Here is a 230,686-nt window from a genome sequence, read left to right as displayed (position 1 = left end):
TTGTAAAAACTTTGACAGTGCGGCTCAATTTACCAACCATCCAGAAGGTTTGTTGAACCAGATTAAAACATGTAACAGTGTATATCGTTTTCAATTCCCCATCCGCCGTGGAAATGGCTTTGAAGTAATTGATGCATGGCGTGTGGAGCACTCGCACCACATGAGCCCAACAAAAGGTGGTATCCGTTATAGCGAAATGGTTAATGAAGATGAGGTTATGGCCTTAGCTGCATTAATGACTTACAAATGTGCTATTGTAAACGTTCCCTTTGGCGGTGCAAAAGGTGGGATCAAAATTAACACGAAACAATATAGTGTTGCTGAATTGGAAACCATTACCCGTCGTTATACTACAGAATTAATTAAGAAAAACTTCATCGGTCCTGGTATCGACGTTCCTGCACCGGATTATGGATCAGGTGAACGTGAAATGAGCTGGATTGCTGATACATATATGACCATGAACCCTGGTCAGTTGGATGCTTTAGGATGTGTAACTGGTAAGCCAATTGCTTTACACGGTATCCGTGGGCGTAAAGAGGCTACAGGCCGTGGCGTTGCTTATGCAGTACGCGAATGTGTTGAAGTTGCTGAAGATATGGCTAAAATTGGCTTTAAGGCTGGTTTAGGAGATAAAAGAGTAATCGTTCAGGGTTTAGGTAATGTAGGTTATCACTCGGCTAAATTCCTTGCTGAATTTGGAGCTACAATTGTTGGCCTTTGCGAATATGAAGGTGCAATTTACAACGCTAACGGATTAAATGTGGATGAGGTTTTTGCTCACCGTAAAAACACAGGTTCAATTTTAGGTTTCCCGGGTGCTACAGACTTCAAAAATTCGATGGAAGGTTTAGAGCAGGATTGCGATATTATCGTTCCTGCGGCATTAGAAAACCAGTTTACTGAAGCAAATATCCGTAACATTAAAGCGAAAATTATTGCTGAAGGTGCAAACGGACCAACTACTCCTGAAGCAGAAGCAATTTTCACCGAAATGGGTGGTATTATCATTCCTGATATGTATTGCAATGCAGGTGGTGTAACCGTTTCTTACTTTGAATGGTTGAAAAACCTTTCTCATGTTGCATTCGGTCGTATGGAAAATCGTTATGCGGCAAATTCAAATGCAAATTTGATTGCCACTTTAGAAAACTTAACCGGTAAAACCATTTTACCTGAACACCGCTTAATGATTGTTAAAGGTGCATCAGAAATGGAATTGGTAAATTCTGGTTTAGAAGATACAATGATTCATTCGTACCACGAGATCAGAGAAACTTTAATGAACAAACCGGCAACTCAAACGTTGAGAACGGCTGCATTTGTAAATTCAATTGATAAAATTGCAGTTTCTTACATGAACTTAGGTGTTTGGCCATAATATTTTTAAAGCCATATATTTTAAAATCTATATGGTTTCATAATTCAAAAGCCCTGTCAGTTTTTATGCTGCAGGGCTTTTTCATTTAAGGTAACCTTTTTAATCAGATGAAGTAATACTCAATTCTTCTAAATCAAGCCGCCATTCTTCTTTGCGGATCACATCATCATCATAATTTTTATTGCTTTTAAGGTGATGCAGTTCATCACGCTGAACCTTAATTAAATCAAGCATAATTTCATGATATGCTTTCAAATCCCGTTGATCAATTTCTCCCTTTTTAAATGCCTGAAGGGTATCCTTCTGTTCTGTTAATGAATGCTGAAGTTCGGCTTTAAGGTTGACCATCAATTCATTATGTGTACATTGATATTGATAGTCAGCCTGTAATTTTTCTAAAGACAAATCGATTAATTTTAATTTAATTTGAGTCGTTTGTTCCTGCTCCGGTAGCTTATGTTTGTTTTCCGGAATCTTTAGTAATTTAATGATAAGTGGCAAGGAAAGTCCCTGAATAACCAGCGTAACCAATATAACAACAAAGGTTATAAACAGAATCAGGTTTCGCAAAGGAAAAGGAATCTGGTCTGAAATCATTACAGGAATCGATAGCGCAGCGGCTAATGAAACTACACCCCGCATACCTGCCCAAATAATTACAACTGAAGAATGCCAGGTCATACCCTGATAACGTATCCTCGTTTTTTTATTAACCAGACTGGTAATTCTGCTGGTTGAAAAAAGCCAGAAGAAACGAACAAAAAGGGCCAGCATACTTATTCCAATGCCATAACCTATAGCAGTTGATAAGGGGTATTCGGGACCTAGGCCATGAACAATATCGGGTAAAGCCAAACCAATCAGGATGAAAACAACTCCATTTAGCATAAAAGTAAGAGCAGACCAAACAGAAACGGCTCTTACTCTTGAACTTGAGGTTAAAATTACATGTGACTGGCTGGAAAGCAACAAACCGCCCGATACCACAGCCATTACGCCCGAAGCCTTAAAATGTTCGGCTACGATGTACATAAAATAGGGGGTAAGCAGGGTTAAAACCGTATCTATATTTTCTGTGGTAGGCATCCAGCGATGAATTACATAAAATATACCTCCAATACCCAGGCCGATTAAAATGCCTAGCCCGGCCACCGATACAAAATTTACAGCTGCATCCTGAAAAACAAATGTTCCGCTTACTACAGCCACCAAAGCAAATTTAAATACAATTAAACTGGAAGCATCATTTACTAAACTTTCACCCTCTAAAAGTGAGGTAACTGTTTTAGGGATTTTTATTCCTTTCAAAATAGAAGCAGCTGCGATGGCGTCGGGCGGCGAAATTATTCCGCCCAATAAAAAGCCCAGCGCAAGTGTAAAACCGGGAATAAAAGCAACTGATGCATAAGCTACGGCAACGGAAGTAATTAAAACCAAACCTACGGCCATTAAAAAGATTGCACCTTTATATTCCCAAAAATCTTTCCAGGAAGTAAACCATGCTGCTTCATATAAAAGTGGAGGCAGAAATAAAAGAAAAACAATTTCCGGATCTACTTTAATTCGCGGAATACCCGGAATAAAACCAATGAGTAAACCGGCCAGAACCAGGAATATAGGGTAAGAAATCTTTAGCTTTTGCCCGATCATAACCAAAAAGGTTACACCTAGCAATAAAGTAAGGATTAAAATAAGATTGTCATGCAGCATTTAACAGATGTTTTGATAGATTAACTGACCAAATATAATTTATAGGTATCGAAAGTAAAAATCCGGATACAAAGATGCGATTTGCAGCCCATGCTAAGCTTATTGTATTAAAAGCTCTTCAATAATTGATACAATGCATTAATATCCTTATTGTTAAATTCCAGTTTGCCATCAATCCTCACTTTATTATGCCCAATTGATTTTCCTTTGGCTTCGAGTTTATTAAGTGATTTTGCAAAATTGGTTATAAACGGAAGGCTGATTTGCTTATTTACTTTGTTGAAGTTAATGTTTAAGTAAAAAAAATCAGTTGTTTTCTCTTGTTTAAGATCTAATTTGGTACGCTTGCTGGTACTAAAAAATAGATTTTGTGGCCCGTTGCTAACAAATAATTTATAGAGCGGAAATATAGACTTGTTTACCACGTTACTGTCTGCTATAATAAAATTTTGCTGTTGTAAATAGTTTTTAAGGCCATTTGCATTTGCGGCAACATTAATTGAAAGGTTAGGAACATCATGTTTTTGCAAGGTTACTTTCTCCACCTTTTCAAAATCATCGTTATAATCGTAAGTAATAACAGAATCAATTTGTGACGTAGAGTTTGTCCATTCCACATCCAGATAACCGTTATAATATTTTGCAATGCTGTCGCGCTCCAGGTTAAGGTCTTTTAATTTTAAGGATTTATTCTCGCCCTTTCCCAATTTGGCATTTAGCCAAAGATTCATTGTATTTTCCGGATTAAAAACCCGGTGTTCCACAGTTTTTGCAGGTATTTGCAGATTACTGGTAAACTCATTGCTAAAATCAATATTTCCACTATTGAAATTTAATTTAGCGATGTTTTTCTGATCTGTAAAAAGGATATGATCACTATATTTATTTAAGTCTTTAAAATTGCTTTCGCTTATTTTTACAAAATTCTTTTGATCCAGTATATTTATTAATGTTTGTTCTGAATCCTCAATACCAGAAGAGCAGGCAATTGCAACCGCCGTTTTATGGTAAAGAATCGTTAGCCTTTTGTCTGCTGACATTGCAAAATAAGTTTCGTTTTTAAAATTTTTAGCAGGTTTTAAATTCAGCGTTTTTGTAATGAAATTTTTAAAGGCTACGGAGTCTTTTATTGATAAACGGGTAAAAAAAAGATGATCTGATTTACCTTCAACCGTATAAAAACAGATAGCAGCCGGGATATCGAGGCCAGTATCAAACTTTGTTGCAGTCGTTTTAGTATTTTTCTTTTCCCCGGATTTTAAATAATAACCCAAATTGGAGATCATATTTAAGCCAATGCTTTTATAAATCTGATCCGTATTAATTTTTACAAGTGCCGTTGCATTTGCAGGTATAAGCATGCGGTTAGCCTTATATTGCCTGTACTTAAAAGTGCCAACAAAAAAAATAAGCAGCAATACTAATATTGCTGCTGTTATTTTAAAAAACTTCTTCATAAGCAATGCTGCTTAACTATTTTGAATTGGTTAATCAATCAACTGTGAATTGAAAACTGAACTATTTTGTTGCATTTTCTATCAATGAGAACAGGTATTTTAAAGCATTTTCATGTCCGTTTGGAATTTCTGCACTAACCTCTCCTGAAACAATATTGCCTTTAATAGGATTAGATTTCATATAAACATCACCCATTTTGCTTAAAGTATTATTAAACTTTTCTGCAGTTTCAGCACCTCCAAATTCTTCGTCAGGTACCTTGCCAATTAAATTTTTAGGATTAAACAACATGCTGAAGTTATTTTTGCTCAATAAATCTTTATGTTTTTTGCTAATGCTGGTATTAAACTGGTTGTTGTAAATATTTTGCATTTCAGTTAACGAGTTGCCAAAAAATACAATACCATCTTTAATCATAAAGTAAACATCAATCGGGCTTTTGGTTTCTTTTAATTTATAAATGCCCTGCTCTGGTATAACATAACTTTTGTTAACACCATATTTAATCAACTTTTGAAACAATTTGGTGTCTTCAGAAGAGAACATGAAAAGAAAATCGGGCAAGGTTTCTTTCTTCATTTTTTTAACTTCTGTACGGTTATAATCATCATCGTAATCATAACTGGTATAGGCTACATCTTTTGTATTTAATCCGTTTATTACAAAAAGAGCATCGCCTTTAACCACTTTACTTACGGCTTCTTCATCCAGTAAAAGAGAAAATAAATCTGTTCCAAGCTCTATTTCTTCATCCATTTTGGCGCCCAGCAAAGTACCATAAGTTTGTTTCATCAGCTTAGGAAACTCTTCCAGATAAGCCTTGGTATCAATAGCATAACTTACAAAACCAATTGCTTTTTCACTATTTACATATTTCAGAAAGTTTTTATTCAGCTTCCTGTTCATGATTTTTTTATAAGCATCAGCCTGTTCCTGTGCCATTTCCAATTCTGCTGAAATGCGAAAACTTTGCTTATCCATAAATAATTTTGAAGTCAGGCTGCCATAACCTTTCATAATCCCCGCTTTTCCATAAGCAGAATAAGCACCTAATTCAGGGGTTAACATATTATAAACATCCTGTAAACTTGATACCCAAATACTGGCAATGGATTGATCATCAAGGCTGTTTGTGTAAGATTTGTTGCTGGCAATAGATTCATAATTTCCGTTAAAGATCGTGTTCGCCTGCGCAGTCATCCAGCTATAGGCCAGTCTTTTCTTTTTATCTTCCTGTTCTTTACGTTCACCTTGGTATTCATCATAACGATCCCCGCCATAAGCTGGGGGTGGAGGAGTTTCCATATCAACTGTATCGGTTAAAACTACCGTAGCAGTAGCAATTTCTTCAACTTCTTCAATTTTTGGTGCCTTTTTCTTAACCGGTTTTTTCTTCGACCCTTTTTTAGCAGCTGTCTTTTTTGATGTTTTTTTCTTTTGAATGGTCTTTTTCGCAGGTTTTTTTACCTCTTCATAAACTTCAGGAGCGGCGGCAGTGGCAGCGGCATCCATTACATAAGTCGAATCTACAGCAACTGCTGCGCTATCAATCATAGTATCATCACTATTTTGATAACGGATATCTTTTATGCCATACTTTGCAGATTTTACAGAGTCTGCAAAAAATGAACTTCTGATGCTTCCGCTAACAAAATACATCATGTTTTTATTCCACATCAGCAAACTTGAACTGTCTGGTAAGGTCAATGTGTTAACATCCCCGCTGGTTTTTACCTTTTCATTTTTATTCCTGATCAGGTTTTCAAATTTCGCAGGATCCTTTAACGGAATTAAAAAGCAGTTGTATGAAATACTATCCGTAAACTGATTGAAATAGTACATGCTTTTTTCCAGGTTTATCCCGAAATCTTCAATACTGTTAAGGTCTTTATCCAGTGATTTAGACGTTTCTGTTAATAGTTTCTTGCCTAAAAAGGATTCGTTAAAATCTTTAATAAACATCAGTTTAAAAACATTATCACCTTTTATTGTTGCCACAGTAAATGCATTACCAGGTATTTTTTTAACTAAATCCTGTGCTGGCGCTACTTTTATAAGTAAGAGGAATGAGATTGCAATTAGAATTTTTTTCATTAGTGTTATTTTAGATGTTGAGGAAAATCAGCCTGGGTTATTTATGAAGACTTCTGTTTATTTAGATAATTGTATTTGATTGGAAACGTTAATTTTGCCATTAATTAAATCAAGAATACTGCTTTTAAGCATCACCGCTTTTTTTGATTTTGATACATTGGCTGCAGGGTTGCTTACAGTTGAAACAGGTTTCTCAAAACGATAAATACTGGTATAACTTGCGGTATTAAAAATAGCCTTATCCTGCGACTTTAGTTTATTAAACTCCGTTTTTGCTGTTCCTACAGCCTGATATTTCCTGCTGAAGACACCAGTAGTTTTATTATAACTATAGGATGAACTGTTTGTAGCCTTAATTTTTTGTTGAGCCAGGATATTTTTAGTGATGTTATTAATGTTTGAAACATCTTTAAATGTGAAACTGATGGTAGCGATGTAATTATTAAAATCGGTACTGCTTTTTACATTAGAAATGCCTTCTGATTTTTTTAAATAAGCAACCGCTTCACTTAATTCTTGTTGTATTTTTTGTTTGCTGGGTACTTTATGGCCCTGTACGCTATCTAAAAGCATAACAGAGGCAACTTTGGTTTTGCTTTGACTCAAATTTATGGTTAAAACAACATCACCTGTACCGTCATTTCTCATGGTAATTTCTTCAATAACCTGGAAACAAGAACTCAGTACCGGAATTAGAAATATAAATAGTAAGAAAGTGTAGAACTGTTTAAGGCTCATATAAAGTAGATTATGTTTGACCGGTAGGATATTTATCTAAGAGCCAAACTTAACGATTTAACGTGAAATTTTTGAGGCTAATTCATTTTTGCTGGTATTTTGTATTATAAAAATTATTGTTTGTGTTTTTATATTTACGTATTTTATCTATAATCATGACTGATAAAGGAGCTTTGCTTAAGAACAATTATAAATAGTTGCTATAGTTTCTTTTATTTGGGTCAAAACTATCAGTTAATTGTCAATATAAAGACAAGATAAGTGTAAAATGGGCTGTGCTATGCCTAATTTTCTATCTTTGTTGCCAGCTTTTACAATTAATATAATCATGAAGAAAAGTGCAATCATTGGGTTAATTACCATAGCAATTTCCGTAGGAATTTTATTCAGCTTAAATGCGAATACAGATACCTACTCTAATTTTACGCAAGCTTCTCAATCTAATAAGGAAGAACACGTAATGGGCTACTGGGAAAAATCTCAGGGAATGTACTACGATGCTGTTAAAGATGCCAATCACTTCTCTTTTCACATGAAAGATGAAAAAGGCGAAGTACGTAAGGTTGTTTACAGCGGAACGAAACCACAGGATTTTGAACGTTCAGAAAAATTAGTTCTGATCGGTAAGATGGATAAAGATACTTTCTACGCTTCGAAAATTTTAATGAAGTGCCCTTCTAAATATAACGATAACCTTGTTGAAGTAAATAAAGACGGTAAGGTTGAATCAGTAGGAAAAGACGGCGAGGTTCAAAAATATAATTAATTTAATGGATATTCAATTTGTAGGCGAAAACCTGTTGCCGGGTAAAATCGGACAGTTTTTTATTGTATTGGCATTTAGTGCATCATTGCTATCAACCATAGCATATTTTTATGCCAGTAGAGATAAAAATTTAGAAGATAAATCATGGCGAAACCTGGGCCGTATAGGCTTTTTGGTAAACTGGTTTAGTATTATTGGTATTGGCGCCATTTTATTTTATTTAATATTAGGCCATTATAACGAATACAACTACGTTTATTTCCACTCTTCAAAACAATTACCGGTTTACTACATTATTTCTGCTTTTTGGGAAGGACAAGAGGGTAGTTTCTGGCTTTGGGCGTTTTGGCAATCTCTTTTAGGAGGTATACTAATCTGGAAAGCTAAAACTTGGGAACGTCCGGTGATGACTGTTGTTGCCTTTTCTCAGGTTTTCTTAACATCCATGATGCTGGGTGTTGAAATTTTCGGCGAACGCATTGGTAGTTCTCCATTTATCCTGTTAAGAGATGCAGTGGATCTAAAAGCAATGGCACCAGTTGTTTTTGCCAACCCTGAAAATTTTAAAGATTACCTTAAGTTTATCACCGATGGGCGAGGGTTGAACCCACTTTTACAAAACTACTGGATGGTTATTCACCCGCCAACCCTATTTTTAGGTTTTGCAAGTATGGTGGTACCTTTTGCTTATAGTATTGCCGGTTTATGGCAAAAAAGATATAAAGAATGGATTAAACCAGCTATGCCGTGGACGCTTTTTGCGGTTATGGTTTTGGGTACGGGTATCATCATGGGCTCTTTCTGGGCATATGAAGCTTTAAACTTTGGTGGTTTCTGGGCTTGGGATCCGGTAGAAAATGCATCCCTAATCCCGTGGTTAACTTTAATTGGTGCTGTACACGTTATGATTGCCTATAAAAACACCGGTCATGCCTACTTCACGGCAATAGCGCTGGTTTTTTTAAGTTTCTTATTGGTATTATATGCATCTTTTTTAACCCGAAGCGGAATTTTAGGCGATACATCCGTGCACTCATTTACCGATATGGGTATGTTTGGGCATTTAATTCTATACAATGTGGTATTTGCAGCACTGGCTATTTATTTAATTGTTATCCGCTGGAAAGATTTGCCAATTACCACTAAAGATGAAGAAACCTATTCGCGTGAGTTTTGGATGTTTATTGGTGCTTTAGTAGTAACTGTTGCCTGTATCCAGGTTATTTTCTCTACGTCGGTTCCCGTATTTAACAAAGCCTTTGGTACTAAGTTTTCTCCGCCAATTGATGCCGTAAAATATTATAATCAATGGCAGGCACCATTTGCAGTGTTGATTACCTTAATTTCAGGTTTTTCTCAATATTTAAAATACAAAAGAACAGATCCAAGAAAATTCTACAGCAGTTTGGTTTCAGCAATCATTTTCGCTATAGTGTTAACAGCAGGTTTGGTATATGTGGCCGATATTTATACCAACACCATGTATATCTTAATCACTTTTAGCTGTTTGTTCGCCATTTTATCAAACGCAACAATCCTTTATCAAGCATTTGGAGGTAAAGCTAAATTGGCAGGTTCTGCTATTGCCCACATTGGTTTTGCCCTTTTAATACTAGGTGCATTAATTTCTGCGGCCACCAATAAACCAATCTCGATTAACGCAAATAACTTTATTCCGGTAAAGGATTTTGAAAAAACGGAGAAACCAGGCGAAAACATTATGTTGTACAAAAACGAACCTAAAAAAATGGGTAAGTATACGGTAACTTATGTTAGCGATACCACGGTTGCTCCTAATACAACATATGAACTTAACTTTAAGGTTTACGATGAAGAGACCGGAAAAGTTAAGGAAGATTTTAATCTGCACCCACACGTACAGGATAATGAGAAAATGGGCTTAATCGCTTCTCCGGATACCAAGCATTATTTAACTTATGATGTTTATACCCACATTACAAGCGCTGCTATTAAAAAAGAAGATCATGGAGATCATGAAGGCCATTCTGATGATGAAAATTATAAAGAACCAAGAATTGTAAAAGTTTCTGCCGGTGATACCGTTCATACCTCTAGTGGTATTATTACGGTTAAAGCTTTAAACAATAAACCGACTGCTAAAGATTTGGTTTTAGCACAAGGCGATTTTGCTGTTGGCTTACCTTTAGAAATTAATTCGGCCGGTAAAATTTACAACACAGAGCCAATTTTCTTAATTAAAGGAAACAATACATTTGATTTTGCCCGTAAGGTAGAAGAGTTAGATTTAAAAGTTCGTTTCTCTAAAGTAATACCGGAAGAGAAAAAAGTAGAACTTCAAATATTTGAGAAGCCACAACAAGCCAAAGATTGGGTTGTTTTCAAAGCGATAGAATTCCCATTCATTAATTTATACTGGGCCGGAACAATTGTGATGGTGGTTGGTTTCTTACTTTCTATTTTCAGAAGAAGAAAAGAAGCTAAAACCGCATAAAATGAAAGTTGTTTTATTAGGATCAGGAAATGTAGCCACTCACTTAGCCCTTGCTTTAAAAGCCAAAGGCGAAGATATTGTGCAGGTTTACAGTCCTAACTTAATAAATGCAGGTAACCTTGCCGAAAAGGTTGAGTCGGCTGCAATTAACGATTTATCCAAAATTGATCAGCACGCAGATTTATACCTCATTTCTGTTAAAGATGATGCGATTGAGCAGGTGGCGGCCAGTTTAAAACAGGTTAAAGGTTTGGTGGTTCATACATCAGGTACCACTGATGTTAAGTTGTTATCGGCACACGTTGCTCATTCAGGCGTATTTTATCCACTGCAAACTTTTTCGAAAAATAAGGATGTAGATTTTAAAAATATTCCACTTTGTATTGAAGCAAGCGATGAAAAGCAACTGGGTATTTTAAAACAACTGGCCAATAAATTAAGTGAAAAAGTTTACGAAATAGATGGTGATAAACGTAAGGTTTTACATCTTGCTGCTGTTTTTGCCTGCAACTTTACCAATCATTTATACACCCTTGCTAATCAGGTTTTATCAGGTCATAACTTAGAATTCGATATCATCAGGCCATTAATAGCAGAAACTGCTGATAAAATTAAAGCTGATTTGCCTGAAAATGTACAAACAGGTCCGGCAATCAGGCACGATGAAAGTACAATAAAGGCACATTTGGACAGATTAAAGGACATGCCCGAATTGCACAATATTTACGAAACACTTAGCAATAGCATTAAATTAACATACAAATAGTATAATTGCCGCTTTTGCTTATTACTTTTGCAACACATTATGAGTATTTATAAACTAAAAATAAATTTTGAAGAAGCAGATCACGAGCCAATAGAATTGCCTATTGCTGCGGGCGAATCTGTTTTGGATGTTTGCCTGGATAATGGCATAGAGTTACAGCACAATTGTGGAGGTGTTTGCGGTTGCAGTACCTGCCATGTTTATGTAACCAAAGGAATGGACAATATTCAGGAAATATCAGATAAGGAGGAAGACTTTATTGACAGAGCTGTTCGTCCGAAAATTACCTCACGTTTAGGTTGCCAGTGCGTAGTTTTAGATGGAGATATCGAAGTAACCATTCCGGACCAGTCTGGATTTATGGGACACTAATCTAAGTCTAAAGCTCGTAGTCTTGAGTCGATCGACTTGATTTAATAATTAACCAATTCAACAGTACAACAACTAAAAACATGAATAACGATAAATTTACTTTACCCATTCACTGGAATGATTATGAGGACATTGCCATGTCTTTATACGAGAAATTTGGTGATGATTTTTCTGAAACTAAAATTTACCGCATCCGCTTTACCGAATTGTTGGAATGGGTTTTGGAATTGCCAAATTTTAAAGGTACCCGTGAAGAAAGTTCAGAAGGCCATTTGGAGCAAATTCAATCGGCATGGGTTTATGAATGGAGAGATAATCAGTAATTTTAATATGGAGTCCGGAGTCTTAACCGCCTGACGGTATTAAACTCCGGACGCTCAATCCTGAATTCAATATGTTCCTGGAAAAGCTCAAAGAAATAACCACTTTTATTTTTGACGTTGATGGTGTACTGACGGATGGTTCGGTGCAGGTAACGGATAATGGGCAAGCTTTAAGGACTTTTAACATTAAGGATGGTTATGCGCTGCAGCTTGCTGTTAAAAAGGGTTATCATGTTTGCATCATTTCAGGCGGAAAGGGGCTTGCTATGGAAAAACGCTTCGAAAATTTAGGCATAACCGATGTTTATTTAGGTGCAGGGGATAAGGTTGAAATATTTAAGCAATATCTTCTGAATAAAAGAATCCATGCCTCGCAGGTATTGTACATGGGCGATGACATTCCCGATTTGAAAGTAATGAAGTTGGTTGGCCTGGCCACCTGTCCTGCAGATGCTGTAGAAGAAATTAAAGCCATTTCTACTTTTATTTCTCCTTATACCGGTGGTAAAACCGCTGTAAGAGATGTTATTGAAAAGGTAATGAAAGTGCAAAATAAATGGCACGATGAAAACCCTAATGCAGCCGATTCCGGCACATAATAAAATCTATTTTTATTGATAAGATTATAAAATTAAGACATTAAAACTTGCATTAAATAAGTTTATATCCGAAATTTACATCATTAAATTAATCAATCGATTGATTAATTTAATGATCCTTAATCATGTAATTTCAATGATATGAATACCTATCTGATACCTGTAGATTTTTCTAAAACTGCAGACCATGCCGCTAAATATGCCGCAAGGTTAAGCTGGACAATGCCCAATAGCAAACTTATTCTGCTTAATTCCTATTACGTTTCTGAATATGAAAGTATTTTACCTACGCCCGATTTGATGGTAACTACAGATGATCGCATTGCAGACGAAATAGAAAGTAGGTTAGCGGCACTGCACAAATTAAAAAGCAAATTGCTGGAAATTAATCCGCAGGCAGATATTGAAATTTCGCTTTCCAGAGAAACCATTCTGAGATCCGTGGTCAACCGGATTAATAAGGAAGAAATCGATTTAATTATTCTGGGCAGCAACGGAAAAAGAGCAAAAAATGAAAGTGATATTGGTTCAAATGCGATAAAAATTTCTAAAGCAAGTCCTGTTCCGGTTTTGGTTGTTCCACCAAAAGCAGACTATCAATCCATTAGAAAAGCCATCCTGGCCTGCGATTTTAAAAAGGTAAAAGAAATTGTGCCTATAAATGCATTGAAAAAGATATTAAGCAAGCATGAGATAGACTTATTGGTGCTGGGTATAAATGCAGGGGAGGAAGTTGATCAGGAAGAAGAAGGCACTTTAAGAGATATGCTTAAGGATTACAATCCTAAATACTATTATTCAGCTCATAACGATACAATTAAAGGAATTGTAAAGTTTGCAAAGGCAGAAGAGGCACAGATTATTATCGCTTTGCCCAAAAAATACAGCTTTTTTGAAGGTTTGCTGCATCAAAGTGTTTCACATAAATTAACCATCAAATCACATATTCCCGTACTGTTATTAAAGGATTAAGAAAGCCAGGATTTGCAACAGCGATGTTACCTGAATGAATTAAACTTTCAGCTGTTTTTGTTCTCAAAGAATCATAATTCAACAAAAACAACGACATGAAAAAATTAATGATGATTTGCGCTTTGTTATTTTCAGTGATAACTTATGCAAATGCGCAACAAGGCGGTGGCCGCATGGGCGGTACATCCGAAGAACGGGCTAAAATGATGGTTGACAGGTTAACTGAAAAGTTGAAACTTAACGACGATCAAAAAACAAAGCTTACAGCTATTTATACCGAACAGGGAACAGCAATGGCTAAAATCAGAGAAGAAGCGAATGGCGATCGTGACGCAATGCGTGAAAAATCAATGAAGCTGAGAAAAGAAACAGATGAAAAAGTTACCGCTTTATTAACTGACGATCAAAAAACTGCTTACAAAGCATGGCAGGAAGAACAAAGAGCAGCAATGCAGAATCGCCAGGGTGGCGGCGGTGGGAAATAACCAATCTCCCGGATAAAAAATAAAATAATGAAAGCGGCTATTGGCCGCTTTTGTTATTTTAGCAAAAAAATATACTATGCCATTTGACTTCCCTTCCATCATTTTAGCTTCAAAATCGCCCCGCAGGCAAGAACTTTTAAAATTAATGGGCTTAAATTTTTCCATTGAATTAAAAGATGTAGACGAAAGTTATCCTGAAGGTTTAAGTCCTGCAGAAATTGCAGTTTATATTTCGGAACAGAAAGCTAAAGCTTTTCATGCTGATGATAAAGTTGTGGTGACTGCAGATACCATTGTGGCTTTAAATGGAGAAATTTTAGGCAAACCTGAAAATCGCGAACATGCACAAGAAATGCTGCGCAAGCTTTCGGGGAGCAGACACGAAGTTTATACCGGGGTTACTTTAGCATTAGGCGATAAAATAACTTCATTCTATGATCGGACAGAAGTTTATTGTAAAACAGTAAGTAGTGAAGAAATAGATTTTTACATCGATAATTTTAAACCCTATGATAAGGCAGGTAGTTATGGCGTGCAGGATTGGTGGGGCATTGTTGTAGTTGAAAAAATTAATGGCTCTTATACCAATGTAATGGGTTTGCCAACGGAAAAACTCTATAATGAACTTGCAAAGTTTGTAAAAGGATAAATTATTTTTCATGCAGTTTGTGGAATTAGTTTAGAAAATACATCATGTATTTAAATTAATGAACATGAAAACCACAATCACGAATATATCAATTGCTGAACCTTGTTCTCAAAATTGGGAACTGATGGAAAAAAGAGATGGACATCATTTTTGTGAAACCTGCAGCAAATGTGTAATCGATTTTTCTACCTACACCAATGCGGAAATTATTAAGACTTTAGCCAGTGCGAATTCAGAAGTTTGTGGAAGAATGAGTCAAAATCAGTTAAATCAGCTTTCATATCATTTGGTAGTTGCACCAACTCAAAGAAACTGGATGAAATATTTAGGCGCTTTAACCATTGGAGCCAGTATCTTTTTACAGCAGTCTCAGGTTTTTGCATCCACAAAAACAGAAACAACCCTGTCTGTGCTTAAAAAAAATACCAATGATGCTAAACCCGAACCTGTTAAAGTCATTTATGGTTATGTGATTAAGGAAAACAAACAACCTGCACTTGCCGGAATTAGAGTTGCCATTGCCAATACCAGGATGTTTGCCTTTACAGATGCAAAAGGTCGTTATGAAATTAAACTGGATAAAGGTTTTGATTACAAAAACAATAACTTAATTGTAGAAAATACCAAAGATAGGTCTGCCTTGAAGATTGATTATTCAATTTCTAAACAAAGAGATATGATTTTAATGGCATATGAGCCTATGATTATGGGCAAGATGATTATGAAAACAAATTAATTTTAATATACTTACATAAACTCCTGTTGATACTTCAACGGGCTTTTACCCATAATATCTTTAAAACATTTATGAAAGCTGGCAAAATTATAAAAGCCGCTTTCATAACATATTTCTTTAACGCTCATTTGATTCTCAATCAGTAATTTGCAAGCCTGTCCAATTCTTATTTCGTTGGTAAACTGCGTATAAGTTTTACGGCTTCTCGATTTAAAGAACTTACAAAACGAATTTGGACTGATTTTGGCAATTCCTGCAATTTCTTTTAAATCTATTTTCTTTTTGTAATTGGTTAGTGTGTAATTGTATATGGCCTGAATCCGGTCTTTTTCAGCATCCTGAAAATTAGATTGAAAACCTAAAGAAACCAGGTAATTTATTTCTTTACAGTGGCTAATTTCCATTAAGGCTTCTAAAAGCGAAAGGATTTTTTTGGTGCCGCTGGTTTCTACAATTTGTACAATTAAATCAGCAATAATTGCTTTTGATTTTCCGGTAATCTGCATGCCCTGTTTAGAATGCTCGATCACTTTTTTAATCTCTGCGTTTTCAGGGAGATTTAAAAAGCCACTTCCCCAAAAACTTTCTTCAAAATGAACAACATAAATATCTGCAGTTGTTTGATCTTTGTTTTCGAAATATTCACTATCAAAGCGCCAGTAATGAGGTAGGTTACTGCCAACTAAAACAACGTCGCCATCACTAAAATTTTTGATGCTGTCTCCAATAAATTGCGTTCCGCGGCCTCTTTTGAAATAAATCAATTCCAGGGCAGAATGGTAGTGCCATCTGTTATTAACATCGGGCATCATATCTCTTCTGGCACTGAAGGATTGTGCAGAAGTAGGCGACACTTTTAATAGATGAGGTTTCATTTTTGGAATACTTGGTTAAAATTTAACTCAATTTGCAATAAAGTTCGATAAAAGCAATATATATTCCAATATAGCTTAATAATAAGGCAATCAGGCAAACTTTTAAATATGCTTTAAAGGTTTTATTTGTATAATTAATAGCGTCTAGCCATTTACAGTTTTTATGAGAGTTGGATTATTTATACCCTGTTATATCGATCAGTTTTATCCTCAGGTAGGCATTGCAACGTTGCAATTACTGGAAAAATTTGGCGTAGAGGTAAGTTATCCTGAAAAGCAAACATGCTGTGGTCAACCACTGGCAAACTCTGGTTATGAACACCTTACCCAGCCCATAAATAACTGTTTTGTAGAAAATTTTACTGGATTTGATTATGTAGTTTCACCATCGGGAAGCTGTGTTTTACACATTAAGGAACACCTGTATGGAACAGACAAGGTTGATGAAACCAGGCAGATTAAAGAAAATGTTTACGAACTGGTTGAGTTTTTAACCGATGTTTTAAAAATCGAAGATTTAACTGCAAGTTTTCCATACAAAGTTGGCTTACATCAAAGTTGTCACGGACAGCGTGGATTAAGGTTAGCCAGCATGTCAGAATTAAATGAAGCTCCATTCTCAAAACCAGAGACTTTATTGAAAATGGTGAAAGGTTTAAACCTGATCGAATTGAAACGGAAAGATGAATGCTGTGGTTTTGGAGGCACATTTTGTGTTACAGAAGAAGCCGTTTCTTTCAAAATGGGGAAAGACAGAGTTAAAGATCATACCGATCACGATGCCGAATACATTACCGCCGCAGATATGTCTTGCTTAATGCACATGGAAGGAATTTTAAAACGGGCCAACAGTAAGGTTAAAGTGATTCATATTGCCGAAATACTTAACGCCGGATAAATGAAAGATCACGCAGCACTGGCAGATATTTTTAATAGAGATGAGGAAAGAGTATCCTGGCATGATGATACACTATGGTTCGTTCGTGAAAAAAGGGATAAAGTAAGTAAAGACATAGAAGATTGGGAACAACTGCGTAACGCGGCATCTCAAATAAAAGATAATGTACTTTCAGCATTAGATCGTTATTTAATACAGTTTGAAAAAAATGCACTGAAAAATGGTGTTATTGTACACTGGGCAGCTGATGCCTTAGAACACAACCGGATTGTACTTTCCTTATTAAAGAAAGCGGAAGTAAAAAGTATGGTTAAAAGTAAATCCATGCTTACCGAAGAGTGCCATTTAAATGAATTTTTAATAGAAAATGGTATTGAAGTTATTGATACTGATTTAGGCGAAAGGATTGTACAACTTGCAAATGAAGCCCCAAGTCATATTGTTTTACCCTGTATCCATAAGAAAAAGGAAGAAATAGGCGAAATTTTCCATGAATTTTTGGGTACTCCAAAAGGCCTTTCTGATCCTCAGCAGCTAACTGAAGCAGCAAGACAAGATTTACGTGAGAAGTTTCTGACCCGTAAAGCGGCATTAACAGGTGTAAATTTCGCCATTGCGGAAACAGGAGAGTTCGTTGTATGTACGAACGAAGGTAATGCGGATATGGGCGCACACTTAGCTGATATTCACATTGCCAGCATGGGTTTCGAAAAAATCATTCCAGAAAGAAAACATTTGGGCGTATTTTTACGATTACTGGCCCGAAGTGCAACAGGACAGCCCATTACCACCTATTCCAGTCATTTTAAAAGACCACTTAAAAATAAAGAAATTCATATCGTCATCGTCGATAATGGCCGCACCATACAATTGGGGCGTGAAGATTTTAGAAATTCTTTAAAATGTATTCGTTGTGGTGCTTGTATGAATACTTGTCCGGTTTATAGAAGAAGCGGGGGGCATAGTTATCATACCGCCATCGCAGGCCCTATTGGTTCTATTCTGGCGCCAAATCTGGATATGGAAAAATATAAAGATTTGCCTTTTGCATCTACCTTGTGTGGCTCCTGCACAAACGTGTGCCCGGTAAAAATAGATATTCACCAGCAATTGTATAAGTGGCGGCAGGTAATTGTTCAAAGCGGTTATACCGATACCAGCAAAACAATAGCGATGAAAGGAATGGCATTTACACTTTCATCCTCACGAATATTTGACTTTGCTGGAAAATCAATGAGATTAACTTTAAAATATATCCCCTTTGCCATCAATAATCAATTAAATCCCTGGTATAAAAACAGAGAAATGCCTGAAGTACCAAAAGAATCCTTTAAGAAATGGTATCATCAAAACAGAAAAAATGGCAATTGATAGTAGGGAAATCATTTTAAAAGGAATTTTGGAGCATAAACCAAAATCCATTACAACTTTACCTGATTTGAATTTTAGTAAGGGTAGCGGGGAAGGACTGCATAAATTTATAGCTTCAGCATCATTTAACGGAAGCAAGGTTTATCGGATCTCCGGTTTAACAGAACTAAGAAAGTATGTACGTGAGAATTTTTCTTCTTCCGATAAAATTTTAACAACCATTGCAGCATTAAATGATATTGCTAAGCAGGCTGAATTTTCAGAACAGGATGACCCCCATGATCTTGAAGATGTGGATTTAACCATTTTGAAAGCTCAATTGGGCGTTGCCGAAAATGGGGCTTTATGGTTAACAGAAGAACTATTAGGGCATAGGGTATTACCTTTTATCACCCAACACCTGATCCTTATATTAAATGAAAACGAAATAGTATCTTCAATGAACGATGCTTATCAGAAAATTGGAGATCAGGATTATAACTACGGCGTTTTTATTTCAGGACCATCTAAAACTGCCGATATTGAACAATCTTTAGTGATTGGTGCACATGGAGCAAGAAGCCTGGGGATATTTATGATGCAAGAGAACTAACCAAAACATAACCAACAAAATAATGAGCCACACGACAACTGAACAATTTGACCTTTCCCCAACGCAAAAGCAACCTGGAAAATATTTGTTTCCACTAATCCTGGTTACGAGTCTATTTTTCTTTTGGGGTTTTGTACATAATTTAGATCCCATTTTAATTCCGCATTTGCGCAAAGCCTTTAAATTGAATGATTTAGAATCTTCCTTTGTAGATTTCTCCATATTTATTGCCTATTTTGCTATGGCACTGCCTGCGGGTTATGTAATGAAGCGCTGGGGTTATAAAAGCGGTATTTTATTGGGGTTGGTTTTGTTTGCAATAGGATCGTTTTTATTTATTCCGGCGGCCGATACTAAAGTTTATATCTACTTTTTGGGTGCATTATTTATTATTGCCTGTGGATTGGCCTTTTTAGAAACCGCTGCAAATCCGTATGTAACCGTTTTAGGCCCTTCGGAGTCTGCTACCTTGCGATTAAATTTTTCACAATCTTTTAATGGATTTGCTGCTTTTGTAGCGCCCATAATAGGCTCTAAATTTATTTTTACAGGCTCTACAGAAACTGAGGCACAGATTAAAGCCATGACACCCGCAGCTTATGACGCCTATGTTACCGCTGAAGCAGCAAGTGTAAAAGGTCCCTATACTTTTTTAGGTTTTGCCATTGTACTGGTGATTGTTTTATTTGCGTTTACCAAACTACCAGATATAAAATCTAGTGAAACGGAAGAAAAATCGGGCATTTTTGATGCTTTAAAATTTAAACAATTAAGATGGGGCGTAATTGCTCAGTTTTTTTATGTAGGCGCTCAGGTATGCGTACTTAGTTTTTTTGTCAGGTTTATCGGTGTTTCAGCAGGGATAAGCTTAGAATCTGCAGCATGGTATTCGGGCGCTGCCGGTTTAGCATTTATGCTGGGCAGGTTTGCAGGCACATTTTTTATGCGTTTTATAGCACCTAATAAATTATTGATGTTATATGCTCTAATTTGTATGCTGCTTACAATTTTGGCCATATTTGCACACGGCTTAATCACGGTATATGCGTTAATCGGTATCGCATTTTTCATGTCAATTATGTTTCCAACCATATTTTCACTGGGAATTTCAGGCCTCGGAAAAGATACAAAAATTGCCTCTTCGCTAATTGTAATGTCTATTGTTGGAGGCGCTTTTTTACCGTTGGCCTTAGGTTACATATCTGATCTTACCGGCAGTATACAATATGGCTATATAGTGCCTTTAGTTTGTTTTTTAGTCGTTTTCTATTTTGGTAAATCAGGATATAAGCCATTGCAAAATTAATTTTTATATGAACACAGTAATTAAAATAAATAACCATGATAATGTTCTGGTTGCCTTAACTAATTTAAATAAAGGCGATGTCATTCGTTATGATGGTATTGATTATACCCTGCAAAATGATGTTCCTGCCAAACACAAATTTTTTACTCAGGAAATGCATGCCGGTTCGGAAGTTTTTATGTATGGTGTTTTGGTTGGTAAAACCCAGTTCGATCTGGCTACCGGAAGCATTATGAATACCGAGAATACTAAACATGCTGCTGAGCCTTACGCTTTTCGGAATGTAAATTATAAATGGCAGGCACCAGATGTTACTAAGTTTGAGAACCGGACGTTTAAGGGCTACCATAGAAATAACGGACAGGTTGGAACGGCCAATTACTGGTTATTTATCCCAACTGTATTTTGCGAAAATAGAAACCTGGATATTATAAAGGATGCACTTTATAACGCTCTGGGTTATGCTGTTGATGATAAGTATAAACATTATGCCAATCAGCTGGCCGAAGCCTTAAAGAATGGCGAAAATATTAAAAATGTATCTTTTGATCCGTTAAATGACGCCAAAGCTTCAAGGGTATTTAAAAATGTAGACGGAATTAAGTTTCTTAATCATAATGGAGGCTGCGGTGGCACCAGGCAGGATGCCGATGTTTTAAGCCATTTACTGGCAGCTTATGCAGATCATCCTAATGTTGCCGGAATTACACTTTTAAGTTTGGGTTGCCAGCATTTACAGGTTGCCGATTTTAAAAGAGATTTGCTAGCCAGAAATCCTTCATTCGATAAACCTTTACTTGTTTTTGAACAGCAACAGACACAAAGCGAAGAAGAACTGGTAAGGCAGGCCATACAACAAACTTTTGAAGGTTTAATTGCCATTAATAAGATTGAAAGAACAGATGCGCTGCTTAGTAAATTGTGTGTAGGTGTTAAATGTGGAGGCAGTGATGGCTTTAGCGGTATTTCTGCTAACCCTGCAGTAGGGCATTGTGCCGATTTACTGGTTGGACTTGGTGCTAAGGTTTTACTGGCCGAATTTCCGGAGTTATGTGGGGTAGAGCAGGAAATGATCGACCGTTCAGTGGATCAGCCTACAGCGGAAAAATTTATTCGTTTAATGACTGAATATGATGATTTAGCACATAAAGTTGGATCAGGCTTTTATATGAATCCTTCGCCGGGTAATATTAAAGACGGTTTGATTACTGATGCCATTAAATCTGCAGGTGCGGCTAAAAAAGCAGGCAGTTCACCAGTAGTTGATGTACTGGATTATACTGAACCGGCTACAAAACCCGGATTAAGTTTGGTTTGCACCCCGGGCAATGATGTAGAGGCTACAACGGGTAAGGCTGCATCAGGAGCGACATTAATTTTGTTTACTACAGGTTTGGGTACGCCAACAGGCAATCCGGTTTGCCCTACAATTAAGGTTGCAACCAATTCTGCGCTGGCAAAAAGAATGGCTGATATTATTGATATTGATACTGGACCTGTAATTCGGGGAGAAAAAAATATTGAAGAAATGGGAGAGGATATTCTCGAATACTGTATAAAAGTGGCCAGTGGAGAAGAAATTCCTAAAGCAGTTCAGTTAAATCAGGATGATTTTATTCCCTGGAAAAGAGGAGTAAGTTTATAATTTTAATTTTTTTAAGATGTTTCAATTACAAAATAAAAAAGCGGTAATTACCGGAGGCGGAAGCGGAATAGGTCAGGCAATAGCCGTTGTTTTGGCTAAGCAAGGTGCTGAAGTACATATTATTGAGCTTACAGCCGAGCATGCTGCCCAAACTTTAAAACAAATAGAAGAAGCAGGCCAAAAAGCTTATGCACATGGCTGTAATGTAGCTGACCATCAAGAGGTAGCTTCTGTTTTTGAAGCCATAGGAGCCATTAATATTTTAGTAAATAATGCCGGAATTGCCCATATTGGCAAAGCCGATACTACCGCTGAAAGTGATTTTGACCGGGTTATGCAGGTAAATGTAAAAGGTGTTTATAATTGTTTATTCTCAGCAATACCGCAATTACGTAAATCGGGTGGTGGCGTTATTGTAAACATGGCCTCCATCGCAGCTTTGGTTGGTATCCCGGATCGTTTTGCATACAGTACTGCTAAAGGTGCTGTTAAAGCCATGACCATGAGTGTGGCAAAAGATTACATCAGTGAGCACATCAGGTGTAATTCCATTTCGCCGGCAAGGGTGCATACACCCTTTGTAGATGGTTTTTTAAAGAACAACTATCCCGATAACATCCCGGAAATGTTTGATAAATTATCAAAAACACAACCCATCGGGCGTATGGCAAAGCCGGAAGAAGTTGCAGCACTGGCTTTATACCTGTGCAGTGATGAAGCCGCTTTTATTACAGGTTGCGATTATCCAATTGATGGTGGTTTTACAACATTAAATAACTAACAATGCAGCTAAAATCCCTGTTTATAGTTTTCCTCACATTTGTTTTTATTGGTGCAAACGCCCAGCAATCCCTAAAACTTTGGTACAAAAAGCCAGCCGGCATTTGGAATGATGCTTTGCCAGTTGGAAACGGCAGATTAGGTGCTATGGTTTTTGGTAAAACCGGTAGCGAAATTATCCAGTTAAACGAAGAAAGTTTATGGGCGGGCAACCAGACCAATGATAACAATCCCCAGGCTTTGGCACACATAAAAGAAATTCAGCAACTACTTTTAAACGGGAAAAATAATGAAGCACATGAACTTGCGACTAAATATTTGTTGGCAACACCTCCTAATTTCAGGTCTTATCAAACCTTAGGTAATCTGCATTTAGATTTTGCAAATACCACTGATGTTAAAGATTATCAGCGCAGTCTTGATTTAGAAACGGCCATTGCAGGGGTAAACTATAATTCCAACGGTTTAAATTATAAAAGAGAAATTTTTGCCTCGGCACCCGATAATGCTATTGTGGTGCACATTACTGCAGATAAACCAAAGAGTTTAAACTTTAAAGTTTCCTTAGCCAGAGAACAGGATGCTGCGGTAAATGCAGTTTCTGATAATACACTATTGCTTAGCGGCCAGATTATGGATTTGCCTTCAGATGATGAAGGTAAAGGCGGTATGGACATGAAATTTAATGCCATTGTTAAAGTGATTTCCAACTCCGGAAAAACTGAAGCAGCCAACAATGGCATTATGATTACCGATGCATCAGAGGTTACTATTTTGATTACAGCGGCAACAGATTATAATTTGAATAAACTGAATTTCGACAGGGCTATAGACAGTAAGAAAACTTGTGAAGATATTATTGCCAAAGCATCTGCTTATAAGTATGAAACATTAGTACAAAGACATTTAAATGATTATAAGCCAATATTTAACCGCGTTAAATTAGATTTGGGCGGAGATGATCTTTCAAACTTATCAACCGATGTAAGAATGGATAATGTGCGTAAAGGCACTGTTGATAAGCAATTAACTTCGTTATATTTTCAGTACGGCCGATATTTGTTAATGGGCAGTTCGAGGTTTCCCGGTGTTTTACCTGCAAATTTGCAAGGGGTTTGGAACGATTTGTATCAGGCGCCATGGAAATCAGATTACCATACCAACATCAATATTCAAATGAATTATTGGCCTGCGGATGTTGCTAATCTTTCAGAAACAATGATTCCTTTTGCAAATTTTGTAGATCAGAATCGTGTACCCGGACGTGTAGCCGCGAGCGAAACTTATGGCGCCAAAGGCTGGACTATTCATCATGCTACCGATATTTTTGGTAAAACAGGAATCCAGTCCGGCATACATTGGGGCACTTCTCCATTGGCTTCGGTATGGCTTTGCCTTAACCTTTGGGATCATTATCGTTTTACTGCCGATATGGATTACCTTAGAGATAAAGCCTATCCCGTGATGAAAGAAGCTGCAGAATTTGTGCAAAGTTTTTTAATTAAGGATAAGAACGGATATTTGGTTACTGCACCATCCATGTCGCCCGAAAATACTTTTATCCTGCCTAATGGTCAGCAAGATCAGATTACTTATGCACCAACCATTGATATTGAGCTGATTCAGAGTTTATACGATGCCTGTTTAAAAGCAGGGAAACTTTTAAATGACGACCCTGAATTTTTGAGAGGTTTAAGTCAAACCCTTACTAAATTGCCCCCGATACAGATTAGTAAACGCACAGGAACAATTCAGGAATGGATTGAAGATTATGAAGAGGCAGAACCCGGGCACAGGCATATTTCTCACTTGCTGGGTTTATATCCTGCTGAAGTAATTAATCCTTCCAAACCGGAATTATTTGAAGCGGCAAAGAAAACACTGGAAAGAAGACTGGCCAATGGTGGTGGGCACACGGGCTGGAGCCGGGCATGGATTATTAATTTTTATGCCCGTTTACTCGACGGCGAAAAGGCCTGGCAAAATGTACAGGCATTGTTGCAAAAATCAACTTTAAATAATCTGCTGGATAATCACCCACCATTTCAAATAGATGGTAACTTTGGAGGAACAGCGGGTATTGCCGAGATGCTGGTGCAAAGTCAAAACGATTATATAGAACTTTTACCTGCAATTCCTGCAGCCTGGAGTAATGGCGAAGTAAGTGGTTTACTTGCCCGAGGTGGTTTCGAAATTAAAATGAAATGGGAAGCAGGTAAGCTGATAAATGCAGAAATTCTGTCAAAAAAAGGTAATGACTGTAAAATTAAATATGGCAATACAACCATCAGTTTAAAAACAAAAGCAAATCAAACTTATCAATTAAATAAAAAGCTTAAACTTTAAATACAATGAAACTAATAAGATTTGGCGCAGCCGGAGAAGAGAAACCAGGTGTAATTATCAATGAAGAATATTATGATGTTTCTGGTTTGGTAAAAGAATACGATGAAGCTTTTTTTGCCGGTAACGCACTTGAAGAACTTAAAGAAAAAATAAAACAGGCAAATTTGCCTAAAGTAAGTAAAGAGGTAAGATTGGGCCCTGCACTGGCCAGACCTTCAAAAATTGTTTGTATAGGCTTAAATTATAAGGACCATGCGGCAGAAACCAATGCTGCAATTCCGGTAGAACCGATTTTGTTTTTTAAAGCAACCTCAGCTATTGTTGGTCCAAATGATGATTTAACCATTCCTAAAAACAGTAAAAAAACAGATTGGGAAGTTGAACTGGCCATTGTGATTGGTAAAAAAGCAAGTTATGTGGAACAGAGCGATGCTTTAAATCACATTGCAGGCTACGTTTTGCACAATGATTATAGCGAAAGAGCATTTCAAATTGAACGTAACGGACAATGGGTTAAAGGAAAAAGTTGTGATACTTTCGCACCAATCGGACCTTTCATTGCTACGCAGGATGAAATTGAAGACATTCATAATGTGCGATTGTGGTTAAAAGTAAATGATAAACTGATGCAGGATGGAAATACTTCAAACCTGATCTTCAATGTGCCTTTTCTGGTTCATTACGTAAGTCAGTTTATGACGCTTTTACCAGGCGATGTGATTACAACAGGAACACCAGCAGGAGTAGGGCTTGGACAAAAACCAGAACCATGGTATTTAAAAGAAGGCGATGTTGTGGAGTTGGGTATTGATGGATTAGGATCGAGTAAACAACATGTAAAAGCTTACAAATAGCATATGAAAAGGTATTGTTTGGCTTTAGACTTAGTAAATGACGAAAAACTCATCGCTGAATATGAACAATATCATACAGCGGTTTGGCCGGAAATTTTAGAAAGTATCAAAAAATCAGGAATTGAGCTTCTGGAAATTTACCGGACTGGAAATCGTCTTTTTATGATCATGGAAGTGAATGAGTCTTTTTCTTTTGAAGCAAAGGGAACTGCTGATGCAGCCAGTCCGGTAGTTCAAAAGTGGGAAACTTTAATGTGGAATTATCAGCAGGCATTACCTGGTGCAAAACCAGGCGAGAAATGGATGTTGATGGATAAAATATTTTCTTTATAAACTTAGCGACAAGCCTTAATATTAATCTAGCCAAATGATTATTGATGCACACGTACACTTTTGGAATTTCCATCCTGTAAAAGACAGTTGGATTACACCTGATATGGAAGTGATTCGCAAAGACTTTCTCCCTGCAGATCTGGAATCTTGTTTTTTAGATCATCAGGTAGAAGGTTGTATAGCCGTGCAGGCGGATCAAAGTGAAGTTGAAACGATTTTTTTATTAACGGAAGCCGAAAGTCATTCGATTATAAAGGGTGTTGTCGGCTGGATCGATTTTCTTAATCCTGATCTGGAAGAAAGGTTAAAACATTTTAGTCAGTTTGAGAAGCTCAAGGGCTTCAGACATATTGCGCAAGCAGAGAAAAAAGGCTTTTTATTGCAAGATCAATTTATAAAAGGGTTGAAATTACTCCATAAGTATAATTTTACTTATGATATTTTGCTAAAAGCGGATCAGATGGTGGATGCGATAAAACTGGTTGAAAAACTACCGGAACAAGCATTTGTTTTAGATCATTGCTGCAAGCCTGATATTAAAAATAAAAATACAACCCTTTGGAACGAACAGTTGAAAATTCTGGCTCAAAACCCACAGGTTTACTGTAAAGTTTCTGGTTTACTAACAGAAGCCGATTGGAATCATTGGAACGAGCAGGAGATTTTTAATTGTTTGGATGTTGTTTTTGAGCATTTTAGTATTGACCGGTTATTATTTGCAAGTGACTGGCCTGTAATGCTGCTTGCCGGAAATTACACCAAATGGCTGCAACTTTTAAAGGTGTATACCAAACAATTTACAGAAACGGAGAGAAATAAGTTCTTTTCGGGGAATACAAAAGCATTTTATAAAATTTAAAAAAATGGATCTTCATTTAAGCGATCGGATTATTGTAGTTAGCGGCGGTGCCAAAGGAATAGGCGAGGCTATTGTTAAAGCATTGGCAAAAGAAAAAGCATTTCCGGTTATTGTGGGGCGTAGCGAAGCAGATAATCAAAAGTTGTTGTCAGAGTTGAAATCGCTTGGTTTAAACGCTGATTGCGTTACTGCCGAGTTAACTCAGCCCGAAGCCTGTAAAATGGTTATTGATCAAGTGATTGAAAGATACGGCCGTATTGATGGTTTGGTTAATAATGCCGGAGTAAATGATGGTGTTGGGCTTGAGAATGGAAGCTATAAAGGTTTCATGGAGTCTCTGCATAAAAACCTGGTGCATTATTATCTGCTGGCTCAACAGGCTTTGCCTGCGCTTAAAAAGAGCAAAGGTGCAATTGTAAACATTGGTAGTAAAACGGCTGAAACAGGGCAGGGTGGAACATCTGGTTATGCGGCGGCAAATGGTGGCCGAAATGCTTTAACCAGAGAATGGGCTGTAGAATTATTGCCTTTTGGAATCCGCGTTAACGCAGTGATTGTAGCTGAGGCCATGACCCCTCTTTACAAAACCTGGATCAGTACTTTTGACAATCCAGAAGAAAAGCTGAAAGCGATTACCAATAAAATCCCCCTTGAAAAAAGAATGACCAAAGTAGAGGAAATTGCAGATATGGTTACTTTTCTGCTTTCAAATCGTTCAAGTCATACTACAGGGCAATTAATTCATGTAGATGGCGGTTATGTTCACCTGGATAGGGCAATTGAATAACTAATTCATTAAACTGGCTAAAACGCCCATTTTTAAATCATAGGTTGAAAGGGTTAGATTATTGATTTTTAATCTGCCCAAAACGTAATTGGTTATTAAAGCAGAAACCACAATCATATCTACTCTTAAAGGAATCATGCCCGGCATGATTGCCCTTTCTGCATGGGTAGCATTGATTAGTTTAATAGCGATTGCAATATATTCATCAAAATCAAATTTATAGGTTTTGGCTGCTTTGATGTCGGTATGCTGATTATTCTTTTTGATAATAAGTTCGGCAAAAGTTTCGAAAGCACCTGCTGAACCGATTAAAAACTTAGGTTGATATTTTTCACAAACTTCAAACAAATCTTCTAACTGATTTTGTATGTGAACTAAAATGGAATTTCTGTCCTCATCAGAAATTGGATCAGATTTAAAAAATTGTTGCATTAAACGGGCAGCCCCAATATCATAGCTTTTTTTCCAGATTAATGTATTTGAATCGCATAAAATGAATTCTACACTTCCACCACCAATATCCATAATTAAGGATAAATCTTCTATGGCACCACTTAATTTAACACCCTGATAAATTAACCCTGCTTCCTCATCTCCCGAAATGATCTCAATGTCAATTCCGGTTTCCGATTTTACGGCATCTACAAAGTCTTTTCCATTGCTGGCACTTCTAATGGCCGATGTTCCGGTTGTTTTAAATTTGGTAACGCCATATTCTTTTAAGGTTTCGCTATAGGCTTTCAGCTGATCTACGCCACGTTTAAAAGCCGCATCGATAATCAGGTTATCATTTAATCTGCCTTCGCCCAACCTAACCGGAGCATTGGTTTTGTAAATTATTTTAACTTCATCATTTTCTTTTTCAGCAATTATTAAATGAAAAGTATTTGTTCCCAGGTCGATAGCCGCAGTGCGCATAGATTTAAATTTTGATAAATATCGTACTAAATGTTTTAATCACAAAAACAAAGCAAAACAGATTAACCTTTATACCAAAACCATTTTACCATTTCTTTAAAACTAGCCTTTTTACCATACATTAATATGCCTACACGATAAATTCTTGAAGCGAACCAAACTGTTCCTACAAAACCGACAATTAAAATACCCATTGATAAAATCAATTCCCAGGTTGGCACACCATAAGGCAAACGAACCACCATTGCAATAGGTGAGGTAAAAGGAATCATCGAAAGCCAAAAAGCCAGTGGGCCATAAGGATCGTTATTTACAACACTTAATGATAGGGCATAGCTGAGTAAGAGGGGCATCATTACGGGCATCATAAATTGCTGCGTTTCCGTTTCACTATCAACTGCTGAGCCAATTGCGGCATATAGAGCACTGTAAAACAAATAACCTCCTAAAAAGTAAAAGATAAACACCGTTATAATTTTACCAAAATCAAGTCCTTCTAAACTTTTTTGTACATCGCCCATCGGACCACTGTTCATGGCCGTTATTTGTGCCTGAGATGCAGGACTAACCGCAGAAACCTGAGACGAAGAGGCTGCTATGCTCTTTACATCTTCCTTATCAATAAATAAACTTACGGCCAGTGTAGAAATGGAAATGGTTAAAATAATCCAGAGTAAAAATTGTGTTAAACCAACCATAGCAATGCCAATAATTTTACCCATCATTAACTGAAAAGGTTTAACGGAAGATATAATGACTTCAATAATGCGACTGGTTTTTTCTTCAATAACGCCACGCATTACCTGTACGCCATACAGCATAATAAACATGAACATGAGCACACCTGCAATAAAACCGATAACGGTACTGGCCCCTGCGCTCGAGTTTTCTTCTTTTCCGGTATCATTAATTTTCTTAACATCTATGCTTACCGTACTTTTTAAATGGTCCAGATCTTCCTGTGAAATCCCCGATTTTTTTAGTTTATAATCCCGGATCAGATCTTCAATGGCATCAGAAATTTTTCCATCCAACGATAAGCCCGCTTGTTTGGTTCCAATCAGCTGAATGCCTTTTGGTGTATCGATATTAAAATCTGGTAAATATAAAATGTAATCAAAGCCCGATTCGCTCAGGTTTTTTTTCAAATGCTCAAAAGAGTCATCCTTATAAATAAAAGTTAAGTTTTTGTTTGATACCAGTTTCTCTGTCAGTGTTTTATTTTCGTTTATTACAGCAATTTTATCCGACTTATCTGCAATACCTTTAATACTGAAATAAATAATAAGCCCGTAAAATCCGGCTATAATCAGCGGTGTTAAGAAAGTCATAATAATGAAAGACTTCTTTTTTACCCTCGATAAATATTCTCTTTGTATAATTAGTAAAATCTTGTTCATGGCTTATTTTTTAACACTTTCGATAAAAATATCATTCATACTTGGAATCACTTCGGCCAGGTGATTAATTTTAACCTTTGGCAACATGGTTCCTAAAACATCATTTACAGTGTAAGCATCTTTAAGTTTAAACTTTACGCTTTTTCCTTCTTTTAATATTTCTGTATTCAAAATATCAAACATCCAGTTGCTTTCAAAATCAGCTGCTCCGCTATACTCAATTACATAAGTATTGTTTCTGTATGATGCTTTAATGTCTTCAACAGCGCCATCCAATACCTTTTTAGATTTGTCTATCAGGGCAATATTGTCACAAAGCTCCTCCACACTTTCCATGCGATGTGTAGAAAAAATAAAAGTTGTACCCTGTTTATTCAGTTCTAAAATTTCATTTTTAATCAGGTCGGCATTAACGGGATCAAAGCCGGAAAAAGGTTCATCAAGGATAATTAATTCAGGATTGTGCAAAACCGTAGCTACAAATTGTACTTTTTGCTGCATACCTTTACTTAAATCTTCTACTTTTTTATTCCACCAGCTGCCCATATCCAATTTTTCAAACCAGTATTTTATTCTTTTAGTAGCCTCAGAAGTACTTAAACCCTTTAACTTTGATAAATAAAGAACCTGTTCACCAATTTCCATTTTTTTGTAGAGTCCGCGTTCTTCAGGTAGATAGCCAATTTGACTGATGTGATTGGAATTTAACTTTTCTCCGTTGAAAATGACTTCACCACTGTCGGGTGCTGTAATTTGAGTGATGATTCTGATCAGGGATGTTTTTCCGGCACCATTTGGCCCCAGCAATCCAAAAATCTTCCCTTTTTCAACCTCCAGACTTACATCATCAAGCGCACGATGATTGGAATATTGCTTTACAATATTTTTAACAATGAGCATAGTTACAGTTTTAGTATTGGTTAGAGGGCAAAAGAAGCTAAACGTTACAGCGGATGGTTCTATTTTCTAATCAGACCATTGCCTGCAGTTGCTTAGAATTGTTTAGTGCACCCGTTCCCCAGGTATTATTAAAGTAAACAAAAACCTGTTTCGTAGATTTTGGAATCTGATTTACAAAATCAAGAAGAACCTTTATATCGTATTCAGATTTATATAGAACTGGTTTTCCATGGAAACGATAATAAACAGCGTCTGTATTCTGAATTACTTCATCAGGTAAATCTCCTGGGAAACTGGCTCCGCTAAAGATGATATTTTCTTTTTTCAGGGCATCAAAAATAGCCACTTGCCACCAGCTTTTATGTCTGAATTCGATGACGTTTCTAAAATCAGGGTTAAGGTTTTTTAAAATTAATGCCAAACGTTCTTCAGAGAAACTAAATTTAGGCGGAAACTGGAACAATACACAGCCTAATTTTTCACGGAGACCTTCATTTAACGCGAGATAAAAATCAGTTAAAAGTACTTTGCAATCATCCAATTGTTTATAGTGGGTAATAAGTCGGGGCGCTTTAATGGTAAATAAAAAATGATCAGGGCTTTCGTTGTACCACTTTTCAAATGATTTTTGAGCAGGCATTTTATAAAAAGTAGAATTGACTTCGATAGTGTTAAAATTTTTACAATAATATTTAAACCAATCCTTTTGTGCTAAACCTTTTGGATAAAAAACCTCCTTCCATTCCTTATAATAAAAACCTGAACAACCAATATACCATTCCATGTAATTATAACAGAAGTCTTAATTTAAAGTTTTAAGGTGTTGGTTTGTAATAAAAGTTAATAAAAAGCAGTATATTTTTGTTTCAATTGGTGCGAATATTGCTCTGAAAAAAGCATCAGATTAATAAAACCAAAAAACATGAAATTAACTATCAAATTAATTGCACTTGCGTTTGTTGTATCATTTGCAGCCTGTAAAGGTAGCGGAGATAAAAAAGACGGCGCAAAAACCGAGTATGCAGAATCTAATAAAGATGATGCTAATGACATTGTAGAGTATAACAACGTATTGGTTAGTTATACGGACAAAAATAATGACTATTTGAAAAGCCTGGACGGAACGCTTCAAAAAATTAGTAAAGGGCTTGAAAATCCAACAGACAGGTTTGCCTGGATTGGAATTACCAGTCCGATGTCGATGATCAGTATCAATCACTCTAAAGTTAAGCCTGAAACACCTCCGGCTGCTTTAAGCAGTGACGACCAGAAATTCTTTAAAGATAATGTAGCGGGTTTGAGTAGTACAATGACTAAAATAAAGGATACTTACAAAGCACTGAATGATTATATAAAAGCAGAAGATTGGAAAGATGATAAAAGTGCAAAAGGTAAATTATTAGTTGATTCGATTTACTCCATGAGTAAAAAGTATTATGCTTATGATGATAAGATTTTGGCTAAGCTGGAAGTTATAGGTGATGATGCGGAGCGAATCATTTTAAAATCGCACCCGCTTAAAGAGTACATCTTTGCATTAAAAGACGATAAAAAAGCGGTTGATGATTTTAATAAATTACTGGCGGAGAATGCAGGTAAGTATAAAGCTGCAGAAGCAAAAATTAAAACCGCCTATGCTGCGCTGGAAGCTCAAAATGCTAAACATAAGATTATGAGTCCTCCTGACGCTAAGAAGTTTCCGGGACAGGACGGTTCGTTTACCCGCTTTAACGAAAGTTTTAGTGACTATTTAATTGAAGCCAGAAAAATAATGAGGGATGCTTCTGCCAGCGGTAAGATTAGTGATGATGATGGGGAGAGTTTGGTGAGAAAACAAGATTATATGCGTACGGCTTACAACAATTTTGTTGATTAATTTCCTCAGCTTGAAAGCATAAAAAAAACCGATACCATTAAAGTATCGGTTTTTTATGTTATAAACAAAACTCAATAAGGTTATTCGAAATACTCTTTCATTCTTTCGAAGAAACTCTTATCGTTTTTACCCGGTTGTGGCTTAAAGTTAGGCGATTCACGTAATTTTTCTAAAGTATCACGTTCTTCGCTGCTTAAAGCTTTAGGTGTCCATATATTAATGTGAATAATCTCATCACCTCTGTGGTAAGAATTCACTTCTGGTAAACCTTTGCCTTTTAAGCGTAATAATTTTCCGCTTTGAGTACCCGGTTCTATTTTAATTTTTGCTTTACCATCAATAGTTGGTACTTCAATGCTTAAACCTAAAGCCGCATCAATAAAGTTTAAATGTAAATCATAAACCACATTATTACCTTCACGTTTTAGTACTTCATGAGGTGTTTCTTCAATCAATATGATTAAATCTCCCGGAATGCTGCCATTTGGTGCCGCATTGCCTTTACCGCTCATGCTTAACTGCATGCCTTCGCTAACACCTGCAGGAATATTAATGGTAATGGTTTCTTCTCCGCGTACTACACCATCACCATGACAAACTGTACATTTAGATGTAATTTGCTGACCACTACCGTTACAGGTAGGGCAGGTAGATGCAGTTTGCATTTGCCCTAAAATGGTATTGGTTACCCTGCGCACCTGACCACTGCCACCGCAGGTACCACAAGTACTTACTGATGACTTGTCTTTTGCACCAGAACCATCACAGGTTTTACAAACAATAAGTTTGTTAACCTTAATTTTTTTCTCTGCGCCATGAGCAATTTCTTCAAGGGTTAATTTTACTTTTATGCGCAGATTTGAACCTTTAGCCACACGACGTCCGCCACGTTGTTGACCACCGCCGCCGCCACCGAAAAAGCTTTCGAAAGGGTTGTGTCCACCAAAAATATCACCAAAATTGCTGAATATGTCATCCATATTCATATTGCCGCCACCATAACCACCAGAAGCACTGCTGCCTACACCGGCATGCCCGAACTGGTCATAACGTTGTTTTTTCTCTGCGTTACTTAAAACTTCGTAAGCTTCGGCAGCTTCTTTAAATTTATCTTCAGCAGCTTTATCCCCAGGATTTTTATCCGGGTGATATTTGATTGCCATCTTGCGATAAGCCTTCTTAATCTCATCTGCAGCTGCGCCTTTGGTTACGCCTAATACGTCGTAATAATCTCTTTTGCTCATTTTCTATTTAAAATGATTGAATTTTAAGTAATTAAATAAATGCATTGCATCTTTTTTAATCCCCATACATTCAATAATTAATTTTTATGCACCTACTACAACTTTAGCAAAGCGAATAACGTTATCATTTAAAGTATAACCTTTTTCTACCTCATCAATTACTTTTCCTTTAAGATCAGCGGTAGGAGCAGGTATGTTGGTAATTGCCTCATGGAAATCAGTATCAAACTCTTTGCTGATGCTTTCTACATCTTTCAGGCCTTTTTGTGCTAAAATGTTTTTTAGTTTATTGTGTACCAAAAGCACGCCTTCTTTAACCGGCTCAATATCAGCAGCAGTTTCCATTGCTTTAAGTGCACGGTCAAAATCATCTAGTACGGTTAATAAAGATACAATCACATCTTTACCGGCAGTTTGCAATAATTCAACACGTTCTTTTTGTGTACGGCGTTTATAGTTATCAAACTCAGCATATAATCGTAAATATTTATCATTAAGCTGCTGAACTTCTGCTTGTAATTTTTCTTCGGCAGATAATTCAGGTGCTTTTTCAGTTTCATTGGCCGCATCAGTATTTTCTGCATTTTCTATCGCAGTATTTTCTGACGTGTTTTCAGGATTCATTATATTTTCTTCTTTATCGTTATTTTTCTTCTTATTAAACATAATATTAGGCTGAATTTTTTTGTGTTAATCTCAACAATTTTGCCATAAACGGAAATCAGCCAAGCTGTCAGTTTTATTTGAAATTAACTGAACAGATTGGCTGATTCGCTGACTAATGTCAGAGTTTTAAGCTATTTGTGCATCTTCGTGTACAATCCCATTATCACATTTGATGATGCGTGAAGGGTATGTTCTGATGATGTGATAATCGTGGGTAGCCATTAAAACCGCAGTTCCGTTTTGGCTAATTTGCTTTAAAAGCGTAACAATTTCTGATGAAGTTTCCGGGTCCAGATTTCCTGTTGGCTCATCTGCCAAAATAATTTCAGGGTCATTTAACAAAGCTCTTGCAATTACAATACGCTGTTGCTCTCCACCCGAAATTTCGTGGGGCATTTTTTTAATTTTAGAGCGCAAACCCACTTTGTCAAGCACATCTTTTATACGTTCGTTAATCAGCTTTGCATCTTTCCACCCGGTAGCCTTTAAAACAAACTCCAGGTTTTTCTCAATCGTACGATCGGTTAATAACTGGAAATCCTGAAATACTACACCTAGTTTACGACGTAAAAAAGGAACTTGTCTTTCCGTCAGGTTTTTAAGGTCGAAACCGGCAATATCTCCGTTTCCGTTGCCAATGTGCAAATCGCCATACAAAATTTTAAGTAAACTACTTTTTCCTGATCCGGTTTGGCCAATTAAGAACACAAACTCGCCTTTTTCTACATGTAAATTTACGTTTGAGAGTACCAGATGTTTCTGTTGAAATACATCAACATTGCTTAAATGAATTACTGCGTTTTCTGCCATTTTATATTTCTAATTTAGCAATCTGCCCAAAAGGCAAATCCTTTACCATTTGCATAATATAGTCTAGTTTATCTCCAAGACCTAATTTATCTAACGATTTATCGGGCCTGTCTACCCTAAAATAAGCCAGCAAGGTGAATTTATCATCTCTCAACTGAACATAATCAGGAATTTTGGCGATGCCTTTAACTTTAATGATATACATTGTGTCCAAAAATAGCATTTCCAATCGATAAGCGAAAGCAAGAGTGCTTTTTTATCTGACCGGACACTGCGTATAATATTAGTTTAGCTCGTTTAAAAACTCTATTGTATTTACATCATCTGCATAATCCCAAAGTTTTGGATGCTGACTTTCTCCAAAATTAAACGTATTCATATTTAGGTTAGCCTTTGTAATCACACATTGAATGCTCTGTTCTTTATCTTTTAAAATCGTTTCCACATCCTTAAAATTTTGATATTCTTCGTAAAATAAAACAGCCAGTGGAGAGGTTAAACTTTCATCCTCTTTTAAAAGCAGAAAACCATTATCAAAATGTTTTGCAGCATTTACCAGATAGATGGATTTATTGTAGTCGTAATTATTATTGTACTTAAAATGGTTAATAATCGGTTGATAGCTTTCAATGCCTTCGTAAAACTTAGCGATATCATAATTGGCCGGAAAATATATTTTAGAAACATTTCTGCACCCCAAACCAAAATAGTCAAAAATATCAGCACCCAGATTCTGTATGTCCTCTTCACTTTCCTCACCAGTTAAAACAGCTACGCTATTTCTGTTTTTTCTAATAATATTTGGAACTTTGCTAAAATAGTAATCAAAATATCTTGATGAATTGTTGCTTCCCGTTGCAATAACGGCATCAAAATCTTTTAATCTTTCTACATATTGTATTTTATCTTCAAATGCAGGTTCTATTTTGATCAGTGCGGATAATACGGCTTTTAAAAGCTTATCATCAGCAGAAGACAATTTAATTAACGCAATATTTCCGGTAGCCAATACACATAAAACATCATGAAAACCAACCATTGGGATATTACCTGCCAGTATTAATCCCACTTTTTTAGGTGAAGAACTAAACTCTATTGTTTTAAACCAGGCATCTACATCCGCATCGTTTAACATTTCTGAGAAAGATAAAACCGACTTTTTTATATTATCTGCAGTGAACCAGGCATTACTATTTTCAGCCGCATATATTGCATTTTCCAGTACATCAGTAGGGTTGGAAAGTAAGGTGCCTAACTTTTTAAAGGCGTTTATTACTTTTTCATGTGTTAATGCTGACATATTTAGAATTATTATTAAGTGATTATGTATTATATTTGCATCGCAAAGGTAAACTAAGCAAAAGAATTAGACGATAACATGGCGATTAAAATAACAGATGAGTGTATAAATTGTGGGGCTTGCGAACCGGAATGTCCTAATAACGCAATTTACGATGCCGGTACTGCATGGCGTTTTTCTGATGGAACGAATTTAGCAGGTATCATTGATTTTGGCAATCAGCAAATGGAAGCTGATGCAGCACAGGAAGCAGTTTCTGATGAAGTATATTATATTGTATCAGATAAATGTACAGAGTGTAAAGGTTTTCATGATGAACCACAGTGTGCTGCGGTTTGTCCGGTTGATTGTTGCGTGGATGACGAAGATATTCGTGAAACAGAAGAAGAATTATTAGCTAAGAAAGCCTGGTTACATCAGGAAGGTTAATACTACATTGTAGAAATACAGTTAAGATATAAATTAAAGTCCCGACAAAAATCGGGACTTTTTTATTTTAAGTAATTTTTTTCTTCAGCATAAAATCGCTTAACTCTCTTGTTGTATTTAAGCTTAAACATCACATTTATTAGGCACAATTAAAACCGGGCAGGCTGATTTTCTGGCTACATGTTCTGCCACGCTGCCCATTAAAAAATGATACAACCCCGTACGCCCATAAGTGCCAATTACAATTAAATCAGAACCCCATTCATCAGATTGTTGAATAATACCGTGTGCAGCGGTATCTACAACGGATAAATATTCTGTTTTTATCCCTTTTCCATACTTCGTTTCCATTTCTTTTAATAACAAATGACTGTTTTCTTCACTGTTATCGTACGTTTCCAGGAAAACAGGAGCGAGGGTTAAATCAGGGTTCACATTTGCCGGAATGGGTTCTACAATATTGACCAATGCCACATTTGCTCCAAACTTTTCAGCCATTTCATATCCGGCTTTGGCTGCCTTTTCTGAGCAGGTGCTGTTATCAACAGCAATTAATATTTTCTTAAAGTTCATGATGCGTACATTTAAAGGTGATTATCATAAAAATAACAATTTTACGGCTAAAATGTTAGGCTATGGATTGAATTTATTAGTTTTACGAAACATTAACGGGCAATATTTAATGGAAAATCAATACGGCATATGCAGGGTAGCTGTAGCACCTTTAAGAGCTGATGCATCAGATAAAGCAGAAATCGCGTCACAATTATTATTTGGCGAACATGTAGAAGTTATTCAGAAAGAAGACCGTTGGTGGCTGGTTCAAAATGGCTACGATGGTTATGAAGGCTGGCTGGATTTCAGGCAGTTGGCGCCAATTTCTCAAAATATTTTTGCTGAAATGCAGGATAATAAATTTTTGGCACCTTTAAGCTTTAATAATGTGCTTACTGCCGAAGATGGAAGTTTGTATCATTTGAGTCCGGGAAGTAACCTTCCTTTTTATAAAGACGGGTATTGTTTTGCCGGTGCTGAAAAATTTAAAGTAAACTTTGAACCATACATTAACCAGCAGATAGATTTTAATGCCAACATTGCTGCTGTTGCTAAATTTTTTCAGAATACGCCTTATTTATGGGGCGGCCGGAATTTGTTTGGTTTGGATTGTTCTGGTTTTGTTCAGGTTGTTTTTAAATTGCTTGGCATAAAACTAAGAAGAGACGCTTCGCAACAGGCCGAACAAGGCGAATTGGTTGGCTTTTTAGCGGAATGTAAACCTGGTGATGTTGCCTTTTTTGACAATGCTGAAGGCAGAATCACGCATGTAGGCATCATGCTGAGCAATAATGAGATCATCCACTCTTCGGCTAAGGTTCGTATAGATCCGATAGATGATCAGGGGATTTTTAATAAGGAATTGGGTAAATACACGCATCAACTTAGAATTATTAAGCGTTTTGTGGAATAAGAGGTAGAAATGCATCTTTTATAAAAAGATACTAAGATTTATGAAACTTTCCAAATTTCTATTGGCCACCCTATTGTCATCAGCAGTTGTTGGAGTACAAGCTCAAACAAAACCGGTAAAACAAAAAACTAAAATAGTAGCTAAAAAAGCTATTCCGAAGAAACCTGTTGCTAAAGTTAAAACGATGCCAATACCTATTAATAAAGATCCAGATCATTATTATTGCCCACCTTGTGGCAAAGGTTAAAAATGAATAAGCCATATTTGGGCATTTCTATAATGCCAGAACATGATTTTTTACAAGCCGTTTTACCTCTACTTCAAGATGGAGATATAGAAACCATTGAATGGTCTTTCGATACTATTAAATTTGAAAAGTACAAACCTAAATGGTTGAATAGATTATTGCAGGAATATGCAGATAACAATCGGCTTATTGGGCATGGTGTTTATTATTCTCTATTTCAGGCAAAATGGAGTAAAGAACAGGCTAACTGGCTTAAAAAATTAAAAAAAGAGGTAGAAAAGTATAATTACAGACATATATCTGAACATTTTGGATTTATGAGCGATCATGTCGACCACCATAAAGGATGTCCATTTCCTGTGCCTTTAAATAAAACAACTTTAGCTATAGGTATAGATAGATTACAACGCCTACAGGATGCTGCACAGTTACCTGTTGGCGTTGAAAATTTAGCATTCTCATTCTCCAAATACGATGTAAAACGACAAGGGGAATTTATTACAAAACTGATAGAACCTATAAATGGATTCGTTATTCTGGATTTGCACAATATTTATTGCCAGTCCGAAAATTTCGGGATAGAAATGATGGATCTGATAGATTGTTATCCTTTAGATTCGGTTAAGGAAATTCATATCTCAGGTGGAAGTTGGCAGGAAAGTGTTTATCAGGGTGTAATCAAAAGAATAAGACGGGATACGCATGATGGTAATGTGCCAAAAAAAATATTTGATGTGTTACCAGCAGTACTTCAGAAATGTAAATCCGTAGAATTTGTAATCTTTGAAAAGATGGGAAATTCTTTTCAAAAGCCAGGCGATTTTGTTGACTACAGAAATGATTTCAACAAACTTAAAAACATAATAGAGAATACTACGCTTAAGTTTGAAGCTAAAGAATGGGGAAATAAAATAATCCCCCCAAAAAACCCTATTGAAGATGGATTACTTTTTACAGAGCAAAATTTACTTAGCCGAACACTTTTAGAATCAAGTAATTACAAAGAACTATTATCAAAAATAAGTCTGAAGAATTGGGAAATTGATAAATGGGATCCAAGAATGATTGATACTGCCATAGCATTAAGTAAAAAGTGGAGTTAGCCAAAACTAGCCATATAATGATGTCAATTAAAACCATGAGATAGAAATTTAACTTTCAATCTCCCAAATCATAATTTTTCGGTCATCTCCGGTAGAAATTAAATACTTTCCGTCGTTAGACCAAATAATTTTGTTAATAGAATGGGTATGTCCGATACCCGCTTTTTCGAGACTTAGAATTTTATAAAGCTTAAAATTTTCAGCATCCCAAAGTTTTATACTCTTATCCTGACTGCTGGTTGCAAAATAGGGTAGAGTGGGATGAAAAGCAATATCATAAATGGTAAACATATGAGCAGGGATGGTTTGAATCAGTTCGTATTCAGGTAGTTTCCAGATCATTAATTGCGCATCCCGGCTTCCCGAAATTAAATATTTTCCTTCAGGATGGTAAGCCAAAGAAGTTACAGGTAAGGAATGCCTTTCCAGTTTTTGCTTTACGCTATAATCTGCCAGGTTATAAATCCTGATCTGATGATCTTTGCATCCAAAAGCAATCTCTGTTTCATCTAGTGAAAGCGCAATGGTTCTAACAGTATCATAAGCTGCCTGAAAACGATAAATTTCTTTAAAATCATCTAAAGACCAGATGGCAACGGTTCCATCCTCACCGGTTGTAATTAATTCGTTTTTGGATTGAACGGTTTTAATGTCAAAAATAGGTTTTAGGTGCGCATTGATTCTGGCAACTATTCCTTCTTTTTCTAAGTCGTAAACACTAAATGCACCACTACGCTCGCCTATAAAAAGTCGGTTATTGTAGTAATGTAAACAATAAACAGAACTTTGTACAGGCATTTTAACCTTTATAAAAGCCATCTTTTCAAGAGACCATTCTACAACACCTTTATCATTACCGGCACTAAAGAAAATAGCTCCATTAGCTGAACCAGATAAAGCATAAACCGGGTTTTGATGTCCTGAAAAGGTATGGATGTGTTTAAGCATTACTGCAGATCTTTAGTTAGATGATTATAGAGCAATATAAAAATCAATTATTTGATTCCTAAATAAATATAATGTGATTATAATAATTCCGGTTAAGAAATAAGATTTTGCCTTCCTTAAGTTTTGTTTTCTGAAATTCAGACAGATACATATTAAAATTGAAAAAATAATCAGAAACAATGCAGACCATTCTGCAATAAAAACATTTATAGGTAGGCTAGATATCCTGTCTGATTCTGAACTTTCCCCTAACACCACCCAAAAAATAATTGGAATGATTAAAATATAGAATAATGTGCAAACGAAGAAAAAAATTAGAAAAACAATAAAAAAATGCCAGATTAAAATCTTAGATCTCCATATATCCATAAATTTATCTAACATTTTTCCTTATTTATGTCTCTTTTCTAAGTTTTTGGCAATATCCTGAATGGATAATCCTTTTTCCTTTAATAAAAACAGTAAATGAAAAACAAGATCTGATGCTTCCCCTATAAATTCTTCCTCTGTTTCAGCTAAAGCAGCAATTACGGTTTCAACGCCCTCTTCTCCAACTTTTTGCGCAATTTTATTCAATCCTTTATTGCGCATTTTATTAATGTACGATCCCTCAACAGGGTTTTCATACCGATCTGTAATGATATTTTCCAGCTCAAAAATAAAATTCTGATTAAAATCGGTTTTAAAGCAACTCCGGCTACCCGTATGGCAGGTTGGACCAACGGCATCTGCTTTAATTAAGATGGTATCGTTATCACAATCCACAAACATGTCTTTTACATATAAAAAGTTGTTGCTGGTTTCTCCTTTTGTCCACAATCGGTTTTTAGAACGCGAAAAGAAGGTTACTTTACCTTCTTTTTGCGTTTTTTCTAAAGCTTCAGCATTCATATAACCCAGCATTAAAACCTCCAAAGTTTTATAATCCTGTATAATCACCGGGAGTAAGCCAGCTGTTTTATCCCAATCAAGGGCTGATGTATCGATGTTCATTTAATTTTGTTGTTATTTGAAGAATGATGGTGTTGTATGATTAACTGCTCTATTGTTTCTAAATCAGATCTGTTAATTTTTCCTACCGCTTCTACCTTTGGTCCATAATTCAAATCATATCTCAGGTTAAATCTTTCCCCTTTAAATCTGCAAAAAATAAGATCCGCTTCCGGAATAAAAGCTTCTCTTTCTATTGCAATTTCGTGGGTAGTATCCATTTTACCTAATGCCTCTAAAATTTCTTGATATGTTAAATCGTGCAGATTCATCATTATTTGAAATTAGATCCTCACTGGAATATGATTTCTTTTTAATTCTTGCTTTAAATCAGGAATCAGGATTTCGCCGTAATGGAATACCGAAGCGGCAAGTGCGGCATCAACATTAGCCTTTTGAAAAACTTCTGTAAAATGTTCCATATTTCCGGCACCGCCTGAGGCAATAATCGGGATATTGATCATGTGGTTAATTTTTCCCAATAATCCGCAGTCAAATCCCGCTTTTGTACCATCATGGTCCATTGAGGTTAATAAAATTTCTCCTGCACCTAAATCTTCGGCCTGTTTAATCCAATTTTCTGTTTCCAGTTCAGTAATTAAACGACCTCCATTTAAGTGTACCATATTTTTGCCGTTTATATACTTCGTATCTACCGCTAAAACCACAAACTGAACACCGAATGCCTTAGCCAGTTCTTCAATCAATTTTGGATTTCTAACCGCTGCAGAGTTAATGCTGATTTTATCGGCGCCTGCATTTAATAAAGCTTCTGCATCGGCAATTTCAGAAATTCCACCGCCAATGGTAAAAGGAATATTTAATTGTCTGGCCACAGATTTAACCATTTCAATCATGGTTTTCCGGCGTTCGTGTGTAGCCGTAATGTCTAAAAAAACCAGTTCATCTGCACCTTGTTGTGCATATTGAGCCGCCAGTTCAACCGGGTCGCCCGCATCACGAAGATCAACAAAGTTTACGCCTTTAACCGTACGGCCATCTTTAACATCCAGGCAAGGGATTATTCTTTTGCTTAACATTTGTTTGGTTTTTCGTCATTGATTCGTATTTCGTAATGACGATTTTGTTAAAATTTGGCTTAAATAGAACTCAAAGCCTTTAAATTCCACTCTTTAATCTCCTCAATAGTGATGTGGTTTTCGTAAATTGCTTTACCTACCACTACACTTCTTACATCAAGTTTATCCAACTCACGGATATCTTCCATTGAACTTACCCCACCCGAGGCGATTAGTTTTATAAACGGTGAATGTTCAAGCAGTTTTTTATACAAATCAATTGCAGCGCCACCCAGTTTACCATCTTTATTAATGTCGGTACATAAAAAACGGAAGAAACCCAGTTGAAGACATTTATCAACATAATCCATCAGCTTAATTGGCGAACTTTCCATCCAGCCAGAGTACTTAATTACTTCATCCAGTACATCAATCGCAATTACAATCCGGTTTGCATAATTATCTTTTTTAGCAAAGGTTTCACTTAATGCAGGTAAAAATTCAGGGTTGGTAATGGCCTGTGTACCTACAATTACCCGGTGAATACCGGCATCCAGTAGATTTGTTACCTGCTCAATGGTGCGGATACCGCCACCGTACTGAACCTTCATTTCCGTTTTTTTAATGATTTCGAAAAGTGATTTCTGGTTGCTGAAATCACCTTTTGCACCATTTAAATCAATAATATGGATAAAATCTGTTCCGTTAGAACGGTATCTTTCAATCATTTCTGCAATAGAAACGTCGTATTCTGTTTTTTGGTTGTAATCACCTTCACGCAGACGGACAACTTTCCCATCCAAAATATCAATAGCAGGTATTATGTACATTTTATAAGCTTAAGTTTGAAAAATTCTTTAATATTAATTCACCGGCCTTTCCCGACTTTTCAGGGTGAAATTGTACGCCGTAAAAATTGTTTTTTTGTATAGCTGCAGAAAACTTTAAACCATAATCGGCAGATGCAATGTCAAAAGTAGGGTTATATTCAATAAAGTAAGAATGTACAAAGTAAAATTGTTCATTATTTTCAATCCCTTTAAATAACGAATTATTGGTGTGTTGTATTGCGTTCCATCCCATGTGTGGGATTTTGATACTCAATGTTTTATCGAATTTTTTCGTCATCACCGGAATAATGTTCAGAAGTGTTGAATCGCCTTCTTCTGAGTGTTCTGTGAGGAGTTGCATTCCCACACAAATTCCTAATACGGGCTTGCTTAACTTTTTAATGGCTTCTATTAACCCGGTATCTTTAAGTTTTTCCATTGCTGCACCTGCATGGCCAACGCCGGGAATGATCATGTGGCTGTATTTTTCCAGCTCATCCTCGTTGTTAACCATTCCGTAGGCAATATTTAAACGCGCTAAAGCTGCGGTTAAAGAGAATATATTGCCGGCACCGTAATTTATTATTCCAATCATATTTAATAATTCAGATTTGTGTGTTTAAGGATTTGAAAATGAAAGTTTGTTTTTCATGGGTTCTACAGCCCTGCTATTCGTTTCTCCCGTTGAAAAACCGGGATCCACTGCTATCAGGTTTATTTAACAACGTTTGTGCGTCAAAACCACTTCAACCTTTCTATTCTCTATCTTTAAAGCATTCCTTTAGTACTTGGCAAAACCATTTTCTCTGCATCACGCTTTATTGACATTTTAATGGCTTTGGCAAAGGCTTTAAAAATGGCTTCGATTTTATGGTGCTCATTATCGCCTTCAGCTTTGATGTTTAAATTACATTTTGCGGCATCACTAAACGATTTAAAAAAGTGATAAAATAACTCTGTAGGCATATCACCAACCATTTCACGCTTAAATTCTGCGTCCCAAACAATCCAGTTTCTTCCACCAAAATCAATGGCAACCTGTGCCAGGCAATCGTCCATAGGCAAGCAAAAACCATACCTTTCGATGCCCAATTTATTGCCTAAACCCTTTGCAAAGGCCTCGCCAAGTGCAATTCCCGTATCTTCAATGGTGTGGTGCTCATCAATGTGTAAGTCGCCTTTAGCAATAACCTCCAAATCAACACTTCCATGTCTGGCAATCTGATCCAGCATGTGATCAAAAAAGTTTAGCCCGGTTTCAATTTTAGCTTTTCCTGTCCCGTCTAAATCCAGGTTAATGGTAATGTCGGTTTCATTAGTTTTACGTACATGGCTTATTTTCCGGCTTCCGGCTTTAAGCAGGTTGTAAATATCTTCCCATTTTTTAGTCTCCAAAATGATTACATCAAGCAACGTTTCGTGTTTATCCAATGCTTCAGTAGAGCCTAAAGCATCATTTTGACGAAGAAAAATTGCTTTCGCACCTAAATTTTTGGCCAAAACCACATCGTTTAACCGATCTCCGATTACAAATGAATTTTTTAAATCATATTCTTCACCAAAATATTTGGTTAAAAGGGCTGTTCCCGGTTTACGGGTAGGGGCATTATCTTTTGCAAAAGTGCGGTCGATAATTACCTCGTCAAAATGTACACCTTCACCTTCAAAAGTGCTGATAATGAAGTTGTGAATTGGCCAAAAATTCTCTTCAGGGTTTGAAGGTGTACCCAATCCATCCTGATTGGTTACCATAACAAGTTCGTAATCCAGCTCTGCTGCAATTTTTGAAAGGTAATATAAAGCTCTTGGATAGAACTGCAATTTAGCAAAACTATCTACCTGCTCATCTTCCGGTTCAATATCTAACGTTCCGTCACGATCGATAAACAATACTTTTTTCATTATAAATTTCTTAAAACAGTTAATAGTTTGTCGTTTTCCTCTTTGGTTCCAACGGTAATTCTTAAGCAACCCTCACAAAGGCTAACTTTCGAGCGGTCGCGAACAATAATTCCTTGTTCTACTAAAGTATCATAAATTTTAAGGGCATCTTTTACTTCTGCCAAAATAAAATTAGCATCAGAAGGATATACTTTATTTACAATTTCCAGTGTGATCAGGTCTTTGGATAAACGTTCGCGTTCGGCTACCGATTCTTTAATCCAGTTGTTTACTTGTGCGATGTTTTTTAAGGCTTCAAAAGCTAAATCCTGTGTAGCCTGATTGATGTTGTAAGGTGGCTTAATTTTGTTCAGAACATCGATCACTTTTGTGGATGAAAAAGCCATCCCTAAACGTAAAGCAGCAAGGCCCCAGGCCTTAGAAAAAGTTTGCAAAACAACCAGGTTTCCGTATTCGGTTAACTCCTGAATAAAGGTCTTTTGTTTTGCGTAATTTATATATGCTTCGTCGATTACAACGATGCCTTTAAAGTTGGCTAAAATGGTTTCAATATCTGTTCGGTTTATTGAATTTCCGGTTGGATTATTTGGCGAACAAATGAAAATTATTTTCGTGTTTTTGTCAATCGTTTCTGCAATTTTTTCAAGGTCTAACTGGAAGTTCGGAAGCAGGTTTACCTTGCGGATTTCTACATCATTAATATTGGCCGAAACTTCATACATTCCATAAGTTGGAGGCAATATAATTACGTTATCTTTTCCCGGATTGCAGAAAGCACGGTACAATAAATCTATGGCCTCATCACTGCCGTTTCCAAGGAACGTATTTTCAATCGGAACGCCTTTTATTTTACTGATGGCATCTTTCAAGTCTAATTGCAGCGGATCCGGATAGCGGTTGTAATTTGCAGGAAGCGGAGAGCCATAACTGTTCTCGTTTGCATCTAAAAATACAGAAGCCTGCCCTTTAAATTCGTCCCTCGCTGTAGAGTAGGGGCGTAGGTTTTTTATGTTTTCTCTTACTAAATCGTTAATATCCATCTTATGATTTTAATCTAATCGTAATTGCATTTTTGTGTGCCTGCAAACCTTCAGCGGTTGCAAGGGTTTCAACAGTTGGTCCAATGTTATTTAAACCTGCTGTTGAAAGGTGCTGGAAAGTGATTTTCTTAATAAACGCATCCAGTGATACGCCTGAGTACGCTTTTGCAAAACCACTTGTAGGTAAAGTGTGATTGGTTCCTGATGCATAATCGCCTGCACTTTCGGGTGTTAAATTACCCAAAAATACAGATCCAGCGTTGATAATCAGCGGAATAAGGTTTTGGTAATGATCTGTCGCCATAATCAAATGTTCAGGTGCATACTCATTAGAAAAAGCCATTGCAGTATTTAAATCATTCACTAAAACAGCATAGGAATTTGCGATTGCTTTAGCTGCAATATCCTTTCTTGGTAATATACTAATCTGATTTTCAATTTCTTTGATAGTTTCTGTTATGATTTTATTTGAGGTAGAAACTAAAATTGCCTGACTATCAGATCCATGTTCCGCTTGAGCAAGCAGGTCTGCAGCAACGAATGACGGAATGGCAGTCTCATCTGCGATGACTAAAACCTCAGATGGGCCGGCAGGCATATCAATTGCAGTGGTATTTTGTACCATGGTTTTTGCTGTGGTAACATAACGGTTTCCCGGGCCAAAAATCTTATAAACCTTAGGTACGGTTTCTGTTCCAAATGCCATTGCGGCTACCGCTTGTGCACCACCAATCAGGTATATTTTTTCAATTCCAAGAAGCACTGCGCAGTAGGCCAGAAAACAATTTGTTTTGCCGTCGCTTTGCGGAGGAGAACATACCACTATTTCATTGCAGCCAGCAATAATTGCAGGGGTTGCAAGCATTAAAAAGGTACTTGGTAAAACTGCGGTTCCTCCAGGGATATAAAGGCCCACTTTTTCTATCGCACGTGCCTCCCGCCAGCACACAACACCGGGCATAGTTTCTATTTTCTCTTCCGTTTTAGATTGTGCCTCGTGAAAGGTTTTGATATTTTGATAAGCAGTATCAATTGCATTTTTTGCATCAGGCGGAATGGTCGATGCAATTTCTTTGAGCTCTGCTGCATCTAAAAATAATTTACCCAAATCAACTTTGTCAAAGGTTTTGGCGAAATTTAAAAGTGCTTGGTCACCTTCTTTTTTGACTAAATTTAAGATTGAAAAAACACGTTCTTCAATCAATTTATCGTCTTCAATTTGCCTCGAACACAGTTCTTCAATTTTTGATTTAGATAAATCTGTATAGTTGTAGATTTTCAATGTTTTATGATTTTAAATTAACCAATAGTTAATATATTTTTTAATGATTTATGTGATTATTTTCTCAATTGGCATCACTAAAATTCCCTCAGCGCCTGCTGCTTTTAAGCTGTTGATTTTATCCCAAAAATCTTCTTCAGCAATTACAGAATGTACAGCAACCCAGTTCGGTTCAAACAGCGGAACAATGGTTGGACTTTTAACACCTGGCAATAAATCAACTACTTTTTGGAGGTTATCTTTTGAAACATTTAGTACCACGTACTTGTTAGATTTTGCACTTAAAACGGAGCGGATTCTTTGCAGCAGTTCGGCAACTTCCGGATTATCTGTAATGGATTTATTCCCGATCAAAACAGCTTCCGATTGCATCACGTCAGCGAAGGGTTTTAGTCCGTTACTTTTTAAAGTTCCGCCGGTAGAAACGATGTCAAAAATGGCATCACTTAAACCCAAACCCGGGCCAATTTCTACGGAGCCTGAAATGGTTCTGATGTCTGAATTTATGCCTTTAGATTTTAAGAAATTTTCAAGAATTACCGGGTAAGAAGTAGCGATTGCTTTGCCATTTAATTCTTCCAGTTTTTGGATGTTGCTGGTGGCTTGAACGGCAATTTTTAAAGTACATTTTCCGAAGCCTAATTTTTGTAAATAACTCACGTCAGCTTTTGCTTCTGTGATTACATTTTCGCCAACAATTCCAAGGTCAGCAATTCCATCCTGAACGTATTCGGGAATATCATCATCCCGAAGAAAAAGTATTTCTAATGGAAAGTTAGTAACGGTTGATATTAAAGAACTTTTATAATTCTCGAAGGATAAACCACAGTTTTTTAAAATTTCTACGGATTTTTCATTTAACCTACCCGATTTCTGGATAGCGATTTTAAGTGTTTTCAAAGTATTGAATATAGAGTGAACAGGAAATTATTTTACGGAAAAAAAGTTTTGAAGTACAAAACAAACATATCATATCGCCTATCGGCGATGGTGTAAATGTAAGTGATGGTTCAAAATTAAGTTCATAAAATTATTTGTGCCTGTATCAATACTTTAGCTGATAAGCGATGGCAAATATAAAGATAGAATTGATAAAACAAAAAATTATGGCACTTAATTTGCCCTTTATTGGTTTTTTAACATATTTCTACAGTTTTTATATAAAATAGTACATCTTGAAAAACTTTCGCTTTCTAATAATTCCATTCATTTTAACAATTGCTGCCTGTAACTGGTTTAAAACGCCACCGGAAATCGGTAAAGTATTATCAGAACATTTTAATAACAAAATATACAAAGATTTCGATACTGTAGCCTACGATAGCGTCTTTGTTAAAACAATGGATAGCTTGTCGGATGGTTTTGCAAATCCTAAAACGATCAAAGCATTTTATGCAGCTAATAATTCTGCACCACAAATGGTCACCAGATTTTACGCTAACGGTGGTTTAGATTCTTTAGAAAACTATTTACAAAACAGTAAAGTACACGGTTTTAATCCAAAAATATTCAGAACAGAAGAAATTAAAAGTTTACTGGAGGAATTAACGGCCAATAAATTCAAAAAAGTAGACGAAAGTTACCCGGTTATCGCAAAACTTGAGCTGTTAACGGCAAATGCTTATTCAAATTATTTTAATTATTTGAATTATGGAATTGTAAATCCCAGGAATATATTTTCGAGGTACTACATAAAGGTAAAAAGACCGGATAGTTTATCTATTTCCAGACTTTTAAATTCAGAAAATATTTTAGACAGTTTGAAAGCTGTTCAGCCAAAATCTGTTCAGTATAAAGCTTTGCAAAAAGCCTATTTAAATGCAACAGCTGAAGAGGAGAAAAGAATTCTTTTACTAAATATGGAACGTTTTCGCTGGAAGCTTCCGGAAATGGGAGAGAATTATGTTCAGGTTAACATTCCTGATTTTAAACTAACCTGGTTAGATAAGCTTGACACCGTAATTTCGATGAAAGTTTGTGTGGGAGGGAAGCGGGAAGCTGGTTATGATGAAAAGATGAAAGCTTTTGCAAAATCAGGTAACCTGGATGATAAGCCAAAAAACCATGAAACCCCATTGCTTTTTAGCAAAATAAATTCTATCCAGGCCAATCCGGTTTGGAACATTCCGGTGAGTATTGCGCAAAGTGAAATTTATTGGATGGCCAGAAAAGATCCATATTACTTATCAAACAGCAATATTAAAGTTTACTATAAAGACAAATTAATTAACGAGCCTGACACCATTAACTGGAGTAAATATTCGAGAGATAAGCTGCCATTTAAATTTAAACAGGGCTCAGGTGAAGGAAATGCTTTGGGTAAATTCAAATTTATTTTTGATAACAGTTCCAGTATCTACCTTCACGATACCAACAATAAAAATGGTTTTAATTTAACTAACCGGGCCATTAGTCATGGTTGTGTGCGTATAGAAAAACCTTTGGAGTTTGCAGAGTTACTGGTTAAAGATCCTTATACTTACGATAAATTAAGAGCCGAGGTTGATTTGCTTCCTGTTGATAGTACGCACATGAAATGGTACAAAAAACGTATGGCTCAAAAAGCAGATACTTTAAATACATTTCAGCTGAAACCTGCATGGTTTGGCCCTAAAAAAGCCGTTCCTTTAATTATAACTTACATTACCGCCTGGGCTCAGGATGATAAAATTGAATATCGTTCTGATGTTTATGGCATGGATGAAAAATTATGGGTAGCCATGAAAAAATTTAGATAAAAAAATTAATTAATAACGTCCCTGTTAAATTTTCTTGCTTAAGCATTCCCCAGGCCATTGGAAACAATATTTGGGTAAATTTCTGTATACCAGAGTTTAGGCAGGTAATAATCCCGTATTAACTATTTATTTAGCTTTTTAAGCAATACGTGAAAACACTTAGACTATTAATTTTACCCTGTATTTTAATTTATCTCTTTGCATTTAAAAAAGAGGAAAATCTTGGACAACAGCTTGCCAAATGCCTGCAAAATGAGCTATATAGTCAGCTGGACTCTTCTGCGCTCGACTCTGTTTTTGTTAAAACTTTAGATAGTCTCTCGTTTAAGCTGGTAAACTCAAAATCACTAAAAAAATATTATAAAGATGCGGGTTACTCGCCCAATTTTATCCTTAAATTTTATGAGAATAAAGAACTGGATTCTTTAACAAATTACCTGAACAATAGTGTTATACACGGTTTTAACCCTAAAATATTTTCTGTAGGCGAAATTAAATCTCTAATTGAAAAACTAAAGCTCAATAACTTTAAAAAAGTAGGAGATACATACCCAACAATTGCAAAACTTGATATTTTATGTGCCGATGCCTATATCAATTACATAAATTATTTAAAATTCGGCACCGTAAATCCAAGAAAAGTAATACAGGACTATTACATAAGTATTAAACAACCAGATAGTCTGTTTATTCCAGGCTTGCTAAATTCAGAAAATATTACAGATACATTGAGAGGCGTACAGAATACCTCAAAACAATATACCGCTTTACAAACGGAATATTTAAAATGTAAAAATGATTCCCTCCGAAAAATGTTAGCTGTTAATATGGAACGTTTACGGTGGCGTTTACCGGAAATGAATAGTACTTCTTATGTTCAGGTTAATATTCCGGATTTCAAACTTGTTTACTTCAATAATCAGGATACGCTAACCAGCATGAAAGTTTGTGTAGGAGAGCAGAAAGATCGGGATTACGAGGAAAAAATGAAAATTTACAATAAAACCGGTGACTTTGAAGATAGACCCAGTAATCATGAAACACCTATACTGGTAAGTAACATCAATTCTTTATACACCAATCCGGTTTGGAATATTCCGGAAAGTATTGCGAAAACAGAAGTTTATGATGCAGTCCGGAAAAATCGTTATTATCTGAAGAAAAGCAATATCAAGGTGTATTATAAAGATGAATTAATGGATCCGATGGAAATCAGATGGTGGAAATATGACCGGGATAAACTGCCTTTTACTTTTGTGCAGGAATCAGGTCTGAAAAACTCGCTGGGCAAACTAAAGTTTGCTTTTCCTAACAGATTTAGCGTCTATTTACACGATACCAATTATAAAAACGGGTTCAAACTTAAAAACAGAGCAATAAGCCACGGATGTATTAGAGTTGAAAAACCATTGAAACTGGCTGAACTTCTAGTTTCTGATCAGGAAAAATACAATAAAATGAGAATTGAGGTGGGTTATAAACCTTTAGATAGTGCCTACATGAGTTTATATGAAAACAAAGTTAAGGCCATTGCTAAATCATCTGATGATTATAAGTTAAAAACAATGCGGTTTGTACCCAAGCAAGAAACCCCTATATTAATTACCTATTTTACAGCCTGGTATCAAAATAATAAAATTGAGTACCGGTCTGATGTTTATGGATTGGATGAAAAATTATGGGTAGCCATGAAGAAATTTAGATAGAAGCTGTAACTTTGCAAAATGCAGGAAAAACTCACTTTTAACCATCAGGCCGATATTGTAAACAGCGCAATTAGATTTATCAATTCGTGGTTTAAGCAATCTAAAACAATTACTGATGAACTAAGTGATTTCTTTATTCTTCCGGGAAACAAAATAATTGGTAAAGAAGTAATTATTGCCAGACTGAAAGGTATTTTTGGTAAATCTGACGAGTATGCTGGTGGCAGATATGATATTATCGATTCAAATTTTGAGTTGCTAAATGATGGAAAGGGAATCGCCTTTGTAGAAGGTGTTGCCGGGTTTAGGGCGGTGCTTAAAACTCAATCTAAAATTGTTAGCGGGCCATTTAAACTCTATTTTGCCCTTCAAAATGAGCAATGGAAAATTGTAAACATTGTTTTTCCGGGCTTTGCGTATTGATTATAAGGTTTTTCTTGATTTGTTTGGCCTGAAATTCGCCACTTTCCATATTTTTTCTATCTTTGGTTTTTAATGAATTTCCTTTATCCGGGCTTTCTTTTTGCACTACTAGCGGTTGCCATTCCGGTTATTATCCATTTATTTAATTTCAGGAAATTTAAAAAGGTTTATTTTTCCAATGTTCAGCTTTTAAAAGAAGTAGAACAACAAAATTCATCGAGAGAGAAACTTAGAAATCTGCTTATTCTTTTATGCAGGATATTAGCCATTATCTTTCTAGTTTTAGCTTTTGCCCAGCCTTATATTCCTTCAAACGATAAAAAAACAAGCACATTAAGTAATGCTGTGAGCATTTACATTGATAATTCTTATAGCATGGAGGCCATTAATAAAGATGGTAACCTGCTTGATGAAGCAAAAAGAAGAGCAAAGGAGCTGGTTAAGGGATTTGGTTTAAATGACCGTTTTCAGCTTTTAACCAATGATTTTGAAGGCAAACACCAACGTTTATTAAATGCAGAAGAGTTTTTAAAGGCCCTTGATGATGTTAAAATATCGGCTTCCAACAGAAATCTGCAGCAGATTATTAACCGCCAGCAAAATATTTTAACAGGAACCGTAAATAAATATGCCTTTCTGATTTCCGATTTTCAGAAGAATATTTCCGCAAAAAAAGACCTTCAAACCAAACCGGAGGTACAATTTGCTTTTATGAAATTAAATGCGGCTACCTTACCAAATGTTGCTGTAGATAGTATCTGGACACTTTCTCCGAATCACCAACCGGGAGCAGGTGAAAAATTGGTCGTTCAGCTTAAAAATTACTCGGATGAGGATGCAAAAAATATTCCATTAAAACTAACCTTAAACAATCAGCAAAAAGGTTTAAGCTCAGTAACTATTCCGGCTGGTAAAGTAAAAAGAGACACGTTAAATTTTTCCGGATTAAAATCGGGCTGGCAAAAAGGCGTGGTCAGCATTAAAGATTTTCCGGTAACTTTTGATGATACTCTATCTTTTAGCTTCAAAGTAGACGAAAACCTTCAGCTATTATCCATTAATGGTGCAAATGATGGAAACTATATTAAAGCGCTTTTCGCCGCCGATCCTTATTTTAAATTAACTGAAAATCCAGAAAGCAATGTTAATTACAATAACTTTTCAGGATACGGATTAATTGTTTTAAACGGACTTAAAAATCCTTCAAGTGGTTTGGCGCAACAAATAAAAACTTATCTTAATGCTGGTGGTACAGTGGTTTTATTTCCAGATTTGGATGCGGATATTAAAAATTACAACTCGTTTTTAGGTGCATTGTCATTACCGCAAATTCAAACTTTAAATACCACCCAGGCAAGGGTAGATAAAATAGATTTACAGCATCCTATTTTTAAAACTGTATTTGAGCAGGTGCCCAAAAATTTAGATTTGCCTGAAGTTAAGCGGTACTTCGCATTTGTAGAAAATAACAGTCAAAGCAAAGAAAATATTCTCCAGTTGCCTGGAAATAAACTGTTTTTCTCCAAGTTTAACATTGGAAACGGGCAGGTTTATTTAAGCGCTGCAGGGTTAAATGCTCAAGATGGTAACCTGGCTCATCATCCTGTTTTTGTTCCCTTAATGTATCGTTTAGCTACAAGTGGTGGTTTAGATCAGCCTTTGTATTATACCATTGGACAGGATGATGCCTTACAAAGTAAAAAGATTGTATTGGCAAAAAATCAATCGCTGAAACTGATTAGCGATCATTTTGAAGCCATTCCCGAATTGCGCCAGGCAGATGGTAAAACTTTAATTTATTTAGCCGATCAGGTTAAAACAGCTGGTTTTTATAATTTAAATCAAGGCGATTCTACACTTGCGGTTTATAGCTTTAACAATAGCCGGTCAGAATCTGATCTGCACTATTTAAGTAAAACAGATCTGGAGAATTTAGCAGGAAAAAACAATTTAAAAATATTTGATACCGATAAGGATGCAGTTAAATTAATTTCCGGTGAAAATAAAATCGGACAATCTTTATGGAAACTTTGTCTAATTTTGTCCCTGATTTTTATTGCAGCAGAAATTTTGCTCATCCGATTTTTGAACAACCCTAAAAAAACAATATGAATCTCTTAGTTAAGAATGCCAGCATTATTGATTCTCAAAGTAAATTTGATAAAAAACAAAGCGATATAAGAATTAAGAATGGCAAAATTACAAGCATAGGTAATTTAACTGCCGAAAAGAATGAAACCGTTTTTGATGCTGAGGGCGCTTTCTTAACACCAGGTTTTTTTGATTTAAATTGCGTTGCCGGCGATCCGGGTTTAGAAACTAAAGAAGATATACATACCCTTACGGCCGCTGCAAAAGCTGGTGGTTTCACAGGGTTGGCACTTTTGCCACAGGCCAGCCCGGTTGTACAATCCAAATCTCAGGTAGAGTACATCCTCAACAAGGCAAAAAATAATTTAGTTGATGTTTTGCCGGTAGGCGCAATCAGTCAAAACCGTGAAGCTAAAGAACTGGCCGAATTATTCGATATGCAACAGGCCGGTGCCGTAGCTTTCTCTGACGGAGATAAAGCTTTGCAGGATGACGGTTTTATGAGCAGGGCACTGCAATACGCAAAAGGTTTTGATGCTTTGTTAATGGTTTACCCTGAAAATAAGTCCATTGCAGGTAAAGCGCAGGTAAACGAGAGCAAAACAAGTGTACTTTTGGGCATGAAAGGTTTACCCGCACTGGCAGAAGAAATGCACATTGCCCGTGATATCTTTTTAGCCAGTTATAACGATACAAAAATCCACATCAGCAATATTTCTACAGCAGGCTCAGTGGCATTAATTCGCAAAGCGAAGAAAGACGGTGTGAAAATAACCTGCGATGTAACGGCCCATCACCTTGTATTTACAGAAGAACTTTTAAACGACTTTGACAGCAATTACAAAGTAAAACCACCACTGAGAGGCAAAACGGATGTGAAAGCGCTCATTACTGGTTTAAAAGACGGGACTATAGATGCAATTACTTCGCAGCACAGACCGGAGGAAATTGAATTTAAGAATGTAGAGTTCGAAATTGCTCATTATGGCATCATTGCTTTACAAACAGTTTTACCATTACTGATTAAAGCGGGTTTAGATGCCACTTTAATTGCAGAAAAATTGGCCATTAACCCACGTAAATTGCTAAATTTAAATGTTCCGGTAATTGAAGAAGGCGCAGAGGCTAACTTTACGGTTTTTGCAGCCAATCAAAAATGGATGTATTCAACAGCAAATAATTATTCAAAATCTGCTAACTCCCCATTATTAGGCACAGAGTTAACAGGTAAGGTTACATTGGTTTATAACAACAATCAATATCAAATCAATAACTAATACAATGCTGAAAGGATTTCGGCGTACCAATAGTTAGATCACGCTGAGCAAATCAGCAATATTATTTAAAAAATAAAAATCCTGACATGGACAATAGAGTAAAAAAAGCATTAGGCGCATCAATCAATAAATATGCTGAAGTATCAGCCATTGCAGCAGGTACATTCGAAACGGAATTAATTGCAGCCTTCGAACTCGATGTAAACTTTATGGATAAAGTTGCAGCTTTTGACGAAGTATTTGATTCAAATCCAAAATTTGAAGAATTAAGAGAAGTTTATTTTGATTTACTCATGGTAAATTTCTTTTCAAATGATGTTCAGAAACTGGAAGATGATTACCTGGAAAGCGATGAATGGGCAAACATTGAAGAAGAAACCATTGATAGAGGAAGCGAGTTGTTAAATCTTCTTTTATACATTAAAGAATGCCATGATGAAGATTTAGATCCTGAACTGGGCGATTTCTTAAAAGAATTTTTATTGGTTGAAGACGATGAATTTCAGGATGAATTTGAAATTTATGAAGAGTTAATCAGCAACCAGCAACTGGCAGAAAGTAGTGTAGAAGAAATTTGTAAAACAGCGCCAACTTTAAATATCAGTGAAGAAATGCAGGAATTATTTGTTCCTTTTATGACTTTTTTCCTTGACGTAGAAGGTAGTGCCGAAACCACCAAAGAATTAATTCAGTTTAGTGGTAACAAATCGTTCGATGTTGCTACTTATATATTAATTACAACTATTAATAACTAAATTAAAACCAATCATGGAACAACAAATTATTCAGGAAGAAAAGAAACCCAAAATTTATGAAGAAATTGTTAAGTATGGCTTAATACTTGGCGTTGTTTTCTTTGTTTTAGGGCTAGTATCCTTATACTTAATGCAAAGTGCTGATTCTTTTATTGTGATGACGATGGTTTATCCGGTCATCTTTCAGCTTCTGATTCCGTTGATTGTTGTTATTTTTATCTGCAAATACCTGCGTAAGCAAATTGGAGGATACTGGACATTTAAACAGGCCCTTAAATCTATTTTCCTGGTTTTCTTTATCGGATGGCTTTTTTCTTATGGACTAAATTTAGTGTATACCAAACTTATTGATAACACAATAACAGAAAAAATGCAGGATCATATGAAAGAGAACTTTGTTACTTTCATGAAAAAACAAAATGTTGATGACGAGAAGATTGATAAAGAAGTAGCTAAGCTGGATGAGCAATTTGCAAAACAAACGCAACTGTCTGCGCCAACCGTTTTTAAAAATGTTACCATAGCCATTTCTATTATTTTTGTTATTGCTTTAATATTTGCAGCAATTTTTAAACGCGAAAGACCATTAACCTTCGATTCATTTCCTGCATAGGGGAGTACAGTCGTTTATACATAAAATTTATAACGTGCAGGTTTTATCATTTAATTTGATGAAATTTGCACGTTTTAATTTAATACCGGAATTTTGAACGATTGAGATTCACCTCAATGGTCAATACTCATATTTTAATACGATTAATGGATATATCAGTTGTAGTACCCTTATATAACGAAGATGAATCTTTGCCCGAATTAACGGCCTGGATTGCCAAAGTAATAAATGAAAATAACTTTAGTTACGAAGTTATTTTAATTGACGATGGCAGTACAGATAGCTCCTGGGAAGTTATTGAAAATTTAAGGCTACAAAACAATGCCATAAAAGGAATCAAATTTAGAAGGAATTATGGTAAATCTGCGGCTTTAAATGTGGGTTTTGAAGCTGCTTTGGGCGAGGTAGTGATTACAATGGATGCCGATTTACAGGATAGTCCGGATGAAATCCCTGAATTATACCGCCGGATTAAAGAAGAAAAATTAGACCTTATTTCCGGCTGGAAAAAGAAACGCTACGATCCGATCACTAAAACCATTCCAACAAAATTATTTAATGCTGCAACCCGTAAAATGAGTGGCATCCAGTTAAATGATTTTAATTGTGGATTAAAAGCTTACCGTAGCGACGTGATTAAAACAATCGAAGTTTATGGCGAAATGCACCGTTATATTCCGGTAATAGCCAAATGGGCAGGTTTTAGTAAAATAGCAGAGCAAGTTGTTGAACACAGAGCCCGCAAATACGGAACTACAAAATTTGGTTTCAGCAGATTTATAAACGGCTTTTTAGATTTACTTTCTATTTTCTTTGTAGGTAAATTTGGTAAACGCCCGATGCACTTTTTTGGCTCATTAGGCGTATTGAGCTTTCTTTTAGGAACCTTTATGGCCATCTGGATGATCGGTGTAAAATTATACCATATTGCGGCACATATTCCTTACCGAAGAGAAATTACAGAACAGCCATTATTTTATATTGCCCTGGTCGCCATTATTGTAGGTTCGCAAATGTTTTTAACAGGCTTTGTTGCCGAATTGGTTACCCGAAACGCACCGGAAAGAAATCAATATTTAATCGAAAAAGAACTAAAATAAGCTAAAAGATTAGCTGAAGCAAAAGCGTTGTTCTTTGGTCTTTCAGCTTTCAGTTTCAACATATGTTTTTCTCCATCATAATTCCACTTTATAATCGTCCGCAGGAAATTGACGAATTACTGAATACCTTAACCAAGCAAACTTATTTACAGTTTGAGGTTTTGGTTATTGAGGATGGATCAAAAGATGATGCTAAAGAAATCGTTCAGCGTTATGCAAATAAACTGGATATAAAATACTTTTTTAAGGAAAATGCCGGACAGGGATTTGCCCGTAATTTTGGTTTCGAAAGGGCACAGGGAGATTATTTTGTAATTTTCGATTCCGATTGTTTGATTCCTGCAGATTATCTGGAAACTGTAAAAAACTATTTATACGAACATCATCTGGATGCCTACGGCGGCCCTGACGCAGCGCATGATAGTTTTACACCCGTTCAAAAAACAATAAGTTATGCCATGACTTCTCCATTTACAACCGGAGGCATTCGTGGCAATGCCAAACACATTGGTCAGTTTCATCCACGCAGCTTTAATATGGGGGTTTCCAGGCAGGTGTGGGAAAAAGTTGGAGGTTTTATCCTGACCAGACTAGGAGAAGACATTGAGTATAGTATTCGTATTCACGAAAACGGTTTTAAAATTGGCCTGATTCCTGAGGCCAAAGTATACCATAAAAGAAGAACCAGCTTTAGTCAGTTTTACAAACAATTGCACTTTTTTGGCCGGGCACGAATCAATATTTATAAACATTTCCCTTCAGAGTTAAAATTAGTGCATTTTTTTCCTGCAATATTTACATTAGGTTTTGCATTTACCATACTATGCAACCTATTTTACTGGCCGTTAGCTGTTATTTGCAATTTTTTTGTCCTTATTTACTTTTTGTTGATATTTTTTCATTCATGGTCTGTAAATAAATCTTTAAAAGTTGCATTTTTGAGCATTATTTCTTCATTTATTCAATTAACCGCTTATGGTTTAGGATTTATGCAGGATTTAATTAAAAGAGTCGTACTAAAACAACAATGATTAGCTATTTAAAAGAAAGTACATTTGCCGTTAACGAAGTTATTCGTAAGGCCTGGGGCATTACCAAAAAACATTATTTTTCTATAGCTACGCTATGTTTTTTAATGTTTATTACTGCCAGTGCTTCCAGTTTAATGGCCTTTTTTATTAAGGATGTAAGCAAAATATTGAGTGTTTTAATGGTGTTCATTTTTATTATGCTCTATTTCACCATTAACCTTTCGTTATTTAAATACATTTTCCATTTGATGGATGATGAACAAAGCGATGTTAAAATTGTAGATACTTTACCTACCAGACAACAAATCATCAGGTTTTTAGTGGCAACCTTATATTTTATCGGCTGTATATTTGGAGTTTATCTGGTTGTTATTCTAATTGCTTTTCCTTTTATTTATACCGGTATCGATATAGAAATTGTTAAAAATGTGGCCATTTCTGTTGGTATCATTGCCATTTTTATTACCTGGTTAAGAATTTCATTCTTTCCATTTTTTATTATAGATAAAAACGCAAAACCATTTGAATCGATAAAACTAAGTCTGGCCACCACAAAAGGAAATTTCACTAAAATATTATTGCTTTTAGTTGTTTTAGGAGGTGGATATCTTATTTATCTGCTGCTAAATTATTTGCAATGGCCGCTTGTGGCTTTTATTGTAAACATATTAAGTTCATTTATCATTGTTCCCTTGTCATCTGTAGCTTTAACGGTTGTATACCGTAAGTTAATGGATGAGTATAAAGGCGATGAACATCCGGATATTTTACATAATATTGTTTAGTAGAAATATTCTATTAAGCAATCATCCAAAATTCAATCATTAATATATGGGATTAAAAGCAGCATTAAGTAAACCATTTGCGGCATTTGCAGTAAGGCAAATTAATAAATGGAAGAATAATGCCGTTGAAGCTCAAAATAAAATTCTTCAAAAATTAATCCACAGCGCTGCCAATACTGCATTTGGAAAGGATCACCATTTTGGGGAAATAAAAACTTACGAAGACTTTAAAAAGAAGGTACCCGTTCGTGATTATGAAGGCCTGAAACCTTATGTAGATCGTGTTGTAGCCGGCGAAGAAAATGTTTTGTGGAAAGGCAAACCCCTTTACTTTGCTAAAACTTCGGGCACAACATCCGGCATTAAATACATTCCACTTTCTAAAGAGTCGATGCCTGAGCATATTAAAGCGGCCAGAAATGCCATTTTAACTTACATTAATGAAACCGGTAAGACTGATTTTGTTAACGGCAAAATGATTTTTTTACAAGGCAGTCCCATTTTGGCCAAAAAACACGGTATTGATGTCGGACGTCTTTCCGGCATTGTTGCACACCATGTTCCGGCTTACCTGCAAAGAAACAGATTACCCTCTTACCAAACCAACTGTATTGAAGACTGGGAAGAAAAGGTTGATGCCATTGTGGACGAAACCATGCACGAAAACATGACCCTCATTTCTGGTATTCCACCGTGGGTTCAAATGTATTTCGATAAACTTTCTGAAAAAACAGGCGGTAAAAAGATTGCCGATATTTTCAAAAACTTTAGCCTCTTTATTTATGGTGGCGTAAACTTCGAGCCTTACCGGGCTAAAATAGAACAGTGCATTGGCAAAAAGATCGATTCCATTGAAACCTATCCGGCTTCGGAAGGATTTATAGCTTATCAGGATAATCAGAAAGATAAAGGCCTGCTTTTACTGGCCGATGCAGGTATTTTTTATGAATTTATACCAGCGGATGAATATCACAAAGAAAATCCGGTTCGTTTATCACTTGGAGAAGTTGAATTAGATAAAAACTATGCCTTAATTATGAATACCAATGCGGGGCTTTGGGGTTACAGCATAGGCGATACCATTAAGTTTGTTTCTAAAAATCCTTATAAAATTGTAGTTTCCGGACGGATTAAACACTTTATTTCTGCTTTTGGCGAGCATGTAATTGGCGAAGAAGTAGAACATGCACTTTTAAGCGTTGCAAATGAAGAAAATGTAGAGATTACAGAATTTACTGTAGCGCCTCAAATTAACCCCAAAGAGGGCGCTCTACCTTACCACGAATGGTTTGTAGAGTTTTCATCGATGCCAAAAGATTTAATTACATTTAGTAAAAAGGTTGATGAAGCCTTGCAAAAGAAAAATATTTACTATTTTGACCTCATTGAAGGCCGCATTTTGCAACCCTTAATTATTCGTACTTTACAGAAAGATGCTTTCGTAAATTATATGAGAAGTGAAGGGAAATTAGGCGGGCAAAATAAGGTTCCAAGGTTAAGCAATGATAGAAAACTGGCTGATGCCCTGGAAAAATTTATTATATAAAATGATTATCCTGAGGAACGAAATATAGCTGTTGGATAAGCATAAAAAAGAATAGTCATTTGTGATGCTTCGTGCTTCAGCATGACAAAAACGATAATATTAATTTGAAAAATATAACCATATTAGGTTCTACAGGCAGTGTAGGTACGCAGGCGTTAGAAGTGATCAGAGATAATCCTGCTATCTTTAAAGTTTCTGTATTATCCGCTTTAACCAATGCAACATTATTAATTCAGCAGGCCTTAGAATTTAAACCCAAAACTGTTGTAATTTGTGATGAAAGCAAATATAACGAGGTCAAGCGGGCCCTTTCTTCGCATAACATACAAGTACTGGCAGGAGAAGATGCACTTACTGAGGTGGCCGCTCAAGCTGCTGCCGATGTTGTTTTAACTGCTTTAATGGGTTCTGTTGGTTTAAAGCCAACAATTGCTGCAATTAAAGCCGGTAAAAATATTGCGCTCGCCAATAAAGAAACCCTGGTGGTTGCCGGAGAGCTGGTTACCGCACTGGCAGCGAAACATCAGGTAAAAATCCTTCCGGTGGACTCAGAACACTCTGCTATTTTTCAATGTTTAGTAGGCGAGGAGCAGAATGAAATTGAGAAAATTTACCTGACTGCATCCGGTGGACCATTTTTAGGCAAAAACAAGGATTTCCTGTCTGCCGTAAAAAAGGAGCAGGCCTTAAAGCATCCTAATTGGGTTATGGGGGCAAAAATTACGATCGATTCGGCCTCTTTAATGAATAAAGGGTTAGAGGTTATCGAAGCAAAATGGCTTTTTAATCTCGATGTGGAACAAATCGATGTAATTGTACATCCCCAGTCTATTGTACACTCCATTGTTCAGTTTAAGGATGGCTCAATGAAAGCACAAATGGGGGTACCTGATATGAAATTGCCTATTCAATACGCTTTAACTTATCCAAACAGGCTAAAAAACAATTTTAAACGTTTTAATTTTCTGGACTATCCAAACTTTAGCTTTGAAAAGGCCGATCAGCAAACTTTTAGAAATTTGAATCTGGCTTTTACCTCTTTAAAAAAAGGTGGTAATATGCCTTGTATTTTAAATGCAGCAAACGAAGTGGTGGTTGGTGCATTTTTAAAGGATAAAATTGGTTTCCTGCAAATGAGCGATGTGATTGAACGGTGTATGGAAGAAATTGAGTTTATAGAGAAACCGCAATTAAGCGATTATTTAGAAACTGATAAACATAGCCGTATCTTAGCGGCCGAATTAGTAACAAAAAGTATAGTTTAACATCTAACATAAAAATTTTATTAGAAAATATGAATGGATTGATTATGGCGGGGCAGCTTTTGCTCGGATTGTCTTTATTAGTAATCTTACACGAATTAGGACATTTCCTGGCGGCAAGGGCGTTTGGTATTAAAGTAGAAAAATTTTATTTATTTTTTGATGCATGGGGTTTTAAACTTTTCAGTTTCAAAAAAGGTGATGTAGAATACGGAGTGGGGTGGTTGCCTTTGGGTGGCTATGTTAAAATTGCCGGAATGATTGATGAAAGTATGGATACTGAGCAAATGGCTCAACCTGCTCAACCGTGGGAATTTCGTTCCAAACCAGCCTGGCAACGTTTAATCGTTATGTTAGGCGGTATTATAGTAAATATTATTGTAGGTATCGTTATTTTCTGGATGCTTACCTTTAAATACGGCGAAACATTTACACCAAACAGTGCGGTGGTAAATGGAATTCAGGTTGGTAAAGCTGCTTCCGAGATCGGTCTTAAAAATGGTGATAAAATTTTAGCCATTAACGGTACCAAAGTGATCAAATTTGAAGAACTTAAAGGCTCTAAAGTTTTAATGGGTGGTACTACGTTAACCGTTATCCGTGGTGATAAAACCCTTGAAATTAAAGTGCCTGATAACTTTTTAGACCAGTTAAAAGATGGTAAAGCACTTTTTGTTGAACCTCGTGTAAAAAACATTGTTGATACAGTTTTAAAAGGCAGTGCTGCAGAAAAGGCTGGTTTAAAAATCGGAGATAAAGTAACTAACGTTGATGGCGTTCCGGTAACTTTTCAGGATGAGGTAAAACCTGTTTTAGCTAAGAAAAAAGGTAAAACAGCGAGTTTATCCATTATCAGGGCAGGTAAGCCAATGGAATTAACTGTTAATGTAGATACCACAGGCACTATTGGCTATTTGGGTAATTTTAAGGAAATTAAACGGACCACAACGAATTATGGATTTTTTGCCGCACTTCCGGTAGGTGCTAATATGGCCTGGAATACATTTGCAGATAATGCAAAAGGCATTGGCAAAATGATTACGGGTAAGGTAAGTGCCAGAAACATCAGCAGTCCTATTGGCATTGCAAAAGTTTATGGAAGTACTTTCGATTGGATTAAATTCTGGACTTTAACCGGATTAATTTCTATGGCCTTAGCTTTTATGAATTTATTGCCTATCCCGGGCCTGGATGGTGGTCATGTAGTGTTTCTTTTAATCGAAATGATCCAACGTAAGCCAGTAAGCGAAAAAGTGCTTGAAAGGGCACAAATGGTAGGCTTTGTAATTTTGATTGGCTTAATGATATTTGCCTTTGGAAACGATATTTTAAAATCCTTCGGTAAATAACAAAATTTATATATTAGCCGCAGATGCGACCTATTGATTTTTAATAGTTCGATCTGCGGCTTTTTAATTGATACTATGTATGACTGAAAAAAAACAAATTCCCGATTATTTTGAGTTTTACGAATTACCCGTTCAGTTTAATCCCGATTTAAATGCTATAAAGGCCAAATTTTATACTTTCAGTAAAAAATATCATCCTGATTTTTATGCCAACGAAAGCGAAGAGAAACAGGAGGAAGTTTTAGAACTTTCTACTTTAAACAATAAAGCATACCAGGTTTTAAGTGACCCGGCAAAGCGGCTGAAATATGTACTCGAATTAAAAGGCATTGTTGAAACGGACGAAGGTTATCAGTTGCCACAATCTTTCTTAATGGAAATGATGGAGGTAAACGAAGCCTTAATGGATCTGGAATTTGAACCCGATGCAGTCAAACTTTTAAGCCTAAGCAATGAGGTAGATGCAATAGAGCAAAAGTTAGCCGATCAATTAGCCGCCCTGACAAAAGTTTACGATGAAAATAATGCAGATGCGGATCAGCAGTTAAGTACCATTAAAGATATTTTTTATCGCCAAAAATATATTAATAGGATCAGAGAACGTCTGCCTAAAAAGTAAATCGGATTCATATTCGTATTAATCGTTAATGCGTTGTAACACCGTATTGTAAAATCATTTTTTAGTTTTTGTTTGGCAAATCCTTTGTTTTACTTTCGGTCAAAACAATCAGATAATGAATAGTTCAATTTCCATTTTTCGTAAAGTAGCCGTTGCAGAAGGGATCTCTTACCTCCTGCTGTTATTTATTGCCATGCCCCTAAAATACTTTGCCAATATGCCTTTGGCTGTTAAATATACAGGCTGGGCACACGGCTTATTATTTGTACTTTATGCAGCTACGCTGGTACTGGCCTGGCAAGAGCAAAAGTGGAAGTTTGGTAAAGCTGTTTTAATTTTCTTAGCTTCTTTATTGCCATTTGCACCATTTGTAGTTGATAAAAAACTGAAAGACGAACGTCGTGAAAATGCAAACAACAGTATTTAAACCCGTTGCGAAATTATTTAAATCTAATTTAAAATAATTTTGTGATTTTGGCTTTCGTTATATACATTTGCATCCCGCTGAATAAGCAAATGCCCAGCTGGCGGAATTGGTAGACGCGCTGGTCTCAAACACCTGTGGGAAACCGTGCCGGTTCGACTCCGGCGCTGGGTACAAATTAGTTGGTGCTTGTCAACAGGATTATCAAGTAAAAAGGAAAGCCACTTAGAGATGAGTGGCTTTTTTGGATTTAAAATATTTTATTTGGATTTTTAAAAGGATCAATGCCAAAAGTCACGCTGCACTTAAGACTTGCTCTAGTGGCATAGCATTAACATTTTTGTGGACAAAATGCATCTTTGCTCCCACCAGTGTGCGGCAGAATTAACCGTTCAAAACACGTATGAAATAAATTGGGAGAGTGCTTTCCAATCAATTTGGCTAGTTCACCTCGATAATCAATTCGGATAATGTAATAATTTCAATAAAAAATCACATTCATCATTGGTTAAGCGAAAAAAGTATATAAATTTAAAAACAATAGTCTTTAATTTAAATTCCTAACAGCATGCCTACATATACAAATGAACTTGACGTAGAAAAAGTTATAATTGATGAATTAGACTCTCTAAAGACTATATCAAATATTTTAGATCAGTATACAGGAGAACAAGTAACATTTAATGAGACTACAGAGATTACGAATGATTTAGAATTGGATGGAGTTATTTATGTAAAGTTTGGAGATGATTATTTTAAAAGGAATTTTACCGGAAGCGTTAACATTAAGTGGTTTGGTGCAAGGGGCAATGGTATTCATGACGATTATGAAGCAATACAAGGGGCTATTAATTATGCACAAAAGCAAGGAATATCTTTATCAATACCAGAGGGTATTTTCAAAACTTCTACAACTTTAGAAATAATACGAAGGATTCATATATATGGGGAGGGAATGTGGCAATCTCAGATCATATATTCAGGCAGTGACTCTGCTGTAAGAATTACACCACCTACAGATAGGACAAGTAACACAGGTACCTATTTTCACGACTTTACGATAAAGCCTCAAATTGAAGGAGGTGGCAAATACGGTATTGAAGTTTATTTGGGTATCAATGCTTATTTTTCAAATTGGGAATTTCATAGAATTTTTATCGGAGATTTTGGTAATTTTGGCATCAGATTAGATAATTCCTTAAGAAATGTGGATGGTTTTTTCGCATTTACTATTCGTAGATGTTGGATACAAAATGGCTTAAATGGTGATAGTGTAGGTGATTCTATAACTATAAGCGAAAATACAATCACGGGTAACAGGATACTTTCACCTGGTATATTATTTAGTGGCATAGGCGGCGCTAGACAGATTGTTATACGTGAAAATAACATCACTACTCAACATGGAGCTATTGCATTGTTAGCTATGGAACAAACACAAATTTGCTTTAATCAACTGGAACACGGTGCGGGCTCAGATTATTTAGGAATTTACCAGTCCCAACTATATTTAGCAGATTGCATATATTGTGTAATTCAGGGTAACACAATTAGCCCTGCTCGTTCCATAGGTTCTATAACTTCGGATTATGCAATATATTTATCTGGGACAAGTATCGGAAATGTAATTACTCAAAATGACATGTCAGTTGGAGCGGCAGGTAAATATATTGGCTTTGGAATTTCGTCAAAGCATAATATCTTGAAAACTGATAACGCATATTATGGTATTCTTAATTCAGAGGTTGAGACATTGGGAGTTGATAATTTAGGTATTGACAACTACGGTGTAGAGGTTTTCTTAACTTTATTAGCTAACTGGATTCCTTATGATTCTACTAGTGAAGTTTCAGCAAAAAAAATTGAGTCTGGTTTGGTTATTTTAAGAGGAGCAATTAAAGATGGAATACAGACATTAGGTACTACAATTTTTATATTACCTCAATTATTTCGGCCAGTTAGGGAAAAAAGATTTCAAGTCACCAATTTTAATGTCGGAACATTCTCCTCTGCAACTCTGTTAATTAGGCCAACTGGAGAAGTCAATATTTTGGCTATCAGTGGAAGTACCTTATTGCAGATAGACGGGGTTTCTTATACCACTAATTAATCAAATTTAAAAACTCTAGCGGACTGGATGATTTTCGAACTCTTTCTACTAGATACATCTTATATAATATTTCAACTAGCCATTCTCCTAAAACCGTTTTAAACTATGCTTAAGGCAGCTTTTAGCACACTACAATCTGAAGTTGTTCTGGATCGATTCTGGGATTTTGTGGACCAAAAGCACTTTGATGGTTAATGGACTGCGAAAAAGCCTCCAAAAAACATGATTCAGAAAGGTTTTACACTAAAGTCTCAAAACAATAAATAACTGAATATTCTGATCGCACTAAAAATCATGTTTTTTACGGGTGCCTATTTTACTGAGGAGATAATAAAGTACTAATGCTAAGGCGGTCCAGTATAAGGCAAAGGCTAAAACCAAAAGAGGCGGAGGCGGATCCGGCAATTCGAATAGATATGACAAGGGCGCAATTAAAACAATTTTAATGGGCAATAAAATTGTGGATACAGTGCTCTTCCAGGTCATTGGCGATTCAGTTGCCAGATAAGATTGCCCGTTTCCGGGAAAGAGCCGGACTTCGGGACCCAAAAGTGAATTGGAGATAAACTGAAAGACAAAGGCCGAAACAACGAAAAGAATAACGAATTTTGTTCTTGAAATCTTCATTCTATTGAATTTTGTAACGTATAAAGTGCTTTGTGATTAAGTTAAGTAAGTTGCCTGGCATTGCAAAGTATTTTAAGAAAATATATTATTGAATCCCAACCCGGGATTCAATAACGTAATCAATATAATTTCTTGTGGCCTTGCCAACCTGTGGTTTGTAAAAATTGTTTCCAGGTGAGGCTATCAGGGTTTATTCGGCGGCTCCAAAGCAAATCCCGGTCTTTGCTGAAATAGCCATATTCAACCGCATACTCTGCCATGCCTAAAATTTCATTAACTAAAATCTCATTTGAGCCAAATTCAGGGAAATGATGAAGGAAGTCCTTTCGGGTATAAGCTGAACTATATACGGCTTTCTTACCTGTAACCTGAACAAAAGTATCGACCATTTCCTCCGGGGAGAGTATATCGCCGATTATGGGTAAGGACTTGCCCGCATATTGATCTGGATTTGAGAAAATTTCTAAAATAGCTGGTCCTGTGGCTGTAAGCGGATCAACAAATGGAGCACGAAAATCCTTTGGTAAATAAATCGGAAATACAAGCCTATCTCTTTTTACTACAGGCGTATAAAACTCCATTAAATTGGTATAAAAAAAAGCCATGTAGATAAAGGAACTGGTAACTGGAAGTGTACGGATATATTGCTCAATTTTAGCCTTGTCGGTAAAGTGGGGCGCAAACTTTTTTCCGTTCGTAATCTTCTCTACATTTTCTAAACTACTGAAAATAATTTGTCGTACTCCTGCTTCAACAGCGGCATCTGCCAACTGTTTACCCAGCTCCAGTTCATGAGTTAGGGGCGGGGCAATGTTTGGCGTCATCATGAAAACACCATCCGAACCGCGGAATGCTTTTACGAAATCTTTTTTATATCCAATATCAAGAGGTATACTCACCAGTTCAACACCTTGTTCTGCCAAACGCATGGCCTCCAGCGAATCAATACGACGGGTGATGCCACGTACGCGATAACGTCCGCTTTGCAGTAATGAATGTGCTGCACTGCGTCCTTGTTTGCCTAAAATGCCCACAATGGTAATGAGCGGTTTATTTTTCTCATAACCTTTTAAATTTGAACCCATACTTTTGTTTTCTAAGTGAAATTTTAACTATAAAAATTATAGTTACAAAACTATTTATAGTTTAATAACTTTACAATAACTATCCATTAGGATAGTTAAAACGCCATGAATACAGAATGCCAAAGTGATTTTATAAAAGTCAATAATAAATTATACCCATGCACGGTAAGTGTAGCTATGGATTTGGTAGGGGGAAAGTGGAAAGCAGTTATTTTGTATCACCTGAAAGATGCAGATAAACGTTATAATGAACTTAGAAAGGAAATGCCAAGTGTTACCGAAAGAACATTAAGCTTGCAATTAAAACAACTGGAAGAAGATGGACTGGTTTCAAGACAAGTGTATGGCGAAAAGCCGCCAATTAAAGTTGTTTACGGTTTAACGGATTTTGGTAAATCCTGTATCCCTTTACTTGATGCAATTGTTGGATGGGGTAATCAGATTGCCATACAAAAAGGCGAGTTTATCAAAAACTCCCTTTAGAAATGGTTTTATATTTTGCTCAAAATCATACGCATTCATATTATTAAACAGATGATTTATGAATGGTTCTTTTTAGTCTGAACGTATAACCTCTCTAACTAAGCTAGAGAGGTTTTTATTTTGAGAAATAATTATTTATCCGCAGAATTTTAAATTAACATTGTTTTTTTCTGCAGCTTCAATCGGTGTGTAATCCGATAAAATAAGTGCTTTGCCTTTCTTAACGCATACATCATGCTCAAAATGTACTGAAGGTTTACCATCTGCTGTTCTAACCGTCCATCCATCTTTTTCAATATACACATCTTTTTTCCCAAGATTAATCATTGGTTCAATTGCCATTACCAAATTTTCTTTGAGCAACAAACCAGATCCACGTTTTCCATAATTAGGCACTTGTGGGTCTTCGTGCATACTTTTGCCAAGTCCGTGTCCCACAAAATCTCTAACAACACCATAGCCCTGTTTTTCGTTGTGATGCTGGATGGCAAAACCAATATCTCCTAACCGTTTACCAACAACAGCCTCATTTATTCCAATAAAAAGCGATTCTTTTGTCGTTTTAACCAGGTCTAAAATTTCTTTATCCGCATCACCAATTACAAAGGTGTAAGCATGATCACCGTGATATTCATTTTTAATAACACCAACATCAACAGAAATAATATCGCCGTCTTTTAGCGTTTCGCTCCCGGGAAAACCATGCACAACTACATCATTTACAGAGGTAATAATATGATGGGGGAAGCCATTATAATTGTAGAAGGATGGTACAGCACCATGGTCTAAAATAAATTCATTCGCCAGTTTATCAATTTCAATAGTCGCTAAACCCGGGCGTAATATTTTAGCGATTTCAGCAAGGGTTTCGCTCACCAAAAGGGCACTGATTCGCATCAGTTCCACTTGTTCATCAGTTTTGTAAAAAATCATTGACGCAAAATTACTAATAAGTTTTTTAAAAACTTTTTGTCGTCGAAAGCTCAGTCATCATCTACAATTTAAAAAGGGGTATTGATGATGTCAGAAACAACAATAGCTAGTTTCCTTCCCGTATTAATTGACTGAAAAGAAATGTTTTGCTTCAGTCAACTAAATTTCAATGTAAATGATCAGGCTGTATTTATAAGCTTAGGCATATCTTTGAATTAATCTTGTTGGGTATGCAGGGCCACAAAACCATCAACGGTCAATTTTGGCATTTCGTCTGCGAAAAGGAAATGTCTGTCAGTATATCCCTTTAAGCGCAGGTCAGATTGATCCTGGATTGAAGTATACAAACCCTGGGTTTTGGTATGAATATCTGCATGAGCATTTCCTTTTAAAACCACCTGAAGAAACCGGGTTGTTAGCATGCCATCGGTTCTTACAACAGCATTTTCTTCCGCGTCAATTCTGAAGAGATCGTTTACATAAATAATAAGTTTGCTAGTTTCCTTACCCGTTCCGGTAATGTTGAGCGTTTCTCCCAGTTGCACAACTTTAGCGTATCCTACATTATCATCTGTATAAGAAATGCCGATAGCCTGTCTTTGGATAAGTATTACTTCGACATTGCCTTTTACTGAGATTTTCCGGAAGGGTAAAATTTTATAAAGTTTTAAAGGTTTGTTTTCTGTTGCATAAACACTTGCAGGAGCGATAGCGGTTAAGAATAAGATTGCGGCAAACGCCTTTACAATCAGGATTTTGATTCGGGTTTTCATGTTGCGTTTCATTCAGTTATTGAATATTAATAATTGTTAAAATATATTGTGGTACCGTTTCCCAATGGAGATCAATTATCGGGTTGTACCATTTGGTCTCATTTTAACCAAGCTGATGCCAAAGTGAAATTTCGGTGGTAAGGTGCTTGTAATCATGGTTTTAATATTTTTTAAGGCGTTAAGGTGTTCATTATCGTACATATCCATGTGCGGGAGCGAACAGTTAAATAATATTGCAAATGCACAACTTTTGCCTGGCGCCAGGCTAGGAACTAAGCGTCCAGTTAATATTAAGATCCACTCAGATGCGAAATTTTGGAGTGGCTAATTCAGCAAATTGATATTGCAGATGCAAATGATAAGCACAAGAGGTTAGTAAACATTTCGCTACGGGAAAGGCAGGACAGATTTGGTAAGGCTAATTGCCTATAATGATTGCCATTATGAGATTTCGGCAAATGCTGAAAAGCAATTCGAATAATTAAGTCAACAACCGTTAACCAAGATATTTATTAGGAACATTTAAGGGAGCGTAAACGATATGATAACAAGATTTCATTAATTGAGAGACTACGTTTGCAATTACCGTTTGGCTGCGGTGCATTTGAGGCAACAATCCCATCATGGTGTAACTAATTGGATTAACCGCCGGAATAAATGTTTCCCAATCATAACCCGCTCCCCAGATAAGACCAGGAACTGTGATCTTCAGGTCTGCAGACTGTTCGAGTAAATAATTACGCATGGCTGACGATTGATCACTATTTTGATTTACGGTATGAAAAATTGGAGTTTGTCCGCCAAAGCCCATTGCATTAATACCAGCAGCGGCGTTCACATCAGCGCCATAATTAACTAGTACCTTTGCACAGGAAACATGATTAAATTCTGCACAAATGTGTAATAACGTAACCTCATTTAAAGGTGTATAGGCACAGCGCAGGCTGTATTTTTTAGTAAGCCCATGCAGATTATCTTTCAATTGATTTTCCAATGTCTTTGCGTCGTCCAGTAATACCGATAAAAGTATTGAATCTTCGAATTTCAGCCCATGATTTACAAAAGTTTTAACACAATCTTTAAACCTGGGGCTTCGGGTATACTCACTAATCAGTTCATAAATTAGTGGCTTCCCATTAAATTGAATGTTAGGATCAATACCGTTTTCAAAACATTGATTTATCCCTTCAATTGAATGCAGTTCAATCTGCTCAACCAGTTCCTGTAGAGTAGCCATAATATAAATTTATGTTAAGGTAAGTATATTTTAAGATCCGGCATTTAAAACTAAGGCGTAAATGTTAAGGATTAGAATATTCCAGAATATCACCCGGCTGGCAATCCAAAGCCTTACAAATGGCCTCTAGCGTACTGAAACGAATTGCTTTTGCCTTTCCTGTCTTGAGTATTGACAGGTTGGCCAGGGTCAAATCCACTTTTTCTGCAAGTTCATTTAATGACATTTTTCGTTTGGCCATCATCACATCAAGATTTGCTATAATAGGCATAATTATACGGTTAATTCGTTTTCTGTTTGAATTTCAATTCCCTTTTTAAAAACCTGTGCAATCACTAAAAGTATAACACCCATAAACAGCCATACATCTGCTCCACCTAAATGTAAATGTTGGGTATCGGGCATTTTTACACCTTTTGTAATTAGCCATTCGGTATAACCAACACCCCATGCCGTAAATAAGCCAATTCCAAAAGTCAGGCATGATAGTTTAATAATGAAATGTCTGACTTCTGTGTTGAATGGCTGCGCAATGTTCACCTTTTTATCGTTTAAGATTTTTATAATCAGGTAAAAAATGCAGGCCCTCATTACTGCTGCAATACTTATAAGCAAGGTTTCAACAAAAAAATGCCCGGGGTCATATTTATAAAGACCTGACAAATCATTTCGTTCCCAAAAATGTGCCGCATTATCCGGGTTGATTACTAAAGTATAAAAAGCACTGAATATATAACCACCAGCTTCTATACATAAGCCAATAAATATTACCCATGAAATGATGAGCAATATTTTCGAAATTTGTTTTGTACTAATTTCCATTTGATTTTTAGTTTAAGTTTATAATTCAAATATAAATAAATATTTATTGAAAAACAATAAATATTTATTTATTAATGCTGTAACTTGCGGCTTTTATGTTTACATAATGGATTTAATTGAAAAATAAATGTGAATTAATTTTTTTAGACTACACAATGCATCCCTTTTCATTTATATTTTCTTTAAAAGATTGACCTGAAGGGAATAGTTTCTTCAGGTAATAACATTACATTTTTAAAATCTATAAAAAGATATGAAAAACGAAAAAAACTCCGGAATGGAGAAATGGCTGGCCTTTTTTTGGCGGGTGGTAAACTTTCCACCAAAACGTTAAAAAAGAACAACACAAGTCTTAGCCTGATCTAAGGCTTGTGTTGTTTTAATGATTCCCGGTTGGTTAAATTAAAAACCTAGAAGAAGGTTAACGCCTGGAACTTACAGAGTTTATTTTTGCTTTTTTAGCGGCAAACGTTTTTGATAGCTCAATTGGCGCCAAATCCACTCTACCGGTCCATAATTATAACGGGTCAGCCACCAGCGGCTAAAGTAAACCTGGATGGTATAAATGCCGATAGCCAGTATAAGGTAAAACCAAATCGGTTTGCTGGTCCAAATGCCCAGCCCAAAACCCGAAAACAGGAGCATACCTATTAAATTTTGCATCATATAATTGGTCAGGGTCATTTTTCCCATCACAGCCAGAGCAGCAAAAAAGCGTTTGCTTTTATCGGCAATGTACAACCAGCATATTACACTAACTATAAATATCATCGAACTTAGAATCAGCCAGTATTGTACATTATAATATTTTTTGCTCGTCCATTTTAAATTTTTATCAATCAATAAAAAAGCGGTAAGCAACAAAGTAATACCCAGCGAAAACCAAAAGGCCTTTTTTACCTGTTTTGTTTTTAATTTAAGATTGTTAAAGAAATTAATCCGGTACAAAGTAAATCCCCATAAGAAGCAACAAAACATTACAACATGTACCGTATAAAGATAAGGTTTGCTTATAATCTGGCCAACATAGGTGCCTTTAAGCCCAAAGGTTAACACATCTGTTAAATTGCTGCTTTTATACAGATAAAATAATGGACTTAGTGGGTTTGTTTTCGCTGTATTTAACGAGTTGATATAGGCGTGAAGCACCGGAATGGAGAACAATAAAATTAAGCTTGCAATAAAGCTGGTTTTAGGCGAACTTCGATAAAACAACAACAGCAGTAATCCTAAAATGGCATAATCCTTAAGTATATCACCAAAAAAGAGTGCACTGTTAATTAATGCCAGTACCAGCAGCCAAAACATGCGGCCTGCAAAAAACGCATACGGATTGTGCCCTTTGTTGCTTACATTATTCATTAAAACAGCAAAGCCGTAGCCAAATAATAAGCTGAGCATCGTCCATGATTTCGCTGCAAAAACGGTCTTCATGAAATACATTAATGTGCTTGTTAAAGTATCTGGCTTAAAAACTTCAAAATCTTTGTCGATTACAAAAAAGTCAAAATAGTTCATTAAAACTACACCAAGAAGTGCCCAGCCTCTAAGTATATCTACTATTAAGGTTCGTTGATTGGGTGGTATAGGTTGAGTGGATACATCATTCATTTACATAGGGATTAGGTAGATTGATTTAATGATTGTGTTTTAAAATTACATAATAGTATCCTTTGTTGTGCAGTGGTGCTTGATTTTTTAGCAGGTTATCTGGATTAGGATTTAGAGATTCGTAAATAAAATAAATGCAATATTGTTGCGTTTGATAAAAATAATATTTACTTTTGATCAGTTTAGGTTATAGTTAGTTGATTAATGGGGGAGTTGTGGTTAACTCCTCCATTCTTTTTATAAGCAACTTCTGCAGGATTTAATTTGCAGCTATAATTTTTCGATAAAGCCTATAGAAATTCCTGTGAAACAATCATCCTGGCAACCATTTTCTACATAACCACAGGAAGAGATCATTCCATTATTTTTGGCTTCAAAATACGTTTCAGCATCTTTTCTTTTCAGTAACCATTCATTTTTTGCCATCAAATATACTTCATCTAGGGTTTTAGTTGCTGCCCCTTCCTGATGAGTATTCAGGCTGGCTTTGTCTTCAATCCATTCTTTTAAAACAATTACCGCATGTGTTTTTTGATCAATATTTTTGGCAACATAACTTCGTTTAACAACCTCACCATTTTGTACGGTAATTATCGTTTGCGAGCTATAACCCGTCCAGGATGCTGTATTAGCCTGATAGCGGTAAGCGTTGCTGGTTGATGCTTTAAAGTTTAACCAGGCCTGGTAGCTTTTGGTATAATCACTTTGATAAACCATATTATCTTTCTTACAAGCAGCTAAAAAAGTTCCTGTTATCAGCAAAATCAAAATGTAATGGTATTTTTTCATATCCGGTTGTTTATTGCATAAACGAGTAAACAAAGGTATACGCTACACCTGATTAAATAAGTAAACAATTGCCAATAGTAATGGTTGTTTGGATAAGGTATTGATAATGAGGGTTTATTTTGAATAGAAATGATGAAAAAACGAATTTGTATACTGGAGGATAATGATATATCCTAACACAGAGGAGGTATAGATGACCCTGAATTATAAAAAAGACTAAAAGCAACAAAGCTATCCATCCAGATAGCTTTGTTAACAACAAAACAAATATATGATAACCAAATTATCCTAATTTGACGTCATGGGCGGACTCGAACCGCCGTAAAAGGTTTTGCAGACCTGTACCTAAACCACTCGGCCACATGACTATATTTTTAATCCCATTTACTGTAAACAGAAACCGAATTAAGGTTAGGCAAATATAAAAAATATTATATATAATCTATAGAAATAGTAGTATTTATTTTGACCGGGATTATTTTTTATTAAAAATGTGTCTATATGTTTGTGAAGCTATTCTTTCAGGGCTTGGGTTAATGTACTTTACTTATTCAATAATGATGATAGAAAAATATCTACAAAGCATCTAAAAAATCGATGTAAAGCGGAACACTTTTCTCAATCCATTCTTTTGAAGCGTTTAACTCCATCCCATAATAAGCAAAAGAGGGCTTGTAATCTGCTTTGATATATTCAAAAGTAAGTTCAAATGGTCTTGTTAATTGGGCTAAAGTATATTTATATTTTTCAGATCGATTGTATTCTTGTTCGGCTATCCCAACGGTAATTGCCAGGGCAATTTTCTTTTCAGCAACTTTATAACCGCTTTTGCTGCCATAAGCCCAACCATAGGTAAGAACCTCATCTAACCATTTTTTAAAAAAAGGAGGGGAGCTAAACCAGTAAAATGGAAACTGAAAAACAATTTTATCATAAGCTTCAATCAGCTTTTGCTCCAGTACCACATCAATTTTTTCATCAGGATAAACTTCGTGTAGCTGATGAACAGCATATTTTTCGGGATATTTATTCAGTTCCTCAATCCATCTTTTATTGATAGCCGAATCTTTGATATTGGGGTGAATGACGATAATTAAGGTGCTCATATAGTATTAAACTTAAAATCAATGACGGCAAAAATACTTTGCAATACGTACATTTTGTACATTAGCAACCCATTGTATGGTACTATAAAAAATGTAAGTAATGACAAAAATTAAAGAAAGTTCAACCCATGCTGCGAACAAAAAAGCGCTTACAGAAGAATGTTTAGAAGTTTATGCTTCAAATATTATCGGAGGGCAATGGTCATTAGCCATTTGTTGTTATCTGATTAAGGGGAAACACAGATTTGGGGAGTTAAAAAAGTGTTTGCCAAATATTACCGAACGAATGCTGACCCTTCAATTACGAAAACTGGAAGAAAGTAAAATCGTTAAACGAACGGTTTATGCAGAGGTTCCGCCCCGTGTGGAGTATGAATTAACGAAAATAGGGTATGAGCTTTTGCCGATAATTAAAGAACTCGAAAAATGGGGTAAAAAACATAAAAATCTGGGCTAAAAATGATTAGTGTTTAATCCATGTTATCCATTTGTAAATACTGAGATTCAATAAGCAGAAATAGACAATTGCCTGTGTTTTTTGTAAGACTATTGTTTATCTTAGTTCTGCAAAAGCATAATATCATGTCAGAAATAAAATTTGAAACCGGTAACGGAGAGCCTGCTGCATTTAACTTATATGATGAAGGACGGAAAATTGGTGAAATGATTGTCGAAATTAACGGAACCGACTTAACGGTTTACCATACCGAAGTTGATGAAGATCAATCGGGTAAGGGCTACGCCGGACAATTGCTGGCTTCGATGGTGAATTATGTCAGAGCACACAATTTAAAAGTTATCCCACTTTGTCCTTATGTGCATGCACAATTTAAACGTCACCCGGATTTATATGGCGACATTTGGAATCGTACTGCAGAGTAAAATCACTTTATATTTTAATTAACCCATCTTGTAAAACCATATTGATTATGGTTTTTTGACTATCTGTGCATTCATTCTTCGAATATTCTTTTGTATAATTTTCCATCACGGGTGTAGCGTTTTTGTTCGGACCAGCGTTTTATAAAAGATAAATAAAACTATTGAACCTAAAAAAGAGCCGCCTATGCATCTGAAAAAAAACTAAACACGGAAAACCGAATACTAAACACGGTTTTCGGGTTATCGATTGGTTTTAGCCAATAAACTTTACACCTTTTATAATTTTGCCGTCACTAATGATTACATAAACTTATGAAGAAGCGAACCTCCCTATTTTTAACAGCTGCTTTTACCACCTTCCTTTTTTCTTGCGAAAAAGATATTAAACAAACAAAATGTTACCAGGTTAAATACATTTCAAATTACTGTACAGAACAGGGCTCGGTATTGGTGAGCTTTGGCACTACAAATACAGATGCCACACCTATAAAAGATAACGACGGAAAAATTATTGAATACCAGGCTGCTTTAATTAATGTATCCGAAAGCTACCGGATTCAGAACAAAATTTTTTATGTCAAATACCATTACAATTCTAATGATAACATTGAAATTAAGTCATGCCCTCAGGGACCAGCTGCGGTTAAGGTTTTAACCGTAGATGCCGTATCAAATGATGATTGCAACGTAAATTAAGACAAGATTTAAAAGAATATCCGCAATAAAGCCCAATTCAGTTATGGATTGGGCTTATTGTTTATAAAAATGAAGAACTTATTTTACATGCTCTTTAATAAAAACCTGAGGATTGAAATAACGGTCGTTTAACTGGGTTTTATTCATGGTTAACCAGCTGGCACAGCCATAATCATCAAATTTTTTGCGTATTTCCAGGTGCAAATGATGGTAATCGCCGCCATATTTTTTACTTTCTTCAGGCGTAAATAAGCGGGCCAATTTAGTGTTAGGGTTAACTTGTTGTCCGTTAGATACATAAACTTCTTTAAGATGTTTGTAAGTGGTAAACATGATCTTTCCATCTTTTAATTTATGTTTTACCACAACTGTACGTTGGTTTTCGCCAAGATGAATGGAGCAAACTACGCCATTGGCCATTGGATAAACAGCGACCAGCTTTGTTTTTGGTTTGGCCGGGTTAATGTCGATCGCGGTATGGATATGGCCTTTGTAAAAACTATCCCGGTGATCGCCGAATATGCTGATGATTTTAATGTTTTTAACCTCTTTGCGATTGCTCACATCAAATGGCAAAAACCATTTATCTGCAGTAAGGTCAGGATTGGCATCTGTATAATAGGGCTTCCAGCGATCTTTATCATTGTCAATAGTAGGCGTTTCTGCAAAGAAAATGGTAAACAGAATAATTAAGATTGTTCTCATCAATTAAATATTTATAGGGAACAAGATAATAATTTATTAACTATTTACTTAGTTGTTTTCTGTTTTTCTTTTCAATTCGATCACTGTAATTTCCGGCCAGATGCCGATACGCCCTGAAAAACCCAGAAAACCAAAACCACGGTTAATGTTTAGGTAGCGGTTATTTTCTGTTTTAATACCTGCCCAATGTTTATACCGGTATTTTACAAGGCTCCATTTAATTCCGAAGGCTTCAATTCCAAACTGCATTCCATGTGTATGACCTGCAAGGGTAAGTTGAATTTTAGAAGGAAATTGCTTGACCTGAGCATCCCAATGAGAAGGATCGTGAGAAAGGAGTACCTTAAAATCGTTCACATTTGTGTTTCTCAAAGCTTTTTCTAAATCGCCACGCTCCCCAAACCCAATTCCCCAGTTTTCTATACCCGCTAAAATAATCTTCTCTCCGTTTTTAATCAGTTCCACATGTTCATCCAGTAAAAGTTTAAAACCTAAATCTTTGTGATATTCTTTTAGTTGTTGAAGATTTTGTACTTTATCTGCTTCAGTTGGCCATTTAATATAATCTCCGTAATCATGGTTCCCTAAAATGGAAAACTGTCCGTATGGCGCTTTAATCTGAGAAAAATGTCCCAGATAAGGTTTAATTTCCGAAGCCGCATTATTAACCAAATCGCCGGTAAAAACAAAAAGATCACTTTTTTGTGCATTAATCATGTCGATTCCTTTTTGTACGGCTACCGGATTGGTAAAACTTCCGGCATGCACATCAGAGATTTGTGTAATGGTAAAACCATCGAAACTTACGGGCAAATCATCAAAAAATAAAGTATGCTTAATTACCCGGTAAGCATATTTGCCGAGCGTTATTCCATAAGCAAAAAGGGCCAGGGTTATGGCAAACATGAACAATGAGAAATCTACCCAATAATTATTTCTGGCAACCCAGTGAAATCCGGCAGATGTAAAATTTGAATTTACAGTGAGGATTAAGCGGTACAGATCGCCAATGATTAAAAATATAGCGAAAACCAGCTCTGAGCCCAGGAGAATTAAAAATGCATGGCTTATAATTTGAAAAAACTTATTCATGCCGGAGCGCCTCATTTTTGTGATTGCAAAAAATAAGGCAACAGAAAGACCTATAACGGCAAGCCAAAATACAGGAGCTAACCAGGACTGATGGAAGATTGTACTAAGGCCCGAAAGCACATAAGCATTAATTAATAAAAAGGCTAAAGCGAACAGGATGATGGGTAAAAGGTTAAATCTTCTCTTCATTTATAGAGTTAAAATGTAAATTTTGATAAAAGTAGCTTTTAAACGCAGATAAATACCTGGAAGTTTTGTGTGACTGATATTTTTACGATTGTTTGATTAAAGCACCCAAATAGTGGCCGCTATTGTAAAAGATTTGTTTGCAAAGCCTGAAATTTGAAATGTGTACATTTAAACGTCAATTTAAAAGCACACAGGTTTTAAATTTTACATTCTTTTATTAGCTTTGTGCATATGCTATCCAAAAAAACAAAATATGCCATAAAGGCTTTAGTCGCACTTGGCAAAAATGTAGAGAAACCACCTATGCAAATTTCAAAAATAGCAGAGGAGGAGCATATTCCTAAAAAATTCCTCGAGCAAATTCTGCTCGATTTACGTAATGCCGGCTTTTTGTACAGTAAAAAAGGAGCAGGAGGCGGTTATAGTCTGAATAAAAAACCGGAAGAAATTTTCCTGGTACAAGTCATGAGGATTACCGATGGGCCAATTGCAATGGTGCCATGTGCAAGTTTAAATTTTTATCACAAATGCGATGAGTGCACGGACGAAGTAACCTGCGGCATTAGAAGTGCTTTTATTGATGTAAGAGACGCCACTTTAAAGGTTTTGGCTGAGACCAGTATTGCCGATGTGATTGCCCGTGAAGACAAGCTGAAAATGTTGGTTTAAAATTTTTTACAAAAAATTACGACTATTCCTATATACTTTATATATTTGGCGGATGAAATTCAATACAAATTATAATGATATGCGTAACCAACTGATGTGTTGCTACTGTAAAGTGGCATAAGGGGCGATCTATAATTATAATTTATATAAAAATATTTGATGCTTCCCGGTAAAAAAGGAAGCATTTTTTGAATAAAAGCAAAACAACAAAACATGCAAAGTTTCAGAACAGAACTCGAAAACCCGGTTATTGAGCAGGATATTATCGATTTAGAGAAAAAAATCAGGGCTTTTAGGGACGGAACCATACACGACGAAAAATTTAGGAGTTTACGTTTAGCCCGTGGGGTATATGGCCAGCGTCAGCCCGGGGTACAAATGGTGCGTATTAAATTGCCCTTTGGTAAAGTTACCTTTAAGCAATTGCTGCGTATTGCTGATATTGCCGATGAATATGGAAGCGGAAACCTGCATTTAACTACCCGCCAGGATATTCAAATTCATTATGTGAGTTTAGATAGAACACCGGAACTTTGGGCAAAACTGGAGCAGGATGATATTACACTTCGCGAAGCCTGTGGAAATACAGTTCGTAATGTAACTTCTTCACCCAATGCAGGGATTGATCCGGATGAACCGTTTGATGTTTCTCCATATGCACAAGCTGTTTTTGCTTACTTTTTACGAAACCCGATTTGCCAGGAAATGGGCAGAAAGATTAAGATTTCGTTCTCTTCGAGTGATAAAGATACGGCGTATAGTTATATTCACGATTTAGGTTTTATCCCTAAATTAAACGAAAAAGGAGCACGTGGATTTAAGGTTTTGTTTGCTGGTGGTTTGGGCGCCCAGCCTTTTCTGGCCAATGCCGTACACGAGTTTTTACCTGAAGACCAGTTAATTCCTTTTACTGAATCTGTTTTAAGGGTTTTCGACCGTTACGGTGAGCGGACCAACCGGAATAAGGCCCGTTTAAAATACTTAGTTCAGAAACTAGGTTTGGAAGAGGTTTTACGTTTGGTGGCTGAAGAACGTATTGCCAATAAAGTAAAAACGTTTAAAATTAATTTAAATACGGTTCCTCAACCTCCTTTGCCTTTAGCGCAAAACTATGGCGAAGTAACTATAGAAAACGAAAAACACTATAAACACTGGCTGGCTACAAATGTAATAGAACAAAAGCAAAGTGGTTTTTATGGGGTGTACATTAAAGTGCAGGTTGGCGATATTAAAACAGATAAAGCCCGGGCTTTGGTGGAGGCAATCAGACCCCATGTTGCAGATGAAGTGAGAATTACTCAAAACCAGGGCTTACTTTTAAAATTCGTAAGTAAAGAAGCTTTGCCTTCATTATACGTAGCGTTAAACAAAATTGGCTACACAACGGCCGGTTTTGATAGTTTGGCTGATATTACAACTTGTCCCGGAACAGATACCTGTAACCTGGGCATCTCCAACTCAATGACTTTAGCAGAGGTTTTGGAAGACGTGATTTATACAGATTTTCCTGAATTTATTTACGAAAAGAACATTAAAATTAAAATCAGTGGCTGTATGAATTCCTGCGGTCAGCATGGTTTGGCCGAAATTGGTTTTCATGGCAGCTCGGTAAAGGCGTCAGGTAAAGTAGTACCGGCGGTACAGGTAATGCTTGGTGGTGGAACCGTTGGAAATGGCGTTGGAAGGGTAGCCGAAAGGGTTATTAAAGTGCCATCAAAAAGAGCTACAAGTGTATTGCACTATATTTTAAATGATTTTAAAGCCAATAACCTGGAAGATGAAAATTTCCATGCCTATTACGACAGGAAAGGTAAGGATCATTTTTACCAGCTTTTAAAGCCGCTGGCAGATTTAACTAATCTTCAAAACGAAGAATTTGTGGATTGGGGCCATGTAGAACAATTTGAAACCGCAATTGGCGTAGGCGAATGTGCAGGAGTAGTAATTGATTTAGTTGCAACTTTATTACTTGAAGCAGATGAAAAATTTGATTGGGCAAAGCAGAACTTGGATAAAAAAGCCTATGCAGATGCCATTTATCATACCTACAGCACCTTTGTAAGCGCAGCAAAATCTCTGCTTTTAGATAAAGGAATAAACAGCAGCACACAAGTGGGAGTAATCCGCGAATTTGATAACCATTATGTAGAGAGCGGCGAATTTTCTTTAAAGACTTCTTTTTCAGATTTGGTTTTACAAATCAACAAAAATGAACCTTCAGCAGAATTTGCACAGCAATATTTTGAAGATGCAAATCAATTTTTAAACCAGATCAAAGCCAAAAGGGCTGTAATAGCATTATAATCATGATTGAGCAAAAATTAAATAAAGAATCCAAAATAACCCTTTTAGGCGCTGGTCCGGGTGATCCGGATTTATTAACTTTAAAAGGTGTTAAAGCTTTGCAAACAGCAGATGTGGTTTTATACGATGCCTTAACCAATGAGGCTTTGTTAGAACATGCTCCTGAAGATGCAATTAAAGTTTACGTAGGTAAACGCTCCGGCGAACATTCTTATCCACAAGATACCATTAACAAACTAATGATTGATTATGCCCTTAATTATGGTCATGTAGTACGCTTAAAAGGTGGCGATCCATTTGTTTTCGGAAGAGGTTATGAAGAGCTTGACTATGCAGCTTCTTACAGCATTCCGGTAAGTGTTATCCCTGGTATTTCCAGTTCTATTGGTGTACCCGGTTTACAGCAAATTCCGGTTACCCACCGGGGTTTAAGCGAAAGTTTTTGGGTAATTACCGGCACCACAACTTCAGGAGCAGTATCTGCCGATATTTATCAGGCAGCCGAATCAAACGCAACAGTGGTAATTTTAATGGGTTTAAAAAAACTTCCTCAAATTGTAGAAATCTTTAAAGCTTCGGGTAAAAATCATTTACCGGCGGCCGTTATTCAAAATGGCTCAGCAGAAGATGAGAAACTGGTCATTGGGAGAGTAGAAAATATAGAGGATCTGGTTAAGCAGGAAAACATCAAAGCGCCGGCCTTACTTATTTTTGGCGAAGTTGTTTCATTACATCCTTCATTTAAAAAACTGGTCAAACAATATGCAGCTATCGCCTAACCAACAAGATAATGAACAAACTTTTTCTGAAGAGGAAAAAGGTAATCAGCTGTTCCCGGTTTTTGTAAAACTGAACAAGCTGCATACATTATTAATTGGTGCAGGTAATATTGGACTGGAAAAACTTAGGGCAATAATAAACAATAGCAACCGTGCTAAAATTACAATTGTTGCCGAGATGATTTTGCCTGAGGTTTATGAGCTTATTAAAGATTATCCTCAAATTAAAATCAAGCAAAAAAGCTTTGATGTTGACGACTTAAACGATATTGATATTGTTTTTGCAGCAACAAATAATCAAATTTTAAATGAAGAAATCAGGGCAGTAACGCATGAAAAAGGCTTATTAATCAATGTAGCGGATAAACCTGAACTTTGCGATTTTTATTTAGGTTCTATTGTTCAGAAAGGTGATTTAAAGATTGCCATTTCAACCAATGGTAAATCGCCAACCATAGCCAAGCGACTAAAACAGATATTAAATGAAGGTTTGCCGGCAGAGCTGGATGCAACCTTACAAAACATGAGCGCCTTAAGAAATACCTTAAATGGTGATTTTACGGCTAAGGTTAAAAAATTGAATAAGGTTACCGAAAGTTTGGTGAACCCGAGAAAGAATTTTTTTGAAGCTAATATTAAATGGTTAATCTGGCTGGCGGCAATTTTACTGTTAGGAACCGCAGGTATTACCTTATGGAATACCGAACCGGAATTTCAAACCTTTTTTATCAACATAGATCCTTTATTTTATTGGTTTTTAGGTGCAGGTTTTGTGTTTGCGCTGATTGATGGAGCAATAGGGATGTCGTATGGTGTAACCTCGGCATCATTTTCTTTAGCAATGGGTTTACCACCTGCATCGGCAAGTATGGCCATTCACATTTCCGAGGTAATGAGTAATGGTATAGCCGGTTGGATGCATTATAAAATGGGTAATGTAAACTGGAAACTCTTTAAAATATTAATTATTCCGGCCATTATTGGTGCAGTGTTAGGTGCTTACATTTTATCCTCACTGGAACATTACAGTTCTTATGTAAAACCGGTTGTTGCAGTTTATACTTTGTTTTTAGGTGGTGTTATCTTAATGAAAGCCTTCAATATTAAAAGAAAAAAAGCAGAGCATAAAATTAAAAAAATCGGTCTTTTAGGTTTCGTAGGTGGTTTTATCGATGCTGCTTTTGGTGGTGGATGGGGTTCTATCGTATTATCAAGCTTAATTGCTGGGGGCAGGCATCCGTTATTTTCGCTTGGGACAGTAAAAATCAGTCGTTTTTTTATTGCCACATTAAGTTCATTAACCTTTTTTACCATGCTTGGTGGTAAACATTGGGAAGCGGTCCTTGGTCTGATTATTGGAAGTGCAATCGCATCACCAATTGCAGCGAAGGTTTCGAATAAAATTTCAGCAAAAACGATTATGGTGGCTGTTGGGATTATTGTAATGTTGGTGAGTTTACGAAGTGTGGTGCTATTTATTTTAAAATTATTTTAGGCGATGGGGAATTTAGAGGAGATTAAACAACAATTAACAGGTTTAAATACCATTGATAAGTTAAAATGGCTGGCAGATCAATATGCCGGTAAAATTATATTTTCAACCAGCTTTGGTTGGGAAGACCAGGTAATTACGCATTTAATTTTTGCAAATAACATTCCGATTAAAGTATTTACATTGGAAACAGGACGGCTTTTTCCTGAAACGTATTACGTTTGGAACCGTACCTTAGAAATTTATAATAAACCAATTCATGCCTATTATCCTAAAAATGAATTGTTGCAGGATATGGTGAACACGAAAGGGCCAAACAGCTTTTATGAATCGGTAGAAAACCGGAAAGAGTGCTGTTATATTCGTAAAATAGAGCCTTTGAAAAGAGCCCTGAGCGGGAATGAAATATGGGTTACAGGAATCAGGGCAGATCAAAGTGCCAACCGCGAGGATATGCACGACCTGGAATGGGATGAAGGCAATCAGTTAATTAAATTTCACCCCATTTTCGATTGGACACTGGATAACGTAAAGGATTATATTAAAGAACATAACATCGTTTACAATACTTTACATGATAAAGGTTTTCCAAGCATTGGTTGTGCCCCATGTACCAGAGCCGTACAACCTGGCGAAGATTTTAGAGCTGGAAGATGGTGGTGGGAAGATCAATCTAAAAAAGAATGCGGACTGCATGTAACACAGTCTTAAAGGCACAGGAGCAGGGCGAACAAAACATCATTGCGATGAACAATTGTAATGAAAATTAAAAAGACAACAACAAAGAATGAGCACATATAATTTTGATTATTTAGATGAATTAGAGGCCGAGGCCATTCACATTTTACGTGAAGTGGCGGGGCAGTTTGAAAAACCGGCATTATTGTTTTCGGGAGGAAAAGATTCAATTACTTTGGTTCGTTTGGCAGAAAAAGCTTTCCGTCCGGGTAAATTTCCTTTCCCTTTGGTACACATCGATACCGGTCATAACTTTGAAGAAACCATTACTTACCGCGATAAAATGATTGAACGGATTGGCGAAAAATTAATCGTTGGTTCGGTTCAGGAATCTATAGACCAGGGGAAAGTAGTAGAGCAAAAGGGTAAAAACGCAAGTAGAAATACCTTGCAAACCGTTACTCTTTTGGATACCATTGCTAAATATGAATTTGACGCCTGTATTGGAGGCGCCAGACGGGATGAAGAAAAAGCCCGTGCAAAAGAACGTATCTTCTCGGTACGTGACGAATTTGGACAGTGGGATCCAAAACGCCAGCGTCCTGAACTTTGGAATATTTACAATGGAAAAATCCACAAAGGAGAAAATGTCCGTGTTTTCCCAATCAGTAACTGGACTGAGCTTGATGTTTGGAATTACATTCGCAGGGAGAAGATTGATTTGCCAAGTATTTACTTTGCGCATGAGCGTGATTGTATCACCAGGAATGGACAATTGATGGCTGCATCGCCGTTTCTAAATATGGATGATGAAGATATTGTGATCAACAAAACAGTGCGTTTCCGTACCGTAGGTGATATGTCTTGTACGGCTGCGGTTGAATCTGAAGCCACGTTAATTGATGATATTATTTCAGAAATCAGTGCCTCAAAAATTTCGGAACGTGGTGCCCGTATGGACGATAAGGTTTCAGAAGCAGCGATGGAAGACAGGAAAAAAGGAGGATACTTTTAAAAGTTCCAAGTAGTTCGTATCAGGCGTCAAGATTTAGAATATATCCTGATAATTGATACGCTTATCTTAATACTAACACAATGAACATATTAAAATTTTTCACGGCAGGTAGTGTAGATGATGGTAAAAGTACCCTCATTGGCCGTTTATTATACGATACGGATTCTATTTTAGCCGATCAGTTGGAAGCCTTACAAAGTTCTAACCGAAAAAATGATGATGGAACAATAGATTTAGCCATTTTAACAGATGGTTTAAGGGCCGAGCGGGAGCAGGGCATTACGATCGATGTTGCTTATAAATATTTTCAAACGGATAAACGAAAATTCATTATAGCCGATACTCCGGGACACATTCAGTACACCAGAAACATGGTTACGGGTGCCTCAACAGCAAATTTGGCTATTATATTAATTGATGCCCGTAATGGAGTAGTGGAACAAACCATTCGCCACTCTTACCTGGTTTCCCTTTTAGGTATTAAACATATTGTGGTTTGCATTAATAAAATGGATATGGTTGATTACAGCGAAACTGTTTTCAATGCCATTACAGAAAAATACAAAGGTTTGGCACAGCAGCTTCATTTAAAGGATGTAACCTATATTCCGGTTAGCGCATTAAAAGGTGATAATATTGTACAATCCTCCGGAAATATGGATTGGTATGAAGGCGAAAGTTTACTGCATTTCCTTGAAAAAGTAGATACCGATGCACAGGATAAATCGCAATTTGCCCGTATGCCGGTACAATGGGTAATCAGACCTCAAACCGAAGAATTACATGATTACCGTGGTTATGCAGGCCGGGTTTTAAGTGGAACATTTAAACTGAATGATAAAGTAACGGTTCTGCCTTCAGGAGCAAGTTCAACAATTGAAAAAATTGAGTTTTTTGATCAAAGCCCTGCTGAAGCTTTAGCAGGGCAGTCGGTAACCATTCATTTAAAAGACGATGTAGACATTAGCAGGGGCGATACGATTGTAAATGCATCTGCATTGCCAAATGAATCCAAACTCATTGAAGCCGATTTATGCTGGATGGATACCCGTGCACTGGATACATCCTTAACCTATTTTATTCAGCACAACAGCAAAACGACACGCTGTAAAGTCAATGAAATTTTGCATAAAGTGGATATTAATACTTTAGAGAAACATACTGCAGATGAATTTAAATTAAATGATATTGGTCGTGTAATTATCAAAACAGCCGATGCGTTGGCCTTTGATTTGTATGACGATAACCGAACCAATGGCTCAGCCATTTTGATCGACAGCCGTACAAACCTAACCGTTGGCGCTTTAATGTTTAGAGCGGCAGTAGAGTAGTTATTATTTAAATATTTAAAGAAATATAATGGGACATCATGATGATGGTCCCATTTTTTGTTTTAAAGCATTTCTACCAATTGTTTTGAGCAGCTTATTTAATTTAAGTATCTTAGTTATAATTAGTAATTCACTCATTTTAATCGATCCATTATGAAAAAGACAGTTTTTTACCTTGCTTTTCTCGCTATTCCGTTGATGTTTAGCTGTAATCAATCTGGCAAAAAAGCCGGTACAACAGATAGTACTTCTACATCAACCGATACCATATCAAATGCACAATGTTATAAAGCAGGGTATGAAAAAGATAGTGCAGATTTAAAAATCGAAACTTTAAGTTCTGGAAAGGTTAAAGGAAAACTGGCTGTAAAATATGCTGTAAAACCTATGAATGACGGATTAATTGCCGGCGAATTTAAAGGAGACACCTTATTTGTTAATTATACTTTTAAAACAGGAGAAGATACCGTAAGCGTTCACACCAACCCACTGGCATTTTTGAAAAAGGATGGTAAATTAATTATGGGTGTAGGCCAAATTGAAACTACATTAGGCCGGTCTTATTTTGTTAAAGGTAAACCCATTAATTTCGAAAGAGGAAAATTCACTTTTGAACCTGCAGATTGTAAGTAATTTATAACACAGCCAAGCTGTTGAAAATCGATTATAATTAAATAATAAAATTATTTTAAAATAAATTACTACAATTTCTATAGACTTTATATATTTGTATAATTAATAAATGCAAACGAGCGAAAATTTTCAGTTATGATTTTAAATAAAGTAGAGAAAGCGAACATTGAACCAAAGATTACTTTAATAGGTGCAGGTCCTGGCGATCCTGATTTATTTAGTTTAAAGGGGGTAAAAGCATTAAAAACAGCTGATGTTGTTTTATATGATGCCAATGTAAACGAAGCTTTGTTAAATCATGCACCAGATGGAATTCCAAAGGTTTATGTAGGTAAACAAAGTGATGATGAATCTTTTTCGCAGGATGCTGTAAATAAGCTGATTGTTGATTATGCTTTAAACTATGGTCACGTAGTGCGTTTAAAAAGCGGAGATCCGTTTTTCTTTGCCAAAGGTTATGAAGAAATAGATGCTGCAGAATCATACAGTATTCCAACTGAAATTATTCCGGGCATTTCGAGTGCAACTGGAGCACCAAGTTTGCAAAAAATCCCAATGATTTATAAAGACCTGAGCGAAAGCTTTTGGGCAGTAACCGGAACTAATTCTAAAGGAGAGATATCAGAAGACTTATATATTGCTGCCAAAACCAAAGCAACTATTGTGGTTTTAAATGGAATAGAGAAAGTAAAAGAAATTGCGGCAATTTTCCAGTCTGAAAGTAAAAATTTACTTCCGGTTGCTGTTATTCAAAACGGTTCATCGCCGGACGAGAAAATCGCAGTAGGCATTGTAGATACCATTGCCGAAATTGTAGCAGATAAAAAAATTAATGCACCAGCGCTATTGGTATTTGGAGATGTAGTTTCATTACATCCTCAATTTCAACCTATTCGCGACTTCTATGAGATTATAGCTGAAGAATATTAGAACTTTCAGGTTAAACTTAAATTATATATTTGTTTTGTTGTAAAGCCGTGGGTATAACCTTACGGCTTTTTTATTTACACAGGATGAATAACCTTCCATTATGATCCTCATCCGTGCTTAAATTATTATCGACCAGAGCGATCCGGAAAGGTGAAATATTTAATCAAAAATAAATTTTGCATTATTTGCAAACAGCAAAACAATTAGTAACTTAACAGGGTTATCTACACCAAATATTTAATGGAAATAATACATATAAGTGCCGAGTGTTACCCTGTTGCAAAAGTTGGAGGTTTAGCCGATGTAGTAGGGGCCCTACCGAAATATCAAAATAAACTGGGCCATATTGCTAAGGTGGTTGTGCCTGCCTATGATACAAAATTTATCCGCGAAAATGATTTCGAGGTTACTTACGATGCATGGGGCAATTATGGTAATAACCATTTTCAATATCGCATACTTAAAGAAAAGACCAATAAACTGGGTTTCGACTTATACATTATACACATTCAGGGATTAACCGACCGGCCAAATGTATACGGTTATTTTGACGATACCGAACGTTTCATGGCTTTTCAAATTGCTACACTGGATTGGATTGTACAATGGGAACACCGTCCAGATGTAATTCACTGCCACGATCACCATACGGGATTAGTGCCTTTTATGGTTGCTAATTCTATAAAATATCAGTCAATCAGTTCTGTTCCTACCGTTTTAACCATTCATAACGCTCAATATCAAGGGCAGTTTGGCTGGGATAAACTCTATTATATTCCGGGTTTCGATTTATGGAAATCGGGTTTACTGGAATGGAAGAAAGATATAAATCCATTGGCTGCAGCAATTAAGTGTGCCTGGAGAGTTACTACGGTTTCGCCAAGTTACTTAGAAGAGATGAGTACCAATGCCCGTGGATTGGAAAGTTTATTAAGGCAGGAGCGGGGCAAATCTATAGGCATTTTAAATGGAATTGATAATGAGGTTTGGGATCCGCAAACAGACCCTATGCTTGAAAAAAGTTACACGATTAAAACCGTTGAAGCGGGTAAATTAGCAAACAAAACTGCACTTTGCAATGTTTTTGGATTAGATCCTTCCAAACCCCTGTTTACATTCATTGGTAGATTAGTAGATGAAAAAGGAGCAGATTTACTCCCTGATATTTTTTATACCGCTTTACAGCAGCATGGAGATAACATCAATGTTTTAGTGCTTGGCTCAGGAGACAGTTGGGTAGAGGGCAGATTAAATCAATTGAAAGAAATTTTCGAAGGAAGATATAATGCATACATCGGTTATAACGAGCAGTTATCGCACCAGATTTATGCAGGAGCAGATTTTCTGATCATGCCATCCAGAGTGGAGCCTTGTGGTTTAAATCAGCTTTATGCTTTAAGATACGGAACGGTACCGGTTGTAAGAAGGATTGGAGGTTTAAAAGATACCGTAATTGATATTGGCGATGATGGTTTTGGCATTTGCCACGATCAAACCACTATTGGAGATGTAACACATGCAATTAGCAGAGCCGTTGAATTATATAATGATAAGAAGAAATTTAAAGCTGTACGCAAAACAATGATGCAAATTGACCATTCTTGGGATAAAGCAGCACAGCAATATATAGAATTGTACCAAATATTAAAATAAGCTTAAACATGACCGACAAAGTTTTAGGCGTTATCCTTGGCGGTGGCCAGGGATCAAGACTATCGCCACTAACACAAACACGATCTAAACCGGCAGTTCCTATTGCGGGTAAGTATCGGCTGGTAGACATCCCAATTTCTAATTGCCTGAATTCAGGCATACACCGCATGTTTGTGTTAACGCAGTTCAATTCAGCATCCCTAAACAAACACATTAAAAACACGTATCACTTTAGCCATTTTAGCACGGCCTTTGTTGATATTTTAGCGGCTGAACAAACTGTACAGAACTCAGGTTGGTTTCAAGGTACAGCCGACGCCGTTAGACAGTGTATGCATCACATTGTTTCGCATGAGTTTGATTACATCTTAATTCTGTCAGGCGATCAGCTGTATCAGATGGATTTTAAAGATATGATTGAAAAACATATCGAAGCAAATGCTGAAATTTCTATCGCAACCATTCCGGTTACGGCTAAAGAGGCAACAGAATTTGGTATTCTTAAAACAGATCAGGAAAACATGATTACCTCTTTCGTAGAAAAACCGAAAACAGGTTTAGAAGACTGGATTTCTGACACTGGCGAAGAAATGCAAGCCGAAGGCCGTAATTTCCTGGCCTCTATGGGTATTTATGTGTTTAACCGTGATTTCCTGATTAACATCTTAAATGAAAATTCGGATGAAAAAGATTTTGGTAAAGAAATTTTACCAAGAGCTATTGTCGCTAACCGGGTGTTAAGCTATCAGTACGAAGGCTATTGGACAGATATTGGTAATATTTCTTCTTTCTTTGAAGCAAATTTAGGCTTAACAGACGAGCTGCCTAAGTTTAACATGTTTGATAGTAATCATACCATTTTTACAAGGGCAAGGATGCTTCCGCCTTCTAAAATTTCAGGTACCACTTTAGAAAAAACCATAATTGCTGAAGGTTGCATTATACAGGCCAGCAGGGTAGAACATGCTGTTTTAGGTATCCGGTCGCGAATTGGAAAGCATACGGTAGTGACCAATTCTTACATTATGGGTAGCGACCGTTATCAAACACTCGAAGAAATTCAGAATGAAACCAACTCAGGTAATGCTTTAATTGGTATTGGCGATCGCTGTTACATTAACAATGCAATAATTGATAAAAATTGCCGGATTGGTAATGATGTTAAAATTAATGGTGGTGATCATCTCGAAGATGGAGATTATGACCTTTATGCCGTTAAAGATGGCATTGTTGTAATTAAAAAAGGTGCAGTTTTACCAAGCGGAACCGTGATTTAAAACAATAATTTTAAATAGAAGCCGATTTTAGATGATATGCTAAAATCGGCTTTTGTTTAAATATTTACCTTAAAAACATTCCAGCGATTAGATGTAGTTAAACATTATAGAAAAAGTAGAACCTTCCCCGAGTACAGATGCCACTTCAATGCTTCCTTTGTGCATTTTCATAATATTGCGGCTAATGGTTAAGCCAATACCTGAACCATGTTTACGGGTGGTATAAAACGGCACGAATATTTTTTCAAGATTGTCAGATTCAATACCTTTTCCATTATCGATTACTTCAATATATAACTTATTGTTTTCCAGTCGGTAGCTTACCTGAATGTGCGGGTTTGGCATTTCTTCCACCGCATAAATGCTATTGGTAATTAAGTTAATCAGCACTTGTTCAATCAGTTTTAAATCCAGTTGCAGTGTAATTCTGGATGAAGTTTGCTCTACATCAAGTACCACGTTGCGCACTTTAGCAAAAGGCTGCATTAAAACCTTAATGTGTTTTAATATTTCGCCAATGGTATGCGATTCGAGAATTGGAGTAGGTAGTTCAGCAATTAAACGATAATCTTTTACAAAATCTAAAAGGCCCGAAGATCTTCTTTTGATGGTTTGAAGAGCTGTTTTTAAATCCTCCATTTCATCTTCGGTTAAATTTTGCTTATCGGTAACCATGCGGTTTATCGTGTCAGACAGGGAGCTGATTGGCGTAATGGAGTTTAAAATTTCATGAGAAATTACACCTATCAGTCTGTTCCAGGCCTCGGTTTCTTTTTGTTCTATTTCATCTTTAATATTTTGGAAACTAATAATGGTATAATGGTTCCCATATAAATTTAAAGGCATAACTTCCGTAGACAGCTGGATAAATTTATCCTGAATTTTAAGTTCCAAAAATCTTTTTCCACCGGTAACAATCTGGTCAACCTCATGAGCAAAGACAGGCAAATGTTGCTTCAGCCGGTGCCAGTATTTATAGGCAGGTACACCAAGCAAGGCTGAGGCCGCCTGATTGAAAAAAGCAATTTCTAAATGTCCGTTCTGTTCTTTTTGCGTGTTATTAATGACAATTACCCCGACCGGAACCTGTTCTAAAATGGTTTTTATCAACTGGAACATGGCTTCCTGCTCCAATCTGATTTGTTTATGTACCTGAAGAATATCACTGAAAGATTCGTACAATTCAGGAAAACTTCCTTTTGTGGTTTTATTTTTGAAGTTTAAGGTATGATCGCGTGTTTTTACCGCAAGGATAAAACGCTTAATGTCTGACCGGATTTCATTAATATAAAAATACAAGGAAATGATGCTACCAATAAAAACTAAGCTCAGGCCAATTATGGTAAACCAAAGCTGAGTGTTTTTAATGAGGTAAAATAATAAATAGCCCAGCAGGTTAATAATAACCAGCCGGAGGATCAAACGAAAAGTAAAGCGTTTATAAAACATCTTTTATAACTAAAAGCTTAAATTCCAAATTTTTCAATTCTACGGTATAAAGCGGCCCGGGTTAAGCCCAGTTCTGCCGCGGCTTTTGATATATTGCCCTTATGTTTATCGATTGCTTTTTGGACCATCATTTTTTCCATATCCTCCAGTGCCATTTCATCGGGCATAGCATTATTATTTGCAAAACGTTGTGGACTTAGCTGCAAATCTTCTTCAGAAATGGTTATACCATCACTCATAATTACAGCTCTTTCCAAAACATGCTGAAGCTCCCGAACGTTGCCTGGCCATGCATAATTGAGCAGTGCTTCTTCAACCTTTGAACTTAAACTACGCGTTTCTTTATGATATTTTGAACTGAAAACCTGCATAAAATGATTGGCCAGTAATAAAATATCTGTTCCGCGTTTGCACAGTGGGGGTAATAAAAGCTCCACCGTGTTAATCCTGAATAATAAATCCTGCCTGAATGTATTTTTTGCAACCATTTCATTTAAAGGCATATTAGTAGCTGTAATTAAACGCACATTTATTTTACGTTCCTTACTCTCGCCTAAACGGGTAACGGTTCTGTTTTGCAAAACACTTAATAATTTTGCTTGCAAGGGAAGGGTTAAATTACCAATTTCATCTAAAAAGATGGTTCCGCCATCAGCCAGCTCAAATCGGCCGGGCTTATCTTCTTTTGCATCAGTAAAGGCCCCTTTTGCATATCCAAAAAGTTCGCTTTCGAAAAGGTTTTCATTTAGAGATCCTAAATCCACATGCATAAAAACCTGATTTTTGCGCTGAGAGTACCTGTGGATTTCGTAGGCAAATACTTGTTTTCCAGTTCCGTTTTCGCCTAAAATAAGCATATTGGCATCTGTAGGAGCAACTTTCACCAATGTATTTTGCAATTGCTTAATTACCTCGGCTTCGCCCACAATGTGCTCAAAACCACGGGTCATATCTTTCTGCAAAGAAGAATGGATTTTTTCGAGTTTTTTTACCTTTCTGGTCGATTCACGCAATTTAGAGGCTGAAGATAATGTTGCAAAGAGCTTTTCATTTTCCCAGGGCTTCAGAATAAAATCAGTAGCACCTTTTTTTATTGCCTTTACAGCGAGTTCAACATTGCCAAAGGCAGTCATCAAAATCACTACGTAATCCTTATCAATGGATAAAATGTGCTCGAGCCAATATAAACCCTCACGTCCATCACTGGCACCTTTCTGATAATTCATGTCCAGCAAAATAATGTCGACCTCATTTTTGCTTAGTAAAATGTTTATTTCTTTTGGCGATTTACAGGTGATGACTTGCTTAACTTGCTGCTTGAGAAATAATCTTGCGCTAAGCAGAATATCATCGTCATCATCAATAATTAGAACCGTAGCATCTAGCATAAAAATTAAGTTTGATAATACGAATTTACCAAAACTGTTCGATCCCGCACATAAACTGTCCGAAAACGAACATTTCATTGTTGATTAATATTGTAATTATCTGTTTTTCAGTATTTTATTTTTGTTTATGCTTTTGGCACAAGCTTGGTTATTAAGGATCAAAACAGTACAAACCAACCAATGGATAAGAAAATAGAGAAGAAAAGATTTAGCACTAAAACCTTAATGATATTAGGTGGAGCAATTGCATTTATTGCCGTTGTGATTTATGGCTATACCTTATCACTTAAAAAAGTGTATAAAGCTGATGCAGATAAACTAACCATAAGCAAGGTTCAATATGGCGACTTTGAAGATGTAGTTTTATTAAATGCCAGCGTTGTACCTCTAACTTCTGTAATTGTAAGTTCTTCTGAGGGTGGAACTGTTGCTGAAATTTTTACAGAGAACGGGGCTTCCGTGGTTAAAGGAACACCACTTTTAAGAATTTCAAATTCTAATGCAATGTTAAGTTATACTTCAAGCCAAACTGCTGCAACAGAGCAGATAAATCAATTACGTAAATCGAGATTAGACCTTGAACAAAATCAAAGGGTGTTAAATCAGGATTTATTAGATGTAGAGAACAATTTGCGTACGGCTGCAAGACAATATCGTTTGGATAGCGCATTATATTCTAAAAAGGTAATAACCACACAGGAATTTACAAAATCGAACCAGGATTATGAATATTATCAGGGTAAACGCAAAATTGTAAAACAAGCCATTCAACAAGAAAACCAAAGCCGTAGAATGCAACTGGCGCAAATTGATCAGTCTATGGGACAAATGAATGAGAGTTTGGAAATGATCCGTAAAAACATTGAAAACATGACGATTAAAGCACCGGTTTCAGGAAAACTTTCTTCTTATGATCCTGTAATTGGAAAATCCTATACCTCCAATGAAATGATTGGAAAGATTGATGTTTTGCAGGGTTACAAATTACAAGCCGGGGTAGACGAATATTATATCAACCGGGTTAAAGAAGGGCAAACGGCCAGTTGTGAGTTTAATGGTAAAACCTACAACTTAACGGTGAGCAAAGTTATTCCGGAGGTTACCTCGGGGCAGTTTCAGGTAGAAATGGTTTTTAAAAATGGTTCGCCTGATGGTTTGCGCCGTGGATTATCCTTACAAACGAAGCTAACCTTATCTGATAACAGCAAATCATTGCTTTTAGCACAGGGACAATTTTTCCAAAGTACAGGAGGATCTTGGGTGTTTGTGGTCAACAATGGTAAAGCCACTAAGAAAAATATTAAAATAGGACGTAAAAACTACCTTTATTATGAAATACTAGATGGTTTACAGAAAAATGATGAGGTGATCACTTCGTCTTATGATCAGTTTAATCAATACGATCAGGTAGAAATAAGTAAATAATATCAATGCCGGATTTAGGGATAACAGAAATCCGGTATACTAAAATATTCAAACGTTACAACAAATAGGCTATGATTAAAATAGAAAATCTGGAAAAAGTTTACAAAACTGAAGAAGTGGAAACCACAGCGCTCAATGGAATCAATCTTCATGTTAAAGCAGGAGAATTTGTGTCCATTATGGGGCCATCTGGTTGTGGTAAATCTACTTTGCTAAATGTTATGGGTTTACTGGATAAACCTGAAGGTGGAAGCTATAAATTTATCGATACAGAGCTCTTGACTTTAAATGATAGGGAGCGTTCTAATTTTCGTAAACGAAACATGGGGTTTGTATTCCAAAATTTTAACCTGATTGATGAGTTAACCGTTTTTGAAAACATTGAACTTCCTTTAATCTACAATAAAGTTCCGGCTACGGAACGTAAAAAACTGGTTAATGAGATTATTGAACGCATGAACATTGTAAACCGAAGTGGTCACTTTCCTCAGCAATTATCCGGTGGTCAGCAGCAGCGTGTAGCGGTTGCAAGAGCTTTAGTAACCAAGCCAAAATTGGTTTTGGCAGATGAGCCAACCGGAAACCTGGATAGCTCACATGGTAACGAAGTAATGGAATTGCTTTGTGAACTAAATGAAACCGGAACAACCATCGTAATGGTAACACACTCCAGTCATGATGCCAGTTTTTCTAACCGGATTATCAACTTAAAAGACGGACACGTGATATCCGAAAAAATAAATAAAAGCAGAAACGAAGAGCTGATATAAAGGCTTAATGTAAAGGGTTTAAGGCATAAGGCTAAAACATCAAAACCCTAAGCCTTATACCTCAAAAAGAATTTAGTTTTAGTTAGTGATAGCCAGCCCGAAAATCTTCCCGGAAGGGAAGAGGGCATTGGCAATGTAAACGAAATCCTAAATAGATAAGCCGATACTTTAATAATGGTTTCATTAATAATTCAACAGGAATAATAAGATGTTTAAATTAAACTTAAAAATAGCACTTCGTAATCTTTGGAGAAACAAGGGTTTCTCTCTCATCAATATAGGAGGATTAGCTATTGGTTTAGCCAGTTGCATGATTTTATTGCTCTATGTTGCTTATGAATGGAGTTATGATAAGCAATTTACAGATCATGATAAAACTTATGTGGTTTATCAAAATGCGGTTGCAAATGGTAAAACTTTTAGCTGGGCATGGACGCCTAACGCGATGGCACCTGAAGTGAAAGAAAAAATTCCGGGAGTTAAATATGCATCGCATTCTACTTATCCAAATGCAAAACTTATTACCTCAGGAGATAAAAAACTAATAAGCACTGTTATTTTTGCTGACCAATCTTTTGTGAAAATATTAGATTATAAATTCATTAAAGGCAACCCGGATCAGGTTTTAAAAGGTATAAATACCATCATCCTCACAAAATCTTTTGCTAAAAAAATATTTGGAAACGAAGATCCTATTAATAAAACAGTAACGCTTGATAATCAGGATGTTTTAAAGGTAGAGGCAGTAATTGATGATGTACCGGCCAATACCAGCATAAATTTTGAATGTTTAATGCCCTGGGCACTGTTTGAAAAGAAAGAATCCTGGGCCAAAGAAAAGAACTGGGGCAGTAATATTTGCCTGACAATTGTTCAATTGCAGGATAATAAATTTTTTGCGGAGGCAAATGCAGATATGAAAGGCATTTACAAACGCAATCAAAAGGATAAATTTACAGCCGATGCTTTATTACATCCACTGGATAAATGGCATTTGTACAGTGATTTTGAAAATGGAAAATCTGTAGGCGGTAAAATAGATCAGCTTAAAATATTTCTGATGCTGGCTTTTTGTATTTTACTAATTGCCTGTGTAAATTTCATGAATTTATCAACTGCCCGTTCTGAGCGGAGGGCAAAAGAAGTAGGTATTCGTAAGGCAATTGGTTCTTCACGTAAATCATTAATTAGCCAATTTTTATTAGAATCGGTATTTATAACCTTTATTTCAACTATTCTGGCTTTTGCCCTGGTCGAAATCAGTTTGTCTTATTTTAATAACTTATTAAACATTAAACTACAAATCGACTACGGCAATATTAAATTTTGGATTGCTCTTTTAGCTTTAATGCTCTTTGCCGGGTTTATGGCTGGAAGTTATCCTGCATTGTATTTGTCTTCTTTTGAGCCGATTAAGGTGCTTAAAGGTTTAAAAATTAGAACCGATTCATCAGTTTCTATTCGGAAAATTTTGGTAGTTATTCAATTTGTTTTTGCTGCATGTTTAATTGTTTGTACCTCAGTTATTTATCAGCAACTTAAATATGCTAAAAACAAGCCTATTGGCTATGATAAATCTAATTTAATCCAAATTTCTGTAGAAGGCCGCATGCGCGAAGAAAGTAAACTGGAATTGCTTAAAACCCAACTTTTAAAATCGGGTGCCGCGTCGCATGTTACTACTTTTAGTAAAGACATTACAGAGAATGGGAATAATACAACTGGTATCTCCTGGGAGGGCAAAAACCCGAACGAAATCATTTTGTTCAACAACAGAGGAATAGGTGATAATTTTATTGAAACCATTGGAACGGAGCTCGTTAGCGGGAGAGTGTTTTCGGACAAATTTCCTGCCGATACCAATAGTGTAATGCTGAATGAAGCGGCTGTAAAGATGATGAGACTTAAAAATCCTATAGGTGCTATCATAACCTGGGGCGGTAATACTAGGCTTACAAATGTTGGTGTGGTAAAGGATTTTGTTGTAGAAAGTGCCTATCAAAAAGTGGCGCCTATGATATTTTATTCTAGTCGCAGAGATGGTGCCGCTGTAATTATTGTTCGTTTAAACCCCAATCAAAATATTAGCTCATCTCTTGAAAAAATTGATGAATTGGTAAGAGAAACAGAACCCAATTACCCTGTTCGCCGTAAATTTGTAGATGAATCATTTGAAGCTAAATTTCAAAACGAGAAACTTTTAGGAACACTTTCCAATTGGTTTGGCGGTTTTGCCATTTTCATTTCTTGTTTAGGTTTATTGGGCCTGGCTTTGTTTATGGCTGAGCAACGTAAAAAAGAAATCAGCATCCGTAAGGTACTGGGGGCAAGTACAGCCAACATTCTGGGGCTTTTAAACAAAGATTTTATAAAATTGGTTGCAATCGCCAATCTTATCGCTTTTCCTTTAGCTTATATTATTATCAACAAATGGCTTTCTGCTTTTGAATACCGGGTACCCATTTCTGTTTTACCTTTTGTGCTGGCCCTTTCTATCTCTTTGATAATAGCCATTTTAACCGTAAGTATTCAATCTGTTAAAGTGGCAAAGGCAAATCCAGTTGATGCTTTAAAATATGAATAACGATAATCAGCTTAACCATTTACACCGTTAACTTATATGTTCAAATTAAATTTAAAAATCGCTTTGCGAAGCCTTTGGAGAAATAAAGGTTTTACTTTGATTAATCTGGGTGGTTTGGCCATCGGATTGGCCAGCTGTATGATTTTATTATTATATGTTGCTTATGAATATGGCTACGATAAGCAGTTTACAGATTATGAAAAAACTTATGTGCTGTACAATAATCAAAAAACCGCGAAAGAAACCTTCAGCTTTATGGCTTTTCCAGGTCAAATGCAGGAAGAGATTCGGACCAAAGTACCAGGTGTTTCTAAAGTAGCCAGGTTATTTTATCCTGAATTAAAATTGCTTTCTTACAATCAAAATAACTTTAAGAATAGTGGAACGTTTGCAGATCCCGATTTCCTTAAAATATTTGATTACAAAGTTTTAAAAGGAAATCCGTCCACATTTCTTAAAAGTCCGGATGGCGTAGTCATTTCAGAAACACTCGCTAAAAATCTTTTTGGTAATGAAGACCCCCTGAATAAAGTTGTTAAACTGGATAATAGTGAAAGTTTAAAGGTGGAGGGTGTAATTGAAGACAGGCCAAAAAACAGTTCTATAGAAGTTGATTACTTCATGTCATGGAGTTTATTCGAAAAATTAAACCCATGGACAAAAGATAGTGGCTGGGGAAATAACTATTGTATGCTATTTCTGCAATTGGAAAATAATTCATTTTTTGATCCGGTAAACAACCAGTTACATGGAATGATTAAGGCGCATGATAAAGAAGCAAATGGTGAAGCTTTTATGCATCCATTGTCCAAATGGCACCTGTACGGTAAATTTGAAAATGGCAAAAATGTGGGTGGAAAAATAGATCAGTTGAAAATATTTTTTCTCCTTGCTTTTTGTATTCTGTTAATTGCCTGTGTTAATTTTATGAACCTTTCTACCGCTAAATCTGAAAAAAGATCAAGAGAAGTTGGTGTACGAAAGGCAATTGGCTCATCAAGGAAAAACCTGATAGGACAGTTTATGTCCGAATCTATTTTACTAACCACAATTAGCATGCTTGTTGCATTTGTATTAATTGAGGTGAGTTTACCCTACTTTAATAACCTATTGGGCATAACGCTTAGTATTGATTATCAGGGCTGGCAATTTTGGACGGTATTTATAGGACTGGCACTTTTAACAGGCGTTATAGCTGGTAGTTATCCGGCGTTTTACCTGTCTTCTTTTGACCCTGTTAAAGTACTAAAAGGTTTCAAAATGGCTGGCGGATCTTCACTTTCTGTGCGTAAATTTCTAGTCGTATTTCAATTTGTTTTTGCGGCTTGCCTCATTGTTTGTACAGCAGTTATTTATCAGCAGCTTAACTACATTAAAAATAAACCAATAGGTTATAATCGTACAAACTTAATTCAAATTCCAACTGAAGGTGAACTTGCCAAAAAAGAAAAAAGGCAGATACTAAAAGATGAGCTGATTAAATTAGGTGCAGTAACGGATGTAACCGAATATAGTCAGTCTTTAACAGCAGGTGGAAATAATACTTACAGTGTAACATGGCCTGGGAAAAATGAAAAAGAGAAAATTTTGGTGAATTTTAGATTTACCAATCTTGACCTTGCAAAAACAACCGGAATGGAGATTTTGCAGGGAAGGGATTTTTCAAGGGACTTTGCGGATACGGCCAGTGTTTTGGTAAACGAAGCATTGGTTAAAGTAATGGATATGAAAGATCCGGTAGGGAAGACAATTAACTGGGACCAGCCACTAAAAATTGTTGGGGTACTTAAAGATTATGTGATGGAATCGGCCTATCAAAAACCACAACCTTTATTAATTGCTCAAAATCCGGATAGAGCTACCACTTTAATTTTAAGAATAAATCCAAAAAATAATGTAACAACCTCGATAAATGAAATTACCGAAGTTGTTAAAAAGCTAAATCCGGCTTATCCTGTTGACATTAAGTTTGTTGACGATAATTTCGAAGCCAAATTTAAAAATGAGAAACTTTTAGGGACACTTTCCAATTGGTTTGGTGGTTTTGCAATCTTTATTTCCTGCCTTGGCTTATTAGGACTGGCTTTATTTATGGCCGAGCAACGTAAAAAAGAAATCAGTATCCGTAAAGTTTTGGGCGCCAGCACAACTAATATTCTCACCTTATTAAATAAAGATTTTATTAAGCTGGTGGCTGTTGCAAATATAATTGCCTTCCCATTAGCTTATATCATTATTAATAAATGGCTCTCGGCGTACGAATATAGAGTAGCAATTTCCGTATTGCCATTTGTTGCAGCAATTACATTATCGGTTTTAATAGCGGTTTTAACGGTGAGTATTCAATCTGTTAAGGTGGCAAAGGCAAATCCTGTTGATGCTTTAAAATACGAATAATAGTTTAAGGCTTAAGGTAAAAGGCGCAAGGTTAATGCGCCATAAGCCTAAACCTTACACCATAAACCTTATACCCTATGTTCAAATTAAACTTAAAAATCGCATTGCGTAATCTGTGGAGAAACCGTGGGATTACTTTTATAAATATTGGCGGTTTGTCTATTGCATTGGCCGCTTTTATTTTGGTAATGATTTATGCCGCTTATGAAACGGGGTTCGATAAATCCAATCCAAATTACGATCGTATTTATCAGGTAGGAAGAAGTATGCAGGACCTGAAAACGAATTACACGCCACCACCATTAGCACAGGCCATAAAAGATAATTTTCCGGAAGTAGAAGCTGTTGGTAAGATGAAATCCGGTGCTTTTGAATTACCACTGTTTACCAATGAAGGCACTGTATTTACCCAGAATTTTTTAATGGCCGATTACAGTGCAACGCAAATGTTTAAAATAAAACCAGATTATGGTTTAGAAAAACCAAAGGGCGAAAGTGTCTCTCTTTTTTTACCCAGAGCCTACATGCAAACCTTATTTCCGCATAAAAAAGATAACAAACCCGAGCTGGTTGGTCTTGCAAGTAAATCTGCGGGGCAATCGGGTGAGGTTATCGGGAGTGTTTTTGTAGATCCGCATTCAAATATCAGTTTTGATGCATTGTACATTTCAAATGATTTAGGAAAGGGAGAAGATTATGGTTTTAATAATTACCAAACCTATATTCAGGTTAAAAAAGGAACTGATATTTATAATCTTGAACAAAAAATTAATAAACTTTATCAAACAGAATTAGCAAAAAATAGTGGTAACGATGATCGTTTTAAATCAACAACAATATTTTTAGATCCACTAAAAAATCTCCATTTAAAACCAAAAACCGGAAGTGATGCTAACTATAAAGTATTGATCTCTGTTTCTGTTTTAGGCTTTCTGATTTTAATTATAGCCTGTATTAATTTCACTAATTTAAGTATTGCCCAGGCTGCAAAAAGAGCCAAAGAAGTAGGTGTCAAAAAGGTAATGGGTGCTTATCGTGTTCAATTGGCAATACAATTTTTAACGGAAATATTAATTCAGTGTATCGCTGCTACGGTATTGTCACTAATCTTCGCAGAATTAGTTTTGCCTGGTTTTAACAGTTTATTTCTGGTTAATTTAACAATTTGGCAAAGTAACAGCTCCTTAATTTGGCAGTTGCCATTAATTTTATTCTTTATTACTCTAATTGCAGGGATTTATCCGGCAATGGTGCTATCTGGTTTTAAGCCTGCGGCCGTATTAAAGGGCAATTTTCAAACCAGCAAACAAAGCTATTGGCTTAGAAATAGCCTGCTGGTTATTCAATTTAGTATTGCTGTTATTTTTATTACCGGTTTACTTATTATCAACTCGCAGTTAAAATATATGCGTACACAAGATGTTGGCTTTAAAGCAGATCAGGTTATTTATGTGAAAAATATTGCTCTTTTTTCTGATCCTGCCATTTTCGAGCCAATACGGGAAAAAATAATGAAAATTTCAGGTGTTAAATCGGTTACGGTAACCAATTCTATACCTGATGGATCTAAATTAGGTACCAACACATATGCCGTTGATGCCAAAAAAGAATTAATTAGCTTCCTTGATGTGGATTTCGATTATTTCGAAACCTTAAATATCAAATTAAAAGAAGGCAGGCCATTTTCAAAGGAATTTAAAACCGACGCGGTAAATTCTGCCATTTTAAATGAAAGTGCAACCGCAAAATATGGTTTAACAAATCCATTAGGTAAAACGATCCGTGGCTGTGATATGGATTATAAAATTGTAGGGATAATTAAAGATTTTAAAGCCCAGGGTTTTGAAAAAGCTGTAGAACCGACAATTTATACCTTAAAAAATCCATGCGGAAATCCGAAAACCATGATTATGATCAAAATTGAAGAAAGCAAAATGTCTGAAACCCTGGCTAGTTTAAAAAATCAATGGTTAAACATTAATCCGAAGGATGGAGATAATTTTCGCTATCAATTTTTGGATCAGTTATATGGCAAACTTTTTCAGAAGCAGGAACAGTTGCAATCTGTATTTTTTGCTGCGGCTATTTTAACCATTTTTATTGCCATACTTGGATTATTTGCTTTTGCAAAATACATTACCAATGGCAGGATTAAGGAAATTGCAGTACGTAAGATATTGGGCGCAAGTGATCTGCAGATTATGAAACTGATTAATACTTCATTTTTTACTATGGTTATTTTAGCCAACTTAATTTCGTGGCCAGTTGCCTATATTTTAACTAAAAAATGGCTGGGAACATTTGCCTATAGAATAGAAATGCCTGTTTTGCCTTTTATAATCAGTGCGTTAATTACCATTTTACTCACGATTATTACGGTAAGTCTGCAAGCCACTAAAGCGGTTAAAGCCAAGCCTGTTGATGCTTTAAAATACGAATAGAATTTGTTAACTATTTTAATGTTCGTTCACTAACGTACAGCTATTGTTCGATAATGAACATTTGTAATTTTTTATTTATTTTAATTTATTGATATACAGTTGTTTAACTGCAGTGTTTTTGGTTGGTATAAAATTGGTATACCGGTATCTAAGTTATTTACAAACAATCTATTGTCATGTTCAAATTAAATCTGAAAATAGCCTGGAGAAATCTTTGGAAAAATAAAGGCTATACTTTAATTAATATCCTTGGTTTATCAATCGGGATGGCGAGTTGTATCTTAATTTTTATTTTCATCCGTTATCAAATGAGTTTTGATGAAGGTTTTAAAAATGAAGACAAAATTTACAGGATTGTTTCAACCTGGGATTACGCAGATGGTAACCAGTTCTATTCGCAAGGTGTGCCTTTACCACTAACTGCTGCAATACGCAACGATTTTTCTCCTTACATTGAAAAAGTTGCTGCTATTGAAAATAGTGCAGGGATGATAAAAATTAAAGATGCTAATGGAAAAGAAAGGTTAAAAACGATTGAAAATGTTTTTTACGTAGAACCTGAGTTTTTTGAAGTATTTAATTATAATTGGTTGTCAGGAAATTACAGTTCTCTTGCAGATCCAAATCATGTTGTGCTTTCAAAAGAAATGGCAAATAAGTTTTTTGGAGATTGGAAAACTGCTTTAGGTAAAAGCTTCAGTTTTGATGATAAGGTGAATTATACGGTTAGTGGTGTAATTGATGATGTTGCAGAAAATAATTCGGTACCATTAAAAATTATGCTTGCTTACAAATCCTTCAACAACAATAGATTAACAAATTGGGGGTCGGTAAGTTCTAGTTCTGAAAGTTATTTTAAGTTAAAACCAAATGTTAATATAGAAACACTTAACGGACCGTTAACATCGTTCATCAAAAAATATTACGTAGAAAAAGCACCCGGTAAAGAAGGTCATTTATTTCAGCCGCTTGCCGATATTCATTACAATGAAAAATTTGGCAATTTCTCAGGTCGCATTATGCCAAAAAAACAATTGTATGGATTGGTTATAATTGGCTTTTTTCTGATGATTACAGCTTCCATCAATTTTATTAATCTGGCAACTGCACAAGCTGTAAGTCGTTCTAAAGAAGTTGGGGTAAGGAAAGTAATGGGTAGCCAAAGAAGTCAGTTAATTATTCAATTTTTAACTGAAACCTTAACAATCGTATTCATTTCATTGTTAATTGGAAGTGTGCTAACAGAAATCGCCTTGCCGGGAATGCAAAATCTGTTTAATTCAAAAATTTCATTCAGTATATTCCAGCATCCGATAATCTTTCTTTTTATGATATTGCTGGTTGTGCTTGTAAGTTTATTAGCGGGTTTTTATCCGGCAATGATAATGTCCGGTTTTAATCCTGCGTTAGCCATTAAAAACAAAGTTATTGCTAACACAGGCGGTTTAGGATTGAGAAAAATTCTGGTCGTTGTACAATTTACGCTAACCGTAACTTTAATCATTGGCACATTGGTAATCTTGCAACAAATGAAATATGTTCGGGAGCAACCACTGGGGTTCAATTCATCGGCAATTGCAATGATAGACTTACCAAATGATAGTGCTACTGTATCTCGCTTTTCTGCCTTTAAAGCTCAATTAAAACAAATTTCCAGTGTTGAAGAAGTTAGTTTCTGCCGTACTGCTCCATCTTCGCAAAATAATAATGGAAATACTTTTTCGTATAATGGCGGTAAAGATGCTGACTTTCAGGTAAATACTAAAAATGCTGATGAAGATTATTTAAAAACATTTGATTTAAAACTTACAGCTGGTAGAAATCTTGTTAAATCTGATACTATAAATGAATACCTTGTAAATGAAACCTTATTAAAAAAACTCAATATCCAAAATCCGAACGAGGCTATTGGTAAAATAATTTCGATGGGCGGAATGAAAGCTCCGATAGTTGGTGTAATTCAGGATTTTAAAAACAAAAGTTTGCATGAAAATATCGACCCGATTTTAATTGGATCGCTTAGAACAAGGCACTATTATGCTGCCGTAAAATTAAATGCCAAGGAGATGATGGGTACGATGAAAATTGTATCTAAAATATGGCAGCAAACTTTCCCCGAATCTGTGTACCATGAAGCTTTTTTAGATGACCAAATCAAAAATTATTATGAGGGAGAGCGGATTATGGGTACGCTATTCAAAGTCTTCGCAGGTGTAATCATTTTTATTTCATTTATCGGATTATTTGGCTTGATCTCTTTCGTTGCTACGCAAAGAACCCGCGAAGTTGCCATCAGAAAGGTTTTAGGCGCTTCAACAATGGAAATTGTCAAAATGCTGAACGGCTCATTTTTATTAATGGTTTTTCTGGCAAATCTGGTAGCCTGGCCCTTAGCGTACCTCTTTGTTTCAAAATGGCTGGCTGGTTTTGCTTATCGTATCGATATCAGTATTTGGCCATTTGCATTGGCTATGCTTATTTCCATGCTAATTACTTTAATTACAGTGAGTATCCGTTCATATTGGGCAGCAAATGCAAATACAATTGATGCTTTGAAATATGAATAATGATTTAAGGCTTAAGGTAAAAGGCGTAAAGTTAATGCGCCATAACCCTAAATCTTACATCCTAAACCTTATATCCTATGTTTAAATTAAATCTTAAAATCGCTTTTCGAAATTTGTTTAAAAACAAGATTTATGCAGCAATTAATATTGGAGGGCTCGCACTGGGATTAACTGCTTTTGTGTTGTTGCTTTTATATATTAATCACGAAGAAAGTTATGATAAATGGTCGCCTGACTTAAATAATATTTACCAGGTCAGGGAAAAACACGATATGTTTACTCCTGATAATAAGGAACATTACCAGGACCTGGTCGATAGCCGGATGGCCGCTCTGCTAAAAGATAAGATGCCACAAGTTCAGGTCGTTACTAAGGTAACACCCGACTGGGATTTCATTAAGGGTTTTTCGGTAAAATTACCACATGCAAATCCTGTTATGGTTAGTAAAATGAAAGATTCTGATAGTAGTTTCTTTCAGGTTTTTACATATAAATTTTTGCAGGGCGATAGGCAAAGTGCTTTAAGTAAACCAAAATCAGTCGTACTTAACATAGCTTAGCAATGAAACTGTTTGGAACCGATCGCGTTTTAGGCAAAGTTATAAAGGTATTGATGTGGAGAAATGATACAGGACAGGATTTAACCGTAACAGGTGTTGTAGCGGATCCACCAACGCCTCAAAGTGTGAGTTTTAATGCAATGATGCGCACTGGGGAGCAAGATAAAGATCCCGACCACCCAAGCAATAGTCATTATTGTCAGGTTTACGCCCGGATGCAGCAAACAATTGATACAGCTGCTTTAAATAAAACGCTTTTAAGTGTTTATACCGATTTTAAAAAAGCATCATTTGTTAAAAGGGAAATCAATTTTAATGATTTTTATAAAGATGGAAAAACACCCGGACTAAAAACGTTATCGCTTAAAGATGTTCATGGAAATCCATCTTTTCAAATAAGCTGGCTTGAAAAACTTAAGCCCATTATCGGAATAACGGCATTTCTTCTGCTCATATCTGTCATTAATTTTGTTAACCTGGCCACCGCACAATCTGTTCAGAGAGCGAAAGAAGTAGGTGTAAAAAAAGTCTTAGGATCTTATAAAAAACAACTTGTTGTTCAGTTCCTGCTTGAATCTGCTTTGCAGAGCATCATTGCTTTATTTATTTCAATAATTTTAATCGAACTGGTGCTTCCGGCCTTTAATCACCAGTTTAATGTTGAACTCAGTTTCTGGCATAATGAGCAGTTTTCAGGTATCCTGCTGCAATTACTGGCTCTTTTTGTTTTAGTAACCTTATTAGCAGGTTTTTATCCTGCATGGATTTTGTCAAATTACAACCCGGTTTCGGTATTAAAGGGAAATTATGAAAAGGGACTGAAAGGGGTTGCATTAAGAAATATTCTCGTAATCTTTCAATTTGTGATTTCTGTAACCTTTATCATTGCAATAGGTGTGATGCATAAACAAACTGAATTTATCAATAATAAGGATCTGGGTTTTGAACGGGGTAATCTCATCAACATAAAATCCAACTACGAAAAGTCATTTGCAGATAAAATAAGCAGAATTCCAGGAGTAGAATATGTGGCCACCACTACACAGGTTATGGGTAATGCTTTTAATGTGCCCGAAGAAGTAACTTATAAAGGTAATAAAGTAGCATTAAATACCGTAACGGTTTCAATGGATGCATTGAAAGCACTTGGGGTTAAGGTTTTACAAGGACGGATATTTTCTAAAGAATATAAACAGGATACGGTAAATACGGTGGTTTTAAATGAAGCTGCGGCAAAGCTAATTGATAAAAATCCTGTTGGTAAAAATTATCAGGTTAAAGACGGCCCAAAAAACCATACCTTTCAAATTGTTGGCGTGATTAAAGATTATCACAATGAAGGATTTGATAAAGCAGTGCTGCCAACCTTATACAAGGTTACACATTTAGGTGGTAGCTCTAATACCAACAATCTTCTAATCCGCTTTAATACTGAGAACAGTTCGGAAGCGATTAAAAAGATAGAAGCAGAATGGAAAACTTTATACCCTGATTATCCAATGGAATACATCACGATGAATAGTGAATTTCAACATGTTTTGGAGGATAACGCCCGGTTTATAAATATGATTATTCTTTTTAGCGTTGTTTCTGTTTCGCTATCCTTGCTGGGTTTATTTGCTTTGTCCACATTTGTGGCAAGAAGGAGAACAAAAGAAATAGCCGTTAGAAAAGTTTTAGGTGCCTCAAATGTTCAAATTGTAAACCTTTTAAATAAATCGTTCCTTATTTTAGTTGTTTTGGCAAATTTAATAAGCTGGCCAATTGCTTATATTTTGGTAAATAAATGGCTTCAGGGCTTTGCTTACCGAATCGATATGCCTGTTTTTCCATTTATAACAGCAACTGTAATTTCCATTATTATAGCGGTTTTAACGGTGAGTATTCAAGCCAGAAAAGCTGCAGTAAGAAATCCGGTAACCGCATTAAAATACGAATAAAGCTTAGGGTAAACAGTGAAATATATACCTCAAAAGATGATAGAAATTAAAAATATAGAAAAATATTATGCCAGTAAAGGCGTAAAACATTATGTTTTGCGACATGTAACCACGAGCATAAAAAAAGGTGAATTCGTCTCGATCATGGGCCCATCAGGTGCTGGAAAATCAACCTTGTTGAACATTTTAGGGATGCTTGAAGAATCAACTTATGGGCAGTATGAATTTATGGGTGAAGATGTAACCACTTTAAGTGAGCGCAAACGCATCGAACTTTATAGAAATCATATCGGTTTTGTATTTCAGGCTTATCATTTAATTGATGAAATGACAGTTTATGAAAATATTGAAGCGCCATTATTGTATAAAAAAATTGGTAATTCTGAACGTAAAAGCCGCATTGCAGATTTGTTAGACCGTTTTAATATTGTGGCTAAAAAAGATTTGTTTCCTAACCAGCTTTCGGGTGGGCAACAACAACTTGTAGGTATTGCAAGGGCATTGGCGGCACAACCATCTTTAATTTTAGCGGATGAACCTACAGGGAATTTACAATCTGTACAGGCCGAAGAAATTATGGAGCTTTTTCGGAAATTAAATAAAGAAGAGGGCATCACCATTATTCAGGTTACCCACGCCGAAAAAAATGCACAATACGGAAACCGGATCTTACACATTGCCGATGGTGTGGTAAAGGATGATGTGCAGGTTGGATAATATTTAGCCACAAAAGCAGGATTACAAATGCTTTTGTGGCAATCACTTTTAATATTGCGATTAATACATTTGCCTAAATGCTGTATTTAGATGTTTTAAATTGGCATAATAAATCCGCTTAACCCCATTAAGAATAAGCATTCTGGATTTGAAAGCAGCTATTTTTTTAAAGATATAATCTACTTCTTTACTTAAAAAGGCAGTAATATTTAAAATAATCATAATAGAGGCGAATAAATAAAGCCCCATAAAAATACCAATGCACAAATGCATGGATATAATCACCATTACCCAATATTTTCTGAAAAATTTGGTAAACACCATTATAGGGTAGAACATTTCGTGGACAACTGTCATCCAACCCATAACCATAAATATTTTGGGATATTGCGCAAAGAAAGAAACATCAAAATTATTGAATGGAGGTCTGGTCAGTGCCTTCCACATGCTTTCTCCGTTCCACCAGTTAATACCAATAGCTTTATGAAAGCCTCCGAAAAAATAAATAAAGCACATTTGAACCTGGATAAAACGGATGCAAAAGTTTCTAAATTCAGGAGAGGCAATCTTTTTCTTTAATAACGATTGATCCAGCGAAAAATCACTTACAGGCATAAATGTGCAAAAGAATAAAGAAATGGTTGTAAAATAATCCATTCCATATAGAAAAAAGGTGTTTGATTGTACAATGCACAAATGGATAAATAGTGTAATTAAGGCCGAAACCCTGGTAAATAACCCCAGTAGTAGCGTAATTAAGAAAAATAAATGAATCAATAATACTGCATGCAGCATTTGTTCGTCAGTATTAAACCAAGAGCCAAAAACATCATGGAACCAGCTAAGTCTAGGAATGTATTTTAAGCGGATGAAAGTTTCCGTTACCTCGCGGTTTGAAAATCCGGACAACCCAAAAAATTTATGCATTTCTGAATAAATACTCACTACAAAAACAATACAATGAATGCTCACAGCTACTCTGAAAAATGCAAAAATATTTGTGCCGTTAGGTTTAAATAAGAAATGATCTAATCCCTTATTTACTTTGGATATTATATTCATAAGCGTATAAAAATTGATAAGCGGTTTGGTTGGATTGAGAATAATTTTTTAAGGCAGGAGTTAGCACGAGACCGAAAATTGCCTTTGCAGAAACCACATTGTTTAGTCCCTTCATTTGCTCCTGAAGCATAAATTTAATTAAGGCATTTCTTAATATTTCAACATTTGTTTTACCAATAGTTTCATAATAATTACATAAGCGCAAGCCAATTTCATGACTGCTTATTTGAGGAATCATGGTTACTTTACTATGATCTTTCAGCGTATATTCGAAAACCAGTTTATAGCTGGTGGGTACGTTAGGGGCAAAAAAGCCATAGCCTGTTTCCGTGCCTGTGTAGGCCAGATAATAATTGATATAATCGTTAAAATTGTATTTATCTCTACCCAGTATCACATCTATTTTTTTCTTAACCGGTTGATAGGTAGATTTTTCCATCTCCACCAATAAAATTCCTTTGTTATTTACAACGCAGTCCAAAGTAGTATCAACATTGATGATGAAGAGAAGCAGGTAATGAATCAGTATGCCGGAGCATAAAATGATTTTTACAGATGTTTTCATTGCTTTTTGATTAAAATCAGAATAAAGGAGTTTCCGGCGCATTTTTATCTAGAATCCAACGGGCCAGAAACTTTGTTTTTTATTGATATTTCGATAGCACAGTAGTTAATTGTGCAATCAATCTTTGCTGGTTGCCAATGTTAGTGGCTTTATTGGTTTGTGTAGCCTGACTTCCATTTTGAGCAGATGTACCATTACTGCCATTACAAACGGTAATTTGTAAGGTGCAATCAGCAGCTACCATACTGGCTTTTCCTGCTCTTCCTGAAATTACAGCAGCGGTTAGTTTTCCCGATGTTTGTATATTGGCTAACTTACCTTTGGCAGAAGTTACACGACCATTTGAAGCATAACTTTTTACATTGTATAAAGACGAATCGTATTGTCTTAAAATGTTGTTCATAGCTGTTTTATCTTTAGAAGAAATTTTTGTGCCCGGAGCAATAGAAATTCCATTTTTTTCAATAGTTACCTGAGCCATTGAAATTTGTACGCAAAAGATTAATGCGAATAGTGCGATGATTTTTACTGAAGTTTTCATTTTGATTAAGATTAGATTTAAAAATTAAATAGTTTATTAGATTGTTCTAGAATCTGATACCAAAATTAGGTGCGTTAATGATCTAATTTTCAGTGTATTATTACGCAAATAAATAAGTGTAATTACTTTTGTAAACCGTATTTCTACTTGTTGTTTTGAATACAGATGCTGCTTATAATCAGGATAATACGATTGATTAGCGGAGACTAAAAGAGATAAACAGACCTATTGATATTTTGAAAGAACAACCTTTAGTTGTGAGATTAATCGCTGTATTTCCCTCTCTCTTCCTGGTATTGAACTATGAGAATCAATACTTTTACTTGTATCTGAACTATTATCAAGGTCCATTTTTGAAGCCTGTACCGTCATGTCAGCAGCAACCATATTTCCTTTTCCGGAAATAAGACTTGATGAAATTTTTTCAGTGGTTTTAATGGTTGCCAAACTGCCTTTTCTACTTGTCATTTTACCATTATTGGAATAACTCCTGATCTGGTACAGCGAAGAATCGTATTGCCTTAAAATGTTATTAATAGCATCCTTGTCTGCATTTGATATTTTTGTGCCCGGAGCAATGGAGATTCCATTTTTCTTTATAGTTACCTGGGCAATTGAAATTTGGGTGCAAAAAATAAGATTGCACAACACCATGAATTTAATTAAAGTTTTCATTTTGATTAAGATTAAGTGGTAAATAAACTTTCTAGAATTGAATCAAAATTATACTTCATATCTTCTTGTTATTCAGTGTATTATTACCGTTAATTTAGCCGTGTAATTACTTTTATAAACCGTATTTATACCTGTTGTGTAAAGCTTGATACGGCGCTAACTTAGTTTATATAACTCAAACACTAAACTAGCTAAGCAATGGAAAAACAACGATTTAGTAAAGAATTTGCACCCGAAGATCTTCGGGGCCGTACGCATTTTATTAGCCTTAACAAAGCCAATAAGCTGATTGAAAACTTTCATGAAAACCGTTCATCCCTGATTCCTCAAAACTTACAGGATAAGGATAAAGAAGTAGGGATTTTACCTTACTCAGAAACTTTCAATGTGAAAAGTATCTTAAAAGCATTACAGCAAAAGGGCTGCGAAGGTTTAAGAATCCATATGGGACTGAATGAGGACTTTCAGGTTGTTTTTGTACTTCGGGCTGTTGATGAATTTGGAGAAGATATGTTGAGTAATCCAGTTAAACCCATCATGAAGACGGCTAAACTGATGTCATTTTCGGCTGGAGCGGATGAGGATGGCTTGGATGAAGGTTTTAGCCTGGATGATTCTCAACGGGTACCGCCCTGGCCAGTTGTATCTCAATAGCTAATTTTATGCAGCACGCCCAAAACTTTATACTTTCCCAATCCATTCTTATCGCCTGTATCATTGGATTGATCAGGTGGCGAAATATTGCTGTTAATTTCAGACCATTTTTATATTACTGCTTTGCTGATTGCTTGACCGAAATACTGGTATTTATTCTGATTATAAAGCACATCAATCCCTGTCTTGTTACAAATATTTACCTGGTTTTATCTGCAGTATTATTGCTTTGGCAATTTAAAGAGTGGTCTGTTTTTAATAAAAACCCCTGGATAACACAAGTTTTGGGCGTGATTTTAATTGTAATTTGGGGACTGGATTATTTTGTCTTTCATAACTTATGGGATAATAGCGGCTTCTTTCGCATCGTATACTCATTTGTAGCGGTTATCCTAGCCATTACTTATTTAAATAAACTAATTACTATTGTGGATGGAAACATTTTAAAAGACTCCCGGTTTTTAATTTGTGCTGCACTGATTATATTTTTTACATTCAATATTTTTATAGAAATCATCTATTTTAATTCAAATTCGAGTATTATCTTTAAGGAAAATGTATTTGATATTAAGCGGGTTATAAACGTTTTTACCAATCTTGTTTTTGCTTTAGCCATGTTATGGATACCGAAGAAAAAGAATTTTATAATGCCGTATTAATTGCAGCCGCAATTATTGGAGCCATTATGCTTTATTTTATTGTGTCTATGATTATGCAGCACCGAAAAAGCAGACGGGTATCAAAAGACAGAATTTCTGCTGAAATTAAAACACTGGAAAATGAAAGACGCAGGATAGCATCTGATTTGCATGATGAAATCGGTCCTCTGCTTTCAGCTGTAAAGTTTCAAATTGCACATTTAGATGCTAAAACCGAAGAAATGCAGAGTTTGGTTGATTCATCCGGCAAACACATTGATACCATCATTCAGCGCATGCGGGAAATTTCGACCAATTTAATGCCTTATATGCTGGAAAGGAAGGGCCTGGTTTGGGCCATTCAGGATTTTATAAACAGGATTCAGCAAGATGGAACATTAAAAATCATCTTCAAACATCATTTAACTGGCCGTTTTAATCAGGATATAGAGCTTAATGTGTATCGCATTGTACAGGAAATTCTTCATAACACACTTAAACATGCCAAAGCAAGCTCGCTAAGAATTGTACTGGAAGAGAATGAAGGAGTTTTACGGTTACAAACCACAGATAATGGGATTGGATTTAACTTTCAGGAAATGATTAAACAACATTCGGGTCTTGGCCTGCTCAACCTTCAAAGCCGCATAGAAGTAATGAAAGGCACTATAAAAATGTTTTTGGCAAGCAACGGAGGCACAGGTTATACTTTCGAAATACCAGTTAAAGGAGGTAAAACATGATACAAGAGCAAAAAATAAGAATTATTATAGCAGATGATCACGTTGTTTTTAGAGAGGGATTAGCGATGGTATTAAGCAGTAAAAGCAATATTGATTTAGTCGGTGCTGCAGGTAATGGCGAACAGCTGGTAAAGCTTGCCAATAACCTTAAACCTGATGTAGTAATTACCGACATTAAAATGCCTGTTATGGATGGGATTGAAGCCGTAAAGCGAATGGTTAAAAACCAAAGCGATTTAGGCATTATAGCACTCTCCATGTTTGATGAAGAAGACCTTATTGTTGAAATGCTGGAAGCAGGGGCGAAGGGTTATTTACTAAAAAATGCAGATAAAAATGACATTTATGATGCCATTACAGCGGTATCCTTAGGGAATAATTTTTATTGTAAAACCACTTCTGCCAAACTTGCGATGGTAATTGCAAGAAGCAGGATTAAAAAAGAAAATAAACCCGTCGATTCTAACTTTTCAGAACGTGAAATAGAAATTATAAAGCTTATCTGCCAGGAATTTACAAATAAGAAAATAGCCGATCAGTTGTATTTGAGTGTAAGAACAGTCGAAGGATACAGAGCCAAATTACTTGAGAAAATGCATGTAAAAAATTCTATTGGTTTAGCCATACATGCTTTTCAGCTCGGCATCATCAGTGGCATAGATGAAAATGGATAATTGTCAGTTTTGGCATATGTTTTATCTAACTTTGTATGCTGTAAACAGAAACACATGCAAAAGTCTTTTACCGATCAGCTTGGTCAGGAAATAACAATCAATTTTCCGCCACAACGGATTATTTCCGTTGTGCCCTCGCAAACCGAGTTATTATTTGATTTAGGTTTAGATCAGGAAATTATCGGTTTAACCAAATTTTGCATCCATCCAATTGAAAAATTTGCCGAAAGAACTAAGGTTGGCGGAACTAAAAAACTAAATATTGATTTAATAAGAGATTTAAAACCCGATTTGATTATTGGCAACAAAGAAGAAAATACACAAAGTGATATAGAAGAACTTGCCATCGATTTCCCGGTTTGGATGAGTGATATTTTTACTTTGGATGATGCCATGAAAACCATCAGCCAGATAGGGGCACTGGTAGACCGGGTACCCGAAGCTTCCTATTTAAATCATTTAATTAATGCCGGTTTTACAGATTTAAAGACACTGGCACTTCAAAATTATATTAATAAAAAAATGGCTTATTTAATCTGGCGTAAACCTTATATGGCTGCAGGTAAAAATACTTTTATTGATGATGTTTTATTAAGTAACGGTATGACGAATGTTGTTAGTCAAAGCCGTTATCCTTCGGTTACTTTATCCGAATTAAAAGCCTTAAATCCCGAACTTATTTTATTGTCGTCTGAACCTTATCCTTTTGCAGAAAAGCACATTGAAGAAATTAACATGGTTTTGCCGAATGCTAAAATTATGTTAGTTGATGGCGAAATGTTTAGCTGGTATGGGAGCAGACTGGTAAAAGCTGTTCAATACTTTTTCGAATTTCAAAAGGAGCTTTATTAATGCTTTAAAAGTATCTTTGTTAAATCGTAACATTAAATCTAATTATTCCGTTTCACTTTTATGAAAAAAATGATCGCATTAGCTCTATTTGTAGCCGTACTTTCTGGTTGCAGTTCGATGAATAACAACACTACAGGCCGTTCTGTTACGGTAAGTGGAACTATTGAAAAGTTAGGTATGACAACTTTTCAGTATGGTACACATCTATTGAAGGCAGAAAACAAAACTTATGCATTAAAAAGCGATGTAATTAAGTTAGATGACTTTGTGAATAAACCAGTAACCATTAAAGGGAAAAAAGTAGCTGGTTATCCCTTAGAAGGTGGTCCGGATCTTATTGAGGTAACACTTGTAAAGTTCTAAGTATTCCATTATTTTATTAGGGCTACCATAAACTTGTGGAGGGCACTTTTAATATTAAAAAAATAACTTTTTTAGGCTAAAATTAACGATTAAGGGCAGGGGTGGCTTTATTAAGATTTAGTAAAGGAACTTCTCCTTAATTTTTTATTAAATCTTTCTCGTTAATCCTTAGTTATTTAGCTTTTTTCTGTAAAAAATATTTAACTTTTTTTGTGTTTCTCTTTTGATAATTCAATCTAGTTTCTATCTTTGCAGTCCTTAATAAATCCTAACAGCGGAAGTGGCGTAATTGGTAGCCGCACCAGACTTAGGATCTGGCGCTTCACGGCGTGGGGGTTCGAGTCCCTTCTTCCGCACACTAAGGTAAAGGCCGTTCCGAGATAATCGGAACGGTTTTATTTTTTAACAACATTGATAAAAAAAATTGAAACCATCATGATTTTCAAAATCGCAAAATGTAATAAGCAAATCATGATCGCTTCATCACCATTGAAAACAAATTTGTAAGGATGAAAATCGATGTGAAGTTTTTTGAAATGAAATACGTTATTTGTCTTAAATCTCATATTTCAGTATTCAAACCTTATTCACATCTCAATACTCAAATCTAAAAAATGAATATCACACAGGAAAAAACAGGCAACTTAAATGCTGTTGTAAAAATCAAAATCGCACCTGCAGATTATACTGAAAAAGTAGATAAAGCCATTAAAGAACAAGCTAAAAAAGCACAATTACCTGGTTTTCGTAAAGGTATGGTGCCTGCCGCTCACATTAAAAGAATGTATGGTAAAAGTATTTTGGTTGAAGAAATTAACAACCTGTTAAACGATACTTTAACGAATTATATCGCTGAGCAAAAATTAGAAGTTTTAGGTCAGCCATTACCCGTGCTGGATAACGAAAAAGAATTTAAATGGGATAATACAGACGAGTTCGAATTTGATTACGAATTAGGTTTAGCGCCTGCTTTTGATGTAAAAATCTCTTCTAAAGATAAATTTACAGAGTATGTGGTTAAAGCGGATAAAGAAACTTTAGAAAGCCGCATTAAAAATATCCGTCGCAGCTATGGTAAAATGACTAATCCTGAGGTTTCTGCTGATGGTGACGTTTTATATACAGACCTTGTTCAGGTAGCTGCTGATGGTTCTGTTTTAGAAGGCGGTATCACAAGCACAGCCACTATACGTTTAGACCAGATTAAAGACAAAAAAATCCTTAAATCTTTAATTGGTTTAAAGAAAGATGATGTTGTAACTATTGATATCCAAAAAGCATTTGAAGACGCTGCGGTTATTGCAAAAGCGTTAAACATTTCTGAAGAAGAAGCTGCTGAATTAAAATCAAATTTCCAGTTAACGGTTAAAAACGTAAACCGCTTAGAAGAGTCTGACTTAAACCAGGAGTTTTTTGATAAATTATTTGGCGAAGGTACTGTAACGGACGAAGCTGGTTTTAAAACCAAAATTACTGAAGAAGTAGAAAGCATGTTTAAACAAGATGCTGACCGCCAATTATCAAACGATATTTATCTTCAGTTAATTGAAAAACACAATTTCGAATTGCCAGATGAATTTTTACGTCGTTGGTTAAAAGCAACAAACGAAAAATTAACAGATGAAGAATTGGCAGAAGGTTATGACGATTTCGCTAAAAATCTTAAATGGACTTTGATTGAAAACAAAATCATTAAAGATAATAGCATCGAAATTAAATATGAAGATGTAGTTCAGGCTGCTAAAGCTAAATTAGATGCTCAATTCAGAATGTACAGCCCAAGTCCGCTTCCTGAAGATCAATTGGCACAATATGCAGTTCAATTCTTACAGGAAAAAGAAAATGCAAACCGTACTTTCGAAGAAGTAAAAGCTTTAAAAACTTTCGAATACATTAAATCTGTTGCTACGTTAGAGCAAAAAGATATCGATTACAATAAATTTGTTGCTTTAAACAAATAAGAAGTATAACTGACCAATTGGCAGTTATTTAACGATAAGATCTAAAGAGCAGTCCATCAGGGCTGCTCTTTGTGTATCTGTAATCCTGATGATTATTTTTTTAATAATTTTCTGTATAATTTGCTGGTTAATTGAGTATTGCATATATTTCGGACGTTTGGAGTAATCAGTTTGATTACTTTTAGTAAGCTTGCATTGTCATATCTATTACAAATCAATTTGCAATACGAACAAATTGGATAAATTGGCACGAAAATTAACCAACAGAAAGAAAGATTCATTAAAATTATTGTCGGTTTGGCCCTGCATTATTTATGGCTAAATCAATTAACCCTAATCAAGATATGAACATAGATTCACAAGAATTCAGAAAATTTGCCGTTAAACATCAGGGTATTGGCGGTTTGCATGTAGATAAATTTATTGCGCAAGCAAATCTGTCACCGCAATCGATGACCCCATATATTATTGAAGAACGCCAGTTGAACGTAGCGCAGATGGATGTTTTTTCAAGGTTAATGATGGATCGTATCATCTTTTTAGGTGATGCTATTTATGATCAGAATGCGAATATTATCCAGGCTCAGTTATTGTTTTTACAATCAACAGATGCAGATAGAGACATTCAGATTTACATTAACTCACCGGGTGGTTCGGTTTATGCAGGTTTAGGTATTTATGATACCATGCAATATATTCAGCCGGATGTGGCGACGATTTGTACCGGTATGGCAGCATCAATGGGTGCGGTTTTATTAGTAGCAGGCGCTAAAGGTAAACGTGCTGCGTTGCCTCACTCAAGAGTAATGATTCACCAGCCATCAGGAGGCGCACAAGGCGTAGCTTCAGATATGGAGATCAACTTGAGAGAAATGTTGAAATTGAAAAAAGAATTATACGATATTATTTCGGAGCACTCCGGTCAAACTTACGACTGGGTAGAGAAAGCTTCAGATCGCGATTACTGGATGACTGCTGACGAGGCAAAAGGGTTTGGTATGGTTGATGAAGTTTTATCGAGAAACGCAAAAAAAGATGGCGAAACAAAATAAAGAATCCCGTTGCTCATTCTGCCACTCAGGCAAGCATGAAACTTTAATGTTAATTGAAGGCATGGATGCATTTATCTGCGATAAGTGCGTAACACAAGCCAATCAATTGCTTGCGCAGGAATTGGGTACAAAAGGTTCTAAAAATATTCAGGAGGCCATTAATTTATTAAAGCCTCTTGAAATTAAAAATCATTTGGATCAATATGTAATTGGTCAGGATGATGCAAAAAAAGTGTTATCAGTAGCGGTTTACAATCACTACAAACGTTTGAACCAAAAAGTTGATGCAGACGAGATTGAGATTGAAAAATCTAATATCATGCTGGTTGGCGAAACCGGAACTGGTAAAACACTTCTGGCTAAAACCATTGCCAAAATTTTGCATGTACCTTTTTGTATTTGCGATGCAACTGTTTTAACAGAAGCCGGGTACGTTGGTGAAGATGTGGAAAGCATTTTAACCCGTTTATTGCAGGCTGCTGATTACGATGTTGCAGCAGCAGAACGTGGTATTGTATATATTGATGAGGTAGATAAGGTTGCCCGCAAAAGCGATAACCCATCTATTACCAGAGATGTATCAGGTGAAGGTGTACAGCAGGCTTTATTAAAGATTTTAGAAGGTACTGTAGTAAATGTTCCACCTCAGGGCGGGCGTAAACACCCGGATCAGAAAATGATTCCGGTCAATACCAATAATATCTTATTTATTTGTGGAGGTGCATTCGATGGCATCGAACGTAAAATTGCCAACCGTTTAAAAACGCAGGCAGTAGGGTATAAGGTTAAAAAAGATGAAACGGTTTTAGACCTTAAAAATCTATACAAATACATTATGCCACAGGATCTTAAATCTTTTGGTTTAATTCCCGAATTAATAGGCCGTATTCCTGTTCTTTCACACTTAAATCCGCTGGATAAGGAAACACTTAGAAACATTTTAACAGCGCCTAAAAACTCTTTAATTAAACAATACGTTAAGTTGTTTGCTTATGAGGGTGTAGAATTGATTTTTGATAACGATGTGCTTGATTTTGTTGTGGATAAAGCAATGGAATATAAATTGGGGGCACGTGGATTGAGATCCATTTGTGAAGCCATTATGTTGGATGCAATGTTTGATACGCCAACGCAAACGGATGTGAAGCAGTTGCATATTAACCTCGATTACGCGGTAGAGAAATTTGAAAAGGCCGACTTTAAGAAGTTGCAAGCTGCATAAAAAATTAAATCCTCCCGAAAATCGGGGGGATTTTTTGTATGACCTAAAATGTAAGGTTTTAATCAAAAACGATCTGATGATGAGCTGCAACTTAATGATATTGTAAGATGCTTTTAATGCAGGCGTTAAATTAGATTTGTTATTTTGATAAAAATTTCTTATATTATTTGAAGAATAAAAATATATGAACGAAGAAAAAGACATAAAAAAAGATGAAAAGATTGTAGAAAAATCTAAAAAAATTAAAGAGGTAGAGTCTCCTGTAAAACCAGGATTGAAATCAAAAGACGAGATTGTTAAAAACTGGTTACCACGTTACACGGGCCGCTCCTTAGATCAATTTGGAGATTACATCTTATTAACCAATTTCAGTAAATATGTAACCATGTTTTCTGAATGGAATGATGATGCACCAATTATGGGGTTGGATAAACCTATGCAAAGTGTAACCGCTAACGGCATTACCATAATCAACTTTGGTATGGGTAGCCCGCTTGCAGCAACCATGATGGATTTATTAACAGCCATTAAACCTAAAGCCGTATTGTTTTTAGGTAAATGTGGTGGATTGAAAAAGAAAAATCAACTAGGCGATTTAATTTTGCCAATTGCAGCCATCAGAGGTGAAGGAACATCAAACGATTACCTGCCTGCAGAGGTACCTGCATTACCGGCTTTCGCATTGCAGAAAGCAATTTCGACAACCATTCGTGATCATGGCAGAGATTACTGGACAGGGACCTGTTATACCACTAACCGCAGGGTTTGGGAGCACGATAAAGAATTTAAAAAATATTTAAAAACGCTTAGGGCAATGGCCGTTGATATGGAAACCGCAACCATTTTTACAACAGCATTTGCAAATAAGATTCCTGCTGGTGCACTGCTCCTAGTTTCAGATCAGCCAATGATTCCTGAAGGTGTAAAAACAGCTGAAAGCGATAGTAACGTAACGGCACAATATGTTGAACAACACCTTAGAATAGGTATTGATTCATTAAAACAGTTAATTAATAACGGATTAACCGTTAAACATTTATTGTTCTAATTATAGAATATCAATAAAACCACGGGTCACTAAGATTACAGCGCTTAAAAGCAAATTGTGTTCTTTGTGCCTTAGTGGTTAAGCTAATTAATTTGAAAAGAAGAAGATTGTCATACCCGAACGCAAGTTGCAGTCCGGATATGACAAAATATAATATATTCTTAATAATAAGTTAATCTGACAACATCACCAAGCTTTTTAGCCAATCGAATCACCTGTCTGGTGTAGCCATATTCATTGTCGTACCAGGCATATAGAATAACAGATTTGCCATCTTTTGAGACGATAGTTGCCGGCCCATCGATAATGGAAGAATGGCTGTTGCCAATCATATCAGTACTCACCAATTCATTTGAGATTGAAAACTCAATCTGCTCTGATAAATCGCCAAATAATGAAGCCTGTTTCAACAACTCGTTTACTTTATCCTTATCAGTTTTTTTGGACAACGTTAAATTTAAAATTGCTAAAGAAACATTAGGTGTAGGTACACGTACTGCATTCCCGGTTAATTTTCCGGCAAGATGAGGCAAAACCTTCGCTACTGCTTTATCAGCACCTGTTTCGGTAATAACCAGATTTAAAGCTGCTGAGCGACCTCTGCGATACTTTTTGTGGTAATTATCCAGTAAATTCTGATCATTGGTATAAGAATGTATGGTTTCGATATGGCCTTTTTCAAGACCTAAAGCGTCGTGAACAATTTTTAATACCGGAGTAATGGCATTTGTTGTGCAACTGGCGTTAGAAAAGATGGTTTCTTTTTTAAAGTCAAAATCCCCTTCGTTAATACCGGTTACTATATTTGGAACATCTCCTTTGGCCGGAGCCGTTAGTAATACCTGACTAATCCCTTTTGCCTTTAAATGGCGGCTTAATTCTTCACGGTCTCTAAAAACACCTGTATTGTCGATTAGTAACGCTGAATTTATCCCGTATTTGGTGTAATCCACTGCCTCCGGACTTTGTGCAGCAATCATGTAAATCATCTGGCCGTTAATAATCAAAGCCTGATTTTCATAGTCTTCTGTTATGGTACCCGGAAAAGTTCCATGTACAGAGTCTGTTTTTAAAAGCTCTGCTCTTTTACTCAATTCCTCATTACTGTACGTTCTGGTTACAATTGCTCTTAATCGCAATTGCTCGCCTTTTCCAGCCTGTGTAACTAATTCTCTGGCAGCAATTCTGCCAATTCTGCCGAAACCAAAAAGTACAACATCTTTAGGCGTTAAATTCTTTTTGTCTTTACCAATATAAGCGGATAGTTTGGTAATGATGAAATCGTTGATGGTGGCAAATTTATTATGCTCATCAAGCCATTCGGCGGTTAACCTGCCTAAATCAATGCGGGAAGGAGCGAGGTTAGAATTTAAAATCGCTTTAGCAAGTTCAAGGGTTTCATAAATGGAAATGTCTTTACCACTAATTGATTTTGCATACTGATGATGCGCTAGAACCTGGCTACTTCCAATGTCGAATAATGGCTTCCGAAATAAAAGTAATTCAATAGAACGATCGAACCAAAGTTTGCCGACAATATTGATGAGTTCAATAGCCTGCTTCTCTTTGTCAATCCAGCTCTGAAACTCAGTCTGGTATTTGTGTAACATGAAATGAATAATATGGTTAGAAATTGCCGCAAAAATAGAAAAAGATCGGCTGGTATGCCCGATCTTTTTCTATTTATTTCTAAAAAGTAGATTATTCTGATTATCCTAGGTAAGATTTTAAGATTTTACTTCTCGAAGTATGACGCAGGCGTTGTAATGCCTTATCTTTAATTTGCCTTACACGCTCACGTGTCAGGTTAAATTTCTCTCCAATTTCTTCTAAAGATAATGGATGATTAGAGCCTAAACCGAAGAATAAAACAATAATTTCTCTTTCTCTTTCTGTTAAAGTAGATAAAGAACGTTTAATTTCTTCTGATAATGATTCGTTAATTAAAGAACTGTCCGTATTTGGCTCATGGTTTTCCAATACATCTAACAATGTATTTTCCTCACCTTGCACAAATGGCGCATCCATTGATACGTGACGGCCTGAGTTGCTTAAAGTATCAGATATTTTATCAACAGTTGTTTCTAAGATATCTGCCAATTCTTCAGGAGAAGGCTCACGTTCATATTCTTGCTCTAATTTAGAAAAAGCCTTACTGATTTTACTCAATGAACCAACCTGGTTTAAAGGCAAACGTACAATACGGCTTTGTTCTGCAATAGCTTGCAAAATAGACTGACGAATCCACCAAACCGCATAAGAAATAAACTTAAAACCCTTAGTTTCATCAAAACGCTTTGCAGCCTTGATTAAACCTAAGTTTCCTTCATTAATTAAATCTCCTAAAGTTAAACCCTGATTTTGATATTGTTTTGCAACAGACACCACGAAACGCAAGTTTGTTTTGGTAAGACGCTCTAATGCTGCCTGATCACCTTCACGAATCTTTCTCGCTAAAATTACTTCTTCTTCTGCTGTTATTAAATCTACCTTTCCAATTTCGTGCAAATATTTGTCTAAAGACTGACTTTCGCGATTGGTGATAGATTGCGTTATTTTGAGTTGTCTCATTTATGCTTTTTGTGTGCTCTTTAATTATTGAGTGTGCAAAGTTACGAAATTGTATAGCAATCCGAAAGGATAAAATGCTGAAAATGTTACCGTTTACACACTTTTTTTACAGTTTTACTTACTACAAAAATCATTCCAAATACTTTTTTGTCATAAATTATAAGACTGTCATTGTGTTCGTTGTTTATCGTTCATTTTTTATTGAATTAAGATAATTATTTTCTGATTATAAATAAATAATATTTTGAATTTACAACATAATGATTAGAAAAATATGACTTTCAAAAAATTCAAAATGTTGAAATTTTAAAAGTGCAGGCACTTATTATTGAACTCTCTTCATCGCTCAGATTTTTTGTTATAGATTTTTATACGCTATAAGGTATTTGTTTTTCTGGAGATGACAAATAAAGCAGATTACTTGGTGAATTCAACTCTTATTTAATTCCTAATTATTGTTTGTAGAAAGATTTACTTCCTCTTTCATATTGTCCTGCTGAGGTACGAAGCATCTGTTTCATCGGCTGCAGATGCTTCCTGTCGTCAGCATGACAAGAATTTATCAAAAGTATTACGGTGAGAGCAGTACCATCGTAACCAAAATGTATTGAGCATAGCTTTTATAAATATTCACCCTATAAGAAATTTAAAGAAGATGTAAGCTTTTACTTTTTCAAAGGGTCAAAAAAAAACCTTCCAACTAAGTTGAAAGGTTTTATATTTTATATAACTAGTCTTATGCTAGTTTTTCTGCTTTAAGCCTTAGTTAGCCAAAACTTTAGTTACTAAGTCAGCAGCTTCTTTTAAAGCAATTGCAGAGTAAACTTTAAGTCCTGATTCATCAATTAATTTTTTAGCTTCTTCAGCATTTGTACCTTGTAAACGGCAGATAATCGGAACCGGAATGTTACCAATTTCTTTATATGCATCAATTACACCTTGTGCAACGCGATCACAACGAACAATACCACCGAAAATGTTAATTAAGATGGCTTTAACGTTAGGATCTTTTAAAATAATATTGAAAGCTGCTTTAACGGTTTGTGCATTTGCAGTTCCACCAACGTCAAGGAAGTTTGCAGGCTCACCACCAGCTAATTTAATAATATCCATAGTTGCCATAGCTAAACCAGCACCATTAACCATACAACCTACGTTACCATCAAGGTTAACAAAGTTTAGGTTAGAAGCACTTGCTTCAACTTCCATCGGATCTTCTTCAGTAACATCACGCATTGCTGCATAATCCGGGTGACGGAACAAGCCGTTTTCGTCCAGATTAACTTTAGCATCAACTGCAATTACTTTATCGTCAGATGTTTTTAACACCGGATTGATTTCGAACATTGAAGAATCAGTCGCTTCGTAAGCTTTGTATAAAGCGGTTACAAATTTAACCATTTCTTTAAAAGCACCACCGCTAACACCTAAATTGAAGGCAATTTTACGGGCCTGGAAGCCTTGTAAGCCAACTTTAGGGTCGATCTCTTCTTTGAAAATTAAGTTTGGAGTATGTTCAGCAACTTCTTCGATATCCATACCGCCTTCAGTACTGTACATAATAATGTTACGACCTTTAGCGCGGTCTAACAATACAGAGATGTAGAATTCTTTAGTTTCTGAAGCACCTGGATAGTAAACATCCTGAGCTACTAAAACTTTGTTCACTTTTTTACCTTCAGGTCCGGTTTGTGGAGTAATTAACTGCATACCAATAATATCGGTTGCGCGTTGTTTAACTTCATCAAGGTTTTTGGCTAATTTAACACCACCGCCCTTACCGCGACCACCAGCGTGGATCTGTGCTTTAATTACAACCCAGTCAGAATTGTAATCAATTTTCAATTGCTTTGCCGCTTCTACAGCTTGCTCTGGAGTATCGGCAACAATTCCTTCTTGAACGTTAACACCGAAACTTTTTAATATTTGTTTACCCTGGTATTCGTGAATATTCATTTGCTACAAAATTTGCCCAAAGCTACAATTCTAAAGCCTTTAAACAAATAGCAAGCCTTCCTTTTTTTAAGAAAATGAATGTTTTATGTTAATCGCGAATTTCGGTCCTGCTAATGCTGCTTCCGATGAAAATCAGGATTTGCTTATATCGGGTTTATTTAACAAGAAATATAGCTTTTGACGAATTGACTTTATAACTATTAATAATACCCGATCTTTTGAATGTTTTTAACTTCCCGCAAATGGTGTTCCGAAGATGCCTACAGCCAGTTCTGCCCAAATGAGAAACAAGGCCAATAAAATGATAAAGAATAATACGGTTCTTAAAGTGCCGGCTTTTACTTTTCTAATTACAAGCTCTATAGCAAAACCTGTGCTCAACAGTAATGCACCCATTACCACAAAATCGAATAAGCCCCATTTTACTTCGTTTGTAAACTGCATGGCTATTAACGGAATGCTTAATATTAATGCTACTACAATTAAAATAATAGTCATTCTTTGCGTAGAGTGGTTAATTGTTTTTTGATTTTCCATGATGTTTTATATTTATTTTGAAATTATTTTGTGAATGTTATGTTTATAAGTAAACCTTTGCTTTCCCGATACAACTTGCACCAGGAAAAAACTAAATCCAACAAAAGTTTAGCAAAGGCAAGAGGTTAAATTATTATAAGTTATATATTCTGATCGGAGTTCATAAATTATTTTTATAAATAAGTGGTTTGTGAAAATTTAGTTAGTTGGTTTTCAAATTCATTAGGCTCATATAAAACAGATTTCCCTGCAACCTTTTTTAGTTTAAACCTCATTTTACTGAAATACCTAAAGAAATTGAGCTTGCCCGCTTTAAACAAGGTTTTATGGCCAAACCATACCACCAAACTTGTACAGATATAAAAACAAGAGTAAGCATAGTATGCTAGCCATCTGGGAAAGGCATTTTTTTGGTTGAAAATTATATACAGACGCTCTTTCTGAAAAGTAATGTGAGCAGCCTCGTCAATTAAAATATCAGTGCAAATTTGTTTTAGTAATTTACAGTTTGTTGCATCTTTAAGTGCCTGATAAAAGATCCGGGCAGCACTTTCTACCGTAATTACAGCAATAGTCCATAACTCCATGTTGGTATTAAAGTATCTTATTTTTCTAAAAAGTGTGTCGCCCCAGTCTTTTTTTATTCTTGGTTCCTCAATTAAATCCAGGTATTGGCCCAGGTTATGGCCATGCTTTTGCTCTTCCTTAATAAAAAGTTTCACGGCATTTGGGTACTCATCATCGTCAATAGTTGCTGCGTATTTTTTTGCAGTATGAAGCAGGTGTTCACCTTCAGAGGTTTCGCCCAGTTGCCATGCCTGTAAAGATTTTAAAATACTCTTTCTTTCAAAATCTGTTAAATCAGGCTTTAATGACCAGTCCACTCTTATAATTTTAGAATTGCTGGTAAAATAATTTTTCCAATAAACTGAGCTATGTATTTTCATAACATCTTATTTAGTATGAGGTTCGTTAATTGCGATATTGAATACAACCTGGGTGGCATAACTTAACATAAACCACAATAGGGCAATAAGCGCTAATGTCATGGCAATTACTTTGTGATGCTTTTTCATTTATTTCTTATTCAAACCAAAATATTCTGCCGTGTTCCAGTCTTGAAAGTTCCATGATAACCAGCTTACTTTTTCATAGCGTTCTTTAAAGTAGCCGATTCTTTGATCGAGCATTTTTTGATAGTTGGTTTCGGGCGCTATAGCTCTTTTTTCGGTAAGATTAGGGGCTTTACTTGAGGTAGCATGAAGTTTCTCTCTGTTTTTATCTAATACAGGTAAGGTTTTATCAGATAGAGATATTAAATAATCCGGATCAACAGCTATGCTGCTTTCATGAGCAAAATTGTATTTCACTATCAATACATCCCAATTTATGGTACTAAAAACTAATAATAATGCAAACCAAATATTACCGTTTACTTTAAACAGATAGAATAGCGTTTTTTGCTTTGCAACTTTTAAATAGACAGTGGCTAAACCGATGATGCAGAGCAAGGCAAAAACCAAAACACCAATTCTTTTATGGGTTAAACCATAATATTCGATATAATAAGCATCGCGGATGAAAACTGAGATAATTAGAATGATATTTTGAACCATCCATACATAAGTCAATACTTTTAGCGTTTTACTTTTACTGTAAAAATTAAGGTTCCCTCTAAAAAAGTAAATAATAACAACCATGGCCAAAGCAATACTGAAAATTAAAGCATTGGTACCGTCATGTAATTCTGCCGAATAATTGGTTTCAGCTAGATTTTTTCCTTTTCCCAGCCATAACCACCAAATATCTATACCATTTAAAAACAGCAGAAGAAAATTTAAGGCTCCGAAAGAAATGAGGCCAGTAATTAACTCAGTTTTAAGGGCAAGTTTTTTGGTTAATAAATTACCAGTAAAAACACTTGTAAATTCATACCAGATTGTTTTTTGATTTAGGTTTCTTCTTATTCTAAATAGTTGTTCTTTAAAGTTTAGCTCAATTTTTTGGAGACTTTTATCAAAAAAGGCAAGTATTAAACCTCCCGTAACCATTAATCCAAAGCAAAAATGCATGAAACGTCCAAAGCTCAGATCTTCAAAAATAAAGCCAAATATGTTTTCAAAAAACTTTGCAATATTGGTCAGGAAAGTTTCGGCATAATGTGCAAAAACACTGCTCGCAGCAGAATATAGACAGGTAAAAATAACTACGATTACTACAGGTATAAAAATGTATTTAACAAATTTGAAAACTGGTTTTAAATTGAAGTTACCGATTGATACCTCACTCAAATTCCTAATTACATTAAAAGGAACGGTTATCATTTGTAAAATAGCAGTAAAAAAAGCCATAAAAACCGTTCGCAATTGTTGATTATGGCTAAAACCAATAAATAGCATTAGGCTCATATAATAACTTACTAACGTTAAACCTGAATTGTTAACCACCACTAAAATAGCAGCCAAAAGATGCGCCAGCCCATAAATTTTGAATTTGGTATCCTTAATTACTTCAGGGTTGAGGTAAGTTATTATGATTAAGTAGATACTGTAAATAAGTAGGTTAAGGGCTAATCTTTCTTCCCAAAATAGAAAGCTAAACAGTAAACCGCCCAGCAGGGCAGATAATAGTAAGCGGTTGGATTTATTTTTCATTATCATTTGTTTTAAAAGTGCTTTGAATTTCAAAGCGTATAGTCAAAAAAATATATTATAGTTTTTTAATCATTTTTTCAAGTGCATCTAAATGTGCTTTAAAAGCTTGTTTACCCAATTCAGTAATGGAGTAGGTGGTACTGGTTTTTCGACCAATAAAACCTTTACGCACTTTAATAAATTCAGCTTGTTCCAGGGTATTCAGGTGTGATGCTAAATTTCCATCCGTTAATTCAAGCATTTGCTTTAAATCATTAAAAGCAATATCGTTATTCACAATCAGCATCGACATTACGCCAAGCCTGATTCTGCTATCGAATATTTTATTTAAATCAGCTATTGGGTTCTTCATCTTAATTACCTCTTTCGTACTTGAAATACATTAAAAGTCCGTAAACAATGTGCAGAACACCAAAGCCAATAGCCCAAAAAATTAATCCATAACCTACATAAAACATACACGCAAGCCCTAAAATCACTTCGCATAAACCTAAATAACGAATATCACTGTAGGTATATTTACTGGCGTTGATTAGGGCCAGACCATAAAATATTAAACAGGAAGGTGCAATGATGCTATAAGTATTTGGGTGGTTAATCAGTAATGCGATAATAAATAAACCGCCGGCTACTAAAGGAATTGCTAAATTAAAAAGAAGGGCCCTTGAAGTTTTATCCCATATTGGCAAATTATTTCGCTGACTTTTTCTATAAGTAAATAAAACACCGCCAGCCAGGGCAACAATTAAAACAATTAAACCGAGTTTAATCAGGTTAAATTCTAAGTCCAATTCGCCAGCCACACCGTAAGCATAACCGCGTTGATTTATAAATTTGTTTATTTCATCATTTGCAAAATAAGCACCAATAAGTGCAATAACGCCAGCAAAAACACCAGATAAACCACTTAAAGATATAAAACGAGAGGAGCGATCCATCATTTGTCTGATATCTTTTAACGCATTTAATTGTTCTTCTTTATTGCTCATTTTAAAAGTGCTTTGTTTTTCAAAGTTAAATAAGAAATTGAAAACTGCAAATTTTATTTTAATAAATATTTCAATTAGGCTTAGCGCTTTTGCCTTTAAGCTTTTTTCTTAAATTTGGCCATGCTAAAAGCCACAGGAATAAGAAAATCATACGGAGAACTTTCCATTTTGAAAGGTGTAAATTTTGAAGTTGAGGAAGGGGAGATAGTGAGTATCATTGGACCATCAGGGGCGGGCAAAAGCACATTGCTGCATATTTTAGGTACACTTGATAAACCTGATCAGGGTGTTGTTGAGCTTAAAGGAACAACCATTAGTACATTAAATGGTAATTTGCTCAGCAATTTTCGCAATCAGAATATAGGTTTTGTTTTTCAGTTTCATCATTTGCTTCCCGAATTTAGTGCAGTAGAAAACATTTGTATTCCTGCGTTTATTGCTAAAACCGGGAAAAAACAGGCCGAATTAAGGGCTATTGAGCTGTTAGATTTATTTGGTTTAAAAGAACGTGCTGATCATAAACCTAATCAACTTTCTGGAGGCGAACAACAACGTGTGGCCATTGCCCGGGCTTTAATTAACAGACCGTCTATTGTACTGGCAGATGAGCCTTCCGGTAATCTGGATTCAGAAAATGCTTCAGCTTTGCATCAGTTATTTGTAAGCCTCAGAGATAATTTTAAACAAACTTTTGTTATTGTAACGCACAATGAGCACCTGGCCGATACGAGCGACAGGGTAGTGAGTATGAAAGACGGGCTAATTGTTTAGTGTAATTTAACTGCGCTCTTCTCTATTTAAATCATTTATAAAATTTAAAATTAAATCTTGAAAATACTTATTACCGGTGGCAACAATGCCAAAACCTTAAAACTATTAAAAGCATTCCCTGGTCATTTTATGCTGCTTGCAGATTATGGCGATGTACCCGGAATTTTAACGGAACACTATGGTTTTGCCTCTCTTGGTGTGCTTAATAAAGATAGTATTGCTCATATTTTACTAAACTTTTGCATTACCGAGTCAATAGATTCTATTATTCCACTGCATGACTATGAAATAGAGCCTTTAGCAAAATCGGCAGTTTTATTTGGTGAATATGGCATCCAGGTACTTTTACCTTCACTGGAGAAACTGGGAGATTATAATCATGCTGAAAAGGTAAAATATACTGATTTTGCTGTTTTTATAAACGGCGAACTAATTTTTACAACCAACGAAACGCTTCCAGCAAATCAGGAGGCAGATTTAAATGGCGTATTCGGATTTAATAGTGATACTACAAATTTTAAACTTTTTACAATATAAGTATGGATGGGTATCAATACGCTGAAGATAAGAAAATTGTAATATTTGAATTGGATGATGTGCTTTTTCCATCTAAAGATTATCTGCTTCAGGTTTACTATCTTTTTGCACAATTTATAGAATATATTGAACAGAAAGATGCAAAAGAAATAATCGGATTTATGCGGTTAACGTATGAAAATGAGGGCGAATATGAGATATTTGAAAAAACAGCCGCTCAGTTTAATCTGGATAAAACTTATCGTAATAATTTTGAATTGCTGCATCAAAATGCCCGTTTGCCATTGAAACTTCTGTTGTATAAAAACATGCTTGAGTTTTTACAGGAACTGGTGATTGAACGGAAGAAAATTTTTATCGTAACCAGCGGAAATCCTGAGGAACAGCTAAATAAAATTAAACAAACAGAGTGGAATGGCTTGGAGCAGTATTTAACGGTTTTCTTTGCTGACGAGCTCAATTTACCTAAATCTCAAATATTTGGAAGCATATTGACCAGCAATGACTTAACTGAAAATGAAGTGTTGGTTGTTGGTGCAAATAATTTAGATGAGCAACAATCTAAATTAATTAATTTGCCGTATATTGTGTCACAGGAAATTTACAGGTGATATGTTTAGAAAATCTATTGCACAAAAGATTTATTTGTGCGTTTTGGTTGTTGTTTTAGGCTTTACGGCTTCATGTAAAAAAAATAATAGTCAACCGGGGCCAGAAGAAAGCACTCCGGCAGCTCCCGAAACCAATAATTTACAAACTCCAACAACGGATAGGAATCTTTTAACAAAAGATTCTATTTTTCTCTATGCCAAACAAACCTATTTCTGGAATGTTGGAATGCCTTCTTACGATGATTTTAACCCTCGCCGTTATGCATCTAACGAAAGTGTTGTGGCCGCTATCCGGGCTTTAAAAAGTAATGGGGGAAAGGATAAGTATTCTTTTATTGATGATGGTTCGGTTGCCGGACAATTAAGTGGTGTAAGCGGAGACTATGGTTTTTCGGCCAACTTTGACAGCAATGATATTTTAAGAATAAGGTATGTTTATTTAGGCTCTCCCGCAGATAAGCAAGGTGTAAAAAGAGGATACAGAATTACAAAAGTTAATGGAAGTCCTAATGTTGCCCGGGTAAACAGTAATATAGATTTTCTTAATAATGCTATTTTTGGATCAAATCCATCTGTTTCTTTAACACTCGTACCTCCCTCGGGGGGCACAGCCTTTGATGTAACGATTACCCGTGAAACCTATGCTATTAATCCGATTTTATTTAGTAAAACCTATACAGCAGGGTCAAAAAAAGTAGGTTATATAGTTTTTAACAGCTTTACTACAAATGCATTACCAAGATTAGATGAAGCTTTTAAAACGTTTGCCGCAGATGGTATTACCGAGCTGGTGGTTGATTTACGTTATAATGGAGGTGGATCTGTAGCTACTGCAGATGCTTTTACGAATTTAATTGCGCCGCCATCACAAAATGGCAAAGTAATGTACACAACTTACTGGACGCAAACCATGCAGGATGGTAAAGCCACGATTTTAGAAAATCAGAAGTTTTATTATCAGGGCATACTTTATTCTATGTTTGACAACTCTTATAAGCCAACCCAGGCGGCCGGAAATCAGGAAGTATTTAAAAAACGGGGTACTTTGAATAACTTAACCAGGGTTTATTTTCTGGTTACCAATTATACGGCTTCTGCAAGTGAGTTATTAATTAATAATTTAAAGCCGGTAATGGATGTGAAATTAATTGGTTCAACCACTTATGGTAAACCCGTTGGATTTTTCTCTATCCGTATTGATAAAAATGATTTATACATTCCTCAGTTCCAAACTAAAAACTCGGTTAACTTTGGTGAGTATTTTAGTGGAATGACAGTAGATAGAGAAATCACGGATAATATAGCCGTAGATTTTGGTGATCCAGCAGAAAATTTATTGTCTCAGGCATTGCATTATAGCACTTTTGGTAATTTTTCTTACGTTCAAAGCAATAATAAAATAAGCAGTACTTCTGGCATATCAAGCGGTAAATCTGCAGGTTTAGAGCTTACAGATCACGAATTTAAAGGTATGGTAGAAACCAGAATACCGGGCGCTAAAAGATAAATTATAAATAACCATTGATAGGCCCGTTTATAATGAATATGCGGGCTTTTTTTGTTCTATAAATTTTACAATTGAAAGCATATAAAAGTTGTATAATTTATTAAATTTTGATAAGCTTGTTTAACATTAATCGTTAAAGAGATACCATGTCAGTAGAATTGATAGAGAAAGAACACATAAGTTATTTGAACATTATAAGTGCTAAAGAAGATCACACCGAAGAATTTAAAGACAAATTAGCAACAGTAGAAAGATTAGGAAATGAATTTAAAGGAAAAGCAGTTATAACCTTTAATACTACAATAGGCCCAAAACGTGTAGATACAACGGTTTGGGCTGTAACAGAAAAATATATCCAGCTAAAAAACAATATTCATATTCCGCTCAAAAGCTTAATAGATATCGATTTTTAAGTGGTTATAAGGCAATAAATCATCCCATGTATTTATTTTACCTTAACTTAAAAATTAATGAGTACGCTCCACAAAATTGCATTAACTTTTATAAAAACGGTTGGACCGGCTACAGCTAAAAATTTATTAGCCTATTGTGGAAGTGCTGAAAATGTATTTTCTGCAACTAAAAGGCAATTGTTGCAGGTACCGGGTGTTGGCGAAAAGACCGTTGAAGCAATTTTAGGAACAAATGCTTTAAAAAGAGCAGAGGAGGAGCTGGAGTTTGTTGAAAAACACGGCATAGAAGTTTTATTCTTCTCGGATGAGAACTACCCTAAACGCCTTAAAAACTGTTTTGACTCACCCATTCTTTTATATTTTAAGGGAAAGGCTGATTTAAACCATAAACGCATTGTCAGTGTGGTGGGTACGCGAAATGCAACTGCTTATGGTAAAGCGCTTTGTCAGCAATTAATAGAGACTTTAACTGCCTATAATGTGTTGGTGGTAAGTGGTTTGGCCTATGGTATTGATGTGTCTGCACATAAAGAATGTATCCACAATCAAATTCCAACTATTGGGGTTTTAGGTCATGGGCTGGATCGGTTATACCCTAAGGCGCATAAAAGTGTTGCTCAAAATATGGTACTTAATGGAGGTTTATTAACAGAATTTCCAATTTTAACCAATCCCGATCGTCAAAATTTCCCGCAAAGAAACCGCATTATTGCGGGGATGTCTGACGTTACGGTTATTGTTGAGGCATCTAAAAAGGGTGGGGCGTTAATTACTGCAGAAATTGCTAATTCTTATAATAAAGATGTTTACGCTTTTCCCGGTCGAACAAATGATGCTTTTTCTGAAGGCTGTAATTTCTTAATCAAAACAAACCGGGCTGGTTTAATTAATCATGCAAGAGATTTAATTTATTACCTGGGTTGGGATGATGAGATAAGCGAAAAGAAACCGCGTTTGCAAACAACTTTGCAACTTGATTTAACCCCTAACGAGCAAAAAGTTGTTGACGTTTTGCAGCAGGGCCAAAAGGCTATCGATGAACTTGCAATTGAACTGGATATTCAGCAAAGTAAACTTGCAATTGTTGTGCTGACTTTAGAAATGCAGGGTATAATCGTTTCACTGCCGGGCAAAATTTATAAAATGGCTTAAGGTCATAAATTGTATTTGCCCAATAAACAATCTATAATGCCTATCATGATAATAGATTATAAAATTTAATTTCTATTAAAATCGATTTACAAAATTATGTTTCAAATAAATATTAATTTATAAAATACTTAATGCCATTGCTTAATTTTGCGCCATGTGGTATAATAATATTTTAGAAACGATTGGCAACACGCCACTGGTTAAATTAAATACAATAACAAAATCGATTCCTGCAACGATTCTGGCTAAAATTGAAACAACCAATCCTGGTAATTCTATTAAAGACCGTATGGCTGTTAAAATGATAGAAGATGCAGAAAAAAGCGGTAAATTAAAACCGGGCGGTACCATTATTGAAGGTACATCAGGAAATACGGGTATGGGCCTTGCAATGGCTGCCATTATAAAAGGTTACAAATGTATTTTTACCACAACAGATAAACAATCGAAAGAAAAAGTTGATGCTTTGCGTGCTTTTGGTGCCGAAGTAATTGTTTGCCCAACTAATGTAGAGCCTGAAGATCCGCGTTCTTATTATTCGGTTTCTTCCCGTTTAGAGCGTGAAGTTCCAAATTCATGGAAACCAAACCAATACGATAATTTAGCGAATTCTCAGGCACATTACGAACAAACAGGACCTGAAATCTGGAAACAAACAGAAGGAAAAATTACGCATTTGGTTGTTGGCGTGGGCACGGGTGGTACCATTTCCGGAACCGGAAGATATTTAAAAGAACAAAATCCAAATATTCAGGTTTGGGGAATTGATACTTACGGTTCTGTTTTTAAAAAATACAAGGAAACCGGAATTTTTGATAAAGATGAAATTTATCCTTACATCACTGAAGGTATTGGAGAAGACTTTTTGCCTGCCAATGTCAATTTTGATGTTATTGATTTATTTGAAAAGGTAACAGATAAAGACGCTGCTTTAATGACCCGTGATATTGCCCGTAAAGAGGGGATATTTGTAGGGAACTCTGCTGGTGCGGCTATTGCTGGATTAATTCAGTTAAAAGACAAATTAAAACCAGAAGATGTAGTGGTTGTGATTTTTCATGACCACGGAAGCCGTTATATGGGTAAAATGTATAACGAAGATTGGTTGCGTGAGAGAGGCTTTTTACAAGATGAAAAACTTACCGCAAAGTCTATCCTGGCTAAAAAGGAAAGTACAGAAATAGTAACCCTTGATGCACAAAAAACAGTTTTGGAAGCCATTAATACCATTAAATCAATGAATATCTCACAAATTCCGGTTACCCAGCAAGGTATGATTGTAGGTAAAATAGCGGAAAGTGAAATTTTAACTGCCTTATTGGAAAATCCGGGATTAAAATCTGCACCGGTTTCTGAAATTATGACGGCAACTTTTCCATTTGTGGATTTAAATACTTCAATCGATAAGATTTCAGCAATGATTAATAAAGAAAACTCAGCTGTTTTAGTTGAAGACCAGGCGGGTAAAATTGAGATTATTACCCAGTACGATATTATTAACGCAATATCAGGTTAGAAAAACCACATAAAAATAAATAGTAAAACGTTCGTCATTGCCAGGTACGAAGTAATGACGAGAAAATATAAAACCGCCGGATAAATTTTTATCCGGCGGTTTTGCATATTGCTATTTTAACTTTAAACTTTAGTCTTTCTGTTTTAAACTTACCACTTAAAACTTAATGACTCGGCGCATCTGCGTTAACACGCTTAATCTGCGCACCTAACGCACGTAAACGAGTATCAATGTCCTGATAGCCACGCTCAATTTGTTCGATGTTATAAATGGTCGATTTACCTTCAGCAGATAATGCTGCAATTAATAGTGAAACTCCGGCTCTGATGTCAGGAGAAGTCATGCTGATTCCACGAAGTTTGTATTTTTTATCAATACCATTAACAGTTGCGCGGTGTGGATCGCAAAGAATAATCTGAGCACCCATATCAATTAGTTTATCCACGAAGAATAAACGGCTTTCAAACATTTTCTGGTGAATTAAAACATTTCCTTTTGCCTGTGTTGCCACCACCAAAACAATACTTAATAAATCAGGGGTAAAACCCGGCCAAGGCGAATCAGCGATGGTTAAGATAGATCCGTCAATGAAAGTATCAATTTCATAATGTTTTTGTGAGGGTACATAAATATCATCACCTCTGCGTTCTAATTTAATACCCAGTTTTTTGAAAACCTCAGGAATTACACCCAGTTCATCATAAGAAACATTTTTGATCGTAATTTCAGATTCTGTCATGGCCGCTAAACCAATAAAAGAACCAATTTCAATCATATCCGGTAACATTCTGTGTTCGGTACCTCCTAAAACTTTAACCCCCTCAATGGTTAATAAGTTAGAGCCGATGCCCGAAATTTTTGCACCCATGCGGTTGAGCATTTTACAAAGTTGTTGTAAATACGGCTCGCAGGCTGCGTTATAGATTGTGGTTGTACCGCTAGCCAAAACAGCAGCCATAACAATGTTAGCCGTTCCGGTTACCGATGCTTCATCCAATAAAATGTATGCACCTTTTAAATTGGTTGCATCAACATTAAAAAATGCTTTTTTGCTGTCGTAAACAAATTTAGCACCCAATTTTTCGAAACCGATAAAGTGAGTGTCTAATCTTCTGCGGCCAATTTTATCACCACCAGGTTTTGGTATTGCAGCTTTACCAAAACGAGCCAGCAAAGGACCAACAATCATAATCGATCCGCGTAATCCACCACCTTTAGCCTTAAAAGTTTCCGATTCGAAGAAATTTAAGTCAATGTTTTTGGCCTCAAAAGTATAAGTGTCTTTATCAATGCGTTCAACAATAACACCAAGATCGCCCAATAATTCAATCAGTTTATTTACATCTTTAATATCCGGAATATTGCTGATGGTTACTTTCTTTTCAGTAAGCAATACAGCTGATAAAATCTGTAAAGCCTCGTTTTTGGCACCCTGAGGGGTAATTTCGCCTTTTAATTTAATTCCGCCTGTTATTTCAAATGCGTTCATATATTTTTGTTTTTCTAACTCATTCGTTATGCAAATTGATTCCGGCATCTTTTTAATACCCTTAAATCAATTCAGAACAACGTTAATTGTTAATATTTAGGTTTATTGTTGTTGTTTGGTCTGCGGTTATTGTTGTTCTGGCGGTTTTTGCCATTGTTGTTATTGTTATTTCTACCGCGATTGTTGTTATTGTTATTTTGACGAGGATTTTGTTGTCTGAATTCAACCTTTGCCAAATTTACATTTTCTTCCAAACGCAATAACCCGCCCGATAAATCATGTAAATCTTTTAAAATGGTTTCGTCAGAAACGTTATCCTTATTCCAGGTAACGTAAGCCATTTTCATAAAATTGGCAATACCCTGTACCATCGCTTTCTTTTGCTCCGGATTTTCTTCACGCATGGCTTTTTCAATCAGCGTTTCAACGGTTTTACCATAATGCTTATAAGTAATTCTTTGCTGCGGATAACCGATATGAGCAGGTTTGATGTATGCATTTTCGATCAAAGGTTTTGGATAGGGGCTGTCCACATCGATCTGGTAACCCGAAATAATATGCAGGTGATCCCAAAGCTTGTGTTTAAAATCAGCCACATCACGTAAATGCGGTTGTAAAAAGCCCATCAGGTCAATTACGGCCTGGGCATATTTATTACGTTCTTCAATGGTTGGTAATTCGCAAATGTACTTCACCATATTTTGAACATTGCGGCCATATTCTGATAAAATCAGCTGACTGCGTGTTGTATTATAATCAAAACTCATGTATGGATAAATTAATAGATAATGAACCCGGCGATACGAATTATGAAATAACCAAAGGAGTTTAGGTTATGAATTCACCGAAATGTCTATTGCCAGATTTCGTTTTTTATATAGTCAAAGATAAAGAAATATTTGAATCTGATATAATTTTACTCCATTTGTTATAAAATAACCCAAAATAAGCTATTTTTTATTTTGGAAATATTTGTTCAGTAATTCTTGGGGCTGCAAGTCCCGCTTTACCTGCTGCCGATAGAAAAAATCGGCATTCGTACAATCGGGTTTAGGTTGTAAATACTGTGCATCTTGTCAAAAATGCTAGTTTCTGTCGTGCTGAGGTACGAAGCATCCCTTTAACTTACAGATGCTCCAAGCCTCGGCATGACATAGAAATTAATTTACATTTCGTCACTGTTTTTTGGATAATCAAAGAAAATCATTTCTCCGGTACCACGACTAACCATTTTCCAGGATTCAAAAGGAAAAGAAATTAAAACCATGCCTGCAGTCGGGATATTGTAAATGTTAGCCTCACTTAATTCGTTTACAAAATCTGTAAAACCCGGGTTATGACCAAACATAATTATTGTATCTGTGGCATCATCAAATTCATTAACAATTTTGAGCAGGGTGGTGGTATTGGCTTCGTAAATGGATTTTTCCAGTTTAATATTTTCTGTTTGATAAGCTTCAGCAAAATATTTAGCGGTTGTTAATGCTCTTTTTGCCGGGCTACTTACCATTAAATCGAATTTAAAACCACGCTTTAAAAGCCTTTCAGCCATTTCAGGTGCATTTTCTTTACCTCTTTTATTTAGTGGTCTTTCAAAATCAGTTTGTGCTGCAGTTCCCCAATCCGATTTCCCATGTCTAACCAATAACAATTGCTTCATAATCTTCTATTTATTAATAAAATCAACAACCATTTCGTTAGGAATGTTTTTCATACACTTAAAATGCCCCAAAGGACATTTCTCCAGGCCAAACTTTGAGCAGGGCCTGCAATCTAAATCTATGCCTGCTATTAAAGAATCTGTAATTTTATAAGGTTGTACACCTAACAAATCGGGTGTTGTGCCTCCCCAAATAGAGGCCAGTGGTTTGTTAAATGCTTCAGAAATATGAGTAAGTCCGGTATCAAAGCCGATTACTTTATGTGCTTTAGAGACCAAAAAAACAGATTGATCCAGATTGGTTATTCCACAAGTATTATAAATAGTATTACCAACTGCATTTTTAATGATTTCGGCATTATCTTTAACATCAGGACCGCCCAATAAAACAATGGGAAGATTAATTTCTTTACAAATTTCTATAATCTGATCATTCGGAAGCCGCTTGGTAAAATGTGTAGCACCAATAATAAAGGCTACAAACTTTTGCTGATGACTTTCAGGTAAAAAATCACTTAGATTATAACTTTTGGCAATGTAATAATCAATGGGCTTATTGTCGTTTTTTACCCCCAAAGATTTCACGGTATCCAGATACCTTTCTACCAAATGCCTTGGATCTATAAAACTTGTCCACCTGAATTTTAGAACGAATAATTTGCTTAGTCTGTCTTTTTTATAAGTTAAGGCCGGTATACTGGTGGATAATTTAATAATTGAAGTACGCAGATTATTGTGCAAATCAACAATTAAATCAAATTTCTCTTGCTTAATATCTGCAATCGTTTCTTTAAGGGTTGCCTTTAAAGTATGAAGTTTAGTTAAATAAGGATTGTTCTGGTAAATGTATTGAAACTCTTTTTTGGTTAAGAAATGTATTTCAGCACCTGGTATTTGCTCTTTTAAGCAGCGCACAACAGGGGTAGTGTAAATAATATCACCCATTGAACTAAACCTTATGACTAAAATTTTTGTCGGTGTTTTCAAATTCAACCCTCTTTTTTAATTTTTTCTATGATGGCAGTAGAGGAGTAACCCGGTAAAAAAGAAAGTACTTCTACTTTTCCTCCTTTTTCCAGTGTTTCTGCAGCCCCAACAATAGTTTCAATTTTATAGTCACCCCCTTTTACTAATACATCAGGCTCAATGGTTTGGATTAGTTGAAGAGGCGTGTCTTCATTAAAAAGAACAATGGCATCTATAAAAAACATTGCGGCAAGCAATTGTGCCCGGCTATATTCGTTGTTTACAGGTCTGTTTTCTCCTTTAATCTTTTTTACAGACGCATCGGTATTTAAGCCAATAATCAATTTATCCCCCAAACTGGCGGCTTCATTTAAATAGGCAATATGGCCCGGGTGAAGCAAATCAAAACAGCCATTTGTGAAAACAATCTTTTGATTTTTATTTTTCCAGTCCTCAATTTTCGCTTTCAGGTTGTCCGGATTAAGTATTTTATCTTTAAGTACCTTTGCTGTATCTCTGCCCATTTTAGTATAAGTTATCTACTGCGGTACATAAAATATGCCCGATAAGGATGTGCATTTCCTGAATTCTGGCCGTATTATTTTCTGGAATAATAATATTTACATCGCATAAACCCGTCATGGCTCCGCCACCTCTCCCGGAAAGGCCAATGGTTTTACAGCCTAATTTTTTTGCTGTTTCAAGTGCAGCTAAAATGTTGCCACTGTTGCCGCTGGTTGATATGGCGATGAATAAATCATTAGGCTTTGCAAAGGCTTCAACTTGTCTGGCGAAAACTTTTTCGTAACCGTAATCATTGCTGATCGCCGTTAGAGCTGAGGTATCAACGGTTAAGGCAAGTGCAGGTAAAGCAATGCGTTCTTTTACAAAACGACCAGTTAATTCGGCTGCAATGTGTTGAGCATCAGCTGCACTGCCGCCATTTCCTGCCAACAAAACTTTTGAACCTGAATTAATGGTTTCGATCAGTATTTTGCAGGCCTCTTCAATTTGAGGAATTATTTCTGCTATTACTTTATCGATGGTTTGTTTATGATGGTTTAACTCGTTTAATATCATTTATCAAGTGATTGAATAACTTCTTCGATTGTGGTGGTTGCACTGCCAATGTGTTTAATTACAATAGCGGCAGCATAATTGGCAATTGTTGCGGCTTCTTCGATATCAAAACCCATTGCAAGACAATAAGCTAGAGTAGCAATAACCGTATCGCCCGCTCCGGTTACATCGTAAACCTCAGTTGCCACCACCGGAATAACTTTGTGTGCCTGATTACTTATAATGGCAATCCCGGCCTCTGATAGGGTCACAACTAAATATTCTGCCTGTGTAATTTTAAAAATAACATCTGCGGCCTTTACCAAAGCTTCATTGTTGGTAATTCTTTCTGTTTTAGATGCTTCGGCTAACTCTTTGCGGTTAGGTTTAATAATATAAGCACCCTGATATTTGCTGTAATCCAGTCCTTTAGGGTCTACAACAACTTTTTTATTGTTTTGTTTACAAAGTTCAATAATCCTTAAACACAAATTTTGACTTAATAAACCTTTATTGTAATCGGATAAGATAATGATGTCAGCTTTTTTTATACATTCTTCAACCGTTTGCAGAAAAATACTTTCAAGCTCCTTGGAAATCTCATGAATGTCTTCCTTATCAATTCTTACAATGTGATGATTGCCGGCAATTACCCTCGTTTTAATAGTGGTAAGGCGTGTATTATCTTTTATAATCAGGCTGGTATCAATTTGGTTCGAATCTAAAATAGATTTAATTTCTTCACCATAAATATCGTCACCGGTTAAACCGGCCAGATAAACATTGGCACCTAATTCTTTCAAGTTGCTGGCAACGTTAGCCGCTCCGCCCACAATTTTAGTTTCCTTATTGATGTTAATAACGGGTACAGGTGCTTCTGGCGACAGGCGGTTTGCCGAGCCAAAAATGTAATGATCTAACATTAAATCGCCTATTACGAGTACGTTTGGTTTCGACTTTGTTTTATAGGCGTTATAAAGTTTATCTGCTAACATGTTTCGTTATTAATGGGCTCAAATATAAGTATAATGGCTGTTAAATCGCCTTAGCTCTGTTATTAAAATAGCTCGAAATCTCTTCAACAGAAAGGGCGTTTAAACATTTATCGACACTTAAACCGCCTTTACGGGCAACTAAAATGCCATAATGCATATCGCGGAAACCTTCTGTACGGTGTGCATCAGGGTTAACAGATAGTAAAACACCTTTTTCAAGTGCATAGCGGTGCCAGCGCCAATCCAAATCTAAACGTAAAGGGTTTGCATTAATTTCTATAACGACCTGGTTTGCTGCACAGGCATCTATAACTTTTTTATAATCGATTGGATAACCGGCCCGGCTTAATAGCAACCGGCCGGTTGGATGACCTAAAATTGTCGTGTATGGATTTTCAATAGCCTTTAATAAACGTGTTGTGGCTTTTTGCTCGTCCATTCTTAAATTACTGTGAACAGAAGCGACAACAAAATCAAAGGCTTTTAAAATATCGTCTGAATAATCCAGCGAACCATCACTCAAAATATCACTTTCAATGCCTTTAAAAATTTTGAAAGGGGCTAATTTTTTATTTAACTCATCAATTTCCTGGTGTTGACCAAAAACCCGTTGCTCATTTAGTCCTTTTGCATAAACAGCAGTTTTAGAGTGATCACAAATACCCAGATATTCGAGTTTTAGCGTATCCTTACAATAAACAGCCATTTCTTCCAGCGTGTGTACACCATCACTCCAGGTAGAGTGGTTGTGCAGGCTGCCTTTTAAATCTGCGTAAGTAATTAATGAAGGTAATTTGTTTGCTTTGGCCAGTTCTATTTCGTCAAAATCTTCTCTTAGTTCAGGTTCAATAAAAGCCAGGCCAGCTTTGCTGTAAATCTCATTTTCAGTAGTAAACGGTCCCGAACCCGCAAGCTTTAATACTTTTTCTACATGTTCGGCATTACCTGTTTGTTTGAACCATTCGAGGTAAAAGGATGATTTTTCAACCAGATGTAGTTTTATTCTTAATCCGGCCTCCGTAGTCGCTATAAATGAATCTTCAGCCTGAATAAATGAAACGGGTTCAAAAGCATTTAATGACTCCGTAATATTAATTAAATTTTCTCCGCCGATTACAATTTCCAATTCATCAATAATTTCGCAACAGCGGCGATATTGACCTGCAAAACCTAATGAGGCATGTAAATCTACTTTAATCAGCCATTCGGAAAATTGAGTGAATAATGAATTTGCGAAACTTTCGACTTGTGCATATAAAAACCGACCATTTGCGGCCAGTTTAAACTCAATGGCTTTTTTAATTTCTTCCTGCGTTTTTAGGCCAAAGCCTTTCGCTTCTATCAACCGGTTTTCGTTACAGGCATAATAAAGTTCGCCAATGCTTTCAATACCTAAAGTCCGCCAGATAATGAAAATCTTTTTAGGACCAATTCCTTTAATGGCAAGCATTTCAACCACACCTTCGGGTGTTTTTTCAATAAAATCATTTAGCTCTTTAAGGGTGCCGGTTTGGAGTAACTCGATAATTTTAGTTGCCAAACCTTTACCAATACCTTCAATCTGATCGATTTCATCTAATGGTTTATCCTTTATTGCAAACGGTAATTTATCTACTTTAAAATAGGCATTAGCGACTGATTTTATCTTGAAGGGATTTTCTTCATGCAATTCCATTAATTGCGATAAAAGGCGAAGTGTGCGGGCGATGGTTTTGTTTTCCATAAGCTTGTAAAATTAGAAAATAAAGCCCAAAATTCTTCGCTCTTATTAATTTCTGAACACAATTTTCAGCATGGGTTGTTAAATTAAACTATACGCGATCAAAAATATAGAGAATGTAGGCTGTTAATTAATTAAGTTTTAGATGAAAACGTTAAAATTCTTTGTTTTTGGATTAAGTTTGGGTTTAGCCGCATGTCAGTCATCAACTAATTCTAATCATAAAGCTGATTCTATTGCCAGCATTGAATCCGGACCGGGTAAAATTGTTGATGAACGGTTTTTAATTGTGCCGGGTATTTCCATAGGAAAAATTTCCATTGGAGAAGATATGCAGGAAGTATTTAAGAAAACAGGTAATGCTGACGATGGTGATGCGGCGATGGGTAAAGCCTGGGGAATTTGGTATGGCAAGGTGTCCAAAGGTGATAGAAAGGACGAACTAGCCATTTATTCTGCTTACCGGGATAGTAATATGGTGGTAAAAGAGGTTAAACAAATCAGAATTACTTCCGGTTTATACAAAACTCAGGATGGTTTTGGAACGGGCAGAACTTTAAATGATACCAAAATGAAATTTCCGGCTATGGAAATCTTATCTGCTTATTTGAATCCGGATAAGGATACCATTTTTATATACGACTCGAAACCAGACGGGATAGGTTTTGAATTTGTAAACAAGAAAAGTGTAGCCCTAACTGTGCATCCAAAGCAAAAGTCACTTAACGAAACTTATTTAACCTTACATCCAGAATGGAAAGCGGTTAAATAAAAGAAGCGCAACAGTTATGCTGTTGCGCTTCTTAAATAAAATTCCAGGTAATTATTATTTAATCACCGCTTCAAACGGCATTCTCATTTGTATGCCTGATCTGGTCATTACCTTTTTCATTTGCTGATAAATAGGGTAGTTGTCGCCTAATTCCTGCTTGGTATAATAAGTTTTAATTTTATCAGTGCTTTCTGATAATAAAGATTTTAAAGGATCAATCACTTCCGGATATTCGACTACTTTGTAATCTTTAATATTTGCTTTTTTAGCAGCCGAAGCAATTGCATCATTAAAACTTCCAATTCTATCTGCTAAACCAATTTGAACGGCATCAGTCCCAATCCAAACATGGCCGCCGCCGATGCTGTCGATATAAGCTTTGCTTTTCTTTCTCCCATCCGCAACACGGCTTACAAAACCACTGTAAATTCTGTTCAATTCGTTTTGAATAATAAACCTTTCGCCGCTGGTCATTGGGCGGTTGGTGCTCATAATATCAGCAAATTCGCCAGTTTTAACACCGTCAAAAGTAATTCCCAGTTTATTGGTCATTAAATTTTGAAAGTTCGGAATAATACCAAATACACCAATCGATCCGGTAATGGTATTGGGTTGTACAAAAATACTATCAGCTGCACAACCAATATAGTAACCACCAGATGCGGCAACATCGCCAAAAGAAGCCATAACCGGTTTCACTTTTTTAGCTAAAATAACTTCTCTCCAAATCACATCAGAAGCTAATGCGCTACCGCCCGGAGAGTTAATTCTTAAAACAATGGCTTTAATGTCATCATCTAAACGAGCCTTTCTAATGGCTCTTGAAATACGCTCAGAGCCAATTTCATTGTCAGAACCTTCGCCACCATTAATTTCGCCGTTGGCATAAATTACGGCAACTTTATCTTTTCCCGTTCCATCAGCAGGGTTATTAATGGCATAATCATTAATGGAAACCGATCTGATGTTATCCTTTTTTGACCGGCCGGATAAAGTTTTAAGCTCTTCTAAAATTTCATCTTTATATTTTAAACCATCAACCATTTTATAGTTAAGGGCATCCTGCGGCTGCTGGATTTTATATTTATCTGCAATCAGGTATAAACTGTCTTTTTGTATAGCCCTGGTTTGAGCAATATCAGTTAAAAAAGTGTTGTATAAACCACCAACATAAGCAGTAACCTGTTTACGGTTATAATCACTCATTTTATCTAAAATAAATGGTTCTACAGCACTTTTATAATTACCTACACGAATAACCTGCGCTTCGATGCCTAATTTTTCCAATGTGCCTTTAAAAAAGGTTAACTGCGAGCTGAAGCCTTTAAATTCCAGTGCACCTTCAGGATTTAAATAAACTTTGTCCGCGGCTGATGCCAGATAATAAGCGCCCTGGGTATAAACCTCACTGTAAGCAATAATTTTTTTATGAGATTTTTTAAAATCAATCAAAGCATTTCTTACCTCACGCATGGTCGCAAACCCGGCCTCCGGACTGCTTACATTAATGTAAATACATTTGATGTTATCGTCGTTCTTAGCTCTTTTAATCGATTTTAAAAGATCATTCAGGCCAATTCCTGTTTTTCCTTCGCTTCCTACAATTGGTAAGTTTCCAAATGAATTTTTCGGGGTACGTTCGGTAATTGGTTGATCAAGGTTTAAAAATAATACACTGTTATCGCTCACAGTAACGGTTTTATCCGAATCTACAGATGCAATTAATCCTACAATTATAAAAAAGAAGATTACGCACACAATTACAATAGAAAGGAAAAAACCTAACATTGAGGCAAATAGATATTTAAAAAAATCTCTCATTTAATGTTTTAATTTTGTTTTGTAAAGATATAAAAATACATGACGCTTAATATGGCATTAGATAGCACAATTGCTTATTTGTTACTGGGTGGTAATTTAGGAAACCGGGAAGATAATTTACAAAGGACTATTGAGCTTTTAGCGAAAGAAATAGGCGAAGTAGTTGCAAAATCGTCTATTTATGAAACGGCTGCCTGGGGCAAAACTGACCAGCCATCATTTTTAAATCAGGCAGTGGGTTTAAAAACAAATCTATCGGCTATTGAAGTACTTGAAAAAGCTTTGGAAATTGAAAAGAACCTGGGGCGTGTACGCAAAGAAAAATGGGGAGAACGTTTAATCGATATTGATTTAATCTTATTTGGAGATGAAATTATAAATATTGAAAATAAATTGCATGTACCACATCCACAAATGCAGTTTAGAAAATTTGTAATGGAACCGCTTGCCGAAATAGCGCCTCAGGTGGTTCATCCGCTGCTGAAGCAGACTATTTTGGAAATATTAGAAAATATTGTTGATGATTTGGACGTTAAGAAGTTGTAATTAGTTAAATTTGCAATATGCAGGATATAAAAGATAATCATCCCCTGGATTTATCTTATCTTATTAACATGGTTGGTCATAACCCTACGTTTATGATTGAAGTTTTTGATACATTTATTGATCAGACACCTATTTATCTGGCGGAGCTTGATAATGCTTTATCTGCTTCGGATTGGGACATGGTGGCCAATAGTGTACATAAAATAAAGCCAACTTTCAGTTATATTGGAAGAGACGATATTAAAGGTTTTGTACAGGGGATTGAGCATGATGCTCGGAATAAGGAAAATGTGGAGGGAATTCCTGTACGTATTACCAGGCTTAAAGAATTACTTGGGCATGTTTATTTACAACTCGAAGAAGCCAAAAAAGACATTCAGGCTAAACTTTAATCATCAGTAAAACTTTATTTTATTTAGATATTCTTTCTGCATTTCTGAAATGCAGAAAGGATAACCCAATGTACAATACCAGTACGAAAGGTATTGCTGCAAACTTTAAAACTGCAATAAGCACTGCAGATAAAATGAGGAAGATAAATTTTACCTTATTGGCTTGCCAGCTCAAATTGCTAAATTTTAAAGAGAATATTTTGATCTCACTAACCAGTAAAAAACTCGTTACTGCTATAATTCCGATTAATAAAATAGTGGAGCTGATAATAGAAGGATAATCTATTGCTATAAAAGGCAATGAACAGATAAACAGCGTATTCATTGGTGTATTTAACCCAATAAAATCCTGTGTTTGCCTTTCGTCATTATTAAACTTAGCTAAACGGAGGGCCGAAAATATGGTGATAAAAAAGGCCAGATAAGGAAGGTATTCGGAGGTATAATCACTTGATTTTAAAAGTTGAAACATAATTACTCCGGGCAAAAAACCAAAACTAACCATGTCTGCCAGCGAATCTAAATCTTTGCCAATATTAGATTTAACATTTAGCATGCGGGCAACCATTCCATCAAAAAAATCAAAAACCCCCGAAAGGATTACAAAGTAAGCTGCGATTTGTAATTCGCCTTTAAATGCAAAAACGATACCGATGCAACCAGAAAATAAATTGGCGCAGGTTATCGCATTTGGAATATGCCTTTTCATAGGGTTCAAGATATAAGGTTTAAGGCATATGATTTGAGCGATTTAAGAATCCCAAATTTATAAAGTGCAAGGTTTAAAGAATTGTTACAAAACCTTAAACCTTACACCATTTGCCTTTCAACTTTAATTTAGCTGTTCATCGAAATTAAAAATTCTTCGTTGCTTTTTGTACCTTTTATTTGCGCCTGAACAAATTCCATGGCTTCCTGACTGTTCATATCTGCAAGGTGGTTGCGTAAAATCCAAACACGTTGCAGGGTATCTCTGTCGTGCAGTAAATCATCACGGCGTGTGCTCGAAGCGGTAATATCAATAGCAGGGAAAATACGTTTGTTAGATAATTTACGATCCAACTGAAGCTCCATGTTACCGGTACCTTTAAATTCTTCGAAAATTACTTCATCCATTTTAGAGCCCGTATCGGTTAATGCTGTTGCTAAAATGGTTAACGAACCACCGTTTTCAATGTTACGGGCTGCACCAAAGAAACGCTTTGGTTTGTGTAATGCGTTGGCATCAACACCACCCGATAATATTTTGCCTGATGCAGGAGCAGTTGTATTGTAAGCCCTTGCTAAACGCGTAATAGAATCTAAAAGAATTACAACATCATGTCCGCTTTCTACCAAACGTTTAGATTTTTCTAAAACAATATTGGCGATTTTTACGTGACGCTCTGCCGGCTCATCAAAGGTAGAAGCAATAACTTCCGCCCTAACGCTGCGGGCCATATCAGTAACCTCTTCCGGACGTTCATCAATTAAAAGGATAATTAAATAAACTTCAGGGTGATTTTTAGCAATGGCATTGGCAACCTCTTTAAGTAAATTAGTTTTACCGGTTTTAGGTTGTGCTACAATTAAACCACGCTGCCCTTTACCAATTGGTGTAAATAAATCCATGATACGGGTAGAATAATTGTTTGTATCCGTAAATAAATTTAAGCGCTCGGTAGGGAAAAGCGGTGTTAAGTAATCAAAAGGAACACGATCACGAACTTCGGCAGGAATACGGCCGTTAATGGTTTCAACACGTACCAAAGGAAAATATTTTTCGCCTTCTTTTGGTGGGCGAATACTTCCTTTAACCGTATCACCTGTTTTTAAACCAAAAAGTTTAATCTGTGATTGTGATACATAAATATCATCAGGAGAAGTTAAATAATTGTAATCCGCTGATCTTAAGAAACCATAACCATCAGGCATAATCTCTAAAACACCTTCGTTGGTGATTACATTATCAAAATCTAAATTAGAATAGCTGTTTTCGTTTTTGTGGTGGTTACCGCCACCTGGCTGTTTTTGGCGGTTATCTTCGCGTTGTGGTTTTTCGCGTGGCTCTTGTTTTGCAGGTTTAACCGCAGGAGCTTCATTGTTTTCTTCTATCAGCGCAGAAATTGGCTTTACACTTTCTTCAGTCTCTAAAATCCGGTCAGGTTGTCTTTCCGGCTGAGGTTCTGCTTTCTGTCTGTGATTGGGCTCATCAAATAACGTAATAGACTCTCTTTCTCTGACAACCGGCGCTACCGGCTCATCTTTACTCAAGCGGGCCCTTTTTTTAACAGGTTTTTCAGCAACTACTTTCTGAACTTTATCAGCTTTTACAGCTTTGGTTTTAGGAGCAGCAACTGTTGTAGTGGTTTCAGTTTCTGCTTGTGGGGCAGCATCAGATTCGTTACCCTGTTTAGCTGCATCAATAATGACTTGTTGATGTAAAAGCACCTCAACAAGATCTATTTTTCTTAAGGTATCAGCACCTTCAATGCCATATGTTTTTGCAAGCTCACGTAATTCTGATGTGAGCTTATCATTTAATTCTGTTTTACTAAACATTTGAAATATATATGTTTCAAGAAATTTTCATTAGGTATAATTCTTTTCACAAGTTTATCAAGCAATCATTAAACAGCATTCGGATTGTTTTGAATGACCGCTCCATCATGTTTTTATGTGTGTTTATTGACTGAACAAAGCAAAAAATGCAGTTAAAAATTGATAGTAAAGGACAAGTTTTGAAGATTTTTCTGTGATGTTCAGATAAACGATTGAGGAATTATGCTGCAATTGTATGTATTTGAAACGTAATCTGCAAGAGAAAGTTTAAAATGTTTATAAAAATAATACAAATACCTGTTAAATAATAGACGCTAAAAATTTAAAAATCTTCATATTTGCAGCAAATAAGCCCAAAAATATGACTAAGCAGCAACTTTTCGATCAGATACAAAAAAAACGTTCATTTTTATGTGTTGGCCTGGATTCTTCTCTAGACAAGATTCCTCAGCACCTGTTGAAATACGAAAACCCGATCTTAGAGTTTAATAAACAAATTATTGATGCCACAAAAGATTTATGTGTAGCTTATAAACCCAATACTGCTTTTTACGAATGTTATGGAAAAAAAGGATGGGAAACTTTAACGGAAACCTGGAAATACATTCCACAGGATATTTTTACCATCGCAGATGCTAAGCGTGGCGATATTGGAAATACCTCAGCCATGTATGCAGAAACATTTTTTAATGAAGCCTCTTCAGAAATGAGCTTTGACTCAGTTACTGTTGCACCATACATGGGAAGCGATTCTGTAATGCCTTTTTTAAATTTTAAAGATAAATGGGTAATCCTTTTAGCTTTAACCTCCAACTCCGGTCATGCTGATTTTCAATTACAACCAATAGGAGAGGACCGTTTATTTGAAAAGGTAATTAAAACTTCTTCAACCTGGGCCACAGATGAGCAAATGATGTACGTAGTAGGCGCAACACGCGGTGCTGCTTTTGGCGATGTAAGAAAATTAATTCCCAATCACTTTTTATTGGTTCCCGGTGTTGGTGCTCAGGGCGGCGATTTACAGGAGGTTTGCAAATATGGACTAAATGCACAATGTGGTCTTTTAGTTAACTCAGCAAGAGGAATTATTTACGCTGGTAAAGGAGAAGATTTTGCCGAAAAAGCAAGAGAAGAAGCCTTAAAACTACAACAGGAAATGGAACAAATTTTAATTGCTGCAAACCTGGTGGGTTAAACCACAGATTGCTTGCAACAAGCATGCACTCTCTTAATGAATTTTGGTAAGCCAAAGTAGAAGTAAAAAGAATGTTAAACGGATATTAATAACTAGGGTTGTAACAAAACCTGTGTTTATCCGGACTGATCTGCAGTAAACAATGAAAGCAAAAATAGATGTGAAACTTATTGTAGCACTTACAGGTGTTGCATTAATTTGGGGTACCACTTACCTGGGTATCCGGGTTGCTGTAGAAAGCATTCCGGCATGGTATGTAACCGCCATCCGGCAAACCATAGCCTCTGTTATTATCCTTATTATTCTAATCAAGCAAAAAGAACTTAAATGGATTGGCTGGCCTGCATTCAGACGTCAGCTGGTTTTATCACTGCTTATGGTGGTAATTGCTAATGGAATGACTACCGTAGCAGAAAAAACCATTCCGAGTGGCTTAACTTCCTTAATTAATGCAACTTCACCCTTAGCGGTTTTTTTAGGTTGCGTAGCATTGGGTATTCAAAAATCTAGTTTAAAGGGGTTTATTGGCGTATTTATTGGTTTTTTAGGAGTTGTTTTTATTTTTAGAGATGGCATTAATGATTTACTGGACCCCGGTTATAGAAATGGGATTTTATCTTTAGTTGTTGCCGTAACAGGCTGGACAATTGGAACAATTTACAGTAAAAAGCATAGTGGCAAACCCGAATATATCTTTCTGAATCTTTTCTACCAGTTTGTATTTTCAGCAATTGTACAGCTTATTTTAGCTTTTATATTTTCAGGAAAAGCAGATGTTGCTTCGTGGAAAACCGAAAGCATTTTAGCAACAGCCTATCTGGCCATCTTTGGGTCGGTGCTTGGCTATTTCTGCTATCATTACGCTTTAAAGAAAGTTTCTGCATCAGAGGTTTCCATTTTAACCTATTTTAATACCGTAATTGCTATATTTTTAGGATGGTTGATTTTAAACGAAAAAGTAGATTCAGACTTAATCATTGCAACAGCCTTAATTATTGCAGGCGTTTTTATTACCAATTACAAAAAGAAAGCAGAAGCATAGTGTAATTCTGATGTATTATGATTAATATTACGATATGTATTATTAATTAGCTTTCTCGAATATGCGCTTTCCGGAAGATTTTTTGCACTACGTGTGGCAATTCAGGTCATTTGACTTTAACGAGTTGAAAACAACAACAAATGAAGATTTAAAGATCCTCAAACCCGGATTGTTAAACAAAAACGCTGGCCCTGACTTTAGTCATGCAAAGATTAAAATTGGTGAAACCCTTTGGGCAGGGAACGTTGAAATTCATCTGAAATCTTCCGACTGGCTAAAACACAATCACCAGATAGATTTAAGTTATGAAAATGTAATCCTGCATGTTGTATTTGAAAATGATGCCATTATTAAAAGGATAGACGGAACAATTTTGCCGGTTTTAGAACTGAAAAACCGTATTCCTGATGCTTTAATAGAAAAATATGCTTCTTTATTTTTAACCCTGACAGATTTTCCCTGTTCGGCACAAATTAGAAATGTAGATGGTTTCATCGTCAATTCCTTTCTTTCCAGAACCTTATTGGAACGGTTTGAAGTAAAGACAAATGCAGTTTTAGAAAACCTTAACGAACTAAACGGCAATTGGGATGAGACCTTTTATCGGTTTATTGCCCGTAATTTCGGTTTTAAAGTCAATGCTTTACCTTTCGAACTTTTCTCAAAAGCCATTTCTCAAAATATTTATGCAAAACATAAGGATAATGCTTTTCAAATAGAAGCTTTGGTTTTTGGTACAGCCGGGTTTTTAAGCGGGCAGTTTGAGGAAGAATATCCCCAAAAGTTACAAGGAGAGTTTAAATACCTGCGGAAGAAATATAAAATTAAGCCACTTGAAGTTTCCATCTGGAAATTTATGCGTATGCGGCCACAAAACTTTCCCACGATCAGATTAGCACAGTTTGCCGCTTTAATTGTTAAGGCCAATCATCTTTTCTCTAAAGTTATGACCATAAAGGATACACTCTCTTTGCGTAGTTTATTCGAAAACCTGCCTGTTAATGAGTATTGGAAAACGCATTACCACTTTAAAAAAGAAGCCCAACCGGTAACCACCCAAATTGGAAAAACATCAATCGATAACATTTTGCTAAATACTGTGGCTCTATTTTTGTTTGCTTATGGAAAACATACCGATACACAATTTTATATAAGCAGGGCAATTAAATTGCTGGAAAACCTGCCTGCAGAGAAAAATGCAATAACAGATAAATTTGTAGAAGCTGGTTTGAAAATAGATAATGCTTTTGCTTCGCAAGGAATTTTGCAGTTGAAAAAACAATATTGCGATCAAAAAAAATGCTTATCTTGTGGTATTGGAATTAAAATTTTAAAACAGGCTTAAAATGTTTCAAAGGATTATAACTTATTTTGAACAACAAAGTTTTGGCGTATCTACCTATTTGGCTAATAAGTTGAATATGAGTACGGCTAAAGTTCGTTTGTTTTTTATTTATTCGTCTTTTTTAGCCGTTGGATTTCCGATTTTATTTTATTTTCTGGCTGCAATAGTTTTAGACATCAGAACTTATATGAAGAAAATGAGACTTAGAATTTGGGAGTAGTTTCTTCGAAACCTCAAATACTAAATAACCGGCATTACCTGCCATAGATAGATTAATTAATCATCGTCTCTTAAAATCTCTGCTATTTCATTAAAGCCCTTTTCAGCTGCCAAATCAGCAGGTAATTTTCCGCCTTCCATGCGTAAAGAAACCTCCGCACCATGCTCCAGTAAAAGAATAATTAGCTCTATATTACCCAGTTGTGCTGCGGTATGCAAAGGAGCCAGGCCCGCTTTTTGACAAACATTTGGATAGGCCCCCTTATCCAGAAGCATTTTAGTAATGTTAAAGTTATTAGCCGCAACAGCAGAATGAATAGGAAATACGTTGAACCCATTTTTGGAGGCCAGGTTAACATCGGCGCCTTTTAACACTAAAAATTTTGCTAATTCTTCATGTCCGAAATAACAAGCTAAACCCAATGGCGTAAAACCATCATCAGAATAATCGTTAATGCTGTCTGGTTTTTGAAAAATTAATAAAGTTGCAGTATCAAATTTACCTACAGCACAGGCTTCAAACAAGGTTAAATCATCTGCAAACTCTGTTATTAAATCAGCAATTTCCTGCTTTTTATAATAACAAGCTAATAATAGTGGCGAAATTTTATGCGAAGTAAGCGTATTTGCCAGGGCCGGATTATTCATCAAAATATCTTTAACTGCCTGTAAATTGCCTGCTTCAATCTGTTCTTCGAGCTGCGCTATATCCATATTAAACATTTATTAATAAACAAATAAAATGAAAAATAAGGGATAATAAAAATCCCGTTTCACCTCTCCAGGTCAAACGGGATAAACCTAAAACAAAATCCGTTTCATTTGAATAAAACGTAACAACTATCATGTTGCTTAAATTAATAGACATGTATTGCCTGTAATGGTTTAAAACAGATTTAAAATTATTTATAGAAAAAGATCATCAACAGATACAACTATATATTTTATATTTGTTTTTTAATAAACACGAGGATAGAAAATGTCGTTAAGGGGTAACCAGTTTAAAACCAACACATTCAGAGATAAAAATGCTGAAAATGCATCTGGAAGAGCGACCTCTGGTCGTCAGCCAAAAGAGAAAAGAGAATACCTGCCAAACTTTGATCTGGCAGATGGACGTGCAATAAAAATTATAGGATTATTTTTCGTTATACTTTCGTTATACTTTTTAATTGCGTTCACATCTTACTTATTTACCTGGCAGGATGATCAGAGTTACGTAATTGATGCAAATGGCGGGTGGAAAAATTTATTTAAAACCGCCGAAGAATTAAAAGATACAGGTGTAACGATCCCGGTTGTACAAAACTGGCTTGGAAAATTTGGTGCATTGCTTTCGCACCAGTTTATATACGAGTGGTTTGGCATTGCATCATTTTTATTTGTACTTGCCTTTTTCATCATTGGCTACCGTTTACTTTTTAAAGTTAAAATTCTTTCCATCTCTAAAACTTTAGGATATAGCTTTTTCTTTTTGCTTTTCCTTTCGTTAACCTTAGGCTTTGCACATAGTTTTTGGTCAGAGTCTCCACATTATTTAGAGGGCGAATTTGGTTACTGGAGCAATAAATTATTGGCTGCACAAATTGGCGCAGCAGGTGTTGCAGGTTTAATTGCCTTTGCAGGATTAACGATTTTAATTATCGCCTATAACATTGATTTTAAAATCCCCGAAAGGAAGAAAGCAGAATTTGTAGAACCTGAAGTGCCAGATAATATTGAAGTGGTTAGAGAAAGACCATCGGAACCAGTTGAGTTTAACGTTCCTGGTAAATCGCCACTAAATAACGAAAGAAAACCTCAAAATGTAGTTTTAAGGCCAAACCGTTACGAAGAGCCGGAAGAGGAAGAAGATACAGCACCTCCGGTTGTATTATCGCCGCTATCTACCAATTTACCTGTAACACCGGTAGCTACTGCAGCAGCTTCATTGCCTTTAGATTTAGAAACGCCAATTGAGGAAGTAAAAGACGAGCCGGCATTTACTATCGAAAAAACAGAAGAAGAAATTAAGTCTGATGATTTGGTTGAACAGTTTGGTAATTATGATGAAAAACTGGATTTATCAGGTTATAAATACCCGCATATAGATTTACTTGAAAACTATGGCACCAATAAAATATCGGTAAATGCGGAAGAGCTGGAAGCCAATAAAAACAAAATCGTAGAAACCTTAAATCATTACAACATTGAAATTGATAAGATTAAGGCAACCATTGGCCCAACCGTAACACTTTATGAAATTATCCCGGCACCAGGCGTAAGGATTTCAAAAATTAAAAATCTAGAAGATGATATTGCACTTTCGTTAGCTGCATTAGGGATTCGTATTATTGCCCCAATGCCGGGTAAAGGAACAATTGGTATTGAAGTACCAAACCAGCACCCGGAAATGGTTGCCATGCGGAGCATTTTAAATACCGATAAATGGGCGCAAAACACAATGGATTTACCTATTGCATTGGGTAAAACCATTAGTAATGAGGTTTTTATTGCCGATTTAGCTAAAATGCCTCACTTATTGGTTGCCGGGGCTACAGGTCAGGGTAAATCTGTAGGGATTAATGCTATTTTGGTATCCCTGTTGTTTAAAAAACACCCTGCTCAGTTAAAATTTGTGCTGGTCGACCCTAAAAAGGTGGAATTAACCTTGTTTAACAGAATTGAACGCCACTTTCTGGCTAAACTTCCAGGCGAGGCAGATGCCATTATCACCGATACTAAAAAAGTAGTTAACACTTTAAATTCACTATGTATCGAAATGGATCAGCGTTATGATTTATTAAAAGATGCTCAGGTTAGAAATTTAAAAGAGTACAACGACAAATTTGTTAAACGTAAGCTTAATCCAAACAACGGACACCGCTTTTTACCATTTATTGTTTTAGTAGTGGATGAGTTTGCCGATTTAATGATGACAGCCGGAAAAGAGGTAGAAGCACCTATTGCCCGCTTGGCGCAGTTGGCCCGTGCCATTGGTATTCACCTGGTTTTAGCTACGCAGCGTCCTTCAGTAAATATTATTACCGGTACCATTAAAGCCAACTTCCCGGCCAGATTAGCCTTCAGGGTTTTATCAAAAATCGATTCACGAACCATTCTGGACAGCGGAGGCGCAGACCAGTTAATTGGCCGTGGAGATATGCTTTTATCAACAGGCAGCGACTTAATCAGGCTACAGTGTGCTTTCGTTGATACACCCGAAGTGGATCGTATTTCTGAATATATTGGTAATCAGCGGGGCTATTCTGATGCCTACCAGTTACCAGAATATATTGATGAAAACGGCGAAGGAAATAAGGCAGACTTTGATCCGGATGAGCGTGATAAATTGTTTGAAGAGGCTGCCAGGCTGATTGTAATGCACCAGCAAGGCTCTACTTCGTTAATTCAGCGTAAAATGAAATTGGGTTATAACAGGGCTGGAAGAATCATTGATCAACTGGAAGCAGCAGGAATTGTTGGCCCTTTTGAAGGAAGCAAGGCCCGTGAGGTTTTATATCCGGATGAATATTCTTTGGAACAGTTCTTGAATGGATTAAACGATAAATAAGATGCTTAAATTTTTTAAGTTTTTTTTAAAATCTAAAGAAACAACAGCATCTAATAAAACTTTAAAAACGCATGCTTCTATAAGTTTAGTTCCTAAAAAAGAAGGGCAACATCTTCTTATTACATTATCGCATAATAAAAATGAAGAGATAGAGCTTCTTAGAGTAGAGCCTAGGATTGTACCCTGTAAAAGAGAAGATTATGTAATATCGACTCCTGATGTTGCTTTAAATAAAGAATTGAAATTTTATTTTAGAAATATTCTAACTAATAAAGAATACATTAAACATATTGTTTTACCTAAATGTATTATTAATAGTATTTCTGATTCAGGTACTGTATTAAATGAACAAATATTGGTCAGTGCAGATATAGGTAGCCCTGAACTGTTTGGATATTTAATTCAACTAGAAAAGGCTGCCGATGAACAAAGAAATTTAAACAGAAAACATGGTTTGCCTTATAAAAAAATACATCATTCACTTGTTAATATTCCAAAAATAGAAAAAGATGTTTTTGAAAATGTTTATAATATTAAATGGCAGGCTGTAGGAGGGGTATGTTTTGATGATTTAGCAAGATATGGCGTGTCCTCTATTTCCGAAAACGGATTTAAATTATTAATATCCTTTAACCGGACAAACAATATTAATTATATTGTATTAAATTATTTTACGGAAAACATTTCCAGTCAACATGCTCAATTTAAAATTTATGAAAATGATAAAGTAAGTTTCTTATTTGAGAATGACCAAAGATTAACTTTTATTGTAAAGGAAAAAGCATTTAAACCCATTGATAAAAAAGAACTGAATTTAAATAATACATTAATTAAAGGTCTACATGAAATTAGAATTGAAATAAATGATGACGAATTATATTTGTTTAGTACTTCTTATTTTAAAGCGTGGAAATTAAGAGTAGAAAAATATAACCTCGAAATAGTAGGATTTATTCCTTTTCATAGTAATTATGATAATATGGATGATTTTCAGTACACTTTTAGAGCTTTAGCTACTGATTATCGAAAATTAATTGAATTGTCGTCTGATGAACTAGAAAGAAAAATTACTCAATCTAATTCAGATTTTTCAGCTTTAATTTTTGAAGGTCAGCGCAAGAGAGATTTTGATCCGGATGAGCGTGATAAATTGTTTGAAGAGGCTGCCAGACTGATTGTTATGCACCAGCAAGGCTCTACTTCGTTAATTCAGCGTAAAATGAAATTGGGTTATAACAGGGCCGGAAGAATTATTGATCAACTGGAAGCCGCAGGAATTGTTGGCCCTTTTGAAGGAAGCAAGGCCCGTGAGGTTTTATACCCGGATGAATATTCTTTGGAACAGTTCTTGAATGGATTAAACGATAAAGATTAACAACCAATTAAACTAACAGGTATTAATCTACTCTAAGTTTCAAAGAAAATTAAAAAAGAAAAGATGAAGAAATTAATTTCAGCATTAATGGTTGTAGTTGCTTTTACAACATCAACTTATGCTCAAACTGATGCAAAGGCTAAAGCAATTTTAGCAGAAGTGAGTAAAAAATATAAATCGTACAATATTGTTAAAACTGATTTTACCTTTACCCTGGATAATCCTAAAGCTAAAGTTAAAGAAACACAACAAGGTACTTTATATGTTAAAGCCAATTCTAATAAGTATAAAGTAGCCATGACGAATCAGGAATTATTTAGCGATGGTAAAAGCCAGTGGACTTATCTGAAAAAGGATAAAGAAGTTCAGGTGAGTAATGTAGATAACAGTGGCGATGCCATTAACCCTGCAAAAATATTTACCGTTTACGAAAAAGGCTTTAAATACCTGTACACCGGTGAACAAAAATCAGGTTCTAAAACGTATCAAATGATTGATTTAGCACCATTGGATGCTAAAAAAGCAATTTTTAAAGTACGTTTAAGCATTGATAAAGCCGCTAAACAAATTGCTAATGTGGTTTTATTTGATAAAAACGGAAACAAATACACGTACAATGTGAAAACTTTTTCACCAAACGTAAATGTTCCTGAAACTACTTTTGCTTTCGACTCTAAAAAATATCCAGGTGTTGAAGTGGTAGATTTAAGATAATAGTTTCTGAAAACAGAATTTAAAAGGTTCGGCATTAGTCGAGCCTTTTTTGTTTTAGCACGCTTATCATACTAAATTACTTCAACTATAAAAACACTTAAAACGCATAATAAAATTTAATCGTTTACTTTTTTAAGGGAAATCATTTGCAGCATTTCTTTGGTTAAAGCAGTCCCGCCGTGCGTTACAATCTTTTTGTGATCGTTTGAATAAAATATGAATTGTATTGCCCAAAAAGGATTTTCACTATTGTCGGGTTTATAATGAAAGACAACTTAAGGGAAATAAAACTAATGACCGGATAAGCATATTAATCCGCTCTGTTTATCAGGTGGTGAGCAGGTACAGGTTTATTTCATCAGCTTATTTTTTTCTTCCTGTATTTATGAATGCTGCGCAGATTTCTCTAAGTTTGTTTAATGACTTTGCCAATAACCAATCATACCTTAGAAAAGCTCGAACAGCTATTGCTGGCTATGGGTTTTAAAGTGAGGTATGAAAAAGGAAACTTTAAAACAGGCGCCTGTTTAATAGAGCATAATAAGGTTATTGTAGTTAATAAATTTTCTAACCTTGAGGGTAAAATTGCCGCTTTAATTGCGTTGGTTAAGCAAACCAATGCAGACGAAAACCTGTTTGATGAAAAGCAAAAGCAATTTTATTTATCGCTGCAACAGATGGAGTTATTTTAATGAAAGTTACTTTTTTAGGAACAGGAACTTCGCAGGGAGTGCCGGTTATTACATGCAAGTGCAAGGTTTGTCAATCAACAGATAAGCGGAATAACCGTTTAAGAACCTCTGTTTTAATCGAACTGGAAGATAAAACCATCGTGGTAGATAGTGGCCCCGATTTCCGGTATCAGCTGTTGCGCGAAAACGTACAGGATTTAGATGCCGTTCTCTTTACCCACGAACATAAAGATCATATTGCCGGATTAGACGATATAAGGCCCTTTAATTATTTATTGCATAAGGTTATTGATGTTTATGCAACTGAACGAGTTCAGGATGCTTTAAGAAGAGAATTTCAATATATTTTTGCGGAAACCAAATATCATGGCTTACCACAAATTAATTTACACGAAGTAGTTAACGGAAAAGATTTTAAAATAGGCACACACACCATTATTCCTTTTGAAGTGATGCATTATCGTTTGCCCATTACCGGATATAGAATTGGCGACTTTACCTACATTACCGATGCCAAAACACTTTCTGATACCTCAATAGAAACTATTAAAGGAACAAAGGTTTTGGTGTTAAATGCTTTGCAAAAAGAACAGCACATTTCCCACTTCACCCTGGCCGAAGCAGTGGCTTTTGCGGAAAGGATAGGGGCCGAAACAACTTACCTTACGCACATTAGCCATAATTTAGGTTTGCACGATGAAGTAGAAAAGGATTTACCATCCAATATTCGTTTGGCTTATGATGGATTAAAATTTGAATGTTAAGGTACAGATTTTCTTAAATCATCATCCTCAAATCCAAAATTAAATTATATTTGCAGCACTTACCCAGGTGGCGAAATTGGTAGACGCACCAGCTTGAGGGGCTGGCGCCTGTATGGGTGTGGGAGTTCGAATCTCCTCTTGGGTACTAACCAGATTCATGGTTAATTTTTTAAAGGGTTGCTCGTTAAAAAGCAGCCCTTTCTTATTGATTTTCAGTAGGTTATTATGGAAGGTTCTATCCAAATATTTTGTTCTAAATGAACCCTGACCCCATAGCAGACTATCTTTGAACAGACCCCTAATTAAAGTATGCTTTTGAGTGACGTTAGACTTATCGTATAGCAGGAATAGATTTTCTAAGCGCAAATATGAAAATAAAACCAATATAGACAGACTTGTCTGTTTTTAAAAAAAAATACTTACATTTGCATTGTAATCAATTATACAAATGCAACCAAGGCAAAGAATTTTAGAGAGCGCATTCATTCTCTTTCATAAACAAGGCTATAATTCTACTGGTATCAATCAAATTATTGCAGAGTCAAATGTTGCAAAAGCAAGTTTCTACCAGCATTTTAAATCAAAAGAAGACTTGTGTGTAGAATTTCTCAATAAACGACATACCTATTGGTTTGAGCAACTCAAAATATTTACTTCAAAAGATGGGACAAGCAAAACTAAAATTCTTGCATCTTTCGATTTTCTAATCTATATGAACGAAATTGAAAATTTTAGAGGCTGCAGTTTCCTTAATATCCTTTCTGAAATACCAGCCGACAATACAAAAATCTTGAACGTAATTCAAAGTCATAAAAACGACCTGCGACAATACTTTAAAACGCTTGTGGTGGACAGCCAATTAGCTGACCACATTTATTTGTTGTTTGAGAGCGCTATAATTGAAAGTCAGTTATTCAAAGATCAGTGGGCTATAACAAAGTCAAAAACAATAATCAACGCTTTAATAAATTGAAATAATGGAACAGAAACTACCAATCCCTCCATTTAACTTTGAGACAGCGACTCTAAAAGTACAAATGGCAGAAGATGCCTGGAATACGAAAGATCCAGAGAAAGTATCACTTGCCTATACCATTGATACTGAATGGCGAAATAGAGATTTGTTTATCAATGGAAGGGAAGAAGTAAAATCCTTTTTGACAGCCAAATGGGAAAAAGAGCTGGAGTACAAACTCAAAAAAGAATTATGGGCTTTTACCGATAATAAAATCGCCGTACGTTTTGAGTATGAATGGCACGGTCACAACGGACAATGGTATCGTTCATACGGTAATGAGAATTGGGAATTTGATGAAAACGGCTTTATGAAAAAACGTTTTGCGAGCATCAATGACCTGAAAATCGACGAAAAAAACCGGAGATTAAAATAAAAACTGTACATAACTCCGGCTGGAAATGATCGATTTGAAGGAAGTAATCAATAATTTTTAAGATGGGATTTGATTTAATACTGCAAAATATTGCCAGGTACATCCAGCTCAACAAAACAGAGACTGACTTTTTTATTTCCTTACTTCGATCAAAAACACTAAAAAAAGGGGAATACTTATTAAGACACGGCGATATTTGTAAGGTCGAAAATTTTATTATAAAAGGCTGTTTACGTGTTTACACCATAGACGAAAATGGATTTGAGCATATCGTGATGTTCGGTATAGAGAATTGGTGGGTAAGCGATCTGTACAGTTTTTTGACACAAATGCCTGCCGATTATTTAATTGACGCTTTGGAAGACAGCGAAATCCTGCAGATCACAAAAGAAAATTTGGATAGATTGTATGAAAAAGTGCCGAAATTTGAACGCTTTTTCAGGATTATTCTTCAAAATGCCTATATAGCTCAACAAAACAGGATCAATCAAAATCTTTCCAGTACTGCCGAACAAAGGTATCTGGACTTTATAAAAAAATACCCCCAATTGGAACAGCGCCTTTCCCAAAAACAGGTGGCAGCATATTTGGGCATTACACCCGTTTTTCTTAGCATGCTTCGCAGAAAACTGGTCAAAAAATAATTTATTAAACTAGTTTAATTTTTAAAAACCTGTATTTACGTCTTTTTGTGAAAAAAATAACAAAAGATGAAACACATGATTTTTAAAACGGATAACGATTGGACAGGTTTAATAACCCGTTTGACAATCGGATTGATAATGTTTCCACATGGGGCACAAAAGATACTTGGTTGGTTTGGTGGTCCAGGATTTTCTAGAGAAATGGGCTTCTTTACCGAAACCTTACACTTACCTTGGCTAATTGCTTTTTTGGTGATAATCATTGAGTTTTTTGGTGCCATTTCACTTATCATTGGCTTTGCGTCACGTCTTTGGTCTATAGCAATGATTATACTCTTTATTGGTATCATTTTCACAGAACACCTGCAACATGGATTTTTCATGAACTGGTTTGGCAATCAGAAAGGCGAGGGGTATGAATATCATTTATTGGTTATTGGCCTGGCTATGGCAACGTTAATAAATGGAAGTGGCAAATTTTCAATAGACAAAGCCTTATCCAATAGCTCCCAAAAGTAATGATTACAAAAATGCTATAACCTATATCTGCGATCTACCAAATGTTGATAAAGATCATATCTATTTAACGGCTATCTGTGCCAGTGCTGGTTATATTTCAATTGTCACCACAGAAGATAGTAGCGTTAAAGGATTAGCAATCATTGTGTCATGGTTACATGATTATGAATCGGTAAAAACTATATATGGAGGTAAAGATGAAGTTGAATTTAAGATTAATCAAGCTAAAAAAGCAATAAGATTAAATGAATTTTTTCGCTCCAAATCCTCAATTATTGGCTCTATAAGCCTCAAAAACCGCTTTAGCTGTTCAAAATATCCCTGCTGATCGGTACAGCATGTTAAATTATAGAATGCAGCTATTTAATTATCCGATAGCTGCATTTTATTTATCCTTAAACACAAAAATCAATTGTTCGCATTTTTATCGACATCAAATAGATTTTTAAGAAGGTTTATACAGCTATTCGTGCAACCAGATTTAATAATGACTTTTCATCTTCATTAACAATCCTATCCTCATTGCCTGTGTAATTTAGGATTCTTTTTACTCTGCTTTGGGCGAATTCATAATCGTTGGATTACAATTTAGCGGCTTATATAGGTTTTACCCGAATAATTATTAAATTGCTTATACCATTCTGTAGGCTTAGTTAGGGTTTAAAGCATTTATGAGGCAATATATAGTTTTTTTTTACCTGATTTTCAATTTAGTTTTTTCAGCAAAAGCATTTAACAATCATCCTTTAGATTATTTAGGCGTAAAGCAGGGTTTATCCAATAATTCAGTAACCAGCGTTTATCAGGATAGCTTTGGTTTTATGTGGTTTGGTACGCATGAAGGATTAAACCGGTTTGATGGTCATAATTTTAAGATTTTTAATAAAAATTTAAACGATTCTACGTCTCTTATAAATGATCGGGTGATTGTGATTAAAGAAGATTCAGATCATAACATTTGGATAGGCACCTGGAGAGGGGTTAGTGTTTATAACCCTATCAATTCAAAGTTTAAACCAGTATATTATAGTACCACAAAGGGTTCGCAAAAATTGATATGCCAAATAAATGCGATCGAAACAGACACACATGGAAATGTTTTTGTGGGCGGTACCGATGGGCTTATTTATTTCAATAAATCAAAAAAACAAACCACCAGGGTTCTTTTTAAAGCAACTAATTATATTGTTCAGTCTATAAAGATTGATCGCCTGAATCAAGTCTGGCTTTTTATTGAAAACTACGGCTTGGCCAGGTTTGATTACAGAACAAATTCGATTATTTTGGTTAACAGTATCCTTAAAGCGGGGCTTTGTATGGAAGCAGATCATCAGGGCAATATCTGGGTAGGAAATAAGGAAGGTTTATATCAATATAATATTAAAGAAAGCGCTTATAAATCAAAAACGGGTTATCCGCAGGTTAAAATGATAGCTGATTTACTATTTGATAAACGGGGCAATTTATGGATCAGCACAGGTGGAAAGGGTATCGTTGTTCTTGATATTCAAACCTTAAAATTCAGGCAAATTCAATCAGGTCCGGGTAAAGGAGCATTAAGCAGTGCCTGGGTACGCAGTATTTACGAAGATAAGCAGCAACGCAAGTGGATTGCGACGGAAAAAGGCGGAATAAATATCCTGGATGAGAAAAAAAACAGGTTTACAACCATCAGCCACGATCCATTTAATAAAAACAGCCTGGTTAATGATTTTACTTTTTCATTTTGCGAAGCGGAAAATGGAAATATCTGGATAGGAACAGACGGAGCAGGAATAAGCTATTGGGATAGAAAGAAAAACACCTTTAAAAATTATGCTTATGATAATGGTAATGCGGCATCATTAAGCAGTAATAATGTGGCCAGTATAGTGAGGGACTATAAAAATGACATCTGGATCGCTACTTTCGGTGGGGGAATTAATAAATTCAATAAACGTACAAATTCATTCGAACATTATACTTGTTTTAACACCGTGTCGAAGCTTTTTTCAGCTTCGGCCTGGCTCGTTTATGAAGATGGTGACAAAAGATTGTGGGCAGGCGTTTGTGGGCCGGGGGGATTGTTTTTATTAAACCGCAAGACCAACCGCTTTGAACTTTTTGATGATAAAAGCAACCTTAAGGAAGCAAATATATTGACATTGGGAGAGGATAAGCAAGGCGTATTATGGGCAGGCAATTTCGAGTATTTATTTAAAATTGACAGGAAAACAAAGGAGGTTAAAGAGTATAAAATTGAGTATCCTGTAAGGGCGGTATATGAAGATAGCCGGAATAATTTCTGGATAGGTACCCAGGGTGGCGGTTTATTGAAATTTGACAGAAAAACCGGGCAATATAAAAGTTATACAAAGGATAAGGGGTTGGCCGGAAATTCTGTATTAAATATCCTGGAAGACAGAGCAGGCAATCTTTGGATTAGTACTTTTTCCGGTCTTTCCAGAATGGATGCAGCAGGAAAGATTAAAAACTTCTATGAATCTGACGGGTTACAGGATAATCAGTTTAATTATAATGCAGCCCTAAAGTTATCTAGTGGTGAACTCCTGTTTGGTGGCATAAAAGGCTTTAATATTTTCTTTCCGGAACATATAAATCCTGTAAATAACCAACCTAAAATTTTAATCACCGGCCTGCGGATTAACAATATTCCTTACGAAGAATACGAGGAACCGGAAGGTAAAAAAAGCGTTTATGAACTTACTGAGCTTACTCTTCCTTACGATAAAGCCATTCTGTCTGTAGATTTTACCGCTCTGGAATATTCCGCACCCGATAAGATAAGCTATTCGTATTTTTTAGATGGCTGGGATAACAGCTGGAACAAAGCTGGCGAATCCCGGATTGCCAACTATTCGAGGCTTAGAGAAGGGACTTATTTTTTAAGAATAAAATCGACCAATACCGAAGGCGTTTGGATCCCCAATGAAAGAGTGCTTAAGGTAACCGTTTTGCCACCCTGGTGGCGTTCCTGGTGGGCTTATTGTATTTACATGGCAATGGGTATAGCAGTATTTTATGTATATAGCCTTTATCAAAGAAGGCAGGAACGTTTGAAATACCAGATTCAATTTGCAAATGCTAAAGCTGAACAGGAAAAAGAACTCAACGAAAAGAAGTTCGCTTTTTTTACCAACATTTCGCATGAGTTCCGAACTCCTTTAACTTTAATTATCAGTCCGATACAAGAATTTTTGAATAGCCCGAACAGCCAGATTGATTCTAAAGAACTGACAGTTGTTTACCGGAATGCTAAAAGATTATTAAGCCTGGTTGATCAACTTCTTCACTTCCGCAAGTCTGATGCCTATCATTTGAAGGTAAGCAAATTCAATATGACTGCTTTTGTCAGCGAGGTTTACTCGTGCTTTATTCAGCAGGCAAAACTAAAGAAAATAACTTTTGAGTTCATTAATGATCAGGCAGAAATAGAAGTGTATGCCGATAAAGAGAAAATAGAAATAGCACTGTTTAATTTGATCTCTAATGCATTTAAATATACGCCTGCAGGCGGTAGTATTCGTTTAAAACTTTCAGAATCAGATACAGGTATCCGGTTGGCTGTTAGTGACACCGGTACAGGGATACCCGAAAACGTGGGTTCGCGTCTTTTTGAAGAATTTTATCAGGTTAAAGATGGAGACAGTGTAAATAAAACCGGGTTTGGGATAGGTTTACACCTGGTTAAAAAGTTTGTCGATATCCATAGCGGTAAAGTATCGTATTCGAGTAAAAAAGGAGAGGGTACCGAATTTACCATCGATTTATTGAAAGGGAATACACATTTTGATTCAAAGGTAATTTTCGAAAGCTTTAATGAATCCCCTGTTTTACAGAATGAACCGGGAACAGATGAATTATGGTTAGAAGAGGAAATACTTCAAAGTAATACGGATAGAGATTTGGAAGCCGAAATAATTTCAGACAGGCCTTCTATACTGATCGTAGATAATGACGAAGAGATCCGCAATTATATGAAAGGTATTTTTTGGCCTTCTTATCAGGTATATGAGGCAAATACAGGCGAGCAAGGCTATGAACTAACTATGAGGTATGTTCCCGATATTATCATTACGGATGTGGTTATGGGAGTGATGAGCGGAGTGGAACTCTGCTTAAAAATAAAAGAAGATGCCAGCCTAAATCACATTCCTGTTGTTCTTTTAACCTCGAGTACCTCGGCAGAAATTAAACTCAAGGGAATAGAAGGAGGAGCCGATGATTATATTACAAAGCCCTTTGATAAACATATATTAATTGCCAGAGTCTCAAATTTGTTAAAGAACCGCAACAACCTTCAACGATATTTCTATAATCAAATCACTTTTAAGGAAGATGAATCAACAGTCTCTGTTGAATATAAAGAGTTTTTAAATAAATGCATTGCAATTGTCGAAAAGCACCTGCTCGATCCAAAATTCAATGTCCATACCTTTGCTGAAGAAATGGGTATGAGCTATTCAAGTCTTTTCCAAAAGGTTAAGTCCATTTCAGGACGTTCTATAAATGAATTTATCCGTTTTATCCGTTTAAGAGAAGCAGCTAAACTCTTTATTAATACAGATTGTAACATAAGTGAGGTTGCTTTTCAATGCGGATTTAATGATATGACTCATTTTCGCAAACAGTTTGGTAAATTATTTGGCATGAACCCATCTGAATATATCAGAAGCTACAGAAAAGCTTTCAATAAAACCTATAAGCTTAGCGGAAAGATTCGTAAAGCGTAAAGATTGATATCAATCCGTGTACATAAAAAAGACTGTATCCGGATAGGATACAGTCTTGATCGAAGTAGAACTAAAAGCTTGCTGTAGCTATTGAGCTACCAATTTGAATTTCTGGGCATTCGAAGTGCCTGAAGTAAAGATCTGAATTTTAGTGCCATTTGCTGTTGAACCGCCATTTACATCTAACGATTTATTTGCGCCCACAGCAGATTTTAGATACACATAGCCTCCACCTGCACTTTCCACAGCCCATTTCTGTGCGTTTCCATTATTAAAGGTATAAACCTGAACCTTGGTTCCATCCACACTTGAACCCGTATACACATCTAACACCTTTGTCGTGTCGGCCATTGATTTGAAAATATAGTAGCTTCCAGTTTTTCTTGCCAGAAATTTCTGATTGTTTGAAGTCGGATTGTTATTCGACCACAAGGTTACCGGAGTTTCATTTACCGGAGTATAACTGTTCACATCTATGACACTTGAGTTATTAACCGCAGAAACTATTTTATATATTCCACCATTTGTAATACTACTTCCGGCATAGTCTGCCAGCGCCTGATCAACCCTTGCAGATAAAGTCGTTAACGGAACACTTGGAGGTGTAGTTAACAGCGGAACTGTATTTGAGGTTTTGATTGTAGGCGTATAACCACCGCTTGACATATAAAATCGGCCAGAATTTGAAGGAGAGACCCCTTGCTCAAAGTCAACCCTTTGGCCTACAGCACCATCGGTATTACTGAAAGAAGTTTTGTTAAGATGTACCCAGTTGCCCGAAACATTCTCTTTGGCCCAGGAATTAAAATATTCTGCTTCCCTGCGCAGTTGCCCGTTTCTATACCCGAAGTTCTCCAGAAAAGAATAGAAACCATCAAAATACCGTTGGTCTTTCGGCGCACGCCAGGTCGCGATATAATTCCAGGTACTCTGTCCCTCCAGCTTGTACCAGGCAGAAAGCAAAACAGAATTGGTTGTTTCCTGTCTTACATTCATAATCAATGAAACGGTGGTATTAGTCTGCCAGTTTGCATTGATATAACTCTGTCCTCCCGTACCTTCTCCGCCAAATCCATTACTGGTTACATTACTTTCTTTAGCAACCAGGCTTACATTATCTGCAGCAGTATGGTTCGGATCGTTCTGAGCATCAGCGCTATCCCATACCGAAAACAATACCCTGCGCTCGGTAGGCGAATTTGTCTGTATTCCAAGATAACCCCTAAAAAATCCTATTGCCATATAGAACGTGTACAACGGATCTTTACCAGTTGGTACTCTAACCTCCTGATAAAGCCAATCATATGATTTTACCGTACTGGCAGTAGAACTAAAGCCTAAATGTACCGAAGGCGAGCTTTGATAATCTGTCTGGTTTACTTTTGAATTTGCCTGCAAGGCTTTAAATATCAGATTATGAATGGTAATGGAGTTATTAGGAGTAGAAACCGGCTTCAATTCGTAACGGTAATAACCTGTTGTTGATGCAACTACTTTGAAAGCCGTGGTTAGATTAACAGTTCCGGTTCCGTTAAAAGTAATCGTTTTTGAACTTGGAGTAATCGCCAGACCAGCATAACACGGAGATATTTTAACTTCATAATTTAAATTAACGCCATTGGTAACGGTATTCTCAATAGAAAAATTATACTCACCAGCTGTCTGGTAAAGATAATATACAACACTACGGGTTTGATTGGTCCAGTTGGATACCACGCTATAATCTTCCGGGTAGCCCATAGGAACAGAAACTCCAACAGCATTGTCATTGGGTTCAAATGGTTCGGCATATGCTTTATTTGCTGGAATCACAAAAGTCATAGCATCGGCCGGAACTGTACTCACCGCTACTTTATTTTTAATTGAAAGATTGACTTTCTCACCGGTAACAGGTATTGAGGCCTTTTTACAGGACGATAATGAAATCCCAAAAGCCGCGATTGCGACCATAAGGCTAAGGTAGTGATTTTTTTTCTTCATTAGTTAGGTTTTTAGTTTGATAATTTGTTAATCTAATTTTTTTGACAAGCAGCGTCACACCAAAGAGATATATCACGGAGATATACAGCACTTAAAAGCTCGCTAATCTTGATATTGAATTGGTTAGGTTTGTTATAAATCCAGTACACATATAAAATGAGAAACCCGTATTTATTACACAAACTTATAGAGAATGAACATTTCAGATAGGGGGAAATCCACATATTTTGAGGTGAAATCCATATATTTTGAGCTTAATGTGGGTGTTTCAATGAAAGTGATCACCTATACTACTAGTAAGATGATGCCTTTTATGCTACAAAATCATCTTGTTATTCCAGGTCAAAATGCCCGATTTGAGAACTTGGAGATTAGGGTTTGTCAAGTGATCCTTAGCTACTTTTGGTTTGAAAGAGATAAGAATATTGTAATTTTTAGTTAACTGCAGCCATGTAAAGATGTTCTTTGATTTTATCAAAAATGATCAACATTTCAATACAGTTAAATGGCCGCCAGATATTAGTCATAAGCATCGTGCAACGCCTACTGATACCATGGCACATGTTGCCATTGGTACCAATACGCAAAAAGGGAGTGTGGTGTGGCTGGAAAACGTTTCAGATTCTGAATACAGTATGCCAAGAGATTTAATTTTTAAATGAATTTATTCTCCTGGGCCCTCTATTATAGCTATAAGTAATAAAATTGATTTAAATGATCAAAGTACCCTTCATGTACAATATTTATTTTCGCTTATTTATTACATATATCATAGCCGAAGAAATAATACACATTACCACCGCTGCAATAATAAGAGAACTTTCCTTTTGTAAAATTCCAATAAAAAAGTCGCCAATAAACATAACCAGAAAGAAAATATAGGCAATGGTTAGCATAGGGATTGATTTTTTGAATGTTGCAAAAGCAAAGATAAAACCAAGGGCAAATTGGCGTGTAGCCCACATATAAATTAAGTAATCAACGCCTTTTGCATTAAGGTCGACTGTTTCCAAAACCGACTGCGGCGCAACGCATAACGATATACTTACCATAAGTTCCATTAATGCAAAAAGTGCAGATACGATGAGTATCCATTTTGGTAATGATTTTTGTACTTCTGTCATAATTTATTTTGTTGTCTGTTGGTATTAGCAGTTACAACCGATGCAATCACTGTTAACATTTAAATATAGGGAATACATTTTTAATGGCAATAGGCCCTTGTTAAGGAAGCGGGTAATTTTTAATAACCTTTCAGGGTTTTCTGTTCAGTACTTTTAAGAACGTAACTTGATCAGTAGTTGCTTTTTTATTTTGAATACACTTACTGCGATTAGTATTCTCGCTTCCGGGATTAGTATTAACAGGAAATCACAATATAAATAAAGGCTAAACTAACGAATTGTAAATCAAAGCCCACGAATTGTAAGTGAATTGATCATAAAAAAGCATTTTTAACTATATTCAAATCAAATATTGGCGCAAAATACTTTACGCTGGTAACCATGTTTTATAAAATGAAAAAATATTATTTCTAATGCTGTTAAGCTGTCAATTCGCTTTTGGGCAGTCAGAAAACCCCTTTGATATTCAAAAGGTAGAAAAAACCCTTACAAACACCTTAAAAAGTGAAAACAAAGAATTTTTTAAAAATTTTATCGGCGACTATAAAAAAGCCACCGTTGCCAGCTCTACCGATTTAATGTTAGATTATGTTGGTATTTGCTTCAATACGGCATCTCGCGATAAATCTAAAATTAACAGATATTAAAAACAATAGTTTTGAGAACAATTATTTCAACATTTCTGCTGCTCTTCGCATTTTCAAGCTTATTTGGTCAGGATACCGGACAAAATTTTGTGACAAGCGATATTGATAATTTTTGGACAGCCTACGACAAAATAAGGAGTACCAATGATAGTACACTTCAATATCAATATTTAAATAAACTTTTTATTGAAAAAGGCTCTCCCGGATTAAAAGCCATAATGGAGGCAAGGGAATATACCAGTAAATCATATGTTGATGCTATAAACCATTATCCATTATTTTGGAATTCAATTAGAACCAACACATTAAAAGCTAAAGGATTTGCCGGTGAAATAGAACTGGAAGTAAACAAAATCAAAAATATTTACCTAGGTTTAAAACCAGCGAAAATTTATTTTACCGTTGGAGCATTAATGACCAATGGCACAACATTAGATGGGAAAGTACTGATTGGCAGTGAACTTGCCTTAACCGATAAGAATACTAATACAAGCGAGTTTCCTAAAAATATATCGCATCTAAGGCGTTTTTTTGATACTGAACCCATCAAAGGGGTTGTGTTTTTAAACATTCACGAATACGTTCATACCCAACAAAAAACAACTATTGGCAATACTTTATTAGCGCAAAGTGTACTGGAGGGTGCTGCTGAATTTGTTGCTGTAACAGCAACAGGAAAACAATCTGAAACCCCGGCAATTGCTTATGGTAAGCAACATTTTGATAGGGTTAGGGAAGTGTTTTCAAAACAAATGTTTAACTTGTTTACGGGATTTTGGTTGTATAGTAGTGCCGAAAATGAGTTTAAAAACAGAGATTTAGGATATTATGTTGGGTATGACATCTGTGAAAAATATTACCAAAATGCCAAAGACAAAAAACAGGCAATAAAAGAAATTATTGAGTTGGATTACAACAACAATGCTGAACTGTACAAATTTGCGGATAAGTCAGGCTATTTTGCATTGCCTTTAAAAAAGCTGAAAAAGCAGTTTGACAATAGCCGACCAACTGTTTTAGGAATTAGTCAGTTTAAAAATCAGGATAAAACTGTAGACCCGGCTATAACTCAGCTTACCATACAGTTTTCGGCTAAAATGGATAAAAGATTTAGAAATTTTAAGCTTGGGCCACTAGGAGAAACCAATGTTTTACTGATTAAAAAATTTGTAGGATTTTCAGAAGACGGAAAATCTGTAACATTTGAAATAGAGCTAAAACCAAACCAACATTATCAATTGATTGTGGACGATAAATTTAGAGATGAAAGTGGAGTCTCGTTAAAACCCTACTTAATTGATATTGTAACGGCGAATAATTAAAGGTGTCCTCAACTCATCTATAAAGCTTGGTCAATAGTCATTATGATCTGTTATTCCAAATTATGAAAATCGTAATACCATTAATAAGCACTTATCTTCTTTTATTGATCTCTAATCAGGCTATTGCCCAGAATAATAACTACAACAAGTTAGTATACCATGTTAAGGGAGATTTAAATAGGGATAATATAGATGACGTGGTGACTGTAAAAGAAGATACAACCGATATTCATCACCCGTTTTTGCTAGAAATAAAATTCCGAAGAAAAGATGGAAAGGATGTTACTGTTTTAAAATCCAAAATTGCAGTGATGGAAAACTTCCCAAATGGGGAGAATACTTCGGCATGTGTTTTAGAAAATTTGAAAATTGTTAAAGGCATTTTGATATTCCAAAATCAAATGATACGTGGAAATATGACACATAAATTCAGATTTCAAAACAACAATTTCGAATTAATTGGTTACACCTATCATTATGCCTCCCCTGGAAACATAACATTTACAGATTATAATTTATTGACAGGCAAAAAAATAGATAGGAAGATTGAATATGAAACAGATAAAATATCAGAAGAAAAAATAAGTGTTGTAAAAATTAGCCCTCTACCTGATTTAAAAAATTTTCGCCCCTTCGATTTTATGTATTAATTTACTCCTTATTATATTTCCATTATTTGGATGCATCGTCTGATAAATCATCAATACTCCATTTATAGCCAGGAACAGCCGAAAGTAATAAACTTGCTGAACAAACTGTAAATGTTGAGAAGTTAATCGGTGCTTTAACCCCTAAAAACAAACTCATACAAACAATGAAAGTCAGCGTTAACATGCAGCTGGCAAGCGCAGCATAGCGGGTTTTAAAACCAATAATGAGTAGAATTCCGATGATAACCTCGGCTATTGTGGCCATAATACCCATTACATTAACAACAGGTCTGCTAAGAAAAGGCATTAACGTAGCGGTATAATCAATAAAGTTATTCCAGTTGCCCCATTCAATATTTTTGTTGCCCATTGGTCCTAAAAACCCTAATCTGTCTGATACAGGTGTTAAAAAACTTATACCCAGTGAAAAACGTAGAAGAAGTTGAGCAATTTTAAATGAATTTTTCATAAATATTTTATTTTTATACTGCAAAATTATGATCTATCTGGGCTGTATTTATAGTCCAGATTTAATAAAATTACTAGCCCAATATTACATGCGATATTTATATTTGTATCCGGATAATTATAAATACAAGCCCGATGCTACCCTATAAATCATTAATTCCAGTTCATAGAAATACCGCCATAACATTACATATTCAGGTATGCAATAGTTTTATAACACTGATTACCAATGGCACATTAAAACCATCAGATATATTGCCCAGTTCCCGTACACTTGCAGCATTGATTGGAGTAAACAGAAACACAATAAAATTAGCTTACGAAGAACTAATTAGTCAGGGCTGGGCCGAATCTATTGAACGAAAAGGTGTATTTGTACTTTCAGGATTACCTGCGCTGTCTAAAATTAAAAGAGCTGAAACAGATAAAAACAAAGTTGTTAAAGAAGCATTTTCCTGGGATAATAATTTTGAAAATGCTTTGCCCGGCGAAAATTTCCAACAAGCTGTTTTAACTATTGACGATGGCTTTCCTGATGTTCGTCTAGCACCTGTAGATTTATTAATGAGAGAATATCGAAGTCTTTCCAGGAAATTTTATGGCAAAAACTTTCTGAAATATGGCAGTTCAAAAGGATCAGAACACCTGCGTTTCTCCATTTCAAATTATCTTTCTAATACCAGAGGTTTAGTTGTTTCAGCTGAAGATGTACTAATTACAAAAGGAAGCCAGATGGGAATTTATTTAGCCTCACAATTGCTGATCAAACCTGGTGATAACATAGCTGTAGGCCTTTCAAACTACTGCTTTGCAGATGATACTTTTAAATATTCGGGTGCAAATCTTCTGAGGATTCCCATTGACAGTAACGGAATGGATATCGATTATCTGGAAGAAAGCTTAAAACATAAAAAAATAAAGGCTATATATACTATACCACATCATCATTTTCCTACAACGGTAACCATGAGTATGGAGCGGAGGTTAAAGCTATTAAAACTGGCCAAAATGCATCATTTTGCAATTATTGAAGATGATTATGACTTTGACTTTCATTACGATAATAAACCATATTTACCATTAGCAAGTATTGACCATAATCACAATGTGATTTATATTGGTTCTATTTCAAAAACTTTTGCCCCAGCATTACGAATTGGATTTATGACGGGCCCCTCTAAATTTATTGATGCTTCGGCATCATTACGGCAATTGATAGATAAGCAAGGAGACACGCTTTTGGAAGAAGCATTTGCCGTAATGTTTAATAACGGAGAAATGGAAAGGCATTTTCGGAAATCATTGAAAATATACAGACAGCGCAGAAACTTTTTTTGCCAGATACTCCAATCTAGCTTTAGCAATAGGATAGAATTTAGCATACCAGAGGGCGGACTGGGGATATGGGCAAATTTTGATAAAAAAATTGATTTACTCAAAATGTCCGAAGAAGCATCAAAAAGAGGTCTCCAAATCGGAAATGGAAATTTTTATAAAAATGAATCTTTTTCCATCAATTCGTTAAGAATGGGTTTTGCTTCGCTTGAAGAAAATGAAATGTTAAAAGCTTTCGATATTTTGAAATCTATATTAGGTTAAATTCTCCCATTCAAGACTGTTTTCATAAAATTTGTGGCTTGGTTATCTTATGCTTACAAATATATCACGTAGAAATTGCAGATAAAGTTTGTGGAAGTGATCTGTGTTTGTATTTTTGCAGCGGAAAGCTGGCAGAGTGGTCGAATGCGGCAGTCTTGAAAACTGTTGACTGTAACAGGTCCGGGGGTTCGAATCCCTCGCTTTCCGCACTAGCTAAATAGAGACTTCAAAATTGATTTTTGAAAGCAAAGGAAAAGATTGTGGCATTATCGTGGCACTTTTAATTCCAAAAATGAAAAAATCAATGTTTATGGTATAGTTAAGAAGTAGGTTCGAATCCTGTATTTGACAATCTAAACACATACACCACCACCATGCACTTTAACGGGCAAAGTACTGTAAGCTGAATGGCGATAAAGCTACTGGCATTGCCTATTGCATGGCGCATCATTTAACTATGGAAGATGGCAAGCAAAAACTGATGATCGCAGCCATTCGTTACCATGATACTTTTGTAAAGCAAAACGGAAAATGGCTTTTTGCGGAACGAAAATTATTGGTGGATTGGATTGAAAACAGATAATCCCTTTTTGTTATTCTATAAAGAATTATCCCGGTAAACGATATTGAAACTCCCAATTTCGCTACAAAGAGTATGTTGCTGGTGAGATCAAAATAATCTAGTAAAGTGATACAATGAATTTAATAATCCGATCAGCTTTGCCTGACCATTCTATTTCACATTTTGTCCATAGCTTTTGGCTGTTAGAAAACAACACTGGAAAAGATATTCCGACTACTATACTGCCCAATGGCATGGTTGATATGATGGTGATGAAAATGAGTTCCGGGAATTGGGAAATGATATTGAGAGGGATTGATACAGTGCCCAGCCAGGTAATCATCGAAGCAGGCATGAAAATGTTTTCGATAGGGTTTAAATTATTGGCTGTGGAATACCTGCTTGGAAGTTCAATCAAAGACCTGCTTAATGAGGGGAAAAACATTCCAAATGATTTTTGGAAATTTGAAGATGATGATATGAACAGTCTCGAAAATTTTTGCAGCAAGGCAATGCAAAAGATAAAAGCCCTTTCACCTGAAAACACTGACAGCCGCAAAAAGAAATTATTTGAACTTATTTATTTATCCAATGGTTCAATTACAGTAAAAGAATTGTCCGATAGCGTTTATTGGAGCAGCCGGCAAATCAACCGGTATTTCAATCAGCAGTTCGGAATTTCGCTCAAAACATATTGTAATATTCTTCGTTTCGGAGCCTCTTTCAAACACATCAGTGAAGGTAACCTTTTTCCTGAGCAAAACTTTACGGACCAAAACCATTTTATCAAAGAGATTAAGAAATATGCCGGTGTTACCCCAAAAGAGTTAAGCAAAAACAAAGATGACCGTTTTATTGATATTACTGCAGTCAGAAAACTTCCTTCTTAAAAACGGCTGATTTTTACTATTTCATTTCTTGCTATCCCAATACTTTTACATGGTAAATTAAAATGTGTAAAATTATGTTACTGAAGAATAAAAAAATAGCAATCATCGGTGGTGGTCCTGGCGGACTGACATTGGCAAGACTTTTACAGCTCAAAGGAGTTGATGTAAAAGTGTATGAAAGAGATATTGATAAAAATGCAAGGGTGCAGGGTTCGCCTCTTGATCTGCACGATGATTTAGGATTAGCCGCTTTACGAAAAGCCGGCTTATTAGATGAGTTTAAAAAGAATTATATGCCTGGTGCCGACAAAGAGACAATCACCAATGAAAAGGCAGAGATATTTTTCAGCGGCCATGAAACTAAACAAACCGAAAATTTTGGACACGAACATTTTCGTCCTGAAATAGACCGTGGGGCCCTGCGGAAAATATTACTAGACTCGCTGCTCTCTGAGAATATTGTTTGGAATAGTCACTTTTTATCAATGGAAGAGCAAGACGAGGGTTGGCTGTTACATTTCAAAAATAGAGAAAGGGTCTACGCAGACATTGTGATAGGTGCAGATGGAGCCAACTCTAAAATAAGGCCCTACATAACCGGTATAAAATCTTTTTATACGGGCATTACCATGCTTGAAGGCAATGTATATGAGGCTGAAAAATCTTTACCGAAAATTTCTGCAATACTTCGCGGTGGGAAAATAATGGCTTTCGGAAATGAAAAAGATATTTTAATGGGACAGAAGGCAAATAACGAAATTGGGTTTTATGCAAGTTTTAAAGCTGAAGAAAACTGGGCAGAAAAAAGTGGTTTAGACTTTTCAGATAAAATACAACTGCTTGATTGGTTTAAAACAGCATATCCTGAATGGAGCAGCATTTGGTATGAATTGTTTGAAAATACAACTACGCCATTTATTCCACGGCCAATAAACTGTGTGCCTTTAGACCAGACATGGAAAGCCTTACCCAATTTAACAATGCTGGGCGATGCTGCTCACGTAATGCCGCCATTTGCAGGCGAAGGCGTAAATATGGCGATGCTTGATGCCTTGGAACTGAGTGAATGTTTAACAAACAACGAGCACAATTCTGTACAAGCCGCCATTTCTTTTTATGAAATAAATATGCGAAAAAGAGCTTCCTTAATAGCACAGGAATCACTTGAAAATGGAGAAAAAATGCATTCTGAAAATGCATTGAATACAATGCTGGACTTTTTTGGCGGAAAATAAACAATTCACTGGGAAATAATAAGCTGATTGCGAGTTTGACCAGGCATTGGATAGCCTGTTCCTGCATCAAAATATAATCATTGATTTAACGGAAACGCCAAGTGATGGAAATTCGACTGTTGCACGAGCGATTATGGGAAGGTTTGCCAATAAACCTCTACCATTTCAGGTTCATGAGTTTGACGAAAAAGAATATCAGACTAAAAGACACTGGATAGAATGGGTAACGCCACGAAAGAAAATTTTTAATGGAAACGTCTATGCTTTGGTAGGTCATTGGACAGGAAATCGTGAAAAATTATAATTGAGCGACTCGATGTGTACGAAATATTTTAATAGCTGCTTAAGGCTGACTAAGCTGGAGAGCGAGCTTAAATATGAAGATTTATAAGAAGATAAAATTATATAGTATTTATTTGATTTTGTTTCTGGGAATGAATGCAATGGCACAAGAGGGTTTCAATAAAACAATCTTCAATATAAAGGGCGATCTGAACAAAGATGGATTGGCTGATCTGGTTATTGTGTTCATTTATCTATTAGAGACTATACAGCATTTGTTACCCAAGCCAATAAGCGCTGTTCGAGTTTAATGTTTTGATTCAAGGTATTGGGACGCGTGCCTGAACGTAACTTAAAGTCTTTAATAAAATGTGACTGATCATAGAACATTCCTCTATAAGCTAGTTCTGTCAAATTTGTATACTGCCCCTCTAACAATAAATTTAACACGGCCCTAAACCTTACTGTCTGAATAAAATATTTTGGACCTTGACCTAAATCATCTTTGAAGGAGCGGTAAAGTGTAGATTCATTTATTTTTAAGGATTTAGACAGTTCGCAGATGGTAACACCTCCTTTAGTTTTGTTAATATGGTCAAGGGTAGATTGTGTTCTCCAATCCCTGCTTCTTGCCAATAACTTACTGGCAAGAAAGCCTTCAAGCAGCGCACCTCTCTGTTGCATATCGTGACACTCAAAAATCTCTTCAAGTATACATGTCTGCTTGCCGAAAATACAGTCAAATACATCTTCTTGTTTCAGTAAATCACCATAAGTATCGGATGTAAATTCCCTTAATCCACCAGGATGAAACAAAATACAGATTTGATCTAATGTAGAATTAACCTCAACCTTAAGAGGCTGGTTATGAAATCCCAAAAGCCGGCTCGAAAAAGTATTACGACCTACATTTATACTGCAAAGGTTCATGTCTTTATTTCCTTTATAATCAATTTTGTTGTTCTTATATAGTGCCAAACAAAGATTTGTATTTGGAAAAGTCTGGTAAGAAAAACATTGCTGAGAATCATGATTAAAAAAAATGAAATATTGAACGTATGCTTTTAGTAAAGGATGCTGGACGGGAACAATACTTGTATTCATATATAAATTTCAATAGTTACTATTTTAGTTTACTAGGTAGACGCATAAGATTTCAAAATGTTGCAGCGGTTTCACCAGCAGAAAACTTGTAGGAATAAGTCAAAGCCGTCAATCATAAAATCAATGATTAAGAATTACCTCTCCTGCACATCATATAAATGTCTGCACGATTTTTACAATTTATAACCTTTTGTAATAGCTTTCTTTGTTGTCATAAAAATTATAAAGAAATGAAGATTAGAATATTTCTGATAGTAGCAATAGTTTTCTTTAACAATATAGTACATGCACAAACTGTTTGTGAATGCAACGAAGCTTTGGGCCGGTTAATTAAAAAAATTGAAAGCGAGTATCCAGGATTTGAAGAAAAAACTAAGGATAAAATAGTGTATGATAGTTTTAAAAAGCAACTAATGGAGCAAGCTTCTAACTTGGAAAAGGGCAGATGTTTTGATGTCCTGAAAAAATACACTTCCTTTTTTAGGGACGGTCACATATGGATAAATCCTGCAACTTCCATAAATGTAAATGGCGCTGGGAGCACAGAAATGGTTGACATTGATATCGAAAGCTTCCGAAAAAGGCTAAAAGCCGATCATGATCCGTTGGAGGGAATTTGGAAGAACAGGTTCGAATGGACTGGCGGTGTGGTTTACGAAATTGGAATCACCCAAAACAGTGATGGAGTGAAGGTGGGTTTTGTAATTAGTTCTACCTCTGCTTACTGGAAACAGAAAGAGATAAAGTTTAGACTATATCCTAACGGAACGTATGAATTTTATTCCTTTGACAAGACACTTAAAACCGGCACTTATGAGATTTTCAAAAACAGCATCATCTATTTTAAAGAATCAGGCGCTGCTTTCATAATAGAATCACGCCAATCCGTTTTAACAGCGCAGGAGACTAAAAGGAAAGTAGGAGATTTTTATGGATTTGGAATAAAAAAGCTTAGTAATAAAACAAGTCTAATTAAACTCTCATCTTTTGATTACCCTTTTGTCGAAATCATTGAGGATCTTATAACAAACAACCAATCTCTGATGCAGTATGAAAATTTGATTATCGATATCAGGGGTAATTCGGGAGGGACCGACAATGCATATGAAATGCTTTTGCCTTACATAATGACCAATTCAATAAGGAATATAGGGGTTGAGTATCTGGCAACTCAAACTTTGGTTAAGGGACTTGAAGACTATATTAAAACAATAAGTAATAATAAAGAAAAGCAGGAGGAAATAAACACCGTGACGAGGTGGATAGGACTTTATAAAAAAAACATGGGGAAATTTGTAAATCTTAAGGATAGCATTTTTTCGATACAACAAGTAATTCCTCTAAAAAAGAGTCCTAATCATGTTGTTATTTTGACGGATAAAAGAGTTGGAAGTTCTGCAGAAAGCTTCGTGATGAAAGCCAAACAGAGCAAGAAAGTAAAAATAATAGGAACGGTTACTTCTGGAGGACTTGACTATGCTGCAGCACGTATGTTCGATTTTGGCTGTCCCGAATATCTATTACAATTGCCAACTTATCGTTCATCAAGGTTACCGGATTATCCGATAGACAATATTGGGATACAACCAGATATCTATCTTGATAAGAGCGTTAATGACTGGATAAACTTTGCCTCAGGCTATTTAGAAAGATAAAATGTCAACCATAGGATTGAGTTCAGTTTCTAACTTTAGGTTTTGCGCAATCTGGTGCCCGCTCCCTTGTTTTTATTTAAATATTTACATAAGAACAACATTGTGAACAGTATTCTTATGTAAAGAAGCTGCTGTTTTCAAGCATATAAACATAAAAAGGGATGTCTAATCATCTTAGATATCCCTTTTTCTAAAAAGAATCTTTGCATAATTTTTGAATTGGTTATGTGTTTTAACCACTCCCTGAGGGAAGTGTTTTTTACTCAAAGAGCTTCTTCTGATGGTACTATTTCTTTACTTGCGGCTTCAATTACCTTCATTCGGCGAGATGCCGATAATTTTGCATAGATTTCAGTCGTTTGTACGCTGGAGTGTCCCAAAAAATCTCTGATTATGATTAGATAGGTTTCATTTTAACAAACTGACCACCAATTTGATTACCGGATGATGCACATCTAAGTTCCTTTCCTAATGAACAAATATACACTTCGGATCCAAATCCATTTTCCTCCGGTACTGCCGGATTTGTCCTCAATTCAGAAGTTTCTAAAGATCAAAATCCATCCGCAGGTATTTGAACGCTAAAAAACACACCATAATCCTTCCAAAATAGCGAAGCGACCTAGTTCATCCGGAATTGCAGATATGCTCCCTGGAGCCTTTGTTTTATGCAGAAATTGAAAAATTATTCCTGAAAGCCAGTCGTGAAAAAAGTTGATCGAAAGATCGGAACGGTCAGTCTGACTCGGAACAGATGGTCACTTAAGCGAAGTGATAGTTTAAATGCGGAACGAGCGGCCATTTTTGCTGAAATGCCCAATCTTGGTTAGAATTATCTTAATTTAAACAATCAAACCTATCTATTTAGATTTTTTTATGGTACCAAAGATATTGAAGATCGTTGCGCATTTCTTAGGTGCGATATTTTGTATATTTGTAATGTTAAACTAAAGTGTTCTTTGATACAAGTCCTAAAAATTGTTTATTGTAGCAAACAGCTAAATGCTTGTTATATTATTGTTCATAATTTTTAAAATGTTTAAAAAAGTTGTGGCATATTCATAGCATTCTACCTTTGATATAAAAATTGCAGTAATACAGCGTCTATAAAGGGTGGGTTCGAGTCCCTCGCTTTCCGCTGAAAAAAGCATCAATTTATTGGTGCTTTTTTTGCTTTAATCAATTGATTATCAATTATTTAATTTCTGAATTAAAATCATTTCTGAGCACAAAAGGCATTAAACAATAATTAAAATGGTACCGCTATTCTTTAGCCGGTAATAATAATGAGTAGCGGCCTTATATTTCACAATCTCTATGTCTTCAACAACACCGGATTTACCCGATTCATCAAAAACCCTGTCGCCGCACCTAATAGAATCCAATTCTTGCCTGGTTAATGTCTTTTTAATAAGTTTCATGTAACATTCAAATGATTTGTTTTTCTGTTTGTTTTTTAACACAGGTTTTAATCGCAAATCATTCTGATTTTTGCTAAAAACAAATAATATTTAGAAATTTAAATGCTGATAGACACAATTAATGAACTTTTAATTCTTAATTCCTTTATTAAAGTCGGAATATACAAAAATTGATGATAAAATTATTACATTTATGTATCTTTATGTTTATTAACAGTGTATTTATATCGCGTTAATATTAATATTATCCCTCTGTTATTGATTTAAAAACCTGCCGTTTACAAACCTTAAGGTGTACTATTCGGACAGAGTTTCTATGATTGACCAGCCTATAGTTTTTAAATTAGTTTTAATGATAAAGTTGCGGCATGGTGGATATCTGCCGCACTTTTAAATTTGGCGAAGATTTTTACCTCACCTGAAACTTGTCCCTGTATTCAGATGGAGTCATGCCGACAGATTTTCTAAAAATCTTTCTAAAAGCTTTAGGATCGTTATAGCCCGAATTATAGATCACTTCGGTCATTTGCTGGGCAGTTTGTTCCAGCAGTTTTTTGGCAGCCTCTATACGGGTTTGTTGTAAATATTCTATTGGCGTAATTCCAATTACCTGTTTAAACCGCCTAACTATATTTCTTCTGCTTGAAGGAATATCCTTAATCATTTCCTCAATGGTTGCTACATCCTGGTAATTGGTTTCAATTTTCTCCTGTGCAGAAGCTACAATATCATCATTATGGTGGCGGATAGGTTGAAAAGTACTAAAATAAGACTGATTAACACGGTCCATGTCGATGGCGAAAATCTTAGCCATTTTAACGGCTATATCTTTACCGCAATGAATTTGTAAAAGGTGTAACAATAAATGAAACGTAGAAGTAGCTCCACCGCTGGTGTATAATTTGCCGTCCTGCGTTACCGTTTTATCTGGTTTTAATTGCACAAGTGGAAAAGCCATTGAAAATGCATGACAAGCATCTACATGTGTAGTGGCTACCTTACCATTTAATAAGCCCGATGCAGCCAAAAGGAAAGCACCTGTACAAAAAGTTGCAATTTCTACACCATCTTTAAATTGTTTATGTAGCCAGGGGATAAACGTGGCATTTTCTCCAACGGCAGCTTTTACATCTTCACTTGAAAAAGAAGGAATCAGTACAAGATCCAGATCGGTTACAGCATTTATTGATTTGCATTCGTGTGTGCTGAAATTAATCTGGCCACTATCCTGACTGATTAACACTAAATCAAAAGGCTCTGGCAAGCCATCATTTAAATGAAATTTGTTAACAGTTTCAAAAACATCCAATATAGCCGCAACGCTCAACAATCTATATTGTTTAGTCAGTAAAATACCAGTACGAATCATAGGGTTAGATTTTTATTATAGTAAATATATGAAAAATGTCTTAAATGCCCCTCTAAATTGACTTCAACAGCAACAACGTTTCGTAAATAAAGCGCTTAACTTTATATAAGTTAAAAACAACAAAGCCATGAAAAACAAACCAATAAGTGATCGCCTGTACAGTATCATTGTTCTTTACGAAATGCATACTGATTTTCTAATCAGCGCTTTAGATGGAATAGGCGATGAGGATGCACAAAAAAGACTGGATACACAAGCCAATCATATAGCCTGGATTACCGGAAGCATTGTAGCCGGAAGATATGAACTTGCTAAATCATTCGGCATTAATTTAACATCTTTTACCGGGGCACTCTTCGCAGAACATAAAGGCATTGAAGACGGCGTAATTTACCCTTCGCTGGATGACTTTAAAAAAGATTGGGCTGCCATATCGCCCGTATTACAAACCGCTTTAACTGAAGCTACCAATGAAAAAATTGACGAGCCTTTTGTAATGCCCGGCATGGAAATGAAATTATTTGATATGATTGCTTTTAATACTTACAGAGAAGCAAATTGTATTGGTCAGATTGCACTGTGGCGCAGACTTTTAGGCTATAAAGCCATGAATTATATGTAATATGGAAAAGGTATATAAAGAGGTTGATGATGCATTAACCGCATTGCAAACATTATTTGATGGCTTTAGTCAGGAACAAATTAACGCAGTTCCATTTGAAGGCAGCTGGACAGCCGGACAATTGGCCAAACATATGATTATGGCCAATGGTGGTTTTACAGCTATGCTAAATGGTCCGGTTGAAGAAACTAACCGCCCTGCAGATCAGGCCGTGGCAAAGATCAAGGAAGATTTTGAAAATTTCAGCATTAGGATGGAAGCCCCATCCTTTGTAGTGCCGCCTTTAAAAGATTACGATAAACAGGAATTGATCCAAAAACTGAATCAAATTAAGCTGGATATTATTCGGGCAGTCAGTGATTTGGATTTAACCAAAACAACTACCTCCTGGCAGCTACCAGGCTATGGATATTTAACACGGCTTGAGGCAGTTTACTTTGTAACCTACCATACAAAACGTCACATCCGTCAATTGGAAAAAATGCATAATAAACTCAACTCTGATTACAGTCAGTAATTATTTAAGGTTTTCTAAGCCTTAAATCGTTCAGGTATTTTAGAAAAATAATACAATTAAGCTTAAAGATTTGACAATAGCATTGAAAAAAATATTCATCAATTTGGGCTAACTTTAAAATTGAATGACCTGAACACATTCTAACCAATCTATCCCAAATGAAAAAACTTTTATTAAGCACTTTATTCTTTTTAGCGGGTTTTCAATTATTCGCTCAAACCTATACGCCAACTGCTGCCAATCTCGCAGCCAGAAAAACTTTTAGCGATGAACGTTTTGGCTTATTTATTCACTGGGGGCCATTCAGTATTCCCGGTAGTGGAGAGTGGGTAATGAACGATCGTAAATTAACCGTTAAAAATTACACCTTACTCGAAAACTTTTTTAACCCGGTTGATTTTGATGCTGCAAAATGGGTAAGTATGGCTAAAAATGCCGGAATGAAATACATTACCCTGATTACCCGTCATCACGATGGTTTTAGCATGTGGGATACCAAATATTCTGATTTTAATATCATGAATACTCCTTATAAAAAGGATGTTGTAAAAATGATGGCCGATGAATGTCATAAACAAGGTATTAAGCTTAACTTATATTATTCTTTATTAGATTGGAGAAGAGAAGATTACCCACATGAAACGGGTCGGACCGGGCAATCCAGTGGTCGAAAAGGCAAGGGCGATTATGCCAGCTATCTTCAGTTTATGAAAAACCAATTGACGGAGCTGTTAACCAATTATGGAGAAATTGGTGCAATCTGGTTCGATGGGCATTGGGATCAAACCGCACCTGAAGGTCAGGCAGACCGCTCATCGCGTATTGACTGGAAATATGACGAAATTTATAGCCTGATTCACAAACTGCAACCACAATGTCTTATTGGAAATAACCACCATTTAAGCCCATTACCAGGAGAAGATTTTCAAATGTTTGAAAGGGATTTACCCGGCGAAAATAAATCAGGTTTAAGTTTTCAGGAGGCCTCAAATCAATTACCTGTCGAAACCTGCGAAACAATCAATGGATCATGGGGTTTTAACCTGAGCGATACCAGCTGTAAAACGCCTGCAGAACTGGTGCATTACCTGGCTAAAGCTGCAGGTTTAGGAACAAATTTACTACTTAACATCGGGCCAATGCCTAATGGCGATATCCAGCAGGAGTTTAAAGACAGGCTTGCTTTTATGGGAGGTTGGTTAAAAACTTACGGCGCAAGTATTTATGCTACAAAAGCCGGGTACCTAAAACCGCAGGAGTGGGGTTGCACTACCCAAAAAGGAAATAAAATCTTTGTTCATGTGTTTAAAGGCGACAAAGAAATTTCATTGCCAAATTTCCCTTCTAAAAAAATAATCAAAGCTTATTTCTTAAAAAATAGTGTGGCAGTTAAAACAGAATTGAAGAACGGTACAGCGACCATTTCGGCATCATATGACTACAATGAGCCTGATAATGTAGTGGTATTGGAAGTTACAAAGTAATATCGTACCATTGCCGGCATTACCTAATTTATAGGCTGATGAATATTTGAAATTTGTCATATTGGGCCAGCCGAAGTATTTAAGTAAAAGTTTTCGGCAGGCTCAGACTGACAGGCAGGATTTTAAGTGAAATTTAAACCAGTTCTTAAAACTTTAATTATTTTTTCGCGTTACTGTTCTAATCGCTATATTTAAAAACACTAAATAGATTCAGTTATGAGAAAATTCCCGTTTTTAATGCTTCTTTTTGTTGCATTGGCTTATAATGCTGTTGCACAAAATAAAGATGCTATTCTTGGTAAATGGCTTAACCCATCAGGAGAAGGACAAATAGAGATCTACAAAAAAGGAGATAAATATTTTGGTAAACTGGCCTGGTTAAAAGAGCCAAACTTAAATGGAAAACCAAAAACAGATTCAAAAAACCCTGAAGCAAATTTGCAAAACCGTCCGTTGTGGGGCCTTGAAATTTTAAAAAACTTTATTTTTGATGACGGTAAATGGACTGACGGAACAATTTATGATCCTAAAAGTGGAAAAACATATAGCTGTAACATGACCTTAAAAAGTACTGATGTTTTAAATGTTAGAGGTTACGTAGGGATTTCTCTTTTAGGCCGTTCGGAAACCTTTAGAAGAGTAAAATAAATACTGAGAGATGAAAAAAATATTATGGTGCCTTTTTATGGCACCTTTTTTTTGCGCCGGGCAAACGTATAATTTAAAGCCTTTAAACGAAAACACTAAAACAAGTATCAGAGGTTTAAGTGTGGTTTCTAATCAGGTAACCTGGGTAAGTGGAAGTGGTGGCACCATTGGAAAAACAACGGATGGCGGTACAACCTGGCAATGGATAAAACCCAAAGGTTATGAGAAATTAGATTTTCGGGACATCGAAGCCTTTGATGATCAGCAAGCCATTGTTGTAAATGCAGGCTCACCAGCTTACATCTTAAAAACAATAGATGGTGGGCAAAGCTGGACCGAAACCTACAAAAATATGGATACTGCAATTTTTTTAGATGGTTTGGGGTTCTGGGATAAAAATAAAGCCATTATTTTTGGGGATCCGATTAAAAACCAAATGCAATTACTTAAAACGACCGATGCCGGTAAAAGCTGGACAGCGATATCGGCAAATTTGAAACAGGTATTAGCGGAAGGTGAAGCAGGCTTTGCAGCAAGCGGAACAACGATCAAAACTTTGCCAGGCGGTAAAGTTTGGGTTGCAACAGGCGGTAAGGTTTCTAACATTTATTTTTCAGGCGATTACGGTGCGAACTGGCAGGTTTTTAAATGCCCGATATGGCAGGGAGAAAATAGTACAGGCCCTTTTTCTATTGATTTTTATGATGCTAAAAACGGCGTTGCCGTTGGAGGAAATTATGTTAAAGACAAAGAAAACAGTAATAATATTGTACTAACTGCAGATGGAGGCAAAACATGGACAAAGCCAGTTACACCTGTTTTTGGTTACCGCTCTGGCGTAGCTTACCTCAATGCAAAAACTTTAGTGGCAACAGGCACTTCCGGAACTGATATTTCAACAGATGGAGGGCAAAACTGGAAACATATTTCTGATGTCAGCTTTAATTCTGTACAAAAGGCTAAAAAAGGTAATGCGGTTATTTTAGCCGGAAATAAAGGTTTTGTATATCAGCTGGAGCTAAAAGCCAACTAAGCCAATTTAGCCTTAAATAAATCAATGGTTCTTTTCCAGGCAAGTTTGGCTGCGGCTTCATTGTATCTGGTAGGCGAAGTATCATTATTAAAAGCATGGTTTACACCTTCGTATATAAATAGCTGGTAATCTATTTTGTTGTCTTTTAAAGCCGCTTCATAAGCAGATATACCAGCATTTATTCTTTCGTCCAGTCCGCCATAATGCAGCATTACACTGGCTTTTATCTTAGCAACATCAGTTGCATTTGCCTGTGCGCCATAATAGGCAACGGCAGCATTTAATTTTGGATCGTTAACCGCCAGTTTATTCGCCATACCGCCACCCCAGCAAAAACCAATACATCCGGTTTTACCATTACCATCTTTTCTGTTACGCAAATAATTCAGCCCCTTTAAATAATTCTGAAGATTTTTTTCAGGGTCTAATTTTCCAATCAATTCCCTTCCTTTGTCTTCATCTGCAGGCGCACCACCAAATGGCGAAAGCGCATCTACTCCAAGGGCGATAAAACCTTCAGCGGCCACTCTTTTAGTTACATCAATAATATGTGGATTTAAACCTCTGTTTTCATGGATAACCAATACACAACCCAAATGTTTTTTACCTTTAGGTTTAGCTAAAACGGCTTTTACTTCGCCATCTGCTCCAGCATACGTAATGTTTCCTACTTCAATTGAATCATCATCAAAAGAAGAAGCTGCGGCGTAATTGTTTTCTAACAAGGGCAAAATAGTCAGCGCTAAAGCAGTACTACCGGCAATAATTGATAGCCGTTTGATGAAATCTTTCCTGCTTAATTTACTGTGCGTATACTCATCGTAAAGGTTGATGATTTTCTGATCCATGTTAGCCGATTTTTAATTTAAAGCAATATACTCAACAGAAATTATAAGCAAACAATCGTTTCTTAAAAATTACAATACATTTTGCCCTGCCTTTTAAACCTGCCAATCTTTTTTCAGGGTTGAATTTTAGAAAGGGTTTTTTAACCATTTAATTAGATTACCTTACTCCCGGTTACAGCACAATGCTTTAGAAGTGACCAACAACCTTATTGGAAAAAATATTTGATACCATGATCGATAGTTTTATCGAAAATGAAGTTGGTATTGCAGAAAATTTTTTAAGCCTTTCACTGGCCGCTCATTTAAAAGAAAATCTGATTAATTTATTTAACGAAGAAAAATTACTATCAGCCGGAATCGGAAATGATGTAGTAGCGCTGCAAAATAAACTGATCAGGAGTGATGTAATTTATTGGCTCGACAGAAAACACAACGATCCGCACGAAAATGATTTTTTCGATTTGATGGACCGTTTTGTACTTTATTTAAACCGCACCTGCTATACCGGAATTACAGGTTACGAATTTCATTACACCATGTATGAACCAGGCGCTTTTTATAAAAAACATATCGATCAGTTCCAGCATAATGGAAGCAGGCAATTTTCAATGATCATGTACCTGAATTTAGACTGGAAGACTGAAGACGGGGGAGAACTTTGTATTCATCATCTGAACAGCTTTCAAAATATAGCTCCTGAAAATGGAAAAAGCGTATTTTTCAAAAGTGATCAACTTGCACATGAAGTTTTCGTAACGCATACCAAAAGAATGAGCATTACAGGCTGGCTAAAAGTTTAAAACTATAAACAACAAATTGTACCCAATAAACACCATAATTTTGGTCGCTGCTGGTGGCAAGGCTGGAGTGAATGCCGGAGTTACAGTTTCATTATAGAGTATCCGAAGTTTTTAAGGATAAGGTGGCTGTTTTGTAAAGCAAAACCAGTGGCTATTTTAAAGTTATTTCCGCTTTTTGCCCTATCCCTGATGAAAAATCAAGGGGTACCGAAACCGTCCAATATCTAATTTATTTTCTGAAAAATTTTGGCGTACACTGCATCTGGCGCTTAAAAAAAATGTTAAAATTAGCCGGATATTCAAAACCCAAACAATAGGCAATTTGGGCAATATTCCATTCTGTATGTTTTAACAAAGCAATAGCTTCGGTTGCAACCCGTTTTGATATATGCTCAGAAGTGGTTTTACCCGTAACTTCCTTTACTGCATGGTTTAAGTGATTAACGTGTACTGAAAGCCTGCCGGCAAAATCATGGGCTGTTTTAAGTTCTAAAGTATGATCGGTAGAGCCAATCGGAAATTGTCTCTCTAATAATTCTATAAACAATGAGGTTAAGCGTACCGCTGCATTACTGGGTTTGGAGATGTTTTCTGAAGGCAGAATTTTTAATGCTTCATGTGCAATCAATTGAACATAATTGCGTAGAAGATCATATTTGTGCACATATTCGCCATCCATTTCCTGCATCATTTTGCAAAAAAGAGCATTCAAACAATCCTCCTGTTCATCATTAATCTCAATAATCGGATTATCGTTAATGCGGTATAAAAGAGATTCTCTTAAACTTTCGTTCCGGTTATGGATAAAATTATCTGTAAATAAACAAAAGTAGCCTGCCTGTTTATCCGAAGTGCCTTCCCAGGCATAAGGAATATTTGGATTGGTAAACAGTAGCGCACGACCGTTTACCTCAATACTTTTATCAGGATAATGCAGAATGCCGGAACCAATAATCAATGAAATTTTATAAAAATCTCTGCGGTTATAGGGCGATGGGGTAAGAGTACAGTGAGTAGACCTTTTAAACACGTTAAAATGACCCATGTCATTTACCATGTTTAAACTCGGTATAACCATTTCAGGCCGGTTAATTTTTAACCGGTTATAAAAATCTTCTAAGGACTCACTTTTACTTACCGTGTACAACTCCGGATTCTTGGTTAACATAACTCTAAGTACTAATAATATACTAAATTAAGGTTTAATTGCCATTCCATTGGGATTAAGATGTTAAAAAGCAATCCAAGTGTTGAATGTTCAGAACATAGTACAGAAAATTACACTGCAAATTTAGTATAAGGCACTATAATCAAAGTATTCAATTCAAACCAATAATTATGAAAATCAAATCATGTAGAAATGTTACTTTTAGATGATATTGTGACAGAAATCCTGTTATTAGTCATTATTTCTTACATTTATTTATGCTTAACTATTAATTCATGAAATCATCGATTTATAGCTTATTAAACCAATGAGTATAAAATGATGCATCCTTAATCAATTATAAGAATGAAAAAAAAATCTTACCTGCCCATGTTGGCATTACTCGCTGTTATAAGTGCCTGTAACAACAAAACAGAAGATAATGCAGAAGCATTTTCTAGTTCTAATCCGTTTTATGCAGAAAGTAAACTGCCTTTTCATGCACCTGCTTTTGATAAAATTAAAAATACTGATTTTAAACCCGCACTGGAAGAAGGCATGAAGCAGCAAATGGCCGAAATTGAAAAGATTGCCGAAAATAAGGAAGCGCCAACATTTGAGAATACCATATTGGAAATTGAAAAGAGCGGACAACTTTTAAGCCGGGTAAATATGGTGTTTACTTTATTAACAGGTGCAAATACGAATCCCGAACTGCAAAAAGTAAAGGAAGAAGAAGCACCGAAGCTAACGGCCAATAGCGATGCAATTTATTTGAATACGAAGTTATTTAAAAGGGTAGAGGCTATTTATCAAAAACGGTCTGAACTGAAGCTTGATGCAGAATCTGAAAGATTATTGGAATATTATTACCAAAAATTTGAGCTGGCCGGGGCGAAATTATCAGATGTTGATAAGGAAAAGCTAAAGGAGTTGAATAAAGAAGAATCATCTTTGAGTGCTAAATTTACAGCACAATTACAGGCTGCGGGTAAAGGATTAAAAAATACGACTCAACAACCCGAATTGCAATCTATGGCAGACCGTGCAGCTCGTCAAAAACTTTTTGAATCTTCATGGAACCGTGCTGAGAAAGGAGATGCGAACGATACCCGTAAGATCATTTCACGAATTGCTCAAATTCGTGCCTCGCAGGCGCAGTTGCTTGGTTATAAAAATTATGCTGCCTGGAAACTTCAAAATCAAATGGCTAAAACACCCGAAGCAGTAGAAGAATTCTTTAGTAAAATTGTTCCTGCAGCAACGGCAAAGGCAAAAGGCGAGGCTGCAGATATTCAGGCTGTAATTGATCAGCAAAAGGATGGCTTTAAGGTTGAACCATGGGACTGGGATTATTATGCAGAGCAAGTGCGTAAAGCAAAGTATAATTTAGATGAGAACGAGGTAAAACCTTATTTTGAACTGAATAAAGTGCTGCAGAATGGTGTATTTTATGCAGCAAATTTGCTTTATGGGATTAGTTTTAAAGAACGCAAAGACTTACCGGTTTATCAGGAAGACGTTCGCGTGTTTGATGTTTTTGATAAAGATGGAAGTCAGATTGCCTTGTTTTACTGTGATTATTTCAAAAGAGACAATAAAGATGGTGGCGCATGGATGGATAATTTGGTTACTCAATCTAAATTATTTGGTACCAAACCTGTCATTTATAATGTATGTAATTTTACTAAACCTGAGGCAGGTAAACCCGCTTTAATTAGTTTTGATGATGTAACAACGATGTTCCATGAATTTGGACATGGTTTACATGGCCTTTTTGCCAATCAGAAGTATCCTAGTTTATCAGGTACTAATGTTGCACGCGATTATGTAGAATTTCCTTCTCAGTTTAATGAACATTGGGCATCAGATCCAAAGGTGTTAAAAAACTATGCTGTTCATTATCAAACGGGGGCTGCTATGCCACAGGCGCTTTTGGACAAAATTAAAAAGGCAGGTTCGTTTAATGAAGGTTATATTTTTACAGAAGCCTTAGCTGCTTCTGAATTGGATTTGCAATGGCACACCCTGGCGCCAAATGCACCTTTGCAGGATGTAGATAAGTTTGAAACTGATGCGTTAAAGAAAACACATTTAGATTTGTCTTACGTGCCACCGCGCTACCGCTCAAGTTATTTTCTGCACATTTGGAGTAATGGCTATGCCGCAGGTTATTATGCTTACAGCTGGACATCGATGCTCGAAAATGATGCTTACTCGTGGTTTGAAGAGCATGGAGGTTTAAGCAGAGCTAATGGACAACGTTTCCGGGACATGATTTTATCTAAAGGCAATACTGAAGATTTAGGAAAAATGTTTTATAATTTCAGAGGTCATAATCCGGATATTAAACCAATGCTCAGAAAACGGGGGTTGTTATAAATAAGGCAGAATTACAAAAGCCATTCATAACTTATGAATGGCTTTCATTTTTTAAAGAGGTGGGAATCTATAATTGATTTTTCCCTCTACTTAGCGTCTTTTGTAACCTGAATGGTTTTCTCTAAAGCAATTTGGATCAGGTTTTTATATTCAAGAAAATTTTGCTGGCGTAATTCGTCTGTTTCACTTTCTTTAAGCAATTTTCTGCCTTTTTTGATGTCCTGTAACTCATTTTCATAAAGTGAGCCAAATAAATCAGGCACTTTGTTTTTTAATATTCTAACCGAGTGCGAATATTTTTCATAACTGTCATTTAGGATGGCTAAACTTTTTTCGTTATAAATAGCTAAACCATTAATGTTTTCGGACAACTTTTCCAGTTTTCCTCTTTCTTTTGCGTAACCCATAATTTCGGTGAAGATACCTTTTATTTTTAAGGATACGCCTCAACATTTTTCTGATATAAAATGGAGGTGTTATGAAGGAAAGCATTGATTTTATCTAATCTTACAGTAAACCTGTAAAATCCGGAACGACATCAAGCCATTGAATACAGTAATATTTTAATGAAATTGAGAAATAATTTCGCTTATTTTTTGGTCGTAAGTTTTAGTAAAATATTCATTGTTATACCAATATTCCAGTTTTTCTACAATTTGGGGTAAATAGATATACGATCTGTTTTCAACATTGTCTTTTAAAATCTGCTCTGCTTTCTTATCATCTTTTATTAATCTGGCGATAACCACTTCGCCTGCTCTGTTGAAATGCTCGTAAAGGCATATTTTCCATTGGTTATAACCTTGTTCAGACATTTTACTCTTGATAGGATCAAAAAGATATTCTTTTGACTGAATAATTTTTTCGTCCACTTTATCTACCACCGGATTTACAAAACAATGCCCAAACTCATGGATACAAACTGTTCTTAAAGATATGGTATTATCAAACCCTAAATTCAAGCTGGAAGGATTTTCTATTTTTTCAGGTACGTTGAAACTTCCGAAGACATTTCCAATCATATTATCATTTCCAACAGCAAAGCCCTGGCTAAAAGGAACTGTCAAACTCGGATACAAGTTGTAATTTTCTATTTCTTTACCATAAAAGTGTTCCATTTCCGTAATGAAATTTTCTTTAGGGATATTTTTTGAGACCTCAGAAATCATTTCCTCATAATAAGGTTTGTATTTTTCCAGGTAATTTTCAAATCGAATCTCTTTACAAAAGTCATTGAAAGCAGTTACAAAATGCTTTGCATCATCTAAAGATGAAAAGTGACTTAGAAATTTATTGTCTGGTTTAACTATTGCATTGGGGAAATTATCCAGACTCAATACAAAATTTGAAAAATGCAGATAAAAATCTTTATCAAGATAAGATTTTATCGTTTCAAGATTTTTGGATTTTAAATATGGCTTAAATTCATTTGCAATTTTTAGTGTTAAGGCATAAAAATCTTTTACTTTAACATCTTTACCATTTATATTAAAAGTTTGTTTTTCAGAAATGCCATTGAAATCTTCATAATTAATGAGGAAATTACTTAAGGCCAATAATTCAACATTTGGATTATAATTGACTTTGATTTTTTTGATTTCTAAAACAGGATACTTCAAAGCAAACGAGCCCTTTGCATGTGTTCCAATAATTTGAATTTCTACGTTTTTATTTAAAGGAAATTTATTGTGATTTACCTTGTTTATTTTCGGAATTACTTCATTTTTATTTAGTAATTCCAATTTTCCTGAAGAGTTTTCTAATTGAGAACTTAGATAAACCAGCTTATTTTCCTGCGATTTGAATTTGATTTTCTCTTTTCCGTTATATCCATCAAACGAAGCAAACCACGAATTATTTATCTGTTCGCTTTTCAGGTTTTTTGAAACATAACAAGAACAAAAAAAGATAGTGCTGAATAGAAGTAAAATTATTTTTTTCATTTCTTTTATTTAGATGCAATTTCCCATTTTTTATTAAACAAATATAAATGAATAGTATTATTAAAAAATTTGTTGGTTAATAGTCTTAACGTCCATCTGCATTTTTAAAAAAAAACATTTACAAATATTTTGTTAAAGGCTACGGATATGGGATGAAAGCCATCGAATATTAATTTAACTTTTTTAAGAAGTTTTCTATTGCTACATTTAAATATTAATTCACAAATGCATGAATTAATATAGCTATTAATATGCTCTTGTTAACCGTAAAAGTAAACTACGATTTAACAGAGTGTATCAGCCTGAAATATAATTGATAAATCATACTGAATTGCAAATTTCACGCTCGGTTTTTCCATTGAGCTTTTGTATAAAATTGAATAATTACGCTTCGATTCCTACCGCCTTCGTCTATCGGCGAAGGTTGGTAGTATTTCTGGTATAAGTTCAACGATAAAATCTCAATATTTGAAAATTCCAGTCGGTAACCAATGAGAAATACAGTTTTTACGTTTCGCGGGCTTGATGCCAAAACAGAACTCAGGTTAGCCTTATTATTAATTATTCCGTCGCTAATAATCATGCTGGGAACTTTATATGCAATCAATCTGATTTTTCCAAACGGATACTTTTTGTCTGGTCTTGTTTTTTCAGCAACATTAACAGTCGCCATAAGTACCCTTATTTTAAAACAATTGGTTAAAAAAATAAGGAATAACAAATGGGACATAAAAATTGAAAACGAGCAGCTTGATATAAAATTTAAAGACATAACGTATAATCTGCATTTTGAAGATATCAAAATGATAAAGAATATTGGAAATGCAGGATTGCGTTATTTAACAATTAAAACGAAGCAAGAGGTTATTAAAATAAGGGTGGGAAATGCGGCATTTGCACCATTTTCTACACAGGAGGATATAGACGAACTGGACGCCTTTGTTGAGTTTATCAAACCTTATATCGATATGCATTTTAATAAAAAAATATTAAAAAATATAGCAAGGCCCAATATTATTCCAAATTTTGGAGTTTATGTGGTAAAAGGTGAGAAAATAAAATATTCGCTGATAAACAAAATGACTCCTGTACAGGTAGCCCTTTTTATTTTAGGTATAGGTGTTTTAGTCATGATTTTATTCATGAACGGATTGATATATTTTATAGACAATAAGTAAAACTGAATGAAAAGATTTATAGCATTATGTGCAGTATCATTTTTTATAACTTATGGATTTGCTCAACAAAACAATAAAGATTTGCGTTACAAACAACTAAGCGGACGTTACGGTAGTACTACAGAAGGGATTTACCTGTTTGATGATGGTAAATTTCTATTATACGGTTATGCCACAGCAATTTTTGGTAATTATGGTTTTGAAAAAGATTACTTACTTTTTTCTCCCGATAAGCCAAAGTTATTTGAAGTTTATGCTTATCAAAATAAAAGTATGGCAAATGGTACAAGGGTAAATTTTTCAGGTTTTGACCGGGGTGGAAAAACTTTTGTACAATTTGAGGGTGAAAGCATAAAAAGAGTGTTTAATAAAGATGCCAATTGTTTTGATGGACCATTTGTATATGAAGCCAAAAAGAAACCTAAAAACATGGTGCTTTCAATACTTGAAGAAGCCCAATGGAGCGGGGAAAAGATCAATTATTCGTGGCTGTATAATAATGATAAAGGTTACAATGATTTTATTTTGATATATAACAAGCCAACGCATTATTATGAAAATTTTAAAGGAATGATCTCTGCGCTTAAGGATAAAACAGTTTTGAAGCTAGCAGGATATTTAGGCAATAAAGATTTTTTAAAACAACAGTCCAACGAAGATCAGCAGCAATGGTTAGAAGTTTTGGAGTGGAAAAAACAATATTATATTTCAAAAGATCGTGTGGAAGATGTACTTTTTGTTAATAAGCATTATAATTCTTTCACTCCGCCAGATTCTCTGAATTATGTTTACAATGAGGCATCAAATGAATACATTAGTAAACATGCCGCAGAAAACGAAGAATATTACCGTCAAAACCAATATAATGCAGACCATTATTTGAGGAAATATGTCAAATTAGAACCTGTAACCAAAGGCAATGCCCGTTTTTCAGAAAATGACGTTTCAACTTCCAGTATTTTTTATACGGTTTGTGGCGAAGGTTCTGAAAAATCATACCATTACAACGGATATCAAAAATATCCGGAAGAATTGAAAAAAGAAAAATAATGAAAAGGTTTTTACTTATAATGCTGTTATCCGTATTGATGATCAATGTAAATGCACAGCCGTTTACTTTGAAATCTGCAGGTGAAACAAAAGAATTCTCTCTCCAAATTTATTTTGGAACAGGAGGCAAGGGCGCTTGTGTGCAGTACAAGGGACAAAAAGGTATTATACCCTTAAAAATAAAAAGTTATGTAACTAATCTTACTGTTAAACCAACTTTTGATACCTACGTGTGGGATGAAATTATAGACGGAAAGGTTAATGGAAGCTATGGGCTTACTATATCGGGACTTCAGGATGTATTTGATATTTGGTATGAGCGGAAAAAAGACGGGAAACGTTTTAGGCTTGAACAGGTTGGAGGAAAAGGGGAAGAGCCCAATGGTAACGACAAATATCTTTTGCATGATGTTTTACTTTCCTTTAATAGTTTTAACGATGACAAATTAACAATCAGCTATCCTGATGGAACGAAAACAACTACGATATTGCCTTCTATCGATGCTTTGGTTCTTTCAAGACAGAGTATTATTGCCGATTATAATTTTGATGGATATGACGATGTAGCTTTTTCTATACCTGATGCCGGAATGGGCGTTTACAGGACTTTCAAAATTTTCCTTTATAATTCTAAAACCAAAAGATTTGCTGCTCTAAAGGAACCTGATTATGCTAAATCCAATTGCTCCTGCCTTTGTGATGTTACGATAAATAAACAAAAGAAACAGTTGTACACCGCTTGCCGCGGCGGAGCCCGCTGGTGGCAGGATGCATATCATTTTAATAAGGAAGGTAAATTAGTTTGGGTAAGTTCGCGTGAAATGAACGATTAATTTTAATTAAACAATTATGAAGTGCCTGTTGATTTGCAGAACCATAAAAATTAAACTTGCATTTCCTCATCTACTAATGAAGAAAAATAGATTAATATATGGCATTATAAGTATGTTGCTGATGATTTCTTGCAGGAATGAAATCAAAAAAAATACACAGAATAATGTTCGTGATACAATTTCCAGAACCAATCCAAATATAGAGAAGGGGAGCATTGCCAATAAAATGATGGAAAATGCTGTACCTGCAGCCCTTTACTCAGTTAAGAATGCCAGGGATGAAACAATAGGGATTCATGCTGCTGAAGCATCAGCACATAGCCGTTATTTTCTGGTTGGAGATACGAATTTTATCACGGCTTCCAGATATATAAAGTCCGATGGGCAATACCGGCAAATAAAAACAGATACTTTGCTTGCAAATGAATACACTTATACCGAGCTGGATTCGAACCACTTTGTAAAAAAGAAAATCAACAATAAGGATTATGTTTTACTCACGGTGAAAGAAACTTTTAAAGGGCAGGCTGTAACATCAATCGACTTGAATTTTATCATGCTCGATTTAAACAGTATGGAATATTACACGCTGAGGTATGTAGGCGAGCATTCGTTAAGGTGCTATGATTGTATAGATGGTTCATTTACAGAAAATAAACAACTTGATAAATACCCTGATATTAAAAAGGCATTGTACCAATATGCCAATGAAAGCAAATGGGTTTACCGGCCTGCAGCAGCAGAAAAAAGTCCGGATTACTACAAAAATTACGAAGTTAAGTGGGATAAGGACAACCAGGCTGATTATCATTTAGCAAACGGACATTCGGATATTCCCGAAACCATTTACAGTACTTATTATAAAGAAGATTTATTTAAAATTACCGGTGATCGTGCAACTGCTACAACGATTGAAAACAGCCGTTTTATTATTGCTTCTTATTTCAGGGGAAATATTTTAGGATATGATAAACAGAAAAAATTATATTTTCCTATTTATATTGAAAGTTGCGTAACGGGTTGTGATAAAAAAATAAAATTTACATCCGGAAATGCTATTGAGGCAAAATATGATGAATATTCTGCAAATAAAGTATATACCATTAACCTGGACGAGATAAAATTCAAATAAAATAGTTCATCTGTTTCAGTAAGACTGATGCGATTATAAGCCTGATCATTTTTTACGAAAGCCAAAAAAGCCATCATTTCTGATGGCTTTTTGTTCGATTTGTTTATTGTACTCGGGGCGGGAAGCGAACCTTTCTTGTAATCTACTATAAGTCAACTACTTGTGTGTCGATAAACAATAGACGCTACGAATGACGCAACCTTATAAATAGCCTCAATATTTGAACTTTCTATCAATAGACTTCACCTGCATCAAATTTCAAATACTTGAACACAATTGAATTTCCATATCATAACAAAGATACAAATCAAAAAGCATCTTTATCCAGAATTAGTCATCTGCCTATAAAGAATTTAATAAACAAATTATTGAAAAAAATGATGATGTCTTTTAGTGGTTCGAATTGATTTAAGTTTAAAAAAGATACGATTTATGGCGTTCGCTTATTGTTATTAGTAAAGAATGGAGGGGTTGAATTTTACTAAGTAATGATTGTAATCGTTTGTTTAAGTGATAGTTATTTCTTTTGATTTACGATTTTTATTATTTTGTTACGATTTTTAGGTAAATTATTACGTTTTTTGTGTCTTTTGTTACGTTATTTGTTATATTTGTATCGGAAACGAAAAATATGTACACGGAAATACTTAAAATAATAGAAGGGGGTCTCTCAAAAGATGTTAAAAAGGTTTCAAGCTATGCAAAATTATTAGCTGAAAACATAGCTAAATCTGGAGACGCTAAGTTGTCTGAAAAAATACTCAAAGTGCTTAAGGATGTTAAATCCCAAGCTGTTTATTTGGATCAACTGGTTGCTACGCCAGTCGATCAAGAAACTCGAATGAAAATTGTTGACTTTGTAATGCCTGAAGATGGAAGTATCGATATGGTATTTTCGAAACAGCTTGAAGATTCTGTACAACAATTCATAACTATAAACTCTCATAAAAACACTCTACGCGCTGCGGGGCTTGATGTGAATTCATCTTTGTTGTTATATGGCCCTCCTGGTTGCGGAAAGACGACCGTGGCAAGATATATCTCTAAAACTCTTGGACTTCCCCTTGTTGTAGCAAGATTAGATTCATTAGTGTCTTCTTTGCTTGGAAATACATCTAAGAATATTAGAAAAGTGTTTGAATTTGCAAGCAATCAACCATGTATTCTGTTTTTAGACGAATTTGATGCCATTGCAAAAGCAAGAGATGACCAGCATGAGCTTGGAGAATTGAAACGAGTTATCAATAGTTTGCTTCAAAATATTGATGAGTTTACAGAAAATAATATTTTAATAGCAGCAACCAACCATCATGAATTGTTAGATAAAGCAATTTGGCGACGATTTAATCATATTATTGAAATAGGCTTGCCTAATAAAGATGAAATTGTTGATCTTCTGAAGCTTTATCTAGGGGGGCAAGATTGCGATCTTTTGAGTGATCAGAAAAAAATGGACAAAGCTGCTTTATTAATGATTGAATTATCGCCAGCAAGTATTAAATCTATTTCTCAAAATACAATCGCAAGAAAAATCATTGAATCTAGATCTTCAATTACCTATGAAGATATTATTATGCAAGTATTTTTATTCAAACATCATGGGGCTTATACTCAAGATCAATTGATTAATTTTTTAAATAATCAAGGCGTATCTCAAAATTTGATTAAAGAGCTATGCAAAATTTCAATTAGACAAGTTAGAAATGTTTTAAAATAAATATCAGAAATTATGGACATGAAAAATTTACCTATCAAACTTTTTAAAAAGAGAGATGATATCGACGATAGAAGAACAGAAGGTGGTGGCAGTGGCGATTTGCCAAAGTGGATTCTTTCTAGACAGGAGTTGTTTGAGATGTCTACTCAATTTCTTACAGTAATTGAAAAATCCAAAGAGATACTTATCAATAGGGTCGAAAGCGACAACTTTTTGCCAGCCATCTTAAAAATTTCTTTAAAAGATAAAGCAGTTGCTAAAACACATCGAGCAGAAGTTGGTAAGATTTTTAATGTCAGTCATAAATTCAATTTCTTAGGTATGTCTGATGAATGTGACTTGTTGATAAAAGTTGACGATCTCAAAGATGCAGTTTTGATTTCACAAAATATTTCAGCGATAGATAAAAATGCTCATGGTCTCTCCGCTATAGAGAACATGGAGCTCTTCTCTCCATTTATTGAAGTAGATAGTAATGTTCTGAAAATAAGACTTATTAATTATAATAACTATAATATTAATAATATTGTGGAAGGCATGTTCATTAAATCACTCAATGAACATAAAATTGCTTACAAAAAAACCAAGTATGCAGCAGATTTGACTATTTTCAAAATTGAAAATGCAACAATTGATGTCTTAGAGGATATTAAAGGTTTTGAGGCGATGTATTCTATTACTTCTATGCCAAAATTAGGCGTTGGTCTTGATTCTGTTGATGAGGAATTTACAATTGATATCAAATACCCTAAAGATGGTGTAGAATACCCTATTGTTGGGGTGTTGGACTCAGGAATTCAAAGCATACCTCAGCTATCTCCCTGGTTAATTGCTGATTCTTATTCGTGTTATCCAGAAACTTTACTAGACAGATCACACGGAACGTTTGTGGCAGGGATAATTGTTTATGGAGATCAGTTGCAAGGAAAAAATTGGGTTGGCAACGAAGGGTGTCGCCTTTACAGCGCTGCTGTCTTTCCGGATTTAAAATTAGAATCGGTGGATGAGGATCAATTGATTGAAAACATAAGAGAAGCAATAAATAAAAGACCCGATATAAAGATTTGGAATTTTTCTGGCGGAATGCAGGATGAATGCGATCTTAATGATTTCTCCGATTTCGGTAAATTTCTTGATGATATCCAACAAACCAACGATATTGTAATTTGTAAATCCGCAGGTAATTGTCAGAATTTCAAAATACCCAAGGCTACTCAACGTATTCCAAAGTCTGCGGATTCAGTAAGATCATTAGTGGTTGGTAGTATTGCACATGAAAAAGGGATTTATGATTTAGCAGAAACGAACTGGCCTTCACCTTTTAGTAGAACAGGTTTTGGTCCTAATAATCTAGTAAAACCGGATGTAATTCATTATGGAGGTAATGCAGGGATATTACCATCTGGCTTAATGGCATCATCAGGTGTAAAATCTTTTTCTACTGGTGGAAGAACCGTAAGTAATATTGGTACAAGTTTTTCGACCCCAAGAATTACTTCTTTGGTTGCTGCTCTTGATCATAAAATAGATGAGGACTTTAATTCATTGCTATTAAAAGCTTTAATTATTCATTCTGCAAAATATCCCAATGGCGTAGATCTGCCGCCACTTGAAAAAATCAAGCACATGGGCTATGGTCTTCCTTCTGATGTGGAGGAGATTTTATACAATTCCCCCAATGAAATAACTTTGATTCTTCAAGATACTATTTCGAAAGGTAGTTTTTATGAAATTCTTGACTTCCCGTATCCGTCTGAAATGATCGAGGATGGTAAATTTTATGGCGAAATTACCATTACACTAGTTACAGCACCTTTACTAGACAACAATAATGCGACTGAGTATTGTCAGTCGAATATCGATATCTCTTTTGGGACTTATGATAGAGTTAAGGAACGAGATACAAATACACGAACTATTCTTAATGAATATGGTCCTGATGGTGCTATAAATTTGCTTCACGAAGCCAGATATAGTAAGAAACATTTAAATAATCCACTAAGTGAATTTGCTCACGAAAGGCTACTTAGGAATTATGGAAAGAAATTTCATCCTGTAAAAAAGTATGCCATAAATCTTAACGAATTGACCCAAACTAATGCGATGAATGCATTGACAGCACCTAAAAAGTGGTTTCTTAGATTAGAAGGATTATTTAGTGCATATGCAGAAGCGAGAGCTGTTATTGATGGTACTGAACTTAGTCAGGAGTTTTGTGCAATCATATCAATCAAAGATAAACGCAATAATAAAGACGTATATGATTCCGTGTCAAGACACCTTGATAGTAATAATTTTATTTCTCAAAACATTCAATTAAGAAATGAATTGAACATCCGTTATGGTAGTTCAGGAAATTAATGTGCCCTTTGCCGCAAAAATATCGAAAGAGACAGAGTGAGGTGATTCGTTAGTAATATACTGCTGAACAATACCTCACTTTACTAAACAAATCAATATAGATTCATTCATGGAAGAAGTCGAATGCAAAAAAAACTGTCGTGCTATTATTGATCAAAACATGCTGATTATAGGTAGGACTTTGCAAAAGTTAAATATTGTTAACTGACTAAAATAATTAACTGATTTTTGATCGGTTTAAGTGAATAATAATGCTCACTTATTTAGGTATTTTTAATTTATTTTTCAACGAATCCATCTCAGAAGAAATTTTCTCATCGAGGACTCTTGCATAGTGTTGGGTTTGTTTAAGCGAACGATGACCTAGCATTTTTGATACTGTTTCGATCGGTACGCCATTGCTTAAGGTTATTGTGGTTGCAAAAGTATGCCTAGCAATGTGAAAAGTTAGGTTCCTCTTTATTCCAGACAGTTCCGCAATCTCCTTTAAATATTTATTCATCTTTTGATTAGATAATACTGGCAGGACGTATTCATTACCAAGAGACAATTGCTTGTTCTTATACAATATCATAATATCTAGTGCTATTGGCAACAGGGGAATTCTTGATATCTGAGCGGTTTTTTCTCTGATAACTTCAATCCATTTATTTCCATCGATACCATCGAATAGATTGGAATACTTTAAGTTCTTAACATCAACATAAGCGAGTCCGGTATAACAACAAAAAAGAAAAATATCACGAACTGCTAAAAGGCGACTCCTTAAAATTTGACAGGTCTCAATGGCTCTTAGCTCGGCATCCTTTAGTGGGGAAACAGATATTTCTTTTGGTGAAGTTTTAAAGCCTATAAATGGATCAATATTGATCCACCCTTTTTTTTGGCAGATGATCGTAATCCGTTTGAAAAGGATCAGGTACTTTACTGTGGAGTTATAAGAACATTTCTTTTCTTTTCTTAACCAATAATAATAGTCGGATATAAAATCATAAGTAATAGCTTTAAGTTCAATATCTTTGGTGGCGGAGTTCGATTTGATGAAGCAGGAGAGGTGATTATATGCTGTTTTATACCTATGAACAGTTCTTTGTTTATATTCTATTCCGACAAGAAGTTGCATACTTTTAATATGCTCGCTAAAAACATTTAAAATTGTTCTGTTCACAGGCTCAATTCCCATAGCTACATTCATGAGGGTCTTAGCGGTGAGCTGCCGGTTATTATCAAAGAAGGCTTTTTTTGTTTGATATACTTTGGCGGTTATAGATTCAATGAATGAGTTTAATGCTGCTGCCTCTTCTTTTGTTCCAGATGCCCTACCCTTATTCTGGTTCCAATTATCGGGATTCCAGGTACGTTTTAATGAAAGTTCTTTTTGTTTTCCATCAACAGTAATCTTGATATAAACATACTTTTCATCGTTTTTTTTGTTTTTGACATTTTTCAAAAAGAACCGTAACCCGAAGCTTTTTTCCATTGTTTATCCGATAGTTTAACAGGGTTAAATATCGAAATAGTAGACAGTTTTAAAGTACCTCTTTCGAGAAGAGTTTGTTATTAAATTAGGTAAGTGACAGAAGCTTAAAAAGAAGTCAAATTCTTTCCACGAATTACGACCAAAGGACAAAAGATGATTACACTAAAATTGTAGCCTTATCATCATTTTGTAATTGTTCTTAAATTCAGACAATTATGCTATTGTATAAATTTCTTTATATTTTTATATTTCTATTAAAAAACAGAAGATTCAAATCTTAAACCCAAACTATGGCTTTTACGCTCGAAGACTTAGAGGAAGCATATTCAAAACTGCGCTCTTATATATACCATGATAATACTGATCTTTTTTTACGTAGACAACTGGTAGAATTTGAAACAGGAATTACAAAAAACCGTTTATCAGATGTTGGATTTGGCAAAAGCAAAAAATACCCTATGCCAAAAGGCATTAGAATAATTTCTTTGCAAGAAAAATTAAAATACATTAAAGACTGCCTCAATAATTATCATGAAGATTCCTCTTTTTTCGACGAACTAATAGATCAGATTGACATAAATTTTTATCCTAAAAAATTAACTCAGACTATAATTGAGCCAAATTTCATCACCAACAAAAAGTCAATTGAAAAATACACGGTTTCAAAAGTTACACCATTCATAAGTGCACCAATCGAATTGCATATCATAAGTGTTTTATGGATTAAAGAACATGGGGTTAAATTAGATGCCGAACTTGGCACAGAATGTTTAGGTAATCGTTTAATTCTGAATAAAGATAGGACTCATTTAGTTCAAGGTTCTAGTCTCTTTAAACCGTATTTTAGTCAGTATCAACGTTGGCGAGATAAGGCACTAGAACATGCCAAACACATGTTAGATCAAAAAAGGGATGTAGCATTTGTCAGTTTGGACATTAAGGAATACTTCAGTTCTGTGCAAATACCGAAGATCGAACTTTACGATGAGAATGAGCAAATTGACGACTCCTTATCTAGCTATTATAATCTAAAAACTATCTTTTTAAATACACATGTTCATTATACTGAGGTCTTTCTTGCAAAAAATAAAAACAGCAAAAACAAATCTACATATCCCTTAAACGATGATAAAGGGTATGTACTTCTTCCTATCGGACTTGTTTCTTCGTACGTACTGGCGAACTATTACTTAAAGCAATTTGACGAAAGTGTAAATAGGCATATTAAGACAGTATATTACGGACGGTATGTTGACGACCTGTTGTTTGTAATTGCCGATCCCGTACATCCGGATGACTTAAAAGATGATGAATTTACAGTTCAGAAGGATATTAATAAAAATTATACTTTTTTAGAAAAATTTATAAGTGAAAATTTTTCCCCAATATTAAGTGTTGGCTTTCATGAATTAGATGATAATACCACAAAGCAGAAAGTGATAAATATTAATGGAGCTAAATATAGATCTCTATATTGTCAAAGTGACAAATCGTTAGCCTATTTATTTGATTCAGATGAATCTCACTTGGTTATTGATAAGCTTAAAGAGGAATTGCGAGAAAGGACGAGTGAGTTTCGTGATTTTCCAGATGAAGAGGAAAGTAAAGGAACTTTTACAGATGCGGCGTACCACTTACAGTACGAAGATTCTAAAGAAAAAGTAAGAACGCTTAAAGACTATAAGGAAGATAGATTTGGGCTAACACTTTTTCTTGCAAATAAAATTTTTAGTTCTTTGAGACAAGAAGAAGAACTTTCAGATGAAGCCTGCAATAGTATTCTAAAGTTTTTTAAGTACAAGAATGCTATAGAATTTTATCGACTATGGGAAAAAATATTCACCCTCTTTCTTGTAAATAATAAACCCAAGTTTTACGTTGCCTTTTATTTGCAATGCATACAGGAAATTGACAAACTTCAAACTAATAGTGATTTGAAGAAAAATAAAGCCTCATTAAAACAGTCTTTGTCTGATTATCTAGATATTGCCAATGAAATTACGTTTTCTCTTAATCTAGCATTTTATGATCAGGCTTTTGATGTCACTAGAGAATTTGAATTTAAAACAGAAGAATGGAGTGCGGATATATTTTTCTCTATCAGTAATTACGAACCAACAAGAGCTGATGCATACTGGCGTAAACGCTTTCGTAAGGCTAATATGCTAAGACATCATTATGTAATTCACCCATTGCTTAATTATACCAAGGCATCCAGGACCGGTAAATATAAAAATTTAGTAAATCCACATATTGATTTTAGGGAGTTCGAATTGGATGAACATCTTTTAGCGAATTCTCCTCGACGCATTAAATTTTGGGAGAGTAATATGGCTCAAATCTTTGTTGAGTTAGGTATGGAGTCAAAAACCGTTGCAACAGAAAAAACAACCGATATTTTTTTACTAAATAAGATAATAGAAAATGAAATTGCAGAAGAGACCGAGCAAGATGAAGATGGCTTAGAAAGCTCACTTCAATGTATGTTAAATGAATCCTACGAATTATTCCAAAAATTAAATAGAAAACATATTCCACGATATGAATGGCAGAATGAGGGCAAGGTAAGTAGAGATAAGATATATAAAATTGAATCTGTTATTAAATCAAACAGTCCAGAAGTTTGGCTTAATGAGATAAGAGTAAACAATGATGTTATACAAGACAAATTTAAAATCGCATTCGCGAATACTCGTGTTGAAGAAGATAACATCTTAAAGGGCATAAGAGGAAAATCAAGTTTGAACAAAATTAGGATTCGAAGATTGGGAAATATAATACGGTCTGCAAGAAAAGAAAATGCCGATATTCTTTTGTTTCCGGAGTTTTTTATACCCATTGACTTATTATCTAGTATTGTTGACTATGCAAGAAAAAATGAAAAAATGGTAGTTACTGGATTAGAACATGTAACAGTAGGTAAATATGCATATAATTTTATAGTTACAATTCTTCCTGTAAATATTGGAGGAGTAAAGGATGCTGTAATAATTCCACGATTAAAAAATCATTATGCCCACGTTGAACAGCACATCATTGAAGGAAATCATATGATCGTTCCTAAACCTTCACGGTACAGGTATGACTTATGTATTTGGAACAATTTGTATTTCAGTTCATATTATTGCTTTGAATTAGCTAATATCCACCATCGAGGCCTGTGGAAAAATAAAATAGATTTGGCTATCGGTGTAGAGTGGAATAAGGATACACCGTATTACTCGAATATAGTTGAAGCGACCTCGCGAGATTTGCATTGCTTTTTTGCACAGGTGAATACAAGTCAATTTGGAGACTCTAGGCTCACACAACCAGTTGAGAGCGCACTGAAAGATATTCTCAGGCTTAAAGGGGGGGATAATGATGCATTGTTGGTTGCGACTTTTGGAACAAAAGAACTTAGGGACTTTCAAAGGCAAACATTTTCATTAACTCATCAACAAAAGCGATACAAACCTTTACCTCCTGATTTTGACATTGAATTGGTATTAAAGAGAATTAATAATAAATCGGTTTTGGATCATTAGTTAGGGCTCATTCTCTACGCAATTCAATAAATATCAAAATGTTGAGTAAAATTGAAGGAGTGAGTATTGATAAGATTAAGAGTTATAATTCAAGGAAAATAAATAATAATATATGGGTAAAGCCGAACGAATATATCAGGAACTACGAGAAAGCTTTTTCCTTTTTTTAAATAGTTTTACAGTACACCTGTTCCTTGTTTATCTATAGAAATTGTTGAAAAATAAGCAGCATTTATATTCATTTTTTATTTGGTTAATTGCATATGGGAATGAATAATCTAGGGTTGAAAATGAGTGTATTTCATTAAATAATAAGCTCTTTTTTAAGACTAAAAATCAATTCAAAAATCATCTTTTTACGTGATTTTATATAATAAAAAACCCTGTAAATATTTGACTTACAGGGTTTTAATCATTTGTTTTTATTTTTTCATGGAATCGAACTTTAGCCTTGTAAAAAGCTGATAATCAGTTCGCTAAAAAACAAGTACTCGGGGCGGGAATCGAACCCGCACGCATTTTAGGTGCACAGGATTTTAAGTCCTGCGTGTCTACCAGTTCCACCACCCGAGCAGGTGATTAACCTTTTAAAATTAAAAGCTTTTCATGAAGAAAAACTTTTAGAGCGAAAGACGAGATTCGAACTCGCGACCCCGACCTTGGCAAGGTCGTGCTCTACCAACTGAGCTACTTTCGCAGGTGCTTTAAATAAATAAAGCATGTTTCCTTTGGGGTTGCAAATATAGGAATATAAATTACAGATTCAAAAATAAATTAAAAATTATTTAAGAAATACGAACTCTCTTTTTTATTGTACCGTTCTGTTTCTTTCATCGTCATTTCCAAAATTCCTTTGTTTAGATTTTAAACTGGCATTGCCAAATTTATAACTCACAGATACTCTAAATCCCCTGGTATCGCCATAGCTTTTAATATTGTTTTTTATTCCATTGGATTTATAGGCAATTAAAGGTTTTTGGGCATTTAATAAATCTTCGCCTATAACTGTTAGCGAAAGATTTTTATTGAGAAGCAAAAATTTCATCGAAGCATCTAACATATTCATTGTTGAAATATGAAAGATTTGATAACGGCCGGGCAACTGCAAAGCATAATTTAATCCCAGAAAAACCGATTTGGATTTATTCAATGTAAAATCATTATTGGTATAAATGTATCCGTTATAGCCATCGATGGATTGTACAACGTTGATTTTTGATTTCACGTTTTGATAGTTTACATTAAATCCACTAACACTATTTAACCAAGACCATTTTTTGAAATTATAATAGGTTGAAAACCCAATCTGATAAGTGTTTGCGTAATTTAAGGAAGTGCTTTTTGTAATGTTTGTGGCAGGATTAACAATAGCAAGCTCCTGACCAAAATTTGAAACTTGCGAGAAATAGAGCGAATTTACCCAGTTTTGCTTCCTGATAAAAGAAAATTCCAGATTATCAATAAAAGACGGCTTTAGAAACGGATTTCCTTCTGAATAATAATAAGGACTTGTTTTAATTACGAAAGGATTCAGGTAATCAAAATCGGGCCTGCGGATTCTTCGGCTATAATTAAACGAAAAGGAATTATTCTCGTTTGGGACATAGGTTACATAAGCGGTAGGAAAGAGGTTGATGTAATTATTTTTATTCGTTTGACTTAGGTTTTTAGAATAACCTTCGGTTTGTGTAGCCTCCATTCGCAAACCAATTTGTGTTTCCCATTGGCTATTTAGTTTTTTATCAGTTGAAAAATACAAAGCCCCATTGTGTTCCTTATAATTAAAAATATTTGATTGATCGTTATCCTGGATTGGCGTTCCTGTTTGATTATTATAAACAACCAGGTCATTATTTGTATTGGTATAAGAAATTTTGGTCCCGAAACTGATGTTTGCCCACTTGTATGGTAATGAAACATCTATTTTTCCTGAATAATTTTTAATCTTATTGACATTGGTATTGGTTGACGAAAAGAACGTGTTTTGAATGGCATTTGACTGTGCGTCTAATTCATTTCCGGCAAAAAAACTGTAATCCTGTTTTCTGTAATTGAAATAATCGAAATCAACTGTGATATTTTTCCCTGAAGAGTCTAACGAAAACGAATGGTACCAATTGAGCGAATTCATTTCAGGTTTATTACTGGCATCTACACCCGAAGCAATATAAGAATTAACAACTGCTGTTGTATTGTTAAACCGTGTGATAAGTGGATTATTTGCCGATGTTTTATCTGTGAAGCTGCCCAGATATTTAATTCCTGTTGTCCATTTAGGGGTTAATTTGTAATCAATACCGAAACCCAAACTTAATGCATCACTTTTGGATTTATTTTTTACTTCCTGATTCCATAACTCATCAGTATAAAAAATCTGACTGTTTGAAGTCGTTAATAATTTTTGCTCGCTTTTGTTAACAGAAGCCTGCAAGGAAAGTTTATTGTGGTTGTAGTTGAACAAGCCCTGCAAATTACCACCAGCATATGTCTTTTGTATGTAAGAAGCACCAATATTTGCATTCCACGAATTGTCTTTTGCCGATTTCAGTTTGATGTTAATGAGTCCACTGTTTCCTTCTGCATCGTATTTGGCAGGCGGAGCGGTGATCACTTCTATGCTTTTGATATTGGCAGATGGGATAGATTTAAGAAAATCTGCTAAATCTTCTTGTGGTATCCTTTGCAGGCGGTCATCAATCATAACTAAAACTTCACCTTTGCCTATTATAGAAACATTATCGTTCTGAACCCTTACCGTAGGGGTTACTTTTAGTGCATCGAGAGCTGTTCCGCCACTTGCTGCAATAGAATTTTCGACATTAAAAACCAACCGGTCAACTTTTTGCTCAAGAATTTTTTTTCTGCCGCTAACGGTTACGCCCTGCAGTTCTTTAGCTTCGTTGATTTCAATATGGCCAAGATCAATATTTTGAGTTAATATAATTTCCCTTCTGATGAATTCCGTTCCGAATTGCTCTAAAATCAAACGATAATTTCCATGTTCAACGCTTATGGAAAAGTTACCTAAACTATCAGTTGGCGCTTGTTTTACCATTATGCTGTCGTTTTTAAGTAAGCTTGCATACACCAATTCGACAGGAATTTTATTTTGATTAACTACTTTACCTTTTAGTGAATACTGCTGGCCGAAAACATTGATTTGGAATACAATTGCAGCCAATAAAAAAAGAATTTGCTTCATACTTTCTGTGTTAAATTTTGCACAAAACTGAATGGAATAAATCCCTCAAACTACTTTTTTCGACAAACCCCTGCGGTTTATCTACAAACCCATTTTTATACCTCTTAGTGAATAGATACTTTTGTATAAAACAAATCGCAGATGCAGAGCAGTATAATATCAAAGAAGCAGGAATGGCTTATTCATCTTTTATTTTGGATGCTTACAGCGTATTTCACGTTTGTGCAAAATCCATTTTATTTTAAATTTGTCATTCCGGATTTATTCTACATAACCTACCTGATTGCTTTTCTGGCTACCTTTTATGTTCATTATTTGGCGGTGATGAAATGGGTTTTTAAAGCATTTCAATGGAAGAAGTTGTTGTTTGGTATGTTTGTTTCCTGTCTGCTTTTTATAGGGTTGAGGTGGTTTATAGAGCAGTTTATAACAGGAATTTTATTTCATAAAGTCAATTACATTAATCCATCCTTTACTAATTATGTTTTTGATAACCTTTATTACAGCAGTAAACCAATATTATGTAGTTCCTTTCTTTGGTTTATTATTTATTTTATTCGCCTTTTAGAGGAAAAGAAAAACACTGAAATTAAATTTCTTAAAGCGCAAATCAATCCTCATTTTGTTTTTAACACGCTAAACAATATTTATTCGATGGTTTATTTTCAATCCGATCAGTCGTTAACCGCCATTGCGAAATTGGGAGAAGTGATGCGTTTTACTACTTACTACTCTCAAAAGGAAAAAATAAATCTTACTGATGAAATAGATTACATTAAAGCATATATCGAATTGGAGCAGTTACGTCATCAGGAAAATGCCTTTGTAGATTTGAATATTAAAATAGATGATGAAAATGTTGAAATTCCACCTTATACATTATCGCCGCTGGTAGAAAATGCCTTAAAACATGGGCTGGCATCTAATCAAAATCCAATAAAAATAGAATTCAACCTTCAGTTAAAGCGCTTAACTTTTTCGGTGATAAACGAAATTGGTACCCAGAAAAAAGATAAGCTGGCAGGAATAGGTTTGGGTAATCTTAAAAAGCGATTGGAAATCTATTATCCCGGTGCACATAGCCTCACTTTAACCAACAAGAACAATAAATTCGAAGCTCAACTTCAAATTGATTTAAAATGAAAAAGAAAATAAACTGTATTATACTTGATGATGAACCTTTTGCAGTAAAGCTTATTGCTGACTATGCTTCGAAAATTCCACAGCTAAATGTTTTATACGCAGACAGCGATGTGTTTAAGGCCATAGAAGTTTTGAATACCGAAGTCGTTGATTTGATTTTTCTGGATCTTCAAATGCCCCAGCTTACCGGGATTGAATTGATGCAATTGTTTAATCAAAAACACAATTTTATTATTACTTCCGCTTATCCCGAATATGCACTGGATGTATATCAATTTAATGTGATTGACTTTTTATTAAAACCGGTTGTATTTAATCGTTTTTATCAAAGTGTAGAAAAATATAACCGCTGGCAGGAAACCTTTCAAAACGTTGAAACGGATAATTTCCTGTTTGTGAAAGCAGACCGAAAACACTACAAAATTGTCATTGATTCGATTTTATACATTGAGGGATTGAAAGACTATATCCGCATCCACACGGCCACTGAAAAAATCATTGTGCTGGAAAATATGAAAGATATTTTGGAACAACTGCCTAAAAATCAGTTTGTCCGAATCCATCGCTCATACATTATTCCATTCAATAAAATCAAGGTTATAGAAGGAAATCAAATCCAAATGATCAATGGAGAATACCTGGCTATAGGTGAAACCTACCGAAAGTTAATCGGGGAATGGCTTGATCAAAAATAAGCCTGACAACTAAATTTATTTTTCCTGAATGTTTCGGTTGTGACTTAACCTTATAACTTAAATATTATTTCAAATTTGGTTCCGGTACCCGGTTTGGATTTTACTTCTATTTCAAGATTCAGGTAAATGATAATGCTTTTAACAATAGCCAAACCCAGTCCATGTCCAGAGGTTTGAGTAGATTCAAATTTTTTAAAGCGGTCAAAAATAAATGGAAGCTGGTGTTCAGCTATTCCAATGCCGTTGTCTTCAACCTGAATAATATACTTATTGTTTTTAATATCATCAGAAATCACAATGTTCCCATTTTTGCTGTTAAATTTGATTGCATTATTAACCAGGTTATAAAAAAGCTGAAAAAGAAGATCATAGTTAACTTGCTGTAGCAAATGGTTTTTTTGTAGATTAATATTGATTTTAATGTTTTTCTCTTCTAGCCTATGCTCAATTTCCTCCTGTATTTCTGCAAAAAGTTTAGAAGGTTCAACCGTTTCCTGTTTTATAAACTGTTCATTCTCAATTCTGGATATCAGCAATAATGAACGGGATATTTTTTTCAGTCGTTCCAGTGTTCTCATCATATCAACAATATGTCTCTGATCACTTTCTGTTGTAGATTCTTCACTTAAAAGATTTTCCATTTTATTTTGAAGAATACTGATGGGGGTCATAAATTCATGCGAAGCATTGGCCGTAAATTCGCGTTCCTTATCAAAGGCCTCATTAATTTGATTCATTAAAGAAATTAATGAATCATCCAGATACCTGAAATCGGTAGTGCTGGTCTTTATTCGTGTCTGATTTTTTTTGAAAGGAAACTTTGTACTGCTGAGTCTCAATTTAATAATGTGACTCAAGGGGCGAATAAGTTGCCTGGTAAAAATCAGGTCTATAATAATGCTTAACGCAATAAGAATAACCAAAACGTAGAGCGCAAAACGCTGAAGAGAGTCGTTGTATAAATTTATGCTGGCCGTGGTTTTACCGATTTCCAGTAAATAATTTTTATTTCCGGTTTTAAAAGTAAAACTAAGTACCCGGTAGGTAAGGGTATCCTGTTCTACAATACGCTGGGTTGTTTTTATGGTATCAATACGGAGGTTTGAGGTGGTCGTTTCAAGCGAAATATATTCTTCCTTCAGCATGGTATAACTCCCATAGTTATCATCCCCCTGAAAATAATAATCCAATCCATTCTTTTTAATGTTCTGAAGTACCTTTTTCTTCTGGTTTTGGAGTGAAAAATTTGTGTAGTCTGAAGCAATCTGCCTTACCAGAAAAGGCAGCAGAAGAATGAAGAGGCCTACAATAGCCATCTTGGATCCTGTAATAAAGAGTATAAGTTTATTGGATAATTTCAATTATTTTTTGATTCTATAACCAACACCCCTTACCGTTTCCAGCCAGTCTGTTGGTTCATATACATTCAATTTTTTTCTTATGTTTTTTATGTGTGCATCAATATAATTTGAATCATAATCATCATCTGCAAAAGTGCCCCAAATATGTTCACTTAGCTGTATTCGGGTTAATACCCTGTTTTTATGTAGCAGTAAATAACTAAGCAGGTCAAATTCCTTACGGGAAAGTTCGATGAGTTGTTCTCCAAAGAAAATAAAACGCTTTTGCAACTCAATTCTGAAATTTCCAAGCAGCAGTAATTCTTCATTAACATTAAATTTTCGTCTGGCTATTGCCTGCATCCTGGATTGTAGCTCAGGAAGAAAAAATGGTTTGGCAAGATAATCATCAGCTCCGAGATCAAGGCCATTAACCCGGTCTTCAAGTTTACCTCTTGCTGTAAGAATAATGTAAGCAGCATCCGGATTATATTTCTTTGCTTTTTCAAGCAGGGTAAGTCCATCACCATCCGGCAAACCCAGGTCTATCAATATATAATCGTATTTATTCAATTTAATTTTTTCCAGTCCATCACTGAAACTGTGGGCCAAATCGCTTAAAAAAAATGCTTTTTTAAGAAAAAATTCAATTTCGTAAGCCAAAGTTTTTTCATCCTCTATGATCAATACTTTCATAATCAGTTAAAATTGATAATACATGGAAAGACCAAAAAAAGATTGATGATGATCTGCACCTGTTTCATTTTGATTTCCCAAAATCGAGAACTGGTAACTAAGTTCGGCCAAATAATGTCCTCTGCTAAAGCTTAATGGTAGTTTAAAACTATAAGCTAAAAGTTTAAAATTGGTGACTGAAGCATTTGTACTACTAATTGTATTTGAATTGATCTGGCCTTGCGCTGTCTCACTTTTACCATTTCCATTGGCTTTATCTTTCTTAATTTTTTCAATAATATAGGTCTCATAAAAATGTGTTGTTCCGGCTGTTATTTCGAATGCAGGTTCGATGGAGAGCAGATTTTTTTCATTAAACAATGTACCTAACCCGATTTCTTTTGAATTGTTCAAACTTAAAAACCAATCTTTTTCTTTACCAAAAGCATAGTCTGTACTAAAAGTGGTTTTTAGCCACGGCCAGTTATAGGTTAAAGATGCATTTATGTTGTTGGTATTTGAAGCTTGTAAAAGAGGGGAGTTGGCCGGGAAAAAAGAATGGGTAAATGAAAGGCCTCCGGTTAGCTTTTCGTTAAAGTCGTGATCATAACCTATGCCCAAATCAGTTTCTGAAAGCCCTGATCCAAAATTAAGAAGTTTATAAGCACCTGCAGAAAAATAGAAGCCAATCGGCAACCTTACCGTCGCATTAACAAGGGCATAAGGGTATTTTTCTGCAGTTACCTGCCCATAATAACTAATGTTGCTATTGTACATCGCGGCCAGCGTAACTGTGGTTTTCGTAGAATCTCGTTGGGCATATGCCTTAGATAATACCATGAAAAATAGAATAAGAAACACTGTTGTTCTCATATTTTAATAATCTGAACAGTTAAGGTCTTTTAATTTTTGGTCTGATAATTTTAATTGGTTTAACCTTAATTGCTGGCTTGATGGCTGCGGGTTTTAACTGTTTTCTGGCTTTGGGTACTTGTTTAATAGTGGGATCAATCTCAGGTTGTTGGGCTTTATCCTGTTTTTCTGAAGATTTTTTTTTCTTCTTTTCTTGTGATTGATCAGGTGCAATTGTTATTGAAGAGTCTTGAACCACGACTACATTTGGATTTAAAGGAAATGCATGATTGTTTTTATCCATCGACCATGTTTTGCCCGATAAAAATAATATAGTACTTAAAATAAATAGAAGTGGAAATACAAGCTTGATCATAAGTAAATATAATAAAGTTTGCCTCTAATGAGGCAAACTTTCAACCGGAAAAACCTATCTCAAACATACATAGTGTCCTTTGACAATTCAAACCTAGGCAGCGAAGATGAAATTAAGATGAAAAAAATAAAAAATAAATTTCATGTTGATTTCATCTTCATAATTGAATTTTGAATCATTATTAATTTAAATCTATACATTATGAAAACGAAATTCGCTTATGTTATTTTAACGACATTTCTTCTGGGAGGGATAGCAGCATTTACGGGGTGTAAAAAAAATGATGATGCTAGTGCTGATGGAACCACAAAGGTACAAATCCGGATGACGGATGCGCCTGGAAATTTTGACAAAATTAATTTGAGTGTTAAAGAAATTGTACTAGTATCAGGGGATAAACCATATGTATTTGCAGCAAATGCAGGTGTATTTAATATTCTTAACTATAGAATAGGTACTTCTAATCCTGACATACTTGTGGCTACAGGTGATATGCCGAGTGGTGATATTACAGAAATAAGACTGGTTTTAAATGATTCGGGTAATACAATTGTAGTAGGTGGAGTTGAACAGGAATTAAAAACACCAAGTGCCCAAACATCAGGCTGGAAAGTGAAACTAAAAGCTAACCCTACATTAGTTCCGGGAGTAGCTTATACACTTGTACTCGATTTTGATGCTGCTAAATCAATTGTAAGTACTGGAAATGGAAAATATTTACTTAAACCGGTGGTGAGAGGATTAACAGCTGCAACAACAGGTCTAATCTCCGGAACAGTATTGCCTTTGGCAAGTCATCCAGAAGTACTTGTTATTGCAGGAACAGATACCGTTGGTACCGTTGCTGATCCGCTTACAGGTAAATTTACCGTAGGAGGTTTAGCTGCAGGAAGCTATAGCGTTAAATTTGCACCTTTAGCTGGTTATAGAGACAGTACAATTAATACTGTAAATGTTAGCCTGGGTCAAAATACAGCTTTAGGTACCATTACATTAAAACAATAAACATAATTATCTAATAACCTGCCAGTTTAATTAATTAACACTGGCGGGTTTTACGCTTTTAAAATTCTAAATATGAAAAAAATAATTTTATTATCATTACTGTGTGTAGTTGGATTTATGCCGGTAAAATTAAGTGCTCAGGTTAATGTAAATGTAAACATTGGCTCGCAGCCACTATGGGGTCCGGTAGGCTATGAACATGCTGATTATTATTATCTGCCCGATATTGAAAGCTATTATGATGTTACTCAAAGGCAATTTGTTAGCTTAAACAATGGCACATGGGTATTTACAAGGGCTTTACCATCAAGATACAGTAGCTATAATTTATACAACGGCTATAAAGTAGTTATAAATTCTCCTAAGCCATATCTTTACTTTAAAGATGATAAGGTTAAATATGCGAAGTTTAAGGGCTATAAATCTCAACCTGTAATATCCAGAAGTAGTGACCCTAAATATTTTATAGTGAAGGGACATCCTAAGAATATAAATAAAGTGAAAAATGTTCAGTTAAAAACTAAGAAGATTAAGATTCAGAACCATGGAAATGCCTATGGAAAGGGGCATGGTAAAGGAAAACATTAATTTGTTTTAGCATTATAAAATAAAAAAAGCCTCATTTTGAGGCTTTTTTTATTAGTTCTTATTTTGTTGTCCAGGCGCAAAAGGTTTTGCCGATTTAGAACCGGTTCCTTTTTTTGCTTGTCCTGGTGGAACCTTACCACTATTCCCAGCAGTTCTGGGTGCATAACAAGCGCTTGCAAGCATTAATCCTGATAATGCAAATACAATAAATATCTTTTTCATTTTGATGTTTTTAATACCGTTGCTATAAACGTGCCAAAATTCTTTTATAAGATTTGAATCTAAAGATGACCTTGTAAGGAATTTAATGAATTAAAGAGTAGGGGTCGATTTAATAAAAAGGAAACCGAATACAGCAGGAGTTTGCTTATCGGTTTAGGTTTAAAACAACAAGGTCCGGAAGTTATTCCGGACCTTGTTGTATGTCTGATCTGTAGTTTGGTTTATTTATAAAGATAATTCATCGCAATTACATCATTTGCATTAAATGTGCGGTTACCGCCGTTAGAACAAGCTAACATAAACGATTCTGCATCTGCTTTAGATGGTGTTCCTGGTATTTGTACTGCACCAACGCCTGCAGTTCCTTCGTTAGAACGTTTTCCTCCGCAACTGTATGCTCTGTTCATGTAATCGGTATGACGGAATCCTATACAGTGTCCAACCTCATGCTGTAAAACAGAAGCTACATACAATAGATCAGGATTTGTTCCGTAAGCATTAACATTAGTATTCATTTTAACCTGGTTAAATGGTTCGCCGCTTGAAGTAGGGAAACCAGATGAACCTAAAGTGATATAGCCACCACTTGGCCCTTCGTTAAATCCAAATACATCAATATTACCAGTAGTACCTGTATTTGCTTTTTGAAAAGTCATACGCAGGCCTAGCGAATTGTATCTTGAAATCATCAGATCAACAGCATCACTATAAACTTGTGGTAAATTTGTAACAGAAATTGTAATAATACGCGGTAATGATTTAACAACGTTAGTTGTACGATATTGCTCGGTTTCAGCAATGTTTAAATTTGGACTTAATGATTTTTCAGTTAGGTTGGCGTCAGTTAAAAGGATATCACCTTCAACCAGATATCCGTTATCAACCTTGCGTGCATTTTCAACACTAAATCCCAGATTTTTTATTTGTTGTAAAGTACTTGCCGATATTTCGGCTTTGTCATCAGCTTGTGTAGAAGTGTTATTTTTTTTACAAGAAGATGCGCAGACAAATAAAATGCACATCATGGCTAATGATAAAAATTTTGTGTTTTTCATTGGTTAAGTTAGTTTAGTTAGTCGTATAGATCAGACAAATCTAATATATAAACATTTTTTTATGTAATCAAATAGTTACAATATTTTTTTTACTAAACATATTTCAGGAGTTATGTTGGCCGCTACGAAATGGCTCTTCTTACACGTACCATTGAGGTTTTTAAATCTATTAATTGCTGATTTATAAATGGTTAATGTGTTTTTAGATAGATATAGAAACAAAAAAAATGCAAGTTATTAATAACTTGCATTTCTGTTTAAGTACTCGGGGCGGGAATCGAACCCGCACGCATTTTAGGTGCACAGGATTTTAAGTCCTGCGTGTCTACCAGTTCCACCACCCGAGCAGGTGATTAACCTTTTAAAATTAAAAGCCTTCAGTTAAGAAGGCTTTTAGAGCGAAAGACGAGATTCGAACTCGCGACCCCGACCTTGGCAAGGTCGTGCTCTACCAACTGAGCTACTTTCGCATTTACAAAACAAGTACGTGTGTTTCGTTTTGGTGATGCAAATATAGACAGATTTATATTTCTGTCAAGGAATTTTTAACAAAAAAAATAACATTTAGTTTAAATTGCTGGCTTTCAGTACAAGAAAAATTAAATCACTTTCGAAACCTTTTGCCTGAAGATAGTTTATAAGCTTAATTTTTCGTTTAAAAGGATCATTTTCGGTCAATAAGATTACTTTTTTTTCAACTAAATTTTCTAAAGTTTGCAAATAATCATCATCATTGAGGCTGTAAATTGCCTTTTGCAAAATTTTATCTGGTACACCTTTCAGCTTTAGACCCTGCTTAATCTTTATGCGTCCCCATTTTTTAATGTTAAACTTTCCTGCAGCATAATGAAAGGCAAATCGTTCTTCATTTAAGAAATTAGCTACAATCAGTTCAGAAATAATTTCTTCCAGCTCATCTCCTCTGATTCCCCAATCTAATAATTTACTTCTAACTTCCTTTTGCGACCGCTCCTGATAAGCACAAAAACTTTCGGCTTTTGCCAATGCCTGCTTTTTATCTAAAAATACTGCTTCTTGTTTCCCGCTTTTCATAATTAATTACTGAAATTCGTAAAAATAAAAACGATTACTGTATTTTTCTGAATTAAAAAAGATGCTGAACCCTATATACACCATTTCTAAGATTGCCGAAATTTTAAAAGCCGAAACCAAATTAGTTGATGAGCAGTTGCTTATTCAATATTTAGTTATTGATAGCCGTTCAGTTTTAGTTCCTGAAAATTCTTTATTTTTTGCATTGACTTCTCATCGAAACGGTCACGAATTTATAAATGATGCTTATCAAAAAGACATTCGGAATTTTGTAATCAGCGATCCTGGCTACATTTCAGTCCATCCTGATTGCAATTTTATTATTGTGCAGGATGTTTTAGCTGCTTTGCAGGCACTGGCCAGGTACCATCGCAGCCAGTTTAACTTAAAAACCATCGGTATAACAGGAAGCAATGGCAAAACCATTGTTAAAGAATGGCTGTATCAGCTTCTGGCTACCGATTTTAATATTGTTCGCAGCCCTAAAAGTTATAATTCTCAAATCGGTGTTCCGCTTTCGGTATGGCAAATAGATGCCGAAAATGACCTGGGTATTTTTGAAGCAGGAATTTCTGCCGTAAATGAAATGGAAAATATTGAGAAAATTATCAAACCCGAAATAGGAATTTTAACCACCATAGGTGAAGCACATGCGGAAGGTTTTTCTTCAAGAAAGGAAAAACTGACTGAAAAATTAAAGCTTTTTAAAGACGCTGATTTATTTATTTATTCGCCTGAATACGTTACTGAAGTTAATGCTAAAGATTTGCCTGGTAAAAAACAATTTAGCTGGAGCAGTAAACAACCTGCAGATTTACAAATTATTGCTATTGAACCCATCGAAGGGAATTGCTATTTGAGGGCAATTTATCAAAACCGGGAAATAGAATGTATGCTGCCTTTTAAAGATAGGGCTTCGATAGAAAATGGTATGACTTGCTGGGCAACTTTACTGGCCCTAAATTATACTCCCGAACAAGCAGATTTACGTTTAGAAAAACTCAGCCATGTAAGCATGCGTTTGGAACTTAAAAATGGAATTAACCAATGTTCTGTTATTGATGATTCTTATAGTGCAGATACTTCTTCTTTAGCCATAGCGCTCGATTTTTTAAATCAGCAAAATCAGCATCCTAAAAAGACGGTAATCTTATCCGAATTATTTGAAACCGGTAAAGTAGACCTTGATTTATATACGGAAATTGCCGATTTACTTGCTCAGAAAAAAGTAAATCGCCTGATTGGAATAGGAACACACCTGGCACAGTTTGCTGATCTTTTTAATTGTGAAACGCAATTTTTTAATACCACAAATGATTTTATAGATGCCTTTCCGGGCTTGATATTTAACCACGAAACCATTTTGGTAAAAGGAGCAAGACGTTTTGAGTTTGGTAAAATCAGTAAACTGCTTACTCAAAAAATCCATGATACTGTTTTAGAAATTGATTTAAATGCGATGGTTGGTAACCTGCAGTTTTATCGCTCTAAACTGGCATCGGGGGTAAAAATAATGGCTATGGTGAAGGCTTTTTCTTATGGAAGCGGCAGTTTTGAAATCGCCAATTTACTGCAGTTTCATAAGGTAGATTATCTTGCCGTTGCTTATGCAGATGAAGGGATTGCTTTGCGTAAAGCTGGCATAACATTGCCAATTATGGTAATGAGCCCTGAAGAATCGGCGTTTGAGGCCATTATAAAACATAATCTGGAGCCAGAAATTTATAGTGTCGAAATCCTGAAGAGTTTTTTAAACGCACTTTCAGGTTATGATTTTAATTATCCGGTACACATTAAAATTGATAGCGGAATGCACCGTTTGGGTTTTGATCAGTCAGAAGTTGAAACTTTACTGGATTTATTAAAAGATAACGATAAGATAAAAGTTCAAAGTATTTTCTCTCATTTGGTTGCCAGCGATGTTGCGGAGCATGATGGTTTCACACAATCTCAAATTGATAAATTTAAACCATTGGCCAATCAAATTGCAGTTACTTTGGGCTATAAACCATTATTCCATATTTCCAATACTTCCGGCATAACCCGCTGGCCAGAGGCCCAAATGGACATGGTTCGTTTGGGGATAGGCTTGTATGGTTTTGATTCGGGACTTCATCAAAACAGAGGTTTGCAAACGGTTATGGTTTTAAAAACAACGGTTACGCAGGTAAAACACCTTAATGCCGGAGAAACCGTAGGTTATAGTCGTAAAGGAATGATGAAAACAGGAGGAAAGATTGCGACCGTAAAAATTGGCTATGCAGATGGTTATAGCCGGGCTTTTGGCAACGGAGTAGGCAAAATGCTTATTAACGGATATTTGGTGCCCACCATAGGCTCTATTTGTATGGATATGACTATGCTTGATATTACGGGTATTGAGGTTAAAGCCGGTGATGAAGCCATTGTATTTAATAAGGAACATACCATTATGCAGCTTGCACAGGATACCAATACCATTCCTTACGAGATTTTAACCAATATTTCGCAACGGGTAAAAAGGGTTTATTTTTACGAATAAATGGTATTTTGAGTATATAAGATTATAAAGCTGAAAAAATATTTAATCAATTTGTCTGCTACCGAAGCAAGGATACAAAGAAATAATTTGGTTGTGTTCCTTCCTGTATTTATGGTTAACAGTGTTGAATTCTCTCTGAAAATCTGTGGCAAAAATAAAGTAAATTTGCATCATGAATAGAATAGGGAGAGCCATTTTAAATTACCTGATTAAAGGCTTGCTAATTGTTGTACCTATAGCCCTGAGTATTTTTCTGGTTATTTGGGCGGTTACAACGGTAGATAGCTGGTTGAATGTGAATAATATTTTAGGCGTTGATCCTAAAACCGGAGCGAGCAGAAACATACCGGGTTTAGGATTGCTCACTGTAATTACCATAATTCTTATTGCCGGTATTTTTGTAACCAATTTGGTTACCGAACCCATGTACAATTGGTTTCAACGGGTAATGCACCGCCTTCCGCTGCTTAACTTTATTTATTCTTCCATAAAAGACCTGACAGAAGCATTTGTAGGTGATGAAAAGAAATTTAATCATCCTGTACTCGTAGAAGTAGAAGGAGGGTTGAAAAAAATTGGCTTTTTAACACAGAACGATCTGAAGCGATTGGAATTACCTGACGATGTGGCTGTTTATTTTCCCCTCTCTTATTCATTTGCCGGTCAGCTTTGCTTTGTAAACAGAAGTAAGGTTAAAGATTTAAAAATGAGCGCTGCAGAAGCCATGAAACTTGTGGTAAGCGGTGGTGTTAGTGGTTTGTAATTAAGTTAAAAAGATATGATTAAAATTTATCATAACAATAAATGCAGTAAAAGTAGGTCTGCACTTTCTATATTGAACGAAAGCGGTAAAGATTTTGAACTGATTAATTATTTGCAGCAACCACCAACGGCAGAAGAGCTGGCTACTATTATTAATAAATTAGGAATTAAACCATTTGAGCTGATCAGAAAAGGAGAGGCCATTTATACCGAAAAATATAAAGGGAAAGATTTAAGCGATGCCCAATGGATTGAGGCTATGGTGCAAAATCCGGTTTTGATTGAAAGACCGATAATTGTTTCCGGTGATCAAGCGGTTATAGCTAGGCCAACAGAAAAAATCTATGAAATTTTAGATTAAATAATACGTTAAAAAACTCCTCTGAAAATACACAGCATACAAATAGCAATGATAAAAAGAGAGATTAATCTCGAATAATATTCTCTTACATATAAACCGATAATCAGTAAAAGATCTTCATTAATATTGGAGTTAATTATACCGGAACCTGAAGATGAACTGAAAATAATTTGTTTATCGCTGCGGTTATTAAGTGTCCAGCGACTTAACCAGCTATTTTGATAGCTCCAGTCAAATTGTTCACCGGTACTTAAAATAATGGTGGCTTTGAATGAAAGCAGGTCGTAAACAACTCTACCTAATATTTCGCTTTTGTTGTTTAAAATAATGGTTTCAGAATTGGATAAGCTGTTGCTCTTCAAAAGGAATATTCCTTCTTTGGTTGTCGCAATTGCAGAGTTTTTCCATGAACTAAAGCTTAAAGAAAACTTTAATAACCCGCCAGCATATACCTGATAGTTGCTATCAAATAAGCCTTTTCTCCAAATTAGTGTTTGTTCCATCCCATCAAAGTCTTTTACTTATGACTAAAGAAAGGGCCAATAGTTACATTTATGTATAAAAAAAGCGTCCTGGTTTTACCAGAACGCTTGAATATTTAAAGCAATAACTTCCTAACGGGATGCAGCACCTAGAAGTTAGGTTTCAGCACATATTTATCGTAGAAACGGAAAATATGTTCAGCAGCTTCTTCAGCAGTATCCACCAAACGGAATAAATTTAAATCTTCTTCGTGGATGTTGTGCTCTTTAAGCAACATGGTGTTTTTAATCCAGTCGATTAATCCACCCCAATAGTCTTTACCCAATAAAACAATAGGGAATCTGGCAATTTTACCTGTTTGAATCAAGGTTAAAGCTTCAAAAAGCTCATCCATCGTGCCAAAACCACCCGGTAAAACCACAAAACCCTGGCTGTATTTCATAAACATTACTTTGCGGACAAAGAAATAATCAAATTCCAGTAATTTATTGTGGTCAATATATTTATTGTGAAATTGCTCAAAAGGCAATTCGATGTTTAAACCAACTGATTTACCACCATTTGTGTGTGCACCCTTATTACCCGCTTCCATAATACCTGGCCCACCGCCTGTAATTACACCATAACCACGATCGGTTAAAAGTTTACCACATTGCTCTGCCAATTGATAGTATCTGTTTGTTTCTGCAGTACGGGCAGATCCGTAAATGGTAACACAGGGGCCAATTTTGGCTAATTTCTCAAAACCATCTACAAACTCAGCCATGATTTTAAAAATCTGCCAGCTGTCGGTTACTTTAATCTCCTGCCAATCTTTATTTTCAAAAGCACTTCTTATTTTTTCTTCACTCGTCATATAAACTCTTTTATTATTAAAATTTAGTCTGTTGATCTGTTTTTTTACTGATCAGTAAAAGACCTAAAAATGTAATCAGGCCATTAATTAAAATTAGTTCTACGCTAAAAACGTAACCGCCTAATAACTCTTTTGAATAAGTTGCAAGCAAGTAACATAAAATTGGGGAAAATAAACAAACAATTGGAACTAATTTATCGTGCAAGCCACGTTTTTTTACAAACAATCCAAAACTGTACAAACCTAAAAGCGGTCCGTAAGTATAGGAGGCAATTTGAAAAATTAAACTCACCACCGACGAGCTGTTTAATACATTGATCACGATAATCACCAAAAACATCAGAATTGAAAAGCCAATATGCACTGCATGACGTTTTTTAACAGCATTATGTGCATCAAGATTTTCTTTTTTGTCCATGCCTAAAAAATCTACACAAAATGATGTTGTTAATGCGGTAAGTGCCGAATCGGTGGTTGCAAATGTTGCTGCAGTTAAACCCAGCATAAATATAATTGCAGGTAAAGCACCCAGGTTATTCAACGCAATTTCAGGAAATAATAAATCGGTTCTTGGTTTGCCTGTAATGTGGTCAAGTGGAATTTCGATACCGTTTTTAGCTGCAAAAATGTATAATAAAGCACCAACACTTAAAAAGAAAACATTTAAAATAATGAATA

General features: G+C 35.6%; 217 protein-coding genes, 9 tRNA genes and 1 pseudogene (2 of these 227 cut by a window edge). 136 read left to right on the top strand and 91 right to left on the bottom strand.

The features are described from left to right. On the top strand, positions 1-1,381 hold the 3' portion of the coding sequence (locus O0955_RS10610; RefSeq protein WP_269427524.1) for a Glu/Leu/Phe/Val family dehydrogenase. It extends 41 nt beyond the left edge of the window; the window shows 1,381 of its 1,422 coding nt (coding positions 42-1,422); its start codon lies off the left edge, out of view; it ends in the stop codon at positions 1,379-1,381. A gap of 99 nt (positions 1,382-1,480) precedes the next feature. Here O0955_RS10610 and O0955_RS10605 read toward each other — a convergent pair whose 3' ends face one another. From O0955_RS10605 to O0955_RS10590, 4 genes are all read right to left on the bottom strand, one after another. Further along, complete coding sequence (locus O0955_RS10605) at positions 1,481-3,091, bottom strand: Na+/H+ antiporter (protein WP_269427523.1); 1,611 nt, start codon at positions 3,089-3,091, stop codon at positions 1,481-1,483. A 107-nt stretch (positions 3,092-3,198) separates the two neighbouring features. Further along, positions 3,199-4,548, bottom strand: coding sequence for a hypothetical protein (locus O0955_RS10600; RefSeq protein ID WP_269427522.1), 1,350 nt, complete (start codon positions 4,546-4,548; stop codon positions 3,199-3,201). A 61-nt stretch (positions 4,549-4,609) separates the two neighbouring features. Further along, a complete protein-coding gene (locus tag O0955_RS10595) occupies positions 4,610-6,643 on the bottom strand; it encodes a hypothetical protein (protein ID WP_269427521.1) in 2,034 nt (677 codons plus the stop codon). 57 nt (positions 6,644-6,700) lie between these two features. After that, positions 6,701-7,381 (bottom strand): hypothetical protein, encoded by a 681-nt coding sequence (locus tag O0955_RS10590; RefSeq protein ID WP_269427520.1) that lies wholly within the window; start codon positions 7,379-7,381, stop codon positions 6,701-6,703. A 328-nt stretch (positions 7,382-7,709) separates the two neighbouring features. On the opposite strand from O0955_RS10590, the gene O0955_RS10585 reads away from it, so the two are divergent. The 10 genes from O0955_RS10585 (at position 7,710) to O0955_RS10540 (ending at position 15,522) form a co-directional block, all read left to right on the top strand. Beyond that, on the top strand, positions 7,710-8,147 hold the full coding sequence (locus O0955_RS10585; RefSeq protein ID WP_269427519.1) for a cytochrome c maturation protein CcmE domain-containing protein: 438 nt from the start codon (positions 7,710-7,712) through the stop codon (positions 8,145-8,147). A 4-nt stretch (positions 8,148-8,151) separates the two neighbouring features. Beyond that, positions 8,152-10,620 carry a heme lyase CcmF/NrfE family subunit gene (locus O0955_RS10580; RefSeq protein WP_269427518.1) on the top strand — a complete coding sequence of 823 codons (2,469 nt, stop codon included), beginning with the start codon at positions 8,152-8,154 and terminating at the stop codon, positions 10,618-10,620. A gap of 1 nt (position 10,621) precedes the next feature. Then, positions 10,622-11,386 carry a Rossmann-like and DUF2520 domain-containing protein gene (locus O0955_RS10575; protein WP_269427517.1) on the top strand — a complete coding sequence of 255 codons (765 nt, stop codon included), beginning with the start codon at positions 10,622-10,624 and terminating at the stop codon, positions 11,384-11,386. Between the two features lie 39 nt (positions 11,387-11,425). Then, entirely contained in the window at positions 11,426-11,758 is a 333-nt protein-coding gene (locus O0955_RS10570; RefSeq protein WP_269427516.1) for a 2Fe-2S iron-sulfur cluster-binding protein, read from the top strand. A gap of 80 nt (positions 11,759-11,838) precedes the next feature. Next, positions 11,839-12,081, top strand: coding sequence for a Fe-S cluster assembly protein IscX (gene iscX, locus O0955_RS10565; protein ID WP_269427515.1), 243 nt, complete (start codon positions 11,839-11,841; stop codon positions 12,079-12,081). Positions 12,082-12,152: 71 nt separating this feature from the next. Beyond that, on the top strand, positions 12,153-12,680 hold the full coding sequence (locus tag O0955_RS10560) for a KdsC family phosphatase (RefSeq protein ID WP_269427514.1): 528 nt from the start codon (positions 12,153-12,155) through the stop codon (positions 12,678-12,680). 141 nt (positions 12,681-12,821) lie between these two features. Next, positions 12,822-13,652 carry a universal stress protein gene (locus O0955_RS10555; protein ID WP_269427513.1) on the top strand — a complete coding sequence of 277 codons (831 nt, stop codon included), beginning with the start codon at positions 12,822-12,824 and terminating at the stop codon, positions 13,650-13,652. Between the two features lie 95 nt (positions 13,653-13,747). Then, a complete protein-coding gene (locus O0955_RS10550; RefSeq protein WP_269427512.1) occupies positions 13,748-14,137 on the top strand; it encodes a DUF4890 domain-containing protein in 390 nt (129 codons plus the stop codon). A 76-nt stretch (positions 14,138-14,213) separates the two neighbouring features. Further along, entirely contained in the window at positions 14,214-14,786 is a 573-nt protein-coding gene (locus O0955_RS10545; protein WP_269427511.1) for a Maf family protein, read from the top strand. 64 nt (positions 14,787-14,850) lie between these two features. Continuing rightward, the gene (locus O0955_RS10540; protein ID WP_269427510.1) at positions 14,851-15,522 is read left to right on the top strand and encodes a peptidase associated/transthyretin-like domain-containing protein; all 672 of its coding nucleotides are present in this window, start codon (positions 14,851-14,853) and stop codon (positions 15,520-15,522) included. Between the two features lie 11 nt (positions 15,523-15,533). Here O0955_RS10540 and O0955_RS10535 read toward each other — a convergent pair whose 3' ends face one another. Continuing rightward, entirely contained in the window at positions 15,534-16,397 is an 864-nt protein-coding gene (locus tag O0955_RS10535; protein WP_269427509.1) for an AraC family transcriptional regulator, read from the bottom strand. A gap of 163 nt (positions 16,398-16,560) precedes the next feature. Here O0955_RS10535 and O0955_RS10530 point away from each other — a divergent pair, with 163 nt between their 5' ends. Genes O0955_RS10530 through O0955_RS10480 form a run of 11 tightly spaced genes read left to right on the top strand, consistent with a single transcriptional unit; the run spans position 16,561 to position 28,168 of the window. Then, the gene (locus tag O0955_RS10530; RefSeq protein ID WP_269427508.1) at positions 16,561-17,295 is read left to right on the top strand and encodes a (Fe-S)-binding protein; all 735 of its coding nucleotides are present in this window, start codon (positions 16,561-16,563) and stop codon (positions 17,293-17,295) included. Next, entirely contained in the window at positions 17,296-18,666 is a 1,371-nt protein-coding gene (locus tag O0955_RS10525; protein ID WP_269427507.1) for a lactate utilization protein B, read from the top strand. Beyond that, positions 18,656-19,258 (top strand): LutC/YkgG family protein, encoded by a 603-nt coding sequence (locus O0955_RS10520; RefSeq protein WP_269427506.1) that lies wholly within the window; start codon positions 18,656-18,658, stop codon positions 19,256-19,258. Before O0955_RS10525 ends, O0955_RS10520 begins: the two co-directional genes overlap by 11 nt. A 22-nt stretch (positions 19,259-19,280) precedes the next feature. Next, a complete protein-coding gene (fucP, locus tag O0955_RS10515; protein ID WP_269427505.1) occupies positions 19,281-20,564 on the top strand; it encodes an L-fucose:H+ symporter permease in 1,284 nt (427 codons plus the stop codon). 7 nt (positions 20,565-20,571) lie between these two features. After that, positions 20,572-22,209: a UxaA family hydrolase gene (locus O0955_RS10510; RefSeq protein WP_269427504.1), complete on the top strand. Its 1,638-nt coding sequence runs from the start codon at positions 20,572-20,574 to the stop codon at positions 22,207-22,209. Between the two features lie 16 nt (positions 22,210-22,225). Beyond that, positions 22,226-22,990 (top strand): SDR family NAD(P)-dependent oxidoreductase, encoded by a 765-nt coding sequence (locus tag O0955_RS10505; RefSeq protein WP_269427503.1) that lies wholly within the window; start codon positions 22,226-22,228, stop codon positions 22,988-22,990. 2 nt (positions 22,991-22,992) lie between these two features. After that, positions 22,993-25,335, top strand: coding sequence for a glycoside hydrolase family 95 protein (locus tag O0955_RS10500; RefSeq protein WP_269427502.1), 2,343 nt, complete (start codon positions 22,993-22,995; stop codon positions 25,333-25,335). 5 nt (positions 25,336-25,340) lie between these two features. Then, entirely contained in the window at positions 25,341-26,189 is an 849-nt protein-coding gene (locus tag O0955_RS10495; RefSeq protein ID WP_269427501.1) for a fumarylacetoacetate hydrolase family protein, read from the top strand. A 3-nt stretch (positions 26,190-26,192) separates the two neighbouring features. Then, on the top strand, positions 26,193-26,522 hold the full coding sequence (locus O0955_RS10490) for an L-rhamnose mutarotase (RefSeq protein WP_269427500.1): 330 nt from the start codon (positions 26,193-26,195) through the stop codon (positions 26,520-26,522). A gap of 34 nt (positions 26,523-26,556) precedes the next feature. Beyond that, complete coding sequence (locus O0955_RS10485; RefSeq protein WP_269427499.1) at positions 26,557-27,381, top strand: amidohydrolase family protein; 825 nt, start codon at positions 26,557-26,559, stop codon at positions 27,379-27,381. A gap of 4 nt (positions 27,382-27,385) precedes the next feature. Next, complete coding sequence (locus O0955_RS10480) at positions 27,386-28,168, top strand: L-fucose dehydrogenase (protein WP_269427498.1); 783 nt, start codon at positions 27,386-27,388, stop codon at positions 28,166-28,168. On the opposite strand, the gene O0955_RS10475 is transcribed toward O0955_RS10480, so the two are convergent. From O0955_RS10475 to O0955_RS10460, 4 genes are all read right to left on the bottom strand, one after another. Then, positions 28,169-29,086, bottom strand: coding sequence for a Ppx/GppA phosphatase family protein (locus tag O0955_RS10475; protein ID WP_269427497.1), 918 nt, complete (start codon positions 29,084-29,086; stop codon positions 28,169-28,171). Positions 29,087-29,148: 62 nt separating this feature from the next. Further along, the gene (locus O0955_RS10470) at positions 29,149-30,486 is read right to left on the bottom strand and encodes an ABC transporter permease (RefSeq protein ID WP_269427496.1); all 1,338 of its coding nucleotides are present in this window, start codon (positions 30,484-30,486) and stop codon (positions 29,149-29,151) included. Positions 30,487-30,489: 3 nt separating this feature from the next. Then, complete coding sequence (locus O0955_RS10465; RefSeq protein ID WP_269427495.1) at positions 30,490-31,386, bottom strand: ABC transporter ATP-binding protein; 897 nt, start codon at positions 31,384-31,386, stop codon at positions 30,490-30,492. A 70-nt stretch (positions 31,387-31,456) separates the two neighbouring features. Continuing rightward, on the bottom strand, positions 31,457-32,170 hold the full coding sequence (locus tag O0955_RS10460; protein WP_269427494.1) for a DUF72 domain-containing protein: 714 nt from the start codon (positions 32,168-32,170) through the stop codon (positions 31,457-31,459). Positions 32,171-32,308: 138 nt separating this feature from the next. On the opposite strand from O0955_RS10460, the gene O0955_RS10455 reads away from it, so the two are divergent. Further along, positions 32,309-33,262, top strand: a complete 954-nt coding sequence (locus O0955_RS10455; protein ID WP_269427493.1) for a DUF3829 domain-containing protein — start codon at positions 32,309-32,311, stop codon at positions 33,260-33,262. A gap of 80 nt (positions 33,263-33,342) precedes the next feature. Here the strand turns inward: O0955_RS10455 and dnaJ are convergent, their stop codons facing one another. The 5 genes from dnaJ to O0955_RS10430 all read right to left on the bottom strand — a co-directional run bounded on the left by dnaJ (position 33,343) and on the right by O0955_RS10430 (position 37,282). Next, positions 33,343-34,506 (bottom strand): molecular chaperone DnaJ, encoded by a 1,164-nt coding sequence (gene dnaJ, locus O0955_RS10450; RefSeq protein ID WP_269427492.1) that lies wholly within the window; start codon positions 34,504-34,506, stop codon positions 33,343-33,345. 84 nt (positions 34,507-34,590) lie between these two features. Continuing rightward, positions 34,591-35,172, bottom strand: a complete 582-nt coding sequence (locus O0955_RS10445; RefSeq protein WP_269427491.1) for a nucleotide exchange factor GrpE — start codon at positions 35,170-35,172, stop codon at positions 34,591-34,593. Positions 35,173-35,298: 126 nt separating this feature from the next. Further along, complete coding sequence (locus tag O0955_RS10440; protein ID WP_269427490.1) at positions 35,299-35,982, bottom strand: cell division ATP-binding protein FtsE; 684 nt, start codon at positions 35,980-35,982, stop codon at positions 35,299-35,301. 1 nt (position 35,983) lies between these two features. Then, positions 35,984-36,187, bottom strand: a complete 204-nt coding sequence (locus tag O0955_RS10435) for a fructose-6-phosphate aldolase (RefSeq protein ID WP_269415359.1) — start codon at positions 36,185-36,187, stop codon at positions 35,984-35,986. A gap of 78 nt (positions 36,188-36,265) precedes the next feature. Next, complete coding sequence (locus O0955_RS10430; protein WP_269427489.1) at positions 36,266-37,282, bottom strand: acyl-CoA reductase; 1,017 nt, start codon at positions 37,280-37,282, stop codon at positions 36,266-36,268. 78 nt (positions 37,283-37,360) lie between these two features. On the opposite strand from O0955_RS10430, the gene O0955_RS10425 reads away from it, so the two are divergent. Beyond that, the gene (locus tag O0955_RS10425; RefSeq protein ID WP_269427488.1) at positions 37,361-37,711 is read left to right on the top strand and encodes a 4Fe-4S binding protein; all 351 of its coding nucleotides are present in this window, start codon (positions 37,361-37,363) and stop codon (positions 37,709-37,711) included. Between the two features lie 123 nt (positions 37,712-37,834). Here the strand turns inward: O0955_RS10425 and O0955_RS10420 are convergent, their stop codons facing one another. Beyond that, positions 37,835-38,284 carry a universal stress protein gene (locus tag O0955_RS10420; protein WP_269427487.1) on the bottom strand — a complete coding sequence of 150 codons (450 nt, stop codon included), beginning with the start codon at positions 38,282-38,284 and terminating at the stop codon, positions 37,835-37,837. On the opposite strand from O0955_RS10420, the gene O0955_RS10415 reads away from it, so the two are divergent. Genes O0955_RS10415 through O0955_RS10405 form a run of 3 tightly spaced genes read left to right on the top strand, consistent with a single transcriptional unit; the run spans position 38,283 to position 40,529 of the window. After that, complete coding sequence (locus tag O0955_RS10415) at positions 38,283-39,179, top strand: C40 family peptidase (protein ID WP_269427486.1); 897 nt, start codon at positions 38,283-38,285, stop codon at positions 39,177-39,179. The two genes, O0955_RS10420 and O0955_RS10415, sit on opposite strands and share 2 nt — an antisense overlap. Positions 39,180-39,219: 40 nt before the next feature. Further along, entirely contained in the window at positions 39,220-39,426 is a 207-nt protein-coding gene (locus O0955_RS10410; RefSeq protein WP_269427485.1) for a hypothetical protein, read from the top strand. Between the two features lie 2 nt (positions 39,427-39,428). After that, positions 39,429-40,529, top strand: coding sequence for a multinuclear nonheme iron-dependent oxidase (locus O0955_RS10405; RefSeq protein WP_269427484.1), 1,101 nt, complete (start codon positions 39,429-39,431; stop codon positions 40,527-40,529). 48 nt (positions 40,530-40,577) lie between these two features. Here the strand turns inward: O0955_RS10405 and O0955_RS10400 are convergent, their stop codons facing one another. The 10 genes from O0955_RS10400 to hisG form a co-directional block, all read right to left on the bottom strand. Then, positions 40,578-41,477 carry a WD40 repeat domain-containing protein gene (locus O0955_RS10400; RefSeq protein WP_269427483.1) on the bottom strand — a complete coding sequence of 300 codons (900 nt, stop codon included), beginning with the start codon at positions 41,475-41,477 and terminating at the stop codon, positions 40,578-40,580. Between the two features lie 390 nt (positions 41,478-41,867). After that, positions 41,868-42,470, bottom strand: coding sequence for a bifunctional phosphoribosyl-AMP cyclohydrolase/phosphoribosyl-ATP diphosphatase HisIE (gene hisIE / locus O0955_RS10395; RefSeq protein ID WP_269427482.1), 603 nt, complete (start codon positions 42,468-42,470; stop codon positions 41,868-41,870). Next, positions 42,467-42,742 carry a hypothetical protein gene (locus O0955_RS10390; RefSeq protein ID WP_269427481.1) on the bottom strand — a complete coding sequence of 92 codons (276 nt, stop codon included), beginning with the start codon at positions 42,740-42,742 and terminating at the stop codon, positions 42,467-42,469. Before O0955_RS10390 ends, hisIE begins: the two co-directional genes overlap by 4 nt. A 9-nt stretch (positions 42,743-42,751) precedes the next feature. Next, positions 42,752-43,507, bottom strand: coding sequence for an imidazole glycerol phosphate synthase subunit HisF (gene hisF, locus O0955_RS10385; RefSeq protein ID WP_269427480.1), 756 nt, complete (start codon positions 43,505-43,507; stop codon positions 42,752-42,754). Positions 43,508-43,566: 59 nt separating this feature from the next. Continuing rightward, a complete protein-coding gene (gene hisA, locus O0955_RS10380) occupies positions 43,567-44,316 on the bottom strand; it encodes a 1-(5-phosphoribosyl)-5-[(5-phosphoribosylamino)methylideneamino]imidazole-4-carboxamide isomerase (protein ID WP_269427479.1) in 750 nt (249 codons plus the stop codon). A 1-nt stretch (position 44,317) separates the two neighbouring features. Beyond that, a complete protein-coding gene (hisH, locus tag O0955_RS10375) occupies positions 44,318-44,911 on the bottom strand; it encodes an imidazole glycerol phosphate synthase subunit HisH (RefSeq protein WP_269427478.1) in 594 nt (197 codons plus the stop codon). Between the two features lie 173 nt (positions 44,912-45,084). Continuing rightward, positions 45,085-46,218 carry a bifunctional histidinol-phosphatase/imidazoleglycerol-phosphate dehydratase HisB gene (hisB, locus tag O0955_RS10370; RefSeq protein ID WP_269427477.1) on the bottom strand — a complete coding sequence of 378 codons (1,134 nt, stop codon included), beginning with the start codon at positions 46,216-46,218 and terminating at the stop codon, positions 45,085-45,087. After that, complete coding sequence (gene hisC / locus O0955_RS10365) at positions 46,218-47,258, bottom strand: histidinol-phosphate transaminase (RefSeq protein ID WP_269427476.1); 1,041 nt, start codon at positions 47,256-47,258, stop codon at positions 46,218-46,220. The genes hisB and hisC overlap by 1 nt, the downstream gene beginning before the upstream one ends. 1 nt (position 47,259) lies before the next feature. Then, complete coding sequence (hisD, locus tag O0955_RS10360) at positions 47,260-48,540, bottom strand: histidinol dehydrogenase (RefSeq protein ID WP_269427475.1); 1,281 nt, start codon at positions 48,538-48,540, stop codon at positions 47,260-47,262. Between the two features lie 48 nt (positions 48,541-48,588). Then, entirely contained in the window at positions 48,589-49,440 is an 852-nt protein-coding gene (hisG, locus tag O0955_RS10355; protein ID WP_269427474.1) for an ATP phosphoribosyltransferase, read from the bottom strand. A gap of 275 nt (positions 49,441-49,715) precedes the next feature. Here hisG and O0955_RS10350 point away from each other — a divergent pair, with 275 nt between their 5' ends. The 17 genes from O0955_RS10350 to O0955_RS10270 all read left to right on the top strand — a co-directional run bounded on the left by O0955_RS10350 (position 49,716) and on the right by O0955_RS10270 (position 68,369). Then, positions 49,716-51,278, top strand: coding sequence for a L,D-transpeptidase family protein (locus tag O0955_RS10350; RefSeq protein ID WP_269427473.1), 1,563 nt, complete (start codon positions 49,716-49,718; stop codon positions 51,276-51,278). A gap of 149 nt (positions 51,279-51,427) precedes the next feature. Next, complete coding sequence (locus O0955_RS10345) at positions 51,428-52,984, top strand: L,D-transpeptidase family protein (RefSeq protein ID WP_269427472.1); 1,557 nt, start codon at positions 51,428-51,430, stop codon at positions 52,982-52,984. An 18-nt stretch (positions 52,985-53,002) separates the two neighbouring features. Beyond that, positions 53,003-53,407, top strand: a complete 405-nt coding sequence (locus O0955_RS10340; RefSeq protein WP_269427471.1) for a hypothetical protein — start codon at positions 53,003-53,005, stop codon at positions 53,405-53,407. A gap of 72 nt (positions 53,408-53,479) precedes the next feature. Then, complete coding sequence (locus O0955_RS10335; protein WP_269427470.1) at positions 53,480-55,519, top strand: vWA domain-containing protein; 2,040 nt, start codon at positions 53,480-53,482, stop codon at positions 55,517-55,519. Beyond that, positions 55,516-56,775: a dihydroorotase gene (locus O0955_RS10330; RefSeq protein ID WP_269427469.1), complete on the top strand. Its 1,260-nt coding sequence runs from the start codon at positions 55,516-55,518 to the stop codon at positions 56,773-56,775. The genes O0955_RS10335 and O0955_RS10330 overlap by 4 nt, the downstream gene beginning before the upstream one ends. An 86-nt stretch (positions 56,776-56,861) precedes the next feature. Beyond that, positions 56,862-57,530 carry a hypothetical protein gene (locus O0955_RS10325; RefSeq protein ID WP_269427468.1) on the top strand — a complete coding sequence of 223 codons (669 nt, stop codon included), beginning with the start codon at positions 56,862-56,864 and terminating at the stop codon, positions 57,528-57,530. A gap of 13 nt (positions 57,531-57,543) precedes the next feature. Further along, complete coding sequence (locus O0955_RS10320; RefSeq protein WP_269427467.1) at positions 57,544-58,143, top strand: DUF4199 domain-containing protein; 600 nt, start codon at positions 57,544-57,546, stop codon at positions 58,141-58,143. A 146-nt stretch (positions 58,144-58,289) separates the two neighbouring features. After that, a complete protein-coding gene (locus O0955_RS10315) occupies positions 58,290-59,243 on the top strand; it encodes a glycosyltransferase family 2 protein (protein ID WP_269427466.1) in 954 nt (317 codons plus the stop codon). A 62-nt stretch (positions 59,244-59,305) separates the two neighbouring features. Then, on the top strand, positions 59,306-60,274 hold the full coding sequence (locus O0955_RS10310) for a glycosyltransferase family 2 protein (protein WP_269427465.1): 969 nt from the start codon (positions 59,306-59,308) through the stop codon (positions 60,272-60,274). Further along, entirely contained in the window at positions 60,271-61,059 is a 789-nt protein-coding gene (locus tag O0955_RS10305; RefSeq protein ID WP_269427464.1) for a hypothetical protein, read from the top strand. Before O0955_RS10310 ends, O0955_RS10305 begins: the two co-directional genes overlap by 4 nt. 46 nt (positions 61,060-61,105) lie before the next feature. Continuing rightward, the gene (locus O0955_RS10300; protein ID WP_269427463.1) at positions 61,106-62,605 is read left to right on the top strand and encodes a GH3 auxin-responsive promoter family protein; all 1,500 of its coding nucleotides are present in this window, start codon (positions 61,106-61,108) and stop codon (positions 62,603-62,605) included. 104 nt (positions 62,606-62,709) lie between these two features. Beyond that, complete coding sequence (locus O0955_RS10295; protein ID WP_269427462.1) at positions 62,710-63,870, top strand: 1-deoxy-D-xylulose-5-phosphate reductoisomerase; 1,161 nt, start codon at positions 62,710-62,712, stop codon at positions 63,868-63,870. A gap of 29 nt (positions 63,871-63,899) precedes the next feature. Then, positions 63,900-65,216, top strand: coding sequence for an RIP metalloprotease RseP (gene rseP, locus O0955_RS10290; RefSeq protein ID WP_269427461.1), 1,317 nt, complete (start codon positions 63,900-63,902; stop codon positions 65,214-65,216). 79 nt (positions 65,217-65,295) lie between these two features. Then, positions 65,296-65,835: a Fe-S protein assembly co-chaperone HscB gene (gene hscB / locus O0955_RS10285; protein ID WP_269427460.1), complete on the top strand. Its 540-nt coding sequence runs from the start codon at positions 65,296-65,298 to the stop codon at positions 65,833-65,835. A gap of 115 nt (positions 65,836-65,950) precedes the next feature. Further along, complete coding sequence (locus tag O0955_RS10280) at positions 65,951-66,262, top strand: DUF3817 domain-containing protein (protein WP_269427459.1); 312 nt, start codon at positions 65,951-65,953, stop codon at positions 66,260-66,262. A 91-nt stretch (positions 66,263-66,353) separates the two neighbouring features. Continuing rightward, positions 66,354-66,433: transfer RNA gene (locus O0955_RS10275), tRNA-Leu, on the top strand. 394 nt (positions 66,434-66,827) lie between these two features. Then, positions 66,828-68,369: a glycosyl hydrolase family 28-related protein gene (locus tag O0955_RS10270; protein ID WP_269427458.1), complete on the top strand. Its 1,542-nt coding sequence runs from the start codon at positions 66,828-66,830 to the stop codon at positions 68,367-68,369. A gap of 285 nt (positions 68,370-68,654) precedes the next feature. On the opposite strand, the gene O0955_RS10265 is transcribed toward O0955_RS10270, so the two are convergent. Together O0955_RS10265 and O0955_RS10260 are read right to left on the bottom strand one after the other, a co-directional pair. Next, the gene (locus tag O0955_RS10265) at positions 68,655-68,996 is read right to left on the bottom strand and encodes a hypothetical protein (protein WP_269427457.1); all 342 of its coding nucleotides are present in this window, start codon (positions 68,994-68,996) and stop codon (positions 68,655-68,657) included. A 119-nt stretch (positions 68,997-69,115) separates the two neighbouring features. Next, positions 69,116-70,081: an NmrA/HSCARG family protein gene (locus tag O0955_RS10260; protein WP_269427456.1), complete on the bottom strand. Its 966-nt coding sequence runs from the start codon at positions 70,079-70,081 to the stop codon at positions 69,116-69,118. A 105-nt stretch (positions 70,082-70,186) separates the two neighbouring features. Here O0955_RS10260 and O0955_RS10255 point away from each other — a divergent pair, with 105 nt between their 5' ends. After that, entirely contained in the window at positions 70,187-70,564 is a 378-nt protein-coding gene (locus O0955_RS10255; RefSeq protein ID WP_269427455.1) for a winged helix-turn-helix transcriptional regulator, read from the top strand. Between the two features lie 135 nt (positions 70,565-70,699). Here the strand turns inward: O0955_RS10255 and map are convergent, their stop codons facing one another. The 9 genes from map to O0955_RS10210 all read right to left on the bottom strand — a co-directional run bounded on the left by map (position 70,700) and on the right by O0955_RS10210 (position 77,835). Further along, positions 70,700-71,497 (bottom strand): type I methionyl aminopeptidase, encoded by a 798-nt coding sequence (gene map / locus O0955_RS10250; protein WP_269427454.1) that lies wholly within the window; start codon positions 71,495-71,497, stop codon positions 70,700-70,702. A gap of 215 nt (positions 71,498-71,712) precedes the next feature. Next, the gene (locus tag O0955_RS10245) at positions 71,713-72,270 is read right to left on the bottom strand and encodes a GIN domain-containing protein (RefSeq protein WP_269427453.1); all 558 of its coding nucleotides are present in this window, start codon (positions 72,268-72,270) and stop codon (positions 71,713-71,715) included. A 496-nt stretch (positions 72,271-72,766) separates the two neighbouring features. Further along, positions 72,767-73,507 carry an ankyrin repeat domain-containing protein gene (locus O0955_RS10240; protein ID WP_269427452.1) on the bottom strand — a complete coding sequence of 247 codons (741 nt, stop codon included), beginning with the start codon at positions 73,505-73,507 and terminating at the stop codon, positions 72,767-72,769. 64 nt (positions 73,508-73,571) lie between these two features. Beyond that, the gene (locus tag O0955_RS10235) at positions 73,572-73,778 is read right to left on the bottom strand and encodes a helix-turn-helix domain-containing protein (protein ID WP_269427451.1); all 207 of its coding nucleotides are present in this window, start codon (positions 73,776-73,778) and stop codon (positions 73,572-73,574) included. A gap of 2 nt (positions 73,779-73,780) precedes the next feature. Beyond that, positions 73,781-74,329 carry a DUF2975 domain-containing protein gene (locus tag O0955_RS10230; RefSeq protein ID WP_269427450.1) on the bottom strand — a complete coding sequence of 183 codons (549 nt, stop codon included), beginning with the start codon at positions 74,327-74,329 and terminating at the stop codon, positions 73,781-73,783. A gap of 444 nt (positions 74,330-74,773) precedes the next feature. Then, positions 74,774-75,940 (bottom strand): DUF418 domain-containing protein, encoded by a 1,167-nt coding sequence (locus O0955_RS10225; RefSeq protein WP_269427449.1) that lies wholly within the window; start codon positions 75,938-75,940, stop codon positions 74,774-74,776. Positions 75,941-76,210: 270 nt separating this feature from the next. Further along, entirely contained in the window at positions 76,211-76,729 is a 519-nt protein-coding gene (locus O0955_RS10220; protein ID WP_269427448.1) for a hypothetical protein, read from the bottom strand. Positions 76,730-77,025: 296 nt separating this feature from the next. Beyond that, positions 77,026-77,097, bottom strand: a tRNA-Cys gene (locus tag O0955_RS10215). 207 nt (positions 77,098-77,304) lie between these two features. Then, on the bottom strand, positions 77,305-77,835 hold the full coding sequence (locus O0955_RS10210) for an NAD(P)H-dependent oxidoreductase (protein WP_269427447.1): 531 nt from the start codon (positions 77,833-77,835) through the stop codon (positions 77,305-77,307). A gap of 100 nt (positions 77,836-77,935) precedes the next feature. Between O0955_RS10210 and O0955_RS10205 the strand changes: the two genes are divergently transcribed. The 3 genes from O0955_RS10205 (at position 77,936) to O0955_RS10195 (ending at position 79,413) form a co-directional block, all read left to right on the top strand. Continuing rightward, on the top strand, positions 77,936-78,292 hold the full coding sequence (locus tag O0955_RS10205) for a winged helix-turn-helix transcriptional regulator (protein WP_269427446.1): 357 nt from the start codon (positions 77,936-77,938) through the stop codon (positions 78,290-78,292). Between the two features lie 125 nt (positions 78,293-78,417). Next, positions 78,418-78,717, top strand: a complete 300-nt coding sequence (locus tag O0955_RS10200; RefSeq protein ID WP_269427445.1) for a GNAT family N-acetyltransferase — start codon at positions 78,418-78,420, stop codon at positions 78,715-78,717. Between the two features lie 312 nt (positions 78,718-79,029). After that, positions 79,030-79,413 (top strand): hypothetical protein, encoded by a 384-nt coding sequence (locus O0955_RS10195; RefSeq protein WP_269427444.1) that lies wholly within the window; start codon positions 79,030-79,032, stop codon positions 79,411-79,413. A 78-nt stretch (positions 79,414-79,491) separates the two neighbouring features. Here O0955_RS10195 and O0955_RS10190 read toward each other — a convergent pair whose 3' ends face one another. Continuing rightward, positions 79,492-80,118 carry a M23 family metallopeptidase gene (locus O0955_RS10190; protein WP_269427443.1) on the bottom strand — a complete coding sequence of 209 codons (627 nt, stop codon included), beginning with the start codon at positions 80,116-80,118 and terminating at the stop codon, positions 79,492-79,494. Positions 80,119-80,166: 48 nt separating this feature from the next. Continuing rightward, the gene (locus O0955_RS10185) at positions 80,167-81,399 is read right to left on the bottom strand and encodes a metallophosphoesterase (RefSeq protein ID WP_269427442.1); all 1,233 of its coding nucleotides are present in this window, start codon (positions 81,397-81,399) and stop codon (positions 80,167-80,169) included. A gap of 231 nt (positions 81,400-81,630) precedes the next feature. Between O0955_RS10185 and O0955_RS10180 the strand changes: the two genes are divergently transcribed. The 11 genes from O0955_RS10180 to O0955_RS10130 all read left to right on the top strand — a co-directional run bounded on the left by O0955_RS10180 (position 81,631) and on the right by O0955_RS10130 (position 94,160). After that, positions 81,631-82,068, top strand: a complete 438-nt coding sequence (locus tag O0955_RS10180) for an RrF2 family transcriptional regulator (protein ID WP_269427441.1) — start codon at positions 81,631-81,633, stop codon at positions 82,066-82,068. Between the two features lie 213 nt (positions 82,069-82,281). After that, positions 82,282-84,372: a HEPN domain-containing protein gene (locus tag O0955_RS10175; RefSeq protein WP_269427440.1), complete on the top strand. Its 2,091-nt coding sequence runs from the start codon at positions 82,282-82,284 to the stop codon at positions 84,370-84,372. Positions 84,373-84,374: 2 nt separating this feature from the next. Next, positions 84,375-85,151, top strand: coding sequence for a uroporphyrinogen-III C-methyltransferase (gene cobA, locus O0955_RS10170; RefSeq protein ID WP_269427439.1), 777 nt, complete (start codon positions 84,375-84,377; stop codon positions 85,149-85,151). Beyond that, positions 85,135-86,646 (top strand): TSUP family transporter, encoded by a 1,512-nt coding sequence (locus O0955_RS10165; RefSeq protein ID WP_269427438.1) that lies wholly within the window; start codon positions 85,135-85,137, stop codon positions 86,644-86,646. The genes cobA (O0955_RS10170) and O0955_RS10165 overlap by 17 nt, the downstream gene beginning before the upstream one ends. A gap of 3 nt (positions 86,647-86,649) precedes the next feature. Beyond that, positions 86,650-87,354, top strand: coding sequence for a phosphoadenylyl-sulfate reductase (locus tag O0955_RS10160; protein WP_269427437.1), 705 nt, complete (start codon positions 86,650-86,652; stop codon positions 87,352-87,354). A gap of 76 nt (positions 87,355-87,430) precedes the next feature. Next, a complete protein-coding gene (gene cysD / locus O0955_RS10155; protein ID WP_269427436.1) occupies positions 87,431-88,336 on the top strand; it encodes a sulfate adenylyltransferase subunit CysD in 906 nt (301 codons plus the stop codon). A gap of 80 nt (positions 88,337-88,416) precedes the next feature. Further along, positions 88,417-89,667, top strand: a complete 1,251-nt coding sequence (locus O0955_RS10150) for a sulfate adenylyltransferase subunit 1 (protein ID WP_269427435.1) — start codon at positions 88,417-88,419, stop codon at positions 89,665-89,667. 153 nt (positions 89,668-89,820) lie between these two features. Further along, positions 89,821-90,300 (top strand): hypothetical protein, encoded by a 480-nt coding sequence (locus O0955_RS10145; protein ID WP_269427434.1) that lies wholly within the window; start codon positions 89,821-89,823, stop codon positions 90,298-90,300. A gap of 135 nt (positions 90,301-90,435) precedes the next feature. Beyond that, on the top strand, positions 90,436-91,230 hold the full coding sequence (gene cobA, locus O0955_RS10140; protein WP_269427433.1) for a uroporphyrinogen-III C-methyltransferase: 795 nt from the start codon (positions 90,436-90,438) through the stop codon (positions 91,228-91,230). Between the two features lie 240 nt (positions 91,231-91,470). Beyond that, a complete protein-coding gene (locus tag O0955_RS10135) occupies positions 91,471-92,883 on the top strand; it encodes a glycogen synthase (RefSeq protein WP_269427432.1) in 1,413 nt (470 codons plus the stop codon). A gap of 8 nt (positions 92,884-92,891) precedes the next feature. Continuing rightward, a complete protein-coding gene (locus tag O0955_RS10130) occupies positions 92,892-94,160 on the top strand; it encodes a glucose-1-phosphate adenylyltransferase (protein ID WP_269427431.1) in 1,269 nt (422 codons plus the stop codon). A gap of 87 nt (positions 94,161-94,247) precedes the next feature. Here the strand turns inward: O0955_RS10130 and O0955_RS10125 are convergent, their stop codons facing one another. Both O0955_RS10125 and O0955_RS10120 read right to left on the bottom strand, forming a co-directional pair. After that, on the bottom strand, positions 94,248-95,609 hold the full coding sequence (locus O0955_RS10125) for a sensor histidine kinase (protein WP_269427430.1): 1,362 nt from the start codon (positions 95,607-95,609) through the stop codon (positions 94,248-94,250). A 17-nt stretch (positions 95,610-95,626) separates the two neighbouring features. After that, complete coding sequence (locus O0955_RS10120; RefSeq protein ID WP_269427429.1) at positions 95,627-96,997, bottom strand: sigma-54-dependent transcriptional regulator; 1,371 nt, start codon at positions 96,995-96,997, stop codon at positions 95,627-95,629. A gap of 180 nt (positions 96,998-97,177) precedes the next feature. On the opposite strand from O0955_RS10120, the gene O0955_RS10115 reads away from it, so the two are divergent. From O0955_RS10115 to O0955_RS10075, 9 genes are all read left to right on the top strand, one after another. Then, positions 97,178-98,422: an efflux RND transporter periplasmic adaptor subunit gene (locus O0955_RS10115; protein ID WP_269427428.1), complete on the top strand. Its 1,245-nt coding sequence runs from the start codon at positions 97,178-97,180 to the stop codon at positions 98,420-98,422. A 71-nt stretch (positions 98,423-98,493) separates the two neighbouring features. Continuing rightward, on the top strand, positions 98,494-99,192 hold the full coding sequence (locus tag O0955_RS10110; protein ID WP_269427427.1) for an ABC transporter ATP-binding protein: 699 nt from the start codon (positions 98,494-98,496) through the stop codon (positions 99,190-99,192). Between the two features lie 208 nt (positions 99,193-99,400). Then, the gene (locus tag O0955_RS10105; RefSeq protein ID WP_269427426.1) at positions 99,401-101,776 is read left to right on the top strand and encodes an ABC transporter permease; all 2,376 of its coding nucleotides are present in this window, start codon (positions 99,401-99,403) and stop codon (positions 101,774-101,776) included. Positions 101,777-101,812: 36 nt separating this feature from the next. Further along, on the top strand, positions 101,813-104,173 hold the full coding sequence (locus O0955_RS10100) for an ABC transporter permease (protein WP_269427425.1): 2,361 nt from the start codon (positions 101,813-101,815) through the stop codon (positions 104,171-104,173). Positions 104,174-104,250: 77 nt separating this feature from the next. Continuing rightward, the gene (locus O0955_RS10095) at positions 104,251-106,614 is read left to right on the top strand and encodes an ABC transporter permease (RefSeq protein ID WP_269427424.1); all 2,364 of its coding nucleotides are present in this window, start codon (positions 104,251-104,253) and stop codon (positions 106,612-106,614) included. 176 nt (positions 106,615-106,790) lie between these two features. Further along, positions 106,791-109,181, top strand: a complete 2,391-nt coding sequence (locus tag O0955_RS10090; protein WP_269427423.1) for an ABC transporter permease — start codon at positions 106,791-106,793, stop codon at positions 109,179-109,181. Positions 109,182-109,258: 77 nt separating this feature from the next. Next, positions 109,259-109,741, top strand: coding sequence for an ABC transporter permease (locus tag O0955_RS10085; RefSeq protein WP_269427422.1), 483 nt, complete (start codon positions 109,259-109,261; stop codon positions 109,739-109,741). A 2-nt stretch (positions 109,742-109,743) separates the two neighbouring features. Next, positions 109,744-111,681 carry an ABC transporter permease gene (locus O0955_RS10080; protein WP_269427421.1) on the top strand — a complete coding sequence of 646 codons (1,938 nt, stop codon included), beginning with the start codon at positions 109,744-109,746 and terminating at the stop codon, positions 111,679-111,681. Positions 111,682-111,717: 36 nt separating this feature from the next. Further along, positions 111,718-112,398 (top strand): ABC transporter ATP-binding protein, encoded by a 681-nt coding sequence (locus O0955_RS10075; RefSeq protein WP_269427420.1) that lies wholly within the window; start codon positions 111,718-111,720, stop codon positions 112,396-112,398. A gap of 60 nt (positions 112,399-112,458) precedes the next feature. Here the strand turns inward: O0955_RS10075 and O0955_RS10070 are convergent, their stop codons facing one another. From O0955_RS10070 to O0955_RS10055, 4 genes are all read right to left on the bottom strand, one after another. Beyond that, on the bottom strand, positions 112,459-113,460 hold the full coding sequence (locus O0955_RS10070; RefSeq protein ID WP_269427419.1) for an HTTM domain-containing protein: 1,002 nt from the start codon (positions 113,458-113,460) through the stop codon (positions 112,459-112,461). Then, positions 113,435-114,025, bottom strand: coding sequence for a hypothetical protein (locus tag O0955_RS10065; RefSeq protein WP_269427418.1), 591 nt, complete (start codon positions 114,023-114,025; stop codon positions 113,435-113,437). Before O0955_RS10065 ends, O0955_RS10070 begins: the two co-directional genes overlap by 26 nt. 79 nt (positions 114,026-114,104) lie before the next feature. Then, positions 114,105-114,566, bottom strand: coding sequence for a hypothetical protein (locus O0955_RS10060; protein ID WP_269427417.1), 462 nt, complete (start codon positions 114,564-114,566; stop codon positions 114,105-114,107). 225 nt (positions 114,567-114,791) lie between these two features. Then, entirely contained in the window at positions 114,792-115,241 is a 450-nt protein-coding gene (locus O0955_RS10055; protein WP_269427416.1) for a hypothetical protein, read from the bottom strand. Between the two features lie 198 nt (positions 115,242-115,439). Between O0955_RS10055 and O0955_RS10050 the strand changes: the two genes are divergently transcribed. The 11 genes from O0955_RS10050 to O0955_RS10000 all read left to right on the top strand — a co-directional run bounded on the left by O0955_RS10050 (position 115,440) and on the right by O0955_RS10000 (position 124,448). Continuing rightward, positions 115,440-115,895 (top strand): hypothetical protein, encoded by a 456-nt coding sequence (locus O0955_RS10050; protein WP_269427415.1) that lies wholly within the window; start codon positions 115,440-115,442, stop codon positions 115,893-115,895. Positions 115,896-115,903: 8 nt separating this feature from the next. Then, a complete protein-coding gene (locus O0955_RS10045) occupies positions 115,904-116,554 on the top strand; it encodes a hypothetical protein (protein ID WP_269427414.1) in 651 nt (216 codons plus the stop codon). Next, positions 116,515-117,276, top strand: coding sequence for a sensor histidine kinase (locus tag O0955_RS10040; protein ID WP_269427413.1), 762 nt, complete (start codon positions 116,515-116,517; stop codon positions 117,274-117,276). The genes O0955_RS10045 and O0955_RS10040 overlap by 40 nt, the downstream gene beginning before the upstream one ends. Next, complete coding sequence (locus O0955_RS10035; protein ID WP_269427412.1) at positions 117,273-117,950, top strand: response regulator transcription factor; 678 nt, start codon at positions 117,273-117,275, stop codon at positions 117,948-117,950. Before O0955_RS10040 ends, O0955_RS10035 begins: the two co-directional genes overlap by 4 nt. Before the next feature lie 54 nt (positions 117,951-118,004). Next, entirely contained in the window at positions 118,005-118,802 is a 798-nt protein-coding gene (locus tag O0955_RS10030; protein ID WP_269427411.1) for a helical backbone metal receptor, read from the top strand. 60 nt (positions 118,803-118,862) lie between these two features. Continuing rightward, entirely contained in the window at positions 118,863-119,165 is a 303-nt protein-coding gene (locus tag O0955_RS10025; RefSeq protein WP_269427410.1) for a lipoprotein, read from the top strand. Between the two features lie 274 nt (positions 119,166-119,439). Next, positions 119,440-119,521: transfer RNA gene (locus O0955_RS10020), tRNA-Leu, on the top strand. A 258-nt stretch (positions 119,522-119,779) separates the two neighbouring features. Beyond that, positions 119,780-121,126 carry a trigger factor gene (gene tig / locus O0955_RS10015; protein ID WP_269427409.1) on the top strand — a complete coding sequence of 449 codons (1,347 nt, stop codon included), beginning with the start codon at positions 119,780-119,782 and terminating at the stop codon, positions 121,124-121,126. A 344-nt stretch (positions 121,127-121,470) separates the two neighbouring features. After that, positions 121,471-122,178: an ATP-dependent Clp endopeptidase proteolytic subunit ClpP gene (gene clpP / locus O0955_RS10010; RefSeq protein ID WP_121951459.1), complete on the top strand. Its 708-nt coding sequence runs from the start codon at positions 121,471-121,473 to the stop codon at positions 122,176-122,178. Further along, the gene (clpX, locus tag O0955_RS10005; protein WP_269427408.1) at positions 122,162-123,400 is read left to right on the top strand and encodes an ATP-dependent Clp protease ATP-binding subunit ClpX; all 1,239 of its coding nucleotides are present in this window, start codon (positions 122,162-122,164) and stop codon (positions 123,398-123,400) included. Before clpP ends, clpX begins: the two co-directional genes overlap by 17 nt. Before the next feature lie 184 nt (positions 123,401-123,584). Next, entirely contained in the window at positions 123,585-124,448 is an 864-nt protein-coding gene (locus O0955_RS10000) for an AMP nucleosidase (protein ID WP_269427407.1), read from the top strand. A gap of 161 nt (positions 124,449-124,609) precedes the next feature. Here the strand turns inward: O0955_RS10000 and O0955_RS09995 are convergent, their stop codons facing one another. The 9 genes from O0955_RS09995 to O0955_RS09955 form a co-directional block, all read right to left on the bottom strand. Then, the gene (locus O0955_RS09995; protein ID WP_269427406.1) at positions 124,610-126,058 is read right to left on the bottom strand and encodes a glyceraldehyde-3-phosphate dehydrogenase; all 1,449 of its coding nucleotides are present in this window, start codon (positions 126,056-126,058) and stop codon (positions 124,610-124,612) included. A gap of 100 nt (positions 126,059-126,158) precedes the next feature. Continuing rightward, the gene (locus O0955_RS09990) at positions 126,159-127,019 is read right to left on the bottom strand and encodes a sigma-70 family RNA polymerase sigma factor (RefSeq protein WP_010601359.1); all 861 of its coding nucleotides are present in this window, start codon (positions 127,017-127,019) and stop codon (positions 126,159-126,161) included. Between the two features lie 762 nt (positions 127,020-127,781). Further along, positions 127,782-128,975 carry an ADP-forming succinate--CoA ligase subunit beta gene (gene sucC / locus O0955_RS09985; protein WP_269427405.1) on the bottom strand — a complete coding sequence of 398 codons (1,194 nt, stop codon included), beginning with the start codon at positions 128,973-128,975 and terminating at the stop codon, positions 127,782-127,784. Positions 128,976-129,203: 228 nt separating this feature from the next. Further along, complete coding sequence (locus O0955_RS09980; protein ID WP_269427404.1) at positions 129,204-129,512, bottom strand: hypothetical protein; 309 nt, start codon at positions 129,510-129,512, stop codon at positions 129,204-129,206. A 173-nt stretch (positions 129,513-129,685) separates the two neighbouring features. Next, positions 129,686-130,459, bottom strand: a complete 774-nt coding sequence (locus O0955_RS09975) for a ferritin-like domain-containing protein (RefSeq protein WP_269427403.1) — start codon at positions 130,457-130,459, stop codon at positions 129,686-129,688. A gap of 6 nt (positions 130,460-130,465) precedes the next feature. Continuing rightward, positions 130,466-130,588: a hypothetical protein gene (locus O0955_RS09970; RefSeq protein ID WP_269427402.1), complete on the bottom strand. Its 123-nt coding sequence runs from the start codon at positions 130,586-130,588 to the stop codon at positions 130,466-130,468. Continuing rightward, positions 130,589-132,166 (bottom strand): DUF4153 domain-containing protein, encoded by a 1,578-nt coding sequence (locus O0955_RS09965; RefSeq protein WP_269427401.1) that lies wholly within the window; start codon positions 132,164-132,166, stop codon positions 130,589-130,591. A 55-nt stretch (positions 132,167-132,221) separates the two neighbouring features. Next, entirely contained in the window at positions 132,222-132,518 is a 297-nt protein-coding gene (locus O0955_RS09960; protein ID WP_269427400.1) for a winged helix-turn-helix domain-containing protein, read from the bottom strand. Between the two features lies 1 nt (position 132,519). Beyond that, on the bottom strand, positions 132,520-133,155 hold the full coding sequence (locus tag O0955_RS09955; protein ID WP_269427399.1) for a hypothetical protein: 636 nt from the start codon (positions 133,153-133,155) through the stop codon (positions 132,520-132,522). A 120-nt stretch (positions 133,156-133,275) separates the two neighbouring features. Between O0955_RS09955 and O0955_RS09950 the strand changes: the two genes are divergently transcribed. From O0955_RS09950 to O0955_RS09920, 7 genes are all read left to right on the top strand, one after another. After that, a complete protein-coding gene (locus O0955_RS09950) occupies positions 133,276-133,926 on the top strand; it encodes an ABC transporter ATP-binding protein (protein WP_269427398.1) in 651 nt (216 codons plus the stop codon). A gap of 57 nt (positions 133,927-133,983) precedes the next feature. Further along, positions 133,984-134,463: an ATP-grasp domain-containing protein gene (locus tag O0955_RS09945; RefSeq protein ID WP_269427397.1), complete on the top strand. Its 480-nt coding sequence runs from the start codon at positions 133,984-133,986 to the stop codon at positions 134,461-134,463. 2 nt (positions 134,464-134,465) lie between these two features. Continuing rightward, complete coding sequence (locus O0955_RS09940) at positions 134,466-135,074, top strand: HAD family hydrolase (RefSeq protein WP_269427396.1); 609 nt, start codon at positions 134,466-134,468, stop codon at positions 135,072-135,074. 1 nt (position 135,075) lies between these two features. Continuing rightward, positions 135,076-136,581 carry a S41 family peptidase gene (locus O0955_RS09935; RefSeq protein ID WP_269427395.1) on the top strand — a complete coding sequence of 502 codons (1,506 nt, stop codon included), beginning with the start codon at positions 135,076-135,078 and terminating at the stop codon, positions 136,579-136,581. Positions 136,582-136,727: 146 nt separating this feature from the next. Next, positions 136,728-136,994 carry a hypothetical protein gene (locus O0955_RS09930; protein WP_269427394.1) on the top strand — a complete coding sequence of 89 codons (267 nt, stop codon included), beginning with the start codon at positions 136,728-136,730 and terminating at the stop codon, positions 136,992-136,994. Between the two features lie 57 nt (positions 136,995-137,051). Next, positions 137,052-138,146, top strand: a complete 1,095-nt coding sequence (gene dprA, locus O0955_RS09925; protein WP_269427393.1) for a DNA-processing protein DprA — start codon at positions 137,052-137,054, stop codon at positions 138,144-138,146. Positions 138,147-138,300: 154 nt separating this feature from the next. Continuing rightward, positions 138,301-139,662 (top strand): pyridoxal-phosphate dependent enzyme, encoded by a 1,362-nt coding sequence (locus O0955_RS09920; protein ID WP_269427392.1) that lies wholly within the window; start codon positions 138,301-138,303, stop codon positions 139,660-139,662. 163 nt (positions 139,663-139,825) lie between these two features. Here the strand turns inward: O0955_RS09920 and murA are convergent, their stop codons facing one another. The 8 genes from murA to O0955_RS09880 form a co-directional block, all read right to left on the bottom strand. Then, positions 139,826-141,151 carry a UDP-N-acetylglucosamine 1-carboxyvinyltransferase gene (murA, locus tag O0955_RS09915; RefSeq protein WP_269427391.1) on the bottom strand — a complete coding sequence of 442 codons (1,326 nt, stop codon included), beginning with the start codon at positions 141,149-141,151 and terminating at the stop codon, positions 139,826-139,828. A gap of 89 nt (positions 141,152-141,240) precedes the next feature. Then, entirely contained in the window at positions 141,241-141,918 is a 678-nt protein-coding gene (locus O0955_RS09910; protein WP_269427390.1) for a DUF4290 domain-containing protein, read from the bottom strand. A gap of 398 nt (positions 141,919-142,316) precedes the next feature. Continuing rightward, positions 142,317-142,811, bottom strand: a complete 495-nt coding sequence (locus tag O0955_RS09905) for a SixA phosphatase family protein (RefSeq protein ID WP_269427389.1) — start codon at positions 142,809-142,811, stop codon at positions 142,317-142,319. Between the two features lie 6 nt (positions 142,812-142,817). After that, complete coding sequence (locus tag O0955_RS09900) at positions 142,818-143,756, bottom strand: glycosyltransferase family 9 protein (RefSeq protein ID WP_269427388.1); 939 nt, start codon at positions 143,754-143,756, stop codon at positions 142,818-142,820. Between the two features lie 44 nt (positions 143,757-143,800). Then, positions 143,801-144,301, bottom strand: coding sequence for a D-glycero-beta-D-manno-heptose 1-phosphate adenylyltransferase (gene rfaE2 / locus O0955_RS09895; RefSeq protein WP_269427387.1), 501 nt, complete (start codon positions 144,299-144,301; stop codon positions 143,801-143,803). 1 nt (position 144,302) lies between these two features. Further along, on the bottom strand, positions 144,303-144,857 hold the full coding sequence (locus tag O0955_RS09890; RefSeq protein WP_269427386.1) for a D-sedoheptulose 7-phosphate isomerase: 555 nt from the start codon (positions 144,855-144,857) through the stop codon (positions 144,303-144,305). Then, positions 144,854-145,831: a D-glycero-beta-D-manno-heptose-7-phosphate kinase gene (rfaE1, locus tag O0955_RS09885; RefSeq protein ID WP_269427385.1), complete on the bottom strand. Its 978-nt coding sequence runs from the start codon at positions 145,829-145,831 to the stop codon at positions 144,854-144,856. Before rfaE1 ends, O0955_RS09890 begins: the two co-directional genes overlap by 4 nt. 40 nt (positions 145,832-145,871) lie before the next feature. Continuing rightward, a complete protein-coding gene (locus O0955_RS09880; protein ID WP_269427384.1) occupies positions 145,872-147,554 on the bottom strand; it encodes a DNA polymerase/3'-5' exonuclease PolX in 1,683 nt (560 codons plus the stop codon). A 142-nt stretch (positions 147,555-147,696) separates the two neighbouring features. Between O0955_RS09880 and O0955_RS09875 the strand changes: the two genes are divergently transcribed. Further along, a complete protein-coding gene (locus O0955_RS09875; RefSeq protein WP_269427383.1) occupies positions 147,697-148,323 on the top strand; it encodes a hypothetical protein in 627 nt (208 codons plus the stop codon). Positions 148,324-148,377: 54 nt separating this feature from the next. Here O0955_RS09875 and sppA read toward each other — a convergent pair whose 3' ends face one another. Next, positions 148,378-150,144, bottom strand: coding sequence for a signal peptide peptidase SppA (gene sppA / locus O0955_RS09870; protein ID WP_269427382.1), 1,767 nt, complete (start codon positions 150,142-150,144; stop codon positions 148,378-148,380). A gap of 51 nt (positions 150,145-150,195) precedes the next feature. On the opposite strand from sppA, the gene folK reads away from it, so the two are divergent. Further along, positions 150,196-150,690, top strand: a complete 495-nt coding sequence (gene folK / locus O0955_RS09865) for a 2-amino-4-hydroxy-6-hydroxymethyldihydropteridine diphosphokinase (protein WP_269427381.1) — start codon at positions 150,196-150,198, stop codon at positions 150,688-150,690. 17 nt (positions 150,691-150,707) lie between these two features. Continuing rightward, entirely contained in the window at positions 150,708-151,082 is a 375-nt protein-coding gene (locus O0955_RS09860) for an Hpt domain-containing protein (protein WP_269427380.1), read from the top strand. Positions 151,083-151,101: 19 nt separating this feature from the next. Here the strand turns inward: O0955_RS09860 and pssA are convergent, their stop codons facing one another. Together pssA and rho are read right to left on the bottom strand one after the other, a co-directional pair. Continuing rightward, complete coding sequence (gene pssA / locus O0955_RS09855) at positions 151,102-151,791, bottom strand: CDP-diacylglycerol--serine O-phosphatidyltransferase (protein ID WP_269427379.1); 690 nt, start codon at positions 151,789-151,791, stop codon at positions 151,102-151,104. Between the two features lie 128 nt (positions 151,792-151,919). Further along, positions 151,920-153,623, bottom strand: a complete 1,704-nt coding sequence (gene rho / locus O0955_RS09850; protein WP_269427378.1) for a transcription termination factor Rho — start codon at positions 153,621-153,623, stop codon at positions 151,920-151,922. Between the two features lie 361 nt (positions 153,624-153,984). Between rho and pyrF the strand changes: the two genes are divergently transcribed. The 4 genes from pyrF (at position 153,985) to O0955_RS09830 (ending at position 157,425) form a co-directional block, all read left to right on the top strand. Then, a complete protein-coding gene (gene pyrF, locus O0955_RS09845) occupies positions 153,985-154,818 on the top strand; it encodes an orotidine-5'-phosphate decarboxylase (protein WP_269427377.1) in 834 nt (277 codons plus the stop codon). A 142-nt stretch (positions 154,819-154,960) separates the two neighbouring features. After that, positions 154,961-155,860 (top strand): DMT family transporter, encoded by a 900-nt coding sequence (locus tag O0955_RS09840; protein WP_269427376.1) that lies wholly within the window; start codon positions 154,961-154,963, stop codon positions 155,858-155,860. Positions 155,861-155,921: 61 nt separating this feature from the next. Beyond that, entirely contained in the window at positions 155,922-157,205 is a 1,284-nt protein-coding gene (locus O0955_RS09835) for a DUF2851 family protein (protein ID WP_269427375.1), read from the top strand. A gap of 1 nt (position 157,206) precedes the next feature. Then, entirely contained in the window at positions 157,207-157,425 is a 219-nt protein-coding gene (locus O0955_RS09830) for a PspC domain-containing protein (RefSeq protein WP_131536772.1), read from the top strand. Between the two features lie 56 nt (positions 157,426-157,481). Here the strand turns inward: O0955_RS09830 and O0955_RS09825 are convergent, their stop codons facing one another. Then, positions 157,482-158,138, bottom strand: coding sequence for an ankyrin repeat domain-containing protein (locus O0955_RS09825; protein ID WP_269427374.1), 657 nt, complete (start codon positions 158,136-158,138; stop codon positions 157,482-157,484). A 265-nt stretch (positions 158,139-158,403) separates the two neighbouring features. On the opposite strand from O0955_RS09825, the gene O0955_RS09820 reads away from it, so the two are divergent. The 11 genes and pseudogenes from O0955_RS09820 to O0955_RS09770 all read left to right on the top strand — a co-directional run bounded on the left by O0955_RS09820 (position 158,404) and on the right by O0955_RS09770 (position 171,809). Beyond that, positions 158,404-160,977, top strand: coding sequence for an FtsK/SpoIIIE family DNA translocase (locus tag O0955_RS09820; RefSeq protein WP_269427373.1), 2,574 nt, complete (start codon positions 158,404-158,406; stop codon positions 160,975-160,977). A gap of 1,117 nt (positions 160,978-162,094) precedes the next feature. Further along, positions 162,095-162,352: pseudogene (locus O0955_RS18210) on the top strand (DNA translocase FtsK); the annotation flags it as partial. 63 nt (positions 162,353-162,415) lie between these two features. Further along, positions 162,416-163,066 carry an outer membrane lipoprotein periplasmic chaperone LolA1 gene (gene lolA1, locus O0955_RS09810; protein ID WP_269427371.1) on the top strand — a complete coding sequence of 217 codons (651 nt, stop codon included), beginning with the start codon at positions 162,416-162,418 and terminating at the stop codon, positions 163,064-163,066. Between the two features lie 419 nt (positions 163,067-163,485). Further along, on the top strand, positions 163,486-163,758 hold the full coding sequence (locus O0955_RS09805) for a hypothetical protein (RefSeq protein WP_269427370.1): 273 nt from the start codon (positions 163,486-163,488) through the stop codon (positions 163,756-163,758). Continuing rightward, complete coding sequence (locus O0955_RS09800) at positions 163,758-164,522, top strand: MBL fold metallo-hydrolase (RefSeq protein WP_269427369.1); 765 nt, start codon at positions 163,758-163,760, stop codon at positions 164,520-164,522. Before O0955_RS09805 ends, O0955_RS09800 begins: the two co-directional genes overlap by 1 nt. 61 nt (positions 164,523-164,583) lie before the next feature. After that, positions 164,584-164,667 (top strand) — tRNA-Leu (locus tag O0955_RS09795). 303 nt (positions 164,668-164,970) lie between these two features. Continuing rightward, complete coding sequence (locus O0955_RS09790) at positions 164,971-165,495, top strand: TetR/AcrR family transcriptional regulator (RefSeq protein WP_269427368.1); 525 nt, start codon at positions 164,971-164,973, stop codon at positions 165,493-165,495. Between the two features lie 4 nt (positions 165,496-165,499). After that, on the top strand, positions 165,500-165,913 hold the full coding sequence (locus O0955_RS09785) for a nuclear transport factor 2 family protein (protein ID WP_269427367.1): 414 nt from the start codon (positions 165,500-165,502) through the stop codon (positions 165,911-165,913). 62 nt (positions 165,914-165,975) lie between these two features. After that, positions 165,976-166,557: a Crp/Fnr family transcriptional regulator gene (locus tag O0955_RS09780; RefSeq protein WP_269427366.1), complete on the top strand. Its 582-nt coding sequence runs from the start codon at positions 165,976-165,978 to the stop codon at positions 166,555-166,557. A 66-nt stretch (positions 166,558-166,623) separates the two neighbouring features. After that, positions 166,624-167,076, top strand: coding sequence for a DoxX family protein (locus O0955_RS09775; RefSeq protein ID WP_269427365.1), 453 nt, complete (start codon positions 166,624-166,626; stop codon positions 167,074-167,076). 671 nt (positions 167,077-167,747) lie between these two features. Next, positions 167,748-171,809: a hybrid sensor histidine kinase/response regulator transcription factor gene (locus O0955_RS09770; RefSeq protein WP_269427364.1), complete on the top strand. Its 4,062-nt coding sequence runs from the start codon at positions 167,748-167,750 to the stop codon at positions 171,807-171,809. A gap of 87 nt (positions 171,810-171,896) precedes the next feature. Here the strand turns inward: O0955_RS09770 and O0955_RS09765 are convergent, their stop codons facing one another. Next, positions 171,897-173,789, bottom strand: a complete 1,893-nt coding sequence (locus O0955_RS09765) for a DUF3472 domain-containing protein (RefSeq protein WP_269427363.1) — start codon at positions 173,787-173,789, stop codon at positions 171,897-171,899. 458 nt (positions 173,790-174,247) lie between these two features. Between O0955_RS09765 and O0955_RS09760 the strand changes: the two genes are divergently transcribed. Continuing rightward, entirely contained in the window at positions 174,248-174,451 is a 204-nt protein-coding gene (locus O0955_RS09760; protein WP_269427362.1) for a cupin domain-containing protein, read from the top strand. An 81-nt stretch (positions 174,452-174,532) separates the two neighbouring features. Here O0955_RS09760 and O0955_RS09755 read toward each other — a convergent pair whose 3' ends face one another. Next, on the bottom strand, positions 174,533-174,913 hold the full coding sequence (locus O0955_RS09755) for a hypothetical protein (RefSeq protein ID WP_269427361.1): 381 nt from the start codon (positions 174,911-174,913) through the stop codon (positions 174,533-174,535). Positions 174,914-175,326: 413 nt separating this feature from the next. Between O0955_RS09755 and O0955_RS09750 the strand changes: the two genes are divergently transcribed. The 3 genes from O0955_RS09750 (at position 175,327) to O0955_RS09740 (ending at position 177,532) form a co-directional block, all read left to right on the top strand. Next, positions 175,327-175,560, top strand: a complete 234-nt coding sequence (locus tag O0955_RS09750) for a hypothetical protein (protein ID WP_269427360.1) — start codon at positions 175,327-175,329, stop codon at positions 175,558-175,560. Between the two features lie 11 nt (positions 175,561-175,571). After that, entirely contained in the window at positions 175,572-176,882 is a 1,311-nt protein-coding gene (locus tag O0955_RS09745; protein ID WP_269427359.1) for a DUF2268 domain-containing putative Zn-dependent protease, read from the top strand. Positions 176,883-176,944: 62 nt separating this feature from the next. Further along, positions 176,945-177,532, top strand: a complete 588-nt coding sequence (locus O0955_RS09740; protein ID WP_269427358.1) for a hypothetical protein — start codon at positions 176,945-176,947, stop codon at positions 177,530-177,532. 22 nt (positions 177,533-177,554) lie between these two features. Here O0955_RS09740 and O0955_RS09735 read toward each other — a convergent pair whose 3' ends face one another. Beyond that, positions 177,555-178,001: a DoxX family membrane protein gene (locus tag O0955_RS09735; RefSeq protein ID WP_269427357.1), complete on the bottom strand. Its 447-nt coding sequence runs from the start codon at positions 177,999-178,001 to the stop codon at positions 177,555-177,557. 134 nt (positions 178,002-178,135) lie between these two features. Here O0955_RS09735 and pdxR point away from each other — a divergent pair, with 134 nt between their 5' ends. The 6 genes from pdxR to O0955_RS09705 all read left to right on the top strand — a co-directional run bounded on the left by pdxR (position 178,136) and on the right by O0955_RS09705 (position 182,590). Continuing rightward, a complete protein-coding gene (pdxR, locus tag O0955_RS09730) occupies positions 178,136-179,599 on the top strand; it encodes a MocR-like pyridoxine biosynthesis transcription factor PdxR (RefSeq protein ID WP_269427356.1) in 1,464 nt (487 codons plus the stop codon). A 122-nt stretch (positions 179,600-179,721) separates the two neighbouring features. Continuing rightward, a tRNA-Ser gene (locus tag O0955_RS09725) sits at positions 179,722-179,806 on the top strand. 196 nt (positions 179,807-180,002) lie between these two features. Next, positions 180,003-180,182, top strand: coding sequence for a nuclear transport factor 2 family protein (locus O0955_RS09720; RefSeq protein ID WP_269427787.1), 180 nt, complete (start codon positions 180,003-180,005; stop codon positions 180,180-180,182). A 113-nt stretch (positions 180,183-180,295) separates the two neighbouring features. Beyond that, positions 180,296-181,051: a helix-turn-helix domain-containing protein gene (locus O0955_RS09715; protein ID WP_269427355.1), complete on the top strand. Its 756-nt coding sequence runs from the start codon at positions 180,296-180,298 to the stop codon at positions 181,049-181,051. Positions 181,052-181,125: 74 nt separating this feature from the next. After that, positions 181,126-182,286, top strand: coding sequence for an FAD-dependent oxidoreductase (locus O0955_RS09710; RefSeq protein WP_269427354.1), 1,161 nt, complete (start codon positions 181,126-181,128; stop codon positions 182,284-182,286). Between the two features lie 46 nt (positions 182,287-182,332). Continuing rightward, positions 182,333-182,590, top strand: coding sequence for a S41 family peptidase (locus tag O0955_RS09705; protein WP_269427353.1), 258 nt, complete (start codon positions 182,333-182,335; stop codon positions 182,588-182,590). A 242-nt stretch (positions 182,591-182,832) separates the two neighbouring features. Here O0955_RS09705 and O0955_RS09700 read toward each other — a convergent pair whose 3' ends face one another. Next, positions 182,833-183,672: a helix-turn-helix domain-containing protein gene (locus tag O0955_RS09700; protein ID WP_269427352.1), complete on the bottom strand. Its 840-nt coding sequence runs from the start codon at positions 183,670-183,672 to the stop codon at positions 182,833-182,835. A gap of 230 nt (positions 183,673-183,902) precedes the next feature. Between O0955_RS09700 and O0955_RS09695 the strand changes: the two genes are divergently transcribed. Then, positions 183,903-185,327: a S41 family peptidase gene (locus tag O0955_RS09695; RefSeq protein WP_269427351.1), complete on the top strand. Its 1,425-nt coding sequence runs from the start codon at positions 183,903-183,905 to the stop codon at positions 185,325-185,327. 1,238 nt (positions 185,328-186,565) lie between these two features. Here the strand turns inward: O0955_RS09695 and O0955_RS09690 are convergent. Continuing rightward, positions 186,566-186,748 (bottom strand): hypothetical protein, encoded by a 183-nt coding sequence (locus O0955_RS09690; RefSeq protein ID WP_269427350.1) that lies wholly within the window; start codon positions 186,746-186,748, stop codon positions 186,566-186,568. 409 nt (positions 186,749-187,157) lie between these two features. After that, entirely contained in the window at positions 187,158-188,117 is a 960-nt protein-coding gene (locus O0955_RS09685; RefSeq protein WP_269427349.1) for a GlxA family transcriptional regulator, read from the bottom strand. Between the two features lie 127 nt (positions 188,118-188,244). Between O0955_RS09685 and O0955_RS09680 the strand changes: the two genes are divergently transcribed. The 5 genes from O0955_RS09680 (at position 188,245) to O0955_RS09660 (ending at position 192,421) form a co-directional block, all read left to right on the top strand. Beyond that, positions 188,245-188,739, top strand: a complete 495-nt coding sequence (locus tag O0955_RS09680) for a DinB family protein (RefSeq protein ID WP_269427348.1) — start codon at positions 188,245-188,247, stop codon at positions 188,737-188,739. Between the two features lies 1 nt (position 188,740). Further along, entirely contained in the window at positions 188,741-189,256 is a 516-nt protein-coding gene (locus O0955_RS09675; protein WP_269427347.1) for a DinB family protein, read from the top strand. Between the two features lie 158 nt (positions 189,257-189,414). Beyond that, the gene (locus O0955_RS09670; RefSeq protein ID WP_269427346.1) at positions 189,415-190,740 is read left to right on the top strand and encodes an alpha-L-fucosidase; all 1,326 of its coding nucleotides are present in this window, start codon (positions 189,415-189,417) and stop codon (positions 190,738-190,740) included. Positions 190,741-190,956: 216 nt separating this feature from the next. Further along, positions 190,957-191,388, top strand: a complete 432-nt coding sequence (locus O0955_RS09665; protein ID WP_269427345.1) for a DUF2147 domain-containing protein — start codon at positions 190,957-190,959, stop codon at positions 191,386-191,388. A gap of 10 nt (positions 191,389-191,398) precedes the next feature. Further along, on the top strand, positions 191,399-192,421 hold the full coding sequence (locus tag O0955_RS09660) for a WD40/YVTN/BNR-like repeat-containing protein (protein ID WP_269427344.1): 1,023 nt from the start codon (positions 191,399-191,401) through the stop codon (positions 192,419-192,421). Here O0955_RS09660 and O0955_RS09655 read toward each other — a convergent pair. Continuing rightward, positions 192,418-193,269, bottom strand: a complete 852-nt coding sequence (locus O0955_RS09655; RefSeq protein WP_269427343.1) for a dienelactone hydrolase family protein — start codon at positions 193,267-193,269, stop codon at positions 192,418-192,420. The two genes, O0955_RS09660 and O0955_RS09655, sit on opposite strands and share 4 nt — an antisense overlap. A gap of 209 nt (positions 193,270-193,478) precedes the next feature. On the opposite strand from O0955_RS09655, the gene O0955_RS09650 reads away from it, so the two are divergent. Beyond that, positions 193,479-194,069, top strand: coding sequence for a 2OG-Fe(II) oxygenase (locus O0955_RS09650; RefSeq protein WP_269427342.1), 591 nt, complete (start codon positions 193,479-193,481; stop codon positions 194,067-194,069). A gap of 229 nt (positions 194,070-194,298) precedes the next feature. Here the strand turns inward: O0955_RS09650 and O0955_RS09645 are convergent, their stop codons facing one another. Next, entirely contained in the window at positions 194,299-195,237 is a 939-nt protein-coding gene (locus O0955_RS09645; protein ID WP_269427341.1) for a helix-turn-helix domain-containing protein, read from the bottom strand. 345 nt (positions 195,238-195,582) lie between these two features. Between O0955_RS09645 and O0955_RS09640 the strand changes: the two genes are divergently transcribed. Beyond that, entirely contained in the window at positions 195,583-197,598 is a 2,016-nt protein-coding gene (locus tag O0955_RS09640) for a M3 family metallopeptidase (RefSeq protein ID WP_269427340.1), read from the top strand. Positions 197,599-197,684: 86 nt separating this feature from the next. Here O0955_RS09640 and O0955_RS09635 read toward each other — a convergent pair whose 3' ends face one another. Further along, positions 197,685-198,005 carry a hypothetical protein gene (locus O0955_RS09635; RefSeq protein ID WP_269427339.1) on the bottom strand — a complete coding sequence of 107 codons (321 nt, stop codon included), beginning with the start codon at positions 198,003-198,005 and terminating at the stop codon, positions 197,685-197,687. A gap of 156 nt (positions 198,006-198,161) precedes the next feature. Beyond that, positions 198,162-199,541, bottom strand: a complete 1,380-nt coding sequence (locus O0955_RS09630) for a DUF4932 domain-containing protein (RefSeq protein ID WP_269427338.1) — start codon at positions 199,539-199,541, stop codon at positions 198,162-198,164. 491 nt (positions 199,542-200,032) lie between these two features. Between O0955_RS09630 and O0955_RS09625 the strand changes: the two genes are divergently transcribed. The 6 genes from O0955_RS09625 (at position 200,033) to O0955_RS09600 (ending at position 207,812) form a co-directional block, all read left to right on the top strand. Further along, complete coding sequence (locus O0955_RS09625) at positions 200,033-200,719, top strand: hypothetical protein (RefSeq protein ID WP_269427337.1); 687 nt, start codon at positions 200,033-200,035, stop codon at positions 200,717-200,719. A gap of 6 nt (positions 200,720-200,725) precedes the next feature. Next, positions 200,726-201,769 carry a preprotein translocase subunit SecD gene (locus O0955_RS09620; protein WP_269427336.1) on the top strand — a complete coding sequence of 348 codons (1,044 nt, stop codon included), beginning with the start codon at positions 200,726-200,728 and terminating at the stop codon, positions 201,767-201,769. Beyond that, a complete protein-coding gene (locus O0955_RS09615; protein ID WP_269427335.1) occupies positions 201,769-202,602 on the top strand; it encodes an XAC2610-related protein in 834 nt (277 codons plus the stop codon). The genes O0955_RS09620 and O0955_RS09615 overlap by 1 nt, the downstream gene beginning before the upstream one ends. A 76-nt stretch (positions 202,603-202,678) precedes the next feature. After that, positions 202,679-203,734, top strand: coding sequence for a hypothetical protein (locus O0955_RS09610; protein WP_269427334.1), 1,056 nt, complete (start codon positions 202,679-202,681; stop codon positions 203,732-203,734). A 631-nt stretch (positions 203,735-204,365) separates the two neighbouring features. Continuing rightward, a complete protein-coding gene (locus tag O0955_RS09605) occupies positions 204,366-205,451 on the top strand; it encodes an AAA family ATPase (RefSeq protein WP_269427333.1) in 1,086 nt (361 codons plus the stop codon). 18 nt (positions 205,452-205,469) lie between these two features. Beyond that, positions 205,470-207,812 carry a S8 family peptidase gene (locus tag O0955_RS09600; protein ID WP_269427332.1) on the top strand — a complete coding sequence of 781 codons (2,343 nt, stop codon included), beginning with the start codon at positions 205,470-205,472 and terminating at the stop codon, positions 207,810-207,812. A 259-nt stretch (positions 207,813-208,071) separates the two neighbouring features. Here O0955_RS09600 and O0955_RS09595 read toward each other — a convergent pair whose 3' ends face one another. Then, on the bottom strand, positions 208,072-209,292 hold the full coding sequence (locus tag O0955_RS09595) for a site-specific integrase (protein WP_269427331.1): 1,221 nt from the start codon (positions 209,290-209,292) through the stop codon (positions 208,072-208,074). Between the two features lie 290 nt (positions 209,293-209,582). Here O0955_RS09595 and O0955_RS09590 point away from each other — a divergent pair, with 290 nt between their 5' ends. Further along, entirely contained in the window at positions 209,583-212,819 is a 3,237-nt protein-coding gene (locus tag O0955_RS09590; protein WP_269427330.1) for an RNA-dependent RNA polymerase family protein, read from the top strand. Between the two features lie 488 nt (positions 212,820-213,307). Here O0955_RS09590 and O0955_RS09585 read toward each other — a convergent pair. The 3 genes from O0955_RS09585 to O0955_RS09575 all read right to left on the bottom strand — a co-directional run bounded on the left by O0955_RS09585 (position 213,308) and on the right by O0955_RS09575 (position 216,021). Beyond that, positions 213,308-213,392 (bottom strand) — tRNA-Leu (locus O0955_RS09585). 51 nt (positions 213,393-213,443) lie between these two features. Continuing rightward, positions 213,444-213,516: transfer RNA gene (locus tag O0955_RS09580), tRNA-Gly, on the bottom strand. 111 nt (positions 213,517-213,627) lie between these two features. Then, complete coding sequence (locus O0955_RS09575; RefSeq protein ID WP_269427329.1) at positions 213,628-216,021, bottom strand: outer membrane beta-barrel family protein; 2,394 nt, start codon at positions 216,019-216,021, stop codon at positions 213,628-213,630. A 141-nt stretch (positions 216,022-216,162) separates the two neighbouring features. Here O0955_RS09575 and O0955_RS09570 point away from each other — a divergent pair, with 141 nt between their 5' ends. Then, positions 216,163-217,164, top strand: coding sequence for a sensor histidine kinase (locus tag O0955_RS09570; RefSeq protein ID WP_269427328.1), 1,002 nt, complete (start codon positions 216,163-216,165; stop codon positions 217,162-217,164). After that, a complete protein-coding gene (locus tag O0955_RS09565) occupies positions 217,161-217,859 on the top strand; it encodes a LytR/AlgR family response regulator transcription factor (protein WP_269427327.1) in 699 nt (232 codons plus the stop codon). Before O0955_RS09570 ends, O0955_RS09565 begins: the two co-directional genes overlap by 4 nt. A 50-nt stretch (positions 217,860-217,909) precedes the next feature. Here the strand turns inward: O0955_RS09565 and O0955_RS09560 are convergent, their stop codons facing one another. The 4 genes from O0955_RS09560 to O0955_RS09545 are packed head-to-tail and all read right to left on the bottom strand — an operon-like array spanning position 217,910 to position 221,030. Next, on the bottom strand, positions 217,910-219,175 hold the full coding sequence (locus O0955_RS09560; RefSeq protein WP_269427326.1) for a sensor histidine kinase: 1,266 nt from the start codon (positions 219,173-219,175) through the stop codon (positions 217,910-217,912). Positions 219,176-219,220: 45 nt separating this feature from the next. Continuing rightward, positions 219,221-219,895, bottom strand: coding sequence for a response regulator transcription factor (locus O0955_RS09555; RefSeq protein ID WP_269427325.1), 675 nt, complete (start codon positions 219,893-219,895; stop codon positions 219,221-219,223). A 6-nt stretch (positions 219,896-219,901) separates the two neighbouring features. Further along, a complete protein-coding gene (locus tag O0955_RS09550) occupies positions 219,902-220,747 on the bottom strand; it encodes a hypothetical protein (RefSeq protein WP_269427324.1) in 846 nt (281 codons plus the stop codon). A 19-nt stretch (positions 220,748-220,766) separates the two neighbouring features. Then, positions 220,767-221,030, bottom strand: a complete 264-nt coding sequence (locus O0955_RS09545) for a hypothetical protein (RefSeq protein ID WP_269427323.1) — start codon at positions 221,028-221,030, stop codon at positions 220,767-220,769. Between the two features lie 273 nt (positions 221,031-221,303). Here O0955_RS09545 and O0955_RS09540 point away from each other — a divergent pair, with 273 nt between their 5' ends. Both O0955_RS09540 and O0955_RS09535 read left to right on the top strand, forming a co-directional pair. Next, the gene (locus O0955_RS09540; protein WP_269427322.1) at positions 221,304-222,107 is read left to right on the top strand and encodes a DUF4382 domain-containing protein; all 804 of its coding nucleotides are present in this window, start codon (positions 221,304-221,306) and stop codon (positions 222,105-222,107) included. A gap of 72 nt (positions 222,108-222,179) precedes the next feature. Beyond that, positions 222,180-222,695, top strand: a complete 516-nt coding sequence (locus O0955_RS09535) for a hypothetical protein (protein ID WP_269427321.1) — start codon at positions 222,180-222,182, stop codon at positions 222,693-222,695. 51 nt (positions 222,696-222,746) lie between these two features. Here the strand turns inward: O0955_RS09535 and O0955_RS09530 are convergent, their stop codons facing one another. From O0955_RS09530 to O0955_RS09510, 5 genes are all read right to left on the bottom strand, one after another. Further along, complete coding sequence (locus tag O0955_RS09530; protein WP_269427320.1) at positions 222,747-222,917, bottom strand: quinol oxidase subunit 4; 171 nt, start codon at positions 222,915-222,917, stop codon at positions 222,747-222,749. Between the two features lie 221 nt (positions 222,918-223,138). After that, positions 223,139-223,972, bottom strand: a complete 834-nt coding sequence (locus O0955_RS09525) for a M57 family metalloprotease (RefSeq protein ID WP_269427319.1) — start codon at positions 223,970-223,972, stop codon at positions 223,139-223,141. A gap of 262 nt (positions 223,973-224,234) precedes the next feature. Further along, a tRNA-Leu gene (locus O0955_RS09520) sits at positions 224,235-224,319 on the bottom strand. Between the two features lie 50 nt (positions 224,320-224,369). Further along, positions 224,370-224,442, bottom strand: a tRNA-Gly gene (locus O0955_RS09515). 94 nt (positions 224,443-224,536) lie between these two features. Continuing rightward, entirely contained in the window at positions 224,537-225,025 is a 489-nt protein-coding gene (locus tag O0955_RS09510; RefSeq protein WP_269427318.1) for a regulatory protein RecX, read from the bottom strand. 61 nt (positions 225,026-225,086) lie between these two features. Between O0955_RS09510 and O0955_RS09505 the strand changes: the two genes are divergently transcribed. The 3 genes from O0955_RS09505 (at position 225,087) to arsC (ending at position 228,669) form a co-directional block, all read left to right on the top strand. Further along, complete coding sequence (locus O0955_RS09505; RefSeq protein ID WP_269427317.1) at positions 225,087-227,546, top strand: bifunctional UDP-N-acetylmuramoyl-tripeptide:D-alanyl-D-alanine ligase/alanine racemase; 2,460 nt, start codon at positions 225,087-225,089, stop codon at positions 227,544-227,546. A 172-nt stretch (positions 227,547-227,718) separates the two neighbouring features. Further along, the gene (locus tag O0955_RS09500; protein WP_269427316.1) at positions 227,719-228,309 is read left to right on the top strand and encodes a DUF502 domain-containing protein; all 591 of its coding nucleotides are present in this window, start codon (positions 227,719-227,721) and stop codon (positions 228,307-228,309) included. 15 nt (positions 228,310-228,324) lie between these two features. Beyond that, the gene (gene arsC, locus O0955_RS09495) at positions 228,325-228,669 is read left to right on the top strand and encodes an arsenate reductase (glutaredoxin) (RefSeq protein ID WP_269427315.1); all 345 of its coding nucleotides are present in this window, start codon (positions 228,325-228,327) and stop codon (positions 228,667-228,669) included. An 8-nt stretch (positions 228,670-228,677) separates the two neighbouring features. On the opposite strand, the gene O0955_RS09490 is transcribed toward arsC, so the two are convergent. From O0955_RS09490 to O0955_RS09480, 3 genes are all read right to left on the bottom strand, one after another. Then, entirely contained in the window at positions 228,678-229,172 is a 495-nt protein-coding gene (locus tag O0955_RS09490; RefSeq protein WP_269427314.1) for a hypothetical protein, read from the bottom strand. A gap of 128 nt (positions 229,173-229,300) precedes the next feature. Continuing rightward, positions 229,301-230,008, bottom strand: coding sequence for an LOG family protein (locus tag O0955_RS09485; RefSeq protein WP_269427313.1), 708 nt, complete (start codon positions 230,006-230,008; stop codon positions 229,301-229,303). 16 nt (positions 230,009-230,024) lie between these two features. Then, positions 230,025-230,686: the end of a sodium:solute symporter gene (locus O0955_RS09480; protein ID WP_269427312.1), read on the bottom strand. It continues 847 nt past the right edge of the window; the window shows 662 of its 1,509 coding nt (coding positions 848-1,509); the start codon falls outside the window, past its right edge; it ends in the stop codon at positions 230,025-230,027.

The sequence above is a fragment of the Pedobacter punctiformis genome (genome assembly GCF_027213715.1).
Taxonomy (GTDB): Bacteria; Bacteroidota; Bacteroidia; order Sphingobacteriales; family Sphingobacteriaceae; genus Pedobacter; species Pedobacter punctiformis.
This window is presented reverse-complemented; position numbering and strand designations above follow the sequence as displayed.

What these genes read in the sequence shown, in the direction of transcription:
- O0955_RS10605 (WP_269427523.1), bottom strand. Translation starts at nt 3,091, where the DNA reads ATGCTGCATGACAATCTTATTTTAATCCTTACTTTATTGCTAGGTGTA.
- O0955_RS10600 (WP_269427522.1), bottom strand. Translation starts at nt 4,548, where the DNA reads ATGAAGAAGTTTTTTAAAATAACAGCAGCAATATTAGTATTGCTGCTT.
- O0955_RS10595 (WP_269427521.1), bottom strand. Translation starts at nt 6,643, where the DNA reads ATGAAAAAAATTCTAATTGCAATCTCATTCCTCTTACTTATAAAAGTA.
- O0955_RS10590 (WP_269427520.1), bottom strand. Translation starts at nt 7,381, where the DNA reads ATGAGCCTTAAACAGTTCTACACTTTCTTACTATTTATATTTCTAATT.
- O0955_RS10585 (WP_269427519.1), top strand. Translation starts at nt 7,710, where the DNA reads ATGAAGAAAAGTGCAATCATTGGGTTAATTACCATAGCAATTTCCGTA.
- O0955_RS10580 (WP_269427518.1), top strand. Translation starts at nt 8,152, where the DNA reads ATGGATATTCAATTTGTAGGCGAAAACCTGTTGCCGGGTAAAATCGGA.
- O0955_RS10575 (WP_269427517.1), top strand. Translation starts at nt 10,622, where the DNA reads ATGAAAGTTGTTTTATTAGGATCAGGAAATGTAGCCACTCACTTAGCC.
- O0955_RS10570 (WP_269427516.1), top strand. Translation starts at nt 11,426, where the DNA reads ATGAGTATTTATAAACTAAAAATAAATTTTGAAGAAGCAGATCACGAG.
- iscX (WP_269427515.1), top strand. Translation starts at nt 11,839, where the DNA reads ATGAATAACGATAAATTTACTTTACCCATTCACTGGAATGATTATGAG.
- O0955_RS10560 (WP_269427514.1), top strand. Translation starts at nt 12,153, where the DNA reads ATGTTCCTGGAAAAGCTCAAAGAAATAACCACTTTTATTTTTGACGTT.
- O0955_RS10555 (WP_269427513.1), top strand. Translation starts at nt 12,822, where the DNA reads ATGAATACCTATCTGATACCTGTAGATTTTTCTAAAACTGCAGACCAT.
- O0955_RS10550 (WP_269427512.1), top strand. Translation starts at nt 13,748, where the DNA reads ATGAAAAAATTAATGATGATTTGCGCTTTGTTATTTTCAGTGATAACT.
- O0955_RS10545 (WP_269427511.1), top strand. Translation starts at nt 14,214, where the DNA reads ATGCCATTTGACTTCCCTTCCATCATTTTAGCTTCAAAATCGCCCCGC.
- O0955_RS10540 (WP_269427510.1), top strand. Translation starts at nt 14,851, where the DNA reads ATGAAAACCACAATCACGAATATATCAATTGCTGAACCTTGTTCTCAA.
- O0955_RS10535 (WP_269427509.1), bottom strand. Translation starts at nt 16,397, where the DNA reads ATGAAACCTCATCTATTAAAAGTGTCGCCTACTTCTGCACAATCCTTC.
- O0955_RS10530 (WP_269427508.1), top strand. Translation starts at nt 16,561, where the DNA reads ATGAGAGTTGGATTATTTATACCCTGTTATATCGATCAGTTTTATCCT.
- O0955_RS10525 (WP_269427507.1), top strand. Translation starts at nt 17,296, where the DNA reads ATGAAAGATCACGCAGCACTGGCAGATATTTTTAATAGAGATGAGGAA.
- O0955_RS10520 (WP_269427506.1), top strand. Translation starts at nt 18,656, where the DNA reads ATGGCAATTGATAGTAGGGAAATCATTTTAAAAGGAATTTTGGAGCAT.
- fucP (WP_269427505.1), top strand. Translation starts at nt 19,281, where the DNA reads ATGAGCCACACGACAACTGAACAATTTGACCTTTCCCCAACGCAAAAG.
- O0955_RS10510 (WP_269427504.1), top strand. Translation starts at nt 20,572, where the DNA reads ATGAACACAGTAATTAAAATAAATAACCATGATAATGTTCTGGTTGCC.
- O0955_RS10505 (WP_269427503.1), top strand. Translation starts at nt 22,226, where the DNA reads ATGTTTCAATTACAAAATAAAAAAGCGGTAATTACCGGAGGCGGAAGC.
- O0955_RS10500 (WP_269427502.1), top strand. Translation starts at nt 22,993, where the DNA reads ATGCAGCTAAAATCCCTGTTTATAGTTTTCCTCACATTTGTTTTTATT.
- O0955_RS10495 (WP_269427501.1), top strand. Translation starts at nt 25,341, where the DNA reads ATGAAACTAATAAGATTTGGCGCAGCCGGAGAAGAGAAACCAGGTGTA.
- O0955_RS10490 (WP_269427500.1), top strand. Translation starts at nt 26,193, where the DNA reads ATGAAAAGGTATTGTTTGGCTTTAGACTTAGTAAATGACGAAAAACTC.
- O0955_RS10485 (WP_269427499.1), top strand. Translation starts at nt 26,557, where the DNA reads ATGATTATTGATGCACACGTACACTTTTGGAATTTCCATCCTGTAAAA.
- O0955_RS10480 (WP_269427498.1), top strand. Translation starts at nt 27,386, where the DNA reads ATGGATCTTCATTTAAGCGATCGGATTATTGTAGTTAGCGGCGGTGCC.
- O0955_RS10475 (WP_269427497.1), bottom strand. Translation starts at nt 29,086, where the DNA reads ATGCGCACTGCGGCTATCGACCTGGGAACAAATACTTTTCATTTAATA.
- O0955_RS10470 (WP_269427496.1), bottom strand. Translation starts at nt 30,486, where the DNA reads ATGAACAAGATTTTACTAATTATACAAAGAGAATATTTATCGAGGGTA.
- O0955_RS10465 (WP_269427495.1), bottom strand. Translation starts at nt 31,386, where the DNA reads ATGCTCATTGTTAAAAATATTGTAAAGCAATATTCCAATCATCGTGCG.
- O0955_RS10460 (WP_269427494.1), bottom strand. Translation starts at nt 32,170, where the DNA reads ATGGAATGGTATATTGGTTGTTCAGGTTTTTATTATAAGGAATGGAAG.
- O0955_RS10455 (WP_269427493.1), top strand. Translation starts at nt 32,309, where the DNA reads ATGAAATTAACTATCAAATTAATTGCACTTGCGTTTGTTGTATCATTT.
- dnaJ (WP_269427492.1), bottom strand. Translation starts at nt 34,506, where the DNA reads ATGAGCAAAAGAGATTATTACGACGTATTAGGCGTAACCAAAGGCGCA.
- O0955_RS10445 (WP_269427491.1), bottom strand. Translation starts at nt 35,172, where the DNA reads ATGTTTAATAAGAAGAAAAATAACGATAAAGAAGAAAATATAATGAAT.
- O0955_RS10440 (WP_269427490.1), bottom strand. Translation starts at nt 35,982, where the DNA reads ATGGCAGAAAACGCAGTAATTCATTTAAGCAATGTTGATGTATTTCAA.
- O0955_RS10435 (WP_269415359.1), bottom strand. Translation starts at nt 36,187, where the DNA reads ATGTATATCATTAAAGTTAAAGGCATCGCCAAAATTCCTGATTATGTT.
- O0955_RS10430 (WP_269427489.1), bottom strand. Translation starts at nt 37,282, where the DNA reads ATGTCAGCATTAACACATGAAAAAGTAATAAACGCCTTTAAAAAGTTA.
- O0955_RS10425 (WP_269427488.1), top strand. Translation starts at nt 37,361, where the DNA reads ATGGCGATTAAAATAACAGATGAGTGTATAAATTGTGGGGCTTGCGAA.
- O0955_RS10415 (WP_269427486.1), top strand. Translation starts at nt 38,283, where the DNA reads ATGATGCGTACATTTAAAGGTGATTATCATAAAAATAACAATTTTACG.
- O0955_RS10420 (WP_269427487.1), bottom strand. Translation starts at nt 38,284, where the DNA reads ATGAACTTTAAGAAAATATTAATTGCTGTTGATAACAGCACCTGCTCA.
- O0955_RS10410 (WP_269427485.1), top strand. Translation starts at nt 39,220, where the DNA reads ATGAAACTTTCCAAATTTCTATTGGCCACCCTATTGTCATCAGCAGTT.
- O0955_RS10405 (WP_269427484.1), top strand. Translation starts at nt 39,429, where the DNA reads ATGAATAAGCCATATTTGGGCATTTCTATAATGCCAGAACATGATTTT.
- O0955_RS10400 (WP_269427483.1), bottom strand. Translation starts at nt 41,477, where the DNA reads ATGCTTAAACACATCCATACCTTTTCAGGACATCAAAACCCGGTTTAT.
- hisIE (WP_269427482.1), bottom strand. Translation starts at nt 42,470, where the DNA reads ATGAACATCGATACATCAGCCCTTGATTGGGATAAAACAGCTGGCTTA.
- O0955_RS10390 (WP_269427481.1), bottom strand. Translation starts at nt 42,742, where the DNA reads ATGATGAATCTGCACGATTTAACATATCAAGAAATTTTAGAGGCATTA.
- hisF (WP_269427480.1), bottom strand. Translation starts at nt 43,507, where the DNA reads ATGTTAAGCAAAAGAATAATCCCTTGCCTGGATGTTAAAGATGGCCGT.
- hisA (WP_269427479.1), bottom strand. Translation starts at nt 44,316, where the DNA reads ATGTACATAATACCTGCTATTGATATTTTGGATGGGAAAGTTGTCCGT.
- hisH (WP_269427478.1), bottom strand. Translation starts at nt 44,911, where the DNA reads ATGATTGGAATAATAAATTACGGTGCCGGCAATATATTCTCTTTAACC.
- hisB (WP_269427477.1), bottom strand. Translation starts at nt 46,218, where the DNA reads ATGAAAAAAGTATTGTTTATCGATCGTGACGGAACGTTAGATATTGAA.
- hisC (WP_269427476.1), bottom strand. Translation starts at nt 47,258, where the DNA reads ATGGATATTAACGATTTAGTAAGAGAAAACATAAAAAACCTACGCCCC.
- O0955_RS10340 (WP_269427471.1), top strand. Translation starts at nt 53,003, where the DNA reads ATGCAGGAAAAACTCACTTTTAACCATCAGGCCGATATTGTAAACAGC.
- O0955_RS10335 (WP_269427470.1), top strand. Translation starts at nt 53,480, where the DNA reads ATGAATTTCCTTTATCCGGGCTTTCTTTTTGCACTACTAGCGGTTGCC.
- O0955_RS10330 (WP_269427469.1), top strand. Translation starts at nt 55,516, where the DNA reads ATGAATCTCTTAGTTAAGAATGCCAGCATTATTGATTCTCAAAGTAAA.
- O0955_RS10325 (WP_269427468.1), top strand. Translation starts at nt 56,862, where the DNA reads ATGGACAATAGAGTAAAAAAAGCATTAGGCGCATCAATCAATAAATAT.
- O0955_RS10320 (WP_269427467.1), top strand. Translation starts at nt 57,544, where the DNA reads ATGGAACAACAAATTATTCAGGAAGAAAAGAAACCCAAAATTTATGAA.
- O0955_RS10315 (WP_269427466.1), top strand. Translation starts at nt 58,290, where the DNA reads ATGGATATATCAGTTGTAGTACCCTTATATAACGAAGATGAATCTTTG.
- O0955_RS10310 (WP_269427465.1), top strand. Translation starts at nt 59,306, where the DNA reads ATGTTTTTCTCCATCATAATTCCACTTTATAATCGTCCGCAGGAAATT.
- O0955_RS10305 (WP_269427464.1), top strand. Translation starts at nt 60,271, where the DNA reads ATGATTAGCTATTTAAAAGAAAGTACATTTGCCGTTAACGAAGTTATT.
- O0955_RS10300 (WP_269427463.1), top strand. Translation starts at nt 61,106, where the DNA reads ATGGGATTAAAAGCAGCATTAAGTAAACCATTTGCGGCATTTGCAGTA.
- rseP (WP_269427461.1), top strand. Translation starts at nt 63,900, where the DNA reads ATGAATGGATTGATTATGGCGGGGCAGCTTTTGCTCGGATTGTCTTTA.
- hscB (WP_269427460.1), top strand. Translation starts at nt 65,296, where the DNA reads ATGACTGAAAAAAAACAAATTCCCGATTATTTTGAGTTTTACGAATTA.
- O0955_RS10280 (WP_269427459.1), top strand. Translation starts at nt 65,951, where the DNA reads ATGAATAGTTCAATTTCCATTTTTCGTAAAGTAGCCGTTGCAGAAGGG.
- O0955_RS10270 (WP_269427458.1), top strand. Translation starts at nt 66,828, where the DNA reads ATGCCTACATATACAAATGAACTTGACGTAGAAAAAGTTATAATTGAT.
- O0955_RS10265 (WP_269427457.1), bottom strand. Translation starts at nt 68,996, where the DNA reads ATGAAGATTTCAAGAACAAAATTCGTTATTCTTTTCGTTGTTTCGGCC.
- O0955_RS10260 (WP_269427456.1), bottom strand. Translation starts at nt 70,081, where the DNA reads ATGGGTTCAAATTTAAAAGGTTATGAGAAAAATAAACCGCTCATTACC.
- O0955_RS10255 (WP_269427455.1), top strand. Translation starts at nt 70,187, where the DNA reads ATGAATACAGAATGCCAAAGTGATTTTATAAAAGTCAATAATAAATTA.
- map (WP_269427454.1), bottom strand. Translation starts at nt 71,497, where the DNA reads ATGATTTTTTACAAAACTGATGAACAAGTGGAACTGATGCGAATCAGT.
- O0955_RS10245 (WP_269427453.1), bottom strand. Translation starts at nt 72,270, where the DNA reads ATGAAAACCCGAATCAAAATCCTGATTGTAAAGGCGTTTGCCGCAATC.
- O0955_RS10240 (WP_269427452.1), bottom strand. Translation starts at nt 73,507, where the DNA reads ATGGCTACTCTACAGGAACTGGTTGAGCAGATTGAACTGCATTCAATT.
- O0955_RS10235 (WP_269427451.1), bottom strand. Translation starts at nt 73,778, where the DNA reads ATGCCTATTATAGCAAATCTTGATGTGATGATGGCCAAACGAAAAATG.
- O0955_RS10230 (WP_269427450.1), bottom strand. Translation starts at nt 74,329, where the DNA reads ATGGAAATTAGTACAAAACAAATTTCGAAAATATTGCTCATCATTTCA.
- O0955_RS10225 (WP_269427449.1), bottom strand. Translation starts at nt 75,940, where the DNA reads ATGAATGATGTATCCACTCAACCTATACCACCCAATCAACGAACCTTA.
- O0955_RS10220 (WP_269427448.1), bottom strand. Translation starts at nt 76,729, where the DNA reads ATGAAAAAATACCATTACATTTTGATTTTGCTGATAACAGGAACTTTT.
- O0955_RS10210 (WP_269427447.1), bottom strand. Translation starts at nt 77,835, where the DNA reads ATGAGCACCTTAATTATCGTCATTCACCCCAATATCAAAGATTCGGCT.
- O0955_RS10205 (WP_269427446.1), top strand. Translation starts at nt 77,936, where the DNA reads ATGACAAAAATTAAAGAAAGTTCAACCCATGCTGCGAACAAAAAAGCG.
- O0955_RS10200 (WP_269427445.1), top strand. Translation starts at nt 78,418, where the DNA reads ATGTCAGAAATAAAATTTGAAACCGGTAACGGAGAGCCTGCTGCATTT.
- O0955_RS10195 (WP_269427444.1), top strand. Translation starts at nt 79,030, where the DNA reads ATGAAGAAGCGAACCTCCCTATTTTTAACAGCTGCTTTTACCACCTTC.
- O0955_RS10190 (WP_269427443.1), bottom strand. Translation starts at nt 80,118, where the DNA reads ATGAGAACAATCTTAATTATTCTGTTTACCATTTTCTTTGCAGAAACG.
- O0955_RS10185 (WP_269427442.1), bottom strand. Translation starts at nt 81,399, where the DNA reads ATGAAGAGAAGATTTAACCTTTTACCCATCATCCTGTTCGCTTTAGCC.
- O0955_RS10180 (WP_269427441.1), top strand. Translation starts at nt 81,631, where the DNA reads ATGCTATCCAAAAAAACAAAATATGCCATAAAGGCTTTAGTCGCACTT.
- O0955_RS10175 (WP_269427440.1), top strand. Translation starts at nt 82,282, where the DNA reads ATGCAAAGTTTCAGAACAGAACTCGAAAACCCGGTTATTGAGCAGGAT.
- cobA (WP_269427439.1), top strand. Translation starts at nt 84,375, where the DNA reads ATGATTGAGCAAAAATTAAATAAAGAATCCAAAATAACCCTTTTAGGC.
- O0955_RS10165 (WP_269427438.1), top strand. Translation starts at nt 85,135, where the DNA reads ATGCAGCTATCGCCTAACCAACAAGATAATGAACAAACTTTTTCTGAA.
- O0955_RS10160 (WP_269427437.1), top strand. Translation starts at nt 86,650, where the DNA reads ATGGGGAATTTAGAGGAGATTAAACAACAATTAACAGGTTTAAATACC.
- cysD (WP_269427436.1), top strand. Translation starts at nt 87,431, where the DNA reads ATGAGCACATATAATTTTGATTATTTAGATGAATTAGAGGCCGAGGCC.
- O0955_RS10150 (WP_269427435.1), top strand. Translation starts at nt 88,417, where the DNA reads ATGAACATATTAAAATTTTTCACGGCAGGTAGTGTAGATGATGGTAAA.
- O0955_RS10145 (WP_269427434.1), top strand. Translation starts at nt 89,821, where the DNA reads ATGAAAAAGACAGTTTTTTACCTTGCTTTTCTCGCTATTCCGTTGATG.
- cobA (WP_269427433.1), top strand. Translation starts at nt 90,436, where the DNA reads ATGATTTTAAATAAAGTAGAGAAAGCGAACATTGAACCAAAGATTACT.
- O0955_RS10135 (WP_269427432.1), top strand. Translation starts at nt 91,471, where the DNA reads ATGGAAATAATACATATAAGTGCCGAGTGTTACCCTGTTGCAAAAGTT.
- O0955_RS10130 (WP_269427431.1), top strand. Translation starts at nt 92,892, where the DNA reads ATGACCGACAAAGTTTTAGGCGTTATCCTTGGCGGTGGCCAGGGATCA.
- O0955_RS10125 (WP_269427430.1), bottom strand. Translation starts at nt 95,609, where the DNA reads ATGTTTTATAAACGCTTTACTTTTCGTTTGATCCTCCGGCTGGTTATT.
- O0955_RS10120 (WP_269427429.1), bottom strand. Translation starts at nt 96,997, where the DNA reads ATGCTAGATGCTACGGTTCTAATTATTGATGATGACGATGATATTCTG.
- O0955_RS10115 (WP_269427428.1), top strand. Translation starts at nt 97,178, where the DNA reads ATGGATAAGAAAATAGAGAAGAAAAGATTTAGCACTAAAACCTTAATG.
- O0955_RS10110 (WP_269427427.1), top strand. Translation starts at nt 98,494, where the DNA reads ATGATTAAAATAGAAAATCTGGAAAAAGTTTACAAAACTGAAGAAGTG.
- O0955_RS10105 (WP_269427426.1), top strand. Translation starts at nt 99,401, where the DNA reads ATGTTTAAATTAAACTTAAAAATAGCACTTCGTAATCTTTGGAGAAAC.
- O0955_RS10100 (WP_269427425.1), top strand. Translation starts at nt 101,813, where the DNA reads ATGTTCAAATTAAATTTAAAAATCGCTTTGCGAAGCCTTTGGAGAAAT.
- O0955_RS10095 (WP_269427424.1), top strand. Translation starts at nt 104,251, where the DNA reads ATGTTCAAATTAAACTTAAAAATCGCATTGCGTAATCTGTGGAGAAAC.
- O0955_RS10090 (WP_269427423.1), top strand. Translation starts at nt 106,791, where the DNA reads ATGTTCAAATTAAATCTGAAAATAGCCTGGAGAAATCTTTGGAAAAAT.
- O0955_RS10085 (WP_269427422.1), top strand. Translation starts at nt 109,259, where the DNA reads ATGTTTAAATTAAATCTTAAAATCGCTTTTCGAAATTTGTTTAAAAAC.
- O0955_RS10080 (WP_269427421.1), top strand. Translation starts at nt 109,744, where the DNA reads ATGAAACTGTTTGGAACCGATCGCGTTTTAGGCAAAGTTATAAAGGTA.
- O0955_RS10075 (WP_269427420.1), top strand. Translation starts at nt 111,718, where the DNA reads ATGATAGAAATTAAAAATATAGAAAAATATTATGCCAGTAAAGGCGTA.
- O0955_RS10070 (WP_269427419.1), bottom strand. Translation starts at nt 113,460, where the DNA reads ATGAATATAATATCCAAAGTAAATAAGGGATTAGATCATTTCTTATTT.
- O0955_RS10065 (WP_269427418.1), bottom strand. Translation starts at nt 114,025, where the DNA reads ATGAAAACATCTGTAAAAATCATTTTATGCTCCGGCATACTGATTCAT.
- O0955_RS10060 (WP_269427417.1), bottom strand. Translation starts at nt 114,566, where the DNA reads ATGAAAACTTCAGTAAAAATCATCGCACTATTCGCATTAATCTTTTGC.
- O0955_RS10055 (WP_269427416.1), bottom strand. Translation starts at nt 115,241, where the DNA reads ATGAAAACTTTAATTAAATTCATGGTGTTGTGCAATCTTATTTTTTGC.
- O0955_RS10050 (WP_269427415.1), top strand. Translation starts at nt 115,440, where the DNA reads ATGGAAAAACAACGATTTAGTAAAGAATTTGCACCCGAAGATCTTCGG.
- O0955_RS10045 (WP_269427414.1), top strand. Translation starts at nt 115,904, where the DNA reads ATGCAGCACGCCCAAAACTTTATACTTTCCCAATCCATTCTTATCGCC.
- O0955_RS10040 (WP_269427413.1), top strand. Translation starts at nt 116,515, where the DNA reads ATGGATACCGAAGAAAAAGAATTTTATAATGCCGTATTAATTGCAGCC.
- O0955_RS10035 (WP_269427412.1), top strand. Translation starts at nt 117,273, where the DNA reads ATGATACAAGAGCAAAAAATAAGAATTATTATAGCAGATGATCACGTT.
- O0955_RS10030 (WP_269427411.1), top strand. Translation starts at nt 118,005, where the DNA reads ATGCAAAAGTCTTTTACCGATCAGCTTGGTCAGGAAATAACAATCAAT.
- O0955_RS10025 (WP_269427410.1), top strand. Translation starts at nt 118,863, where the DNA reads ATGAAAAAAATGATCGCATTAGCTCTATTTGTAGCCGTACTTTCTGGT.
- tig (WP_269427409.1), top strand. Translation starts at nt 119,780, where the DNA reads ATGAATATCACACAGGAAAAAACAGGCAACTTAAATGCTGTTGTAAAA.
- clpP (WP_121951459.1), top strand. Translation starts at nt 121,471, where the DNA reads ATGAACATAGATTCACAAGAATTCAGAAAATTTGCCGTTAAACATCAG.
- clpX (WP_269427408.1), top strand. Translation starts at nt 122,162, where the DNA reads ATGGCGAAACAAAATAAAGAATCCCGTTGCTCATTCTGCCACTCAGGC.
- O0955_RS10000 (WP_269427407.1), top strand. Translation starts at nt 123,585, where the DNA reads ATGAACGAAGAAAAAGACATAAAAAAAGATGAAAAGATTGTAGAAAAA.
- O0955_RS09995 (WP_269427406.1), bottom strand. Translation starts at nt 126,058, where the DNA reads ATGTTACACAAATACCAGACTGAGTTTCAGAGCTGGATTGACAAAGAG.
- O0955_RS09990 (WP_010601359.1), bottom strand. Translation starts at nt 127,019, where the DNA reads ATGAGACAACTCAAAATAACGCAATCTATCACCAATCGCGAAAGTCAG.
- sucC (WP_269427405.1), bottom strand. Translation starts at nt 128,975, where the DNA reads ATGAATATTCACGAATACCAGGGTAAACAAATATTAAAAAGTTTCGGT.
- O0955_RS09980 (WP_269427404.1), bottom strand. Translation starts at nt 129,512, where the DNA reads ATGGAAAATCAAAAAACAATTAACCACTCTACGCAAAGAATGACTATT.
- O0955_RS09975 (WP_269427403.1), bottom strand. Translation starts at nt 130,459, where the DNA reads ATGAAAATACATAGCTCAGTTTATTGGAAAAATTATTTTACCAGCAAT.
- O0955_RS09970 (WP_269427402.1), bottom strand. Translation starts at nt 130,588, where the DNA reads ATGAAAAAGCATCACAAAGTAATTGCCATGACATTAGCGCTTATTGCC.
- O0955_RS09965 (WP_269427401.1), bottom strand. Translation starts at nt 132,166, where the DNA reads ATGAAAAATAAATCCAACCGCTTACTATTATCTGCCCTGCTGGGCGGT.
- O0955_RS09960 (WP_269427400.1), bottom strand. Translation starts at nt 132,518, where the DNA reads ATGAAGAACCCAATAGCTGATTTAAATAAAATATTCGATAGCAGAATC.
- O0955_RS09955 (WP_269427399.1), bottom strand. Translation starts at nt 133,155, where the DNA reads ATGAGCAATAAAGAAGAACAATTAAATGCGTTAAAAGATATCAGACAA.
- O0955_RS09950 (WP_269427398.1), top strand. Translation starts at nt 133,276, where the DNA reads ATGCTAAAAGCCACAGGAATAAGAAAATCATACGGAGAACTTTCCATT.
- O0955_RS09940 (WP_269427396.1), top strand. Translation starts at nt 134,466, where the DNA reads ATGGATGGGTATCAATACGCTGAAGATAAGAAAATTGTAATATTTGAA.
- O0955_RS09935 (WP_269427395.1), top strand. Translation starts at nt 135,076, where the DNA reads ATGTTTAGAAAATCTATTGCACAAAAGATTTATTTGTGCGTTTTGGTT.
- O0955_RS09930 (WP_269427394.1), top strand. Translation starts at nt 136,728, where the DNA reads ATGTCAGTAGAATTGATAGAGAAAGAACACATAAGTTATTTGAACATT.
- dprA (WP_269427393.1), top strand. Translation starts at nt 137,052, where the DNA reads ATGAGTACGCTCCACAAAATTGCATTAACTTTTATAAAAACGGTTGGA.
- O0955_RS09920 (WP_269427392.1), top strand. Translation starts at nt 138,301, where the DNA reads ATGTGGTATAATAATATTTTAGAAACGATTGGCAACACGCCACTGGTT.
- murA (WP_269427391.1), bottom strand. Translation starts at nt 141,151, where the DNA reads ATGAACGCATTTGAAATAACAGGCGGAATTAAATTAAAAGGCGAAATT.
- O0955_RS09910 (WP_269427390.1), bottom strand. Translation starts at nt 141,918, where the DNA reads ATGAGTTTTGATTATAATACAACACGCAGTCAGCTGATTTTATCAGAA.
- O0955_RS09905 (WP_269427389.1), bottom strand. Translation starts at nt 142,811, where the DNA reads ATGAAGCAATTGTTATTGGTTAGACATGGGAAATCGGATTGGGGAACT.
- O0955_RS09900 (WP_269427388.1), bottom strand. Translation starts at nt 143,756, where the DNA reads ATGGGTGATATTATTTACACTACCCCTGTTGTGCGCTGCTTAAAAGAG.
- rfaE2 (WP_269427387.1), bottom strand. Translation starts at nt 144,301, where the DNA reads ATGGGCAGAGATACAGCAAAGGTACTTAAAGATAAAATACTTAATCCG.
- O0955_RS09890 (WP_269427386.1), bottom strand. Translation starts at nt 144,857, where the DNA reads ATGATATTAAACGAGTTAAACCATCATAAACAAACCATCGATAAAGTA.
- rfaE1 (WP_269427385.1), bottom strand. Translation starts at nt 145,831, where the DNA reads ATGTTAGCAGATAAACTTTATAACGCCTATAAAACAAAGTCGAAACCA.
- O0955_RS09880 (WP_269427384.1), bottom strand. Translation starts at nt 147,554, where the DNA reads ATGGAAAACAAAACCATCGCCCGCACACTTCGCCTTTTATCGCAATTA.
- O0955_RS09875 (WP_269427383.1), top strand. Translation starts at nt 147,697, where the DNA reads ATGAAAACGTTAAAATTCTTTGTTTTTGGATTAAGTTTGGGTTTAGCC.
- sppA (WP_269427382.1), bottom strand. Translation starts at nt 150,144, where the DNA reads ATGAGAGATTTTTTTAAATATCTATTTGCCTCAATGTTAGGTTTTTTC.
- folK (WP_269427381.1), top strand. Translation starts at nt 150,196, where the DNA reads ATGGCATTAGATAGCACAATTGCTTATTTGTTACTGGGTGGTAATTTA.
- O0955_RS09860 (WP_269427380.1), top strand. Translation starts at nt 150,708, where the DNA reads ATGCAGGATATAAAAGATAATCATCCCCTGGATTTATCTTATCTTATT.
- pssA (WP_269427379.1), bottom strand. Translation starts at nt 151,791, where the DNA reads ATGAAAAGGCATATTCCAAATGCGATAACCTGCGCCAATTTATTTTCT.
- rho (WP_269427378.1), bottom strand. Translation starts at nt 153,623, where the DNA reads ATGTTTAGTAAAACAGAATTAAATGATAAGCTCACATCAGAATTACGT.
- pyrF (WP_269427377.1), top strand. Translation starts at nt 153,985, where the DNA reads ATGACTAAGCAGCAACTTTTCGATCAGATACAAAAAAAACGTTCATTT.
- O0955_RS09840 (WP_269427376.1), top strand. Translation starts at nt 154,961, where the DNA reads ATGAAAGCAAAAATAGATGTGAAACTTATTGTAGCACTTACAGGTGTT.
- O0955_RS09835 (WP_269427375.1), top strand. Translation starts at nt 155,922, where the DNA reads ATGCGCTTTCCGGAAGATTTTTTGCACTACGTGTGGCAATTCAGGTCA.
- O0955_RS09830 (WP_131536772.1), top strand. Translation starts at nt 157,207, where the DNA reads ATGTTTCAAAGGATTATAACTTATTTTGAACAACAAAGTTTTGGCGTA.
- O0955_RS09825 (WP_269427374.1), bottom strand. Translation starts at nt 158,138, where the DNA reads ATGGATATAGCGCAGCTCGAAGAACAGATTGAAGCAGGCAATTTACAG.
- O0955_RS09820 (WP_269427373.1), top strand. Translation starts at nt 158,404, where the DNA reads ATGTCGTTAAGGGGTAACCAGTTTAAAACCAACACATTCAGAGATAAA.
- lolA1 (WP_269427371.1), top strand. Translation starts at nt 162,416, where the DNA reads ATGAAGAAATTAATTTCAGCATTAATGGTTGTAGTTGCTTTTACAACA.
- O0955_RS09805 (WP_269427370.1), top strand. Translation starts at nt 163,486, where the DNA reads ATGACTTTGCCAATAACCAATCATACCTTAGAAAAGCTCGAACAGCTA.
- O0955_RS09800 (WP_269427369.1), top strand. Translation starts at nt 163,758, where the DNA reads ATGAAAGTTACTTTTTTAGGAACAGGAACTTCGCAGGGAGTGCCGGTT.
- O0955_RS09790 (WP_269427368.1), top strand. Translation starts at nt 164,971, where the DNA reads ATGCAACCAAGGCAAAGAATTTTAGAGAGCGCATTCATTCTCTTTCAT.
- O0955_RS09785 (WP_269427367.1), top strand. Translation starts at nt 165,500, where the DNA reads ATGGAACAGAAACTACCAATCCCTCCATTTAACTTTGAGACAGCGACT.
- O0955_RS09780 (WP_269427366.1), top strand. Translation starts at nt 165,976, where the DNA reads ATGGGATTTGATTTAATACTGCAAAATATTGCCAGGTACATCCAGCTC.
- O0955_RS09775 (WP_269427365.1), top strand. Translation starts at nt 166,624, where the DNA reads ATGAAACACATGATTTTTAAAACGGATAACGATTGGACAGGTTTAATA.
- O0955_RS09770 (WP_269427364.1), top strand. Translation starts at nt 167,748, where the DNA reads ATGAGGCAATATATAGTTTTTTTTTACCTGATTTTCAATTTAGTTTTT.
- O0955_RS09765 (WP_269427363.1), bottom strand. Translation starts at nt 173,789, where the DNA reads ATGAAGAAAAAAAATCACTACCTTAGCCTTATGGTCGCAATCGCGGCT.
- O0955_RS09760 (WP_269427362.1), top strand. Translation starts at nt 174,248, where the DNA reads ATGTTCTTTGATTTTATCAAAAATGATCAACATTTCAATACAGTTAAA.
- O0955_RS09755 (WP_269427361.1), bottom strand. Translation starts at nt 174,913, where the DNA reads ATGACAGAAGTACAAAAATCATTACCAAAATGGATACTCATCGTATCT.
- O0955_RS09750 (WP_269427360.1), top strand. Translation starts at nt 175,327, where the DNA reads ATGCTGTTAAGCTGTCAATTCGCTTTTGGGCAGTCAGAAAACCCCTTT.
- O0955_RS09740 (WP_269427358.1), top strand. Translation starts at nt 176,945, where the DNA reads ATGAAAATCGTAATACCATTAATAAGCACTTATCTTCTTTTATTGATC.
- O0955_RS09735 (WP_269427357.1), bottom strand. Translation starts at nt 178,001, where the DNA reads ATGAAAAATTCATTTAAAATTGCTCAACTTCTTCTACGTTTTTCACTG.
- pdxR (WP_269427356.1), top strand. Translation starts at nt 178,136, where the DNA reads ATGCTACCCTATAAATCATTAATTCCAGTTCATAGAAATACCGCCATA.
- O0955_RS09715 (WP_269427355.1), top strand. Translation starts at nt 180,296, where the DNA reads ATGAATTTAATAATCCGATCAGCTTTGCCTGACCATTCTATTTCACAT.
- O0955_RS09710 (WP_269427354.1), top strand. Translation starts at nt 181,126, where the DNA reads ATGTTACTGAAGAATAAAAAAATAGCAATCATCGGTGGTGGTCCTGGC.
- O0955_RS09700 (WP_269427352.1), bottom strand. Translation starts at nt 183,672, where the DNA reads ATGAATACAAGTATTGTTCCCGTCCAGCATCCTTTACTAAAAGCATAC.
- O0955_RS09695 (WP_269427351.1), top strand. Translation starts at nt 183,903, where the DNA reads ATGAAGATTAGAATATTTCTGATAGTAGCAATAGTTTTCTTTAACAAT.
- O0955_RS09690 (WP_269427350.1), bottom strand. Translation starts at nt 186,748, where the DNA reads ATGAAACTTATTAAAAAGACATTAACCAGGCAAGAATTGGATTCTATT.
- O0955_RS09685 (WP_269427349.1), bottom strand. Translation starts at nt 188,117, where the DNA reads ATGATTCGTACTGGTATTTTACTGACTAAACAATATAGATTGTTGAGC.
- O0955_RS09680 (WP_269427348.1), top strand. Translation starts at nt 188,245, where the DNA reads ATGAAAAACAAACCAATAAGTGATCGCCTGTACAGTATCATTGTTCTT.
- O0955_RS09675 (WP_269427347.1), top strand. Translation starts at nt 188,741, where the DNA reads ATGGAAAAGGTATATAAAGAGGTTGATGATGCATTAACCGCATTGCAA.
- O0955_RS09670 (WP_269427346.1), top strand. Translation starts at nt 189,415, where the DNA reads ATGAAAAAACTTTTATTAAGCACTTTATTCTTTTTAGCGGGTTTTCAA.
- O0955_RS09665 (WP_269427345.1), top strand. Translation starts at nt 190,957, where the DNA reads ATGAGAAAATTCCCGTTTTTAATGCTTCTTTTTGTTGCATTGGCTTAT.
- O0955_RS09660 (WP_269427344.1), top strand. Translation starts at nt 191,399, where the DNA reads ATGAAAAAAATATTATGGTGCCTTTTTATGGCACCTTTTTTTTGCGCC.
- O0955_RS09655 (WP_269427343.1), bottom strand. Translation starts at nt 193,269, where the DNA reads ATGGATCAGAAAATCATCAACCTTTACGATGAGTATACGCACAGTAAA.
- O0955_RS09645 (WP_269427341.1), bottom strand. Translation starts at nt 195,237, where the DNA reads ATGTTAACCAAGAATCCGGAGTTGTACACGGTAAGTAAAAGTGAGTCC.
- O0955_RS09640 (WP_269427340.1), top strand. Translation starts at nt 195,583, where the DNA reads ATGAAAAAAAAATCTTACCTGCCCATGTTGGCATTACTCGCTGTTATA.
- O0955_RS09635 (WP_269427339.1), bottom strand. Translation starts at nt 198,005, where the DNA reads ATGGGTTACGCAAAAGAAAGAGGAAAACTGGAAAAGTTGTCCGAAAAC.
- O0955_RS09630 (WP_269427338.1), bottom strand. Translation starts at nt 199,541, where the DNA reads ATGAAAAAAATAATTTTACTTCTATTCAGCACTATCTTTTTTTGTTCT.
- O0955_RS09625 (WP_269427337.1), top strand. Translation starts at nt 200,033, where the DNA reads ATGAGAAATACAGTTTTTACGTTTCGCGGGCTTGATGCCAAAACAGAA.
- O0955_RS09620 (WP_269427336.1), top strand. Translation starts at nt 200,726, where the DNA reads ATGAAAAGATTTATAGCATTATGTGCAGTATCATTTTTTATAACTTAT.
- O0955_RS09615 (WP_269427335.1), top strand. Translation starts at nt 201,769, where the DNA reads ATGAAAAGGTTTTTACTTATAATGCTGTTATCCGTATTGATGATCAAT.
- O0955_RS09610 (WP_269427334.1), top strand. Translation starts at nt 202,679, where the DNA reads ATGAAGAAAAATAGATTAATATATGGCATTATAAGTATGTTGCTGATG.
- O0955_RS09605 (WP_269427333.1), top strand. Translation starts at nt 204,366, where the DNA reads ATGTACACGGAAATACTTAAAATAATAGAAGGGGGTCTCTCAAAAGAT.
- O0955_RS09600 (WP_269427332.1), top strand. Translation starts at nt 205,470, where the DNA reads ATGAAAAATTTACCTATCAAACTTTTTAAAAAGAGAGATGATATCGAC.
- O0955_RS09595 (WP_269427331.1), bottom strand. Translation starts at nt 209,292, where the DNA reads ATGGAAAAAAGCTTCGGGTTACGGTTCTTTTTGAAAAATGTCAAAAAC.
- O0955_RS09590 (WP_269427330.1), top strand. Translation starts at nt 209,583, where the DNA reads ATGGCTTTTACGCTCGAAGACTTAGAGGAAGCATATTCAAAACTGCGC.
- O0955_RS09575 (WP_269427329.1), bottom strand. Translation starts at nt 216,021, where the DNA reads ATGAAGCAAATTCTTTTTTTATTGGCTGCAATTGTATTCCAAATCAAT.
- O0955_RS09570 (WP_269427328.1), top strand. Translation starts at nt 216,163, where the DNA reads ATGCAGAGCAGTATAATATCAAAGAAGCAGGAATGGCTTATTCATCTT.
- O0955_RS09565 (WP_269427327.1), top strand. Translation starts at nt 217,161, where the DNA reads ATGAAAAAGAAAATAAACTGTATTATACTTGATGATGAACCTTTTGCA.
- O0955_RS09560 (WP_269427326.1), bottom strand. Translation starts at nt 219,175, where the DNA reads ATGGCTATTGTAGGCCTCTTCATTCTTCTGCTGCCTTTTCTGGTAAGG.
- O0955_RS09555 (WP_269427325.1), bottom strand. Translation starts at nt 219,895, where the DNA reads ATGAAAGTATTGATCATAGAGGATGAAAAAACTTTGGCTTACGAAATT.
- O0955_RS09550 (WP_269427324.1), bottom strand. Translation starts at nt 220,747, where the DNA reads ATGAGAACAACAGTGTTTCTTATTCTATTTTTCATGGTATTATCTAAG.
- O0955_RS09545 (WP_269427323.1), bottom strand. Translation starts at nt 221,030, where the DNA reads ATGGATAAAAACAATCATGCATTTCCTTTAAATCCAAATGTAGTCGTG.
- O0955_RS09540 (WP_269427322.1), top strand. Translation starts at nt 221,304, where the DNA reads ATGAAAACGAAATTCGCTTATGTTATTTTAACGACATTTCTTCTGGGA.
- O0955_RS09535 (WP_269427321.1), top strand. Translation starts at nt 222,180, where the DNA reads ATGAAAAAAATAATTTTATTATCATTACTGTGTGTAGTTGGATTTATG.
- O0955_RS09530 (WP_269427320.1), bottom strand. Translation starts at nt 222,917, where the DNA reads ATGAAAAAGATATTTATTGTATTTGCATTATCAGGATTAATGCTTGCA.
- O0955_RS09525 (WP_269427319.1), bottom strand. Translation starts at nt 223,972, where the DNA reads ATGAAAAACACAAAATTTTTATCATTAGCCATGATGTGCATTTTATTT.
- O0955_RS09510 (WP_269427318.1), bottom strand. Translation starts at nt 225,025, where the DNA reads ATGAAAAGCGGGAAACAAGAAGCAGTATTTTTAGATAAAAAGCAGGCA.
- O0955_RS09505 (WP_269427317.1), top strand. Translation starts at nt 225,087, where the DNA reads ATGCTGAACCCTATATACACCATTTCTAAGATTGCCGAAATTTTAAAA.
- O0955_RS09500 (WP_269427316.1), top strand. Translation starts at nt 227,719, where the DNA reads ATGAATAGAATAGGGAGAGCCATTTTAAATTACCTGATTAAAGGCTTG.
- arsC (WP_269427315.1), top strand. Translation starts at nt 228,325, where the DNA reads ATGATTAAAATTTATCATAACAATAAATGCAGTAAAAGTAGGTCTGCA.
- O0955_RS09490 (WP_269427314.1), bottom strand. Translation starts at nt 229,172, where the DNA reads ATGGAACAAACACTAATTTGGAGAAAAGGCTTATTTGATAGCAACTAT.
- O0955_RS09485 (WP_269427313.1), bottom strand. Translation starts at nt 230,008, where the DNA reads ATGACGAGTGAAGAAAAAATAAGAAGTGCTTTTGAAAATAAAGATTGG.